This is a genomic window from Taibaiella chishuiensis (genome assembly GCF_003014535.1).
In the GTDB taxonomy this organism is placed as follows: Bacteria; Bacteroidota; Bacteroidia; order Chitinophagales; family Chitinophagaceae; genus Taibaiella; species Taibaiella chishuiensis.
Map to the genome: position 1 here is coordinate 57,672 of NZ_PYGD01000008.1, position 205,513 is coordinate 263,184.

At 50.9% G+C, this 205,513-nt stretch carries 146 protein-coding genes, 1 tRNA gene, 1 other RNA gene, 1 pseudogene and 1 riboswitch (1 of these 150 running past the window's edge); of the genes and pseudogenes, 79 read left to right on the forward strand and 70 right to left on the reverse strand.

The window, feature by feature from the left end:
- The 3 genes from B0I18_RS18290 to B0I18_RS18300 form a co-directional block, all read right to left on the reverse strand.
- Positions 1–135, reverse strand: partial view of a DUF4199 domain-containing protein gene (locus tag B0I18_RS18290; protein WP_106524197.1) — the start only. The gene continues 408 nt to the left of window position 1, outside the view; only the first 135 of its 543 coding nucleotides appear in the window; it begins with the start codon at positions 133–135; its stop codon lies beyond the left edge, outside the window.
- Between the two features lie 24 nt (positions 136–159).
- Positions 160–1,389 carry a dihydroorotase gene (locus tag B0I18_RS18295; protein ID WP_106524198.1) on the reverse strand — a complete coding sequence of 410 codons (1,230 nt, stop codon included), beginning with the start codon at positions 1,387–1,389 and terminating at the stop codon, positions 160–162.
- 97 nt (positions 1,390–1,486) lie between these two features.
- Positions 1,487–4,960, reverse strand: a complete 3,474-nt coding sequence (locus B0I18_RS18300; RefSeq protein ID WP_146146801.1) for a hypothetical protein — start codon at positions 4,958–4,960, stop codon at positions 1,487–1,489.
- Between the two features lie 336 nt (positions 4,961–5,296).
- Between B0I18_RS18300 and B0I18_RS18305 the strand changes: the two genes are divergently transcribed.
- From B0I18_RS18305 to B0I18_RS18325, 5 genes are all read left to right on the forward strand, one after another.
- A complete protein-coding gene (locus tag B0I18_RS18305) occupies positions 5,297–8,062 on the forward strand; it encodes a 2-oxoglutarate dehydrogenase E1 component (protein WP_106524200.1) in 2,766 nt (921 codons plus the stop codon).
- A 402-nt stretch (positions 8,063–8,464) separates the two neighbouring features.
- A complete protein-coding gene (locus B0I18_RS18310; protein ID WP_106524201.1) occupies positions 8,465–10,750 on the forward strand; it encodes a T9SS type A sorting domain-containing protein in 2,286 nt (761 codons plus the stop codon).
- A gap of 772 nt (positions 10,751–11,522) precedes the next feature.
- An RNA gene (gene rnpB, locus B0I18_RS18315) (RNase P RNA component class A) lies at positions 11,523–11,886 on the forward strand.
- 100 nt (positions 11,887–11,986) lie between these two features.
- The gene (locus tag B0I18_RS18320) at positions 11,987–12,613 is read left to right on the forward strand and encodes a transcriptional regulator (RefSeq protein WP_106524202.1); all 627 of its coding nucleotides are present in this window, start codon (positions 11,987–11,989) and stop codon (positions 12,611–12,613) included.
- On the forward strand, positions 12,610–13,380 hold the full coding sequence (locus B0I18_RS18325) for a DUF3307 domain-containing protein (protein ID WP_106524203.1): 771 nt from the start codon (positions 12,610–12,612) through the stop codon (positions 13,378–13,380). The genes B0I18_RS18320 and B0I18_RS18325 overlap by 4 nt, the downstream gene beginning before the upstream one ends.
- Positions 13,381–13,440: 60 nt before the next feature.
- Here the strand turns inward: B0I18_RS18325 and B0I18_RS18330 are convergent, their stop codons facing one another.
- Genes B0I18_RS18330 through B0I18_RS18340 form a run of 3 tightly spaced genes read right to left on the reverse strand, consistent with a single transcriptional unit; the run spans position 13,441 to position 15,522 of the window.
- Complete coding sequence (locus B0I18_RS18330) at positions 13,441–13,938, reverse strand: KdsC family phosphatase (protein WP_106524204.1); 498 nt, start codon at positions 13,936–13,938, stop codon at positions 13,441–13,443.
- Between the two features lie 21 nt (positions 13,939–13,959).
- Positions 13,960–14,739 carry a Rossmann-like and DUF2520 domain-containing protein gene (locus B0I18_RS18335; RefSeq protein ID WP_106524205.1) on the reverse strand — a complete coding sequence of 260 codons (780 nt, stop codon included), beginning with the start codon at positions 14,737–14,739 and terminating at the stop codon, positions 13,960–13,962.
- Between the two features lie 33 nt (positions 14,740–14,772).
- Positions 14,773–15,522 carry a lysophospholipid acyltransferase family protein gene (locus B0I18_RS18340; protein ID WP_106524206.1) on the reverse strand — a complete coding sequence of 250 codons (750 nt, stop codon included), beginning with the start codon at positions 15,520–15,522 and terminating at the stop codon, positions 14,773–14,775.
- Positions 15,523–15,836: 314 nt separating this feature from the next.
- Between B0I18_RS18340 and B0I18_RS18345 the strand changes: the two genes are divergently transcribed.
- The gene (locus tag B0I18_RS18345) at positions 15,837–18,182 is read left to right on the forward strand and encodes a DUF8202 domain-containing protein (RefSeq protein ID WP_106524207.1); all 2,346 of its coding nucleotides are present in this window, start codon (positions 15,837–15,839) and stop codon (positions 18,180–18,182) included.
- Positions 18,183–18,283: 101 nt separating this feature from the next.
- Here B0I18_RS18345 and B0I18_RS18350 read toward each other — a convergent pair whose 3' ends face one another.
- The 7 genes from B0I18_RS18350 to B0I18_RS18380 form a co-directional block, all read right to left on the reverse strand.
- Positions 18,284–19,207 carry a bifunctional riboflavin kinase/FAD synthetase gene (locus B0I18_RS18350; protein ID WP_106524208.1) on the reverse strand — a complete coding sequence of 308 codons (924 nt, stop codon included), beginning with the start codon at positions 19,205–19,207 and terminating at the stop codon, positions 18,284–18,286.
- A gap of 49 nt (positions 19,208–19,256) precedes the next feature.
- On the reverse strand, positions 19,257–21,200 hold the full coding sequence (locus B0I18_RS18355; RefSeq protein WP_106524209.1) for a KUP/HAK/KT family potassium transporter: 1,944 nt from the start codon (positions 21,198–21,200) through the stop codon (positions 19,257–19,259).
- A gap of 83 nt (positions 21,201–21,283) precedes the next feature.
- Positions 21,284–22,537: a homoserine dehydrogenase gene (locus B0I18_RS18360; protein WP_106524210.1), complete on the reverse strand. Its 1,254-nt coding sequence runs from the start codon at positions 22,535–22,537 to the stop codon at positions 21,284–21,286.
- Between the two features lie 85 nt (positions 22,538–22,622).
- On the reverse strand, positions 22,623–23,258 hold the full coding sequence (locus tag B0I18_RS18365) for a peroxiredoxin (RefSeq protein WP_106524211.1): 636 nt from the start codon (positions 23,256–23,258) through the stop codon (positions 22,623–22,625).
- A 67-nt stretch (positions 23,259–23,325) separates the two neighbouring features.
- Positions 23,326–24,591: a homoserine dehydrogenase gene (locus tag B0I18_RS18370; RefSeq protein WP_106524212.1), complete on the reverse strand. Its 1,266-nt coding sequence runs from the start codon at positions 24,589–24,591 to the stop codon at positions 23,326–23,328.
- 19 nt (positions 24,592–24,610) lie between these two features.
- On the reverse strand, positions 24,611–25,057 hold the full coding sequence (locus B0I18_RS18375) for a hypothetical protein (RefSeq protein WP_106524213.1): 447 nt from the start codon (positions 25,055–25,057) through the stop codon (positions 24,611–24,613).
- 316 nt (positions 25,058–25,373) lie between these two features.
- Positions 25,374–26,561 carry a trans-sulfuration enzyme family protein gene (locus B0I18_RS18380; RefSeq protein WP_106524339.1) on the reverse strand — a complete coding sequence of 396 codons (1,188 nt, stop codon included), beginning with the start codon at positions 26,559–26,561 and terminating at the stop codon, positions 25,374–25,376.
- A gap of 164 nt (positions 26,562–26,725) precedes the next feature.
- Positions 26,726–26,829: riboswitch (SAM riboswitch) on the reverse strand.
- Positions 26,830–27,049: 220 nt separating this feature from the next.
- Here B0I18_RS18380 and B0I18_RS18385 point away from each other — a divergent pair.
- The 11 genes from B0I18_RS18385 (at position 27,050) to rplQ (ending at position 34,743) form a co-directional block, all read left to right on the forward strand.
- On the forward strand, positions 27,050–27,733 hold the full coding sequence (locus tag B0I18_RS18385) for a lipoprotein signal peptidase (RefSeq protein WP_245882116.1): 684 nt from the start codon (positions 27,050–27,052) through the stop codon (positions 27,731–27,733).
- A 69-nt stretch (positions 27,734–27,802) separates the two neighbouring features.
- Positions 27,803–29,068, forward strand: coding sequence for a kynureninase (gene kynU, locus B0I18_RS18390; RefSeq protein WP_106524215.1), 1,266 nt, complete (start codon positions 27,803–27,805; stop codon positions 29,066–29,068).
- Positions 29,068–29,445 carry a hypothetical protein gene (locus B0I18_RS18395; protein WP_106524216.1) on the forward strand — a complete coding sequence of 126 codons (378 nt, stop codon included), beginning with the start codon at positions 29,068–29,070 and terminating at the stop codon, positions 29,443–29,445. Before kynU ends, B0I18_RS18395 begins: the two co-directional genes overlap by 1 nt.
- Before the next feature lie 107 nt (positions 29,446–29,552).
- Positions 29,553–30,434: an ATP synthase F1 subunit gamma gene (gene atpG, locus B0I18_RS18400; RefSeq protein ID WP_106524217.1), complete on the forward strand. Its 882-nt coding sequence runs from the start codon at positions 29,553–29,555 to the stop codon at positions 30,432–30,434.
- Positions 30,435–30,731: 297 nt separating this feature from the next.
- Positions 30,732–31,073, forward strand: a complete 342-nt coding sequence (gene infA / locus B0I18_RS25540) for a translation initiation factor IF-1 (protein WP_425444931.1) — start codon at positions 30,732–30,734, stop codon at positions 31,071–31,073.
- Between the two features lie 54 nt (positions 31,074–31,127).
- A complete protein-coding gene (ykgO, locus tag B0I18_RS18410; RefSeq protein ID WP_106524218.1) occupies positions 31,128–31,244 on the forward strand; it encodes a type B 50S ribosomal protein L36 in 117 nt (38 codons plus the stop codon).
- A gap of 109 nt (positions 31,245–31,353) precedes the next feature.
- Positions 31,354–31,734 carry a 30S ribosomal protein S13 gene (gene rpsM, locus B0I18_RS18415; RefSeq protein ID WP_106524219.1) on the forward strand — a complete coding sequence of 127 codons (381 nt, stop codon included), beginning with the start codon at positions 31,354–31,356 and terminating at the stop codon, positions 31,732–31,734.
- Positions 31,735–31,863: 129 nt separating this feature from the next.
- Entirely contained in the window at positions 31,864–32,268 is a 405-nt protein-coding gene (gene rpsK / locus B0I18_RS18420; protein ID WP_106524220.1) for a 30S ribosomal protein S11, read from the forward strand.
- A gap of 151 nt (positions 32,269–32,419) precedes the next feature.
- Positions 32,420–33,025: a 30S ribosomal protein S4 gene (gene rpsD, locus B0I18_RS18425; RefSeq protein ID WP_106524221.1), complete on the forward strand. Its 606-nt coding sequence runs from the start codon at positions 32,420–32,422 to the stop codon at positions 33,023–33,025.
- 65 nt (positions 33,026–33,090) lie between these two features.
- Complete coding sequence (locus B0I18_RS18430; RefSeq protein ID WP_106524222.1) at positions 33,091–34,086, forward strand: DNA-directed RNA polymerase subunit alpha; 996 nt, start codon at positions 33,091–33,093, stop codon at positions 34,084–34,086.
- A 120-nt stretch (positions 34,087–34,206) separates the two neighbouring features.
- Positions 34,207–34,743: a 50S ribosomal protein L17 gene (rplQ, locus tag B0I18_RS25475; RefSeq protein WP_106524223.1), complete on the forward strand. Its 537-nt coding sequence runs from the start codon at positions 34,207–34,209 to the stop codon at positions 34,741–34,743.
- Between the two features lie 1,179 nt (positions 34,744–35,922).
- Here rplQ and B0I18_RS18440 read toward each other — a convergent pair.
- Positions 35,923–36,777, reverse strand: coding sequence for a hydroxymethylglutaryl-CoA lyase (locus B0I18_RS18440; RefSeq protein ID WP_219906005.1), 855 nt, complete (start codon positions 36,775–36,777; stop codon positions 35,923–35,925).
- Between the two features lie 80 nt (positions 36,778–36,857).
- On the opposite strand from B0I18_RS18440, the gene B0I18_RS18445 reads away from it, so the two are divergent.
- The gene (locus B0I18_RS18445) at positions 36,858–37,175 is read left to right on the forward strand and encodes a heavy metal-binding domain-containing protein (protein WP_106524225.1); all 318 of its coding nucleotides are present in this window, start codon (positions 36,858–36,860) and stop codon (positions 37,173–37,175) included.
- Between the two features lie 5 nt (positions 37,176–37,180).
- Here B0I18_RS18445 and dapB read toward each other — a convergent pair whose 3' ends face one another.
- From dapB to B0I18_RS18465, 4 genes are all read right to left on the reverse strand, one after another.
- Complete coding sequence (gene dapB, locus B0I18_RS18450) at positions 37,181–37,897, reverse strand: 4-hydroxy-tetrahydrodipicolinate reductase (RefSeq protein WP_106524226.1); 717 nt, start codon at positions 37,895–37,897, stop codon at positions 37,181–37,183.
- 236 nt (positions 37,898–38,133) lie between these two features.
- Complete coding sequence (locus B0I18_RS18455; protein ID WP_106524227.1) at positions 38,134–39,576, reverse strand: hypothetical protein; 1,443 nt, start codon at positions 39,574–39,576, stop codon at positions 38,134–38,136.
- A 2-nt stretch (positions 39,577–39,578) separates the two neighbouring features.
- On the reverse strand, positions 39,579–40,538 hold the full coding sequence (lipA, locus tag B0I18_RS18460; RefSeq protein ID WP_106524341.1) for a lipoyl synthase: 960 nt from the start codon (positions 40,536–40,538) through the stop codon (positions 39,579–39,581).
- A gap of 165 nt (positions 40,539–40,703) precedes the next feature.
- Positions 40,704–41,540 (reverse strand): hypothetical protein, encoded by an 837-nt coding sequence (locus tag B0I18_RS18465; protein WP_106524228.1) that lies wholly within the window; start codon positions 41,538–41,540, stop codon positions 40,704–40,706.
- 42 nt (positions 41,541–41,582) lie between these two features.
- Between B0I18_RS18465 and B0I18_RS18470 the strand changes: the two genes are divergently transcribed.
- Complete coding sequence (locus tag B0I18_RS18470) at positions 41,583–41,987, forward strand: OsmC family protein (protein WP_106524229.1); 405 nt, start codon at positions 41,583–41,585, stop codon at positions 41,985–41,987.
- Between the two features lie 2 nt (positions 41,988–41,989).
- Here B0I18_RS18470 and B0I18_RS18475 read toward each other — a convergent pair whose 3' ends face one another.
- The 3 genes from B0I18_RS18475 to B0I18_RS18485 all read right to left on the reverse strand — a co-directional run bounded on the left by B0I18_RS18475 (position 41,990) and on the right by B0I18_RS18485 (position 45,374).
- Positions 41,990–43,261 (reverse strand): DUF2851 family protein, encoded by a 1,272-nt coding sequence (locus tag B0I18_RS18475; RefSeq protein WP_106524230.1) that lies wholly within the window; start codon positions 43,259–43,261, stop codon positions 41,990–41,992.
- A gap of 519 nt (positions 43,262–43,780) precedes the next feature.
- Positions 43,781–44,143: a hypothetical protein gene (locus tag B0I18_RS18480; RefSeq protein WP_146146802.1), complete on the reverse strand. Its 363-nt coding sequence runs from the start codon at positions 44,141–44,143 to the stop codon at positions 43,781–43,783.
- Between the two features lie 130 nt (positions 44,144–44,273).
- A complete protein-coding gene (locus tag B0I18_RS18485) occupies positions 44,274–45,374 on the reverse strand; it encodes a linear amide C-N hydrolase (protein WP_106524232.1) in 1,101 nt (366 codons plus the stop codon).
- A gap of 56 nt (positions 45,375–45,430) precedes the next feature.
- Between B0I18_RS18485 and B0I18_RS24990 the strand changes: the two genes are divergently transcribed.
- Positions 45,431–45,754 (forward strand): hypothetical protein, encoded by a 324-nt coding sequence (locus B0I18_RS24990; protein ID WP_146146803.1) that lies wholly within the window; start codon positions 45,431–45,433, stop codon positions 45,752–45,754.
- A 95-nt stretch (positions 45,755–45,849) separates the two neighbouring features.
- Here B0I18_RS24990 and B0I18_RS18500 read toward each other — a convergent pair whose 3' ends face one another.
- A complete protein-coding gene (locus B0I18_RS18500) occupies positions 45,850–46,062 on the reverse strand; it encodes a hypothetical protein (RefSeq protein WP_106524235.1) in 213 nt (70 codons plus the stop codon).
- A 225-nt stretch (positions 46,063–46,287) separates the two neighbouring features.
- Between B0I18_RS18500 and B0I18_RS18505 the strand changes: the two genes are divergently transcribed.
- From B0I18_RS18505 to B0I18_RS18515, 3 genes are all read left to right on the forward strand, one after another.
- Positions 46,288–46,878 carry a DUF6915 family protein gene (locus B0I18_RS18505; protein ID WP_106524236.1) on the forward strand — a complete coding sequence of 197 codons (591 nt, stop codon included), beginning with the start codon at positions 46,288–46,290 and terminating at the stop codon, positions 46,876–46,878.
- Entirely contained in the window at positions 46,862–47,347 is a 486-nt protein-coding gene (locus tag B0I18_RS18510) for a hypothetical protein (RefSeq protein ID WP_106524237.1), read from the forward strand. Before B0I18_RS18505 ends, B0I18_RS18510 begins: the two co-directional genes overlap by 17 nt.
- Before the next feature lie 113 nt (positions 47,348–47,460).
- Positions 47,461–47,880, forward strand: coding sequence for a hypothetical protein (locus B0I18_RS18515; RefSeq protein WP_146146804.1), 420 nt, complete (start codon positions 47,461–47,463; stop codon positions 47,878–47,880).
- 6 nt (positions 47,881–47,886) lie between these two features.
- On the opposite strand, the gene B0I18_RS18520 is transcribed toward B0I18_RS18515, so the two are convergent.
- The 7 genes from B0I18_RS18520 to B0I18_RS18550 form a co-directional block, all read right to left on the reverse strand.
- Positions 47,887–48,633, reverse strand: coding sequence for a metallophosphoesterase (locus B0I18_RS18520; protein WP_106524239.1), 747 nt, complete (start codon positions 48,631–48,633; stop codon positions 47,887–47,889).
- A 152-nt stretch (positions 48,634–48,785) separates the two neighbouring features.
- Positions 48,786–48,953, reverse strand: a complete 168-nt coding sequence (locus tag B0I18_RS18525; RefSeq protein ID WP_106524240.1) for a phosphatidate cytidylyltransferase — start codon at positions 48,951–48,953, stop codon at positions 48,786–48,788.
- Between the two features lie 66 nt (positions 48,954–49,019).
- On the reverse strand, positions 49,020–49,556 hold the full coding sequence (locus B0I18_RS18530; RefSeq protein WP_106524241.1) for a pyridoxamine 5'-phosphate oxidase family protein: 537 nt from the start codon (positions 49,554–49,556) through the stop codon (positions 49,020–49,022).
- 349 nt (positions 49,557–49,905) lie between these two features.
- The gene (locus B0I18_RS18535) at positions 49,906–50,454 is read right to left on the reverse strand and encodes an REP-associated tyrosine transposase (RefSeq protein ID WP_106524242.1); all 549 of its coding nucleotides are present in this window, start codon (positions 50,452–50,454) and stop codon (positions 49,906–49,908) included.
- Positions 50,455–50,619: 165 nt separating this feature from the next.
- Positions 50,620–51,123, reverse strand: a complete 504-nt coding sequence (locus B0I18_RS18540) for a hypothetical protein (RefSeq protein WP_106524243.1) — start codon at positions 51,121–51,123, stop codon at positions 50,620–50,622.
- Positions 51,124–51,205: 82 nt separating this feature from the next.
- On the reverse strand, positions 51,206–51,736 hold the full coding sequence (locus B0I18_RS18545; protein WP_106524244.1) for a hypothetical protein: 531 nt from the start codon (positions 51,734–51,736) through the stop codon (positions 51,206–51,208).
- A gap of 160 nt (positions 51,737–51,896) precedes the next feature.
- Positions 51,897–52,526 (reverse strand): peptidylprolyl isomerase, encoded by a 630-nt coding sequence (locus tag B0I18_RS18550; protein ID WP_181358517.1) that lies wholly within the window; start codon positions 52,524–52,526, stop codon positions 51,897–51,899.
- 111 nt (positions 52,527–52,637) lie between these two features.
- On the opposite strand from B0I18_RS18550, the gene B0I18_RS18555 reads away from it, so the two are divergent.
- Positions 52,638–53,141, forward strand: a complete 504-nt coding sequence (locus B0I18_RS18555) for a Clp protease N-terminal domain-containing protein (RefSeq protein ID WP_106524246.1) — start codon at positions 52,638–52,640, stop codon at positions 53,139–53,141.
- Positions 53,142–53,243: 102 nt separating this feature from the next.
- On the opposite strand, the gene B0I18_RS18560 is transcribed toward B0I18_RS18555, so the two are convergent.
- Positions 53,244–54,902: a T9SS type A sorting domain-containing protein gene (locus tag B0I18_RS18560; RefSeq protein ID WP_146146806.1), complete on the reverse strand. Its 1,659-nt coding sequence runs from the start codon at positions 54,900–54,902 to the stop codon at positions 53,244–53,246.
- A gap of 740 nt (positions 54,903–55,642) precedes the next feature.
- Positions 55,643–56,263: a hypothetical protein gene (locus tag B0I18_RS18575; RefSeq protein ID WP_106524250.1), complete on the reverse strand. Its 621-nt coding sequence runs from the start codon at positions 56,261–56,263 to the stop codon at positions 55,643–55,645.
- A 237-nt stretch (positions 56,264–56,500) separates the two neighbouring features.
- On the opposite strand from B0I18_RS18575, the gene B0I18_RS18580 reads away from it, so the two are divergent.
- The gene (locus tag B0I18_RS18580) at positions 56,501–57,190 is read left to right on the forward strand and encodes a VIT1/CCC1 transporter family protein (RefSeq protein WP_106524342.1); all 690 of its coding nucleotides are present in this window, start codon (positions 56,501–56,503) and stop codon (positions 57,188–57,190) included.
- A gap of 3 nt (positions 57,191–57,193) precedes the next feature.
- On the opposite strand, the pseudogene B0I18_RS18585 reads toward B0I18_RS18580, so the two are convergent.
- Positions 57,194–57,610: pseudogene (locus B0I18_RS18585) on the reverse strand (DUF6157 family protein).
- 686 nt (positions 57,611–58,296) lie between these two features.
- Between B0I18_RS18585 and B0I18_RS18590 the strand changes: the two are divergent.
- Both B0I18_RS18590 and B0I18_RS18595 read left to right on the forward strand, forming a co-directional pair.
- Complete coding sequence (locus tag B0I18_RS18590) at positions 58,297–59,721, forward strand: sensor histidine kinase (RefSeq protein WP_181358518.1); 1,425 nt, start codon at positions 58,297–58,299, stop codon at positions 59,719–59,721.
- Between the two features lie 8 nt (positions 59,722–59,729).
- Positions 59,730–60,431, forward strand: a complete 702-nt coding sequence (locus B0I18_RS18595) for a response regulator transcription factor (protein WP_106524252.1) — start codon at positions 59,730–59,732, stop codon at positions 60,429–60,431.
- Between the two features lie 78 nt (positions 60,432–60,509).
- On the opposite strand, the gene B0I18_RS18600 is transcribed toward B0I18_RS18595, so the two are convergent.
- Positions 60,510–62,333: a T9SS type A sorting domain-containing protein gene (locus B0I18_RS18600; protein WP_181358519.1), complete on the reverse strand. Its 1,824-nt coding sequence runs from the start codon at positions 62,331–62,333 to the stop codon at positions 60,510–60,512.
- A 300-nt stretch (positions 62,334–62,633) separates the two neighbouring features.
- Here B0I18_RS18600 and B0I18_RS18605 point away from each other — a divergent pair, with 300 nt between their 5' ends.
- Complete coding sequence (locus B0I18_RS18605; protein ID WP_106524254.1) at positions 62,634–63,233, forward strand: GrpB family protein; 600 nt, start codon at positions 62,634–62,636, stop codon at positions 63,231–63,233.
- A gap of 38 nt (positions 63,234–63,271) precedes the next feature.
- Here the strand turns inward: B0I18_RS18605 and B0I18_RS18610 are convergent, their stop codons facing one another.
- Positions 63,272–63,922, reverse strand: coding sequence for a response regulator (locus B0I18_RS18610; protein WP_219906006.1), 651 nt, complete (start codon positions 63,920–63,922; stop codon positions 63,272–63,274).
- 17 nt (positions 63,923–63,939) lie between these two features.
- Positions 63,940–65,919: an ATP-binding protein gene (locus B0I18_RS18615; RefSeq protein ID WP_181358520.1), complete on the reverse strand. Its 1,980-nt coding sequence runs from the start codon at positions 65,917–65,919 to the stop codon at positions 63,940–63,942.
- Between the two features lie 201 nt (positions 65,920–66,120).
- On the opposite strand from B0I18_RS18615, the gene B0I18_RS18620 reads away from it, so the two are divergent.
- Complete coding sequence (locus B0I18_RS18620) at positions 66,121–68,229, forward strand: SBBP repeat-containing protein (protein ID WP_106524256.1); 2,109 nt, start codon at positions 66,121–66,123, stop codon at positions 68,227–68,229.
- A gap of 296 nt (positions 68,230–68,525) precedes the next feature.
- The gene (locus tag B0I18_RS18625) at positions 68,526–69,476 is read left to right on the forward strand and encodes a DUF4421 family protein (protein WP_181358521.1); all 951 of its coding nucleotides are present in this window, start codon (positions 68,526–68,528) and stop codon (positions 69,474–69,476) included.
- A 51-nt stretch (positions 69,477–69,527) separates the two neighbouring features.
- Here B0I18_RS18625 and B0I18_RS18630 read toward each other — a convergent pair whose 3' ends face one another.
- Both B0I18_RS18630 and B0I18_RS18635 read right to left on the reverse strand, forming a co-directional pair.
- Complete coding sequence (locus B0I18_RS18630) at positions 69,528–70,994, reverse strand: MFS transporter (protein WP_106524258.1); 1,467 nt, start codon at positions 70,992–70,994, stop codon at positions 69,528–69,530.
- A 2-nt stretch (positions 70,995–70,996) separates the two neighbouring features.
- Entirely contained in the window at positions 70,997–71,560 is a 564-nt protein-coding gene (locus tag B0I18_RS18635; protein WP_106524259.1) for a TetR/AcrR family transcriptional regulator, read from the reverse strand.
- Positions 71,561–71,746: 186 nt separating this feature from the next.
- Here B0I18_RS18635 and B0I18_RS18640 point away from each other — a divergent pair, with 186 nt between their 5' ends.
- Both B0I18_RS18640 and B0I18_RS18645 read left to right on the forward strand, forming a co-directional pair.
- Positions 71,747–74,734, forward strand: coding sequence for a sensor histidine kinase (locus tag B0I18_RS18640; RefSeq protein ID WP_106524260.1), 2,988 nt, complete (start codon positions 71,747–71,749; stop codon positions 74,732–74,734).
- Positions 74,700–75,452: a LytR/AlgR family response regulator transcription factor gene (locus B0I18_RS18645; RefSeq protein WP_106524261.1), complete on the forward strand. Its 753-nt coding sequence runs from the start codon at positions 74,700–74,702 to the stop codon at positions 75,450–75,452. Before B0I18_RS18640 ends, B0I18_RS18645 begins: the two co-directional genes overlap by 35 nt.
- A gap of 26 nt (positions 75,453–75,478) precedes the next feature.
- Here the strand turns inward: B0I18_RS18645 and B0I18_RS18650 are convergent, their stop codons facing one another.
- Positions 75,479–75,877 (reverse strand): cytidine deaminase family protein, encoded by a 399-nt coding sequence (locus tag B0I18_RS18650; protein WP_106524262.1) that lies wholly within the window; start codon positions 75,875–75,877, stop codon positions 75,479–75,481.
- 209 nt (positions 75,878–76,086) lie between these two features.
- Between B0I18_RS18650 and B0I18_RS18655 the strand changes: the two genes are divergently transcribed.
- Positions 76,087–77,136 carry a serine hydrolase domain-containing protein gene (locus B0I18_RS18655; protein ID WP_106524263.1) on the forward strand — a complete coding sequence of 350 codons (1,050 nt, stop codon included), beginning with the start codon at positions 76,087–76,089 and terminating at the stop codon, positions 77,134–77,136.
- Between the two features lie 5 nt (positions 77,137–77,141).
- Positions 77,142–78,035 carry a class A beta-lactamase gene (gene bla / locus B0I18_RS18660; RefSeq protein ID WP_106524264.1) on the forward strand — a complete coding sequence of 298 codons (894 nt, stop codon included), beginning with the start codon at positions 77,142–77,144 and terminating at the stop codon, positions 78,033–78,035.
- Positions 78,036–78,097: 62 nt separating this feature from the next.
- Here the strand turns inward: bla (B0I18_RS18660) and bla (B0I18_RS18665) are convergent, their stop codons facing one another.
- Together bla (B0I18_RS18665) and B0I18_RS18670 are read right to left on the reverse strand one after the other, a co-directional pair.
- Positions 78,098–78,856, reverse strand: coding sequence for a subclass B1 metallo-beta-lactamase (gene bla / locus B0I18_RS18665; RefSeq protein ID WP_106524265.1), 759 nt, complete (start codon positions 78,854–78,856; stop codon positions 78,098–78,100).
- Positions 78,857–78,891: 35 nt separating this feature from the next.
- Complete coding sequence (locus B0I18_RS18670) at positions 78,892–80,046, reverse strand: serine hydrolase domain-containing protein (protein WP_106524266.1); 1,155 nt, start codon at positions 80,044–80,046, stop codon at positions 78,892–78,894.
- Between the two features lie 417 nt (positions 80,047–80,463).
- On the opposite strand from B0I18_RS18670, the gene B0I18_RS18675 reads away from it, so the two are divergent.
- Positions 80,464–81,297, forward strand: coding sequence for a hypothetical protein (locus B0I18_RS18675; RefSeq protein ID WP_146146807.1), 834 nt, complete (start codon positions 80,464–80,466; stop codon positions 81,295–81,297).
- A 99-nt stretch (positions 81,298–81,396) separates the two neighbouring features.
- Here B0I18_RS18675 and B0I18_RS18680 read toward each other — a convergent pair whose 3' ends face one another.
- Both B0I18_RS18680 and B0I18_RS18685 read right to left on the reverse strand, forming a co-directional pair.
- Positions 81,397–82,164, reverse strand: a complete 768-nt coding sequence (locus B0I18_RS18680) for a LytR/AlgR family response regulator transcription factor (RefSeq protein WP_106524268.1) — start codon at positions 82,162–82,164, stop codon at positions 81,397–81,399.
- Positions 82,127–83,230, reverse strand: coding sequence for a sensor histidine kinase (locus tag B0I18_RS18685; protein WP_106524269.1), 1,104 nt, complete (start codon positions 83,228–83,230; stop codon positions 82,127–82,129). The genes B0I18_RS18680 and B0I18_RS18685 overlap by 38 nt, the downstream gene beginning before the upstream one ends.
- A gap of 530 nt (positions 83,231–83,760) precedes the next feature.
- Between B0I18_RS18685 and B0I18_RS18690 the strand changes: the two genes are divergently transcribed.
- Genes B0I18_RS18690 through B0I18_RS18700 form a run of 3 tightly spaced genes read left to right on the forward strand, consistent with a single transcriptional unit; the run spans position 83,761 to position 87,578 of the window.
- Positions 83,761–84,762 (forward strand): ABC transporter transmembrane domain-containing protein, encoded by a 1,002-nt coding sequence (locus B0I18_RS18690; protein ID WP_106524270.1) that lies wholly within the window; start codon positions 83,761–83,763, stop codon positions 84,760–84,762.
- Complete coding sequence (locus B0I18_RS18695) at positions 84,755–86,116, forward strand: HlyD family secretion protein (RefSeq protein WP_106524271.1); 1,362 nt, start codon at positions 84,755–84,757, stop codon at positions 86,114–86,116. The genes B0I18_RS18690 and B0I18_RS18695 overlap by 8 nt, the downstream gene beginning before the upstream one ends.
- A gap of 10 nt (positions 86,117–86,126) precedes the next feature.
- The gene (locus B0I18_RS18700) at positions 86,127–87,578 is read left to right on the forward strand and encodes a TolC family protein (RefSeq protein WP_106524272.1); all 1,452 of its coding nucleotides are present in this window, start codon (positions 86,127–86,129) and stop codon (positions 87,576–87,578) included.
- 42 nt (positions 87,579–87,620) lie between these two features.
- Here B0I18_RS18700 and B0I18_RS18705 read toward each other — a convergent pair whose 3' ends face one another.
- Entirely contained in the window at positions 87,621–89,048 is a 1,428-nt protein-coding gene (locus B0I18_RS18705; RefSeq protein ID WP_181358522.1) for a S41 family peptidase, read from the reverse strand.
- Between the two features lie 256 nt (positions 89,049–89,304).
- Positions 89,305–90,384 (reverse strand): calcium:cation antiporter, encoded by a 1,080-nt coding sequence (locus tag B0I18_RS18710; RefSeq protein ID WP_106524274.1) that lies wholly within the window; start codon positions 90,382–90,384, stop codon positions 89,305–89,307.
- Between the two features lie 307 nt (positions 90,385–90,691).
- On the opposite strand from B0I18_RS18710, the gene B0I18_RS18715 reads away from it, so the two are divergent.
- Positions 90,692–92,275 carry a T9SS type A sorting domain-containing protein gene (locus B0I18_RS18715; protein WP_106524275.1) on the forward strand — a complete coding sequence of 528 codons (1,584 nt, stop codon included), beginning with the start codon at positions 90,692–90,694 and terminating at the stop codon, positions 92,273–92,275.
- A 424-nt stretch (positions 92,276–92,699) separates the two neighbouring features.
- On the opposite strand, the gene B0I18_RS18720 is transcribed toward B0I18_RS18715, so the two are convergent.
- The 3 genes from B0I18_RS18720 to B0I18_RS18730 all read right to left on the reverse strand — a co-directional run bounded on the left by B0I18_RS18720 (position 92,700) and on the right by B0I18_RS18730 (position 102,645).
- Positions 92,700–97,823 (reverse strand): Ig-like domain-containing protein, encoded by a 5,124-nt coding sequence (locus B0I18_RS18720; RefSeq protein ID WP_106524276.1) that lies wholly within the window; start codon positions 97,821–97,823, stop codon positions 92,700–92,702.
- A gap of 284 nt (positions 97,824–98,107) precedes the next feature.
- Positions 98,108–100,201, reverse strand: coding sequence for a T9SS type B sorting domain-containing protein (locus B0I18_RS18725; protein WP_106524277.1), 2,094 nt, complete (start codon positions 100,199–100,201; stop codon positions 98,108–98,110).
- Positions 100,202–100,221: 20 nt separating this feature from the next.
- Positions 100,222–102,645, reverse strand: coding sequence for an SBBP repeat-containing protein (locus B0I18_RS18730; protein WP_106524278.1), 2,424 nt, complete (start codon positions 102,643–102,645; stop codon positions 100,222–100,224).
- A gap of 237 nt (positions 102,646–102,882) precedes the next feature.
- Between B0I18_RS18730 and B0I18_RS18735 the strand changes: the two genes are divergently transcribed.
- From B0I18_RS18735 to B0I18_RS18750, 4 genes are all read left to right on the forward strand, one after another.
- On the forward strand, positions 102,883–104,823 hold the full coding sequence (locus B0I18_RS18735; RefSeq protein ID WP_146146808.1) for a tetratricopeptide repeat-containing sensor histidine kinase: 1,941 nt from the start codon (positions 102,883–102,885) through the stop codon (positions 104,821–104,823).
- Between the two features lie 65 nt (positions 104,824–104,888).
- Complete coding sequence (locus B0I18_RS18740; protein WP_106524280.1) at positions 104,889–105,527, forward strand: response regulator; 639 nt, start codon at positions 104,889–104,891, stop codon at positions 105,525–105,527.
- 115 nt (positions 105,528–105,642) lie between these two features.
- Entirely contained in the window at positions 105,643–106,440 is a 798-nt protein-coding gene (locus tag B0I18_RS18745; protein ID WP_106524281.1) for a hypothetical protein, read from the forward strand.
- Between the two features lie 112 nt (positions 106,441–106,552).
- A complete protein-coding gene (locus B0I18_RS18750) occupies positions 106,553–107,287 on the forward strand; it encodes a hypothetical protein (protein ID WP_245882117.1) in 735 nt (244 codons plus the stop codon).
- Positions 107,288–107,332: 45 nt separating this feature from the next.
- Here B0I18_RS18750 and porU2 read toward each other — a convergent pair whose 3' ends face one another.
- Both porU2 and B0I18_RS18760 read right to left on the reverse strand, forming a co-directional pair.
- Positions 107,333–112,399, reverse strand: coding sequence for a putative type IX secretion system sortase PorU2 (gene porU2, locus B0I18_RS18755; protein WP_181358523.1), 5,067 nt, complete (start codon positions 112,397–112,399; stop codon positions 107,333–107,335).
- A gap of 137 nt (positions 112,400–112,536) precedes the next feature.
- Positions 112,537–114,411 carry a T9SS type B sorting domain-containing protein gene (locus tag B0I18_RS18760; protein ID WP_106524283.1) on the reverse strand — a complete coding sequence of 625 codons (1,875 nt, stop codon included), beginning with the start codon at positions 114,409–114,411 and terminating at the stop codon, positions 112,537–112,539.
- A 328-nt stretch (positions 114,412–114,739) separates the two neighbouring features.
- On the opposite strand from B0I18_RS18760, the gene B0I18_RS18765 reads away from it, so the two are divergent.
- Complete coding sequence (locus B0I18_RS18765) at positions 114,740–114,919, forward strand: class I lanthipeptide (RefSeq protein ID WP_106524284.1); 180 nt, start codon at positions 114,740–114,742, stop codon at positions 114,917–114,919.
- Positions 114,920–115,035: 116 nt separating this feature from the next.
- On the opposite strand, the gene B0I18_RS18770 is transcribed toward B0I18_RS18765, so the two are convergent.
- A complete protein-coding gene (locus B0I18_RS18770; RefSeq protein WP_106524285.1) occupies positions 115,036–115,605 on the reverse strand; it encodes a dihydrofolate reductase family protein in 570 nt (189 codons plus the stop codon).
- A gap of 89 nt (positions 115,606–115,694) precedes the next feature.
- Positions 115,695–116,159 carry a hypothetical protein gene (locus B0I18_RS18775; RefSeq protein WP_106524286.1) on the reverse strand — a complete coding sequence of 155 codons (465 nt, stop codon included), beginning with the start codon at positions 116,157–116,159 and terminating at the stop codon, positions 115,695–115,697.
- Between the two features lie 261 nt (positions 116,160–116,420).
- Here B0I18_RS18775 and B0I18_RS18780 point away from each other — a divergent pair, with 261 nt between their 5' ends.
- Together B0I18_RS18780 and B0I18_RS18785 are read left to right on the forward strand one after the other, a co-directional pair.
- Complete coding sequence (locus tag B0I18_RS18780; RefSeq protein ID WP_106524345.1) at positions 116,421–116,915, forward strand: MarR family winged helix-turn-helix transcriptional regulator; 495 nt, start codon at positions 116,421–116,423, stop codon at positions 116,913–116,915.
- A 48-nt stretch (positions 116,916–116,963) separates the two neighbouring features.
- Positions 116,964–118,121, forward strand: coding sequence for a serine hydrolase domain-containing protein (locus tag B0I18_RS18785; protein WP_106524287.1), 1,158 nt, complete (start codon positions 116,964–116,966; stop codon positions 118,119–118,121).
- Between the two features lie 42 nt (positions 118,122–118,163).
- On the opposite strand, the gene B0I18_RS18790 is transcribed toward B0I18_RS18785, so the two are convergent.
- The 3 genes from B0I18_RS18790 to B0I18_RS18800 form a co-directional block, all read right to left on the reverse strand.
- A complete protein-coding gene (locus tag B0I18_RS18790) occupies positions 118,164–120,620 on the reverse strand; it encodes a TonB-dependent receptor domain-containing protein (RefSeq protein ID WP_106524288.1) in 2,457 nt (818 codons plus the stop codon).
- Positions 120,621–120,700: 80 nt separating this feature from the next.
- Positions 120,701–121,957: a sensor histidine kinase gene (locus B0I18_RS18795; RefSeq protein WP_106524289.1), complete on the reverse strand. Its 1,257-nt coding sequence runs from the start codon at positions 121,955–121,957 to the stop codon at positions 120,701–120,703.
- A gap of 6 nt (positions 121,958–121,963) precedes the next feature.
- The gene (locus B0I18_RS18800) at positions 121,964–122,644 is read right to left on the reverse strand and encodes a response regulator transcription factor (protein WP_106524290.1); all 681 of its coding nucleotides are present in this window, start codon (positions 122,642–122,644) and stop codon (positions 121,964–121,966) included.
- Between the two features lie 115 nt (positions 122,645–122,759).
- Between B0I18_RS18800 and B0I18_RS18805 the strand changes: the two genes are divergently transcribed.
- The 10 genes from B0I18_RS18805 to B0I18_RS18850 all read left to right on the forward strand — a co-directional run bounded on the left by B0I18_RS18805 (position 122,760) and on the right by B0I18_RS18850 (position 137,682).
- A complete protein-coding gene (locus B0I18_RS18805; RefSeq protein ID WP_106524291.1) occupies positions 122,760–123,182 on the forward strand; it encodes a PepSY-like domain-containing protein in 423 nt (140 codons plus the stop codon).
- A 336-nt stretch (positions 123,183–123,518) separates the two neighbouring features.
- A complete protein-coding gene (locus tag B0I18_RS18810) occupies positions 123,519–126,296 on the forward strand; it encodes a TonB-dependent receptor (RefSeq protein ID WP_181358524.1) in 2,778 nt (925 codons plus the stop codon).
- A 35-nt stretch (positions 126,297–126,331) separates the two neighbouring features.
- The gene (locus B0I18_RS18815) at positions 126,332–127,843 is read left to right on the forward strand and encodes a hypothetical protein (protein WP_106524293.1); all 1,512 of its coding nucleotides are present in this window, start codon (positions 126,332–126,334) and stop codon (positions 127,841–127,843) included.
- Between the two features lie 65 nt (positions 127,844–127,908).
- Entirely contained in the window at positions 127,909–129,291 is a 1,383-nt protein-coding gene (locus B0I18_RS18820) for an exonuclease/endonuclease/phosphatase family protein (protein WP_106524294.1), read from the forward strand.
- 98 nt (positions 129,292–129,389) lie between these two features.
- Entirely contained in the window at positions 129,390–130,067 is a 678-nt protein-coding gene (locus B0I18_RS18825; RefSeq protein WP_106524295.1) for a response regulator transcription factor, read from the forward strand.
- 5 nt (positions 130,068–130,072) lie between these two features.
- Positions 130,073–131,329, forward strand: coding sequence for a sensor histidine kinase (locus B0I18_RS18830; RefSeq protein ID WP_106524296.1), 1,257 nt, complete (start codon positions 130,073–130,075; stop codon positions 131,327–131,329).
- A 70-nt stretch (positions 131,330–131,399) separates the two neighbouring features.
- Positions 131,400–132,401 carry a YncE family protein gene (locus B0I18_RS18835; RefSeq protein WP_106524297.1) on the forward strand — a complete coding sequence of 334 codons (1,002 nt, stop codon included), beginning with the start codon at positions 131,400–131,402 and terminating at the stop codon, positions 132,399–132,401.
- 34 nt (positions 132,402–132,435) lie between these two features.
- Positions 132,436–133,680: a TolC family protein gene (locus tag B0I18_RS18840; RefSeq protein ID WP_181358525.1), complete on the forward strand. Its 1,245-nt coding sequence runs from the start codon at positions 132,436–132,438 to the stop codon at positions 133,678–133,680.
- An 8-nt stretch (positions 133,681–133,688) separates the two neighbouring features.
- Positions 133,689–134,621 carry an efflux RND transporter periplasmic adaptor subunit gene (locus B0I18_RS18845; protein WP_106524299.1) on the forward strand — a complete coding sequence of 311 codons (933 nt, stop codon included), beginning with the start codon at positions 133,689–133,691 and terminating at the stop codon, positions 134,619–134,621.
- Between the two features lie 13 nt (positions 134,622–134,634).
- A complete protein-coding gene (locus B0I18_RS18850; protein WP_106524300.1) occupies positions 134,635–137,682 on the forward strand; it encodes an efflux RND transporter permease subunit in 3,048 nt (1,015 codons plus the stop codon).
- Between the two features lie 178 nt (positions 137,683–137,860).
- Here B0I18_RS18850 and B0I18_RS25130 read toward each other — a convergent pair whose 3' ends face one another.
- Positions 137,861–138,007 carry a hypothetical protein gene (locus B0I18_RS25130; protein WP_181358526.1) on the reverse strand — a complete coding sequence of 49 codons (147 nt, stop codon included), beginning with the start codon at positions 138,005–138,007 and terminating at the stop codon, positions 137,861–137,863.
- 278 nt (positions 138,008–138,285) lie between these two features.
- Between B0I18_RS25130 and B0I18_RS18855 the strand changes: the two genes are divergently transcribed.
- Positions 138,286–139,815 (forward strand): M61 family metallopeptidase, encoded by a 1,530-nt coding sequence (locus B0I18_RS18855; RefSeq protein WP_106524301.1) that lies wholly within the window; start codon positions 138,286–138,288, stop codon positions 139,813–139,815.
- Positions 139,816–139,907: 92 nt separating this feature from the next.
- Here B0I18_RS18855 and B0I18_RS18860 read toward each other — a convergent pair whose 3' ends face one another.
- The gene (locus tag B0I18_RS18860; RefSeq protein WP_106524302.1) at positions 139,908–140,744 is read right to left on the reverse strand and encodes an HD domain-containing protein; all 837 of its coding nucleotides are present in this window, start codon (positions 140,742–140,744) and stop codon (positions 139,908–139,910) included.
- Between the two features lie 717 nt (positions 140,745–141,461).
- Positions 141,462–141,851, reverse strand: coding sequence for a tautomerase family protein (locus B0I18_RS18870; protein WP_106524304.1), 390 nt, complete (start codon positions 141,849–141,851; stop codon positions 141,462–141,464).
- A gap of 56 nt (positions 141,852–141,907) precedes the next feature.
- Between B0I18_RS18870 and B0I18_RS25135 the strand changes: the two genes are divergently transcribed.
- Positions 141,908–142,051: a hypothetical protein gene (locus B0I18_RS25135; protein WP_181358527.1), complete on the forward strand. Its 144-nt coding sequence runs from the start codon at positions 141,908–141,910 to the stop codon at positions 142,049–142,051.
- 47 nt (positions 142,052–142,098) lie between these two features.
- Here the strand turns inward: B0I18_RS25135 and B0I18_RS18875 are convergent, their stop codons facing one another.
- The 9 genes from B0I18_RS18875 to B0I18_RS18920 all read right to left on the reverse strand — a co-directional run bounded on the left by B0I18_RS18875 (position 142,099) and on the right by B0I18_RS18920 (position 175,332).
- Positions 142,099–152,940 carry an amino acid adenylation domain-containing protein gene (locus tag B0I18_RS18875; protein WP_106524305.1) on the reverse strand — a complete coding sequence of 3,614 codons (10,842 nt, stop codon included), beginning with the start codon at positions 152,938–152,940 and terminating at the stop codon, positions 142,099–142,101.
- A 47-nt stretch (positions 152,941–152,987) separates the two neighbouring features.
- Positions 152,988–156,821, reverse strand: a complete 3,834-nt coding sequence (locus B0I18_RS18880) for a condensation domain-containing protein (protein ID WP_106524306.1) — start codon at positions 156,819–156,821, stop codon at positions 152,988–152,990.
- Between the two features lie 83 nt (positions 156,822–156,904).
- On the reverse strand, positions 156,905–157,984 hold the full coding sequence (locus tag B0I18_RS18885) for an HAD-IIIC family phosphatase (RefSeq protein ID WP_106524307.1): 1,080 nt from the start codon (positions 157,982–157,984) through the stop codon (positions 156,905–156,907).
- Positions 157,985–158,009: 25 nt separating this feature from the next.
- Complete coding sequence (locus B0I18_RS18890) at positions 158,010–158,978, reverse strand: 3-oxoacyl-[acyl-carrier-protein] synthase III C-terminal domain-containing protein (RefSeq protein WP_106524308.1); 969 nt, start codon at positions 158,976–158,978, stop codon at positions 158,010–158,012.
- A gap of 8 nt (positions 158,979–158,986) precedes the next feature.
- Positions 158,987–160,135, reverse strand: coding sequence for an acyl-CoA dehydrogenase family protein (locus tag B0I18_RS18895; RefSeq protein ID WP_106524309.1), 1,149 nt, complete (start codon positions 160,133–160,135; stop codon positions 158,987–158,989).
- 73 nt (positions 160,136–160,208) lie between these two features.
- Complete coding sequence (locus tag B0I18_RS18900) at positions 160,209–160,466, reverse strand: acyl carrier protein (RefSeq protein ID WP_106524310.1); 258 nt, start codon at positions 160,464–160,466, stop codon at positions 160,209–160,211.
- Positions 160,467–160,511: 45 nt separating this feature from the next.
- Positions 160,512–161,357, reverse strand: a complete 846-nt coding sequence (locus B0I18_RS18905) for a 3-hydroxyacyl-CoA dehydrogenase family protein (protein WP_106524311.1) — start codon at positions 161,355–161,357, stop codon at positions 160,512–160,514.
- Positions 161,358–161,393: 36 nt separating this feature from the next.
- A complete protein-coding gene (locus tag B0I18_RS18910; RefSeq protein ID WP_106524312.1) occupies positions 161,394–173,972 on the reverse strand; it encodes a non-ribosomal peptide synthetase in 12,579 nt (4,192 codons plus the stop codon).
- Positions 173,973–175,260: 1,288 nt separating this feature from the next.
- Positions 175,261–175,332 (reverse strand) — tRNA-Glu (locus tag B0I18_RS18920).
- Between the two features lie 503 nt (positions 175,333–175,835).
- On the opposite strand from B0I18_RS18920, the gene B0I18_RS18930 reads away from it, so the two are divergent.
- From B0I18_RS18930 to B0I18_RS19005, 17 genes are all read left to right on the forward strand, one after another.
- Positions 175,836–176,357: a hypothetical protein gene (locus tag B0I18_RS18930; RefSeq protein WP_106524315.1), complete on the forward strand. Its 522-nt coding sequence runs from the start codon at positions 175,836–175,838 to the stop codon at positions 176,355–176,357.
- On the forward strand, positions 176,341–178,722 hold the full coding sequence (locus B0I18_RS18935; RefSeq protein WP_181358528.1) for a heavy metal translocating P-type ATPase: 2,382 nt from the start codon (positions 176,341–176,343) through the stop codon (positions 178,720–178,722). The genes B0I18_RS18930 and B0I18_RS18935 overlap by 17 nt, the downstream gene beginning before the upstream one ends.
- A 92-nt stretch (positions 178,723–178,814) precedes the next feature.
- Entirely contained in the window at positions 178,815–178,988 is a 174-nt protein-coding gene (ccoS, locus tag B0I18_RS18940) for a cbb3-type cytochrome oxidase assembly protein CcoS (RefSeq protein ID WP_106524346.1), read from the forward strand.
- Positions 178,978–181,140, forward strand: a complete 2,163-nt coding sequence (ccoN, locus tag B0I18_RS18945) for a cytochrome-c oxidase, cbb3-type subunit I (RefSeq protein WP_245882118.1) — start codon at positions 178,978–178,980, stop codon at positions 181,138–181,140. The genes ccoS and ccoN overlap by 11 nt, the downstream gene beginning before the upstream one ends.
- Positions 181,127–181,285 carry a CcoQ/FixQ family Cbb3-type cytochrome c oxidase assembly chaperone gene (locus B0I18_RS18950; protein ID WP_106524317.1) on the forward strand — a complete coding sequence of 53 codons (159 nt, stop codon included), beginning with the start codon at positions 181,127–181,129 and terminating at the stop codon, positions 181,283–181,285. The genes ccoN and B0I18_RS18950 overlap by 14 nt, the downstream gene beginning before the upstream one ends.
- Positions 181,286–181,304: 19 nt before the next feature.
- Positions 181,305–182,474: a cbb3-type cytochrome c oxidase N-terminal domain-containing protein gene (locus B0I18_RS18955; protein ID WP_106524318.1), complete on the forward strand. Its 1,170-nt coding sequence runs from the start codon at positions 181,305–181,307 to the stop codon at positions 182,472–182,474.
- 3 nt (positions 182,475–182,477) lie between these two features.
- The gene (ccoG, locus tag B0I18_RS18960) at positions 182,478–183,884 is read left to right on the forward strand and encodes a cytochrome c oxidase accessory protein CcoG (RefSeq protein ID WP_106524319.1); all 1,407 of its coding nucleotides are present in this window, start codon (positions 182,478–182,480) and stop codon (positions 183,882–183,884) included.
- Positions 183,885–183,900: 16 nt separating this feature from the next.
- Positions 183,901–184,344 carry a FixH family protein gene (locus B0I18_RS18965; protein ID WP_106524320.1) on the forward strand — a complete coding sequence of 148 codons (444 nt, stop codon included), beginning with the start codon at positions 183,901–183,903 and terminating at the stop codon, positions 184,342–184,344.
- Positions 184,344–185,057, forward strand: coding sequence for a sulfite exporter TauE/SafE family protein (locus B0I18_RS18970; protein WP_106524321.1), 714 nt, complete (start codon positions 184,344–184,346; stop codon positions 185,055–185,057). Before B0I18_RS18965 ends, B0I18_RS18970 begins: the two co-directional genes overlap by 1 nt.
- Positions 185,058–185,155: 98 nt before the next feature.
- Positions 185,156–185,512 (forward strand): S-adenosylmethionine decarboxylase family protein, encoded by a 357-nt coding sequence (locus B0I18_RS18975; protein WP_106524322.1) that lies wholly within the window; start codon positions 185,156–185,158, stop codon positions 185,510–185,512.
- Positions 185,513–185,515: 3 nt separating this feature from the next.
- Positions 185,516–187,417: a DUF4178 domain-containing protein gene (locus B0I18_RS18980; protein ID WP_106524323.1), complete on the forward strand. Its 1,902-nt coding sequence runs from the start codon at positions 185,516–185,518 to the stop codon at positions 187,415–187,417.
- Between the two features lie 2 nt (positions 187,418–187,419).
- Positions 187,420–187,581 (forward strand): hypothetical protein, encoded by a 162-nt coding sequence (locus B0I18_RS25140; protein WP_181358529.1) that lies wholly within the window; start codon positions 187,420–187,422, stop codon positions 187,579–187,581.
- A 24-nt stretch (positions 187,582–187,605) separates the two neighbouring features.
- Positions 187,606–187,812 (forward strand): DUF350 domain-containing protein, encoded by a 207-nt coding sequence (locus B0I18_RS18985; RefSeq protein WP_106524324.1) that lies wholly within the window; start codon positions 187,606–187,608, stop codon positions 187,810–187,812.
- Entirely contained in the window at positions 187,805–189,349 is a 1,545-nt protein-coding gene (locus tag B0I18_RS18990; protein ID WP_106524325.1) for a polyamine aminopropyltransferase, read from the forward strand. The genes B0I18_RS18985 and B0I18_RS18990 overlap by 8 nt, the downstream gene beginning before the upstream one ends.
- On the forward strand, positions 189,350–190,948 hold the full coding sequence (locus B0I18_RS18995) for an FAD-dependent oxidoreductase (protein WP_106524326.1): 1,599 nt from the start codon (positions 189,350–189,352) through the stop codon (positions 190,946–190,948).
- Between the two features lie 15 nt (positions 190,949–190,963).
- On the forward strand, positions 190,964–192,034 hold the full coding sequence (locus tag B0I18_RS19000) for a hypothetical protein (protein WP_106524327.1): 1,071 nt from the start codon (positions 190,964–190,966) through the stop codon (positions 192,032–192,034).
- Positions 192,035–192,174: 140 nt separating this feature from the next.
- Positions 192,175–192,747, forward strand: a complete 573-nt coding sequence (locus B0I18_RS19005) for a YceI family protein (protein WP_106524328.1) — start codon at positions 192,175–192,177, stop codon at positions 192,745–192,747.
- 651 nt (positions 192,748–193,398) lie between these two features.
- Here B0I18_RS19005 and B0I18_RS19010 read toward each other — a convergent pair.
- A complete protein-coding gene (locus B0I18_RS19010; RefSeq protein ID WP_106524329.1) occupies positions 193,399–194,355 on the reverse strand; it encodes a quinone oxidoreductase family protein in 957 nt (318 codons plus the stop codon).
- 69 nt (positions 194,356–194,424) lie between these two features.
- On the reverse strand, positions 194,425–194,967 hold the full coding sequence (locus B0I18_RS19015; RefSeq protein ID WP_106524330.1) for a Crp/Fnr family transcriptional regulator: 543 nt from the start codon (positions 194,965–194,967) through the stop codon (positions 194,425–194,427).
- A gap of 263 nt (positions 194,968–195,230) precedes the next feature.
- Here B0I18_RS19015 and B0I18_RS19020 point away from each other — a divergent pair, with 263 nt between their 5' ends.
- Positions 195,231–196,307, forward strand: coding sequence for a T9SS type A sorting domain-containing protein (locus B0I18_RS19020; protein ID WP_106524331.1), 1,077 nt, complete (start codon positions 195,231–195,233; stop codon positions 196,305–196,307).
- A gap of 94 nt (positions 196,308–196,401) precedes the next feature.
- On the opposite strand, the gene B0I18_RS19025 is transcribed toward B0I18_RS19020, so the two are convergent.
- The gene (locus B0I18_RS19025; RefSeq protein WP_106524332.1) at positions 196,402–198,609 is read right to left on the reverse strand and encodes a T9SS type B sorting domain-containing protein; all 2,208 of its coding nucleotides are present in this window, start codon (positions 198,607–198,609) and stop codon (positions 196,402–196,404) included.
- A 28-nt stretch (positions 198,610–198,637) separates the two neighbouring features.
- The gene (locus B0I18_RS19030; RefSeq protein ID WP_106524333.1) at positions 198,638–200,770 is read right to left on the reverse strand and encodes a T9SS type A sorting domain-containing protein; all 2,133 of its coding nucleotides are present in this window, start codon (positions 200,768–200,770) and stop codon (positions 198,638–198,640) included.
- Positions 200,771–200,950: 180 nt separating this feature from the next.
- On the opposite strand from B0I18_RS19030, the gene B0I18_RS19035 reads away from it, so the two are divergent.
- The 3 genes from B0I18_RS19035 to B0I18_RS19045 all read left to right on the forward strand — a co-directional run.
- Positions 200,951–202,900 carry a tetratricopeptide repeat-containing sensor histidine kinase gene (locus B0I18_RS19035; RefSeq protein ID WP_106524334.1) on the forward strand — a complete coding sequence of 650 codons (1,950 nt, stop codon included), beginning with the start codon at positions 200,951–200,953 and terminating at the stop codon, positions 202,898–202,900.
- A gap of 23 nt (positions 202,901–202,923) precedes the next feature.
- Positions 202,924–203,574 (forward strand): response regulator, encoded by a 651-nt coding sequence (locus B0I18_RS19040; RefSeq protein ID WP_106524335.1) that lies wholly within the window; start codon positions 202,924–202,926, stop codon positions 203,572–203,574.
- Positions 203,575–203,693: 119 nt separating this feature from the next.
- Positions 203,694–205,513, forward strand: a 1,820-nt coding sequence (locus tag B0I18_RS19045) for a ligand-binding sensor domain-containing protein (RefSeq protein ID WP_146146809.1), incomplete at its 3' end; no start/stop codon positions are given.

Below are 205,513 nucleotides of genomic sequence, written 5' to 3' on the forward strand. Positions count from 1 at the left end.
CAGGAAAGCCACAACGCCCAGGGAAAGCGGGTTTACGCCAAAAAACATATACCGTAATACCAGCAGCAGGATATACGTGATGCCGGCTGCGATGCCAAATTTTACACCGGTCGCGAAATTGGAGGTTCCATTCATAAGTTAAGAAAAATCAGGTATGAATTAATAAGTTTTACCGGTCAGTGTTTTACCGATCCAGGGCGAATTGATACCTACCGTCTGCTTGTTGGCTTCGGTATAGGTCCAGGTGGCCGCCGTATCGAAAACGGTGAGCCGCGCTGCAGCGCCTTCGGCGATAACCGGGGTCTGCAGACCGAATATTTTACGGGCATTGAGCGACAACAATTCTACCCAGCGTGCCGGTTCTATTTTAGGCGCAGCCTCCAGCAACATAGCCAGGCAGGTTTCCTGGCCGGCCATACCCGGTTGCGCATATTCAAATTCTTTGGCTTTGGCATCCCATTCCTGCGGCCGGTGGTGCGTGGCGATACAGTCGATGGTACCGTCGCTCAGCGCTTTTACGAGCAGCTTCCTTTCCGCTTCGGTACGCAGCGGCGGCTCTACTTTGTACACGCTGTCGTATCCCTTCAGTTTTTCGTCGGTAAACAGCAGGTGGTAAGGCGTTACGGAACAGGTAATATCCAATCCCTCTTTCTTGGCTGCCCTGATCAGGGCCAGCGACTCCGGCGTGCTTACACCCGAGAAGTGGAGCCTGGAGCCGGTATACCGTACCAGTTCGATATCGCGGTGTACGATTAGGCTTTCGGCAATACCCGGTATACCGGGCATACCCAGCCGTACCGATTGCTCACCTTCGTGCATCAGGCCGCCGGCAGACAGCGAAGCCTGTACGGGTAATTGTACGATGATGCCGTTAAAGGCTTTTACATACTCCAGGGCTTTGAGCATCAGGCCCGCGTGCTGCACCGGGTGCCAGCCATCGCTGAACCCTATAGCGCCGGAATGATGCATATCCATCATTTCGGCCAGCTCTTTGCCTTCGGTATTTTTAGATATAGCGCCCAGCACATGCAGACCGGCTTTATGACCGGCGCTTTTATGCTGTACATATTCCAGTATGGATTTGGTACCGATTACCGGCAGGGTATTGGGTACGATCAGCACATCGGTGAAACCGCCTGCTGCTGCCGCATTCAGACCGGAGGAAATCGTTTCTTTCTGCTCGTAGCCCGGATCGCAGTAATCGGCCAGCACATCCACCCATCCCGGGCTTACATACAAGGCCTCGCCTTCAATTACTTTATCGGCTTTATCGGTCAGCTTTTTGCCTATAGCGGCTATAGTTCCTTTACGGATCAGGATATCAGATTGCTTCCCGTTTAACGGCGATTGCGGATCTAATACAGTAGCATTTTTGATTAAGAGAGACATACGAAGCGCAAAAATATAAAAAGCGGCCGGTAATATCTGATATAAATATTTTTAACAAATAATACTTCATACCCTGCCCTGCCACCGCTCCGGGCGCTTATAATATGGCCCTGATGCTCATCCTGCCGGTATGTACCACCGGGTTATCGCCCGGCTTACGGCCTTCATATTCGAGCGATATCTCTATGCCCTTGCTCAACCGCCGTTCCCAGTTGAGGTACCAAAGCCAGTTGGTGCCCTGCTGCAGGGCGTCGAGCATTACAAAAGACAGCGGCGTATTGGGAGCGCCATCGTAGCGGATATTGGCATAAGTAGCCCGGGCCTGTACCGTGCCTGAAGCGGCAAAGCTGAGCCGCGACTCGAGGCCCAGCGACTGGATCACGGCCTTTTCGCTGCCATAAAGCGCATTATTGCGGCGATCGTCCAGTTTGTAGCTGAGCGACAGGCGCAGCGCCGATTGCAACAGCCAGGTGAGCGAAGGTTCCAGGCTGTTGATGGCTACTTTATACGTGCGGCCGTCGTTGAGCGCCGAGCGATAGCCCCGGCTGCCGGTCTGGGCCTGCAGGTTGCCGGTAAGGCTGCGTACAAAGGTCCAGCGCAGCTTGCCCACATGCCGCTGCTGGTCGTTGCCTTCCAGGCCGTAGGTCAGCAACGACTTGCCTGCATTATGCGAAAACGTATAATCCATACCCCATACCGCGCTGCTGCGGTTAAAGAAAAAGGTGTTGCTGATGGTGGTCAGGCTGGCGATAACCGAGGTATCGTTTATACTCCTGGTAAAGGGGTTGAACGACTGGAGGCCGGCATTGGCCAGCGCCCGGTTGTTGATCTGCAGCGAGAGCTGGTCGGAAAAGCGGCCCAGCAGCTTTTGCCAGCCTTTACGGTCTCTTTTACGCGCCCACAGCTGCTCCGGGCTGAATTGCAGGGCATAGTTCAGGATCACGTAATTGACTTTTATATACGCGTTCGTAGGGGTAACAATGCGGATGTATTTACGCTGATCGGGATACAGCGCCAGTTCAAATTCGTTGGCCTGCTGTACGCCATCGCCGTTATAATCGATCCACATATACACGCCCTGCCCGGTGGGCACCTCTACATAGGTGTATTCCCTTTTCTGCTCCTGGCCCGAGCCCACTTCGAACAACAGGGAAGGCACCAGGAAGCCTTTGCGGATATTACCGTTGTATTCCAGCCGGCCCAATACGCTTTCGCCCCCCTCGGGGCCCTGTACCGGCAGGTTGTTGGCCATCAGTTTGCGATAGGCGCCGGTAAACATGATCTGGTGGTTCTTGATCTGGTAAAACCCTAATTTGGCATCGATCGTATGGCCTTTGTTTTGCTGTTCGAAATGATCGCCCACCACCACATCGTCCTTACGGATCACGTAATTCAGTTCCAGCCTGGTTTTCCGGTCTTCGCGGGTACGGGCGTAAAAGGTCAGGATGTCGAATGCATAAGAAGACAGGGCCAGGTTATTGGTAAGGGCATCCCGTATGGCATTGTGCTCCTGTTCGTACCGTGCGCCCAGGGTCAGGTAAAGCACTTTCGGCATCGTTTTTTCGAGGAAGACCGAGGGCCGGAAATACGCGCTTTTCTGCAGGGAGGAACTGGCGTTCATCAGGTTAAAGGTAGCGCCGCCCTTTACATTGTTGCGTTCGTACAACAACGATACGATATTACGGTTGGCCTTGTAATCGGCCCCGCGCTGGTACCAGGTCAGGTTGTATTTAACGCTGCCCAGCTTTTCCTGCTTCAGTTCGGTGGCATAGGTCACCAGGTGCTCATCTTCCGGTATCACATCGGTGCCCAGGTTCCAGTCCCTGGCAAACTCCACATTCCGGTAAGGGGCTATGGCCTTAAAGCGGCTTTGCACCAGCTCGTACGACAGTTGGTTGCTCCAGCTCAGGCTTTGGCGTTGCGCGGAGTCCTTTTTGCCGAAGTACCGGCGCTCGTCGTACTGCGCCCTGCCCGAAAAGCCCCAGTGTTTGTCCTTATCGAGATCGGAAAACAAGTTGGGCGCATAATTGCTGGCCGCCAGTTCCACGGTTACTTTTTTCAGCGAGTCGACCTGGTAGGTAGTACCCAGGGTAAAAAGCTGTTGTTTTTTGGGGGTAATCAGCAATACTACGGGTTCGTAACTGCCAACGGGCACCCCGTTTAGCGGCGCGATCCAGCTGTAGGAGCGGCCATTGGTATTGGTACCCGAAATGATATAGTTGCCCTTGCCTTCGCCCACAAAAGAGAAACTGAGTGCGTAGCGTGCACTGTCTTTGTTGGTGGAGTAAACAAATACCGAATCATATAAAACACCGTTTACCGTAGTATCCACGAGCTTGTACAAGATCTTGCTGGCAGAGAAGGTATCTTCGGTAATGACCCGGTAAAAAGCCTGGTCGATATTGTCGCCGATGCCTGCCAGGAAACGTTTCTGGTCGCCGTTCAGCGATTGGGTATAAGGCTGGTTCTTGGCATCCTGGTTGGAATAACCGTTAAACCGGAAATTCCACTTTTTACCTACCTGCAATTCGTCGTAGACATAGATCAGGGTATTGAGGTAGTTGCGGTCCTGGTATTCGAACTCCACCTGTATACGCTTGTCTTTGGTAATCAGTTGCCGCGGCATAAAGGTAACCTCGGCGGTATTGTAATTGATCACGTAATCCCGGTCCTCGCCGCGTTCCAGCAGCAGGCCGTCGATATACACTTTTTCGGTTCCGGCCAGCACGATAAAGAACTGCTCGCCGTTATTACCGGTAAGTTTATAAGGCCCCTGGTTGCCCTCCGAACCCTGGAAAATGTTACGGGCAAACTGTCCCTTGGCGATAGAACCGCTCAGGCCCAGCTTGTTTTTTACATTGCCGCCAATGGGGAACTCAGTCTGGTACATCAGCCCCTGTACCCTTTTGTTGAAGTTGATAAAATAACTGTTGGGCCGGTCGAGGTTGTAATCGCCCGCGGTGAGTTTATGTTTTCCTTTTTCGAAGGTGATATAGATGCGGTCGAACTCCTGCAACCGCTGGGTATTGCCATCGGGCTGCACGGGTACGTTATTGTCGGTAATGGCGGCTTCGATACGCACACTGTCCAGGATATAACCGTTCAGCTGCAGGTTCAGGTTGGAGTTGAGCGATACATCCTGGCTGTTGCCGATGGTAAGACTACGGCCATAGGAACCGTTGTAGTCGATGCTGTTGAAATTAACGAAACCCCGGCTGAAGCTATCGCCCAGGGTATAGGTGTATACCGGGAACCCGATATTCGAATCTACGAGATTGCCCCTTTTATGACTTCGTTTATTGGTAAACGAAAAAGGCAGTACCCGGTACCGCAGGTAAAGCGTATCGAGGGCCGGCCGGTTCTTTTTCCATACCAGCAAGGCTTTTTCGGGGTAAAAGGTATACAACGAATCGGGTACATTACGGATGCTGAGGCTGCCTGCCGCTATCGACAAGGTATCGACCAGCAGCGAGTCGCCTTTGCCCGCAACCAGGCTCCGGTTACGGATATTGGAAGGCAACAGCATGTTGTCCTTACCCTGCGAGCGGCCTGTATAGGCGCAAAGTAACAAACATGCTGCAATAAGAATCCGATATATAATTCTGTAGTACAAGTAAAACAGCTGCAATATTAACGGGAAAAACAGGAAAATATTCCTAATGGCGCCGGCTTCCGGCCAAAAGCAGGGGGCCGGCCGGATATGCAGAGATATAATAATTTTCAGGCATAAAGCCTGCGAACCCTGGCCTGTGGCCATAAAAGCCATAAAAATATATCAAATTACCTTTTTCGATTGTGATTGTGCAGGCATTTACGTTAACTTTGTACGCTGTCCGGCAAATCTTTGATTTCCGGCATTCAAACAGCATCTGTTATATTTTAATCAATAGTTTTTTACTTAAACGGAATGGAAGATTTTTCGTATATCACCAACTCGCATCCAGCTTACATAGAGTCGATCTACAACGACTATTTGAAAAATCCTGCAACGGTTGATCCCGAACTCAAAAAGTTTTTCGAAGGTTTTGATTTCGCCGCCAGCAAAGCCGGCAGCAATGGCAACGGCAAAGTAGTGGAACCCGCCCCTGTTGCCTTCGGCGCTACCGTTAAGGCCCCGGCCGACCTGCGTAAGGAATTTGCCGTATTTGAACTGATCAAAGCTTACCGCAAGCGCGCACACCTGATAGCTACGACCAATCCCATCCGTCCCCGTAAAGACCGTAACCCGCATCTCGAACTGTCCGAATTCGGACTGAGCGATGCCGACCTGAACCAGGAATTTTATGCCGGCGATTTTATCGGTCTCGGTAAAGCAAGCCTGAACGATATCCTGGCCAAACTGAAAAAGATCTATGCCGGCAATATCGGTATCCAGTATACCTATATGAACCGTATGGAAGCGCATGTATGGGTGCAGAATCACTTCGAAGAACTGATGATGCAGAAGTTTACCCTGCCCGAACAAAAGCGCATACTCGAAAAGCTGAACTACGGCGTTATTTTCGAGAAATTCCTCAATACTAAATTTATCGGTCAGAAACGCTTCGGTCTCGAAGGCGGCGAAAGCATGATCCCGGCACTGGATGCCATGATCAATACCTCAGCCGACGGCGGTGTACAGGAAGTCGTGATCGGTATGGCCCACCGCGGCCGCCTGAACGTGCTTACCAATATCATGCGCAAAACCTACGACCAGATCTTCTCTGAGTTCGAAGGCAATATGCCCACCGATATGACCATGGGCAGCGGCGACGTAAAATACCACCTGGGCTTCAGCAGCAATATCCTGACGCCGGCCGGTAAAGAAGTGAATGTGCAGTTACTGCCCAACCCTTCGCACCTGGAAGTCGTAGACCCGATCGTTGCCGGTTTCTCCCGTGCAAAGGCCGATGTGCTTTACGATAGCGACTATGATAAAATACTGCCGATCCTGATCCACGGCGATGCCGCGGTAGCAGGCCAGGGCGTTATCTACGAACTGCTGCAGATGAGCAAGCTTAAAGGTTATGAAGTAGGCGGTACCGTACACTTCGTGATCAATAACCAGATCGGCTTTACCACCGATTTCGAAGATGCCCGTTCGGCTGACTACTGTACCAGCCTGGCAGCCATGGTGCATGCACCGGTACTCCATGTAAACGGCGACGACCCCGAAGCCGTGGTAAAAGCAGCCATCTTCGCCATCCACTACCGCCAGGAGTTCAACGAAGATATCTTCATCGATATGGTATGTTACCGCAAACACGGGCACAACGAAGGCGACGAGCCTAAGTTTACCCAGCCGCAGTTGTATGCCCTGATCGAAAAACACCCGAACCCAAGGGAAATGTATACCAAGTACCTGCTGGAAAACGGCGAGCCGGAAGCCCAGCAGATGGCCAAAGACTTGGAACAGAAATTCTGGAACGAGCTGCAGGCCCGTCTCGACGAGGTAAAACAAAAACCCCTGCCTTATACCTACCAGAAACCTGAAAAATGGTGGCAGCAATTGCGCAAGTCCAATAACCAGGACTTCCTGAAATCGCCGGATACGGGCATTGCAGAAGCCGACCTGCGCGCCTTGTTTGCAAAACTGATGCAATGGCCGCAAGACTTCAAACCTTTGCGTAAGGTAGAAAAGCTGCTGACCGATAAATCCAAACTGCTGGAAACCGAAGGCAAGATCGACTGGGCTACCGGCGAATTGCTGGCCTATAGCAGCCTGCTGACCGAAGGCCACGATGTACGCCTGAGCGGCGAGGACGTTAAACGCGGCACCTTCTCCCACCGTCATGCTACGCTGATGGACGAGGGTACCAATAAGGAATACAACCGTCTTGCCCATTTCAAAGAGGACCAGGGCGAGTTCTATATCTACAATTCCCTGCTGAGCGAATATGCGGTGCTCGGCTTCGAATACGGCTACGGCATGGCCAATCCCAATAACCTGGTACTCTGGGAAGCACAATACGGCGACTTTGTAAACGGCGCCCAGATCGTGATCGACCAGTACATTACCAGCGCCGAGCAGAAGTGGACGACACAGAACGGCCTGGTGCTGTTGCTGCCCCACGGTTACGAAGGCGGCGGACCAGACCACAGCAGTGCGCGCCTGGAGCGCTTCCTGCAGCAGGCTGCCGAAAACAACGTATTTATTACCAATATCACTACGGCTGCGAACTTCTTCCATGCCCTGCGCCGCCAGCTGGCATTGCCGTTCCGCATACCGATGATCAACTTCTCGCCTAAAGCGAACCTGCGCCACGTACGGTCCTACTCCGCGGTGTCCGAGTTTACTTCCGGCGGCTTTAAAGAAGTGATCGACGATCCGTATGTTACCGATCCGGCCAAAGTGAAACGCGTACTGCTTTGTACCGGTAAAATCTATTTCGACCTGAGCGAAAAACAGATCAACGATAAACGTGAGGATGTAGCCATTATCCGCCTGGAGCAGATCTTCCCGCTGCCGCAGCAACAACTCAATGCCCTGCACGAGAAGTACAAATCCGCGCAATGGTTATGGGTGCAGGAAGAGCCGCGTAATATGGGTGCAGCCTCTTTCCTGAAAATGAACCTCGAGCAGATCAATATCGGTTACCTGACCCGCCAGGCCAGCGCCGCTACTGCTACGGGGTTTGCCCGCAAACACGTACAGGAGCAGGCTATGCTCGTGGACGAGGCCTTTGCCATCTGATCTGTATAAGATACAAACAACCCATCCCGGAACGGTATCGTTCCGGGATTTTTTTTATAACAGGCCGGGAAAATCCGATGCCTGCTATCCGAAACCGCATGGTACAACAGGTAACCGGTGCACAGCTATGTACCCGGAATGCTAGTTTATATGTCCATACTACCATTCAACAAATTTTCCCCTCCGTTTATAGATCACTTTTTGCAGGCAAACGATACCTGTCGTATTTTTGTAAGTAGTTGTTGTTCAGGCCTAGCAATACCATCGTAATTTGCTATACCCTGTAACACACATTATATATGATTTTATAGACGCTTGCAACCATTTTATATAGTTACCCGGACGAGTTTTCACCGGAATCATAAACCTCTACCTATTTTTGTGTCACCCATCCCCTAAATCATGAAAAAAATACTAACCTTTTGCCTGGCTGCGATATTAGGCCTGGCGCAGTACGAAGAAGCCCAAGCGACTATTTGTTATGTAAAAACCGGCGCTACCGGGCTCAACAACGGTACCTCCTGGACCAATGCCTATACCAGCCTGCAAGCTACCGCAGCCAACAGTGCCGATACCATCTGGATCGCAGCCGGCACTTATAAGCCGACGAACGATACCACCAGGAGTGCTTATTTTGATTTAAGAAATAAGAATGTATTCGGCGGTTTTGCAGGTACCGAAACACAACTGAGCCAGCGCAACATCACCGCCAATCCTACCATATTGAGTGGTGACATCGGCGTAGCCGGCGACAACTCGGACAACTCCTATTCCTTAATACGTATATTTTCCACGGGTGATTATTTCACGCTCTTCGCCGACGGTCTTATCCTGGAGAAATCGGGTAGATATGCGATTTCATTTTCTGCTGCACTTACAATAGGTATGACCGCGATCTCTGCCACGTTTAACAATTGTATCTTCCGCGATAACCAGGGCACGGAGGGCGCGGTACTGCTCGCTGCGCTCAGTGGTCCGACCCGCTTCAACAACTGTACTTTTGAACGTAACCACGTAACGGGTAACGGTGGTGTATTTTATCTGTCCGGATCCAATTTTATACATGCTTATGGAACTGCGACAGCAACCGACTGCCGTTTTTTTAATAACACTGCTTTGGGTAACGGTGGCGTGGCTTATTATGGCCTCGGCGGGTTCACTGCCGACCGGTGTATCTTTGCGGGTAATTCGGCAGATGTAGGCGGGGTTGTTTATACAGACCTCCTGTGGTCAGGCGGGACAGGATCCGGGCCGCAATTCTCGACATCCAACTCCATTTTCGCCGGCAACAGGGCCAACAGCATCGGTGCTATAAATTGTAACACCTTACAAATGCAGAACTGCACCGTTGCCGGTAACAAAGCAGGGAATGGCTATGCCATTAACGCATTGGCGACCTCCTATATCCGCAATTCGATTGTGTGGAACAATATAGATACCGTGGGCAATACCCCGGGCGCTATGCAGGTTTCCCTGAACATACAGGGCAATAACGCCGCCTATGTACGACGCAATATTATCCAGAATAATACCGCTATCCCCGGCAATTTCGACTTCGATCCCCTGTTCGTAGCGCCTGCTGCCGCAGGTACTTCACCGTTTAACTTCGATGATTACAATTACCAGCTTAGCGCAGCATCGCCAGCCATAGACCTCGGCGCGGACAGCTTTGTTACCGCAACAATGGATCTCAATAAAACGGCCCGTATCCAGGGCAGTCATGTCGACCTGGGCTGTTACGAAAAAACTAATTGCGTCTCCACGGTAACCGGAGCAATCAGCGCTTCTGCAGACACTATTTTCTGTCCCGGCACTTCGGTGCATTTATCTGCCCCTGCCGGAGGCACCAGCTATCATTGGACTACCGGGGCCGCAACCGATACCACCAGCGTATCCGGCGCCGGCATATATTATGTAAACGTGATCGATGCGCAAAACTGCCCAGCGCAGTTCTCCATAAAGATTACCAGTTACCTGCCCTTTATTGGTATAACCGGCGACACTTCGCGTTGTATCCCTTCTACTACCCTTACTGCCTCGGGCAATGTAAGTACCTATGCCTGGAGTAACGGCGCCACCACTGCGGCTACTACCATCAATACACCCGGATCTTATTACGTTACCGGCACGAATGCCCAGGGTTGCAGTGTTACTTCAGATACGGTTCACCTGTTTTTTTACCCGACGCCGGCGCAGCCTGTAATTACCCAATCCGGCAACTCTGTCCAGACCACAATTTATGCCACTTACCAATGGATGTTCGAGTATATCCCCGGCAGTAATGTATTCTGGGATGTTCCGGGAGCTACCTTACAGTATTATGTGCCTGCCATACCCACACCCAACTCCGGCAGGTATAAAGTACGGGTAACCAACGCCGAAGGCTGCGAAGCCTTGTCCGAAGTATTCCAGTATATAGAACCTCTGGGATTGCACGACCGGCAAACATTACCAGCAATCAGCCTGTACCCTAACCCGGTGCAGGATATGTTGCACATCGACCTGTTCACTACCGGTCCCGTTTCTTATACCATCCACGATGTGGTAGGCAAAACCGTGGCAACCGGTAAGGCGCAACGTACTGCCACTAACCTGGCCATAAAAATACCCGCACAACTGATCAATGGTATTTACTTCCTGCAACTGAAAACAGAGCAGCGGGAATACCTGGGCAAGTTTGTGAAGTAGGTGTGAGATACGGGATGTGAGATATGAGATGTGGGATGTGAGATGTGAGATATTAGATGTGAGATATTAGATATTAGATATTGGAGATTTAGATGTAAGATATAGGTGTTAGATACTCACTACCTGATACCTGATACCTGATACCTGATACCTGATACCTGATACTTGATACTTGCCACTTGATATTCAAATGCGGCCTGATTTCCCTCAGGCCGCATTTGTTTTATATTACAGGCTATTTTCAGCCACTGTGATACGCAGCACTCCATTGAAGCCAGCTAATCGATGAGATCCTTCGCTATGATACGCAACACTCCATTAAGGCCAGCTAACCGATGAGATCCTTCGCTTCGCTCAGGATGACAATCAATCCTTCAACAGTCCAACATTCAAAACTCAAAATTTAAAACTCAAAATTCAAAACTACCCTGCTGCGCTCAGGATGACAATCATTCCTTCAACAGTCCAACATTCAAAACTCAAAATTCAAAACTCAAAATTCAAAACTACCCTGCTGCGCTCAGGATGACAATCATTCCTTCAATACAATCACTCCATTAAAGCCAGCTAACGGATAAGATCCTTCGCTTCGCTCAGGATGACAATCATTCCTTCAATACAATCACTCCATTAAAGCCAGCTAATCGATAAGATCCTTCGCTTCGCTCAGGATGACAGCAAACCCTTCAACAGTCCAACATTCAAAATTTAAAACTTAAAATTCAAAACTCAAAACTCCCCCAACCCAATACTTAACCGTACCTTTGCGCTACTACAAACCCGTGCTGCCGCTGCTCCTGTACAGGAGTGGAGGAAAGTCCGGACAGCACAGAGCAACGCACCACCTAACGGGTGGGATCCCGGGCAACCGGGATACAGATAGCGCCACAGAAAATAACCGCCGTAAAAGGTAAGGGTGAAAATGTACGGTAAGAGCGTACGTTCTGTAGTGGTAACACTATGGGAGGGCAAGCCTTGCGTGATGAAATGCCCAATAGGCAAGCGATTGAGGGCTGCTCGTCCGATGCTTGCGGGTAGGCAGATAGAGTGTTGCAGCGATGTAACGCCCAGATAAATGGCAGCAGTCCTGCAGCAATGCAGGAATACAAAATCCGGCTTACAGGGTTTGTAGTTTTTTCCTTCTCCCACATTATCGGCATAAAGACCGATACAAGACCAAATCGGTTATTTTGCCGATATCTTTGAATTATCGGTAAAATAACCGATATTTACAAGGTGATCAGCATTATTACCGGAGATATCATCAATTCGAGACATGCCGAAAACCCGGAAACCTGGTTGTCTGTATTAAAGCAGGCCCTGGATACCATCGGCCCTTCGCCCCGTTGCTGGGAATTATACCGCGGCGACAGCTTCCAGTTGGAACTGGAAAAACCCGAAGACACTTTATACACCCTGCTGCGCCTCAAGAGTGCTATAAAAAGCCTGAAGGGCCTGGATGTGCGGATGGCGGCCGGTATCGGTGATAAAAGTTATACAGCGGCGCGGGTGAGCGAATCCAATGGCACTGCCTTTGTTTATTCCGGCGAACTGCTCGAACAACTGAAAAAAGAGAAGGTATCCTTGTCGCTCCGCAGCGACTGGCCCGAGTTTGACGCCGAAATGAACCTGTATCTCCGCTTTGCCCTGATTGCTATTGACAACTGGACCACGGCTACAGCTGAACTGGTGTACCTGCAACTGAGCCGCCCCGGGCTGGCCCAGCAGGAAACCGGCCAGTTGCTGGGCATATCGCAGTCTTCGGTTAGTGAAAGACAAAGCCGTTCCAATATTACCGATTTGCTGGCCCTGGACGAACATTTCCGGGCCAGGATCCTTAAGTTTATTAACGCTCCGTCATGATGTTGCTTGTAAAACTATTGCTGGCCCATATACTCGGCGACTTTGTACTGCAGCCCGACAGCTGGGTAAAGCGCAAAGAGCAGAAGAAACTGAAAGCACCGCAGTTGTATGCGCATGTATTGCTGCATACCGCGCTGGTGCTACTGATCGTAGGCGATATTACATTCTGGAAAGCGGCTTTGTTGTTAGGCGCTCTTCATTTTATAATCGATATCGTTAAGTTATATGCACAGCGCCAGGCCACGCGCCGCACCTGGTTCTTTATTGATCAGCTGGCGCACCTGCTTTGCATCGGGGCGGTATGGTATTTTTACGAACCCGGCGCCCCCGCCCTGCTGGTCTTGCTGTATACCGAGCGCAACCTGGCCCTGCTTACGGCTTATGTTTTTATCACTACGCCTGCAGCCCTGGTCATCCGTATGATCATTTCCCGGTGGCAACCCGATAAAGATGTACAATCGGCGGGCAGCAGGCAAACGCCGGAAACGTTCAGCACTTTCTCCACCGAACCCGAAACCGCAAGACCCCGCTCCCTGCAGGAAGCCGGCAAATATATCGGCATCCTCGAACGCCTGTTCATCCTCACCTTTATCCTGATCCACCATTGGGAAGCGGTGGGCTTCCTGATTGCAGCCAAGTCGGTATTCCGCTTCAGCGATCTCAAGGAGGCCAAAGACCGTAAACTTACCGAGTATATCCTTATCGGCACCCTGGTAAGCTTTGGCATAGCAATCCTTACCGGGCTGATCGTGTCGGCCATCCCGTAGCGGAGCAATACAATTATTGATAGCGTAAACGGCTGCGGTAAGCAACCCGCCCGGTTAGGGTTATTCCCAGTGCCCGTTGATCTTCATCACCTTTTCGATTACATCGCGTACGCAGCCTGCGCCGCCCGCCAGGGGGGAAATGTAATGCGCGATCTGCCTGATCTCGCCTACGGCATCGGCAGGACAGGTCCGTAATCCGCAGTAGGACATCGCTGCCACATCGGGCATATCGTCGCCCATATACAACATTTGTTCGGGCGCAACAGCTGCGGCCAGGGCCAGGGACTCCAGCAGCCTTACTTTATCCTTTACAGCAATATGCACTTCCTTTACGCCGAGTTTTTCGAGCCGCTGGCGCACTGCCGTGGAATTGCCGCCGGATATAACCCAGACTTTATATCCTTTTTTAACCGCCAGCTGCAGGGCATAGCCGTCTTTAATATTCATACGGCGCAACAATTCGCCGCTTTCCTGCACATGCAGCATGCCATCGGTAAGTACGCCGTCGATATCAAATACGAATACTTTAATGGGATTGAAAAGGTCGAGTATATTCATGGAGTAGGTTATGCTATAAGGTTATACCGCTTTTTTGACGCCAACAGTATCCTGTATGGACCGGCTGATGCAGGCATATACCTCCTGCCAGCCGGGATAGGCAGCCAGTAGTTCCAGGTGTTTGGCAATGGTCGCTTCATCATGCCGTATGGCCGGCCCTGTCTGGCTTTCCGATGGCAATATCTTTTCGGTTTGTTCCAGGGTCTGCCGGATAATCGGTTGCAGTATATCGAAGGGTAATTGATGTTGTTCGCAGATCTTCTGTGCGATGGTAAGCAGGTGATTGGTAAAATTATTGACGAATACGGCGTTGAGGTGCAGCATTTGCCGGTGGGTATAGTCGGTTTTCAATACCCGGTCCGATATGTCGGAAGCGATACGGTACGCCATATCCAGGGCTTGCTCATTGCTGCCTTCCACGATCAGCGGCACATCGCCGCGCTCTGGCAGGTTATGCTTACGCACCGAATAGAGCGCCCATATAACGGCCCTGTTTGCAGATACCTGCTGCAGTACATCGAGCGATACGGCGCCGGCGCAATGGATCACTGTTTTGCCTTCGAAACTAAGCTGCGCGGCTACTTCCGCCAAAGCATCGTCTTTGATCGCGAGGATATAAACATCTGCATCCGGGTCGATCGCGGTAAGGTCGTCGGTAACGGCCGAGCCCGTAAGTGCAGCCAGGCTGGAGGCATGCGTAAGCGTACGGCTGTATACCTGGACGATATCATGCCCTTTCCGGCTCAGTACCGGGGCAAAAAAATGGGCAATATTACCGGAACCTAAAAAAACAATACGCATATGCGTGACAAATAAATTAATGGAACGGGGTAATTAAGATCTGGCATGTTGCAACAGGTAATCTTCCATAATCTGGTATACCTTGTCTTTAAGTGCATGACGGTCGCTCATCGACAGTCCCGCCGTGGGTATAGGATCCAGGAAATGATAGTGGATGGCTTTGGGCCTCGCCCAGAATTTGGGCTTGTTGGGCAATATGTCTTTCGTGCCGAAAATTACCGCCGGCATTATCGGCTTCTGCGCGCGGATTGCGGCAATAAAAGCGCCGTCATAAAAAGGCAATAAGGGTTTATCGCTCTTATTGCGGGTACCTTCGGGATACAGGCAGAGGTGCAATCCCTGTTTAAGGGTTTGCTGCATCTGCGTAAAACTCTCGCGACGGCTGGTATCATCGTCGCGTTTTACCAGGATGGAGCCTGCTTTATAAATAACACCGAAAAGCGGTGTCTTAGCCATTTCCACTTTGGCGAGGGTCTTGTTGGGCCCGGGTATCCAGGGCGTAGACACCGGGATATCGACCAAGGAATTGTGGTTGACCACCACGACATAATTCTGACCCTTTACAAATTTGCGCCGGCCTTTACGCAATACAGGACAGCCTACCAGCGGCAGGAACACACTCATCCATATTCTATAAGTCGGATGGATAATCTTAGCTCTCCTGGGTTCGGGGAACAACAGGGCAATACTTGCGGGAATAATAACGATGAGCATGGTAGCTACAAAAAAGAGCATGCCTGCAAAAAAGTAACAGTGTCCCAGCGTTCTTTTAATAATGTTCATTGGAAAAGAGGCTCAAAGGTAACAAGCTATTGTCAATACAGCGTCATTTTTATTGTATACGTCTGTTTCAGCCGGTTGCCCCGGGCGCCCGGGCCGCTCCCGCCTTCCTACATATAGATGGAGTATACCATATTTCGTCTCCTGTTTTACCAACTTTTTAGGCCGGAACAACTATCTTAACAGGTGGAATCTCACATGCTTATTTAATTATAAATTAATTAATACAACCACCCCAACATGTAGGTGGCCCGGCGGGCAGGCCACTATCATTTTTGTCATTTTTATTATATTTAATACAAACTACCAGATCGATTATGAAAAAACTGTCTACCACTTGTTGTTATCTTTTAAGCTTAGGGTTATTGCTTCCGGCCGTCAGCCTGTTTGCGCAAGCTCCCGGAGGCGTTACCGGCAACAATACGGTATGGCTAAAGGCTAATACAGGTACTACGCTTAACGCCACCAATAATGTAACCCAATGGAACGAAGTATCGGGGGCGGGCATCACCGGCAATTTTACAACGGCCAATGGCCTGCCTAACCAGCAGCCGCCCCTCCTGCAGGCTGCAGGGCTGAACTTCAATCCCAATATCGCATTTGTAAGCACAGCGCCCAATTCGCTGGTCAGCCTCAACTCCTTTGCCGGCGGTACGATCCTGAACGGCTATAACAATACCCTCATCCAGGTGATTAAGCTGCATACCATGACGGGGACCGGCGTATGGCTCAAATGGCAGTTTACCAACACCTCTCCCTCCCGCCTGGGTAACGAAGTAAACAATGGCGGCGCCAATGCCGGCAGGATGCGCTTCGACTTCAGGAATGGCGGCAATAACCTGTTTTCTACATCGGTAATCGCCGATAAAAATATCATTGCCACGGCGGCTACCAGCCAGGCAACCAACAGCCTGCGGCTCAACGGCGCCACCGATGCCTCCCAGAACGTAGCAACAGCAGCCCAGTTCCTGCCGGGCACCACACCGGGCCGCTTCAGCCTGGGTAACGAATGGACCGGCGAGGCCTACCCCACTACAGTCGATATTGCAGAAGTGATCCTGTATTCGCGTACGCTTACCGCTGCCGAACGGAATAAAGTAGAATCGTACCTCGCCGTTAAGTACGGCTTTACCCTGGCACAAACCGGCACAGATGCTAACGATTATACCGCTGCAGCCGGAACCGTAATCTGGGACAGGGTGGCCAATACCACCTTTATCAATAATATAACCGGTGTGGGCCGCGACGATTCCTCTGCACTCGACCAGCGTCAATCGCTTTCGATCAATAACAGGGCTATGGTTACCATGTACCATGGTAATATAACCGGCACATTCCCGGCAACCAATATCGCCAACACCAATGCCTTTAGCGCCAATGCAGAGTTCGTGCTGTTTGGCGATAACCTGGCCGATACCCTGGTTAAAATCTGCAGTGCCGATGGCACTTACGCCCGCATGGCGCGTACCTGGAAAGCACAGGTTACCGGCACGCCCGGCGATGTAACCCTCTCGCTCAAAAAAGCGAACGTACCGCCCCAGATCACTTCGCTGATCGTAGCCAACGACCCGGGCTTTACCACGGGCGTGGTACAGGTTCCCCTGCAGGATAATGGTACGCAATTGTATGCCGCCTATACCCTGGCCAACAACCAGTACTTTACCTTCGGCACCACCCCGCTGGCGCTTAACGGACAAGTAAGTCCTATTGTATGCGCCGGCAATAACGGCAGTGTAACCCTCAACCCTACAGGTGGCACGGCCCCGCTTACTTACAGCTGGAACAGTACACCGCCGCAAACCACACAAAACCTCAGTGGTGTTGCCCCGGGCACCTATACCGTAACGGTAACACAGGGTAATGGCTGTATCTATAGCCAGACCTATGCCGTTACCGGTAATGCCATACCCATACTGGTAACCGTAACCGATACACAGAATACCATCTGTACCACCAAAAACGGGTCGATCACCGTAATGGGCTCCGGCGGTACACCCTCTTACCTGTACAACATCGATAACAGCCCCACCTGGACCAGCGTAAAAACCTTTGATAATCTTGCTCCCGGTGCGCATATCGTTAAGATCAAAGACCAAAACAATTGTGAGGACGATACTACCGTAACCCTGAGCAACTATACCTATAAGCTGGATGTAACAGCCGAAACAGAGGACGCCTGGTGTGATGCAGGCGGTCTGGCCGGGGAAATGAAAGTGACGCCCAGCGGCGGTTCCACGCCCTACAGTTACTCCTGGCTGAACTGGGCCACCGGTAAAGGACCACGTATGTTCAACCTGCCCAAGGGTACTTATAAGGTATCGGTAGTAGACAAATACGGTTGCTCCGGCGAGGTAACGGCCGAAATCAAGGAAAATTTCTGTTGCGAAGTGGGTATACCCAATGCCTTCACCCCCAATAACGACGGGCTGAACGACGAATTTAAAGCCGTGATCAACCGGTCGATACCGAAGTTCGAAATGAGCATCTTTAACCGTTGGGGCCGCCGCGTCTTCTATTCTCCCTCAGCTACCAAAGGCTGGGATGGTAAAACCGATGGTGGCACACCGATGGATGCAGGCGTTTATTTTTACCGGGTGCGTTATACCTGCGAAATGGGCAGCCAGGAAAAAACCTACCAGGGCGACCTGACCCTTATCCGCTAAGCGATACTGACAATACAATCAATAAAAACGGGACCCGAAAAGGTCCCCGTTTTTTAGGTCAGCATCATGTAATAAGTGGTAGTTATAACCTTAGCTTAAAGCTAGCCCAGTACGGCCCTCGACCGGATCTCGTCCTGCGCGATCTGCGCGGTAAGCGCTTCCAGGCCGTCAAACTTCTCTTCGCCCCGCAGGTATTCGATACAATGCACGGTTATCCGCTGCCCGTATATTTCTGCTGCGAAATCAAAAATATTGACCTCGATCGTTATCTTTTTTTCATCGGTAACCGTTGGCCGGTACCCGATACTCATCATGCCGTTATACAGCCGATCGCCTACCGCGGCCCGTACTGCATAGATACCGATACCGGGAATAAGCAGGTCGGCATATACCGGCTCCAGGTTGGCCGTGGGGTAACCGATGGTACGGCCCAGCTTATTGCCATGCACTACCGTAGCGGTAAAGGTATAAGGGCGCTCCAGCATTTCTGCTGCCTCTTTTACATTGCCCTTCAGCAGGGCATTGCGTATCTTGGTAGAACTTACGGCCGCATCGTCGATCAGTTGCGCCGGTATCTCCGCTATCCGTACCTGCGGCTCCAGCATAGTACGCAGCAAGCCGATATCGCCCTCGCGGCTATGCCCGAAATGATGGTCGTAACCGATCACGATGGTATGCGGGTTGAAATGTTTTACCAGGAAATCGGTTACATACTCCGCAGCGGAAAGCATGGAAAAATCGCGGGTAAAAGGCACTACGAAAATATGATCGATACCCTCAGCCTCGATCAGCCTGATCTTTTGCTCGGGCGCCGTAAGCAGTCCCAGGGGCTGTTCGGGATGAATGATCTTCCGGGGATGCGGCTCGAACGTGATCAGGATGCTTTCGCCATTTACGGCCTTCGCCTCTTTTACGACTTCGGAAAGAATAACTTTATGCCCGTGATGTACGCCATCGAAAGATCCGATAGTGACCACAGGATTACGGAAAACGGGAAGTTCCCGGAACTCATGGAATACTGCCATAAAAAAATAATAAACCTGTAAAACCGGCCCGGCTTATGCCGGCGCAGCACTAATCGCCTACCCTGCGCAGTTTTATATCTGATACTTTGGAGATCAGCAGCGGGAATTTCTCGATCGTAACATCGCTCTGGTCGAGACCAAAGCTCCGCTCTTCCGAAAGACTTACCTTCTTGAGGAAGAAATAACCACGCATGATCAGTTTATCTATAAACGGCAATTCATTATCGCGGGAAAGGAATTTCTCCATCACGATAAAACGGAAATCGCCTCTTACATTATTTTTACTTAACGATTCGTAACGGCTGGTTACGTTCACTTCCTTGTTGGCCACCATTTCCTCGACCACCTTCTTGAACATCAGCTGCACCCGGTGCTCCACCCTGAAACCTAGCCTGAACTCTACCCGGATGATCTCGTTGGGGATCACTGTATGCACGACATAGTCCATGGTATAGGGCTCGTCAAGTACATCCACATGCACAAACCAGTAGATATCGGCCCTTTTCGGGTTTTTGTAAAGGATGGAATAAATAATCTTATGCTCGATCTCTTTCGAAAAATTAGCGCTGGTCATGTACACCAGGTGGGTAGCATATTTGGGAATACTGCGGTCGTTGCTCAATTCCTGGATAATAGGCACGTAGTCTTCGAGGCGAACAAACTCCACGTAACGGTTTTTAATACGCCTGGCCTTGTACCACATAAACATAACGGCAAACAGGCCACCGGCAATAAATACGGTAACGAAACCATTATGCGGCGGCGGGAATTTCTCGAGATTGGCAATGAGGAACGATACCTCGATGGTGAGGTAAATAAGCAGGTACAGGCCCACCCATATCTTGGCCACCCTGCGGGTAAACAGGTAAAAGCTCAGCAGCAGCGAGGTCATGATCATGGTTACCGTGATCGACAGACCATAAGCGCCTTCCATAGCGGCAGACGAACCGAAGAAGATAACGACCGCCGAACAACCCAGCCAGAGCAGCAGGTTGATACCCGGTATAAAAAGCTGGCCGCGTTCGCTGGAGGGGAAATTGATCTTCATCTTAGGCCAGAGGTTCAGCTTAATGGCTTCGTTGACCAGCGAGAAGGAACCGGAAATAAGCGCCTGCGAAGCGATGATCGCGGCAAGCGTAGCCACTACGATCGCCCCCACGCGGAAGGGACCTTCGGGCGCCAGCGAGAAGAATACATTTACATCGCCGGGCAGCATACGGCCTTCGTAGTGGCGCAGCAGCCAGGAACCCTGACCGATATAGTTAAGGATAAGACAGGTTTTTACAAAGATCCAGGAAGCCCGGATATTGGCCCGGCCGCAGTGCCCCAGGTCGGAGTAAAGCGCCTCGGCGCCCGTGGTACAGAGAAAAACCGCGCCCAGCAACCAGAAACCATGCGGGTACTGGGTAAGCAGCTTAATGGCGTAATAAGGATTAAAGGCCTTGAAAATATGCATATTGTCGGCCATATGCGATATCCCGAAGGTAGCCATGGTCAGGAACCAGATTACCATAATAGGCCCGAAGAGCTTACCGATGGATTTGGTACCGAACTGCTGCATAAAAAATATGCCGGCAATAATGACGACCACGATCGCCAGGGTGGTCTCCTGTTTAAGGTCCAGGCCTTCGATGGCGGAGGTAACGGTAATGGGCGGCGTAATCAGGCCATCGGCCAGTAGCGCAGCGCCCCCGATCATGGCAAAGAACACGATCCATTTGGCATGCCTGCGCACCAGCGCAAACAGCGAGAAGATCCCCCCTTCGCCTTTGTTATCAGCCCGGAGGGTGAGCATCACGTATTTTATCGTTGTTTGAAGCGTCAGGGTCCAGATGATACAGGAGACTCCACCCACCACCAGCAATTCGGACACCACCTTTCCCCTGACTATCGCACTCATGGTATACAATGGAGAAGTACCGATGTCGCCAAATACAATACCGAGTGCAATAATAATTCCGGCTAAAGTTGCCTTTTTAAGATTCGCTCCCACAATACAGTGAAATTTATTTAGGGCGCAAAGGTAGTTGTTTAACTGAAATTTAAATTATTCTTTAACTTTATTTCGGCTATTCCTTATACCGGCTGAAAGATATCTTTCTGTAAAGCCAGCGCCGTTTTGAGATGGTCGAGCAATTCGAGCTCATCCTCGGCCTCCAGTCCCGAAATATCGAGCAGCGAAACGCCTTCCTGCTTCCACCAGTCGTCCTGGCGCAGCTCGTCCAGGCTTAATCTACCGGTCCAGTAGCGGCAGCTGCCATCAGCCGCATATTCATGTAGCCTACCCGAAACAGTAGCGGGCAGGAACTGTCCTGCGGCTACCGACAGGTGTACGGCTATTTCTTTGCCATAGTCCAGCGACAGGCATTCCGAGCCCGTATCGATATACTGGTACCGGTAGCCCCTGCGGCTGGCCACGATATCATTCCATAAACCGGTAGCAGTAGGCAAGCCACCGGAACCCTTACCATGCAGGAAATGCTGTCCTTTAAACAGATCTTCTATCACCAGGCCATTGTTTTCCTGGCTTACCTGGAAAAGCGGATCCTGCTTCAGCACCAGGCGCGGCAGGAGGTAAGCGTTAATACTGCCGGGACCGGTGCGTTCCGTAACGGCTACCAGCTTGATGCAGCCCTGCAATTGTTCTGCCAGGCGCAGGTCCTGGGGCAGCAGGTTCTGGATACCGGTATGTACGATCTGGTCTATCGCCACCGGCGCACTCCAGAGATGGCGCACCAGGATGCACAGTTTGTGTAACCCGTCCTTGCCTTCTACATCGAGCGAGGCATCGCTCTCCGCAAACCCAGCCTCCTGCGCCAGTTGCAGCGCATGGTCGAATTTAAAGCGGAACAGCTGCATGGCGGTGAGGATATAATTGGTGGAGCCATTGATAATGCCTTCCAGCTTGTTGATGGTAGCCGAATGGTAATAATCCTGCAACAAACGGACCACCGGCACGCCGGCGCAACAGGCCGCTTCGTACAACACGGGGGTTTTATGTTCGATCTGTAAGCGGATGATCTCGGGCAGGTAACGGGCCACCATTTTCTTGTTGGCGGTGATTACCGGCTTTTTATGCTGCAGGGCCAGCTGCAGGATGCCGAATGCGGCTACTTCATCGTCGATTGCCTCTACGATCACGTTCACGTCTTCGTCCAGGATCACTTCTTCTTTGGATGCGGCCAGCAGGGGCGCCTGCAGCGTTGGGTGCTTGGCCGGGTAACGCACGGCTATCTTTTTTATCACCGCGCCGCCCGTGGCGCTTATCAGGTGGCGGAAGCCTTTGCCTACCACGCCATTACCAAAAAGTCCGATACAGATCTGATTCATTTTTACTTGTTGTTGTTTTAATAGGTTAACCGCTATAGACTGGACAATCCAGCGGGGTTGGTTACTCGCATTCGGCGTTATACGCTCAGGATTCGGGTTGGGGCGTATAACGTAAATATGGCTTTATAATATTCAGTCCTTTGGGAAAACGCTTCAGGGCTTCCTCCGTGGTTACGGAAGGCACTACGATCACGTCTTCGCCGTTCTTCCAGTCGGCCGGGGTAGCGACGCTGTGCAGGGCGGTAAGCTGCAGCGAATCGATTACCCGGAGCACTTCGGTAAAATTGCGGCCGGTAGAGGCCGGGTAGGTCAGCGACAGCTTCAGCTTTTTGTCCGGTCCGATAATGAACAGCGACCGTACCGTGGCCGTAGCCGATGCATTGGGATGTATCATATCATACAGGCCCGATACTTTGCGGTCCTCGTCTGCAATGATGGGGAACTCGACCTTGGTATGTTGCGTTTCGTTGATATCGTTGATCCAGCCTTCGTGTTTATCCAGGGGGTCCACGCTCAGGGCAATGGCTTTTACATTGCGACGGGCAAATTCGTCCTTAAGCTGTGCGGTACGGCCCAGCTCGGTGGTGCATACCGGTGTATAATCGGCGGGGTGAGAGAAAAGCACGCCCCAGCTATCGCCCAGGAATTCGTGGAAGCTGATATCGCCTACCGTTGTTTTGGCTTTAAAATCGGGCACTTCGTCCCCAAGTCGTAATGACATAATCTTTGTTTTTTTAAGATGAAACTATACCCCTTGCGGGAGGGATTTATATGTTGTATTATGTTTTTTATGCTTCTGCCGTTTCCAACGCGGCTACGCTTTTTACGGGTCTCAGTTTTTCCAGTTCCGCCGGCTCGATAATGGCTTCCGGCGCCAGGATCAGCGATACGCCCGGTTGTTTCCACCAGTCGCTGTTACGCAGCCTGCTATAATGGATAACGGCGCCGAGGTAGCTCCTGTCCTGGCCACTATGCCACTCTTCGATCCATTCCAGCTCCTGCTTGGGCAATTGCGCCCAATCCGTAGCGCTGATGTACACCCGCAGGTAGAAGTCGCTGGAAAGCTGCGCCGGCTGGTGATGGTATAGTTTTTTATACTCGTATTTATAATCGTACCGTAAAGCGGATATGTCGCTCAGTACCGCCGATGCCGTAGGGAAGCTACCAGCGCCCTTACCATAAAAGAACTGCTTATCGGCAAAGCCACTTTCAATCACAACACCGTTATACTCGTTTTTAACGAACGTCAGTGGGTCCTGCTGGGCAATGAACTGTGGCAGTACCACGGCGGCTACCTTACCATCCGAAAGCTTTTTGGCCTGGGCTACCAGTTTGATCTCGTAACCCTTTTCCCGTGCTACTTTGGCATCGCCCAGTTGTATGTTCTGGATACCGCTGAAGAGAATCTCGTTGGTACCGGTTACAATACCATAGGCATGGGTCAGCAGGAAGGTCCATTTATTAACGGCATCGTAACCTTCCACGTCGAGCTTCGGATTGCTTTCGGCGAAACCCAGGTCCTGCGCCAGTTTCAGGGCTGTTGCAAACTCCAGCTTATCTTCGAATATCTTGGTCAGGATAAAATTGGTAGAGCCGTTTACGATGGCTTTAATAGAATGCAGCAGGTCGTTATCGTAATACTCCTCCAGGTTACGGATTACGGGAATAGAGGCACATGCAGCGCTTTCATAGAGGAACGGCAGGCCGGTTTCCTGTTGCAGCTGCAGCAGTTCGGGCAGGTGCTCGGCAATCATTTTCTTGCTGGCGCTTACTACCGATTTACCATTCAGCAAAGCGGTCTTTACAATATCGAAAGCAGCATCGGCATCGTCGATCACTTCCACGATCACGTTAATGCTTTCGTCCTGCAGCAGTTCATCCTTATCGGTGGTAAACAGCTCCTGTGGCGCATTACGTTGCTTATCGGGATGTTTGATGCAGACCTTGCGGATCTCGCCGTTAAGCGATGGTGTTTGTTGCAGTACTTTGTACAGCCCCTCTCCTACTACACCGAAGCCGAATAATCCTATAGTTAATTGCTTGTTGCCAGACATATATATGGTTTGAAAAAAATCAGTTGAGATGAATAATTGTGTTTAAAGAATAATTGAATTGTACTTTATTGCCGATACGTTCGTCGACAGGATTCAGTTCCCTTGCGAGTTTCAGCACTTCGTTCAGGATCGCGTCGGAGGCATTGGCGGTTATCTCCAGCGCCACGTCTACTTTATTGAACAGCTGTTGCCGGTTGTTGTACTTCGTGGTATTGATATAACCTACAATACGGATCACGAGGTTGCCGATGGCCACGCCCAGTTCCGCTGCAGACAAGTGAATTGCTTCGCTCAGGTTTTCTGCATAGCGGTCGATGGAATAGAAATATTCGATCGAATAAGGTGTAGCCCGGTTCAGTTCTGCGTATACAGGATTTTCAAACTGCAGTTCGAATTTCCTTACTTTGGGTTCCAGTTTTGCGGCATTGATGCTCTCGCCTGCAAAGGAAAAATTTAGGGTAGCCATGAGCTGAAAATTAAGCGGGTAAAATAAAAGGAGAAACAAGCAGAAGCTATTGCCGGCGGGCGAAACAGCTGCTTATCATTATCGGGTTATCGGGAAAACTATCAGAAGAGTATTACCACATATAACAACAGCAACTACACATCATTCGCTGGCGCGCAATGACCGTTTGTGTAGTATAAATATGAATTGCTGTTGCTGTCATAAATTGTTGCAGTGTTGCAAACGTGATAAACAAAGCTAATTGTTTTCGTTTTTATTTCCCAAATTAAAATGATAGCCTGTATCAATTTCTTCTATCGGCCGCTGTGTACAGTTTTCAGCAGGCTGCCAGGCTTTCTTCCACTACCGCTGCTACCGTATGGTTCAGTCCCTGCAAGGCCTGTTCCAGGTCTGCGATCAGGTCTTCTGTTTCTTCCAGTCCCACCGACAAACGGATAAAGCCGTCTGTAACGCCCGTTTCCAGGCACTTTTCGCGGGGTACCGATTTATGGGTCATCTCGCAAGGCAGGCAACACAGGCTCTTTACACCGCCCAGGCTCTCGGCCAGGTGAAACAAGCGGGTCTGTTTCAGGAAAAGCCCCGCAGCCTCCTGGGTATCTTCTTTCAGCCGGAAGCTGATAATACCGCCAAAGCCTTTTTGCTGCCTGCAGGCCGTTTCATAATTCGGATGGCTTTCGAGACCGGGATAGTATACGCTTTCGATGGCGTCGTGCTGCTCGAGGTATTGTGCAATGGCCAATGCAGAGGCACATTGTTGCTTGATGCGCAGCGTAAGGGTTTCGAGGCCGCGTATAATCAGCCAGGAATCGAAGGGGCCGAGTATATTACCACCGGCGTTCTGCAGGAATTTGAGTTGTGCGCCCAGCTCTTCGTCGCGCGTTACCAGCGCGCCGGCGATCAGGTCGCTATGGCCGCCCAGGTATTTGGTAGCGCTGTGCATTACAATATCGGCGCCCAGTTCCAGCGGCTTCTGTACCACCGGCGAGGCAAAGGTATTGTCAACACAAAGCAGCGCCCCGTTGCTATGCGCCAGTTGGGCGATGGCTTTTATATCGGAAACTTTAAGGGTAGGATTGGTAGGCGATTCAAGCCATACGAGGCGGGTACCGGCCGTAAAGGCCCGGGCTACCTGCTCCAGGTCGGTGGTATCGACATAGTTCACCTTAATGCCGAATTTTTCGTAGACTTTGGTAAAGAGGCGGTAAGCGCCACCGTAGATATCGTCGACTGCCAGGATCTCGTCGCCCGATTTCAGCAGTTTCAATACGGTATCGATGGCAGCAAGGCCGCTGGCAAAGGCTAGCCCGGTGGTACCGCTTTCGAGTTGCGCCAGTATGGTTTCGAGGGTAGCCCTTGTAGGGTTGCCGCTACGCGAGTAATCGTAACCTTTGTTGATGCCGGGCGCCTCCTGTACAAAGGTTGCGGTTTGGTAGATGGGAACGCTGATGGCTCCGGTTAAGGGGTCGACAGGAATACTGCCCAGGATCTGAGTGCTTGTGCTCATTTCTTTCGTTGAATTAAACAGGGTGAACAAAAATTGATTAAACATTTTTGCTGACCTATCCGGAAAGAAATCTATCAGAAGAGCATAAAAAAAAGCTCACCTGATAAATCAGATGAGCTTATATAATGAGGTATTGTTACCGGTATTGTATAAAGCTTTGACCTGACTTATCTGTCCCTGCCTGGGCAGGTTGGAATTAGCACCTTATATCGTGTATAGGTTGCTAAGGTATCATCGGGCCATTTCCCTCCACCTTTCTGGATAAGTAGCAATATTGAAATAAGAACTTCGGGTGCAAAGATAATGGGAGTTTTTTTGAATTACCAAATTTATTTTCCGAAAATTATTACACCTATGGTGTAAAGCAGGCTATTTGCGCTATTTTTGCACGCAAATTTATAGCAATAAAGGCTGCAGCTACCGGCGCTTTATGTACCACCCCGCCGGTCGGGGCTTAGCGTTGCACCTGATATTTAAACATTATTCCGTTGAAGTATAAACATCTCCTGCTCATCGTTTTCCTGATCCTCTTAGCCGATCAGATCATCAAGGTTTATGTAAAGACCCATTTCTATATGGGCGAGTCGGTACACGTTGCCGGCAACTGGTTCCAGCTTTGCTTTATCGAAAACGAGGGCATGGCCTTCGGCATGAAGATCATGGATACCCCGCTCGGCAAAGTGATCCTGACCACCTTCCGCCTGGTGGCGGTAGCCTTTGGCTTCTACTGGGTCAAAAACCTGGTAAAGAAAGGATATGGCAATGGCCTGCTGATCTGTGCAGCCCTGATCCTGGCAGGTGCGGCCGGCAACCTGATCGACAGCCTCTTCTACGGTCTTATCTTTACCGAAAGCGGGCTGGACATTGCGCATATGGTAGCGCCGGGCAAGGGCTATGGCTCCTTCCTGCACGGCAAGGTGGTAGACATGTTCTACTTCCCGCTGGTCGATACCACCTGGCCCAATTGGGTACCGGTATGGGGCGGCAAGCCTTTGCGCTTTTTCGAACCCATCTTTAACCTGGCCGATGCGGCCATCTCCACCGGCGTGCTGACGCTGCTCTTTTTCCAGAAAAGACTGCTGACGCCGCAAACAACACCAAAAAACGAGCGTACCGAAAGTGCCGGCACACCCACCGGCTCTGCTATGAGCGATGCCGCCAAGGGGGAGTAAACCACCCGGGGAAAGGCTCCCTTTCTGTACTTCCATAACCGTTAAACAATTTTAACCCATTTTAATTCTGTGGCCAATTTCGAACCTACTTTAGAATACGCTCAGGGGCAGGATGACATCGATATCCTGTTCTCTTTCCGCGAACGCTTTCATATTCCGCAGCACGAAGGACAGGACTGCATTTACCTTTGCGGCAACTCGCTGGGCCTGCAGCCAAAAAGTACCGCCTATCTTTTTGAAAAAGAACTGGCCGACTGGGCAAAATGGGGCGTCGAAGGCCATTTCAACGCAGAAAGGCCCTGGTTCAGCTACCACCAGCAGTTCTCCCCTTCCCTGGCCCGCATTGTAGGCGCCCAAAAGGAAGAAGTAGTAGCGATGAATACCCTTACGGTAAACCTGCACCTGCTGCTGTTGTCGTTCTACAAGCCTTCCGGCAGCCGTTACAAGATCATTATGGAGGCGGGCGCATTTCCCTCCGACCAATATGCTATCGAGACCCAGGTAAGGATGTACGGCCACAATCCCGACGATGCCATTATCGAGCTTAGCCCGCGCGAAGGCGAACATTGTCTGCGCGACGAAGATATACTCCAGGCCATCGAAGAAGCCGGCGAAAGCGTAGCCTGTGTGATGATGGGCGCAGTAAACTATTATACCGGCCAGTACTACGATCTGAAAAGCATTACCGAAGCCGCACACCGCATTGGCGCTATCGCCGGCTTCGACCTGGCCCATGCCATGGGCAATATCCCCTTGCAACTGCACGACTGGAAGGTCGACTTTGCCTGCTGGTGTTCCTACAAATACCTGAACTCCGGTCCTGGTGGTGTTGGCGGTATTTTCGTACACGAAAAACACGGCAACAATCCCGAGGTTTTCCGCCTGGCCGGCTGGTGGGGCAATGACGAAAGCACCCGCTTTAAAATGAAAAAAGGCTTTATCCCGGCCAAAGGCGCCGCCAGCTGGCAAATGAGCAATGCGCCGGTATTCAATATGGTGGGGCACCGGGCTTCGCTCGATATATTCGACAAGACGAATATGCGCGACCTGCGGGCCAAAAGCAAACGCATGACCGCCTACCTGGAGTTCCTGCTGCAGCAGCTTAACCACCTTTCGTTTACCATCATTACCCCTTCAGAGCCCGAACGGCGCGGTGCACAGCTCTCCCTGCTGTTCCACGACAAAGGCCGCGAAGCCTTCGATGCCCTTACGAACCAGGGCGTGATCGCCGACTGGCGCGAGCCTAACGTGATCCGCGTAGCGCCCGTGCCGCTGTACAACTCCTTCGAGGATGTGTACCGTTTCTATGAAGTACTGAAAACACTGGCGGTATAATGCAGGATCCGGGAGCAGCAGAACAGGAAGACCTGGGGTCGATATTCGCAGGACTGAGAAAGCCTGAAAACAGGAGACTGGTGCAGACCTTAAAGGTATTGCTGCTGGTGATCCTTTACGCTTTTGAGGCACTGGTAACCGTTACGGCCTTTTTCTTTTTCGATTATACCCGCAAGCTGCCCAAGATCGCAGCGTTGTACCCCGGGCAAACGATCAACCCGGTAACCCAGCCTTATTTTATACTGTTCGTACTGGGCCTGCTGACGTTGCTGGCGGGTACCTTTTTCCTGTTGCGTAAAAAGTCGGCCTTCGCGGTGTATATCCTGTTGCTGGGCGACCTTATTTGTTTTATTTTATCCGTAAGGATAGCCACCTGATATCATTTTACCCGTTTATGCAAGGATATGGGGAGAAAATTTGCACATCCGCCAATTGCTTCTTACCTTTGCACCGAAATTTAAGAAATTAAAAATATTTATATTATATGTCCGGACAGCTTAAAGAAGTTCGTTTACGCATACAATCCGTAACCTCTACGCAGCAGATCACGAAAGCCATGAAGATGGTGAGTGCGGCCAAACTGCGTCGTGCACAGGATGCCATCCTCCAGATGCGCCCGTATACCCAGAAAATGCAGGATATGCTGAGCAATATCGTAAGCAGCCTTGGTGGCGAAATGGATCTTCCCCTGGCAGCTGACCGGTCTGCAGAAAAAGTGCTGTTGATTCCCATTACCAGCGATCGTGGTACCTGTGGCGCTTACAACTCCAATATCATCAAGGCCACGCGCCAGGTAATCAGCGACAGGTATAGCGCACAGGCGGCAAAAGGCAATGTTACCATCCTGCCTATCGGTAAAAAAGGTTACGAATATTTCCAGCGTCACGGCTATAAGCTGGTCGAAAACTTCTGGGACCTGTTCTCCGACCTGGGCTTCGAGAATGTAAAACGCGCTGCTATCTTTGCCCAGGAAGCCTTCCTGCGTAAGGAATACGACCGTGTAGAGCTGGTATACAGCCAGTTTAAGAACGCCGCTACCCAGGTATTCGTAGCGGAACCTTACCTGCCTATCCCTAAAGTGGAAAGCAAAGAGAGCAAAAAACAGACCGATTTCCTGTTCGAGCCTTCTAAAGAAGTATTGATCCAGGAGCTGATGCCCAAGATCCTCAATACACAGGTTTACAAAGCGATCCTGGACGCCCATGCGTCCGAGCATGGCGCCCGTATGACCGCGATGGATAAAGCGACAGAGAACGCCGCTGAGATCCTGCGTAACCTCAAAATTTCTTACAACCGTGCCCGCCAGGCTGCGATCACCACCGAGCTTACAGAGATCGTGAGCGGTGCTGCAGCATTACAAGGCTAAGCGTGTTTATAAAGTTGCGAAAAGCGTGTCCGGAAGGGCACGCTTTTCTTATGGCAGGTATGCAATTGTTAATAAAGCCAGCTAGTTGAGGAGATACTTCGCTGCGCTCCAGATGACAGCGAACACGTCAATACACAATCACTCGAATAAAGCCAGCTAATTGATGAGATCCTTCGCTGCGCTCAGAATGACAAGCGTCCTCTAACACAATTACTATATAATAAAGCCGGCTAACCGGTGAGATCCTTCGCTTCGCTCAGGATGACAATCGTCCTCTTGATACTTGGCTCCTGATACTTGATACCTGATACCTATTTGCGAGGGATTATAACTAAATTTGCGGATATTCGTACATTAAAAGAAAAAAGTTTTTTTGATATTCCAAAAAATCAAGCTACCTTTGCATTCCTTTTGGAATTTATGGCAAAACAATCCCTGATTAAACAAGATGGAAATATAGTTGAAGCACTCTCTAACGCTATGTTTCGTGTTCGCCTCGAAAATGGGCATGAGATATTGGCAACAATCTCCGGTAAGATGCGTATGCACTACATCCGTATCCTGCCCGGCGATAAAGTAGGTGTGGAAATGAGTCCCTATGATTTGTCCCGGGGCCGTATCATTTACAGGTACAAATAAGAGAGCGGCAAAACGTTTTTAACAATTATTTCATAATCATAATAACTATTCAAGATGAAAGTTCGTGCAGCCATCAAAAAGCGCAGCGCCGATTGCAAAATCGTACGTCGCAAAGGCAAATTATTCGTAATCAATAAAAAGAATCCTCGTTTCAAACAACGCCAGGGCTAATTTTTAAAGATACTTTTTGGATTATCAGTTTGAATGATTTCAATTACCATAATCCGAATTCGTTCAAAACAATCCGAAACTTAAAATTTAAATCCCAAAATAAGAATAAATGGCTCGTATAGCTGGTATTGATCTTCCGAAAAACAAGCGTGGTGAAATAGGTCTCACGTACATCTTTGGTATTGGTCGTAGCACCGCCCGTTACATCTTGGACAAGTCTAACATCGACCTGAATAAGAAAGTTAGCGAGTGGAATGATGATGAACAAGCCGCAATCCGTAATATTATCAACGGCGAATTTAAAGTTGAAGGTCAGCTGCGCTCTGAAGTGCAGATGAACATCAAACGCCTGATGGATATTGCCTGCTACCGCGGTCTTCGTCATCGTAAAGGTCTGCCCCTGCGTGGACAACGTACCCGTACCAACAGTCGTACCCGTAAAGGTAAACGCAAAACTGTTGCCGGTAAGAAAAAAGCACCAAAGAAGTAAGCTTGACAATCATTGCATATTCACCAGAGCCTCGTTCTTTACTTCTTGGTGGGTTAGGGAGTATGCAGCTTAGACCGGTCAAAAAGACTGCCTGAGTAATTTTTTTAACAGACTACCTTTTTTTAAAAAATGGCAAAAGCAAAAGCAGGTTCAGCGAAAGCGGCCGCGAAGAAACGCGTAGCGAAAGTGGATGTACACGGTGATGTGCACATCAGCGCTACTTTCAACAACATCATTATCAGCTTTACCAACAAGCAGGGTCAGGTTATTTCCTGGTCATCTGCCGGTAAAATGGGCTTCCGTGGCTCTAAAAAGAACACACCGTACGCTGCACAGCAGGCAGCTGCAGACGCTGCTAAAGTAGCAACTGACGCCGGTATGAAAAAAGCGGACATTTACGTAAAAGGACCTGGTTCCGGTCGTGAAGGCGCTATTCGTTCTGTAGCCAACAGCGGTATCGAAGTAACTTCTATCAAAGATATTACCCCAATGCCACACAATGGTTGCCGTCCTCCGAAGAAAAGAAGGGTATAACTTATTATATTTGCAGTTTTGCAGTTCAGAAACCCGTTTTCTGAACTGCAAAACGTTTTCATTTATTATTCATTAACCATTCCATATCAGATTTTACGATTTTTAGACGAGCTGGAACTGGTATTAATTCAAAAATCGATAACACAAAAACATGGCACGTTATACAGGTCCAAAAAACAAAATCTGCCGCATCTTTGGTGAACCTATCCTGGGTTCCGGCAAAAACCTTTCTAAGAACAGCAACCCTCCGGGTATGCACGGCGCTAACCGCAAACGTAAACAACCGAGCGAATACGCTGTACAGCTGAAAGAAAAACAAAAAGCAAAATACACCTACCTCGTTCTGGAGCGTCAGTTCAGCAACACCTACCAGGAAGCTGCACGTCGTAAAGGTGCATCCGGCGAGAACCTGATCAAACTGCTCGAAGCACGTTTGGACAATACCGTTTACCGCCTTGGCCTGGCGCCTACCCGCCCTGCGGCACGTCAGCTAGTTTCTCACAAACACATCCTGATCAATGGTGAGTCTGTAAACATTCCTTCTTACTCCCTGAAACCAGGCGACGTGATCGAACTGAAACCAAAATCTAAAGTGAACACCGCTGTGCTCAGCCAGGTGCGTAGCAAAAACCCGAACATCAACTGGCTGGATTTTAACGAAAAAGAGTTAAAAGGCGTTTTCGTTGCTTACCCAGAACGTGAAAATGTTCCTGAGAATATTAAAGAACAACTGATCGTAGAGTTGTACTCTAAATAAGCTCTTGCCCCCTGAACGGGGGGCTTACTCATTTTAAAATTTATCTAAAAACAATCCATTCAGTAATGGCTATATTAAATTTTCAAAAACCGGATAAAATTGTGTTGCAAAAAGCAACTGACTTTGAAGCGCAATTTGAATTTCGCCCGTTGGAACCCGGCTACGCTGTAACGATTGGTAATGCTCTGCGCAGGGTATTGCTTTCCTCCCTGGAAGGTTATGCTATCACCGGTATCAAAATTTCCGGTGCAGACCACGAATTTGCTACAATCAAAGGCGTAATTGAAGACGTTACAGAAATTATTCTGAACCTGAAACAAGTACGTCTGAAGAAGAACGGCGACGGCGACATCAACAGCGATAAGCTGGAACTGGTGATCAAAGGTAAAGAGCAGTTCACCGCCGGCATGATCGGCGAAGCTACTCCTAACTTTGAGGTGATGAATCCTGAACTGGTTATTTGTAATTTAGATTCCTCTGCTACACTGGAAATAGAGATCCACATCGGAAAAGGACGCGGTTATGTTCCTTCAGAAGAGAACCGCCCTAAAGATGCACCGGTTAACTTTATCGCGATCGATTCTATCTTCACGCCGATCAAAAACGTGAAATACACGATTGAGAATACCCGTGTGGAGCAACGTACCGACTACGAAAAACTGATCATGGAAGTGGTTACCGACGGTACCATCCATCCTGAAGAAGCTGTAAAAGAAGCATCCCGTATCCTGATCCAGCACCTGATGATCATCACAGACGAAAACATTTCCCTGGATGTGAAACGTGAAGAGAAGGAAGAAACCGTGGATGAAGGTATGCTGCAACTGCGTAAAGTACTGAACACACCGCTGGAAGACCTCGAGCTCTCCGTACGTGCGTTCAACTGTCTGAAAGCAGCTAAAATCAACTCCCTGAGCGAACTGGTACAGTACACCCAGGACGAGCTGATGAAGTTCCGTAACTTCGGCCAGAAATCCCTGACCGAGATCGACCAGGTACTGGGCGAACGCGGTTTACATTTTGGCATGGATATCAGCCGTGTTAAAATGAGCGAAGACTAATCTAAACAATCCCCCTACCTGCTTCAGCTGAGGCAGGTAGGTTTTTTATTACTCACAAAGGCCACGATGGCCGCGCTTTGTAGCCCTTGACACGGTACAAAGTTTTAAAATTCAAACGTCATGCGTCACGGAGACAAAATCAACAACTTAGGCCGTACTACGGCACACAGGAAAGCGTTACTTTCCAACCTGGCTTGCCAACTGATCCAGTACAAACGTATCAACACCACTCTGGCTAAAGCTAAAGTGCTGCGTACTTACGTAGAGCCCCTGATCACCAAGTCTAAAAAAGATACTGTTAACAACCGTCGTTTAGTATTCAGCAAACTGCAGGATAAAGAAGCGATCAAGGAACTGTTCGGTGCGATCAGCGATAAAGTAGCTGACCGTCCAGGTGGTTATACCCGTATCATCAAACTGCAGGCCCGTATGGGTGATGCTGCTGATATGGCCATGATCGAACTGGTTGATTTCAACACCATCTACACTAAAGATGCTAAAGCAACTACCGCTAAGAAAACACGTCGTAGCCGTGGTGGTGCCAAAGCAACTCCAGCAGCAGAAACTGCCGCTCCTGAAGTTAAAGCAGAAGAAACAACTCCTGAAGCTCCGGCTAAAGAAACTCCTGCTACCGACGAAGGTACAGCAGCTGAATAAGCTTTATCGTATTTACTGGAAATGCCGGCAATCAATGATTGCCGGCATTTTTGCTATGGGGTATTGGGATGTGAGATGTTAGATATGAGATGTTAGATATGAGATGTTAGATATGAGATGTGAGATGTTAAGCGTACAAGGGTTGCCTGTCATCCTGAGCATAGCAGGGAAATTTTGAATTTTGAGTTTTGAATTTTGAACTGTTGACGTGTTCGCCGTCATCCTGAGCGAAGCGAAGGATCTCATCAATTAGCCGGCTTTATTGGAGTGGTTGTGTATTAGAGAGTTCGTTGTCATCCTGAGCGCAGCGAAGGATATCATCCGTTAGCCGGCTTTATTGGAGTGGTTATGTATTAGAGAGTTCGTTGTCATCCTGAGCGCAGCGAAGGATCTCATCAATTAGCTGGCTTTATTGGAGTGCTGTGTATCAGCGGGAGGCTGTCATCCTGAGCATAGCGAAGGATCTCATCCGTTAGCCGGCTTTATTGGAGTGGTTGTGTATTAGAGAGTTCGTTGTCATCCTGAGCGCAGCGAAGGATCTCATCAATTAGCTGGCTTTACCAGCGAGTAAAGTAACAAGTATCAAGAGGACGATTGTCATCCTGAGCGCAGCGAAGGATCTCATCCGTTAGCCGGCTTTATTGGAGTGGTTGTGTATTAGAGAGTTCGTTGTCATCCTGAGCGCAGCGAAGGATCCCATCCGTTAGCCGGCTTTATTGGAGTGGCTATGTATTAGAGAGTTCGCTGTCATCCTGAGCGAAGCGAAGGAGCTCAGCGGTTAGCTGGCTTTATTGGAGTGGTTGTGTATTAGAGAGTTCGTTGTCATCCTGAGCGCAGCGAAGGATCTCATCGGTTAGCCGGCTTTATTGGAGTGGTTGTGTATTAGAGAGTTCGTTGTCATCCTGAGCGCAGCGAAGGATATCATCCGTTAGCCGGCTTTATTGGAGTGGTTATGTATTAGAGAGTTCGTTGTCATCCTGAGCGCAGCGAAGGATCTCAGCGGTTAGCCGGCTTTAATGGCGTGATACGTGTCAGCGGGAGGCCGTCATACACCGAAGCCCCTCCAATAAGGGGCTCCGTGTTCAAATATCTATCGTATTCTGCAAAACCACTCTCCCACTCTCTCACCTCACATATCTAACATCTAATATCTAATATCTCATATCTAACATCTCAAATCTAAACAAACACTTCCGCAGCCATAAACATAGCCTGGGCAAAAGCCTCCTCGTTCAGGTGAAGCGGAATGTTCTTCTGTTTGGCCCATTGAATGATGTTTTCAGTAGCTATATTACCCACTAGCTCGTCTTCTGCCATAGGACAACCACCAATACCTTTTAATGAGCTGTCGAAGCGCATACAGCCGCTATCGTAAGCCGCCTGTATCTTTTCCTCCCAGGTTTGGGCTGCCGAGTGGAAGTGCGCTCCTATCTCGATCTGTGGGAAGGCCGGGATCAGGTTATCGTAGATATATTTTATCGTTTCGGGGTTAGCCACACCCACAGTATCGGCCATGGCGATGATCTCTATACCCAGGTCGGTAAGCCGCTTAAACCACTGGATCGCGATCTCGGCGGTATACTCGTCGCCATAGGGATTACCGAAGCCCATGGAAATATAGAGTACCAGCTTCTTGCCGCGTTGCACGCAAAGCTGCTGCATCTCTTCTACCTCGGCCAGCGAAGCAGCAATGGTTTTATTGGTATTGCGTAACTGGAATGTTTCAGAAATGGAAAAAGGGAAGCCCAGGTAACTGATCTCGTCGTACTGTACGGCGTCTTCGGCGCCGCGTTTATTGGCGACAATGGCCAGCAGTTTTGTGGCACTGTTGCTCATATCCAGCCGGCGCACCACCTCTTTGGTATCGGCCAGCTGAGGTATTGCTTTAGGCGAGACGAATGATCCGAAATCGAGCACATCGAAGCCTACTTTCAGCAACTGGTTCAGGTAATTGATCTTCTTTTCGGTAGGGATAAAATGAGCCCAGCCCTGCATAGCATCCCTCGGGCATTCTACTATCGTGAATTCAGACATTGTACATAATTATTTTACAGGGTAAAGATTAGCGGCTCAAAGTTAATTTTTATTTTTACGTAATAAAATCAATCCTCGTTATGATCTTATCCACAACAGGCTCGGTAGACGGCAGGCCGGTACGCGAATACAAAGGCATCGTATTTGGAGAAACCATTATCGGCGCCAATATCTTTAAAGATTTCCTGGCGGGTATCCGCGATATTATCGGCGGCCGTAGCGGCGCTTATGAAAAAGTACTGATGGAAGCCCGCGAAACATCGCTGCGCGAAATGCAGGAACGTGCCGCACAACTGGGCGCCAATGCCGTTATCGGTATCAAAGTAGACTACGAAACACTGGGCGCCGGCAATGGCATGATGATGGTGGTTACTTCGGGTACGGCAGTTGTATTGTAAGTGCTTTAGATACCCAATACATCCTGCATGCTGAAGATACCTTTGCGCTGTTGTATAAACTCGGCAGCCAGTACCGCGCCAAGGGCAAAACCTTCGCGGGTATGCGCCGTATGGGTTATTTCGATGTCGTCGATGGCGGAGCTATAGGTAACGGTATGCGTACCCGGCACCTCGTCGATGCGTTTCGAAACAATAGCCAGTTCGCCGGGCAGGGTTGCCTCATCTTTTACCCAATGCTGCTTACGATCCAGTTGTTCCAGTATTTGTTCGGCTATGGTTATGGCTGTACCGCTGGGTGCGTCTTTCTTTTCGGTATGATGGATCTCTTCTACCCGCACATCGTATCCGGCCTGGTGCTGCATCAGCTCCGCCAGGCGTTTGTTGACGGCGAAAAAGATATTGACCCCGACACTGAAATTGGAAGCCTGCAGGAAAGCGGTACCCGTAGCCCTGCATTTTTCTTCCGCCTGCGCCAGCTCTTCATTCCAACCCGTACTGCCACAGATTACCGGCAACCCGGCCTCCATACACAAAGACACATTAGCCAGGGCCGAAGCCGGGCTTGTAAATTCGATCGCAACATCGGCGGTCTTCAGCTGCCCGGTCGTAAACTGCTCGGGGTTGGCGCGGTTGATGCGCAGCACCACCTCGTGTCCGCGTTTAAGCGCTACCGTTTCGATAGCCTTGCCCATTTTTCCGTACCCGATTAAAGCGATTTTCATGTATTGGGGGTTTAGATATTAGATGTTAGATATTAGATGTCATCCTGAGCGCAGCGAAGGATCTTATCGGTTAGCTGGCCTTAATGGCGCGGTGCGTATGATTGTCATCCTGAGCGCAGCGAAGGAGCTCACCGGTTAGCTGGCTTTAATGGAGTGGTTGTGTATTAGAGGGTTCGTTGTCATCCTGAGCGCAGCGAAGGAGCTCATCGGTTAGCTGGCTTTAATGACGGGACACCCTATTTCCTCTTGAACAGGGCCATCTCTACATGCCCCTTCTTTTCATACTTGATCACCTGCCAGTTCTTGAAATAATAGTCCACTGTTTTATTCATGGTATTGCTGACATTGCTGTACCAGATATACTCGGTAGAATCCTTATACACATCTTTATAACCCGTGGTATCTCCCTTCAGGTCGATAATACGATCCGACTTGATCAGCGAGAAGGCCGTTGCCACTTCCGATTTGGGAATATCGTGATCGGCCATGTATTGCTTGAATTCGGCTCGTAGCGAGAAGAAAGGCAGGTGGGCCAGTGTGCCGTCCCAGCCCTGCGAATACTGGCGGGGATAGTTCCAGAAATGCCCGCTCAACTGGATCAGTACGACTGCGATTACAATGCCGTTCTTAGCCTTGACCTGGCTGTTGAGCAAAAGATAAATAGCCAGCAACGAAACGCTTATCGTAAAGGGCATGATATAACGGTGCACCAGCAGACTATCGTACAGGCAGAGCGGCAATGCCAGCACTGCCAGTAAAGCCAGGAAAAGCACGAGCAGGTTCTGCGCCATTTTTTTCTGCGTTACCGTCGCAAACCGGATACGGCCCATAGCCCAGCTTAACAGCATAATTCCGAATACCAGCACCATACCGATCTTACCGATATCGACCAGGCGCCATGCCAGTACCACCAGGTTGCGCAGGAAACCGCCTACGCCGGCCCAATGCTGGTAACCGCCGGCCCAGGGCCCCTGCGGGTTCAACCCGATCCAGCCCTTTACGGCATAGTGATACCCGAAATAGGCCATGGCGATCAGGCCGCCAGGTACAAAAGGCAGGACCTGCTGCAGGAGGTAACGGAAAAGTGGTTTGCGGTCCTTACTGACCTGGGCCCAGTTATAACTTAAAGCAAACAGGAAAAGGCCCATAGATACCATCATGGTACGCATACTGAAAAGCCCCAGTAAAGTAGCGGCAATGGTCGTATGTAGCGCCGAACGGCCCAATATGGCATTAAGGGTATACAGGAAAAAGGCGATCACCAGGATATCGGGCGATACCAGGGAGGTCTGGGTGATCAGTACCGCCTCGCTCAGCAATAACAGCGAGCAGAGAAAGGCTTTCTTTTTATCTTCAGGAAAAATACGGTCGCCCAGCTTTACAGCCTGGAACACGATCATAAACACAAAGGGCAACATAGCCGTATGGCATACCCAAAGGCTTTTGCCCAACACCTTCCACACCGAAGCCAGGTACAGGGCAAAGGTAGGCGGATGACCGCTGTCGCAGTAATCGGGCAACAGGAAGTAGCGGAAATTATGGTCGTAATACCAGCTTGGCTGATCGGAGGCAAACTGGATGGTGTCCCACATCAACGGATTGCGGGCGGCAACAATATAGAGGATCAGGTAAGGAACTAAAAGGAACAGAAACTTACGGTCCAGGATAAATTGCGTCATGATTACCCGGCGGTTTGCATTTTCTCTTCTTTCCATTTATTAACCCCGTATCCCGGGATCACATGTTTTTCGCTATGGTAGGAAGAGCGTACCAGCGGACCACTTTCTACGTAGTCGAGACCCATTTTATACCCTTCCTCGCGGTAGAAGGCAAATTCGTCGGGGTGTACGAAACGCACGACAGGCAGGTGCCTGGAGGTAGGCTGCAGGTATTGGCCCAGGGTTACAACATCACAGCCGTTATCGGCCAGGTCGCGCAACGCCTGCAATACTTCTTCTTTCTCTTCGCCCAGGCCAAGCATGATACCGCTTTTGGTACGTACTCCACCCTCTTTCAGGCGGCGGATCACTTCCAGGCTACGGTGGTATTTGGCTTGTATCCTTACTTTACGGGTCAGCCGTTCTACAGTTTCAAGGTTATGCGACACCACTTCCGGCGCCACTTCGATGATGCGCTGCAGGTTGTCCCACTGGCCCCTGAAGTCAGGGATCAGGGTTTCGAGTGTGGTATCGGGATTGAGTGCCTTAACGGCACGGATGGTATTAGCCCAGATAATAGAACCGCCATCTTTAAGTTCATCGCGGTCTACCGAGGTAATCACCGCATGTTTTACCTTCATCAGGTGTATCGCTTCGGCCACGCGTTGCGGCTCGTCAAAGTCCACGGGTTCGGGCCTGCCGGTAGCTACGGCACAAAAACCGCAGGATCGGGTACAGATATTGCCCAGGATCATGAAAGTGGCCGTACCTGCGCCCCAGCATTCGCCCATATTGGGACAGTTGCCGCTTTCGCAGATGGTATGCAGTTTGTGATTGTCTACCAGGCTGCGCACATGCCGGTAACCTTCGCCCGTCGGCAGCTTTACACGCAGCCAGTTCGGCTTTTTGGGCGGCGTTGCGGGTTCGGTTTTGGAAGCGGCCTGGTTTACCTGTGCAGCGGATATTACGGGTAATTCAATCATATAGCTAAAGTCTATCATTTGCAGGAGCAAATGAAACACAATTTTGAGGTAATAAAATAGTAACGCAATATTACGACCATTTCTTCAATTCTGGGGAGCCGGCGGCATATTCCTTTGCCTAAGCCTTCATAGAGGGTCTTTATATACGCCCGGCCATGCATGCTGTTACCAGCGTTTACCAAATTGTATCGAGGCATACATATTAAAGAAATAGGGCTTAGGATCGATACCCACCATTTGCGCAATCTTCTGGGTATAATACTCGCCGCTGGCCCCTACTTCGAGCGCCATAAGGCCTTTGCGGCCGGTGGCGAAGTCGAAATGCAGGCCGGTACGCAGGTAGAGCCCGGGTACAAACTTGATTTCGCTGAAGCCTTTGGAAAAAGAGGCTTTGCCGATAATATTATTGGGAGAGATAAAAGCCAGTTCGTTGTTCTCGGAGTACTTGGTATCGCCGGAGCTCGCCAGGTTGAGGTAATAAGGCTTGAGCAGGCCTGCGGAAAAGCCGCCCACATATACCCAGTGAATAGAGATGGTACCGGGATCGGGCTTGCCGGCGATCATCTGCCTGCGGCCATAGCCGAGTTTAAACTGGTAGAAATTATTGATCTTACCGAGGATATAGGAACCCTGCTGGAAACCGAAGGGAGCACCATTACTGGACTTGATCTCTTTGGGATGTTTGCGCTCGCTGAGCTCGAACTGCAACAGGCGTACATGGAACATACGGTCCCTGTTCTTCTGCCCGAACTCTTCACCACCTTTCAGGTAACCTTTGTCCACAAAAATACCATAACCGTCGGTATAGAGCCGTACGCCCCCGCTAAATTCGCCACGTAATGCTTTCGGTCCTTTTACTTTCGGCGGTTTTATCGCGGTATTCACCAGTTTGGTACTGTCGCCAAGCCTGTCCCGGAACTTAATTTTACTTGGCTGGGCCCATGCAAACGCCGGAGCCGCCACCGCCAGCAACGCAAAAATATATTTGGCCTTTATCTTCATTAATGGGAAATTAGCACCGTAAATTTATAAAAAAAAACTAAAATGACCGCTAAAATAATTTATAACGGCGATCTCAGGACAACCGCTACGCACCTGCAGTCCGGCACGGTAATCGAGACCGATGCACCGGTGGATAACCAGGGCAAAGGCGAACGGTTTTCGCCCACCGACCTGGTCGCCACTGCGCTCGGCAACTGTATGATGACCATTATGGGCATCGCAGCCAGGACGCATAATATCCGTATCGAAGGCAGTACCTGCGCTATCGAAAAAATTATGGCGGCAAACCCGAGGCGCATCGGCGAAATCAAAGTAACCTTACACATGCAGGGCCAGGATGCTTACACCGACAAGGAAAAGAGCATATTGGAACACGCTGCCGTAACCTGCCCGGTATACCTCAGCCTCCATGCCGACCTCCGGAAAACGGTAACGTTTAATTGGTAAACTTATTGTCCCAGCCGTAATAACCTGTTGCCTACGGCACAGTCCAGGCAGCCCTTACGGTCGCAATACCCGTTAAAAAGCTGCAGCAATGCCTGCGAGCGTGCTGCATCTTTTACAACAATACCCGCCTGTTGCCATTCCTTCGTAATACGGTTTTGCTCCGCCCGGAGCGATTGCAGCAACAGCAGGCTCTTATCCTGCAAGGCCGACCGGCCCTGTAAGCGGGCATAGAGGTATTGCATCGGCGCCACGGTATTGACCAGTATATTGTGCATCGCATCCCGGCCAATATATTTCTCCGTCGTCTCTTCCGTAATTTCCCCGAACCGGTAATGATTGTTCCAATACGCACTTGCATGCAGATCGAGCAAGGGGAACAGCATATCGGCATGCTCGATCTCCATCATACGGGCAAATAGATCCAAGCTCTTGTGGACCAGCATCGCAAACTGGGCGATGCGCAGGGTTGGAAAATTCTGCGGACGCAATCTCAGGAATTTCCAGTGATGGGCCGGAACCGGCTCCAGCAGGTATTTGCGCCGCAGGAAATGGTACTCCTGCTCCAGGGCGCTTTCGTAGGCATCGGGTGCGCGGCTGTTAAGTAAACCGGCCTGCCCGAACAGCAGGGCCTCGGTTTGTAAGAGGTTGTTGCGGTGCCGCGCCAGGATACGCAGCGGCAGGGACAGCGCCAGGCTGAGAAAGGCATCGCGGTTGGTATGAAAGCCGAAATTGGCTGCCAGGCGGTAATAAAGCAAGGTGCGCCAATCTTTACCACTTCGCTGCCACAGGTCCTCCCATTCTTTAAGGCGCAACTCCCAACGCTCGGCCAGCAGGCGATCGAACCAGGCCGACCAGATAATATCCGGCACTTTATCCACCTGGCCGGCGCACAAGATCGGCGAGGTCTTGTTCATCAGATAACGGTATTTGCCGATTACCTCCTGGTCGAGGTGTTGTTGCAGCACCATCGTAGGAAAAGCGCCGTCATCTACAGGTACATCGTGCTCATACACTACGTGCAGGATAATGTTTTTATAACGCGGATCCGTCATATGCCTGTGGCGGTACCAGTCGCTGCTACGGATATGCAGTTCGATATTGCCCGCCCAGAGCGTATTACCGATCTTTACCCGTGCACCGAGAAAGTCGGGACCCGCATCGAAATTCTGTACGCCCGGATGCATAATCACTACCGGTTCCCCTTCCAGGGTCAGCAGGCCCTCGGGCCGGTACAGCGTGTGTTTCCACAGATACTGGAACAAAGATTCATTCATACCCGTTTTTATAAAAAAGTGAACCGATCGCTGTGCCAAATATAACAGGAGCCTACATAAACAAAACAGTCGATTATTTCCCTTTTTAAGATTTTACAACTGTTTTACAATCAATTACAAATGAAAATAAAAAAGCAAACAAAAGCATAAGATACCTATACACATCAGTTATTTAGGTATCAGGCAATAACTAAATGCGGGTATCCGAAGTGTAACGGCAGGGACCACATGTGGTCATTGGGCAGGAAGGAAGCAACGGGGAATATGACAGGTACTTCTGTAAACCGGCGCATCGCATCGGAAAAAGTACGGGGTGTACCAGGAGAGCCGTATGCGTTTTTATTCCGGTAACCGGCAACCAGGGGAAACAAGCAGGGAAAAGGAGGCAGCTTAGTCGGAGGAAACAGCAGGTATAACGGTTTATAACAAGCCCGGGACGCATCCGGGCCGGATGCGATAAGACAGGGATATGGCCGGCGACCGGGAAGACCGGTTACGCTTAACCTGGCACAACAGGTATTAAGCGGCTAATAGTTGGTATGGAGAACCGGCAAAGAGATACCCATGTGCCATACAACGCATAGCAGTAAATCCTAGTTCCGGCGAGCTTTGTTTAGGCGCGAACAGGAAAATGCATAGACCTGCCAGCAGCAGGAATGCCGCGATGGATAAGAAATACAGGGCAATACTGCTCCTCCGGAAAACAAAATACAGCACGAATAATATAACGCTCCAGGCCATCAGGCAGAGGCCAAAATCTTTCCAATAGATCGTAATCATCGCCATGGGCGACCAGGAGAGGAACCAGGAGCTGAACACTACTATACACAAGGTACACAGGGCGGTGCATACATTCGTAAACACCTTGTAATCCATATTCATAAAATAAAGCAATTTGCTTTGTATGCTGCAAACCGTACCCATCACTCCGGACATTAACTACGGTCTGCACTTGTAATAAAGGATGGACGGATCCCTATGATCCGCCCGATCCAGGTGATTATACGATGGCCTAAGGCATTACCGGTACTGCATGGTATTGCGCCTGCAGTTCGACAATGCTTCTGCCCTGGTTCATATCGATCGCAATGATATCCTTGCTCGTAAATTCCCAGTTAGCCAGGTCCAGCATGCATACGCGGCGGTCCTGGAAAGTATGGAAATAGTACCTGCGCTGCTGCATATCGCTGGCTGCAGTCCATAAAGTATACTCGCAAATGGTTTGCTCCGGCTGGTCCTGTGTAGCCGGTACCACTTGTCTTACAGAACCAAAGGGTATGTCGAAGCTATTGAGGATATGGAAAGCCTGGTCTACGGCCAGCTCATTCGTATCGGCAGGCACTGCAGCCTGGCTATGCGCTACCGCACGTATAAAGCGGGACGGAGAAGTGATATCGCCGGGCAGACCGATGAAGCCCGAACCTTGCCCGGTACCGTAGATTTCAGGCCCTTTTGCACCGGTATTGGTTACGTTGTGCAGCTGGATGCCGGTACGGGTATAAGGCGTAAGGGCCACATAATTACTGAGGTTGATCCAATGCCAGTTCAATTCCGGGTTATTGGTCAGTACACCGATAGGGTTATCGTGGATGTGCACCTGGCCGTTTACATGCTCCACTACGAGGGCATTACCTGCCGCATCGTGGATATTGTAATGCAGGGGCACAGGAATAGTGGTCTGCAGTGCTTCGGCCGCGGCCGGAGCGATACCCTTGTTGACCTTCAGGGTCTTTACGGCTTCTTTTACTTCGGCTACATTGGCGCAGGTCGACAGTAAATAGGTAACCACATCGGAGGAGCAGACCGACTGCCCGGCTTCCGCAGCTGTAACATCCATATAACCGGCGCAGCCTGTAAAATAGAAGGCGCCGGCCGCAAGCCCTTCCGAGTTAAGGCCATCGGTAAGGATGTTCAGGCCCATGGTATTGAGGCCGGTCATATTGTACTTCGCAGTCCAGGTCATGCCTGGCTGATCGCCGGTAGGACCTACGCCGGTAAAGGAGGTTCCTTTTGGAATAACCAGCAGCTGGGATTGAAGATCGATACCGAACTCGAGGGTACGCGCATACACGGGCGCACCACTTTTCGTTTTAACTTGAATACCTGTACACATAATGGTTTGGTTTGGTTTGGTTTTGGTTTGTTTGGTATTTTGGTTTCAGAAAATCTATGGTAACGGCAACCTTGTTTTCCAGCCAGGCGAAATGCACACGTCCTTTCTTTCCGGCAGGAGCAGCAAAATTTTCCCTGTTCAGTAACTCCGGGGCATTATTGCTGTGCGCAACAAAAACCCGCATGCAGCGCTATCGCCTGCCTCTTGTACACAAAACCGGAATGAAAAATTTTACGGATACCTCCCGCCCGAATAAAAAGCGCCTCATCAGGAATACCGGGCACAAAAACCGGGTAATCGGGATGGCTGAATTGGGTGCAAACTACAAATCTAATTATAACCCGGCAACCCCCTTTTTCGTCCCCCCTCCCCCTCCCTAAACAGCAAGAGACCGCCTTAAGGCAGTCTCTTTATAGCTGAACTATAGATTTTAGTGTATAGAGGAAAGCGACAGGTATGATAATACCCCGTGTTCCTAACGGATATTGCTTACGCTGTTCTTAGCAGTGTCGTGCTTCGTTTTCAGCACATTACTGATGCTTCCATATTCGTTGCCTTCCGGCTCCGTAACCGGTGGAGGTAAAGTACCCGGAGCATTTGCCGTGGCCTCACCGCCGGTCACCATCAATAGTTGCTGCAGCGAAAGCACCTTAATGCTGCACATCGGGTTTTGATTTTTTTGTTTCATCGTAAATGTGTTTATGGTTTTAACTCCTACTTGTTCGCAAAAGCGTGGGTTTCGGAAAAGGCCCGGGTAAATATACATTTTTTAAATAGGAAAATAGGGTCCGGCTACCGGTGATTACCCCATTCCCCCAAAAGCCATAACCCATTTACAGCCGGGTACGGTGCAGTACCCGTTATGCGCTTTTGTTCTGTATCTTTATGGCCTGCCCTAAGGACTCTACCTGTTATGAATTACTGGAAGCACAGCCTGCTATCGCAAAAGAAGTTTAAAGGCGCTGCCGCCGACTACCTGGAGCTCCACCGTTTTATGGACTCCAGCAAGCTGTTTTGTTTCCATATCCGGCACCGTATCCTGTTACACAATACCTATGGCATCGATCTCTGTATCCAGAAGTTCGGTACCTTACTTACCCATTCGGGCGGCGAAAAGCTGCTGGTGCGCGATATAGCCGCCGAGCATTGCAAGGAGGACCTGCTGGGCGCCGTTCCGACTTTAAACCATTGGTTTAAATATGCGGATGCCGGCCTGGCCGATTATATAAAACCGGTATACCCCGCCGACAGTACACTGAAAGAGTTTATACTGCGCCCCTTGCTGATGTCGGGCTTAAAGTCCACCCTGATCATCACACACAGCAATTTCGGCATCTACCTGGCCAAAGAGTTGCTGGGCCTCGAATACGCGCTGGAACTCAGTCAGCATATTGCAGGTGTGCCTGTCAGCGAACTGCTCCAGCTTATCCCGCTCAAAGAACGCTGGCAATATACACCCGATCTAAAACAACTAAAAGACCTGGAGGATGAGCATCATCAATAAGTTACTCCGTTTGTTTACCGGTAATAAACAGCCGCAATCCGCTGCTGCACCGGATCCTGCTGTTCCAGGCATGCCTTTCTCCTGGAGCAGGAGTAATGATGAAGAGACGCGCGCGATGGAGCTGCGGATCAAAGCATGGCTGGTGGCCTGTCTCCGCCGGCAAGGACCGATGCCTTTCTCCTGGGAAAGTGGCAGCGACGAGGCCTTCCTGTCGTTCAGCGAGCCTGCCGGGGCCGACCAGCAATACTTCTACGACCTCGAAGATTACCTGATCCGGAAACTGGACATCCCTTCTGCCGGAGAGTTTGCTATGAATGGCAACGGTACGGTACGGATAACCGGCAATACCGTAAAAGTGCAATACAGCTCTGTGCTCAGGGAACTTATCGACTATGACGAGGTTAACGAAAAGGAAGTATACGGAGCCGAAGAGCAGGACAGCGGCGAGCTGGTCCTGTTTACCATATAACAGGATACCCGGTCAAAGTCCTATTCAGATGATGTTTCGTGGTATGCCTCCGGGCTTAACGCTTTTTACCCTATACCCTTTTGCCGGTTACCGGTTTAATCCCTGCCCAGCTTATGAACAGCAACACCTACCGGCGTTATATTTGCGGCGCCATCTTGTTGGCCCTGCTGCATTTTTCCGTATCCGGCCAACAGTCGGTACAGCCCGACTGCGCCCTCTGGGCGGCCTTTTTAAACAACAAAAGCGTAAAGAAGGATTTTGCCCGCAATAGCGGCCCGCAGGTGATCACGGTAACACCCTCCGGGTTAGCAGACTGCCCGGCTTCGGCAGATACCTCGGTATTCCTGGTCGATAATGCCTTCAAACGCAACAGCACCTCCCGTTTATATGCAGACCTGGATTACCGGGAGGATAAGGATCTTTACGTGGTGAACCTAAACCCGGTAGTGGCTATGGTCGTATGGACCTACCGGTTCCGCAAGACGAAGAAGGGCTATCGCCTGGTATCCCATGCGATGAGTACGAGCCGGTAAAAGAGGTTACACCGTTATGATCAGCTCCCTGTCGTAACCATTGTATTTTTCGTCGATATAGCCGTGGGGATTACAGATGATTTCTGTTCCGGCAATCGTATATCGCGAAGGGGTATGAATATGGCCGTGGATCCAATACGCAGGCTGGTACTGCCTGATCAGGGACTCCAGGTCGGAAGCATAAGCAGCCGATAACGTATCGTTACGATACTGCTCCGGCAACGACCGGATACTGGGCGCATGGTGGGTAATTACGATATTCTGCCTGGCTCCGGACTCCGCCAGGCTCCGCTCCAGCCAGGCTCTTGAGGCGTGGTGGATATTAAAAGTGTCTATTGATCTCAGTTTGGAATACGAAGGATATCTCCTGATCCTTTTATAGTCGTTCATCTGTTCCTGGCAAATAATACCATAACTCCTGGAATCGCCGAAGAGGGCGAAATCGGTCCAAAGGGTTGCACCATGAAACCGGATCCCCTCCAGCTCCACGCTATTGTTCTCCAACACGATGATATTCGATCCCTCCGCTGCGGCAATAACCTGGTGCAGGGCTTTCGGGTAGGTGCCTTTATAATACTCATGATTGCCCAATACATAAATGACCGGCTTATCCGGTATCTGTTCCTTGATCCATGCTATTCCTTTAGTGCCCAGGTTTACGTCGCCGGCAAATATTACCAGGTCCGCATTCCGGAAGTCCAGGAGCGTTATGCCGAACTCCTGGTGTAAATCGCTTATGATCTGTATCTTCATTTACCTGCTTATCCTCCCCTTTTTAACCGTTATCGGATCCGGCTGATAAAAATACAAAATACAGGCAAAGGAAGAGCGGCAGTCTAAAATTAGACTGCCGCTTGTTCACCATTTTCCAAACCAAATATAAAAACTACCAAACCATAAACCGCTTAATTTCTTTTGCGCAGCATACCAATCACTACACCAATAATCACCAACACCACCACTACGGCAATGATACCGGTATAAGCGCCGGCTTTAAAAATGCCCCCGATTACCGAACAACTGGTAAACAATAACGGCAACAGGAGGAAGAGTAATGCAAGATTCCTTTTCATAAAACGGATTTTAGGGGTAAAATAATAAAAGGAGCCGGCCGGTAAAGCCCGGCGCGTTTTGCTGCGTCAGACATTAAGCTGTCCTTCTATCGAATCATCGAGCGTTTTGCCGATCGCTGCACCTACCAACATTTTTATACCCGCAACAAAATTGCCGCTCTTATTATCCCAGTAGTACCCGGTTGTAGGGCTTACTTTAATCAGCGATATGCGCGGGTCGTCTTCACCTTCCGTAAACCAGGTTTTCATTACCGGTTTCCAGAGTTCTTTTATCTTTTGTTTATCCTGGAGAATCACGGCCGTACCGGCCAGGTACATAAAACCCGAATGTTCCGATCCTTTGAAATAGAGCTTCACTGCGGGTTTCATAGCGATCTCCTGGTTGGTATGGCTGTCATTAGCGCTCACCAGCCAAAGGTCGCCGTTATCTGCTACCTGCTGTATACTCATCGGTCTCACCCCCATGGAGGGGCCGGTTTCGGCATCGGTACAGAAGAAGCACACATCCGATTGCCCGACCAATTCTTTTATTTTAGCGATCGCCTCCTGGTTATTTAAGTTTTCGAAGTTATGCTCCGGTTGATTTTCATTAATGCTGTTCATTGCTGTTGGTTTTGTTACCGGATTAACACAGCAACGCACAGAATGTTCTGATTATACCTGTTTTAAAAATCATAAAACAGGATTAGCCGCAGCAGGAGGCTACCATAAGACGGGTTAAGGTTCTGCTCTAAATACCTTTGAGGGAATGTCATATTGATTGTCACGCTCATCTTTTATAAGCACATCTGAAAGCACCAGTTCATCACCCGGTTTAAAACGTGGAAAAGTGCTTCTGACACGGGCAGAAAGCAAACTACCCATCGCTAGCGCGGGCGTGTCGCCCGTGCACCGTAGCTTGCGCGGGTACCGACCGTGCTTCTGCTGAAGCAGGTTAGACTATCTAAATATATCACGCAGTTATAGTTATTTTAACCAGTCCCGGACGGCCTGCATAGTCTGCAGCGCTGGAATATTTCCAATGATAAGCTTGTACTACAAAACCTGCTTTAACCGGATTTTCATGAATGTAACGTACCTTCTGTCCTAATATTGCCGCACTCCATAACTCAATTGGCTTATTGTGATGTTGCCAAAATTGCTTATCAGAAACACTACTGTTTTTACTGGCAGCACGCCGCTGCATCCACATAATCCAGGCACGTCTACTCTCTCCTATATTCCCGGCTATAGCTTTACTCAGCTGCTTCGAGGTATACTCTTTGAATCGGCCTAACATCTGATCCGGGTTGCCTTTTGTAGCACTAAATATTAAATGAATGTGGCTCGGCATAATACACCAACAAAATATTTCCATACCTAAATGATCCGAGCAATAATTCAGCCTATCGGTTACAATAACAAAATATTCTTCCCGGATGAAAACATCGATCCAATTTATGGTTGCAAAACTTACAAAATATATACCCTCGGGATTATGAAATTTATACTTTCTGCTCATGCTTTTTATTTAAAATAAAAATACAAAAAGCAGAAGCGACAACCGGTTTGTTGTCGCTTCTTAAACACTTATCTATTTATAACGTGCATGGGCGACACGCCCGCGCTAACAAAGGAAAAAATACACACAGCGCGCTTCTACAGGGACAACAGGCAGGTAGCGCTGCTAGCTCAACAATAAATGATAACAAAACCGGACGACCTTGTTCCCGCTGTTCATTTTTACCATTAGATTGAGGTAACTGTTTCTGTATCTAAATACATATCTGCAGTAAGTATTGCCATCCCTGGTGTATGGGTCGTAGCAAAACACTTCCATCCGGGCTCTTTTTACAAAAACCTTTTTGAATACACTTGCCTTTTTGCAATTACTTTTTTCAACGGTTTCAAAATCGATGATATCTTCTTTAAAGGCTGATTTTTCATCCCGGAAAATTTTACACTGATCATCCCAAAAAAAACCGCTATAAGCCTTCTGCCTGGCTATACTGTCCTGGTGATGCGCTATAAAAACAGGCCGGAATTGTTTGTTTCCGTAGTCCGGGAATCCCGATTTTAAAAAAAAGCAAAAATTATTCTTGACAAAACTATCGGCGGCGGAATTACCGTAAGCATGTTTTGTAATAAAAAAAATAAAGCTCAAAAAAATAGCGATACGCCCGATATACATTGGATCCGTTTATTTATTGGTATTAAAACTACTGCCCTTGCTCCATGAAGCCGTACCGGGATCAGCTACACGCGCACACCAATTAAGGTGCGGCAAAAGGACGTATATAAATATAGCTGTTTGCATCAAGGATACTACTCTTACCAGTTAAAACAGCCGAAGGCGTTTCGGTATACGTGATAACAACCCTGGGCTGTTGATCAAAAGCAAAACAAACCGAATCCTTGTAATAATCTATGGCAGCTAAACCGACCGTTTTCATAAAATGTTTCGCAAGCGCCACCTGTTTTTTATCAAAAAAATCGGAGTCTACAAACCGTGAAGAATCGGTGTTATAAGCAGTGCAGGAAAGCCATAATTCCCCCCTGATGGTGTAGATGGCGGAAAACCCGTTACAGGCACAATTGCTTTTAAACAATCCATCCTTTAAGGAATAAAAATAAACGAAGTCATTTTTGTTGGCACTGTGCTTTGCTGCACAATCTTTCCTATCTGCCTCCGGCCGCCGGTCAACACAAGCGCCGGCGAAAAAGCAACAAAAGCCAAGCCAACAAACAACCCTGCTTCCCCGGCGGAAAATGCCGTCGGTAGTGCACGACTGCGGTGCGCTCATGATCTTTTTTGCTTTTCTGAACATGGCCTGCTTCGTCCTATTGATATCCATACAACAAAGTACATAGAATACCCTAAAAAACGGGCAGGGAATATAAAATAATGCAGCACTGTTCCTGGTATATCGATACAGATCCTTGGTCCTTCCGGCGTACCTGGTGCTAGTCCAGCCGTTTGATATTCTGGATGGCGATCAATGGTGTAAACTGCTGATCATATTCGGGACGGCTGTAGATCTTTTGCACGGCATCCATACCCGATATTACTTTACCGAATGCTGCATAACCGGCGCCATCGGGATTGTTCTCCCCGCCAAAATCGAAGCCGGGGTCATCTTTGAGGCAGATAAAGAATTCAGAACTGGCGGTTCCGGGAGTATTACGAGCCATAGACAAGGTGCCTGTAAGGTGATGCAGCCCGGTTTTATTGGTCGGTTCGTGCGGGATAAGCGGCAGGCGATCGGCAATAGCGGATTTGGAACCCCAAAGACCGCCCTGGATCAGGTGACTATGCGGAACGCCGGACACCTGGTTATCGTCTCTCAATACCCGGTAAAAGGTGGTATTGCGGTAATAGCCCGAATCAACATTACGGAGAAAGGCAGCCACGGTGGCCGGCGCTTTGTCGGGATAGAGTTCGGCTTCTATATCGCCATAGGTGGTTATGATCAATATGCGTGTCCCGGCATGACGTTCCCGGCTGCCGCAACCGGAAAGCGCCCAGCCGCAAAGCATACAGAGCAGGATAGAGCAAATAGCCTTACGCAGGGAAACCGGGTGCCGTTTTTTCATACCCGCAAATGTAGGGCTTTTTGTGCATGACCTGCGCCATACCGCACCGGAGGCCGGTACACGGCAATCCGTCATGGATAAATTTATTTATATTTGAGCCTATCCCCGATTATGAAACCGGTCAACATCAATTTTTCAGAAGAAGCAAAAGCCCTGGTTGCACAAGCAAGGCTGGAAGCGATCGATACAGGAGATGCCTGTATTTCGGGTGTACATTTCCTGCTGGCGGACTGCCGGCTGCAGCAACAGCCTTCGATAAAGCAGTTTGTGTTTGCAGACGATGCCGCCTTCAAGGCATACTACGCAACGAAACAGGCGCAGCCGCCCACCATTTTTAAAAAGCTGGACAGGCAATCCCTGCCTTTAACCAAGGCTGCAGAAGCGATGATTAAAACGGCAGTTCGCGAGGCTAAGCTTTATGGAAGCCAATACGTGGAGCCGCATCACCTCTTCCTGGCATCATGCCGCAATAAAGACAATTTATTCACAGATAGCCAGGACCAGGATTTGGATATATACCCCAGGATACTGGCCTACTATAGAACACTGGGACTGCAACTACAGGCCAGGGAAGGATTTTCATTTGTACAAAAGATAAAAGAAATATTCCGCTAACTCCGGCTTTATCCACGACAAAGATCCCGTTGCCTGCACAACGGGACCTCTTCAGTAAAGCATTCCCCTATATTATCATGTTATAGTACAGATCGTATATGATTATTTTTTTACGACCAGTTGGGAACCTTTGTTTTTCCCGTTCACGATCACGTTCAACGAATAGGTGCCTACGGTCAAATGGTCGAGGTTGTCCAGGCGAACATACTGATCGCCGCGGGCGACTGATTTTACCTGCCTTGCAGCCAGGCGCCCGGTGATGTCGGTAAGCACCAGCTCTACGGTTCCCTGTTCATTGAGGGTAACCGGTGTGGACAAAGAATTAAAGAAAGGATTGGGATGCACCCGCAACGGGGTACCGGCAGCAAGCGACCTGCTGTTATGGCTGTCATCCTGGTGGCCGGTGCACTTGTACCCGCTGCCGGCGCCGGTGCTGAATACAGCATTAAACCAGGGATGGAAAGCATGGTGCAATACATAGTTGCCCGGTGTGCCCGGCTTTTGCGTAAAGTAAGTCGCGTACATAAATTGCGGGCAGATGGTCATGTTAAAGTCATTCATCTTGCTGTATGCCATGCCGGAACTGGGGTACGAATAGGAAGCCACTGAGTTGGGCAGTCTCATATAATCCGGAGCGCTGGATATCCAGCCCCCGTTGTGCGTCATACGGAGCCCTATGTAATGAGAGTCGCCGCCCGAATACCGGCAATACCATCCGACATATATCCCGCCGTTGCCGCTGAAATTGATCGTCGGTGTATGCGCATAATAGATAGAAAGCCCTACCAGGGAAGCATTACCCAGCGATCCGTTGTTAACGTATGTAGTTTGCAAATTGCCCAGGAAACGCATACGTACAAAAACGCCTATGCCATCCGTATAAGTATAGGCCCAGTCTTCGTCGGCATAGTGATCGGGACAGTCGATCACCATATCCGAAGTGGAGTTGATCGCGCTCGGATCCGTATTCACATCCTCGATAACCGGGGCCATAGTAGCCGTATTGGAGAAGGGAACGGTAAGCAATAAGGGCCAATCGAGACTGGCGGTCGTTACCACGCCGGTATTTCTGTTTTTATACACGAAGTGCGCATTCAGCGGTCCGTTGGCATGGCTGTACGCTACATCCGGCGCCGACTCGTCGGCTGTGCCACCCAATGTGGTGATGCCACTCCAGGAGCCCGATTGACATACAATAGTCTGTATACCGGTTCCGTGTTTTTCCCAGGCAATAACGACAGCCTGTAAAGGATCGTGGGTATCCATCGTGATCCGGCCATAGACCGGCGTGCTGGATAAGGTATAGGTTGTATTTAAAACAAGGGGCATACTGGTTGAGCCGGTAATATCGTACTCGTCGAGGCAATGCCCTACACCCAGCTTGTAATAGGCGACCAGCACGTTCTGCTGGCCCGTTCCCTTGTTTTGCACGTAACCCACACAAAGATCGCGGCAGCCGCTATAGGGATAACCTTGCTGAAACAGCGGTCCTGTAGAAGCCCCGGAGGGAAGAACTGTAAATATAAATTCACCGTCCCCGCGGTTATACCAGGAAGACAGGTAGATATCGGCCTGGCCGAACCCGGTAGATACCGATGCCTGGGAATAGCAATTGGTACCCAATGCCCCCCTGCCTACACCTGGATCACCGAATTGAAATTCATCGGCGACAGGGCTGGTAAAGTTCTGCGCAAACAAGTTGTTTGCCATTGAAATAAGCGTAATGATTGCAAAAAAAGTGTGCTTTAACGTTCTCTTCATAGAAATGATTTTAAAGTTTTAAAATGATTTTTTATGATAATATGGGGAAGCAATACTTCATGCATCGGGCAGTACGTGTACTTGTTTATACGTACGTCGATAACAAAACTTATGGGGTAAAACATGCCCCTTCCGGCATCAATAAGATGCCGGCAAAAAGGATACAGATCGATCTGCGGATTATTGATACGATCAGCCGGCCACAGCAAACGTGATACCTGTGGCGCTTTTCGTAAACCGGGTAAGGTGGAAAGGGCACGCCACTTTCCCCGTTTTTAATACGGCTATAATACAGGAATTACCTGAAGGTATATGCTACGACAGGGAGCATATAAAAATGACCGGACCCGGAGGTCAGCAGAAGGTAAAAGGGGAGCAAATGCAGTACCTGCGAGGGTTTGGATACCCGGGAATAGTTTCTTCATCATATCTTGATTTGTGGTTGGTAACCATAAAGACAGCGCAGCTAAAAAAAAGGTTGGCAGAAAAAGAGGATATGATTAAACTAAAGCCTAAATAAATTATGTATATAACTAAATAGAGCATAAATACAAAGCCTGCATGTTTGTGCAGGCTTACCATAAAGCATCGCGCTGTTCGTAGCAGGACGCTGATAGGCTTTGATTCGTAGCCAGGCGAAGCGTTCGTAGCGGGGCGCGACGAACAGATGGGGTTAAGTGAAGTATTCATAGCGGGACGCTGCGAACAGGTTGGGAACCCTATGATCAACTGGAATATAATTACAACAGCAGTCCATTATGTAATAAGGTCTCCTGATACCCGGGCAACGTGTAAGTACTGGAGTCTGTACTTTGCCGGAGTAATTGGTCCTCGAGGATGCTAATCCTTTCGACAAAATTTATTGTGTCGTAAGCATTCATTTTAACCTGGTAGCTTTTAAGCCGGTTCGCCTCCAGCAAGCTCACAACGCAGAGAAAACGATCTTCACCACCAAATTTTGCCATAAAAAGATAACGCCTTAATTGTCCCCTGTTAAAAGTAAGATAGTAATAACGGCCTATATCGTTCATATGCCTGTTAAACTGAATCTTGTATACGTCAAAGCCCTTAGCCGGGTAGAGAAAAACCGTATCCAGGTAAGGACGTGCCGGGTAATACACTTTAAATTTCAGGCATTGGTCATCCTGTCCGCTCTGTACAATATAAGGTTTACCGGCCACCACGATATCATCTGCTGTTTTGAACGGATGCAGTCCATGCCGGTCTGTCAACGAGAAATCTTCGAATTTACGCACGCTGTTTGCGGGACCTGCACAGCCCGCCAGCAGCAGACCTGACATAAAGAACATCATGATGAACCAGGCATGGCATATTAAAGTCGCGTATCGGATCATTTTCATATTGTATCTGTTTCTACCTGGCCGTAGCTTCCCTGTTATATCAATAAAGCCTCTGACCACAACTTTACACGCTTCCATCGGGCATAACAACTGGCTACGAAAAGCCCCGGTGAATATGGCCTGAAGGTAGTAAACAAAGCGTACAAATGTAATGCTGCTATACTTCCTGTTATATTCCCAATCTGTACCTTTGGCATGCCGGCATCCGGCGAACTGCTTACCCCTAAATACAGATCTATGGAACTGGAACAGCATTATATCACCAGGACCGGTTGGCTCAGGGCCGCCGTACTCGGTGCAAACGACGGCATCCTTTCAACAACCAGTATCGTGATCGGCATAGCGGCCGCGAACAGCTCCCGCACATCGATCGTACTGGCCGCCCTGGCCGGGCTTGTTGCCGGGGCCATGTCGATGGCCGCAGGCGAATATGTTTCGGTAAGCTCCCAATCGGATACGGAAAAGGCAGACCTGAGGCGGGAGCAACGCGAACTGGAACAGATGCCGGAAACAGAGTTGGAAGAGCTTGCTAAAATTTACCAGGCACGGGGGCTGGACCCCGATCTGGCCCGGCAGGTGGCCACACAACTGACCAGGCATAACGCGCTCGAAGCCCATGCCAAAGATGAACTGGGCATTAATGAAATGACCCAGGCCAACCCCCTGCAGGCCGCAGTAGCTTCGTTTGCCTCCTTCGTAGCCGGCGCAGCCCTACCCCTCCTGGTTTCTTTCCTGGCGCCGCTCCGTTACATGGTCTGGTACCAGTATCTCTTTTCGATAGGCTTCCTGATGGTGCTGGGCGCTATCGCCGCTAAAGCAGGCGGCTCCGGTATAGGCACAGGCGTATTACGCATTTGCTTCTGGGGTACGGTAGCCATGGCCACCACAGCATTCGTAGGTTACCTGTTCCATACCCAGATCAGTTAAGGCTCAGGCTTTTTTAGACCGCATCGCCTTTACGTTTTTGAGCTTCTGATCCGCATCAAGTTTTTCATAGGCTTCGGTTTCCCGGCCATAGATGGCCATCTTACCGGCAGCGTCAAAATGCAGGCCCCAGCCCTACCGTTTGGTCAGTGGAGCAGAGCGGAAACAAGCCTGGCCCTTTGAAAAGAAGGCCTGTCTTGCGGCTTCGAGTTCAGAGGACGCCAGGTGCTGCCGCATGGCATACACCCGGAGAAGCACTTCATCGGAAGTATAGTGGTAAGGATGTTGGTGCAACAACTCGTATTGCAGCCTGGCAACGGATTTCGCCTTTTCGTTCAGTGGGGGCGCTTCGCCCTGGTCGGCCGTGCAGTCTGCCGCCAGGCCAATAAAAGTCAGGGTATAATTGGTGGTATGTATTTTCATGGTTTTTCCAGGGAGTTAAAATAAGATTTTTTTTGCTCGCAGCGAGCACCCTGCCGCGCTGCAGCGGAAAAGGCTAAGCGGTCCGCATTTCCGGGGAGCGTTGTACATCTGATATTTCATACCTCACATCTAACATCTCCCATATCTAACATCTCATATCTCACATCTAATATCTAACATCTCACACCAAGGAAAAGCCGGTCCGTTAACGGACCGGCTGCAAATACACCCTGGAATACAGGGCCTTCGTGCGGCTATGGAATTTGAGGTGGGATCACCCCTAAACAGTGCCTTTGTTCGATGCGCCCCGTGGCGAACAGCGCGCCCTTGCTCCTGGATACACGCAGGAACAAGACGGAGTCGCTGCAATAATAACGGCTTTTCCCCGGACAGCGCCCGGATCACGGCAGACATTTGTTATTATTCGTATCCCTTAACACCAATCACCCGGAACGGGATGTCCATAAAAGCCAATGCAAAAATACGTTAATTTCATAATATCATATTTATCTACCTGAATATAAATGAATTACAAATACCCTGTATTTTTACAATTGCTAGTATGTTAATTATAGCGAATTGTTATTAATGTATGTTAACGATCATAACAGCAAAAGGCCGCCAGGCTTACCTTTGAGCCTAACCAATAATCGACACAAAAAGGTCTTATGCGTCAGGGGGGTAGTATGAAAAGGCTTACCGGGATCACGGTAATCATGCTCGCGGGCATTGTGGCGCTACAGTTTTACTGGTTGCTATCATCCTACAGGCAACAACAGCAACGCTTTTATACCGATATCGACAATGCACTGGCTTCTACCAGCGCCAGGTTATTGCTGGACAAGGCCCTGGCTACGCAACCGCTTAGCGTACGCAAAATGTTTGGACTGGAGGATACAACGGGCGTTCATGTACAGGAAAAGCTGATCGGGGAACACCAGGCGGGCAATATGCTGCACCTGGTCAATGCCGTGGTTAAGGTAAGCGATTCAGAGGCATTACAATCCGTAAAAGCTTTGCTGGACTCGGGTAGTTTGGCCGCATCCCAGAATACGAACCTGATGCAGCTCCGGTTCAGCTTCAGCGACACCGACCTGGTCGCTTTTAAAAAAGCATACCAACGGGAATTACAGGTCCGGCACATCAATATGCCTTTTGACCTTGCCCTGGTCGATACCGCAGACAGCATCTACGCCGCTACCTGCGACACCGCGCGCTTCCGCCAGTACAGTCACAGGTCGGCATTTAACGAGTTAACGGCAGTCAGCGGCACTTATGGCATCATCGCTGGTTTTCATAATCCCAACTACGTTGTCCTGCGCAATATGCTCTGGATCCTGGTGATCTCGCTTACACTTATCGTGGTCGGTAGCTGGTCGCTGGGCTTTTTGTTGTCCGCCTTTTTCCGCCAGGGCAAAATTGCCGAAATACGGAATGATTTCATGAACAACATGACCCACGAACTGAAAACGCCGATCAGCTCCATAAGCCTGGCGCTTGAAATGGCGCTCGATGACCGGCCGGCGCTTGACGCCGGGAAGAAAACCTCATACCTTATCGCGGCGCAACAGGAAGTAACCCGTCTTAAGCTGATTGTAGAGAATGTACTCAAAATTCTTTCGCTGGAAAAAGCAGCATTCGATATCCTGCCGGCTACCATACAGGTTACGACCTGGCTACAGGCCATCGTTGAACGCATGAGCCCTTTGCTCGAAAAGAAAAACGTAGCAGTACACATCGATGTGGATCCTGAAGATCTGCAGATCAATGCCGACGAGACCCATATGTCTAACGTGATTTTTAATATACTGGAAAATGCCGTTAAGTATAATGACAAAGCAAGCCCACTGATCAAAATTACCGCAGAAGTGTGCCAGGACGCCATCCGGATAAGCATCCTGGACAATGGCGAAGGCATACCTGAAAAATACCTGGACCGGGTTTTCGAAAAATTCTTTCGCGTGCCCAAAGGAAGCCTGCACGATGTGAAAGGTTATGGCCTGGGCCTGAGCTATGTAAAACAGGTCGTTGAAATGCACCGTGGCACCATTACCGTACGCAGCATTGCCGGGCAGGAAACAGCGTTCGTTATTCATTTACCCCTAAACTGAACTGAAAGATGATCAATATACTGCTTGTGGAAGATGAACAGGTACTCGGGCACCTAATCAAAGAAGTATTGCTGCTGGAGCCCGACTTCGCTATAGAATGGGTAACCGATGGCGCGGCGGCCCTGGACAGTGTCGGCAAACTCGTACCCGATATCTGTATCCTGGATGTTATGCTGCCCCGGCTCAATGGCTTCGACGTAGCCAAATCCATCAGGAAAGAGCATGCACAACTGCCTATAATTTTTCTTTCCGCCCGTTCGGCTGTGCCCGACGTAGTTAAGGGTTACGAGTCGGGCGGCAACGATTACCTCAGGAAGCCCTTCAGCATTAAAGAGCTGGTGCTCCGCGTAAAGGCGCTGCTGCAACATGGCAACTACACCGGCGCTTATACGCCTGCTCCCGATCTTACCCTTGCGATAGGCCGGTATACCTTTTGTACCGTTTCGTTTACACTCTGTTTCGGGGAAACGAAATACGTACTCACCAGCCGCGAAGGCGAAGTGCTGAAAGCGCTGATCCTGCATAAGAACCGGGTGATGCCCAAAGATGATGTCCTGAATAAGATCTGGGGCATCAATACGCTGTTCACTTCCCGCACCATGGATGTCTATATCGGCCGGTTGCGTAAATACCTGGTGCACGACCCGGCTATATCGATCAAAAATATACGGGGTTATGGCTACAAACTGATACTCGAAGACCAGGCCTGACGCGTCTTCTGGCTGATCCATAAAAAAAGCCCGGAACACGATGTTCCGGGCTTTACTGCTCTAGGTTATATTGTTGTATTAACGTTGCAACATGATCTTGCGGCTTGTCGACTGGTAACCGTCACTACATTTCAACAGGTACATACCGTTGGTGTAGGCGCTGAGGTCGAGGGTATAACTGCCGTGCTGTACATTTTTCGTTGCTATGGTCTTTAATTTGCGACCGCTGATATCGAACAACTCGAAGCTCAGGTCTGCAACTTCCGAAAGATTGAACTGCAGGGTGATTTTACCATTGCTGCTCGGGTTAGGGAACACATGCAGCGATTGATCCAGCTTGTTGTTATTGATGGAGATCCCCGTACCGGAACCGCTGATCGGGCTGCAATCCGACTTCACGGTGTTTACGGTAAGTGCATTGGAATTGTTGGGATTCAGCCAGGGATTCAGCTTCCGGTTGGTTGCTGCGCCATCGATGCTATAGTCCCAGATATAAGACAGCTTGCTGTAGAGCGGCATACCTGAAGTAGACTGGGCTACATTCTGGCCGGTAGCACTCACGTTACAGTTGGAAGGCACATTCTGACCTATTGCTGCAACGCTGGCTACACCGATCACCCGGCCATCGCCGTCGAACAGGGCGCTACCTGAAGAACCCTGCGCTACCAGGCCCGAGTCGAGTGTAGTAACCCAATGCGATTGTGCTGCACCGAGGCTGTAGGACTGGATGGAGTGAGAGATCGACACTTTTTTCACATCGCCGCCGGGATGGTGAAACCCGATAAACTTCTTAGGACTGGCATTGGTAAGCGGTATATTGGCATCCCTGTTCCAACCCGCCAGGTTCATATTCCAGGAGGCAGGCAGGGCCGAATTGAGCTCCAGCAGGATAAAGTCGCCTTTGATATTCGGTGCGTCCGGTTCGCCGTTGGCCGCTAAAGGCAATACTGACCGGGCTACGAACTTAGCGCCGGTAATGGTCTGCTGCGTATTGGGAATCGTACCATTGGCCGGGGTACAGGTACCGTGCTGGAAATTAAAGCGCAGGATAAACTGGCTGAAACCCGCATTGGTGATCGCATTGGTAAATTCGCAATGCGAAGCGAGCAGGAAGTATTGCTTACAGCTGGCCGGTGTATTGGTGGTAGTATTCATCATGGTTGCCGTACAGGCGCCTATGCCGCCGTTTACAGGAATCAGGGTCTGGAAGGATGCATTACGCTGCGCTTCATAACCATTGCCTGTAGGGCAGATCGCATTGATCATACAAACCGAGGAACCGCCGGTAAGCTGGCTGTCCCAAACATCGATGGGCACCAGGTCCTGGTAAGCGCCCAGGTATTCGATACCACTAAAATAAGAAGCGGCACGATCGATATGTAACCGGATATCGGACAGGTTTACATTGGCGTCGATATCCAGCTCGAGATTCACGAGCTCGCCTTCAACCGCTTCGTTGGCAAACTTGCCGGTTGCTGCATCGTTGTTCGACGCGGTATACGCGCCCAATACCTGGCGGCCATTGGCATTGCTCAGGAACAGCTTTACACCCTGGGGCAACTGGAACTGGTCGTAGTACAGGCCAAGCCCTTTAGCGCCGGCCACTTTCAACTGTGCTTTCCATATCCGTTTACCATCCGGGGTCGTGTATGTCGTACCGGAAGCGGGGAAACCAAGATCCGCCGGTGTGGTCAGGGCCACCAGCGCCGGTTTGGGATCCGGCATTTTGTTCCATTTGGCCAGGCCGCTTTCACGGTCGGGCAATGTAGCGGTTGTTACGGGCACATAGTCAAAATGTCCGTCTACCTGGATGCTCAGCGGCAGGCCTCCCTGGCTTACCTGGGCATGGGCCGATGCGCCCGTCAGTGCCAGCAAAGCCAGGCTAAATAGTCTTTTCTTCATAGTTATCTGCATTTGCTACAAAATGAAAGAAAAGAAGCAGGAAGTAGCGTTAAAGAGTACGAATAGCTACGAATCGTACCTGCAGGAACCGCTCTTTTAACAAAAGCATAAGTAATGACAGAGCCTGTAACAACGGCCAGACCTGGTTTCCGGCGCGCATGCAAAGGCTTCGCTAACTGACAAAAGCGACTGAGCAACAGGTACAAAAGAATAATTATCTTTGCCCGATCGTCCTGTAAAGGCGCCGGAATGCGCTGCTGTACAGGTTTCTGGTCTATCTTCCGGATTAACATCACAACTATGATCTTACCCTTCGAACCCTATAATCCCCAATGGGATCATCAATTTACGGCCGTTAAAAAAGAACTGGAACACAGTCTGCAGGGGCTGTCCGCTACCGTGGAGCATATAGGCAGTACCTCGGTAGCAGGCCTGGCAGCCAAGCCTGTGATCGATATCCTGGTGGGTCTGGACGATGAAACGGACCTGGACCAGGTACCTGTCCTCCTTAAAGGTAAAAACTATGTGTATTATGAAAAGTACAATGAAGACATGCCTTATCGCCGTTTCTTCGTACTGCTGAAACAAAGTCCGGTTGCACTAGGCCTGCCGGAATGTATCCTGCCCGGCGATGACATAGCGGCAAAAATGCAGGACCATGATCTGCGCATCGCACATATCCATGTTATCCCTGCGCAGTCGGAGCATTGGCTGCGCCATATTGCTTTCAGGGACTACCTGCGCAGTCATCCCGATGCCAGAAAGCAATACCAGGCGCTAAAGGAACAGTTGGTAAAAAGGGAATGGGAAGATGGCAATGATTATAACGACGGGAAAGATGCATTCATTAAAGCACACGAACGGCTGGCCGTTGCCTGGTATACCAACCCACAGCGGTAAATGCTGCTATCGGGCTGCAGGCTCCTCATAACGCTTAGCTACTTCCGCACCAAACCCAGCTGGAAGGCCCTTTTTACGATACCGGCGCTATTTTTGGCATTAAGCTTCTGCATCAGGCTTACCCTGTGGTTTTCGACCGTACGCAAACTCAGCTGCAACCGGTCCGCCATTTGCTGGCTGGTCAGCTCTTCCAGGATCAGGTTCAGGATCTCTTTCTCCCTGCGGGTCAGTATGGGTTTGTATCCCTCACCCTGCGCCCTTTCCTTGCCATAGAGCTCATCGAGGATCTTTTCCTGTATGGGGGCGTCGATATACCGGCCGCCCTGTGCCACGGTTTGTATGGCCTGCAGTAATTTATGTTCATCCGTATTTTTCAATACATAACCACTAACGCCCTTTTCAAGCATCAGCCGGGCGTGTTCGGCCGTATTGAAACCGGTAAGGGCAATCATCTTTATGGCCGGGTAAGCCAGGCGTATAATCCCGGCCAGCTCTTCGCCATGCATATCCGGCAACTGTATATCCAACAACAGTACATCGGGCTGCTGCAGGGCAAGACCGGCAAGCAGTTCCCGGCCATTATCATAGGTATGGCCGAGGCGCAGCCCGGGAAAACCTTTAAACATATCCCGGAGGCCGCCGATAACCATTTTGTGATCGTCTACTATATCAACAACGATATCCTTCAATCCCTTTCATTTTTATTTTACTGCAATACAAATTCCATATATACCGAAGTGCCTGCGCCCGGGCTGCTTTCCAGTTCCAGCCGGCCCTGCAGGGCCGCTATTCTCCGCCGGGCATTCTCCAGCCCGATACCCGCTTCACCTGTTTGCTGCATACCGGTACCGTTATCTTCGACCGTTACCAGCAGCAAGGCTTCCTGCCAGCTTAACGAAAGACAGGCCTCGGTGGCCTGTGCGTGTTTCAGGATATTGTGCATGAGCTCCTGGATAACCCGGTATATGGCCAGTTCCGACAAGGGGTTCAGCCTTACCGGCGTACCCGTTTCCTGTACGGTTATTACCGGCGAGCCTTTATGCCCGAGGTAAGCGCAAAACTCCTCAACCGCCTTTCCCAGGCCCTTTTTAACGAGGCTTGAAGGTACTAAATTATGAGCGATTCCCCGCAGTTCGTCATTGGCCTCATCGGCGAGCGACAGGCTGCGGTCAAACAGGGTATCGCCGGATAAGGCAGGCATTCTCATCCGTAACGAAGACAGGTTGATCTTAATGGCGCTCAGGTAACCGCCAACACCATCGTGCAGCTCCTGCCCCAGCCTGATGCGTTCTGCTTCTTCGCCGGCAAGCGTAGCCTTAAGCAACGCCAGCTCCTGCAATTGTTGCAGCCTCTTCGACCGGGCCGCCTGGAAATACCGGAACACCACCAGCGCGGCGATGCACAGCACTGCCAGCGAGAGGCTGATACCGATCAGCAGGTTCTTCTTGCGGTCGAGCGCCGCAGCAACCAGGATATTCCTGTCTTTGGCCAATAGCTCCCTGTCTTTCTGTGCTGTGCGGTATTTCAATTCCAGCTCATTGATATCTTTGATCTTATCCCTGTTCAGCAAAGTATCCTTCTGCTGTTCATATAACCGGTATTGCTGCAGTGCCTCCTGCGGCCTGCCTTGGGCTTCGTAAATAGCAGACAGGGTTTTGCGGGCCGTCAGTTCGCCGTCGAAATAGCCGGTGCTGGCTGCTTTTTGCAAGGCTTCGTTGAGGAAGCGCGCTGCTTCGTCGTAATGCTGCAATTTATAATAAGCCATACCCAGGTGATACCGGGGCAATATATCGCCGTAAAAAGGATCGTATACCCCGGGTGCTTCTATAATGCCCTTAAGGTAGCTGATGGCCAACGCCGGTTGTTCCTGCCGGAGCGCCAATATACCCATACCATTACGCAGGGCCTGTATCACTTCTGCATCCCGGCTTTGTTCGGCGAGCTGTAAGCCTTCGCGGTAAGTAGCTGCCGCTTGCTCAAAGTTGCCCAAAGCAGTGTACACACCGCCTTTATTGCCTAAGGTAAGGCGCAGCTCTTTATCGAAATGATGACTGCGGGCCATAGTCTCCGCCTCTTGTATGTATTTCATGGCCAGGTCCGGCTGGTCCAATTTGAGGTATACGATACCGAGGTTGTTATACGTGATCACCAGGTGTTGGCGGGCTGCGGGCAGGCGGGCCCTGATACCTTCGGTCAGCGAAGAATCGAAATAACGGGCGGCCTGGGTATAGTTACCCATAAACACGCTGACACCGCCCATATTGCTGTAACAGGCCGCAGTAAAGTGTTTGAAAAAATAACTGTTGCGGGCATACCACAGGGCCCTGGCGTATAACTGCATGCCCTGTCCGGGGCTGCCTTTAAGCACGGCAATGCGTCCCAATTCGATAAGCGAGCCGGCAATACCATCGTTATACCCCACAGCCATACTTTGTTCGTAACAGCGGTTAAGGAGCCGGAATGCGCTGTCCGGCGGCAATTTGCGCAATTGCTCCCCCATTCTTAGAACACGCATTATGGGCACCGTATCGGAAGGCAGGAAGGTATAAGCCGGCGCAGGCCAGCGCACAGAGCGGACGACCTGCTGTTCCTGGGCCTGCAATGGGGTGCCGGCCAGCAATACAAGGAGTAACAGGCAGGCGGGCAACAGGCCCTGCCTCAGTTTAAAAGAGAAATGGTAACGCAAAGTCAAAGGTGGATCTGGCTTACAATTTATACAATATTTCCTTTTTGACGGCAGCATCTATGGCTTTGCTGCAAACCCCTTAACCAGCTGCACCAAAACCAGTGGTTTACTACTAGTTTTTTGATGCGGCTTCCCCTCTTATTTTATTTCAGAACAATGGCTTACTTGCATCAGCTTAAGTAATTCAAAAAATTGAACAGTATGAAAAGTAGAAATTTATGCCTTTGCCTGGTTACGGGATTATGTCTTGCAGCCCCGGGCAGCCCGGCCAGGGCGCAGAATGCCGTGTTTAACTGGGCCAGGCAACTATCGGGCAACTACCAGGACGAAGCCGGCGTGGGCAATGGCATTGCCATCGATGCAGACCGGAACACCTATACCGTAGGCAGTTTCAGCGGTAATATAGACTTTGATCCCAGTCCTTCGGTATACACGATGAGTTCGGCCGGCGGCATTTATTTCAATGCATTTATAACGAAGCTGGATGTGCAGGGACATTTTGTATGGGCCCGGCAGATGGGCGGTACCAGCGGTACGGAAGGAAATGCCATAGCCCTGGACGGCGACAATAATGTTTATACCACCGGTTATTTCCAGGGTACGGCCGACTTTAACCCCGACCCCGCTGTTACTTATAACCTGAGTATTCCCGGTAACGATGCCGGCATCTTTATTTCCAAACTGGATGCCGATGGCAGTTTTGTCTGGGCCAAACAGATCGGCGATGGCGGATGGGATGTGGGCGCATCGATGGCGACGGACGCGGCCGGCAATATCTACGTTTCAGGCCAGTTTGACGGCACGGTCGACTTCGATCCGGGCCCCGGAACCACCGCGCTGACGGCGGCGGGCAGTAATGATGTATTCATCATCAAACTAAACCCGGCCGGCAACCTGGTATGGGCCAAACAGATCGGCGGCGCCAACGGCAGTATAGAAAACAAAGCCATAACGATCGATAAAAGAGGCAATGTGATCACCACGGGCACCTTTAGCGGCACGCTCGACTTTAACCCCGGCGCGGCAGTAACCAACCTGAGCTCCTCCGGCTGGGGCAGTATTTATATTTCGAAACTCGACGAGAACGGCAATTTTATCTTTGCCAGGAAGATCGGGGGCGCCAATACCTCCAGCGGCAATGCAATTGCCCTTGACCAGTACGATAATATCCTTACTGCAGGCTTCTTCTCTGCAACGGTCGACTTCGACCCAGGGCCCGGTGTAAGCAACCTGAGCACGATGGGCGGTGGTTTCGACTTCGATGTTTTTATCAGCAAAATAGACTCTACGGGCAATTATGTATGGGCCAAACAGATCGGCGGTACCAGCTTCGAAGACTGTAAAGCCATTGGCGTGGATGGCAAAGGCAATATTTATGCAACGGGGTATTTTTCCGGTACTACCGACTTTGATCCCGGCCCCGCCAGCTTCCCGCTTATTGCAGCCGGTTCGGATGTATACCTTGCCAAGCTCGATAGCACCGGCACATTCCTCTGGGCCAAGCAGATTGCAGAATCGACCAATGCCGACTACAGCGCATTCGGCAAAGGCCTGGTACTGGACGCTTCGCAAAACATCTATACCACCGGCGCATTCGGCGGCGTGATGGATTTCGATCCGGGTCCGGGCAATGTACAGCTTAATGCGGGCCCCCTCTACTCCGACGATATCTTTATCCATAAAATGATGTGTGCCGACACCAGCTCTTCTACGCTCCACGTGACTACCGAGGCCTGCAGTCCTTATGTGCTCAATGGCCGGGCCTATACCACCAGCGGCACCTATACCCAGGTCATCCCCAATGCCGCAGGCTGCGACAGTACCATAACGCTCCATCTCGAGATCGGCAATAATCTTAATATTACCATTACCAATAATAACCTCGTGCTGCAGGCCTCGGCCAGCTACAGCAGTTACCAGTGGCTTAAAAATAATACCGCTATCACCGGCGCCACCGCTGCCACTTATACCGTAACCACCAATGGCGCTTACAGCCTGGCGGCTACTAACAGCACAGGTTGTACCGATACTTCGAATGTATTGCAGATCGGCAATGGCACCGGCATTAACGATATCCAACCGGGAGCCCTGGTGAAGATCTACCCCAACCCGGCATCGTCGCGCATTTATGTCACAGCCCCGCTAACCACAGACCTTATCCTGACCAGTATAGAAGGCAAGGTGCTGCAGGAAGCCCGGGCCACCAAAACACTGGACCTTAGCCGCATGGCAACAGGCATCTACTTCTTAAAAGTTACCGACCAGGCAGGCAACCTGCTGCGCATCGAAAAAATTGTAAAAGAAAAATAAACCATACCATAACCAGATCATGCCAAGAAAGCTGTCCTCCGGGGCAGCTTTTATCATTACCGGTAACCCGGACTACCTTCGCCCGGCCAACAGGACCGCAGGACGGTTAGGGGTAATTGCCCGCAAAGTTGTCCTGGTTGAGCCGCCCCCATGCCGGGGATCAAAAAACGGGTATAACCCGGGCATTATGAAGACGGATTACGCCTAAGCGCATGACAGGAAAAAAAGCACATTTATACACATACTCCAGGAAAGGCGGCCGGGTAGCTGGCTTGCTTTTCGCCGCCCTATTCCTTTTGATAACAGGACCCGTATCGGGCCAGGCGACCGATACCGCCTACACAGCCGACTATCCGCAGGATCTGCGCGTGTTCGGTTACCTGGGCAGCAGTTACCTGTTGTTGCAGGGCGGTAAAACCTCGTATACCCCCAATTATCCGCTGACACCGGGTATTGGTATCGCTATAAAAAATACGATCATCAATATAAGAGGCGGGTACGGCATCTTTCCATTAAAAAACAGCCAGGACTACGGTCGCTCGCGTACCCTGGACCTGCAGTTGCACAGCTATTGGAAAAAACTGATATTCGACCTGTCCTTTCAGCGCTACAAAGGTTTTTACAACGGCAAAAAGGAAGAAGTGATCACACGTTATCCCGATATGGCGGCGCTACAGGTTGCAGCAGTCGGCACCTATGTTTTTAACGGCAAAAAATTTTCGACCCGGGCTGCCTTCGAACAAAGCGAAAAACAACTCCGATCGGCCGGTAGCTTTATGATCGGCGGGGGCCTGTATTATTACCGGTTGGGCAACCTGAGCGAGACCTTCAACAGTCCCGAACACAGCTTCGACATCTTCCAGGTAGGCGCACATGCCGGCTACGGCTATTCCTGGGTCATGTCGCCGCACTGGCTGCTCAGTGCATCCGGCGCCATCGGCGCCAATATCGGCAATAAACCCAACCAGCTCAAAGAGCTGCACCTGAAGGTCTACCCATCGGCCTCCGGGCGTTTCGCCATCAGTTACCACAGCGATAGCTGGGCATTGGGCCTGTCGTCGTTTGTAGGCAGCAAAACCGTAACGCCCCTGCAAACGGACCTGATCACCATTACCTCCATCACCTCGCAGCTCACCTATGTAAAGTACCTCAACAGTCCCTTCGTACGGAAAATAGTTGCCCGGCATAAACGCCGGAAGCAGGTGCCTTCAGGCGCAGACCTACCCGAAGCGTATACCAGTAGGTAAGCTAAAAGCCTGCCTGCGTTTGCCATTATCCGGCAGGCCATAACTGCTATACTACTCCGCTGCAATGTATTGCGTTGCCGCTTCCTGCTCCACAGCGCCCTTATCCTTACCAGGCTCCTGTGGCAGCGATTTCCGTTTCGCCGTCTTCGGATCGGGCAACAGGAACAGCATCAGCGCCACACCGGCCACACAGATCAGCAAACCCGTTACACCGGCCTGGTAGGCAGCCTGCCAGCCATTTTTGGCAGAGTAGAAAAATACGCCGCCGATAATGCTGATGCCCAATGCAGATGCCGTTTGCTGAAAGGTAGAGTAGATACCGGCTGCGGCGCCTGCATATTGGGCCGGTACATTTTTAAGCGCAATGTTTAATAAGGATGGCAATACCAGGCCATTGCCAAACCCCCATATACCCGTCAGCAGTATAATCAGCCAGCTGTCTGTACCGGGCTTCCAGAGCGCCATCTGCAGCGAAAAGGCGATGGCCAGCAATACTACGCCCACCTGCAGCACGCGCTTGCCAAACCGGATAATGAGCCGCGATGCCGCCAGCGAAGAAAACACGAATAGCACACCCGGCGCCAGGAAGTATAAGCCGCAGTCCAGGGCAGAGACGCCCATGCCGTTTTGCAGGTATACCGCACTCAGCAAGAGATAGGCCGTATGCAACATAAAATGGAACAGCACTGCAACCAGCCCGATATTAAAATCCTTAATCGCAAACAGCCTTACATCGATCAGCGGATTGCCACCCCGCTCAAGCTTCTGTTGCTGGTTGCGGATAAATAACCAGAAGATACCCGCGGACAGTACGATCAGCGCAATGCTCCACAAAGGCCATCCCGCTTCGCGTCCCTGGATAAGCGGGTAGATAAGACTAAAAAGACCCAGGGTAAGAATCAGCGTGCCGGTGTAATCGAACTTCGTGGCCTGGTGTTTCCTGATCTCGGTTACATACCGCTGCGTAGCCCAAAGAGTAAGGATACCGATAGGCAGGTTGATAAAGAAAATGAGCCGCCAACCGGCTATGGCCCAGTGCGTATCAGAAAGGTAACCACCCAGCAACTGGCCTATGGCTGCGGCCACGCCGAGCGTAATGCCATACAGTCCGAATGCCTTTGCCCGCTCCCGGGTATCGGTAAACAATACCTGTATAAATGCTATCGTCTGCGGTACCATAAACGACGCGCTGAGCCCCTGGAAGAACCGGGTTATATTAAGCTGGAAAGCCGAGGTAGACAGGCCGCATAAACAGGATGCGACGGTAAAGGCAAACATGCCCCAGAAAAATACCTTTTTACGACCGAAATGATCGCCAGCCCTGCCTCCGGTAATCAGGAAGGCGGCGTAGCCCAACAGGTAACCGGCAATAACCAGCTGGATCTCGGCATCGGTGGCATGTACCCCTTTTTTGATCGAAGGGATGGCTACATTGATAATGAATACATCGATTACGGAAAGCAAAGGCGCCGAGAGTACGATTACCAGCTCCAGCCATTTGTTCTTGATCTCTTTCATGCTTATATCAGTTTTTGAATAATTTTCCTGGCAGATTTTATTTCGGCAGCCCGTTTAAACACGGAGGCCGATACGATCGATCCCTCCAGCATAAAGAAGATCATCTCCGTAAGTTCCTTGTCCGATACCAGTTTCCGGTGACCGGAGCCGGCCACCAGGGCGCCGATAAAGTCTTTACTCCGCTGTTTGTTGGCTTGTATACCTGCCAGCACGCGTGGCTCCAGCACGCCGGCTTCGTCGTTGGCTTTTATAAAAGGGCAGCCGCCAAACTGCCGGATCTCCTGGCGTTCTATGTGGTAGTCGAACAGGGCCAGCAGCTTGCCTTTGGGATCGGGCGCCTTAGCCACTGCAGCATCGAGCCGGCTCTGCCAGCGTTCGTGGGTACGTGCTATGTAAGCCACCAGCAGGTCGGCTTTCGTTTCAAAGTGTTTGTACAGGGAGGCTTTGGCAATATCGGCCTCTTCGATTACCTGGTTAATGCCCGTATTACAATAACCCTGAGCATAAAAAAGACGCTCTGCAGTATCGAGTATTTTGTCAATAACGGCTTGTCCTCTTTCCTTCATGGGACAAAGATAGGCAACAAATAGACAAGTCTGTCTATTTATTGCCTATCTATTTTTTTTATACCCTAAACGAACTATGCATGAACAGGGAATGGGCATAGTGGAAAACAAAATATATTTACGAACATAAAGTATCTTGCTTTTACGTTAAGACCTAAACTTCTATTATTTAAGCCAATAACCTGCATGAACCGCTCCAACCTGCAACGACTGATATGCCTGTTGACCGTCCTTATCATCGCCGACTTTTGCAGTGCACAAAACCCGGGCATAAGGAAGTACACCCAGCTTGATGGATACACGGCATCGCGGGGTTATGCCATTAACCAGGACGAAAAAGGATATATATGGCTGGGTACCGATAACGGCGGGTTACGGTTCGACGGCAACCGGTTCGAGGCGGCCCAACCCGCTAATTCAGGCAAGGATGCGGAAATACTACATTGTCTCCCGGTGGGTAACGGCCGCATACTTTTACTCCCCCTGGCCAATCCGGTAAGCTACAGGCAACATGGTCAATGGTATGCCAACGGCACCGATCCGCAACTCAGCAAAATACGCATGCAAAGAAACCGTTGCGTACTGGACGGCGCCACGGGTACGTGGTGGCTGGGCAACGATGCTGCCACGGATAAACTGGCCAGCTTTAAGAATAACCAGGTTAGCCGGTATACCCATGAACCGAAAGTCTTCAACTTTATGCAGGTAATCAACCGGCACTTTATCGGCCATACAATATACATTACCCCCAACAAGGAAGAACTGGCGGAATTTGACCTCGACTCAAAAAAATACACACTACTGACCGATAGCAGCGGAAAAAAAATCGTAGGTGAAATCGTTATCGGCGCCGGTAGCAGCACCAGGTATATCGTTACCTACAGACCTGTACAACAATGGCTGCAAATCTATGCTTATACCCCCGGCTCTGTACAACTGAAATTGCTACGGCGCATCCAGATGCACTATAGCCGGCAGGAACTGCCGCCCGATGCCTTTATCGACAGGAACAACGGTCTATGGGTAAAACAGCACGAGAAAAAAGGCATAAGATATTATGGCGATATCAGCAAAATGCAAGGTAATGCATCGTCCTTCATTACCTTTCTCGAATCAGCGATCATCAACAGTGTGTTTGTAGACCAAAGCAATAATGTCTGGTTTTCTTCACCGGATAATGCCTTATATTTTCTATCGTACCCGCATTTTAAAAATGCAATTTGGGTGGACCGGTTCCAGGACCGGGAGATCCCGCAATCCATATCCGGCAATAACGGTATCATATGTATGAGCCATTACCGGAGCGGAGCCCTGCAATTTGTCCGGGGGTCCGTTGTACGCAAAACGCAGTCTACCCAATTGCTCATTGAAGGCACACGGAAAATAATGCCACTCGACAGCTATCGCTTTATTTTTTTCGACCGGGGCATTTGTATTGCCGATGCCCGGACGCCCCGGATCCGCGAGTTTCCCTTATCAGGGAAAGTATATAAAGACCTATGCCTGTACCAGGATAAAATTTATGTCGCCAACATTGTCGGTGTCCAGGAAGTGGACCTGAACCATCGAACACAACGCCAGTTGTTTACCGGGAGGGCTACCGCTGTAGCGGTACTTTCCGGCGGCAATATCCTGATCGGGACACCTACCGGGCTGTGCATAAAGGACAGCGGTAGCACCCCTGCGCGGAAATCGGAAAATGCGGCCCTGGCGGAAACCTGTATTACCGGTATCCTGGCCACCGGTGATAATACGGCCCTGGTAAGCACCAATGCACAGGGCTTGTTCCTGGCGGCAGATGGCGGCCGGGTCATACAAAACGTAAAGATAGCCGGCAATGAGGTCCCGGATAACATAAGGTCGCTCTATAAACAGGACAGCGTCACGTATTGGGCCGCTACCAACAAAGGCGCCTTCTCGCTTACTTTCGATAAGCACTGGCATGTGATCCGTCAAAGCGTCTATACCTTTTATGATGGCCTGCCTTCCAACAATGTAACCGGCATCTATGTTTTTAAAGACACCGCTTATATCGCAACCACCCAGGGACTGGGTGTAATACCGCTTAAACCGGGCAATACCCCTCCCGCCCGGCCCAGTGTTTATATCGACAAGATGCTGGCCGATACCACCACCTTTTTCGAACCGGATAGTTTCCTGTCCCTCCAACCGGAGCAAAACAACCTGCAATTCCGGCTCAGCGCCATCTCGTTCGAAAGCTTCGGGAATATACAATACCACTATAAGTTATCGCCCCTGCAGAACAACTGGGAAACCACGGCAAATCCCGAGATCAGGTTTGTAAAACTACCCCCTGGCGATTACCGGCTAACGGTGTATGCTACTTCGGCCAAGGGCATCAACAGCCAGCCGCGCATCCTTCGTTTCCGCATCGGAAGCGCATTCTGGCAAACGCCGCTCTTCTTGTCCGGCCTTACGTTGCTCGCCATACTGGTCCTGCTTTTCCTTTTCCGCCTCGTATTGAAACGCGGGGAAAGAAAAAGGATAGAGAGTCTGCAACAGAAAAAGCGCCTTGCAGAACTGGAGCTGGAAGCCATTAAAGCACAGATAAATCCACACTTCATCTACAATTGCCTCAACTCGATCAAATACCTGAATTATACCGGCTCGTACCAGCTTACCGAGCAATACCTCAGCCTGTTTGCCCGGCTGATCCGTACCACTATGCAGCATTCCAGGAGAACATTCGTAACGGTCGAAGAAGAGATCGGCTATCTTACCAATTATCTTCAACTGGAAAAACTCCGGTTCAAGGATAAACTCGATTACTTTTTTGAAGTGGATATAACGGGGAACACATTAATACCCGCAATGCTGTTGCAACCTTATGTCGAAAATGCGCTGAAACACGGCATAGCGCACAGGGAAAGCGGCGGTAAGGTATGGATAACGATCCGGAAGCGGGAGGGAACGATCGATATAAGCATACGCGACAACGGGTCAGGGTTTTCGAACACCAGTACACAAGACGCCATGGGTATACGCCTTTCGGCTACCAGGGCTACGACCTACAACGATTTGTTTAATACGGATATCAGGGTAGCGCTGGGCAACGCCCCCGGCCCGGATCCCGAAACATCAGGCGCCATTATACACATAACATTTAAACCTATCACTCATGAACAATACCAACAGCAGCGCAGTTATCATTGACGATGAAAGCGACAGCAGGAATATGATCGCATTCCTCCTGCAGCGGTTCTTCCCAGGCATAACCTTACTGGGACAGGCAGAAAATATAACAGAAGGCATTGACCTCGTCCACCGGCAGGCGCCGGAAATCGTATTCCTGGATGTTGAAATGCCCGACGGTACGGCATTCGACCTGCTTGCTTCCTTAACGAAATGGAGCGGACAGGTGATCCTAATTACGGCGCACGAACACTACGCCATCAAAGCCATTAAAAACGAGGTCCTGGACTATATCCTCAAACCGGTAGATGAAAGTGAATTTATAACCGCGGTCAATCATGCGCTCAAAAAGAAAGAGCAGCCCGAAGTACCCGCGATCAACCTGTTACAGGATATTCAAAAAAGCCTGTACAACCGGAAAGTACGGGTGCCTTCGGCCAACGGTTTCTTGCTGATCGAGGCCGATGAGCTCATCCGCTGCGAGGCCGCCGGGAATTATACCCGGCTGTACTTCGCAAATAGTAAAAGCACCTTATCGACCCGTAAACTGGGCGACTACGAGGCCGACTTAAAAAACCGCGGTTTTTTAAGGGTGCACAACAAACATCTGATCAATAGCCGGTATGTCGTGGCCTTTACCAAGGGTAAAATTTCAGGCGGCTACCTGACGCTGAGCAATAATGAGATGATCGAAGTTTCCTCGCGGCGCAAAGGCGATATCATGGATTGGTTCGGATAAAAGGGAGACGCGCAATGCGCTCCACTTTATACTGCACCCGGCTGCTGCTGCGCCTTCCAGTCGTAGGGCAATAACTCGCCCAGGCTTACAAATACGCCATTGGCGACCTCTACCCGGGCGTCGCGGTTCTCCCCGGCCAACTGGCTGATGAGCTCGCGGCAGCGGCCGCATGGCGGTACGGCATTACCTGCCTTGTCTACCGCTACAAACGCCTTTACCCGGTACTCGTTATGTTTAAGCATATCGGCCACGGCGCCATGTTCGGCACAGAAGCCCATGGAGCAGGCGGTATCGATACTGATGCCCGTGTATATGTTACCGGCTATGGTTTCAATGGCCGCAGCCACATCGCCATATCCTACAAAGTTATTAAGCGCGGTAGGCCGCACCCATTGTTGTGCTATTTTCTTTAAGTCCCGGTTCATGGCGTATGCTGTTTAAATTAAGCCGGGCATGCCCGGAAATCACTATACCCGTATACAATTTCGGGGAAAGAAAACCGTTATCCAAATTTGTAATTTATCCGGGCTGCCCCCGGGAAGCGCAATAAAAGATTAACAAGTCACCCGATGGTGACCTGCTTATCTTTGCCGGCGTACAGGGCAGTATACCCCAGCCTGTAAAAAAACCAACCATGAAATCGCTCTTCTCCACCCTTTTGCTGGCCCTCGTATTATGGGCCATCCCATCCGGCGCACGGTCAAAAGATGACCTTGCCCCGCAAATCGACAGCCTGCTGCGGGTCAAAAGTCCGCGCGGCTTTAACGGTGTCGTTTATATACGGCAGAACGGGCAAACGATCTATGCCAAAGCCAGCGGTTATGCTGACTTTAAGCGTAAAACACCACTCCGCGTTACCGATGGTTTTTCGACCATGTCCATTGCAAAACAGATCACCGCCACCCTGGTATTGCAGCAGGTTGAAAAAGGCACCGTGGACCTGCACAGCCCCATCCGCAAATACCTGCCGGACCTGCCGTACAGCTGGGCCGATACGATAACCGTACATCAGCTGCTGAATAACAGCTCGGGACTGGACAGCGACGACCTGGACAAACCCTTGAAATTCCGCCCGGGCAGCGGCTTCAACTATTCCAATATCGGCTATTCGCTCCTGGGCAGGATACTGGAACGGCAAAGCCATAAAACTTATGGCGACCTGGTCAATGCCCTGTTTAAAAGATGCGGCATGACCCACAGTTATTACCCCAGGCCGGCTACACAACATTTCCTGAAGAAAGGACATACCCTGCATGCCGATGGCAGTATAACGCAACAGGAAAAAATACCCTTCGACCCGGCCTTATGCCCCGGCAGTCACCTGATCGTAACGGCCATGGACCTGGCCAGCTGGAACGAACAACTGCACCAGGGCAGGTTACTGCAACCCGCCACCTATAAGCTGATGACGACCTATTCCATCACGGCCGCACATCCGCTGTTTGGCGATCAGCCCATTGGTTATGGCTACGGCTTGCGCATTAATGATAAAGCGCCCATCCGCGAGATCGGCCATACCGGCTTCCACCCGGTTGCCGGGTATACGGCCGTTAACCTGTACTATCCGGATAGCAAGACCAGCGTGATCGTCCTGGAAAACCAGGCCCATGAAGACTTCAGCATCGCCTATTATTTCGAGCAGGCAGTAAGAACGCTTGTTATAACATCCGGCCTTTTACCATAAAACAGATGAAAAACATATTGATTACCTGCTGCATGGCCTTAGGCGCAATGAGCCTCCGGGCGCAAAACACAGCATTGGAGCAACAGATCGGGCAAATAACGGCCGGTAAAAAAGCAGAGATCGGCATCGCGATCATAGGGCCCGCACCCGGCGACCAAGTCATGATCCATGCAGCGCCCTTGTACCCGATGCTGAGTACCTTTAAATTTCCCGTTGCATTAACCGTGCTGCACCAGGTAGAACAAGGCAAGCTCAGCTTAAACCAACAGATCTTTATCAGGAAGGAAGAATTGCTGGACGATACCTGGAGCCCGTTCAAAGAAAAGTATCCTAAAGGCGATATCGCTATTACGCTGGCAGATGCCCTTACCTGGATGATGTGTTACAGCGATAACAATATTACCGATATCCTGTTGCGGCTGATCGGCGGCACTACGCCGGTACAGCAGTTTATAGGCGGCAACGACTTCGTGATCAGGAACAACGAAGAGGAGATGCATGCCAATTGGGATGCCCAGTTCGTAAACAGGATCAGTCCTGCCAGGGCAGCGCAACTGCTGAACCAGTTCCAGCAGGGCAAGCTATTGCATAAAAAACATACCCGCTGGCTTTACAAAGCCATGCTCGGTAATAAAACCGGTCTGAAACGGTTAAAAGGAAAACTGCCGCCGACGGTAAAGGTGGCACACCGGAGCGGCACTTCGTTTACGAATGATGCCGGTATGACGGGCGCAATCAATAGTTTCGGCATTATCGAATTGCCCGGCGGCAAAAGGATCGTGATCGCCGTATTGATACGCGATACGTACGAAAGCTTCGACGATACCGAAACGATCATTGCCGATATTGCAAAAACTACCTACGATTTTTACCGGCAACAACAAGCTGTGAAACACTGACGGTCCTGAACAGCACTACTATATTGTATCCTGTAACACGGCAGGAAACATGCCCTTATGGCTCAGGGTTTGCGGAATAAGTTGATGGTATAATCCAGCAGGGCCTGGTTGCCATAATCGCCATGCCCGGGTATAATGATCTTTACATCGGGATATGCTTTTTTTACCCGCTCAACCGTACCGGACCAGTCGGCTACATTGGCATCGCCCAGGTAACCTTTAGTGGCATCGAGCTCCTTTACCAGGCAGCCACCGAACATAACATGCTCCGCCGGGAAATAACCCACTACATTATCGCGGGTATGCCCCTCGCCGAAGAACTTTGCCGTAATGCGCTCCCCGCCTACCGTTAAAGCCAGCGAGTCGCTGAAACCATTTTGGGGCACCACATAGTGATTGGCCTTCGCCAGCTCGATGGTTTTGATATAGGCATACGAAGGAATATGGTGATCGTCGAACGCTTTGAGCCCACCCAGGCAATCGTTATGGAAATGGGTCGGGATCACCGCATTCACCTTAGCATGCTGCTTTTTCGTGATCCAGTTGATCAACTCCAGGGAGCCGGTATCATCGGTAGGCGTGTCGAAAACAATGGCCTCCTGGTTATGGATCACCACCAGACCATTGCAAGGCACCTTGCCATAGTCCTGCGTTTGCAGGTAAGAGGTATGTTCGAAAGCATGCGCCGAAACCTTCGATATGACCAGGTAACGGGACTTGTACACTACTTCGGCTTTGAATTTATCTTTTTTCCGGGCGCTGCAATCCACGACGGTCGAAGCGCATAACAGGACCAGCAGGGTTTTCAGGATGATATTCATGAATGTTGTTTTTTTTAAGACCGGGGCAGCAGTCCTCAGAGCCTGACCAGGGACAGCAATTTCCTGGCTACCGCCTCTACCGACACATGCTGGTTGATGGCCAAAGCTATGAAAGTTTTAGCAGCCGTATCGTAGATGATCAGTGCGCGGTAGGTCTGCGTGCCGCCGGAATGCCCGATCCACAGATCATTGACCTGGTTAATTTCGTTAAAATCATACAACATAAGGCCCGAGCCATACCAGGTACCCGCGTCGGGCATGGCATAGAGATTCCTTAACCGCCCGTGCACCGTTGCCACCGGGAGCAGTTTGCCTGTGAGCAGCGCATTCAAAAACACCACCATATCCCGGGCATTGGCTACTACGTTACCCGCGCCAAGCGGTACGGAATGATCTTCCTTTATAACCTGGCCGTCCTGGTGGGCCAGGGCCAGGTTACCGGGCCGCTCCCCCGGGCTGAGCACCTTTAAGGAAGACAGGTGTAAAGGACCGGCTATCCTTTCCTGTACGATCTGTCCGAATGTTTTTCCTTCGATCTTTTCGGCGATAAGCGCCAGCAGCAGGTAATTCGTATTGCTGTAAGACCAGTATTTCCCTGGGGCAAAAAGGTTAGGTTGCGCTGCAGACAAGGCGATCAGTTCATCCGGTGTATAATATTTTTCAATCGCAAAAACTTTGGGATCGTTATTAAAGCTGTACATGCCGCTGGTATGTTCCAGCAGTTGCCGGACCGTAATGCGTTTGGCGTCCTGTAAGTCCGGATACCACAACGACAGCTTGCTGTCGTACTGCAGTTTTTGTTCCTGCACCAATTGGTCGATAACCGTAGCAGTAAGCATTTTAGCGGTGCTGGCCCAGTAGAACACGGTTTGCGTATCCACCTTTTTTTGCGCGGGTTTTGCTATAAACCCAGTATCGGTTTCCCATAATCCCTTGCCGGGAATCAGCATAGCAGCGGTTATACCGGGCATACCCGTTGCAGCAAACAACTGTCGAACCACCTGGTCCAGGCTGTCTTTCAGGCTGCCCTGCAGGCTTATACCGGGATCATAAGCAGCAGGATCAGGAAAAAGGTTAAGCGCAGGTTGCGCATGTTTCTTACCACCGCCGGGCGCCTCCCGGGCGTCCATTGACATAGGCCGGGTAACAAACGAGAGCAGGAGCAGGCAGGCAAACAGGTTGTTTTTCATATTAAAAACGGTGTCGGTTTAGTGACGGTTTAAGGTTAAAGCGCAGGGTATTCCTTCCTGTTGAGCGGCTGTATCGTTTCCTTCCTCAACGATCCTGCCATCGGCTACACTCCTTGCCCAGCAATTATCCCAGGCTTACCGGGGTTCTCTTCTAACTGCGGGTCAGCTTTAAAAATTGCGCCCGGAAACGTATTTAATTTAACCAAATACAAACAACGAATATCATCGTGATGATCAGGTTGAGCGATCGCCATCGCCCGGAAGCAGGGCCTGCGGGTTGCCGCGCCACCGCCTGATCAATTCAACCGGGCGAACCGACCATTCAAGGACAATTTTTGTCAACTCACCCGGAAAGCCCCCTGGGGGCCTCCTGAGCGTGTATAGTTTTGCAGGATCAAAGTAATTAAACATCGAAAAATGAAACAAACAAGCACCATGAGACAGCGGGTTTTACCATTCAGATCAGGCAAAGCGACAACGCAGGCTACAGGAACAGCAAGCAGGACCGGAAACACTTCCGGCAACAAGGCCCGGAAAGCAGGCAGCAGGATAAAAGGAATGACCCTGCGTGTAGTACCGGCGCTCTTACTGACTTTTGCCGGCACACAGTACGCCGCAGCTCAGAAGTCGGTAGCAGCCGAAGCCCTTTCCAGGCATGGTATCGATATCAGTGTCCTCGATCCCAAAAGCTTTCAGCAGCCGGATGATTATGCCTTCGATCTTACGCAGAAAACAAGCGCTGCCGGTAAGGAAACCGTTATCGCAGCCCGGTTCGACCCTTCGGCGCCCAAAGAGGAACAATGGAGCGTATCGACAGTGAACGGCAAAGCCCCTACCCGCTCAGAGGTGGCCACCTTCCGGAAGGACCAGGGTAAAGGAGCAGCCGGCAATGCCGCCGACGATGCCAGCTACCGGGTTGAAAAAGAGTCGGCGGGAAAACTGGTGATCAGTTATAAAGCAGATCCGGCATCAGTGCCCAAAGATGCGGCGTTTATGAAAGACTGCAGGACTTATATGACCATCAATACGGCCAATAAACAAGTAGAACAAATACAGGTGATCAACGAAAAACCATTGAAGATAAAGATCCTCAATGCGGATAAGTTTGAACTGGTGCAACATTACATAAGGAATGAACAAGCGGGCCGTTACTTCCCGGCCAACCAGCGCCTGAATATCGAGGCTAAGTTTATGGGCCAGGATGTAAATGTGCAAACGATAACGGAGTACGCCAACTACTCCAAAAAGTAACCGGTGACTGGGGTGTAGCCGGGAGGCCGGCTATGCAAACACGGGGTAAGGGGTTCCTGAGTTGTACAGGGACCCCATTTTTTTTATAGGCGATGGCGCTCAGTAACCCAGCCAGCTTTTAAACTGGGAGGCTTTTGTACGGCTCACGATAATATCGGGGTCGTTGCTGTGTTTTACTTCGAGCTTTAATTTACCATTGAAGAAATTATGCACCTTTTCGATGGCATTTACATGCAGGATATATTGGCGGTTCACCCGGAAGAAATTGCCCGGATCGAGCTCCTGCTCCAGCGTTTCGAGCGTTTGCGGTACCACTACCTGCCTGCCGTCGGTAAGCTGCGCATGGGTAATGGTCAGATGCGAATAGAAATAAGCGATGTCCTCCACGTTGATCTTCTGGTAGGCATCGCGATAGGCCAGCAGGAAGCGTTTCCGGTACTCCCTGGGCCGGATCTGGTCCAGTAATTCCTCGATCCGTAACTGCTGCTGCACAGCAGGCCGGATGGCCTGTTCCAGTTTAAGGACTGCGGCTTCCAGTTCCCGCTCCTCTACCGGCTTCAACAGGTAATCGATACTGTTATACTTAAATGCCTTTAAGGCATATTCATCGTAAGCCGTGGTAAAGATAACCGGGCAGGATACCTCCGCCAGGTTAAAGATCTCGAAGCTCTCGCCATCGGCCAGCCGGATATCCATCATAACCAGGTCGGGAGGCGCATTGTCTTCCAACCACTCCACAGCCTTCTTAACACTGGGCAATACGGCAAGGACCATAATACCCGGCCTTATTTTAAGCAGCAGGCGCTGCAGGCGCTCCGCATTGAGCTGCTCATCTTCCAGGATCAGTATCTTCTTTATCGCACTCATGGATCAACGGTACTTTGATAGTAAAGGTTTCGCCGGTTTGTTCGATCACCGGCACCCGGTCGCCCAATAAGGCATAACGGGCGGTTATATTTTTTAAGCCCAGTCCTGTAGACGCCTGTTCCCGGATCAAAGGTAATAAGGTATTCGACACCACCAGTTCATCGTTACCGGTAGTATACAGGCTGATCACGAGCGGCGCTTCCTTTTCGGTCCGGTTGTATTTTATTGCATTTTCAATCAGCAATTGCAAGGTTACCGGCGGTATAAACAGGTCCAGTTTGGAAGCTTCGATATCAACCCGGAAAACACAACCGCTCCCCATGCGGTGACTGACCAGGAAACGGTAGGCATCGAGAAAGCGCAGTTCTTCGCGCAGGGATATCAGTTTCTTTTTTGAATTGCTTAATAGATAACGGTAAACCCGGGCAAGGCTTTCAGAATAGTCGTAACCCAGTTGCGGATCCTTCACAATAAGTTCGGAAAGTACGCTCAGGTTGTTGAATACAAAGTGAGGATCGATCTGCAGTTTGAGGGCCTGCAATTCCGCTTCCGCCGCCCATTGCTTATTCCGGGCCGCCTTTACTTCCAGTTCGGCGGCCTTGAGGGTAGCTGTTTTCCAGTTCTTCAATAAAAAATTACCGGTGTTCAGCGTACTGATCATCAAAGCCCACAACATCATGGCGATAAGGATATACGATACCTGCCGCAGGCCGATATAAGGATAGGGATGCTGCTGTACCCCAAAAACGAGCAAATAGATCATGGCCAGGCAAACCACCAGGGACAAAACACCCAGCACCTGGAACAAGGTCTGCATCAGCAGGCGTTTGAGCGGGCGCGCCGTCCAGGGTATACGCCTGTTCAATACCCGGTCGATATAGAAACTTAACTCCAGCATGACGACGGAAAACAACAAATCGATCACCACATCGGTAGCGATGTTCGCCGCAGGTAACTGCCGGTAGTCGCGCCAGTAGGACAACGGGAGCACCACAAACAATATAGCATAGGAGCCCAGGAATGTGAACGCGGCCATGGCTATATATTTCGCTGATGTTCTTTTCATGGTATTACCTGTTTTACAACTGACGCAGTCCTGCTGTTTTTAAGACAGTAGCATATATAGGAGATAAAAAATAAAAGAAAAAAAAGTTCGTAAGACGAATTAAGGCAAGTAAACGCAGGCGACACAACCGGGAGCGCAAATGTCCGGCAATTTCCCGGAATAATCAAAAGCAAGGGGATTTATCCATGCATTCAATAACGCAACAAACAGCTATAATAAGCGCCGGGAGCGGCCTAAAGCCTAACACATAAAAATGTTCTATCATAAAAAAGTACGGCAATGCCTTGCCGGACAAGGCGCCTGGCTTGCCGGTGGGTGTAAAGAACAGGGCATTGTTTATTAACGATTTTTTTAACTATTGCCTGCATCCCGCTACCAGTATACATTTCCGCTATTTACATCTTGCGTTACCGGCTGCTGCAGCCCGGTTTCTAACCGTTTTTTAATACCGTGCTTTTAGGTTTGCGGCGATCGCTGTATTTCGTAACAGTTTTATTAATAACGCTAAACAACAGTAACACCCACCTCTTATGGGTAAAAACAACAACCCGGCTGCGCCCACACCCTGGCAACGCCTCATCAGGATGCTTCATTCGGAGCGTACCATTATTAATTACATCTATATTTATGCCATTTTTATCGGGCTTATCGGCCTCACCCTGCCCCTGGGTACTACCGCGGTATTTAATCTTTTGTCCAATGGCGCTATGTATAGCTCCACCTACCTATTGATCGGTGTCGTTATTATCGGTATCATCATCGGCGGTGTGTTGCTCATCGGGCAACTGACCCTGGTGGAAGCCGTAGAGCAGCGTATTTTCGTCAAAGCCGCATTAGAGTTTGCCTATAAATTACCCCGTATCCGCAAGCAGGCCCTGCAAGGCGAGAACCCGCCCGAACTGGTCAACCGTTTTTTCGATATCCTTACCATCCAGAAAGGCCTGACCAAACTCCTGGTCGATATCGTAGCCGCCGCGGTACAGATCGTTTTCAGCGCTATCCTCTTATCGTTTTACCACCCGGTCTTTATCGGCTTCGGCCTGCTCACCATTATGGCCATCGTGCTCATGATTGTCCTCTGGTACCGTCCCGGTCTTACGACAAGTATCGAAGAGTCGGAGCATAAATACGAGCTGGTAGCGCACCTGGAGAGTGTAGCGGGCGACCTGGAAAAATACCGCAACAACGAAAATGCCCGCAACGAAGTGATCCGGCAGGTGGATGCGATCAACGCGAATTACCTGCGCGCCCGTAACCAGCACTTCTGGATATTACGCCGTTTTTTCACCGGTTCGCTGGTACTGCGCGTGATCCTTACGGCCGGCCTGCTTTTGGGCGGTTCTCTTTTCGTGGTACAACGGCAAATGAGCCTCGGCCAGTTTGTGGCCGCCGAGGTTATTATCGTACAGATCAGTTATGCCGTTGAAAAATTCCTGACCTCCCTGAATACCGTATTTGATATGGTTACCGGTAGTGAAAAAGTAGCCGTGGTAACCGATCTTGAACTTGAAACCCCTGCTACCCATGAATAACGAACACAGTCCCCTGCCCTGCAAACAACCCTGGGAAGAAATGGCGACCCGTTCGCAGGGGCAGCTACTCAAAATACATCCGCAACGCAAGCTGGGTCGCATTACCATGATCCTGCTGGTGTTGTTTGTCATTATTCTGTTCATCCCCTGGCGGCAAACCATACCGGGTAAGGGTACCGTAACGGCGCTGCGTCCCGAGGACCGTCCGCAAACCGTGCAAAACCAGATCGGTGGCCGTATCGAGCACTGGGCCGTATCGGAAGGACAGGAAGTAAAAAAAGGCGATACCATATTGGTGCTGTCGGAAACCAGCCAGTCGTACTTCGACGAAGACCTGCCCGCGCGGCTGGCCGAACAATTGGAAGCGAAACAAAGCAGTGAAGTGGCGGCAGGCCAGAAGATCGATGCGACCCAGGCACAGATCAGGGCGCTCAGTACCGGTTTGCAACTCCAGCTGAACGCAGCCACCAATAAGGTGTTGCAGGCCCGCAACTACGTACGCAGCGACAGCGCAGACCTGATTGCCATCGAAAAGTTTTACGATATCAGCAAGGCCCGTATAGCCCGTTATGAAGAGGGTTATAAGAACGGCCTGTTTTCCCTTACGGATATCGAAAGCAGGCGCCTGAAGCTACAGGAAGACTATGCCAAAGTGATCAGCCAGCAGAATAAGCTGAGCACCGCACAACAGAACCTGCTGAATGCACAGATCGAGCTGGACAATATCCGGGCCAAATACCAGGAAACCCTGGCCAAAACCCAGTCCGACCTGGGTTCGGCCCTGTCGGGCAAAGCCAGTGTACAGGGCGAGATCGCCAAACTGCGCAACGAGATCTCGAACATCGATGTACGCCGCAGCCATTATGTGGTCCGGGCCCCGCAGGACGGCTTCGTGGTAAAGACCCTGAAAGCGGGTGTAGGTGAAAATATAAAAGAAGGCGAAGCCGTAGCCATACTGCAACCACGCGAACCCCTGGTAGCCGTAGAAGTTTATGTGGATGCCATGGATGTACCGCTGATCCTGGACACGAGCGATGTGCGCCTCCAGTTCGAAGGCTGGCCTTCTATCCAGTTTTCCGGTTGGCCCTCGGTAGCCGTAGGCACCTTTTCCGGCAAGATCGCGTCGATAGACCGGGTAGCCAGCGCCAATGGCAAATACCGCGTACTGGTAAGACAAACCTTGCCTACGCCCTCCAACGACTCGCCATGGCCGCGCCAGCTCCGGCAGGGATCGGGCGTTTATGGCCGCGTCATCCTGCGTTCGGTACCGCTATGGTATGAAATATGGCGACAGTTAAACGGCTTCCCGCCAAGCCTGGAAAAAGAGCCGCAAGGTGATAAGGATAAAAAGTAATTACCGATTGATGAAAAAACTAACCGGATGGGCGCTGCTGTTTACCCTGTGGCTGACAGGCAGCACATCCCCGATATATGCACAGGCGCAGGAGCCTGCCGGTAATGATACCGCGCAAACCTTCAGTATTACGGACCTGGAAGACCTGATGTTCCAATACAACCCCATGCTGAAGCAGGCCGACCTGCTCAGCACCCGCGCCCGTATGCAGGTACAGGCCGCACGCGGCAAGTTCGATCCCGTGCTTAAGGCGGGCTTCGACCGCAAGGAGTTTGGCACTACCGAATACTATAACAAATGGACGAGCGAACTGAAGATACCCGTATGGCTGGGCGGCACCGACCTTAAAGTAGGCTACGACCGTATGACGGGCGAATACCTGAACCCCGAACACTATACCGGCAATACCGGGCTTAGCGCCGTAGGCATCAATATACCCCTGGGCCAGGGACTGCTGATCGACGAACGCAGGCGTGTGCTGCGCCAGGCGCAGGCTATGGCCAGGTGTGCAGAAGGAGCACGGGTCAAAGAGATCATATCCGTATGGCTAAGCGCTGTACAGGACTACTGGAGCTGGTATCATGCCTGGACGCAATACCAGCTGGTGGAAGAAGGCGTAAAGCTGGCGCAGACCCGCTTCGACGCCCTGCGCAACCAGAGCTACCTGGGCGACAAACCCGCCATCGATACCGTAGAAGCGATCATTACCCTGCAGGACCGGCAACAACAACTGGCCAAGACTGCTGTAGACCTCGCCAATACCAGGCTGATCCTGTCTAATCATTTATGGAACGACCAGGGGCAACCCCTGGAACTACCGGAAAAAGCACGTCCTTATTCCGTGCGCGACCTGGCACGCCCGGCAACCACAGTGCTCGACTCCTTACTGACCCTGGCAGTAGCGGCCCATCCCGAACTGGTAAAATCAAGAAGCAAACAGGAGGAGTTGCAGATCGAGCAACGCTACCGGGCCGAAATGCTGAAACCCAAGCTCAACCTGAGCGGCAGCCTGCTGAGCCGCCGTACGGACTTTGGCACTACCGTGCCTGGGGCATACGACTTTGCCCTGCGTAATTATAAAGTAGGGATCGATTTTGCATTGCCCTTATTTTTAAGAGCAGAGCGGGCCAAACTTTCCGAAACCAAGGCCAAGCTGGAAGCCGTAAAACTGGGATTGCAGGATGCCGACCGGCAGATACGCACCGGTATCTATACGGCCTTTAATGCCCTGCAGGCCTACGAATCCCAACTGGGTATCCAGCAATACAGCATCCGAAACCAGCAGGCCCTGCTGACCGCCGAACAACAAAAATTCGATCTCGGGGAAAGCACGCTGTTCCTGATCAACAGCCGTGAGAGCAAATTGCTCGATATGAAGATGAAATACATAGAGCTTACCGCGAACTACCAGAAAAAACTGGCAGAGCTCTATTATAAAGCCGGTACCCGTTGGGTAGAATAACACCCGCAGGCCTAGGTCCCGCATCAAAAGGTATATAGAAAGTTATTTCAACTGCATGGCCGCCTCTAATACCTCATCTCCGGGCGTGGCAGGATCGTCTGCTACGGTGATATCGGGCATCACGGGTAATGTACTCCGGGCATCGCCATTGGCACGTATAAATTGTTTGGTAGCCGTAGTGAATCCCAGTTTCGTATTCGGTAATTCGAGTTGAATAATTTCGCCATAATCGTTGGCAGGTTCGCCGGTGGGCTGCCCCATCAGGGTAGCCAGGTGATAATCCCCGATGGCATTGGCCAGCATATTGGCGCTGGAAAAGGTATGGGTACCGATCAGCACGACGACCTTTCCGGTAAAGCGCAGCGGCTGCGCCCCTGGCGCTTTGGGCGTATCCGTGCCCATGGTAATGACGGTACCATTTTTCTGATTAAAATAAAAACCGTCTTCCTGATCGCTATTGCCCTCCTGCCTTGCCTTCAGCACATCCTTATACGTTTGGCTCACTTTCCATTTTACGCCACCCGCTATCCGGAAAGGCTTACCGGTCAAATACCCCAGCAGGATTTCACCCAATTCAGAATTACCACCACCGTTTTTGCGGATGTCCACGATCAACTTGCGAACCGGCTGCTGCTGCAATCGTGTAAATACACTATCCAGGAAAAGCCGGAACGAGTCAGGTGACTGTGTCAGGGTATTGAGTTCGAGGTATGCATTGGCTGTATCGAGAAAGCGGAAAGCCTGGTTTGGCCTTGGACTGGCTACCGGTATATTTCCAGCCTTTTCTTTCCTCCGCGCCCTGTACGTTTCAAAAGACAGTCCGTTCACCGTGGTTTCGTGCTGTATACCGTCCCGGAGGTAAACGATATGGAAGGGGCTGCGCACCTGGTACACATAGAGGTAGCCGATCATCTCCCGGCATACATCCAATGCACGCCAGGACTGGAGTCCTCCCTGGTGCGCGCTTAACTTATCGACCAGTTGCGGCGCAGGGATGTGATTGATGCTGGCAATAAGGTCTCCCGGTAACAGCTGCCCTTCGACAGACACATCAGCGCCTGCTACGAAGTATTTGCCATCAAACGATTGCAGCGTTATAGGGAAAATAGCGCCCGGTGCCGCCTTTATCTGCGCCACCGCAGCAGCAGGAAAATCGAGATAGCTATGGCCTTCGTTCAATACACCAAGGAGCGGGCCCAACTGCAACCAGGCCTCCTGCAGCGTCATCCCGTCTCGGAGCGCGGCTATCGTCTTCCGCTTCAACCGTTCATAGTCCTTAGGGCTTACATTATGATACATATCGGGATGCACTTCCGAAAGATAGGCGGTTAGCGTGTTGACGTCGGTTATGAGTTCCTGCTTGCTGTAGTGTTTTTCGGATTCGACGGTATCCGTGCCTGCGGCATATGATATACAAAAGCAGGAAACCAGCAAACAGAGCAACAGGCATTTCAAAAGTACTGCCGGCATAGGGCGTAAAACAGGAACAGGCATCAGGATAAAACAAGGTTTATAATAAAAGGCGACTATTTTTATGTTGAAGACAACCAAGCGCTATCGTTTCGCAGATACCGCCCTGGTATTCGCGGGTCAATATAGGAATTTTCCACGAGCTAACGCCGCTTTTACCTAAGGCTACCCGCCTGCTGCAATCCTGGTTTCGTCTACAAAAAACAGGCAGCTATGCGCTGCCTGTTTTAGGGAATACATATTTAACCTGCAATACTCAGGGTACAATACTGGTAAAAAGATAGGTTATAAATATCGTAAGCAACACGATGCCGTAAAGGATATTCGTCTTGCCCGTTACCAGCGACAGCATCACGATAAATACCGACAACATCAATAATACTGCAGAAGCGGTACTGATACCCAGCACGACAGTAGTATTGCTAAACAGGGAGAACACCGCTACGGCCGGGATAGTAAGGCCGGTACTGGCCAGGGCCGAGCCAAGCGCCAGGTTCATACTGGTTTGCAGCCGGTTTTTCCTGGCTGCCTGTATCGCTGCAATACCTTCCGGCAGGAGTATGATCATAGCGATGATCACACCCACCAGCGATTGGGGAGCGCCTATCCGCTGTACGCCCGCTTCTATGGTCGGCGATAAAGATTTAGCCAGCAATACGACAGCACCCAGGCAGGCGAGCAACACGACCAGGCTGAGCAGGGCGGTCTTGTTGGAGGGCGGGTCGGCATGATCGCTTTCATTGCTTTCAGTATCGGGTAAAAAATAATCGCGGTGACGGATTGATTGTACAAAAACAAAAGCGAGATAGATAATGACGCATATAATCGCGATAAAGATCAGCTGTACACTATTGTATTCCGGGCCGTTGACGCTCACGGTATAATTGGGCAATACCAGGGTCAGTATCAATATCGAAATCAGGGCCACAAGGGCCGATGTTGCGGAATGTTTGGTAATTTCCTGTTCGTGGTACTTCAGCGCACCCAGCAGGATGCTGAGCCCGATAATCCCGGTCAACAGGATCATATTCGCTGCAAAAATAGTATCCCTGGCCAGGGTTTGGGTTTGCGGTCCGCCGGAAGACATGAGCGAGACGATCAGCGATAACTCTATAATAGTGACTGCAAGGGCCAGGATCAGCGTCCCGAAAGGTTCGCCTACGCGGTGCGCAATGATCTCTGCGAGATGAACCGAAGCCATGACCGAAGTAATCAGCGCCAGGGATAAAAACAGTACGATAAACCAGGCAGTATTAGCGGGAAGCAGCGCAATAGCCAGCCAGCTTATAGCCGGTGTAAGGAGCAACCAGAGCGGGATAGGAAACTTCAGCTTCATAGGTATACATGCTTTTTAAAGAACAAAAAATAAAGAGTCGACGGATTGATGGCGATGGCCTTAGGATTATAAACGCTGCAAATTACCCCCTCTGTAAAACGCCATACCGGCAATAAAGTTGTCCTGCGCTACGTTACCCGCAATATCTTAATTTACTTTAACCTCTCCCCCAGCCTATATACCCATATGCCACCGCAGACAAGATCATACAGGATCGCTTCAACATAAACATCCTTTGAGCAACCTGAAAGCAACATAAATGTAGTATTTTTACATTTATCACTTACCTTATTATCCAAACCTATTCATGAAAAGAATTTACTTAGCATGGCTACCTGTCTTATTCGGTATCCTGCTCTTATCCCAGGGCACTTTTGCCCAGGTTAACTGGGCACCCGTAACCGAACCCGTAGACGGTAAATGGTCGGCCATCACTTATGCCAACGGCCAGTTTGTAGCCGTAGGCTCAAGCGGCGATACCCTGAAAGCCGCCATGACCAGCCCCGACGGCTTCAACTGGACCGTACACCCCTTACCCGGCGAAGCGTATATGGAAGCCTGGACCTCTATAACGTATGGCAATGGTTTGTTTGTTGCAGTATCCACATCGGGCAGCAGCAAACAGGTAATGACCAGCCCGGACGGCGTCAACTGGACCTTACGCAATACACCCGTAACCAATAACTGGAATTGTGTAACCTTTGCCAATGGCATCTTTGTCGCTGTATCGCCCTACGGACTGCCGCCTACACAGGTAATGACCAGCACCGATGGTATTACCTGGACTGCGCGCAGCTCTGCTGCCGCCTACTACTGGACCGCAGTAACCTATGGCAACGGTTTGTTCGTAGCCGTTTCGGCTTCTGCCGTAGGCAGCAAGGTAATGACCAGCCCCGACGCTATCAACTGGACCATGGCTAATGCCAGCAATCCATCCAACTGGAACTCCGTAGCCTATGGCAGCGGCACCTTTGTAGCCGTTGCTTCCGGCAATATTATGCGCAGTACCGATGGCATCAACTGGACCCAGTACAATTTCCCTTATAACAGCTGGAGAAATATTACGTACAGCAACGGCCGGTTTATGGCCGTGGCATCATATGGCAACCCGGACGACCGGTCAATCAGCAGTACCGACGGCATCAACTGGACCCAGCACACGACACCGGCCGACCGGCAATGGTATGGCACGGCCTATGGCAACCATACTTATGTAGGCGTGGCCTACCAGGGCGCAGGGGCTAAACTTATGGTATCTACCTGCAACTCGTTTGTTACGGACAGTGTCGTTGCCTGCGACTCGTTCCGCTGGATCAATAATGTATTGTATACGGCAAGCAATGATACGGCGAAGGTACATATGGTCAGCGCACAGGGTTGCGATTCGGCCATCAGCCTGAAGCTCACCATCATCACGCGGGGCAATACCATCGTGACCCTGCAGGACACCTTAAAGTCGGCACGGGACGCGGATACCTACCAGTGGGTCGATTGCGCCAACGGCAATAGCCTTATACCGGGTGCTACCACCAAAACCTTTGCCCCCGGCCAGGCCGGGCAGTATGCCTTAATTACCGGCACCCGGGGTTGCGCCGATACTACGTCTTGTGTAAGCTTTACGTCAACACCAAGTTCACTGCCTGCCAACCCCAACGCGTTTAGTACGCTCCGGGTATCGCCGCAACCGGCCAAAGACCTGTTGCATATAACAGGTCTGCCGGCAAACAGTGCGATTACCCTTTGGAATAGTATCGGCGGGATGCAAGCCCGTATTAAAGTTACCGGCAATAGCCTGAGCCTGCCCGTTGGCAGTTGGCAGGCGGGTATCTATATCTTACGGGCCGAGTATAACGGCGCAGGCATCACTAAAAAGATCGTGATCGTTAAATAGATTCCCTGCAAAAAATGATTTCCTTATAAGGCACGTGGCCGCCGGCACATTGCTGCCACTATAACGGGAAAAACGGCCTGAAACCGGCGCTATTAAAACATTTGGACGACCCTTTTTATTTTCCCTCGTTTACGACCCTGCAGCAAAAAAGATAAGGAAAAGCCCTTCCGGTTTTCGGGAACGGGTATACAACACCTCCTGCAGCTCCGGGCGAAGTACTTCCCTGCAGCTAAAGATTAAAACAGCGGATAGCAGGCAGGATGCGGCATGCAGGAGCCGAACAGCAGTAAAGCAATACCGGTATAATACAATAGCGGAGTATCTTATTAAATCTTTATACAACGCAGGTCGGAATATCAAAGTTGCCTGTAAGCAAAAGCCTTCCCGGAATCAACCGGGAAGGCTTTTTTAGTAACACTTCGTTTTACTGTTTATTGATCTTGAAATGCTGGCGGTGTACCTCGTCCTGGTAACGGAACAGGTAGTGACCGGGTGCAAGGTCGGTAACCGGGATCGTTACTTCAGGCGTACTCATGATCACCTCCCGCAGCAACCTGCCGGAGATATCCATAATACTCACCCTGGCAGTGCCGCTAACCTTTCCGTAAGCACGCAGGGTTACGGCATTCACGGCCGGGTTAGGATATGCGGCAACGACAAAACTGCCTTGTTTCACGAAGGCGCTTACCACCTTACTGTACGCAGGTTGTCCATCGGCGCCTTTCATGCTTAAACGATAGTAATTGATGCCGGAGGCCGGGTGTTCATCGATAAACACATAGTCGCCGCCATTGATCGAACGTGCTTTCAGGCTGCCGATCGCCGTAAACGAACGGCTGTCCAGGCTGCGTTCCACGTCAAAATAATCGCCTGCACTTTCTGCGGCCGTAGTCCAGCGCACCTCGTTCTGATCACCGGTATTACGGGCACTGATGTCTTTCAGGCGGACAGACAAGGGTATGGTCTGTTCTTTAGTTGTGATAAAGAAACCGCTAAACCCGGTAACCGGGAAGGAGAGCACCCAGTAATTGCCATTCCAGGTAGTTGTGACCTGCGCATTGGCGATCACCTCCTTCTGGGCCGCGTTATACTGGCCACCCGGACCGCTGGTACCGGATGATGCCGCACCATGGAACTGCAGGATATTGATGTTCGCCTTGCCTGCAGTATCGGCAGGACCGGTAGGTAAAGCGGTCCAGTTGGAGATAATCGTGCCGAGGTAAGTATTATAGGCGTTGAATTCTGCCTGGGTTGCGTAAAGCTTAACCGTGGCCGCGCCATCGCTTGCAGGCTGCAGCTCATAATGGCGCTGCAGGTAGGGTTGCCCCAGGAAGTTTTGTACCGCGCCGTCGATCGTTACAGCTGCATTCACCGTACCCAGTACGTTACCGGATACCGCGTCGGAAATATTGGCGATCGGGTGGCAGTTTGCATCCGTATAGTTGAAGTCAAGTCCGTCCACGTGCATATTGCTTGCCGTAGCAGCCGCTACAGGCAGGCTATTGCTCATGGAGTTTACCGTAACGGTACTGTTTGCAGAAGTATCGTTACAACCGTTATTACCTATGGCTATAACGCTGTACACACCGGCATCGCCGGCAACACCACCCGGTTTAATATATACAGCCGAAGTAGCTGTAGTGATATTAGCGCCGTTTTTCCGCCACTGGAAAGCCGTGGCATCAGTGGCCACAACGTTGAGTACAACGGGATTGGTCGTACATACCGACTGGCTGACAACCGGTTCTGTAGTAATATTGGCATAGGGGTGTACCGTAACGGTAGTATTGCCGCCCGGGGCTGCCGAACAACCTGCTTTGCTTTTCACGCTTACCAGGTTATATTGAAAGCTGCCCGCAGCCGTAGTCGGCGCCTGCAGGGTTACACTGGAGGGGGCCACTACCGGCCAGGAGGTCGTATAACCATTGTTCTGGTTCTGGTAGGCATTGATGGCCGTAGAAGTATAGGTTACACCAGCGGCATTGTTGAGGATCAGTTGCAGGCTGGCCGCACGTTCCCAGCAACAGTCCTGCCTGTTTACCAGCTCTACCCGGTCCAGCAGGTAAGCAGCACCCAGGTCAAGCTGTACATATTCATTACTGCTCGGGTTTTGCGAATGCCAGTAGGTTGCAGGATTGTTGTCGGTGAGATTGGTGATCGGGAAACCGCTACTGGTACCGCTGGCGATCCCCCCTTTGCCGAGCGCGACATTGGCGCCGGTACCGGATTCTATGGCCCTGATCTCTGCCAGGTGCAGGTAATTGCCGGCCGCGGTGCCGTTTTGTTTTACACGGATATAACGGATCGCTGCAGCAGCAGGCGTGCTGATGGTTTGATTGGCGCCGTTATTGACATTGTAGGTAAACGTATAGGGCGTTGCACTACCCGACCCGGTAAAGGTAATCACCGGGGAGCTGGCATTGGCACAAACAACAGCGCCACCGCCGATCGTTGCAGCAGGGACAGCATCTGTAATTGCCCACACGGTATCGCTGGTAGGACCACTGCAACCCGCGCGGCTTACTTTTACTACATAAGCCTGGGTACCCAATTCAGCGGTAGCCGTTTGTTTTTCCAGGAAGGATGCCGCAGGTACTGCAGCGGTACCCGACCAGGTATAGGTGTAATAGCTCTGTTGCTGTGTACTGGCGGGTGCATTCCACGAAGCCTTTGCAGGCACGCCTTTATCATCAGCGAGCGAACCGTTGTCGAAGGAATAACGCGCTACAAGTGTTTTACCGGGAACAGCCGCATCCGCTTTATTTTTCACCGACATGATCTCTGCCTGCGACAGCGGGGCATTCCAGATACGCACGTTATCCAGGCTGCCTGCGAAGGTGCCATAACCGCCGGAACCGATACTCGGGTACACATTGGCCATCGTACTGGTAAGTCCTGTAGCTACGAGCGCCCCGTTAAGATAAAGGGCCGGTTGTTTGTTGGTATATACGACAGCCACATGGGTAAAATCGGTTGAGGAGACAGCACCGTTGTACGCCAGCAAGGCCGGGAGATAACTGTTGCCGTGTTCGCAGACATTGATACCATTGGTACCCACCGAAACACCGGCGCCACCGTTGACACCGCTCTGGAAGGGCATAATGGCATACTGCTGTCCGCTGATGCCCGCCGTGCCGCCTGTACTTTGTGTCATTGCGGCAAGCGTAGCTGCGGGCTTCACCCAGAACTCCATCGTAAAGTTATTAGACACGGAGGTAATATTAGCAAAGCCGGCATTGTTACCGGTATTGCTACCGTTAAAGACGGCTACATCCTTGTAAGGCGCCAGGCCCGTAGCATAAAGGTCGATAGCGCTACCCAGGCAGGGATCCGCCTGTGTATCGGCCGCGATAGCGGTATAGGTTGGCGTTACGGTAACCGTTACGGGTACCCGCGGTGTGGTACTGCAGGTTACGCCATAACTGATATATACAACACCCACATCATTCCAGGAACCTTGTGTATGGGTTACATTACTACAAAGCATAGGATTGGTATAACTACTGCCACCGCCGCCGTCGCCGGAAGCAGTGCCACCGCCACCGCCATACCAGCCGCCGCCACCCGAGCCACCGGTATGCTGGGAACTATAGGCCCCAGAACGGCCACCCTGGCCGAATACACCGTCAAGACCCGCATTAGTGCTTGTGGTAACGCCATTCATGATACCGCCGGTACCGCCGGCAAATTGCGTAGCGCCGGTACCGTAAGAGGCGCCTGATCCCACATTCATCATACCACCATCCTGACCCGTCAGGCCGCCGCCATTTCCTACGTTCGCACTCAGGTTGACCGTACCGGCATTACGGCCGGCGCCGCCACCACCGCCGGCTACCAATACCCGGTCTGTGAGACTGGTACCACCGATGCGTATATCGGTAGCATCGCCGCCCCTGGCGCCGATATAGGTCCCCGAAGTAATAGCCCGGGGGCCGCCGCCATTAAAGCTTTCCTTACCGCCCACATAAATATTGAGCACCTGTCCCGGTGTTACATTCAGGGTCGCCTGCACGCGGCCGCCTTTACTGTTATAAGGCTTGGTGGCAGGCAGTGTTTCGCCGGCAGATCCGTAGGCATCCACGTTGATACTGGTTACGCCCGGCGGTACAGTCCAGGTCTGTACGGCGCCGGTATAATTGAAGGTATAACTGATTTGTGCAGGCACACCTTCTGCATAATAAGTAGTGGTCACAGCCGGTGTTACCGGCAGGGAAGTATCCGAAGTAGTTGTGCCTACCAGGGCACCTGCGGTTGGCGCGTCATACCACCTGATCGCTCCCAGGTAGGTAGCTTTCAACCGGCTGGTTGCACCCTGGCAAATAGCGGCAGGCATAGCAGTAACCCCGGCAACCTGTGTCGTAACCACGCTTACTTTTACCTCCTTACGCGGGCCGCCGCTACCGGATACCCAGTACGACCGGTCTGCGGTAAGATTACCGGTATTATAACCTGCATTGGAAGACAACAGGGCGCCGCCGCTTGCAGCATCATACCAGGCAAAGGGGCCAGTACCTGTGGCCGTCAGCGTAGTAGCGCTACCGCTGCAAACCGTTGTATTACCGGTTACGGCAGCAAGCTTACCCAGGGTAATAACCTGGGTAGCCGTGGAATTACAACCAAAACCATCGGTAGCAGTGACGGTATACGTGGTGGTCTGTGTAGGCACTACGTATACCGAAGTACCGGATAAGGCGCCGGCACTACCATTGTTAGGCGACCAGGCAAAGGTGGCCGGTAAGCTAGCGCTGCAGGTCAGGTTGACTACTGTTCCTTCAGGCACGGTCATATTGCTACCCGGCACAAGCCCTACCTGGGGCCTGGCGGTAACGATTACCGTATCCGTAGTGGTACAGCCCGAACCGGTACCCGAAACCACGTAGGTCGTCGTTACGTTTGGCGATACATTGACCGATGCGCCGTTGAGGTTACCCGGGTTCCAAACATAGGTGGCTGCGCCGGATGCGGTTAAGGTAGTGGTATAACCCGGACAGGTCGTTACATCCGCAGAAGCTACCGTTTTATTAAAGGTTACCATCCTGGTGGCGTTAGCCGAACATCCGTTGGCGGTGCCGGTCACCGTGTATTGGGTATTCACGGTAGGGCTCACGGAAACGGTAGCGCCGGTGGTATTGCCGGGCGTCCAGAGATAAGTGCCGGCACCCGATGCCGTCAGTGTAATACTGCTGCCCGCACATACCGATGCGGTAACCGGTGTAATGGATACCGTTGGCGTCTGGTTTACGGTAACGGTTACATCTACACGCGGACCGGTTAGTCCGCCTACAGTCTGTTCTGCATACCAGTGGTACACACCCGCTGTATTTTGCACGTCGATCGTATAACCTGCAGCCGAGCTTTTGAGGTTACCTCCCGTGGGTGCATCCCACCACCGGAACGTAGCGCCCGACTGCCCCGTAGCGGTAAGCGTTGTCGCGTTGCCGGTGCAAATGGTTGTTGTGCCGGTATAACCCGGCGCCGGTGGCTGCGCATAAAGCGGCCCGGCTACCAGGCAATAAGCCAGCAGCAAGAAGTAAAAAATCTTTTTCATTGCATGAATTTGTTGGTTGCGAAAGCAACAAAATTACAACTACTTTAACAACAAAAACAAAAAGTTAAAATCATAACGAAATGAAAACCAGTGGCAGTAGATATAAACATAACACCCGGGACGAATGTCCCGGGTGTTATGTACCCCAAATAAGCGTGCAAATCGATTTTATGGAGATCGACCTACCTGAAAGCTTGCCCAACCCTGCATTTTTTATACCTGGTCGCGCAGTTGGCGCGGCAACTTCCTGTTGCTTTTTTACAGCTTCCAAAATTTACTGCAGGCTACCGAATCAATGTAATATCACCCTTGCGGCTGATTGCAGACCCCTCGAGGCAGGACGCTTTGATCTGGTAAAAATAGGTGCCGGTCTCCATCGGGTTACCGTTTTGCGTACCATCCCACTTATCGGTGGCTTTAAAACACTGGAATACTTTCTCGCCCCAACGGTTATAGATAAACAGGTGGTAATTATAAAAATTGCCGGTACTCTCCGGGCCGAATCCGTCATTCAGCCCGTCGCCGTTGGGACTAAAGGCGTTGGGCACAAAAATTTCGCAACAGGCGCTGGCCGCCACAATCGTCTTTACCGTATCCCGGCAGTCATTTTCCGAAGTACCCACCAGCATGATCTCATTGCTCAGCCGCGGCAGGTACAACTTTTGCAGCGCTTCTGCCCCTCCGTACAGGCCATTGGTATACCATTGATACCGCCTGGCCCCGCGGCCTTCTACCCTAAGCGTATCGCCGATGCATAAAGGCGCATCCGGTTGCAGGTCCTGCTCCAGGTCCTGGGCCGGCAAGGTTACCAAGTCGAGGGTCACAATAGAGTCGCAACCATTGGCGGCTATAAACGTATCGCGGTATAAGCCGGGATCACTGATCCGTTTACCTTTGAACTCCACGTAATCATTGCGGCAGATTACTTTTGTAAACCCGCTCTGGGCGGGTGGCAACAACTGGATCTCGATGGTATCCACACGAGCATTACAGGGTGTCTGGTAGCGCACCCAATACCGTCCGCTGCTTGCCACATTCCGCGCCGGCGTTGTAAAACCATCGTTCCAGGTATAGCCCGTACCGGTGGTATCTGTAGCCGCTAAACGAAAAGCAGTACCACATTCGCGCAGCTTACGGCTGTCGAAAAAGGTATCGATACCCGCCACGGCTATGGCATTGGGCAAACCGATACGCATACCGGTGCCTGCTAACAGCGCCAGGGTGTTGGCCGCAGGCATACAGGCCAGCCCGGCCTGGTTGGGCTGTTGGATGGCGGAAAGGGCCGTGGTGGCAAACAGGGAAGTACTGAATACACTGCCCCCGCAATAGATCTTACCGTCCGGGGCCAGCTTCAAATGCCCCGAACCGGGCATCACGTACGTCTTGGAATTGATGATGCCCGTAAGGGTTCCGGCCGACAGGTCGAATTGCTGGATACCGGCGCCATACTGTGCAAAGTACAGCTTCGTATTGTCCGGCGAGAAACATACACCGTAACCGGCGCCCGCCGGGTTAAGCTGCCGTTCGTTGGAAAGCACGCCGGTAGCGCGGTTGAAGTCGAACAAGGCAAGTCCCGCATACGTAAGCGAAAAGACGGTTTCCTCCTCGCGCGTAATCGCAATTTTATTATGATCGGGCGAACCCACTATGGCGCCGGCAATAGCAGGCGTATTAAAGGAGGAAAGGTTAGCAAGTGTAGTTACCGGCGATATTACCGGGGTCGTGCTAAGACCCGCAGCCGTTATCTCATAGGCCTTTACCGTCATATTTTGTGCAACGGTAAGCAGCCATACATTTTTGCAGCTACCCGGCACGGCAGTCATGCGCTCGGTCAGTACCGAATCGAAAGGGATGGCTTTCTGACCCGTTACCACATCGCCAAAACCGCTATTCAGGTTCATATCCACGATACTATAGTAGAGTTTACCAAAATGGTTTACGGTATCGTGCTCAAAGGAAGTGAGCGAAAAAATATAATACCGCGAATTGCTGCCCGGCATGGGTACGATCACAGCACCCTGCGCGGTACTCGATGTAGGCGTAAAACCAGTTAAGGCACTGTTCGGGTTGGGTACCAGGTTATTGCCGTTGGGCATCAGGTTGTGCTGCCGGTCCAGCACCCGTGTGCCATCAGTATAGAACAGCAGGTTGCCGTTCGGGTTACATACCGACGCACTGGCTTCGCCAAAGGTGTTGACGCCAAAACCGAGTTGCGATGCAAAGGGCTGGGGTGTACCGCTGTTGAAATCGACAGCCGCATTTTTACTACCGAACACCCATACATTTTCATATTGTCCATAGGAAACATGGACGAAGCATAATAATCCCAACAGGAGTAATATGCCCTTGGTTATGCTTATATAGAAGGTTGACCTCATGTGCTTGCGGTGGGGTTAATTTATTGTTTTACTATTTTCCTCCTGCTGGCTTTATCGCCTTCGGTAACTTCGACCAGGTACACCCCGGCAGCATAAGCGCCGATATCCAGGTAGAAATTGCTGCCGCTCTGGCCGCGTTGCTCCTGCAATACCTGCCCGATCACATTGCTTAACCGTATGGTAGCCTGTCGCAGCGGGTGTTGGGTAAGGATATGAATACCCGCACTGGCCGGGTTGGGATAGAACTGCAGGCGGTTGACCGCATCCAGGTCGGCAATACCGGTGCCCACATCTACTGTTATACAATCAGAGGTATCGCGGCAGTCGTTTTTAGTAATGACTGCGGCATAACTGCCGGTTGCCGTTACCGTATAGGTCTGGCTATTGGCCCCGGCAATTACGGAGCGGTCTGCACAGTTGATCCATTGGTAGGCATCGGCATTATTAACGGTAAGCACGCTACCCGTTTTGATGACTGTTGCCACCGGCGGCGGATTTACCGTCAGGTTGAGGGTAACCAGGCTATCGCAGCCCTGTACATTGGTAAGGGTTACGGGGAAGGTACCGCTGGACGGGTAAGTAGTGCCATTAAAGACATAAGGGCCACAGCTGTTCCTATCGAGCTGGCTGCTGCTGGATTGACCCTTGATAGTAACATCATAGACCTTGTTGCTGTCGCAACCGTTGAAGCTGAAGTAATGCTGCGTATATACCCCGGTAGTATGATAGGTAACGCCGTTAAAGGTTACGGAATCGCAATAAGCACCGGTGATCACGGGGTTGACCGTACTGTGGTTGATCGTCAGGTTAAGTGTTACAATGCTGTCGCAGCCGAATACGCTGTTAAGGGTATCGACATAAACACCGCTGGTGGTATAGGTAACATTATGGAACGAAAAGCTGTCGCAATGGGTCTGGGTAAGCGTGGAATAACTCGGACAGCCATCGGCAAGTTTCATGATAAAGGTACTGCCCCCGATCGCGGCCTCTACGTTGACATTTCCGGGGCCCGGGTCAAAATCTACCGTTCCGCTGAAGTAACCGGCCACATAGACCTGTCCTGCGGTATTCCGGCTTATGGTTCTGCCCCCGCAGTTACTGGCCGCCGATATGGGTATGCCGCCCATCCTGCCTGCCCAGAGGTAATTGCCGGCTGCGTTGTACTTGGCCACAAAAATATCTTTATAGCTCGTTGCCGTAAGGTTGGCCGTACCGGCGCCAGGATCGAAATCGACGGTACCGTTAAAGTTCCCGGTAAAATACACATCGCCGCCTGCACCCAGGACTACCGCATTGGCATTGGCGCCGTTGGCAGCACCGGCAGGGCCGGCTTGTTTGGCCCAGACGTAAGCGCCGCTGGTATCGTATTTGGCTACGTAAGCGTCGCCGAGCCCCGAATTACTGGTCAGGTTGGCCGTACCCGTACCCGGATCGAAATCGACCGTACCGGCAAAGGAGCCCACGGTATACAGGTGTCCTGCAGCATCTGCTATCAAGTCGGAAGGCGCGTCGTAACCCGTACCGCCTATGCCTTTGGCCCAGATATAAGCGCCGGTAGCACTGTATTTGGCTAAAAAGATATCGGTTGCGCCACCGGCAACCAGGTTGGCCGTACCCGGACCGGGGTCGAAGTCGGCAGTAAGCATATACCTGCCGGCGACATAAACATTACCGGCAGCATCGGTGGTTACCTTCTGCCCGTCGTCGCTGCTCGAGCCGCCTACCGCTTTGCCCCAGATGAAATTCCCGTTATTGTCATATTTGGCCAGCACCACATCGGTACTGCCCGCAGAGACTACGCTGTTTGCAGTCGCCGTCGCGCCAAAGTAGGCCGTATCTACGAAGCTACCGGTCACATATACATTCCCCGTATTGTCGAGGGTTATACTTTGCCCGTAATCCCAGTCCGATCCGCCTATATTGCGGGCCCACACATAGTTGCCGGCGCCGTCATATTTAGCGATAAAGATATCGGAAGCTCCGTTGCTTACCAGGTTAGCCGTACCGGCGCCGGGATCAAAATCGACCGTGGCGGCGAATATACCGGTGATATAAGCATTGCCTGCATTATCTAAAGCGATGGCATAAGCCTGGTCGTTATAACTGGCAGCGCCTATTTTTTTAGCCCAGAGATAATTACCGTTGTTGTCATACTTGGCCAGGAACATGTCGATCCCGTTGGCAGTAAGGTTTGCCGTGCCCGGCCCCGGGTCGAAATCGGTGGTGCCCATAAAGTAACCGGCCGTATAGACATTACCGGCGCCATCTACCGTTGCGGTACCACTGCCGATAAGATCGGTACTGCCAATACCCTTGGCCCAGTTGAGCGAAATGTTTTGCGCCCTGCCGGCAAAAGCGGGCAACAGGAGGCAGGATAAAAATAAAAGGCTCCGGCAGCAGGAGCGGAAAGTTTTTACGCAATACAAAGTGTTGATTTGTTTCATTAAACGTCATTTTGTGTTTTAAAAGATAGCTGTTGTATGGACTTCAACAAAAGCATGCCGGCATTATTGATGCCCGTAACATAAGCACAGCAACCCTTTCAGCCTGCCGGTACTTTACAGCAAACACAAACTTATAGTCAATCGGTCAATCCGTATAGGGTAGTTTTTACCCATTTTTAAAATATTACACTCCGCTTACAATCCGGGGAAAAACCCTGGCGGATATTGTTTAATATTGTGGCAGACCGACTACCTGTGCCGAGATACCTGTTGTCCATATTGCTTGCCTGCTACTGCCTTCAGCCCCTGCTGGCGCAGGTGCCGGCGTACGATGGAGCCCGGCAGCGCCGCCCGCTCAGCCCTGCAGACTCTACGGCCATAAACCTGCTGATCAGCAGGGGCACAGCCATGGTGAATGAACATACCGACAGTGCCATGATCTTGTTGAACATGGCCGAAACCCAAAGCCGCAGCCTGGGTTACAGCGATGGCATTGCCCTTGCCCTGATGGGACGGTCCAGCTGTTTCGCCGTCAGGAACGAAACCGTTACCGCCGACCAGTTGCTGGATAAAGCTTACCCCTATTGTATACATTCCCAACAAAAAGATAAGCTGCTCGTAAAATGGTACCGTACCCGCTTTATCAGTTATAAATACAGCGGCCGTACCGACTCGGCCATGGCCACGGTAAGCAAGGTTATTCCTATTGTAGAGCGGTTGCAGGACAGCGTTTATATCATTAATTCCTACAACCACATCGGTTCGATACTGATCGATAACCGGGATTATAAAAATGCCTATACCTATATCCGGAAGGCGCTGCTTTTAAATACGCCTTTAAACAGCGACAAGCTGGTATCTTATCTCAACCTGGGGTATATCTACGCGCAACGCAGCGACCTGGACAGCATGTACCGCGTGGCTTTGCTCGCTTACGAAGGCGCCCGCAAACTACAGACCCCGCGGTATGAGCGCTCCGCCTGCCTTTTACTCAATAAGTACTTCCTGGATAAAGGCCAGGACCGGAAAGCGGATGAGTATGCCCGGCGCGCCATCGCACTGATCGACGGCAATGCCGCCGACAACCGGCTGTATGTGTACCGGGTATTATGCATGAATTATAAAAATTATAAAAAGTATACACAGGCGCTGGCCTACGGCAACCAGGCGCTGGCTTACCTGCAGCCGCGGCCGGCATTAAGGGCCGATATCAACCACCTGTACCTGCTGCTGGCTGAAGTATACCATGCCTCGGGCAACCAGGGCAAGGCCTACGATATGCTGATGAAGTACAACCAGCTTTCCGACAGCCTGAATGTGCAGGAGCATGACAAAACCACCGGTTACCTGGAAAAGCAATTCCGCCTGGCTGAAAAAGAAAAAGAGATCGCGTTAAAGGAGAACCAGTTACTGGTAGCAACAGGTAAAGTAAAAAACCGCAATATCTGGATCGCCATCGTATCCGTAAGCATCCTGGTAGTTGCCGGTATCTTCACGGGATTGTACCGGAGCTCGCGCAGGAAGATCCATATGCTGCGGCAGCAACGGGAAATAGAAAGCCTGCGGGCCATGATGGAGGGCGAAGAAAGAGAACGGAACCGTATTGCGATCGAGCTGCACGATAATATCGGGGGCATGCTTTCGGTAGCGGCCTATAGCCTGGAATCGCTTAAGGACGGGCATTACAGCCCCTCCGAGCAGGAACTGTTCCGAAAGGTAGACGATATCATCGGCAGTGTACGCAAGGAGGTACGCCGTACTGCGCATACCCTCATGCCCGACGTGCTGTTGCGCCATAGCCTGCCCGAAGCCATCCGGCAATATTGCCAGTTTATAGAAGCCGATACCGGGCTGATCATCGATATACAACAACAGGGTAATTTCGAACAACTGGACCAGCATATCCAGCTGGCCCTTTACCGTATTGCGCAGGAACTGATACAGAACATCCTGAAACATGCCGGGGCCGGCCATGTCATGGTGCAGGTGCACCTCGGCAAAGACCTGGTGAGTCTTACGGTAGAGGACGACGGTGTAGGCTTTAACCGGGACGGCCCCACAACAGGCCGCGGCCTGCAGCACATAGAACGAAGGCTGCTGGCCATTAACGGTAAAATAGCGATTGATTCGGAAGCAGGCAAAGGCAGCTCCATCTATATCGAGATCGGCGCCTCCTGATCATCCGCACCGGCAACCGTTCAGCGTTCTTTTTTATTCCCTGTTACCCCTTAAACATAACCGCCATGCAGATAAAAGTAGCCATTGTAGACGACCATAGCCTGATTGCCGAGGGCGTAAGCAATATGCTTCGTTACAATGCAGAAATGGAGATCGTGGCCGCCTACCAGGACGGCAAGGCGCTATTGGACAGCCTGCCGGAACGCATGCCGGACGTGGTATTGCTGGATATCAACATGCCGGGTATACCCGGCGACGAATTGGCCGCCCTGCTTAAAAGACAATACCCCGCGATAAAGATCATTGCGCTGACCAGCTTCGACAATATTTTCTATATTAAAAATATGCTGCAGCAGAAGATCGACGGCTACCTGTTAAAATATGTGTCCCGCGATACTTTAATGGAAGCGATCCGCATCGTATACGAAGGTGGCACCTACCTGGATGAAACCGTAAGCAGGCAGATAAAACGCGACGAAGAGATCACGAAACGCCAGAAAGAAGCTGGCACCCTGCTTACGAAAAGAGAGAAAGAGATCCTGCAACTGATTGCCGAAGGACATACCAGCAGCGAAATTGCGGAGAAACTCTTTCTCAGTAAAAGAACGGTGGAGCATCACCGCGAAAGCGTACTGGCCAAGCTGGGCTGTAAAAAAATATCCCTGCTGATTATCAAAGCTAAAGAGCTGGGTTTACTGTATTAGGTGCCTGGCCTCATCGCTGGGCGAACAATTCCTGCGGCCGGCTGTTGTTATCCGCCGGGGTTTCCGTACCGGGGTTGTATGCCCTACTCTACCCCTTTAAACCCTACCAGCCACCATGGGACAAAGAAGTTTTTTATACCTGAACAATACACAACGGGAGGTCTTTCTTTTCGAAAGCAATAACAGCTTGCCCTTCTTCTGGCTGCTGCTTACCGACCCGGCAACCCTGGAGTACAGGATACAGGGCTGGCAGGCGTTTCAACAGTTTGCGCAGGATCATGATGAAGCAGAAACAGATGCTTACCTGCAGCAGCATACCAATAGTATGGTTCTGAGCCCGGCCATGTTTACGCAAAATGCAGCACGAGGCAGGGCTTTCCTGCACCGGCATTTTCCGCATGCCCTCCCGCTCTTCGACGCCTTCGCAGACAGTATTACAACCCGGTTGGCTACAGGCGATCATATCGAAATAGATATTACCCAGTTTTCCGCTTTTTACGATACTACTGACGCCTTTTATGAGGCATTGCGTGCCGAAGTCGCCGCCATCGCCGCCGATAAGCCGGTCGCACTGCAATTTATGATGCCCGACGACCTGGTTGGCGGTGGTTCAGGTTTTGAAGGTAGCGACAATAAAGCGTTTGCCGCGCTACCCGGTTATCGCGATGCCTTACAGCGAAGAACGGCACCGGTACAGGCCCCGGTATATAAATCCCATAAAAAATCGCGGATCGTTTATATAATCCTGCTGCTGTTGTGTCCCTTCTTTTCTTTCCTGGTTTATAAAATGTACCTGAAAGAAGGGCTAAGCGTCCAGGTGATACTGACGGCATTACTGAATATTGGCTTTTACCTGTTTAGCGCCTGGTCGCTTATCGCCGATATAAAGGCTGCCAGCAGGGCACGTAAATGACCGGCACCTCATTTACCCGGAAACAATCGCCGCATCCGCTCCTGCCCGACCAGGCGCGCGACAATATAGTCTGCGCTCCATGCGTTATACAAGTAACCAAACCTCCCGGAACTTGTATCACCGCACAACACCCTACCCAGTAAGGGGCAGGGGCATCGCCTTAGCGCTCTTCCTATTACTACTACACGCATCCGCCCGGGGCCAGACCTACCTGGGTGGTTATGTCTTTTTATCAGGCGATGATACGCCTTTGTCCGGCGCATCGGTCCGGAATATGACCAATGGCAGGTCTACGCTGGCCACACCCGCAGGTATTTATTTAATCGAAGCGGAGCCCGGCGATGTCATCGTCTTTTCCTTTACCGGCATGACCGCCGACACCATGAAAGTCCGGGAGTCTTTACTGAAAACAGGTTATGATGTGGGGTTACAAACAGGCGATCACACGTTAAAAACCGTTACCGTGATCAGCAGTTACCAGCTGGATTCGCTGCGGCGGCAAAAAGAGTATGGTGTTTATTTTAAAAAAGGGCGTGGCCTGGCCAATAAACTGGGCCCGGAAAATGCGTTCGGGCTTACGTTCAGCCCGGTCAGCTTTTTTTCGAGGAAAGCCCGCAACCAGCGGCGGTTCCGGAAACGGTTGATCAGGGATGAAAGAGAGGCCTATATCGATTACGTATTTTCCCCCGGCTGGGTCAGCAAACAGACCGGCTTAAAAGATGACTCCCTGCAACAGTTTATGTACCGCTACCGGCCATCTTACCAGACGGCCAGGACACTGGACCGGCCTGCCATGATCGCTTATATCAACAACCGCTATAAAGCATTTATGCATAAGCCGGAGTAATGCGGATAAGCGCTGCGCTCCGGCAGTGCTTGTTATGCAATTGCATTATCGCATGATATACAATTTTCCATAACCGTTCTTGAAAAACTTATCGACTGCCGCCTGCTTACGATGCATTACGTCCTCACCCCGGATCGAAGTAATGACACGATACAGGTAGACCCCGTTGCCCAATAGCTGCCCATACTCATCTTTACCATCCCAGCGGTAGTCGGTTATGTTGCGGCCGATGTGCAGGTCGCCCAATTCATGTTTTTTAATCTCCCGCACGATCTTACCCGTTACGGTCAGGATCTGGATCTTAAACTGCGCGGGTATCTCCGAACCGGTCATGGTAAAGATAAATTGGGTCGATGTAGAGAACGGATTGGGGTAATTGAGCACATGGGTAATAGAAGGCTTATTCTCTACCGTAAAACTGACCTCGTATAACGGCGCAGCACCGGCAGATCCTCCCGTCTTACCCGCCACATTACCCGCCTTATCCTTGCCGGTCACGCTGAGGCGGTATACGCCATCCTCCGGCAGTTCGGGCCGGTATTCGATCCGGGCTTCATTTTTACTGCCCGCCGCAGCCGGGTAAAAACGGCTGATAGCGCCATCAAAAGGGATATCGACCGGTGTACTGCTGCCGGGGCGTACCAGCTGCATACGCATCAGGGCAGTATCATTGAGCGGCATATGCATGTTCTCATCCCGCATCAGCACTTTGATCAGCGGTTTGGCAGACACGATATCCTTATCGAGGATATGTATGCCATCGAAGGTCACGTCCAGCACAGGGCTACGGTTATCGGCCTTCATGTTCAGGTTAAGATAGCCGAGATTGTTCGGGTGGTATTGTTCGGGCTGGGCATTGTCGGGGTTGGCTTCGATAAAGAGGAAATTATTACCGGGATATGCCATGGGATCGAATTCCAGGTCGGCGATCAGGGTGTCGTTACCCTGCAATTTTTTATAGCGCTTATCGGCAAGCAAATGTGTATTGTTGGCGGCATCGATCAACCGGTAACGCACCTGCATACTATCCATAGGTAGCGGTGTCAGGTTTTCGATCGCGATCTTTAACGAGGCCTGCTGCCCCGCCGTCAGCGAATCCCTGAACTCAAAATGCGCACTGGCATTCAGTGCGGCTTCGGGTACGGGCGCATACAATACGCGCCAGTAGTCGAGTTGCGCGCTGCTACGCGCTACAGTATCGACACTGTACCAGTTCAACCGCAGCTTCGGGTATTGTGCCGCGGCAATAAAGGACAGGGAAGTATCTCTCGAAAAGCCGGAATAGAGCAGCGTTTCACCATTCAGCGGCGACAGGCCATAAACCTGTACATAGGGCACATCGGAAGTGGCATGGTCCGTAGCGGAAGTACGCCATTTCAGGCGTTTCCATTCCTGCGCAGGCCCCACTACCGTGCTGTGCATTATGCCGGTATCCGGGTAGCTGGGAAAAGTAATATTATCCAGCGTGATCTTGCTTACTTCATCCGGGCTTACCAACTGGTAGACCGGGTAGCTGTTGTCTCCTTTTTTGCGGAAGAAAGCAAATACCTTTTTTACATTATTAAAATCGTCGATCTGGTCGAAGCCCAGGTTTTTGATCACATCATACAGGGTATTACCGGCGCCGTTCACTGCCGCATCGGCCTGCCACTGGGGCGCCGTCTGGCCGTTCCACCAGTCCGAAGAGGCATAGATCAGGTTCTTGATCATGATATAGTTACCGTCGGGCACCATATTGATCAGGTCCCTGGCTTTATTGCGCGATTCGCGTGTGCTGGTCGAGAACTCGTACTGGTACCGTCGCAGCATGCTATCCCCGCTGCAGGTGCGTTGCGAGCCATACAGGCCGTCAAGCGTGTTCTTCCAGGGCTGCCCGCTTACCGAGTCGATCACCAGGATCTGTACCGAGCCGCCAAAGGCACAGCCCCATTTATCCAGGGGCAGGTCGTTCAATGTTTGCCTTACATTATCATAATCGTTTTCGGTAGGATAGATCGTTTTGTTTTCGATCTTAAGTACGTTTATTTTCGGATGGAACTTAAATTTCCGGGTTGTTGCCGGCAGGTCCATCGTGGTCATTTCATTCTTCTTATACTGGAAATAATGCGACTGGTTCCAGCCTTCCGACCCATCGGCCAGGTAGATAAAGGAGCTGTACAACCAGCTGTTTACCCCATCGACCAGGGTATCCGGTGCGGTGCGCCAGTAATACACCACGCTGTCCCGGTAGGTAATATTGGGTTTCCAATGCAGCACACCACCGCTACTCATTATCTCTGTACTTTGTTTAAGCGGGCTGTCAAAGGTCTCTGTAGTATCGATTTCCAGCTTATAACGCCTGTTGCGGGCGAAAGCATTGAGTGTCGAGGCTTTCAATACGATGCCCGGGTCATGTACAATGGCAAACTCGGGCGGGTATACCGGCACCAGGTTTTCGGAGTAGATAAACAACTGCAGCGTAGCCGCATTATTCAGTTCGGACAACTCGTCGTAGCGGTCGCTGGCATCTACTTTAACGGTATATTTATTCAGACCGATATCCAGGTTCGCGTTAACCGGTATCCTGAAATACAGGGTATCGGTATGATAAAGCCCCGTAACCTGCAGGGTATCGGTGTATACGGCTGTAGCAGCGCCCGCGCGGGTATGCTCCACCCGCACCTGTACACTGCCCTGCTCCGCTTTACCGAGGTTATAGACCACGGCTTTAAGCGTAAAGGAATCCAATGCGGTGGTCACATTTACGGGTATGGCCGACAGACCGGCCTCTTCCACGGCATAGTCCCTCTTTTCCGGGTTATACATCGCAAGGGCAGGGTCGCCCTGGTAGACCAGGCATTGGGTATGTATGTCCATATTCTGGAGATTGGCATGATCCAGCACATAGGCTATATTCTTCCGGTATTGCTCCCCAAGCGTCTTGCCATAATCCCGGAAGGAAATGCTGCGCTCCAGGTTTTGCATATAGGCCGGCAGGACATTGGTCCAGCCGGTATTGTCGCCGGCGATCATCATGATGGAGCCGCCTTTTTGCGACAACAGGTACTGTTCGCTGATCGTCTTATTGGGAGAAAGCGTAAAGATCTGTCCTACGTTACAACCGTAGGCAAAAAAGGTCATAAACCTGGGGCTGGAATGATAATTATCGGGTGCATTAAGGTTAAAGTCGAAGCCGGACGAAGAAGCATGCCCGTAAAAGGTAAGGTTGCCCACGCCCCTGTTGACCATCGAATCCACTGCATTGCTGTTGGCCTGGTCTACCGGGTCTGTAGTGGATTTAGCCACCGTGATTACCCTGCCCCCAACCAGCGTATCTTCATAAATCTCTTTACAGGCCCGGAGCGAGCTCAGCAGCGAGACCTGCAGGCCCTGGTTGGAAGAGCCGGCGATATTCAGCCCTTTTTTCTTCCAAAGCTCGGAAGCGGCTGTAGGGGTAACATCAGGACGCATGGCCGCTTCGTACAGTTTTACTTTTTCGAGATAGCCGCCGATCTCATCATTGCTCCAGGCTGAAAAACGGCCGGTCGCCAGCACCGGTTTATTATCATTATAAATGCCGGATAAAAGATTGTCGGAACCGGGATCGCCCCAGGTCGGCACCGGCGCAAACGAGTACTGGCCGGCCGTTTGCTGGTAGGTGGTATACGTGTTATATAAAATACCTTTACCGACAATAAACAGGTAAGCCGGTTTGGGCGACCAATGATCGTTGGCATACCGGATAAAATTACGGATGCTGATCGGATGGTATTCAAAACCGGACCCGAACTGATCGTATAATTCGGTTACATCTACGATTACCGGGCTGTGGCCGCCGCCACTGGCACTGCTTCTGTAGGTTTTGTAATCGCCCAGGTAATTGGGCGAGGCCTGGATATAGCGCTTGTGACTCAGCATGATATAATCACCCTGGTTAGCCGTATTGCTGTAGTCCCTGAAGGTTACGGGCTGGAAACCCGTTACCGGCGTAATGTTCGCCACATTGGACAACATCATGTCCCGGTCGGTAAAGGAATTATCCAGGTAAAACTTCACCGTGCCGCCATCTACGGTACCCGTATATAATTTATTATTGCTGCGATCGATCAGCCTGGGCGCCTGCCCGCCGGCATTAAAGCCGGTTATCTCCAGGTAACGCGCTGCAGCCGGCACCCGGAAGCCTGCCGTATTACTGAACGCACCGGAGAAGTTATAAGTGCGGGGATAACGTATAGAAAGCTCCATAACATAAAACCGGGCCTGGGGACCGGCCGCATCGGTAAGGGTCAGTACCGTATTGGGGTCGCTGAGCAGGCCGGTGGAAATATCCATACTGCGTTTGACCATATCGAAGCCGTTTACGCTCGTGTCGAATACCGTCGTGTTATTCACCTTAACCGAAAATTGGTGCTGGCTAACCACTGCTGCATGTCCCGCAAAGGAAAAAGACAGGGAGGCATTGAGGCCGCCGTTATATACCTGTGTTACCGGTATATTCAATACACTCGTCAGACCGGGACCGGGATAAGCCCAGCCTTCGCCCAGGTCGTAACTGGCGGCAAAGAAATAGTCGCCGCCCATATGAGAGGGCCCCTGGTTAAAGGCACTCCTGATCTGTTCGCCGGGACGCGCCTGCACCCAGCAATACGGCGCTGCAGCCGGGGCCGGCGACGGTATAGCATTATTGACCAACTGCAGGCGCTGGTGGGGCGTATTATCGTAGGTCAGGAAATAGGTAGCCGTATCCGAGATGAGGTTCAGCTCTTTATTCGGCTGGTAATAAGGATCGGGGTAGAGATCGGTATCGATCCTGCCATCGGCCCGGGTAGCATAGAACTCGATAAAGTCGCCGCTCCCCAAAGTACCGGGTGTAGAGGTATACAGGGGCAGCTCCCTCCCCTCTCGGAAGATAGCTAATTGGTTGCCCGTAACACCCGGCATACCCAGGGCATCGAGTTCGGCTTTAGTGATCCGGTAAATACCCTCGCGGGCTATTTTGAACTTATAATAGGTATTGGCAAACCTGATCCACTCATTGCCGTAAAGTTGCCCGTAGCTGCGGGTTGCAGTCATGCCGCCCAGCAATAAGGCAAGCATAAGCAAGGCTAAAGATTTGTAAATGAACTGGCGCATCTCTGGTGATAAACGAACGCCGGGGCGTTCCGGGGTTAAAAAAAAGAACGACAAAATCAAGGTATCCGATAACATTCATTTACGATTACAGGCGGGGCCATCGCTGTCCCGCGCTCATCATGGCGCCCCCCCGCTGCCTACCGGATCAAAGACAGGTCACCTTTCAATACATAAGACACGCCTTGCACCGAAGTGTACCGGATATGGTAAAAATAGGTACCCTGATCTGCATCCTTGCCCTGGAACGTACCATCCCAGCCCTTACCCGGATCGAACGACGCGAACACCCGCTGGCCATAGCGGTTATAAACACTAAAGAGGTAAAACGATAAGGGACAGGCTATCCTGGGTTTCAATACATCATTAAGACCGTCACGATTAGGCGAAAAGGCGTTGGGCATAAAAGGATGGCATACACACTCCACGAAACCCACCCGCACCGAATCATAAAAAGTACCGCAGCTATTGGTTACCTGCAACCGGTATACCCCGTCTTCTGTTACCGTTATGGAATCGCCGGCGCTCCCACTACTCCAGCTGTACCCGCTTTGCGTACCCGCAAAAGCATGCAGGCTCAAGGGCGCGCCTACACATAAAGTCGTATCGCCTTCGCGGATACCCGATAGCGTATCGGTCAGGGTTACGCGAAAGGAATCCACCAGGACCGCACATTCCTGTTTTTCAGTCACCCAGTAAAGGCCTGTATTCCTGATGGTACGCTCGCGCAGAGTACTGCCGTCTTCCCAGCTGAAATTAGTATAACCCGCATCTGCGGCAAGTTGTACACTATCGCCCGGGCAGAGGGCAAAAGTATGGGTCTGCTGCTCCTCCATACCCTGGCGCAGCAGCACCAGCGGTGTGCCCAGTCCCAGCCCCACTTCGCCGGTAGCCGGAAAAAACGAGGTGGCCGGCATGGCCAGGGCAATCGTATCCAGGTTACAGGCCAGGCCGGCCTGGTTGGGATCGTTGATCCGCGATATATAAGCGGTGGTACCGGGCCAGATAGGAGCGATATAGATTTTCAGATCGGGGCCGGTACGCATGCCGCCGAAATGCCCCGTGCCCAGCGATACTTTGGAATTATTGATCGATGCGGTATCCGGGTAAGTGCTTACATCGAGTTGGACCAGTTCGTAGGGGGCATTCCCGGAGTAAAGCTTACGGCTATCGGGAGAGAAGGACAAGCCATATTTTTGCCCGGTATTTTGGCGATCGACCAGGACCACATTACTGATACTGCCGGTCGCCTTGTCGAAGCCGCCCAGCTCTATCGCGCCCGCGCTGGTGAAGGTATCAGGCAGCGTATTCACGGTCATGGCGATCTTCGTCTCATCCGGCGACACCTTCATTTCGCCGCTAAAGATGCTGCGATAAATACCGGTCGACAACACCGGCGCATGAATACCCTGGGCATCGATCCGGAAGGCTTTATATACCGGCGTTGTGAGCTGGTGTACGATAAGCCAGTACGAACAACCCAAACCACGGGCAATACACATCTGCTCCGCGATACCGGAATCAACGACCCTATTTTTTTGCGTAGCGATCACATCGCCGAGGCCATTATTGAGCGACATGTCCACGATCGAGTAACGGAGATAGGCAGGCAGGAAAGGCGAAAAGATGGTTTCCTCCAGCGCGTCAAGCACGAACACATAATACTGCTGCGCGTTTTGTGGCGATTGTACAATAGCAACGCCCTGGGTACTCGAGCCGGGATACAGGGGAGAGTTGCTGCCGTTGCCTAACAACCCGTCGCCGTTGGGCATTACGTTATGAAGGCCGTTCCATACCTTATTGCCATTGGAGTAAAACAGCAGGTGCCCCTCCTTGTCCGATACGGAAGCCGCTCCTTCGCGGGTTGCGATCTGCGTTTGAAAGAACACGGGTGCACCGCTGTTGAAGTTCAGGCCGGTCTGGTGCCCGAAAACCCATTGGTTGTTTTCCTTTTGCGCGCCGGCTATCAAACAGCAGCATATACCTGCTGCCAGCAATAAAACGTATCGGTACATAGGTGATAGGATGTGTAAGGATAAGTTTGTTCCTTATTTAACGGACAAGCTTAATTTTTATTCTTTCTTTTTCCTTATAAATTATTGAACCTGTAGTTTTTATTCATGAACAGACAATTTTATCTTACCAACCCCGTGCATCAGGACTGTCGCTGCTTTCACCGGGGCAGACACGCCCTTACCCAATCCCAGATACATTTTCCACCCGCAGGACCGGTCTCGATCAACCAGGGTTTACAAATATTTACATTAAAAAACAATTAATTAATATCAGTTATTTTATGCATTTGTTTTTTATTTTCACAATTCACTTTAAAAATCGTTTATCATGAAAAAAAAGAACGTCCCGGGCAAAAAGCTCCGGCTGGAGAAATGGACCGTTTCTTCATTGAACAGTATAAAAATTAAAGGCGGCCGTAACCTGCCTGGCGCAAACGAACAAAGCGTGGAAGACAGCCTTTGCGGACTATGTTCCTACTGGAAACATTGTAACAGCCTATTACAGTAGCCGGCACCTGGTTTAAATCCGTAATCTCTTAAAGCCACAATGGACGTCGTAAGGCGTCCATTGTGGCTTTCCGGGTTTATGCTGTAAGGGGGCTGACAAAGCAGGTTTGCGAAAACCTATTTTTTCAGGGCCCCGGTATGCTTATACGTACTGATCAGTAAACCGGTAGGCGTTGCTTTCGAATCTACAAACGTAAGTTCCCGGGCATCGATAGTGTCTCCCAGCAGGCGTTTGCCACTACCCAGCAAAACCGGGTAAGTAATAAGCACCAACTCGTCGGCCAGTCCCTGGTCGAGCAATACAGAGGTAAGTGTCGAACTGCCGACAACAATGATATCGGGACCCTCCTTCGATTTAAGCCCGGCAACCGCACCGACCAGGTCTGCGCCCAAAGGCCGCACCGGGCCCCATGCCAGGCTTTCCGGCCGGTGTGTGGCCACATATTTCGTAGCCGCATTAATGGCATTGGCCATCGGGAAGTCGCCGGCCGTGGGCCAGAAGCTACTGAAGATATCGTAGGTGTGGCGTCCCAACAGGAGATCGAAACCCGGGCCATAGGCCTGGAAAAGCATTTCAGCGCCGGCAGGACTTCTGTAAGGAGTCGTCCATGCGCCATACTTATAGTCCCCATCGTGCTCGATCACGCCGTCGAGCGAAATGTGTTCGAAAATCCTGATCTTGCTCATGTGTTTTGTTTTTTTATTATCCAAAATTAATGAGACGGAACAAGACCGGCGCGGTGCAATCGCGACAATAAGCGGGTGTATTTTACCGGTTAAAAAATAAGCAGGATTACATCACAACCGGAAGCGCCGGCATTCCAGCTCATCTGGTAGTTGACGCCACTATTACAGGTAGGGGCATTCGTACTCGTAAAGACATTATAAGGCACTGTGTTGGTAAGGGCAAAATTTGCGCTTACCGGCGTAGGATCAATGCCCGAGGGGCCCCTGCCCGCAATGGCGGAAGCACAACCGGCAGTTTGCAGACCGGCCGGTGCACTACTGCTGAAACCCGGCAGCAAAGCAGGATTAGCGAAGCTACTGTTGCCCGGGGCAATCGTCATAGGACCGAAAGTAAAAGGGTAAGCCGTACCCGTGGCAGGATCGGTGATCGTCCCCGTACCGGTATACACCTGGAAAGAACAGGGTATCAGGTTTAAGATCGTAAAGGAACCTGCAAAGGTTTTACCGATCGTTACGAGCAGGAACAACAAGGATAACAAGCTTATTTTTTTCATAAGAGATAATAATGGGTTTCCGGTAAATAAAGGTTAGCGGAACAAATATATCGCTCCCCTGTTTCCTGCAAAATGGCAATGAGCAACCGCGACGCCCGGGCCGGCAACTGCGTTATTATCACGCCGGTTTGCCCCCCCGACTGTTCGCAGCGTCCCGCTACGAACAAAGAATTACATGAGTTGCAATTATTAGCCACAAAAAATAAAGTCAACTATATAGTTGACTTTATTTTTTGTACCTTTGCTTCAAATAAACAGGATATGCAATTCGATCTTATCCGGGAGCTTGGCTACAAAGCACTCGACAGCAGGTTAAAGCGGATCAGCGACCGCATGTCGCACGATGTGCGCCGGTTTTATAAAGAAATGGGCATAGACGTAGAACCCAATTGGTACCTGGTATTTATGTTGCTGCAAAAGGAAGGGGAGATCCCGATCACGGCCATTGCCGAACCCCTCGGTTATACCCACCCTTCCGTTGCCGTTATCGTAAAGAAAATGGCGGACAAGGGTTACCTGCTGGTCCGGAAAGACAGGACAGACAAGCGCCAGCAACTCGTATCCCTGTCTGACAAGGCCCTGGCGATGCTGCCGCAGCTGGAAGCCGTATGGCGCAGTTGCGAAAAAGCGATCCTGAAGATGCTGAACAAAGACCTGGCGATACTCCATCATCTCGATCATATAGACGAGGCCCTGGAAAAGAGCTCCTTTCATAACCGGTTCAAACAGGAATATCTTAAATCAAAAGGCAAATAAGGCTATCCATCCGGTAACAATAAAAAACACCATCAAAACAAGCAACCTATGCACCAGAGACCAACACCGGTGATCATCAACAAGCAAAAGCGGGTATCTCTACCGATGCTGTTGCCGTTCTATATCGCTTTGCTTTGCACTACCCTATCGCTGCGGGCAACCGGTAAGACCCATTCCACGCAAGACCCTGCAGAAAAAGTTATCGCTGAAGAAACGGCCAGGCTAATGGCTTTGCCGGGTTACCAGGCAGTTTCGGGCGTGATCTATATCCGGGGCAAGGCCCGGCATTTTCACTATGGTAAGTTGAACAACGGGAAAAAGCCGGATAACAATACCCTCTTCGAAATCGGTTCGATCACAAAAACCTATACCGGCCTGTTGCTTGCCCAGGCGGTGTACGATCGCAAGATCAACCTGGACGAAGATGTCCGGCATTACCTGGACGGCGCTTATCCCAACCTTGTCCTCGCCGGTGGCCGGCCTATTACGATCCGGCACCTGGTAACCCATACTGCGGGGCTTCCCCTGCTGATCAACTGCGCAGATATGCACCAGGCCGTTACCTGGCAGGACGATTGTTATCGCCGGTTCAAACAGGAAGATTTTTTCAATGCACTAAAAACAGTGCAGCTGATCGATAGTTCCGGCGACAACTATCATTATTCGGGCACCGGCCTTCAGCTGATTGGTTATATATTGGAGCGGGTATACCACAAAAGCCAGATGGAGCTACTCCGGCAATATGTCTTTGCCCGTTCGGGCGAGCGGCAGACCTTTTCCGTGTTGCAGCAGGAAGGCCATCCCCATATATCAACGGGCAATACCAGCGAAGGCAAACCTGCGCCCCTGATCAATGGTTTTTATACCTACTCCGGCGGCATGAAATCCACCACGGCTTCGATGCTGGACTATATGAGGATGTACCTGGAAAGCAGCGACCCGGTGGTGCAACAATCCATGGAACGACTGGCGGGTGACGCACAGCGCGGGCGGGCTTATGCCTGGAACACCTTTGCCTATGACCAAGCCGGGAAAATGCTGTATCATAACGGTGGCAGTTTTGGCCATTCCTCCTGGATAGCACTTTATCCCCGTCAAAAGGCGGGCATCTTTATCGTAACCAATGTAGTAACCGCCGATGCGCAGCGCCTGCTGAACGAGCTGTCCAACCGCATTGTCGACCGGCTCGGCATCATCGGCAAATGATTCTTATTGTCCCGGCTGCGCCGCATGATCCATGATCCGTCTTTAACTATCACCCGGCACATCGGGGATGCCATGCTCCTGCTTATTGTTCTTTCCAAAATCCAGCTTTCCGAAACGATAACTGAATGTGATCCCCAGCGAACGGAGCGGAATTAATCTTATGTTGTAAGCCTGGTAAACGTCATTGCTGATCGTAGTAACCTGCCTGACCGAATTGGCAAAGGGATTGGTGGCGGTAAAACCCAGGCTGGCCTTTTTATGCCACAATTGCTTCCTGATGGCCAGGGTATACGTGAAGAACTGGGGATTTTTGCCCTGGATATTGTTAAACGGAGATTTGTAATTACCAAAAACTTCAGCAACGATATCATGCGGAAACTGGTAGTTAACGTTGAGGTTGGCGTTACAGCTAAAGCTGTTCGTTAGCGGGTTTGCGCCCGCCAGGTTATTGATGATATGCCTGTTAAAGACCATAAGATTGGCCCTTGCACTAAGATGCGGCATTAAGGGGAAGGAACCTGAAAACATAAGACCGGTGTTATATTCGGTGCCTATATTTCTTTTATTGGTAATGGAGATGTTATGGTACGTCGAGTCACCGATAATATATTGCGGATAGAATTCGGTAAAAGGTTTTATATCCTGGCTGTTGATACGCTCCACCAGCGATACATAAAGATTACCGCCATTGCTGAATGACTGACTATACCCCAGCTCAAAATTATCGCCCAGCTCCGGTTTTAAGAAAGGATTACCGGTTGTGATATTGTAAGGATCGCTGAGGTTTAAGAATGGATTCAGCTCTTCATATTCGGGCCGCTCGATACGGTGCGTATAAGCCAGCTTTACAAAACGGCTTTCGTCCAGCTTATGGGACAGGATCAACGATGGCACATAGGTATTGTACGAAGGCACCCTGGTATCCCGGTAATCCATACTGATATCGGTATGTTCTATGCGCAAGCCGGCTTTCAGGTCTACATAATTAAACAGCGATAAAGTAGCCGAAAGGTAACCCGCATAAATATTCATTTTATAATGCAGGTTATAAGACTGAACAGGATCATCTATATAATTGCCGCCCGGCAACGAAAGACTGCTGATGCCGGTAAGGCTGCTGATATGATTAAAACTGCTTTTGGCGCCTGCTTCCAGCAACAATTTCTTGCTGAAGGGACGTATATATTCCAGCGCAATATTGTTTTGATTATTGGTGCCGGGGTTATAACTGGCGACACCCGTATAAGGCATAAGCGCTCCCTCGTAAGCCTGTTGCTGGCTATACTGCATCGTGGGCCGCCCGTAGCTGGCGTAATAATCGATATTCAGCTCTTCGCCTTCGTGCCTGAATTTATGCTTATAACTTAAGGACCATTCCAGGGAATGATTATTCATGCCACCGGTGACATCCCGCGTACTGTTGCTCCCGGATAAGACCTTGCCCTGCGCATCTTTAACCGTCTCGCTCAATTGCGTTATACCGTCGCGGCGATTCGTGAAATATCTGTACTGAAAGGAGCCTGTGAAAATGTCTCGTTTTGAAGCGGCCCAGTCAAAGCCCATACCGGCTTGCATACCTCCGCGGCTTAAGTTGTTGTAGCCTTCCTGTAATAAACGGGTCGTGGTTGCATCGGCCGCGTTGACCGAGCTGCGGTCCTGTGTATTTAACGACCGGGCACGAAGCGTAGCGTTGCCGGAAAAGAAAGCATTAAGGCCCAGGTTACCGTTACGCGCATTTAAATTGATGGAAGTATTTTCGGTCCTCGTGCCCAGCGCGCCATTGATGCTGCCGTTCATCCCTTTTATTTTACTTTCTTTCAATATAATATTGATAATGCCGCCCGTGCCCTGGGCATCATACCTGGCGCCGGGGCTGGTTATGGCCTCGATACGGCTTATCTGGCTGGCTGGTATGGCCGATAAAGCATCGGTAAGATTGTTACCGAAAACACCCGAAGGTTTACCATTGATTAAAAAACGGATATTGGCATTGCCCTGTAACGTTACATTGCCGTCCACGTCGACCGATACCTGCGGCACCTTACTGAGTACATCCAGGGCTACTCCGCCCTGGGCCGTAATATCGTTGGCCGCATTGAATACTACCTTATCGATTTTATTTTCTACAACCGGCGCCAGCGCAGAGATCACCACATCCGACAAGGTTTGTGTATTGGCACGAAGCTGTATCACAGGCAGCTTTACCCGCGGCACGCCCGGGTTGAGCGTCAGCGTATCCGACCGGTAATCGGCGTATCCCAGGAAGGATGCGGATATCCTGTATTTGCCGCCGGGTATATCTTTAATGGTAAAATTGCCCGAGGAATCCGCGCTTGTACCATCCAGCAGCTTTCCCGTCAAAACATCCTGGAGCGAGATCGTTGCATACTCAACGCCTTGGGAGGTTTGTGCATCCAGCACCCGGCCGGTGATTAATGTTTGTGCGTTTATGTCGAATCCTGCACAGGCAAGCAAAGCCAGTACCGCTATGTTTTTCATCAATTCCAAAAGGTTTTACAAAGGCAAACCTAAAAGGCGATTCTGATTATTTCCTGGAGTTGGGCGCCTGTAGCCATTTTTTATACCGGCCATTGCAAGTCAAAATGATGGAACCCCGATTCGAAGCGGTAAGTAATGCCGATACCCTGAACATCACAGATCTGCTTAATGATGGAAAGCCCTAATCCGTTACTCTGGCTATGCGCGGCTTTTTTATAAAACCGGTGGAAGAGTCTTGTATTATCCAGGCTACCAGAAACGGCAGTATTGCTGATACGAAGCATACCCGGGCACAGCCGGATCATGACGGAGCCGCCCTGTTGTGTATGCAGCGCGGCATTGGCCAGCATATTGTTGAGGAGTATATCAACCAGCTCGGTATTGGCCTTTAAAGCAGTGGCAGTAAGGTCTGCGGTAACCGTTATTCCTTTGGCATTCCAGAAGTCTTCGAACTGGACCAGTTTCTCTTTCAGGGCCGCTTCCAGGTCAATCGCCTGCACTGCGGCAAACTGCCTGTTTTCGATTTTGGTCAACAACAACAGCGACTGGTTGAGTTTCGCAAGCCGGTTAATACTGGTATAGGCACTCTTGAGGGCCAGGCCCTGGCTATCTGTTAAACCCTCTTCCTGGATAACCAGGTCCAGCTTGGAACGGATAATAGCCAGGGGCGTCTGTAATTCGTGTGCCGCATTTTCCGTAAACTCCTTTAAAATACGGTAATCATTATTGGCTTCACGCATTACCCCGGAAAGGGTACGGTTCAGGAAGCTGAATTCCTCGATACCGGCGGTAGCGAAAACAGGCACATACCCCCGGCTCAGTTTGAAATGCCCGAGCTCTTCCAGGGTCGTGTAAAAGGGCTTCCATAATTTTTTGAGTATGATCCTGTTTAAAACAACAGAACCCGAAACTATGGCCAAAAGCAGCACGAGTGTCGTGGCTGCAATTGTCTTCGTGAGCGTTTTTGTGCCTTCTACCGGTTTGGCAATATTGAATGCATAGTAAGTATCCCCGATTTTTTCTGTAAACGTCAGTTGCCGGTACGTACTTTCTTTTTGTTCTTCTGCATTAAACCGCGAAACCAAAACAAATTTCTTTTTCAGCGCCACATTTACGGGTTCATAGGTCACGACAATATCCTCGAAGAATTCAAAGCGGGGGAGCTCGTTATGTTGTTTTATAAAAACGTGCAGTTTATCCTTATAGTCATTCAGGCTCTCGTCCAGTTCATGAATAAAAAGGTTACTGATCAGCAGGTAGTAGGCTATACCGGACAATACAAATACAACTGCCATTACAGACAGGTTGATGCGATTGTATTTAGTGAATAGTTTCATAGCCGCTTATGAAGGAATACTGAATTTATAACCCATACCGTAAACGGCTTTAATATATTCCGGGCATCCCGCCTCTGCCAGCTTCCGGCGCAGATTTTTGATATGCGAATAAATAAAGTCATAGTTATCCGCCATATCAACATCATCGCCCCATAAATGCGTTACAATTGCCTCTTTGGTCACGACCCTGTTTTTATTGCTGACGAAATAAAGCAGCAGCTCATATTCCTTGCGGGTAAGGGGTACCGCCTCTTCATTATTTTTCAAAGTCTTATCCCGGATATCCAGGGTCAGGTGATCGATAACGATCTGGTTTTGTCCTGAAAATGATTTGCGGCGGATGATAGCCGCTACCCGCGCCCCGAGCTCAGGCAGGTGGAAGGGTTTAGACAGGTAATCATCCGCGCCCAGGTTGAGGCCGACGATCTTATCATCCGGGGAATTGCGTGCACTCACGATCAATACCCCATCCTCCTTGCCCTGCCGTTTCAGCTCTTTCAGTATTTCCAGCCCGCTTCCGTTGGGCAGGGTAATATCCAGTATGATACAGGCATACTCATTTAAGCATATCTTATCCAGCGCACTTTCAAATTCGTAAGCCACTTCGCAGGTATACTGCTCCAGGGCGAGGTATTGCCTGATACTATCCGAAAGGTCTTTTTCGTCTTCTATGATCAGCAGTTTCATGATGCAAAGAAAAAATCCAATTCTGTTTTTTTTCTGAAGAAAAATACGCTGCCCCGCTACAGAAAAAAATCAGGATCGGGTTTGAACTTGCTGCTTCATCTTTCAAATAACGATCATGAAAAGACAAATTGTAATGATACTGGCGGCCATGGCCTTTACCCAGGCAAACGCACAGCAAAAAAAAGAAACACCGGTAACACCCGGCAATGAAGCGAAAGCGGCGTTTAACCAGAAATTTCCGGGCGCAACCAAAGCGCGATGGGAAAAGGAAGGCGCCGATTTAGAAGTTAATTTCGAAATGAACGGCCATGAGATGTCGGCCGTATTTAGTCCAAAGGGCCAGTGGCAGGAAACCGAGACGGAAATCCCGGTTAAAGCTTTGCCGGCCAATGCAAGCCGGTACCTGCAGGAGCACTTCGCAGGACAAAAGGTGTCGGAAGCCGCCAGGATCGAAAAAGCAGACGGATCTGTCCGTTACGAAGCAGAAGTAGGCAAAAAAGACATACTCTTCGATGCCTCGGGCAAGTGGCTGAAGTAAACCCGGAGCGCGGCAATGATGTATTGCCGCGCTTCTTTTAATTTGCGCCGAACCCAACAATCCACCGGTCCGGGATTAAAGCAGAAAAGTTGGGTTTGTTCGGCGCGGTGCTGCGCTGCGAGCAAAAATGAAATGCACAGGATCACATGCACCAAGGAGGTTCATGATCGACCGATTCTGTAGGAAAGCTGTACCTATTGCTAACATTCTGTAGAATCTGTAGTAATTCTGTGATTAATTTAACCTGCCGATTACGAAACAGTTATCTAATTATTGTACTTTTCAAAAGGGACTTTTGTTTTTTCAAATCTAAATTCTTTTGCAAAAAAATTATCTGTGCAAAGGAAATTTATCGCGACTACTTCCCTCTTTTTACTCCCGTTTTTTTTAAGTGCCCAACAGCCGGGCAGGCATCAGCTGAAGGGCAGGATCACCGATGCCGCCAGCGGCGAAACACTGGTTGGCGCATCGGTCTATATAACACAACTGAACAAAGGCGCTGCTGCAGAGCTCGATGGTTCCTTCCTGATCAGGGATATCGATGCCGGCACTTACCGGCTTAAAGTGAGCTACCTCGGGTACAATACCCTGGACACCACGATAAACCTGGACCAGGACCTTAAAATAAACTGGCAGCTACACAGCAATTCAAGGATCGACGAAGTGATTGTAACCGGTAAGGCCGATGGAGAATCGGAAGGCAGCGCCAAGAAGTCGGAACAGCATGCCGATAACCTGGTCAATATTATCTCTGCCCGCGCAATACAGTTATCGCCCGACATTACCGTGGGTAATATACTGCAACGTGTTTCGGGCGTGTCCATAGAACGCAGCAGCAGCGGCGAAGGCCGCTATGCCATTATCAGGGGCATGGACCAACGGTATAACAATACCCTGATCAACGGGATTAAAATACCCAGCCCGGATACCAAGAGCAGGTATGTGCCACTGGATATATTCCCGGCAGAGATCATCGAGCGGATCGAAGTCAATAAAACACTGACCCCGGATATGGAAGGCGACGCCATCGGCGGCACGGTGAATATGGTAACGAAGAATGCGCCGGAGCAACCCTACCTGAACGCCAGCCTGGCTACGGGTTATAACCAGACCCTGCTGAACCGGAAGTATGATTACTTCCCGGTGAGCGCAATCCAAAAGCAATCGCCGTATGAAAAGAACGGTCCCGGTTATGCGGCGCAGCCTTCCGACTTTACCAGGGATAACCTTAATTTTCAAAAGAAGACGATGCTGCCCAATATTCTGGGATCCTTATCTATCGGCAACCGTTTTTTCAGGAAGAGGCTCGGGATCATGCTATCCGCCTCCTACCAGAATACGAATAAAGGTTACAGCAGCAACTTCAACCCCGACGACTACCAGGAAGGCGGATTGCTGTATATCAAAAATGCATACAGCAGGACTTACTCCGCTCAGTCGATCCGAACCGGGTTGAACCTGAAATCAGATTACCGGTTGAACAACAATCATAAAATCAGCCTGTACGCCCTGTATTGTAATTTAAACGAGGCCCAGACCAGGCTCACGACAGACACGCTGCAACCCGCGCCGCGCACGATGCCCGGTACCGGGCAGATCTGGTATTATGGCAGGGCAAAATACCAGACACAGAATATTTTCAATACGACGTTACAGGGAGATCATAAATTCTTCAATGATCACCTGGTCCTCAACTGGTCGGCAGTTTATGCCCTGGCCACCAACCGGATACCCGACTGGGCGGAATATGAATACGACGGGGGCTATTATACCGATCCGGCAACGCCCGGCACACCACCCTATCAGCACCCCAATGTGCTGCAACCCTACAACCGCAGCTGGTGGTACAATACAGACCAGGACAAGACGGGTTATATACGGCTCAGTTATAACCATAAACTTGCCGGCATACCCTTTACGCTGACTGCGGGCGGCATGTACCGGAGCAAACACCGCGACAACCACTACGACAACTACCAGTTACGCCCCATTGCCGATCCCGGTAAATCCAACCAGCTCTGGACAGATATCTACCATTACAATTGGGAGGTGTTTAACCCCTACGGCTCCAATGCAGATGCCAATAACTATACCTCCGACGAGCACATTGCCGCATACTATGCGATGCTGAAATTCAATATACACCAGCTGGAAATTACAGGCGGCATCCGTTCGGAAATAACCGACCAGAGCTTCGCCACCAATGTACCGGTAACCCAGGCCGCCAAGACCGGCAAGATCCACTACAGCGACCTGCTGCCCAGCCTTAATTTAAAATATAAACTTTCTGAGCAGATCAACCTGAGGGCATCCTATTTCAGCTCCATATCACGGCCGAGCTTTTTCGAAATTACCCCGTACCGGTACCAGGGCGACGACTGGAACGAAATCGGCAACCCCTACCTGAAACATAGTACCGCCAGCAATATCGATTTCCGCTTCGAATATTTTCCGCGCGCCAATGAACAGGTACTCGTAGGCGTGTTCTATAAAAACATACATGACCCGATAGAATATGGCTTTTCTTTTATCAATAAAAACAAGGTATACCAACCCAGCAACTTTGGCGACGCCACTAATTTCGGTTTCGAGGCCGTTTATGAAAAATACATAAGAAACTTTGGTATCCGTACCAACTATACCTATACCAACTCGGCGATCACCACCACAAAAATCCTAACCAAAATCGAAAGTAACGGGCAGGTATCCGCACCCTTCTTCCCCGAGGAGAAAAGGCCTTTGCAGGGCCAGTCGGCGCATATCGCCAATATCGCCTTATTGTACAAAAGCGTGAAACATGGTATTAATGCACAGCTTACCTGGCAGTATACGGGCAGGCGTATCGTGCTGGTATCGCCTTACTACGACTTTGATTACTGGCAAAAAGGGATGAGCATTTTCGACCTGTCGGCTGAGAAAACGATCGTAAAACACTTTGCTCTTTTTGCCAAGGTGCAAAACCTCTTTAACGCACCCTATACCGTATACATCAATCAGCCACCAAGCAATTCCATACCGGTTTCCAACCAGGTCAATGTTCCCGCCGGTAAAACCCTGGCACAAAAAGACTATTTCGGGCAGACTTACCAACTGGGTCTGCGCTATACCCTATAATCCGTTTATTAATCAACCCCTAATTTTATCAAAGTATGAACCGCAAACTGGTTACAACCTCACTGGCTGTTATCGCTGCCTGTACCGCTTTTGTTTCCTGTAAAAAAACAAACAACGACCAGACCGTTATCTCCGAGCCCCTGCAGACCATCGGCCAGGAAATTACCGATACGATCCTGCCTAAAAAAGATGCATCGGGTAATGCCATCCCGATCAAAGGCACCATGCTGGCCGGCAAAACCTACCACATTTACGCCGACGTAACCATTAACCAGGGCGATACGCTTTATATCCAGCCCGGCGTTAAAGTACTGGTACATGGCAACGGCCTTTCGCCGGCCAGCAGTCCCTGTTTTTATGTAAACGGCACCCTGGTAAGCGATGGTAAAGAATCGGCGCCCAATTGGATTACCGCCTATGAATCGGCGGCAACCCCATTATCGAACGCCACCTATGTAAACGATGCGGCCAATGACCCCGCCTTTAAAGGCTACTGGGGCGGGTTTCAATGCGGTCCGAAGGCCAACCTGCTCCTGCTGCGTTTTACACACATAGAATATACAGGCGGCCCCTGGGGCGATAATGCAGCCGATTACGGTGCAGCGCCCGGCGATCCGAGGTTTACCATTTATATGAATAACACCGGTGGTTATGGCAAGCTTATCCTTGAAGACTCCTGGTTCTATGGTGCGGTAGACGATGGTATACGTCCGCAGAACGCCTACATCAGCATTATGCGCAACACCTTTCAAAAAATGGGTAAATCGGGCGGCGAGTCCACCAATATCAAGGCCAATACCTATGGCGATATGGCCTATAACCTGACTTACGGCATTGCCACAAACGGTCTTAAAACCGCTGGCGACGTAGGTACGCCCTGTATGGTAAACATCTATAACAATACCCTGGTTAACTGCGGATACCGCCAGCTTAAACCCACCCGCAACGGATCGATCAACACAGAGACCAATGCCGGTGGTTTTATTTTCAACAACATTATCGTGAATTGTAAACAAGGTCTGCGTGTTACCTTCCAATCGCAGAAAGGCAAGCCCAGCGATACGCTGAATACACTTTACGGCAATAACCTTACCTGTATAGGCCGGGGCACGCCCATGGCTACCAACGACTATATGCTGTTTATCGAGCCCAACCAGTATACCTTAAAGATGGCCACCGACTTAAACGGTTATGTAAATGGCACCCTGGCTGCCAACGGCACCAACAATGGTACCAATACCGTTTCTGATTCGCTGAAATACGATCCTAAATTTGTGAACTACAGTGTTGCGGCAAACAGTACCGGTAGTCAATACCTGAACTACGCTATTCCGCCCGGCGCCGACTTTCACCTGGCATCTGGTTCCCCGGCAATCGGCCATGGTGTTACCGCTGCGTCCAAAGCAGGCGCATCCCTGCTGAGCCAGTATGGCTTCCCGATGCATATCCTGCCCGAGGGCGGCACCTTCGGCGCTACCATCACGCGGCCCAATGCCGACCTGGGCGCCTTCCCGGGCGATGGCAGCGGCAACCGTCATAAATACTAATCTACCCCGTTTATTATACCCTTAGGGAGGGACGCCCCGGCGTCCTTCCCCTTTATATACCGTTTATGAATGTTATAAAATTACTGATCACTGCCTTGCTGATTTCCCCTGCTGCAGCAAGGGCCCAGGGGGATACACTCCGGGTAATGACCTATAATGTTCTGGGGTATGGCGATGGCTGCCAGGGCGATATTACAGCATTGCATCAATACCTCGGTAAAATAGTGACATTCGCCCGGCCGGATATCCTGGGCCTGGTAAAAACAGCGTCGATTAAAAGTACGCCGGGCGATATTTACGGCCTGGCGCCGTATGGATTCGCCGATTCCATAATAGCCCATGCCCTGAATCCTTCCTTCCCGGGAAGGTTCAATTATTGTCCGTTTACCAATACCGCTTACAGCGATAAGATATCCCTGCTTTTCTATAACCAGCAGAAACTGGGTTATGTATCGACCACTTTAATCAACAGTTACATTACCGACTTCGACCTGTACAAGCTCTATTATAAAGATGCGCATCTGCAGACCACAAAGGATACCACTTTCCTGTACGTGCTGCTGAACCATACACAAAGCGGCAGCGATCCGGCCCAGCGGAACATGCAGGCCGCCGCGGTAATTGCCGGGCTGACAGCCAGATTCCACCATCTTCCCAACCTGATCAATATGGGTGATTTTAATACGCGTAACAGCCAGGAAACGGGCTACTACAGCCTTACCCAGGGCAATACGGAAGCCTTTCGGTTTACAGACCCACCCTTTCATGCAGACAGCATGTACCATTATCCTGCCAACTGGAGCTCCGGAGCCGGCGACTACAGTGCATGCCTCACCACCTCCACCAGGGCGCTGGCCAATGTTCCCAACACATGCGGAACGGACGGTGGCGCCAAGGGCTGGTACGATCATATATTGCTTGCGCCCTGGATCGTGGACGGCAGCAATTATACCCGGTATATCCGCGGCTCGTATCATACCATAGGTAATGACGGGCACCGGTTGGGCCTCTCCGTCAATGACAGCATGCCCCTGCCCAATACCTCGGCGCCGGCCGGTGTGATCGACGCTTTATTCCGGTTTTCCAACAAATACCCGGTGATGCTTTCGCTCGAGATGATGCCCAACACCACCGGCCAGAGCCCCGCCGACCCGGAAATAAATGCACCCACGGGCATCGGCAAGACGGAAAGCGGAACGGCAGCGATCCAGGTACTGAACCCGGTTTATACCCACATGTCCATCGTCCTTACCGAGGCCTGGCTGGGCAAAACGCTGCTTCTATCCGTATCTGATATGAATGGCAGGAAAGTGATGGAACAACAGCTAAGACCGGATAAGACCACGCTCCGCCTGCCTTTCGGGTATGCACCCGGCATTTATTCATGTTCAATATATGATGCCTTACAACACCGGCAATTATCCAGGAACAAAATCGTTAAATTCTGATTACCGGCCCTGGCGCGGCATTCCGGGGACAGGCCCCGGTTTTACCTACAGAATCTCTTCAGAATTGACTGTTATTTTGCAGCTTTCCAGGATTTTTTATGAAGGTTTTAATTATTGAAGATGAGCAGGAATTAAGCTCGGGCATAGCAGAATATCTTTCGGGCGAATTGTTCGTATGTGAAATAGCACATGATTTCGATTCGGGTATGGGAAAGGCTTTGCGCCAGGAGTATTCGTGTATCGTCCTGGATATATCCCTGGGCAACGGTAACGGTATGGATATCCTCTACCGGCTTCAGCAAGAAGGTAAGGCTGAAGGTGTGATCATCATTTCGGCGAAGCATTCGCTGGACGACAAAATAAACGGGCTTAACGCGGGCGCCGACGACTACCTGTCCAAGCCTTTCCACTTATCCGAACTTGCGGCAAGGATCAGCGCCATTATCCGCAGGAAATCGTTCGGGGGCCGCAATGTTCTTGATTTTAACGAGCTCAGCCTGAACCTGCAGGACAAAACCATAAGGGTCAACGGCAGGGATATCTCCTGCACCCGGAAGGAGTATGATTTATTGCTCTACTTCATCAGCAACCCAAACAGCGTTTTGAGTAAGGCAGCCATAGCCGAACACCTCTGGGCCAATTATACCGGCGAGCCGGGCAATCACGATATCATCTATACCCATATTAAAAACCTGAGAAAAAAAATGCTGAAAGCCGGAAGCCGCGATTATATCGAATCCATTTACGGCATGGGCTACCGGTTTAAAACAGATTAAAGTATATGAAACTCTTGGTTCGCTATAGCCGGATTAACATTGTTGTTACTATTGTTATCTACATACTGGTCAGTATTACCTTCTATTTCCTGTTTAATACCATCCTGCTGAGTTTAAACGACCGGGACCTTAAAATAGAACGCGACGAGATCCGGGAACATACCCGTAAAAAAGGGACCCTGCCCGATCTGTTACTGGAAAAGAACCAGATTATCCAGTACCGGCCCGCAGCAAGGTTTGTGGAAGGGGAAACCATTGCCACCGTGAACTCCAGGATCCTGAAGAAGCCCTTTCGCCGGCTGACCTTTAGCGTAGTCGCTTCCGGCAAAGTGTACGAGGTTAAGATTCTAAAGCCGCTGGATGAAAAATACTTCCTGCTGCGGGTCATGCTCCAGGTAACCCTGGCGGCCTTTGCCATCGTATTGCTGCTTCATTTTATCATCAACCGGATTTTTACGAAGCGGCTCTGGAAGCCGTTTTACACCAGCCTGGCAACCGTACAACAATTCGAGCTTACTGCCGGCAAGCCCGCAGTATTCCCGCCATCCGGCATTACGGAATTCCAGGAAATGAACCAGGCATTTGAGCAAACCCTGCAGAAGGCACAAAAGGACTATTACCTGCTGAAAGAGTTTAACGAAAACGCAGCACACGAGCTACAAACGCCACTGGCTATTATCCGTTCAAAACTGGACCTCCTGATCAAGGAAAATGATTTGTCTGAAAAACAACTCCGGTTTGCAGCAGGGGCCTATAGCGCCGTTCAGCGCCTGGCCCGCCTCAACAATTCCCTGCTGCTGCTTATGAAAATTGAAAACCATCAGTTTTCCCAAACGGAACGTATCGATTTAAAACAAAAGCTGGAAGAAAAGACAGGCGAATTTGAAGAGCTGATCGAAGCCAAATCGCTGCAGCTGCTGACCAGCAATTTCCAGCCAACCACCATGCACCTGAACCCTGAGCTCTGCGAAATATTGCTCAATAATTTATTCAGCAATGCCATTGAACACAATATAGAAGGCGGCATTATTAAAATCGAACTCCGCGACGGCCAGCTTACCATCGCCAATACCGGTTATGCCAACGGGGCGCTGCCGGGCGACAAGCTATTCAGCCGCTTCCTGAAAGTAAGCCAGGAAAGCCACCGGACGGGCCTTGGCTTATCTATCGTTCAAAAAATATGCGAGACTTCAGCACTGCAACTCGGGTATAACTTCCATAATGGCTTCCACCAGTTTTCTCTTAATACAAACTTAACATAGCCTGTCCGTTTACAGGGGGCTAAATACAGGAAAACTACAGATTGTGCTGATAGGTTTGCATAAAAAAACAATGACCATTAAAGTCTTTATTGCAACAACATGCCTCGCGTTAAACGCTATTGCCTCCGGCGCCCAGACCCAGAAACAGGTCAAAACAGCTTTCCCCCTGTCCGGCGATGGTAAATGGGATTATATAACCGCCTGGAATCAATACCTGTTTGTTTCACACGGCACCTTCGTTCATGTCCTGGATCAGCGTAGCGGCCGGGAGCTTACCCAGATAAAAGGATTATCCGGCGTACATGGTATTGCTATCGATGCCCGCAACCAAAAAGGGTATATCAGTAACGGGAAGATGAATAACGTAGTCGTATTCGACCTGAAAAAGTTTGAAGTGCTGTCGACTATAGCTACAGAACAGAACCCCGATTTTATTACGTTCGACCCCTTCTCTCAAACGATCCTGGCCGGGAATGGTAAAAGCAATAGTATTTCAATTATCGATGCCGCAACGATGAGCATTAAAGGCACCCTTGCTCTTGATGGTAAACCCGAAGCCATCGTTTCCGACTTCGCGGGTAAGGTCTACGTCAACCTGGAAGACAAAAATGCCATCGCGATCATCGATATTCAAAAGCAGCAACAGGAAGGCATTATCGATATCAGTGCAACGGGCGAGGAGCCCGCCGGTCTTGCCATTGACCGTGCCCATCACCTCGCATTTGCCGGTTGTGGCAACGAGCAACTGCTGATTGTGGACCTGGACAAAAAAAAGGTTATGGACCATATAAAGATAGGCGCCGGTTGCGATGCGGTTGCCTACAACACGAAGACCCGTACGATTTACGCCTCCAACGGGAAAGACGGTACACTAAGCGTTATAACCGGGGATGCGGCCTTACATTTTTCCACGGTACAGACCCTGAAAACAGAACCCGGTGCGAAAACACTGGCCCTCGATGAAGCCACAGACAAACTCTACCTGCCTGTTGCACGCAGAAGCGAAAAGAAAGGAGCCGATGGCAAACCGGTATTCGATCCCGGTTCTTTTAAAGTGCTTGTGGTTGAGTAACAACCGTAGTAAAGTTATTTATAGTAATAGATCCATGATAAGAAAGACATTTCAACTTTTGATATCGGGCTGGATGCTGGCCCTCGGCGGGTTGCATGCGCAACAGCGCACGCTCGACTACTATATCGGGGAAGGGCTTAGTGCCAGCCCGCTGTTAAAAGACCTGTCCAACCAGGTAAGCAGCAATGCCGCCGACAGCGCCCTGCTGAGGGCCACCTACCGGCCGCAGGTTACGGCCAGCAGCACCAACAGCTATGCCCCCATCATCAGGGGATGGGGTTATGATGAAGCCATATCCAATGGCAGAAATATAAACGGCGTCGTGGGTATCAGCCAGGTTATTGCAGGTAAAGACAATATCAATATCCGGGTAAATGCATACACGCTGGCTGCACTGGGCTTACAGAATAAGAAAGACATTTCGGAGCAGGATTTAAAGAAAGCGATAACCACGCAATACATCACGGCCTATGGCGATGAGCAGCAACTCGACTTCCTGCAGGAGGTATACGCACAATTACAGGAAGAAGATACCCTGCTTAAAAAACTCACCAGCGGCAATGTATACCGGCAAACCGACTACCTTACCTTCCTGGTTACCCTGCAACAGCAGGAATTAGCCATCAAACAAGGCGACATCCGGTTGAAGAACGACCTGGCTACCCTGAATTATCTTGCCGGTATTATCGACACGGGTTATGTCCGTTTAAGCCAGCCGGCCCTTACCATTAATGAGCAGCCAGCCGCAACGCATTCGATCTTCTTCCGGCAATTCCAGCTGGATAGCCTGGGCATCCTCAATCGCAGGAAACTGACCGACCTTAACTATCGCCCCAGGCTCAGTTGGTTTGGCGACGCCGGTTATAACTCTACCTGGACTACCGAAGGCTATAAAAACTTTGGATTCAGTTTCGGCTTTAGTCTATCGGTGCCGATATACGATGGCAGGCAACGCCGCATACAATACCGGAAGCTTTCCATTGAAGAAGATACCCGGAAAAATTACGAGGACTTTTATCATCGTCAATATCAGCAACAAGTACTGCAATTGCATCAGCAACTGGATGCGATACAGAGTTTGATGCCCGACCTGGAACACCAGGTCCGGTATACGGATGCTTTAATTAAAGCCAATTCAAGACTATTGGCCAGTGGCGACGTCAAAATTGCGGATATGGTTATAGCCGTCAATAATTTGCTGGCCGTTAAAAACCAGATTACCCAGAACCAGGTGGCGCGCCTGGAACTCATAAATCAAATCAATTACTGGAGCAGATAAGTCCCGATATGTATATAAAAACCTTTTTTCTCAGTATCGCGGCAGGCTGTGTTTGCCTTGTTGCCTGCAATAACAACAGCGCAGAGCCTGCTGCAGCGGCCGAACCCGTGCAGACGCCTGTTACCGTAAGCGGTATCCTGCATGAGCCGATGAGCGATTACCTCGAGTTGAACGCAACTTCCGTGTTTTTACTGAAGCACGTCGTTAAGGCCAACACCAACGGTTACCTGTCTTCGGTACACATTACGGCCGGCCAGGCTATCGGCAAAGGCATGCTTCTGTTTTCCATAAAAACAAAAGAAGCCATGAGCCTCGGCAACAGCTTAGCCGGCCTGGATTCTTCCTTTCATTTTTCGGGCGTTAACAGTATCAGGGCCGGCGCCCAGGGCTTCATCACCCAATTGGATCACCAGCAGGGCGATTATGTGCAGGATGGTGAACCGCTGGCCACCATCAGCGACAACAGCAGCTTTGTATTCCTGATGAGCATGCCCTACGAACTGCGGCCTTTTGTACCGGTTGGTAAAAAAGTGGTACTGACCCTGCCCGACAGCACCCAACTCGATGGCACGGTCACCGCCGCCATGCCCCAGGTAGACTCCTTTTCCCAATCGCAAAACATGGTCATCAGGGTAAATGCACCGCGCCCGATCCCCGAAAATCTAATCGCAAAAGTGCGGATACTCAAGTCAGAGAAAGCATCGGTAATTGCCGTACCTAAGGCGGCGGTACTGACCGATGAAGCGCAGGAGCAATTCTGGATTATGAAAATGGCGGGTAATAACCTTGCCGTTAAAGTGCCCGTAAAAAAAGGCATGGAAGACAAGGGTAACATCGAGATCCTGGACCCCAAACTGGAAGACGCAGACCGGGTACTGGTGTCCGGCAACTACGGCCTGGAAGATTCAGCCAGGGTTAAAATCATTAAATCTGTTCCATAAAACCCGGTATCAAGTGAAAAATTTCTTTGTTTCCTATAAAAATCCGCTTTCGGTTATCCTGGTCCTGGTCATTTTTGGCGGCATGTTTGCGTATAGCCGGATGCAGACTGCGTTATTTCCCGAAATAACCTTTCCCAAGATCAAGGTCATTGCCGATGCCGGCCTGCAACCGGTCGATAAAATGATGGTCACGGTTACCAAGCCCCTGGAAAACGCGATCAAACAAATACCCGACCTACAGCATATCCGCAGCACCACAAGTAAAGGCAGCTGCGAGATATCGGCTTTCCTGAACTGGAACGCGGATGTAGACCTGAGCCTGCAGCGCATACAAGCCAAAATAAACGAAGCGGGCAACCGGCTGCCCCAGGGCATCAATATCACCGTCGAAAAGATGAATCCCGCTATACTTCCGGTTATGGGGTACACCATCGAAAGCCACGACAAGTCGCCGATTGAATTAAAAATGCTCGCCAATTACACGATAAAACCGTTTTTATCGCAAGTGCCCGGTGTGTCGGAAGTAAGGATAATCGGCGGCAAGACTAAAGAGTATTGGATAAAACCGGATGTGCGGAAAATGAGCGCATTGGGCATCACACCGGATATCATCAGTACCGCTTTATCCCAGACAAATTTCATTAACGCCAACGGGTACGTTTCTGATTATAATTTCCTGTACTTATCCGTTACGGATGCCACCGTGCACACCACCGAAGACCTGCAGCATGTAGTGATAAGAAATGACGGCAAGAGAATAGTTACCTTAAAGGACCTTGCCGATATACAGGTGAATGAAGCCCTGGAATACACGAAAATTAATGCAAACGGGAAAGAGGGCATATTGGTGGCGATCATCAAACAACCGAATGCCAACCTGGTACAGATGTCGGCCGATATGGAAAAACAGGTTGCCGCACTTAAAAACACCCTGCCGGCCGGCGTTTCCATCAAACCGTATTATGTACAGGCCGATTTCGTGAAGGACTCCATCAGGAGCGTTACCGATAGTATATGGATCGGCCTTGCATTGGCTATGATCGTCGCTGTAATCTTCTTACGTTCCCTGAAAGCAAGTGCCACCATCCTGGTCACCATACCGGTTACCCTGTTCCTGACGCTGATTATACTGTATGCCATAGGTTATACCTTTAACATCATGACCCTGGGAGCGCTTGCCGCCGCGGTAGGCCTGATCATCGACGATGCCATTGTAGTGGTAGAACAAATACACCGTACACATGAAGAACACCCGGAAGAACCTACGGTAAACCTGTTGCAGCGGGCGATACGTTACCTGTTCCCGGCTATGATCGGGTCGTCGGTAAGCACCATTGTTATTTTCATCCCCTTTGTGCTGATGAGCGGCGTAGCGGGCGCTTACTTTAAAGTGATGACCAATACCATGATCATTACTTTAGTATGCTCCTTCCTGGTAACCTGGATCGGCTTACCGGTCATTTACCTTATACTCAGCAGGAAACGGCCGGCCCTTAAGGCAAAAAAGGAAATCCGCCACGACGTGAAGCGCCAACGCTGGGTATCCTATTTTATCCGCCGTCCCTGGGTTAGTTTATCATTTTGTGTATTGTTGCTTGCACTGGTAGTCGTGGTATTACCAAGACTGCAAACGGGCTTCCTGCCTGAAATGGATGAAGGCAGTATTGTACTTGACTATGCATCGCCACCGGGCACCTCGCTCCGGGAAACAGACCGGATACTGCGGGAAGTGGAAAAAATCATCCAGAAAACACCGGAAGTGGCTACCTACAGCAGGCGTACAGGTACCCAGATGGGCTTCTTTATCACGGAACCCAATACGGGCGACTACCTGATTCAGTTAAAGAAAACCAGGAACAAGACGACCAGTGAAGTGTCTGATGAGATCAGGAAACAAATAGAAGCAACACAACCGGCATTAAGGGTAGACTTCGGGCAGGTGATCGGCGATATGCTGGGCGACCTGATGACTTCGGTGCAGCCCATCGAAATCAAAGTATTTGGCAATGACCAGCAAAAGCTGCAGGCGTATGCCAAACAGGTTGCAGCGCTGGTTGCCGGGGTGAGCGGTACCGCAGATGTTTTTGACGGTATCGTGATTGCAGGTCCTTCTGTAAGCTTTACGCCGGATGCCGGTAAGTTATCCCAATTCGGACTGACGCCCGCCGGCTTGCAACAGCAATTGCAGCTCGCGCTGGAAGGCAACGTGGTAAGCAATGTGCTGGAACAGGAGCAGCTGTCGCCGGTAAGAATGGTTTATCCGGGCAACAGGACAGCCGAGCTCAAAGACCTCAGTAACCTGCAGATCTTCCTGCCCGGCGGCAAATTAATACCGGTTTCAGAACTGGCGGCAATAACGGTAAAAGCCGGCGATGCAGAGATCCAAAGAGAAAACCTCCAGTCTATGGGCGTTATTACTGCAAGGCTTGAAGGCCGGGATTTGGGCACCACCATCAAAGACATACAACAACAGATAAGCCGGAAAATCAATCTTCCTGCGGGTTATCATATTGAATACGGCGGCGATTATGCCAACCAGCAACAATCCTTCAGGGAGTTGCTCATGATCCTGGTCACTTCCAGCCTGCTTGTTTTCGGCGTTATCCTGTTCCTCTTCCGGGAGTTTAAAGTCGCGCTGCTGATCCTGCTGGTTGCCGTACTCGGGATTTCGGGAAGCTACCTGGCCTTGTTCCTGACCGGAACGCCGCTCAATGTAGGCAGTTATACAGGCCTGATCATGATTGTAGGTATTGTCGGTGAAAATGCCATTTTTACCTTCCTGCAATTCAAGGAAGCACTGGTCCATAATACGCTTGAAGAAGCGCTGGTATATTCCATTTCAACCCGCCTGCGTCCCAAGCTGATGACTGCACTCGGAGCGATTATTGCCTTATTGCCGCTTGCACTCGGTATTGGCGCCGGGGCACAGCTCCACCAACCCCTTGCCATCGCCGTTATCGGCGGCTTCGTGGTGGCATTGCCGCTTTTACTGGTTGTACTGCCTTCGCTATTACGCCTAGCGTATCAACATCATCAAACACCATTAACGGACAAGACCTGATAAAGCGTCTTGGCCCGGAAACATAACGGGAAGCCGATTGCTATCGTCCGTTTAAACGATGAGGACCTGTAACCGGGACCTATAAACAAAGCCATGCTGTATACAGCATGGCTTTGTTTTCGATTGTTTGGGTACCCTAACAAGGGTTACGCTTGGATTACGAAGAACAGCGTAACAATTACCGGGGCGGATTACACAAACATTGCGACATGCAGGAGTAACATACCGAAGCTACCGAGCCTCTTCCCCCGGTTACCCGGTCGGTAAGATGGGCGATACTTTGCTTTTCCAGGTTCAGCTTAACCACTACTTTTTTCTTTTTCATGAGGTATTTATTTTAGGCCAAATGTATCGTGAACCCCTGGTCTGCCCAATACCAAAAATCAAGGATTTTTATTTACCACAAAACCACTACGTTTAGCTGTTAAACGTAAAAAACAACATTAATAAAAACCGGCGCCGAATGCTTCGCCCGTTTTATTGCGTGTGTTCAAATGCTTTTCCCAAAAGAAACATACCTATTTTTGCCCCTTAAGAGGGCATTACAATAAGCCGCTTATTAAACTCACGGGCATTATTCATTTTATTTTTTTGCTATAAAGTATGAACAGACTCCTGTTGCTCATCGTAATGCTGGTGGTTTCTCTACAACTAGCGGCGCAGTTGCCAACCGATGTATACCAATACCACATCGATTTATTAAATGTAGCCGACAATAAAGTGCAGGTGACCCTGGTGCCGCCCAAAAACCAGCTGCAGACCGGTAAGTTTATCATACCCAGGATGGTTCCGGGTTATTATGATGCCTTGAACCTTGGTCAACATATTTCAGCATTCCAGGCCTTCGACCAAACCGGGGCACAGCTGCCTGTTCATCGCGTCGACACCAATAGCTGGTCTATAAAGGGTTTGGAGCATGTTGGCAAAATAAGCTATCAGGTATCCGGTGGCTGGGACAACCTCCTGCAACATACAGCGGGTGCAAAATCTGCCGAAAGTATATTTAAAAAAGATAGCCTCTTCATCCTTAATTACAGTTCGGTAACAGGATATTTCGAAGAGATTCCCGATAGAGGTTATGAAGTAACCCTAAAGAAGAACCCTGGATTTTATGCCTCTTCTGCGTTGCAGTATACCCGGCAGAATGATACCACAGATAAGGCCCGGGCTGTGGATTACCGCCGCCTGGTTGATGCCCCCGTAATGTACTGCATACCCGATACCACCTGGATACAGGTCGGCAATACGAAGGTCCTGGTATCTTTTTATTCTAAAGAACACCGGTCTTACTCGAAAGTCTTAGCAGCCAGACTGCAAACCATTTTATTTAATCAACAGGCCTATCTTGGCGGCCAATTGCCCGTCGACAGATATGCATTCCTTATTTACCAGGAGCAAATACCCAAAGGATTATTAACCGATGGCCTGGAACACAGCAATTCTACCGTATGCCTGTATGGTTCGACAGCTTTGGATAAACTGCCCGAAGCCCTGATCGGTGTTGCCTCCCATGAGTTTTTCCATATCCTCACCCCGCTTAATATCCATTCCCGGGAAGTACAACATTTTAATTTTCTCGATCCCGTTTTATCCAAACACCTTTGGCTGTATGAAGGCATGACTGAATATGCCACCATACATATGCCCATAAAAGAGAAAATGATCGGCTTGCAGGCCTTTCTCGGTGTGATCGAGAGAAAAATTAAAGGCATGGACGGATTCGACAATAAATTATCGATGACACTTATGAGCACGAATGCCATCAGGATGCAGGATCAGTATTTGAATTTTTACCAGAAGGGCGCTTTAGTCGGTTTATGCCTGGATATCCGCCTCAGGGAACTATCGCATGGCCAAATGGGGACACAGGAATTGATGCAGAAGCTTATTAAAAAATATGGTTCCGAAAAGGCTTTTAAGGATGAGGACCTGTTCCGGGTAATTACCTCATTGACCTTCCCGGAGATCCGCCTTTTTTTTAAAGATTATGTGGAAGACGGGCAGCCTATTCCGTTAAAAGAAACGCTGCAAAAGGTAGGGTTGGATTATGATGCAGCACAGCAAACCGTTACAGCAACCAGGAATCCCTCCGCAAAACAGCTTTCGCTGAGAAAAGCATGGATCGATCTATAAAACAGATGGAGGGATGATCAACACGGCGCCAAAACGGGGGCGTTCCTAAAACTGCGGGGAATAGTATGCATTCCATTGACGCTTTTCAGCCATTAGATTTTACGTTCCTTCAATCCTTTGGCCGCCTCGTGGCTATCGAAACCGGCAAGGTCCTTCAATGCTTGTATATCATGCAAAAGCCGGCGGGTCGTAGCATTGTTTTCCAATATGCCGATAACGGTTTTATCATCCGTCATCAGGTCTGCATCCTTAATGATACCCTGTTGCAGAGCATACTTCAACAGTGCAGACAGCTTGTCATTTGCATACAGGTATTCCGGCTTCCTGAAATATTGCCGGTTCAGCATATCGAACTTTTCCCTGAACCAATTTTCTGCTGATGCCGTGCGGAAATCAATACGGCCGGCATTTACATGCAGATCCTCTAAAAAGCTGAGGGCTTCCTCTCTGGGCAGCAGGTCTGCCATACAGAGATCACGCAGGGCATAATCAAGGCGATCGGCGCAGAGATAGGGATAAGGTTGTTCTAACAGGCCGTGGTCCCCATTAAAAACAGCATCTACGTTAAAGCCCTGGCGCGATAAAATCGCAGGAAGCTCCGATTGCAGGATAAGGTCCATAAAAAGCTCTTCATGATAATCCTCACCGGCCCTGCCGAATACTTTATCGGCTAAATGAGAAAATGCGGTGTGTGACACGTCATGTAACAAAGCGGCAACCTGCTCTTCTTCGCTTCCACCAAAATACCTGACAAGGTGCATTACCCCGATGGAGTGTTCGAAGCGGGTATGATCTATCGCCGCATCCACTAAAAAAACGGCGCCGCCCTGGTGGACGTTGCCCAGGCGCTGGAAGGTTTTACTGGCTATAATGGGTTCGAGGAAAGCAGGGATGCCGATAGCGCCGTAAAGCCGGTCTTGGTAAATCATAAGACAAAGATATAAATAATAGACGCCACCTCACGATCCCGGACCTTATCGGGATGTAAGATCAGGCAGGATTTCCGGAGCGTCTTAAAGATCTGGCCCGCAGCTGTGTTCCTATACTGTTTGTTCAATGGAAATAAACAGGGAACGTTTAGGCTATCCAGGATGATAAATATGCCGCAGTTCCGGGTCCCGGTGGGCGCAGGTGACCCCGTAAATTTTATGCCCCCCGGAGCCGCAGCGAGCAATAAAATAAGGCCCAATTAAACGAGTCGCTTTATCGGTCCCGATATGTTTCTTTGTCCTTCTTTTGCCTGATCGGAAGTATTGGTAAAAAGCACGCTTTCCAGCGACGTATCCTGCAAAGAACGTTGCGCACAGTATCCACGGCTTTCGCCATTGTTGGTGTTGTCACCAGCAATGAATGGAAAACGAGCCTGGGTATTCTTTCGTCCTTGTTGATGTTGTCACCAGCAATAAAATGAAAAGCGAGCCTGGATATGCTTTCGTCCTTGTTGGTGTTGTCACCAACAATGATATGAAAAGCGCTCCTGGTCATTCTGCTCGATCGCCAATAATTGACCAAACAGCCTATGATAAATAAAAGATCTAACCTGGTAAGGCACACCGAACTCACAAAAAAGCAATGCCGTGGCTGTATAATGGCAGTCACGGCATTGCGCACAAATCACTTAATTTAATGCTACCCTTCCGGAGCAGCTAATTGCCTCCGGGTTTCCAGTCGTCACTCAACCGCCCGAGCCACTGATGGTACATTTCATCACCCGAGTGCTGTGTAAACTCAATGTTTAGTTCATTAACAGCTAGCTCAAGATGCGTATTGCAAAGCAGCACCAAAGCTTTCGAAAGTTCTTCGCGCATGGACTCAGGCCGGCCGGAGCGGATATCACACATCATGATCGCCGCAGGCCATGGCTCATCTTCACTGCATCTCCATATCGAACCATCTCCCAGTTCCCTGATGGTAACGGTTATCCTCCGGATATCGGCCTCCATAATTTCAGCATAAGCTTTCCCGATGGCTTTTGCCAGGGCTTTCTTGGTCTCAATCGGGTAATGATTTCTTACTTCCAGTTGTATGTAGGGCATAGCTTTGGATATTTACATAAAAGATAGCCATTGTTGGTGTTGTCACCAACAATAAAATGAAAAGCGACCTTGGGTATTCTTTCGCCATTGTTGGTGTTGGCACCAACAATAAAATGGAAAACGAGCCTGGGTATCCTTTAGCCATTGTTGGTGTTGTCACCAACAATAAAATGGGAAATGCCCCCGGGTATTCTGCCTGATCGTCAATAATTGTAACCCCGAAATACCCTAAGCATCTCTTAAGCGGCTAATCCAGCAGCTGGCTCAGCGCGCGCAATGCAACAGGATTGCCCTCTTGTTGCAGAATACTTGCAATAAGGCCGGCATTCTGCGCCAGGTACTCGGGATAAAGCATCTCGATATGCAGCCCTCCGCCCCGTAATACATAACAATCCCGGGTGGTGCTTTCTTCCCAATACCGGTTAACTTCGGGCTTATCCCACTCTTCTTTCGATTTAATAACATGGATACGTGCATTAGTAACACCAGAATCCGTTTTACCATCCATATGCCTGCAATAAGCGGAAATTTTATCCCGGGTTGTCTTTCGTATGGTTTCCAGGTATTCGGGTTCTACGGAAAATAACGACCAGTCAATACTTTCAAAATAAACACGGATGGTTTCCGCCAGTTCTTCCGGTGTTTTCACTTCGCTTACCCAGGTTTTATAACTATCGATCAGGATGATGTCAGAAACCTCACGGCCCTGCGCTTCAAATGCTTTGGCCATCTCAAATGCAAAATTACCACCTGCCGAATAGCCCAGTAATAAAACGGGATCTCCGGGTTGCACTTTATTAACCAGGTCGAGATAAACCTCAGCCCTGTTATCCTGTTCCACAAAATGAAAGCAGTACAACGTATAGTCCGGCAAATACTCACCCAGCGCGGCATAGGCGAAGGAATAACCGATGGCGGGCGGGAAGCAGAAAATCGTTTTCGACCTGCCCGGGTTAACCACGGAATAAAAATCCTCTGCCGATACCTGTCCGTACTCGGCAATCATTTTTATTTTTACGGCAAGCTCCCTTACCGTGGGATAAGTAAAAGCTGTGGTTAAAGGCAGGGTCACCTCCATTTCTTTTTTAACCCGGTTCAACACCTGGATCAACCTGATCGAGTTGCCACCGATCTCGAAGAAGTTATCCGTAACGCTTACCTGGTCGAGTTCCAGTATCTCTTTCCATATCCCGGCCAGGTGCTTTTCCAGGGCCCCGGCCGGCGCTTCGTAAGGCCGGGCAGCAGCCTGCTGCTTTTGCGCAAGGGCCTCCAGGGCCATACGGTCTATTTTACGGCTGCTCGTCAGGGGCAGTTCCTGCAGGTAAATACAGAACAAGGGTAACATATAACCGGGCAGATGATCGGCCAGGAGCGCCCGCAGGGTTGCATAATTATACTCCCGGTCCGATTCGTAAAAGGTTACGATCTGTTTTTCCCCGTTGATTTCGGCAATAATGGCAGCGGCCATTTTTATACCTTCCTGTTTGCATAATGCATTTTCGATCTCTCCCAGTTCAATCCGGTAGCCTCTTAGTTTTACCTGGTTGTCGATACGGCCGATGTACTCGATACGCCCGTCGGGCAGCCACCTTCCGGTATCGCCCGTTTTATAAATCCTGCCTGTTGATAACTGCTCATTACGGATGAATTGCGCGTTGGTCAGGGCTTCATTGCCGCAATATCCCCTGCCTACACCCGCGCCACCGATACAAATTTCGCCGGGCACCAGTAAAGGCTGCACCTGTCCCTGTGCATCCAGGATCAGGACCTGGTCCCCTTTTAAAGGAACACCGATCGTGATGCGTTCATCGGTCATTTCATCCACCGAGCTCCATACGCAGGTTTCCGTAGGGCCATAAGCATTAAACACCCGGGTATTTTTGCAATTCCTGAGGATACGGAATAATTTTTCCGGCATGGCTTCTCCACCTACAATCAGTTTTTTCAGGGGTTGTACCCAGTCGCTGCCAAAGCGTTCAAACAACAATTGCAGCCGGGACGGTGTGGATTGCAGCACGGTTACCCCGTGTTGTGTTATCAGTTCGGTTATCTTTTCCAGGTCATTGGCTTCATGATCATCCGCCAATACGATACAAACGCCGGAAGCCAGGCAGCATAAGGTATCCAGGATGGACATATCGAAGGTAAGGTTGGCCAGGGCAAGCAGTTTATCGCCTGCTTTTATCCCGAATACGCTTTCCATATTCTGGTTAAGCGCCACAACGTTACCATGTTCCATCATTACGCCTTTGGGGTTACCCGTCGAGCCGGAGGTATAAATGATATAGGCCAGGTCTCCCGGATCTATAGCGGCAGCCGCGAACAGCCCATCTTTGATCCGTTCCCTTTCTTTATGCAGGTTCAATACAGGCAGCTCCAGGTCGTCCTGGTCCCGGTCGGACACAACCAGGCAGGCCCCACTGTTCTCCAGGATGTAAGCCCTCCTGTGTGCAGGCGCATAAGGATCAACGGGTACAAAGGCGGCGCCGGCTTTCATAATGGCCAGGTGGCTGACGAGGACTTCAGGCGTACGGGGCAACATCACCACCACGCGGTCGCCGGGCTGTACGCCATAGCTATTTACCAGGCAGGCGGCCAATGCGTCTGAGCGGCGATCCATCTCCGCAAAGCTTAAGCTTCCGTGACTACGGGTTTCAATAATAATATCGCCCGGCCTTTGCTTTACCTGTTGCGCCCAGAGTACGGGCAGACTCAACCCCGGCGTCGCCGCTTCGGGAACACCGCCAAAACCGCTTAGTAATTGGCATTCTTCCTCATCCGGCAACACAATATCCCGGAGTGTTACAGCGGGATCGGCCAAAACCTGGCGGACGATATGTACATAATGTTGTATCCACCGCTCAACCGATGCCGCAGTGAATAAGGCCGTATTGTAATTGATCAGGATCTTGATCTGCTCCGGCAAGCGGGATACTTCGAAAATAAGATCCATCTTAGCCACGGAACCCGGCATGCTAAACGGCTCTGTATCCCAGCCTTCGGGCTCCTCCTGTTGTTCCATGTCATCCGCATAGAGGAACATGGTATCGAATAGTGGATTGCGGCTGGTATCCCTTTTCAGGTTGAGCGCATCCACCAGTTCTTCAAAAGGATAGTCCTGGTTTTCGTAAGTAGCGAGGGCATTGTCTTTTACTTCCTGCAGGAATTGCCGGAACTGCTTTTCTCCTTTAGGATAATGTCTTAAAGCCAATGTATTGACGAACATACCAATCAGCGGCTCCAGGTCGGCATGGTTGCGGCCTGCTGCGGCAGTACCCACGATAATATCTTCCTGGGCGCTGTATTTCGATAAGAGGATGTTGTAAACGGCAAGCAGGAACATGTTTAAGGTAACGCCGCTTTCCTGCGTGAATGCAATCAGCTCAGATGCCAGCACCGGATCGAGGTCAAAGGAGGCATAACTGCCTTCGAAGGTCTGGGTTAATGGCCTTGGAAAATCGGCAGGCAGGTCGAGTACGGGCAAGCTGCCTTTAAACTGCTCTTCCCAGAACTGCTGCTGCGCCTGGATCGCCCCTGTTGTAAAAAGGGATTGCTGCCAGGCAGCAAAATCTTTATATTGAATATTAAGTCCGGGGAGCGGTATACCCTGGTAACCTGCCATTACTTCCTGGATGAATAAGTGCATAGAAACGCCGTCGCCAATAATATGATGCAGGTCGAACATCAGCAAATGCCGGTCCGGCGCTACTTCCAGTACTTCTGCCCGGAACAGGGGCGCCTGGGAAAGGTCGAATTTGCGGATAAAACCGGCCACTACGGCCCCAGCCTCTTCTTCTTTACCAATGCTATGCTTTAACCGGAACACGATATCTTCCCGGATAACCTGTACCGGTTTATCCTCAACAATCACAAAGGCGGTCCTGAGACTTTCGTGCCTGTCGATCAATTGCTGAAACACCGCTTCCAGCCTGGCGATATCCAGTGCACCGTTGATCCAGAAGCCTGCGTACATATTATAACTGGTCTCGGCCCCTTTAAAATGGCTGATGACATAAATCCTTTTCTGTGCCGAAGAAAGCGGGTAATAATCCTGCTGTTCAACCGGTTTAATGGCGCTAAAATGACGGCCCATAGCCTGGTCTATATGTTTTGCCAGGGCATGGACGGTAGGATAGCTAAAGATGTCTTTCAGGGAAATTTCCACGGCAAATATTTTCTGTATGCGGGAAACCAGGATCATGGCCCTTAAAGACTGCCCACCCGATTCGAAAAAGTTATCCGATATACCTATGTTTTTCCGCTTCAGGATATCTTTCCAGATGTCAAGCAGGCTTGTTTCCGTTGCTGTAGCCGGCATATCGGCCGCAGCCTGCTTTTGATCCAGGTAGTGCAAGGGATCCGGCAAAGCCTTACGGTCTACCTTACCGTTGGCTGTTACCGGAAGCTGTTCCAGCCGGATAAGGTGCGCCGGCACCATATGGGCGGGCAACTGTTCTTTCAAACAACGGGTAAGGCCAGCTGTATCCATCCCCGCCACGCCGGTATACCAGCCGATCAGTTCCTGGTCTTCCGCGCTGCCATAAACGGTCACTACGGCATCTCTGACCTGTGGCTCCCGCAACAGTACACTTTCAATTTCCGCCAATTCTATACGGAATCCCCTGATCTTAACCTGGTCATCATTCCTCCCTAAAAACTCGAGGTTACCGTCCGGCAGCCACCGTACCCGGTCGCCTGTTTTGTACACACGCCCGGTCCCGAAAGGATCCGGGATAAACCGCGCGGCCGTAACCCCTGCTTTATGCCAATACCCGCGGGCAATACCTGCACCGCCGATCCATAATTCGCCGGGTACGCCTACCGGGAGTAAACGCTGACCGGAATCGCATACGTAATAATGATAATGTTGTAACGGCTTGCCGATAGGCGTATTGCCTGATGCCGGCACAGCAGCTGCTTCCGTTTCATAAAAGCCGGAGTCGATACAGGCTTCGGTAACACCGTAGCTGTTGATGATCCGCATTACCGGGGCAAAACGCTCCAGCAGGCTCCGGAAGCGGGCTGCGGGACAGCTGTCGGAACCCAGGATCAATAATTTAAGACAGCTGATATCTTTTTTAAATTCATAAACGTAATCCATCAAAGGCAATACCAATGCCGGCGTAGATTCCAGGATATTGATACCATGTTGGATGATGAGCCCGTACAGGGTGGGCACATCCAGCCGGGTTTCGGCAGGACAAATCACCAGGCGGCCGCCATTGGTCAATGCCCGGATCACATCGCCGGTGAATACATCGAAGGAAAAACTGGCCATCTGCAACAGGCGCAGCTCGAAACGGTCCAACTGGTAAGCTTTACGCCAGGCGCCGGCAATATTGGCCAGGGCGCCGTGTTCCATCATTACGCCTTTAGGTTCGCCCGTGGTACCCGATGTATAGATCAGGTAAGCGAGCTGGCCGGGATTAAGCTGCTGCTTTACGTGCGTGGCGGGATCAGCAGCAATTTGTTCAATAGCTGCGGCAGCCTCCGGCTTGTCCGCCAGGGATTCATTGACCAGTACCATTTTGGCCTGGCTGTCCTGCAGCAGGTAAGCAATCCTGGCTGCAGGGTAACCCGGATCAACAGGCAGGTAAGCAGCGCCCGATTTCAACACACCCAGCAAACCGATCACCATCCACTCCGAACGGTCCAGCATCAGCGCTACGATGTCGCCTGCACCGATTCCGTTGTTTTGTAACCAGGCGGCAACGGTATCAGATGCCGTATGTAAACCTGCATAGGTCATCCTGGTGTCGCCGAACACCAGGGCGATATTCCCGGGGTGTGCCTGTACCTGTTCTTCAAATAATTCCAGTATATTTTTCGTCTCCGCTGCACCCTCATGCGTACCAAATGCAGACAGCTGGCGGATTTCAGACATTTTTAAGTATTGAATATCGTGAAGCTGTTTATCCTCCTGCTGCAACACCTGCATCATAACATGGTATACCCGGTCCAGGAAACCCGAGCCATTAAATATCCTTTCGTTATAATCAAGCTTCAGCTCAAAAGTCGCTTCCAGCTCGCGCACACGAAGCTCTACCTGGTTGTCGAGGATATGGTAAACCTGTTGCAGCGGCCCGGTTGCCGACACTGTTCCCGGTATAATAAAGGGCTGGTAATTGTAGAAAAAGGACAAAGGTTCTGCGCCGATAAGCCGGTCCTGCAACGACAGGGAAATATACCGGAAAGCTTGCGCTGCCTGCTGCTGTTGTTGCAGATGACTGCAGAACCCGGGGAAGGTAAGCGCTTCTGTAAACCAGTCGGCCGCTATCAACATAGGAAAGCAATAGGAAAGAACGCCGGGCATACCAGACTGTGCCGGGCTGCGTCCGGCCCTGTTCTCCCGGATGCAAAAATCCTGGTCAGCCGTGCAATAGTAGCGGGTCAAAAGAGCGAAGATGGCTTTAAAGAAAACAGGGGGCTTCAGCTGCCATTGCTTGCAGTACTTTGTAATAAGCTGCGCATCGCCCGCAGTAATCAATAGCCGGCCGGCAATAGCGTTGTCTGCCGTGCTTAGCGCTCCGGCATAGGACAAAGGCTGTACCTCTTTCAGCGTCTTTTCCCAAAAGCTTTGAACAGCCGGCGTATCAAACCGGGACAAGTGCTGAAATACATAATCCCGGTAGGCATACGGTTCCTGTACCGGACCGGTGCTTATGCCTTTACGAAGATCCTGGTAAGCCCTGTCTATCTGCTCGAGAAGCAGCTTACTGGAAGTGCCGTCCATAAAGAGGTGATGGGCGCTGACTGCAGTAACATAATGCGCATCGCCTATGCAAAAGAGATAATGCCTGAAAGGAGGCTTGCGGACATCCTGGTCTTCATCCCCATATTCTTTTACCAGCGCCCCGATGGATGAGGCTGCAGTTTCACTACGGTTTACATTGATGAAGGAAAACTGCGGTTGCATTTCCCTTTGCACAGCCTGGAACAGCATAGCGTCTTTAGCGACAACTACGGAGCGCAAAACAGCCTCCTGTGCGGTAACCCGGGCTATCGCCTGCTCCCATAAATGAATGTCGATATTTTCCCTGATTTCAAAAAACACCAGCAGGCGCATACTGTGCTCCGCGGGCTCTCGGACACTGGTCAGGTAAATGTCCCGCTGGGTAGTGGTCAGGGGATAAGCCACTTCAAAGTCATCCATGTTGATATCCAGGTATTCGAATAAAGCCTGCTGATCTACGCCTGCATCCAGGTACCGCGCTACACCGGTCCCTATTGCATTTGCAGGTAACAGTCCCCGCGCGGCCGGGGTTTCATCCGGGGCCTGTGCGATCGTTTCCAATATGGTGAGATACCGCCCGGCCATCTCCACAATGGTCTCTTCCCGGAACAGGCTTTCCGCGTAATTGAAAAGCATCAGTAACTCGCCGTCGGACTCGGTAATATCTACCGTAAGATCAAATTTTATACTGGCATAATTCAGCGCTAAAGGCGTCAGGGCAACGTCTTCCAGCTCGAGTGCCTGTATGTCTATATTCTGAAATGCAAACAACGTATCAAACAGCGGGTGATTCCTGCTTGCAGAGCGTTCCAGCTCCAGTTGCTCCGCAAGCTCATCCATCGGATACAATTGATGCTCCATGGCTTCAAAGAAGGTTTGTTTCACCTGCCCCATCAGGGCGGCAAAGCTCTGCTCCGCGGTTACCCTACTTCTTACCGGCAGGGTATGCACGAACATACCGATCAGGTGATCCAGGTCGGGATGGATACGACCGGCAACCGGTGTTCCGATAACGATATCACTTTCTCCTGTATAGTACGCCAGTAAAAGGTTATAGGCGGTCAGGGTCAGCAGGAACAAAGTACTCTCTTCCCTGCGTACAATGTGCTTCAGCCGGGCAACGGTCTCTTTGTTGAGGGTAATTCTATATAATCCTCCTTCCAGGCTTTTCTGTTCCGGCCGGGGAAAATCAAAAGGCAGGTTCAATGGCTTTGGTCTTTCGCTGAAGATTTGTAACCAATGCTGCCTGTGCCTTTCGAAGGCCGCTGTTGTACGGTAGTCTTCCAGCCATACCGCATAATCTTTGTATTGTATCGTCAGGGCAGGCAAGCCGGCGGAGGTATAACAGGCAATAATCTCTTTAATCAACAGGTCGATGGACAGTCCGTCGGAAACGATATGATGCACATCAATCAGCAGTACATTTTCGGCCTCCGCCGTTTGTATAAAGGCTACGCGGATCAGGGGCGGTTGCGCCAGGTCGAAAGGCCGTACAAAACGGGCCATTTCTGCTTCCAGCGAGCCTTGGGCCTGTATCACGGGCAGCCCGAAAGCAAAAGAATCAGTAACATACTGAACAGCCCGGTCGTCGATAAACCGGAAGCCGGTCCTTAAAACGGCATGTCTTTCTATGATGTTGCGGAATGCAGCTTCCAGCCTCGGGATGTCCGGATTGCCGGATACCAGGAAGGCAGAAGGGATATTATAATTGATGGCGTCCCGGTTCAGGAGCCAGCTCAGGTAAATACCCGTTTGGGTAAAGGAATTGGGGTAATAAGGCGCTGCAGGCGCAATCGGGATTTCAAACTGCCGGGTCTTTTCCGCCTTTTGTATATAACCGGCAAGCTTGCGCACGGTACCACAAGAGAACATCTCGCGCAAAGGAATTTCGACCTGGAAGTCGCGCAGGATCATGGTGATCAACTTTGCTGCCTTTAAGGAATGGCCACCCAACTCAAAAAAATTATCGTTTACCCCGATCACGCTTACCTGCAGCAAATCGCGCCACATATCCACGAGTTGCGCTTCCTGTTCGTTTGCGGGCTCGTCCTGCGCTTCCAGCCTGCGTACTGCGTTTTCAGGCCGCGGTAGTTTGCTGCGGTCCGTCTTGCCATTGCTGGTTACCGGTATCTTATCCAGTGTTACAAACCTGGCGGGGATCATATATTCGGGCAATAAACCCGATAAATAAGCGCGTATGCCCGCTATCGTGATCCCGGGCGATTCCGGCACGAAATAAGCGCAGAGATACTTGCTGCCCATATCATCATCAAAAGCGACAACAACGGCTTCCCTGATCAAGGCATATCCCAACAACGCCGATTCCACCTCGCCGGGTTCCACGCGATGTCCGCGTATCTTTACCTGGTTGTCCTTACGGCCGATGAATACGATATTACCATCCGGCAGGCGGCAGGCCATGTCGCCCGAACGGTACATTTTTCCTTCTGTACCGAAGGGATCAGGTACAAATTTATCCTGGCTCAGGGCTTCGTTATTGAGATAACCTTTACTTACACCCGCACCCGCTATGCACAATTCTCCCGGCACACCAAGTGGTACGGGGTCCAGCCGGTCGTCGAGGATATAGATGCGGTAATTGGGCAAGGGCGTGCCGATAGCAACATTTTCGCCCAAAGGCGTTTCTGGTTTATAGTTCAGCATGCAGGCCATAACCGTTGTTTCGGTGGGCCCATAGGCATTTACGATATCCAGGCCGGGAATCAGCATACTGTAATCGTACAACAGGTTATCCCTGATCGCTTCCACCCCTACAAACAGGCGGTTAAGCCGCAAGACAGCGCCGTACGGCTTTAAACAGGTATAAACATCTTTCAACAACACGGGCGGGATATAGGTATACGTAATGGCTTCCTCCCGGATAACGGCGGCGAGTTTTGCCGCATCAAAAACCTGATCCTTGTCCAGCACGACCAGGGTCGCACCACTGGTAAGGGCGACAAAAATCTCTGCGATGCTGGCATCGAAAGCAATATTAGCCAGGGCCAGTACCCGGTCGCCGGTGCCAAAGTTGTTTTTAAAACGGCTTTTATACCCCAGCAGGAAATTGGTCAGCCCGTGTTGCATCACGACCACGCCCTTGGGTTTACCGGTGGAGCCTGAAGTATAGATAACATAAGCCGGGTCGCCGGGGTCGTTGCTCACCGTAATATCCGGGGCAGGCAAAGAGCCTTCTTCCCTTGTCCTTTCGTCCAGGAAGAAGAGCCGGTCGGTATCGTTTTTAAAAAGCTCCGGCCGTGCCCGGAAAACAGCCCATGTAGTAACGATGATGTCCGAGCCGCTGTCCTGCAATATATAATTGATCCGGTCGTCCGGCAAATCCGCATCTACCGGTACATAAGCCGCGCCGGCTTTCCATATACCGAGCATACCGGCAATCATATGCTCCGAGCGGCCGCAAACCAGCGCCACCAGGCTACCGGGCCCTTTTCTTTGCTCCCTTAAGTAACGAGCCACTTGTAACGAACGTTGCTGTAATTCGCTGTAGGAAAGCATTTGCCGGCCAAACCGTACAGCTTCCTGTTGCGGGTATTGCCGGGCGTGTTGTTCAAACAGCTCGCTAACGGTCTTATCCTTTCCTGGGAAGATGGTCGTCGTATCATTAAAGGTTTCGATCAACAGGTGATGCTCCCCGGGCAACAACAACCTGATCTCGCTAAGGGTTATACCCGGTTGTTCGGTAAGGAAAGAGAGCACACGCATAAAGTGCGCCCCCAACTGACGAATGAACCAGCTGTCGTAAGTTGCCGCATACTGGATCTCCAGTTCAAAGGTGGTTGCTGTTTTACGGATATGAAAGGAAAGCTTCGTTGCCTCCGGGTAAACTGCGGCTCCTGTCAGAGGTTCATAACTGAGCGCGTAGGTAAACAAGCTGTTGTAAGCGCCGTAAAGAGCCTGGTATTGTTGCCTGAATTTGTCGCCATCGTATTGTTTATGATGATAGCTTTCCTTTAATTCGCGCTGCAGGGATAAAAGCAGGTCGCGGATAACCGTGTCGTGGCTGAGCATTGCGACCAGGAACATGGTTCCCGTATCTTCCGCTGCTTCCTTAAGCAGGGGCGCGGGACTGGCTACGCGGATATATTCGGCGGCGGTATATTTATAAACCAGGATATGAAACGCAGCCAGGAAACAGAGATAAATACCCGGCTCGCTGTCGTTGCTGATTTTTTTTATAGCTGATGCCTGCTCCTGCCCAATCGGGAAAGACAAGGATGCGCCTGCAGCATGCTGTAGCGTGGCAGGGGCCGTAGCCCTGATTTCCTGCGGTCCGGGCCGGCCTGTTTTTTCCAGCCAGTAATCCAATGCAATTTTATGTTGAAGGGCCTTATTCATGCCTTAAAATGTTTTTTATTGAATAATCATGTTTCCGCGAAAACTGCTTAAAAGTTGAAAGCAAAGTCCAGGCCCGTCGTTTCGTCGATGGTCTCCTGCGCCAGTTTAAAAGATAAGTTTGCCAGCATCTTTTCCGGCGTTGCCAGTATATCCTGCAACAAAACAAGAAAACGTTCTTTCATCAGCAGTATGGTCTCTGCTTCAAACAAAGCGGTATTGTATTCCAGTTTTACCGGCCAGTTGCCTTTTGCTTCGTTGATTTCGAGCACCAGGTCAAACTGGGCCGTACCCGTATGCACCGGGTAAGGCGTTATACAAAGATCCCCGAGACGGATATCCGGCAGCTCGATATTCTGAAGCACGAACATGACATCAAAAAGCGGGTTACGGGTCCTATCTTTTTTCAGGTCCAGTTTATCTACCAGCAATGCAAAGGGATAATCCTGGTTCTGGTAAGCATTCAGCGCATTTTCCTTTACAGCGCCAAGCAGCTGCAGGAAGGTATGATCCGCTGCCGGCTTATTTCTGAATACCAGGGTGTTCACGAACATACCGATCACCTGGTCGAGGTCGCCATGCGAGCGGCCGGCAATAGGAGATCCGACCACGATGTCTTCCTGCCCGGTGTATTTATGCAACAGTACATTGTACACACTTAACAGGACCATAAACGGCGTACTTGCTGTAGCAGCGGCCAGGGCCTGCACCTGCTGTACCAATGCCACCGGCAGTTCAAAAAGTAATTTATCGCCCTCGAACGAAGGAACGGCGGGACGTGGTTTATCGGTATGGAGCTGCAACAAAGGCACACCGGAAGCGAACTGTTGCAACCAGTAGTTTTCCTGGGCTTGCATCAGGCCTTGCGCAAACGCTTCCTGCTGCCATACCACAAAGTCTTTGTACTGGATCCTCAGGGGCGGTAGTGTCTCGTTATGGTACAGCTTTACCAGTTCGGTCAGCAGTATACCTAAAGAAACCCCGTCTGAAATAATGTGGTGCATATCAAAAAGCAGCAGATGCTTCTGCGGTTCGAGCTGCGCCAGGCCCACCCGCATCAAAGGCGCATGATTGAGCTCAAAAGGCTGCAGGAATTGGCGGATCGCGTCTTCCGGGTCTTTAATACCCGTGATTTGCTGCAGCTTAAATACAATTTTATCTGCTACAAGCTGCACCGGCCGGGCATTCCGTTCTCCGAAGCTTGTACGCAGGCTTTCGTGCCGGTCGCATAAAGCCTGGAAAGCCGCTTCCAGCCTTGTTATATCCAGATCTCCAGCTAACAGCAGAAAGGATGGGAGATTATAAGCGATGCTTTTTTCATGGCTCTGGTGGATCAGCCACAAGCGGCGTTGCGCCTCCGATAACGGATAGTAGTCGCTTAATGCAGCAGGTTGTATTTCGTTGTAGCTTGTTTGTTGCGCGCCGCTTTCTAGCAGCGTTTCCAGGCCCCGGGCTAAGGACCGCACGGTAGCAAAGGTGAAAATATCTTTAAAGATCAGCTTTACGCCGAATTCCTTTTCCAGGATGGCAATCACCTTTGTAGCCATCAGGGAATGGCCGCCCAGCCTGAAGAAATCGTCCTCCAGCGAAAGCTCCTCCAACTTGAGTACCGCGATCCAGACAGCGGCAATTTTCTGTTCCATCGGCGACCAGTCTTCCCGGATAATTGCCCGCATATGCTCCGGGTCTGCATCCGGCTCGGGCGCCAGTACAGGTAAAGGCTGCTGCTCCGGGCTGTCTGCAGGTGCTGTTTCCTCCTGGGACAAAGGCGCTTTAAGCCAGCATCGTGTTTTATCAAAACTATAAGCAGGCAGGTTTACTTTGCGATAACCATCAACTGCTCCATAAAACCGCGCCCAGTCGACCGGGAATTGCTGCAGGTATAAGGCCTGAACGATCTCCAGCGGATTGGAAGCGCAGACTACGGTATACAGGAATTCTTTATCCGGGTAATTAAGTAACTGCAAACCGCGGGACAGGCAACCTTCCGGTCCTAACTCGATAAAAGCAACCCTACCCTCTTCTGTTTCACGCCTTACCAGACCTGAAAGTTTCTGATCAAGACCGGCAACAGCATGGTCTTCCAGGGTACAGCTTGCCAGCGCCTCTTCCAGTGTCATCTCGTTTAACAGCACAGCCACCACCAGGTCGCCATTGCCGGTACCTAACAAATGTTCGGTACCCAATCCCTTTTCTTCCAGGACGCGGTACAAAGCATACTGCAGCATAAAGCGGTTGATGGCGGTATTGGTTACACCGCATAACGCTTTACACGCGGTTATATATCTTCCCATATCCGGGTAACGGCCGGTACAGGCTTGCAATTGATCATCTGCCACAGGACCATCGCCGGAAAAAAGAAAGACTATTTTCTTCAGTGCTTCGGGCACATTGCTGTGCTCCGGCTGCTTTAACTGCCGGATCAATGCTGCTTTATCTGCGGCTACAAACGAGGCCCGGTAAGCGTAGTGCTTGCGTCCATTGTTCAGGGTATAGCTGATATCGCTTAAGTCAGCAGTATCGCTTTGTTCCAGGTAAGCGGCCAGTTTGTCGCGGTATGCCCTAAGACTGGAAGCTGATTTTGCCGAACAGTTAAAAATAAAAGGCCCCGGAATAGCATCCCTGACTGGCATTACCGGGGCTTCCTCCAGCAATACATGGCAATTGGTACCGCTCAGGCCGAAGGAGCTGACGCCCGCACGCCTGGGATATGGGGCATCCCAGTGCTTATAGGTATCGTTCACATACACTACCGAGCGTTTAAAATCAATAAAAGGATTAGGCTGATCAAAATGAACGGAAGGATAGAGCTCCCGGAAACGCAGGGAGAGCACGGCTTTGATAAGGCCACTAATGCCCGCGGCACTGCCCGTATGGCCGATATTGCTCTTTACAGAAGAAACGGCGCAAAAATGTTTTTTACCGGTAAGACCTTTAAAAGCAAGATCCATACCGGCGATTTCGATCGGGTCGCCCAGTTTGGTACCGCTGCCATGGGCTTCGATATAACTGATCGTTGCAGGGTCTATTGTACCTTTCTCCCAGGTCTTGCGGATCACTTCCGACTGCGCCTGGCTACTGGGCGCCGTAAGGCTTCCCGACAACTGGGCATCCTGGTTGGCGGCCGTACCTTTGATAACGGCGTAAATAATATCGCCATCGGCAAGCGCCTTATCCAGGGGCTTGAGCAATACACAACCCGCTGCTTCACCCGCGCCTGAGCCTGCTGCGCTTGCCGCAAAACTCCGGGTCCGGCCATCCCTGGACATAATACCCAGGTCGGGGCCGGTGTTCTGTTCCGCGGGGAACAGGATAAACCGTATCCCGCAGGCAAGGGCATAAGCTGCATCGCCGATCAATAGCTCATTACAGGCCATATGTACCGCCAGCAAAGAAGAAGAGCAGGCCGTATCCACCATTAAAGCATTGCCCCTGAAATTGAAAAACCGGGAAACCCTGCCGGCCGTAGTGGCATTGGTTGTGCCGGTTACGAGGGTAGGATCAAAACGCTCCGCCAGCTGTGCGTAATCCTGGTCGGTATCGCCTATAAATACGGCTGTTTCGCTGCCGTTAAAAAAATCGATGTCATAACCTGAGCTTTCCAGGGTTTCATAAATCACCTCCATCAATATACGCTGATGAGGGTCCATATATTCGGCTTCGGCTTTGGAGATCTGGAAGAATTTGTGATCAAAAAGATCGATGTCTTCCATAAAGCCGATGGGCATATATTGCTTGCCCGGGGCCATGGTAGTCGCCGATTTTCTTGTTGTTGAAAATTCCCTGACGTTGTCCCTGCCCGTGGCCAGGTTTTGCCGGAAAGCGTCTATAGTATCGGCTTCCGGGAATCTTCCCGCCATTCCTATGATTGCAATATCTTTCATCTGTATATTTTTAAACACAGCGCTGCTGCGATGTTTGGGTCAAATAGTGATATACCTGCCGGTGTAACCTGTTACAGGCGGCTTTATTGGTCTGTGGATACTTTGATATAATCGGGATAAGGAATAAAGTCCGGTAAAGGATGTTCCAGTAATACGCCGCCGTTTTCGAGTGTACCGGCTTCCGTAAAACCCGCGAATTTATAGGTGACATACATCAGCCGGTTGCGGTCGGTGGGCAGGAACTCGGCCTGCAGCCTGCAATCCTGCGCCTTCGCCAGGTTCATAATGTAGTTAAGCAGCACTCCGCCTACCCCGCGGGACATTACCCTGCAGGACATCAATAACAGCTTCAGCGTCCAGGTCTTATCTTCGACAGCTACCATAGCCACGCCTATCTTTCCATACGAGCCATACTTATCGGTGAGTTCGGAAACGAAAAGGTGATGATGCGGCGAGCGGAGCAGGACTTCCAGCTCGTCGTAGGTATAAGCATAACCGGTAGCATTCAACTGGTTGGTACGCAAGGTCAGTTCCTCCACGCGGCGCAGATCGGCAACCGTTGCGCGGCTGATCCGGAACGCGAGATCCAGGGAGGCCAGGAATTGCCGGTTATTGCCAATCTCCTGTTCTTCCTGGTTGCGGTTATCATCATCGAGATACATCTTTCTCCGCAAAGCGGATTCTTCGGTGATAAAGCGCGGCCGGAACCATTCCAGGATATTGCCGATGTCCGTTACATCCAGGCAGGATACCTCGCTATGTACAAAAGATACTTCATCGCGTTCAAAGGGCTGGTCGTCGATAAAAGCAATCGCATCCATACCGATGTTCAGCTTTTCCTTTATTCGTTGAAGGGCATTGGATTTCAGGTCCCAGCTGATTTGCGGGTACAGGAAATACTCCCGGATGCCAAAGGATTCCAGTTGCGCGATGGCATCTTCATGATTGTTTTTGCTGGCAATCGAGTTGATGATGCCCCAGCTGTCGAGGGTTTTTATGATCGTAACGATATTATCTCTCAGTTCCAGCCGATCCTGTTCCAGTAAAATGCCATGCCAGATGGTATGGTCCAGGTCCCATACCACACATTTAATGACTTTATGCCGCGCCTTTCCCGGTGCGGTTGTTGTTATCGTTGTTGTTTCGGTTGTTGTGTTGTTCATGTGTGTGTGTTTAAAGTAACAAGACTCAGACCTCGATCAGGATGGAGCTCCAGGCCGCAACAGGACTGTTGTTCATGATCAGGACCTTTTCTCCTTTCTGGAAAATGCCCGATTCCATACCTGTTTGGTAATTCAGGAAGATATCGCCGGCGCCGAGGTGCCCGTACCGGGCCAGGTTCATACCGCAGATTGCAGATATCGGGATATCAAAGGCCGACTGGTAATAGTCGTAGGCCCTGGATGAAATGTTCTGCAACATAAAATGAGCGATGTCCTGCAATACAAGCCCGTTGCGCCCCAGGATGGTATCGTTGATTTCCTTAAAGCGGTTTTTACTTTCAATGGCCAGCTCAAACCCGTATTTCCGGAGGTCGCTGCAGGCTTCTTTGTACTGATCGGCGTTCCGGTCGCGGTATTCCAGCTTAAACAGGTCCCAGTAATGGCCGTTGGTCTGGATCTGGATATCGGTGATCTGGTGATCGGATGTTTTGGTTACCAGGGCTGCCACGCCGCCGTCGCCGATGATGGTAACGGGGTTGCGGAACCGGTAATTGGAAAAAAGTTTGTTGCCATAACAGATCAGCACATTATTGGCTTTCCGGTTGGCCACCAGGAAATCGCGGGCCAGCTTCAGCGCCATCGAGCTGTCGGCGCAGCCCAGGTTGGATATCGCGAAGCTCAGCGCCTGGTGTGCTTTGATCTCATGTTGCAGCCGGGTAGCTTCCGAGCTGATAAAATGTTCCGGCATCCTGCTCTGCAGGTAAATAATAAGATCAATGGAAGCAGCTTCTGTGCCTGTTTCCTGCAGTAGTTTTTCGACGGCCCCTTTCGCCAGTTCATAACTGCTGATGGTACCGGAATCATAAACGGTGTCCACACCACAGGTAGTGAAATACGCGAGCTCGCTTTCGTTCAGCGTTTCTTTTTCCTGTAACTGCAGCACCGGTACCGGTATGCCCGGGGTATATGTTTTTATAGATTGAATGCCTATCATGTTATGAATTATAATACAGCGCCTAAACCGGCAATGCTGTGGTCTGCTATAATAATCTGTTGTATTTCTGTTGATCCTTCGATAATTTCCATCACCCTGGCATCGCGGAAATAACGTTGTATGGAAAGGCTGTCGTGGCAGCCCAAAGCGCCATGCAGCTGTACCGCTTCGGCGGCGGCGGCATTGGCCATACGCGAAGCAAAGTATTTGGCCAGGGTGGTTTGTATTACGTAGTCCGGGTTTTTCTTGTCGCGCAGGTAACCGGCATTGCGGCATAAAAGACTGGCCGCTTTTACATCGGCCACCATATTGGTGATCTTTTGCTTGATCAGCTGGTGGTCTTTCAGGGGCTTGCCGAACTGGCTCCTGCTTTTGGCGTATTCGATGCTGTCTTCGAGACAGGCCCTGCCAATGCCCAGCGAACCGCAGGCTACGCTGTAGCGGCCGTTGTCGAGAGCTGTATTCACAATTTGCTGCAGTCCCCATCCTATCCTGCCCAATATGTTACCGGCGGGTACCCGGCAATCTTTTAAATGTATTTCGCCCAGCATGGAAGCCCTTGTACCCAGTATACCATCCAGAGGTTGTACGGTAAGCCCGGGTGTATCGCGCTCTACCAGGAAGGCGGTAATACCCGCCGCACCGGTGGCAACGATCACGAAGAGGCCGGCAACCTGGGAAAAAGTAATCCATTTTTTTACCCCGTTCAGCAGGTAATGCCCGTCCTGCTCCAGGTAGGCTGTTGCTATGCCTGCAGCATCACTGCCGGCTCCCGGTTCTGACAGGCCAAAAGCAGCCAGTGTACTGCCTTTGGCAAGCAAGGGCAGCCATTGTTCCTTTTGTGCCGTGGTGCCCCAGCGCAATAGCGTTTCCGAGGTAAGCGAGGTGTGTACGGTAATCAGGCTCCGGGAGGAAGAGCAGGCCCTGCCGATCTCTTCGTTCAGCAGCCCATACGACACCTGGTCCATACCCAGGCCTCCGTAGGCAGTTGGTATTACTGCGCCTAAATAACCTTTCTCCGCCAGTTTATCTATAAGGCTGCGGGGAATAAAACCCTGCTTGTCGTAATCATTGGCATAGGGCAAAAGTTCTTCCCGGACAAAATGCCTGAATTCCGCCCGGTATTGTTTTTGCTCCCGTGTTAATTCGAGATCCATGTCTTTTTATTTGATGGTCTGTTTTGTCGTTCGCGGTTTGTGTTGGGTTTGTGTATTCGTTTCCCGGAAGAAATCAAAGGCCTTTTTTTCTGGAGATAAAATCGGACAGGTTATTTACGGTACTGAAATGTTCGAGTTTAAGGTCTTCATTTTCCACGGTTACCTGGTAGGTGTTCTCCAGGAAGAGCACCAGTTCCAGTGCAAACAAGGAGTTTACAAGGCCTAATTTGAAAATATCCTCTTCGTCGGTAAAAGCTATTTCGGCGCCGATACGTTGCTGAAGAAATTCCCTGATGGTTGCTGTTTGCTCTGTTTGAATTGCTGTTTCCATTTTTATTTTTGTTTTAATAAGTGTTGTGCTTGTTATGGTTGTTGTTTAGTTGTATTTATAAAAGCCTTCGTTGGTCTTGCGGCCGTGCAGGCCGGCATCCACCATTTTTTTCAGCAAGGGTGCGGGCCTGAACTTTGTATCATTATAACTCTCGAGTAAAACTTCGAGTGTATATAAAATGGTATCCAGGCCAATGAGATCGGCCGTTTCAAGCGGGCCCATCTTATGCCCGAAACATTCCCGGAATATCTTGTCGATATCCGCCACTTGGGCAACCTGGTCCTGTAAAGCGAAAACGGCTTCGTTTACCGTAAGCATCAATACCCTGTTGGAAATAAAACCGGGCAGGTCGTTCACTACCACACCCGTCATGGCAACGGATTGCAACAGGGCCTGCGTAGCTGCAATGGTATCGGCTGTAGTATGATAACCACGAATCACTTCTACCGTAGGTTTCAGGTGCACAGGGTTCATAAAATGTATGCCCATTACCTGCGCCGGATGTTTTAAAAAAGAAGCCAGCCGGGTAATGGAAACCGCAGAAGTATTAACGGCCAGTAAGGCATGACCGGCAATATAGGCCTTCATTTCGCGGTAGAGCGCTTCTTTGAGCGCGATGTTTTCCCTGATGTTTTCGATAATAAAATCGGCGCTGCCGATCGCACTCAGTTCCGTGGTAAACGTAATTTTATCGGATACCTTAACGGTGCTTGCAGACTTATGCAACAGCTTATCCAGCCGTTCGATATTCCGGATATTTTTACCGGCGGCATCCAGTATCTCTGCCGAGATATCGACCAGTGTAATATTGTAATCGTATTTCGCGAACTGGTAGGCAACCCCCTGCCCCATTACGCCTGCGCCTATTACGGCAATGTTCTTGATGGTCATACCGGGATGATGATTTGATGTTTTTGTTTATTGTGTTTAGAATTCTAGTCTTTTTATTCTTTTTGATGAAGCGCCGGTGGTTACGGGTTGGCTATTGGCGACCACAGCAGCCTGTTCCCGGATGCTGGGTTTGTCAAACAGGTCGCTGACTTTGAGCAGGTCACCGAAAGTGTCCTGCATCATACTGAGCATATTGATGATCTTCAAACTGTTTCCGCCCGATTCAAAGAAGTTATCGGTAACGCCTATTTTATCCGATCCGAGCACCTTTTGCCAGATCCCGAGTAATTGCCGTTCGGTATCGTTAGCGGGCTCAACCGGTCCTCCGCCGCCCTTCCGTTGTTGCCTGATATCCGGCTCCGGCAGCGCTCTACGGTCTATCTTTTCACTTTTGGTTAAAGGAAATTGTTCCAGCACAACAAAAAATGCAGGGATCATATAAACCGGCAGTTCCGTTGCCAGGTGCGCCCGGAGCGCTTCCTGGTCCGGCTGCGCTGCGCTTACGATATAAGCACACAGGAATTTATTGCCGCTGTTATCCGTTTTATCCATTACCAGGGCCTGTTGTACACCGGGGTAAGTCATCAGCTTGTTTTCTATTTCGCCCAGCTCGATACGGAAGCCGCGGATTTTTACCTGGTGATCCTTACGGCCTAAAAAGTCGATATTACCATCCGGTCGCCACTTCGCCAGGTCGCCGGTACGATATAGTTTTGTACCGGGCACAAAAGGATTATCCACAAATTTTTCCGCGGTCAGTTCCGGGTTATTGAGGTAACCCCTTGCCAATCCTGCCCCCGCGATACACAGTTCGCCGGGTACGCCTATGGGCTGCAGTTGCTGGTGTTCATCCAGGATATAAAGCCGCATGTTATAGATCGGCTTTCCTATGGATACATAAGTACCTTTGGCATTGCCGGGCTGGTAAGGATACCAGGAGCAGGCTACCGTAGCCTCGGTAGGACCGTAACCATTCATGATCTGCATGTGTTCATTGAGCGTGCAACAAAGTTCCAGTACCGTATCTTTTATGGGCTCCGCGCCTACATCAATCTTGTTCAGGGCAATAGGAGCGCTGTCTTTCAGGGCTTCGTACAGCGGCTGTAATAAAGAAGGGGCGATATAACAGAAAGTAACTTTCTGCGCTACGATTACCTGCGCGAGCGCCCGCACATCGTATAATTTTTCCCGGTTTACCAACACAAGTTTTGCGCCGAATACCAGGGGCATAAACAATTCCAGCATGGTAACATCAAAAGAAACGCTGGAAATACTGAGGCAGACATCGGCATCGCTAAAGCCCGCGGTATAGTTGACGGCACTGGCAAACAAAAAATTATACAGGGAGTGGTGTTCGATCTGCACGCCCTTGGGTTTACCGGTCGACCCCGAAGTATAGATCACGTACGCAAGGTTGCCGGGACTGCCGTTCCTGCCTTGCGGCATAGCTGGTCCTGCAAAGGATGCCGGATCGTCGAGCAACACAAGCCCGGGCGCAAAGTCGAGCTTCGGCGCATGCTGTTTCTGGGTCAGTACAAAAATAGCGCCGCTGTCTTCCAGCATATACCGGATCCGCTCCAGGGGATACTCGGGGTCGATGGGCAGGTAAGCGCCGCCTGCTTTAAAAATAGCCAGGATGCCCGTCATCATTGCTATAGAACGGTCGGTATATACCCCTATAATTTTTTCAGGACCGCAGCCTTCTGCTATTAGTTTTGCGGCAAGAATGGCTACCCGTTCCTGCAGCTCCCGGTAACTGATTGCAGCATCCTCTGTTGCCACGGCAATATGACCGGGATAACGTTTTGCATTTTCTTCAAACACGCTGTACACATCTCTTGCACTGCCGGGCATAAGCCCTGTTGCCTGCCCACTAAGGCTTTCGCCGGTTTCAGACTGACGTACAAGGCCATGTGTCCTGGCCGCAAAGACAGCATCCGTGTCATTGAACGCCTGCAGGATCTGTGTCTTTTCTTCCGGAGTAATCAGCCCGATCGCCGCTATGGTACTACCCGGGTTGGCGGTAACCTGCTCCAGTATGCGGTTAAAGTGACCGGCAAGTCTTTGGATGGTTGCGGCCGTATAAAGCTTCGTCGCATATTCGACCGATACGGTCAGCGAGTCATCCGCTGCGGCGCATATATCCAGGGAGAGATCCATTTTGGCAATATGATGCGGCAGGGGTACCTGGCGCAACAGGAGATCGGCAAACGGCAACTCCTGTTTATCTTCCGGCCTGTAGGTAATCATATAATCAAAAAGCGGGTTACGGCTCCTGTCGCGTTTGACATCGAGTCTATCCAGCAGCGCCTCGAAAGGATAGTCCTGGTGTTCGAAAGCCTGGAGACAGTTTTCCCGGATCTCCTGTATAAAGCCCGTAAATGATTTGCCTGGTGTTGGAAAATTCCGGAGCGGCAGTGTATTGACCAACATACCGATCAGGTCCTGCACATCGGCATGGGAGCGACCGGCCACGGCAGTACCGATCACGATATCATCCTGCCCGCTGTATTTTGCCAGCAGGATATTAAAGGCTGCCAGCATGATCATAAATGGAGTGACGCCGTTTTCGCGGCACAGCTGATCAATTTCCCTAGCCACGGGTGCAGGAATAGCAAACCGGTATAACGCGCCCTCGTAAGACTTAACCGGCGGCCGTATAAAATCGGCAGGCATATTCAACACAGGCGCCTCCTGTTCAAACTGCGCCTTCCAGAAAGCCTCCTGCATGCGGGCCTGAGGGGTTTGCAGCCATTGCTGCTGCCACACCGCAAAATCACGGGCATGGATGTTCAATGCCGGGAGTTCGCTGCCACCGTAAATCATGGCCAGCTCCTGCATGAACACGTCCATCGAAACACCGTCGGAAATGATATGGTGTATATCGAACAGGAAGTAGTAAGCCCCCGAACCGGTTCTTATGAGTGTAACCCGCAACAGGGGCGCTTCTCCCAGATCGAAAGGCCGGATAAAATCATGGATGAAGGCATCCAGGTCATCATCCGCGCAATTATGAATCTCCATTTCAAAATCGACGTCTTCCGCTATCTTTTGCACCACCGTGCCCTGTTCCATAACAAAAGCGGTACGCAGTATTTCGTGCCGCCGGATCATGGACTGCAGGGCCAGGTTCCATCTTTTGAGATCCAGGTCTCCTTCCAATATATACATACCGGGAATATTATAAGAGATGCCCGCGTCGTCCATCCGGTTAAGGATAAACAGCCGCTGCTCTGCCGATGCGGCCGGGTAAGCAGAGCGGGAAGGCGCCCGTTGAATAGCATGGTGTGCGGCAAAAGCGCTATTATGGATCAATGCCGCCATATCGTTTAAGCGCGGCGTACGGAATATGTCTTTAATCGAGATCTCGGTATGAAAGGTTTTATGGATCAATGCGGCCAGCTGTGCGGCCTTCAACGAATGCCCGCCACGTTCAAAGAAATGATCGTTGCGACCTGCCCGGGGCAAACGCAGCAATTGTATCCAGAGGCCGGCCAGTTTTTGTTCGGTAAGTGTCGCCGGCGCCTGGTAGGTTGTGGTGGACAAACCCGATGTTTGCGGTTCGGGCAAACGCCTGCGGTCGATTTTCCCATTGCCGGTAAGCGGGAACTGCTCCAGCACCACAAAGAAAGCAGGCACCATATAATCGGGCAGGAAAGCCGCCAGGTGCTGCTGCAGCTCCCGGGCGCCGGTATCCCGGTTTGCCGTGAGATAAGCGCACAAATACCGGCTCCCGGTTTCATCTTCCAGGTCGGTGACCAATACATCCTGCACGGCAGGATGGGCCAGCAGCCTGCATTCTATCTCCCCAAGCTCTATCCGGAACCCCCGGATCTTTACCTGGTGATCTATCCGTCCCAGGTATTCTATATCGCCATTGGCCAGCCTTTTGGCCAGGTCGCCGGTACGGTACAATTTTTCGCCGGGCTTATAGGGGTGATCCGTAAAGCGTTCGGCAGTCAGTTCCGGCCGGTTCAGGTATCCCCTGGCCAGCCCTGCCCCGCTGATACATAATTCGCCGGCTACACCCGCAGGTACCAGGTTATGGTCGCGGTCCAGTATACACAGGCTCAATGTAGGTATCGGCTTACCGATATTACTTGCGCCCTGCGCTATCTCCCGTTCCGTAATTTCTTTATAGGTAACATGCACGGTAGTCTCGGTAATCCCGTACATATTGATCAGCCTGCAGTGTGGGTACCTGTGACTCCATGATTGCAGTTTACCGGGTTTCAGCGCTTCGCCGCCAAAGATGATATAACGCAATGCCAGGTTGGTTCCCTGCCGTTCCTGGTCTGCTGCTATTATATTATAAAAAGAGCCCGGGGTCTGGTTGAGCACGGTAACCTGCTCTGCTGCCAGCAGCTCCAGGAATGCCGCAGGGTTCTGCGCCGTTTCTTTGGGCACGATAACGAGCTTGCCGCCATACAGTAAAGCGCCGTACATTTCCCATACCGAGAAGTCGAAACAGTAGGAATGAAAGAGCGTCCAGGTATCCGTTTCCTTAAAATCAAAAAGGTTATGCTCATTAAACAACAGCCTTACCACATTGCGGTGTTCGATCATAACACCTTTGGGGTTACCGGTAGAACCTGAGGTATAAATAATATAAGCCAGGTCGGTGGGCTGAACCGCAACAGGCGTATAGGCCGTTGCCGCCTCGCCGATGCGGTCGGTCATGATTACCGGTCCTTCATAACCCGCAACCGGTGCGATATCGGAATGCGTAATGAGCGCCGCAGCCTGGCTGTCTTCCAGCATATACCGGATACGGTCGGCCGGGTAATCCGGGTCAATGGGCAGGTAAGCGGCGCCGGCTTTAAGAATGCCTAAAAGTGTTGCGACCATAGCCGTACCACGGTCGAGCAACACGGCCACGATAGGATTCCGGGTACCCGGTAAAGCAGCACTAACTGCTGCGGCAACCCGGTTGGCCATCCCGTCAAGCCCTGCATAGCTGACCTCTTCCTGCTGTCCTACCAGGGCAGTTTTGGCCGGATGCCTTTTAACCTGTTCTTCGAAAAGCTGGTGCAGGCAAACATCAGCACGGTATCCGGTGTGCTCTGTAGCCAGTAGCAGGTCTTTTTCCCCAGGTCCCAGTAGGGATAGATCGGCCAGCCGTTGATCCAGGCCGGGTTCAATCTGCTGCAACAGGTTTATATAATGCTGCAGGAAACGCGATACCGTGGATGCTTCAAAAAGCGCTGTACTGTACTCCAGCTGCAGCTCAATCCCATTACCGGTTTTAGTACCTTCCAGCAGCAGGTCGAACTTGCTGCTGTCGTATATATCCTTCAGGGGCTCTAATAGAGCATCTCCCAAAAGCATACCTTCCTGTTCCCGGTGTACAAAGGAAAACATGATATCAAACAGCGGGTTCCGGCTGCGGTCCCTTTTTATATCCAGCTTATCTACCAGGAACTCAAAAGGATAGTCCTGGTTTTTTAAGGCCTCCAGGCTGGTTTGTTTTATTTCTTCCAGGAAATCACCCAGCAATTTTTCTCCCGAAGGGTACGAACGCAAAGCAAGCGTATTGATAAATACACCCAACAGGTTATGCAGCTCCGCACGCGTACGGCCTGCGGCAGGCACGCCTACTACCAGGTCGTCGTTACCGGAATATTTGTAGAGCAATACTTTAAATGCTGCAAGCAGCACCTGGTGCAGGGTATAGCCCCTGCGGCCGCACAATTGTTCCAGGGCGGAGGACAAGGCAGCGGGTAACCGGTAGTATATCCTTTTCCCTTTAAAAGAGGTAACGGCGGGCCTTGGATAGTCTGTTTGCAGATTAAGCACGGGAACCTCTGCCGCAAACTGCTGCAGCCAGTATTGCTCCTGTTCTGCCATCGCTGCGGAAGCAAGGTAATCCTGCTGCCATACCGCAAATTCTTTATATTGTACCGGCAGCGGCTCCAGGCTTTCGCCCTGGTATAACCTGTGTAACTCTTCGGCAAACAAAGCCGAGGATACACCGTCCGATATGATGTGGTGCATATCCAGCAGCAGTAGTTGTCCTGCTTCGCCAAGGTCGCATAACTGTGCCCGCAGCAAAGGCGGCGCTGCAAGATCGAAGGGTCGGATAAAATCACGGATCAGTTCCGGGACAGACGTAGCCGCAGCTTTCGTATGCGTAACCTGGAAAACATAACGATCCCGTACCCGCTGCACCGGTACCCCGTCGCACATTTCGAAAGCAGTACGCAGCACTTCATGACGGTCGATGAGCGCGTTCAGGCTATGTTCCAGGCGTTTTACATCAAGCTGGCCCTGTACCCTGAAAGCTTCCGGCATATTGTAACCCATAGCGGCTGCATCCATTTGATGCAACAGGTACAGCCGTTTCTGCGAAGAAGTTAAAGGATAAAAAGACCGCGGCGCCACCGGTTGTATCAGCTCAGCAACCAATTGTTGCTGCCCGTCGATGTAGGCTGCCTGCTCCCGGATCGTAGGGCTTTTGAAGAATACCTCCAGGGGCAGGTTGACCCCGAAGCTTTTGAATATCCGCGCTACCGCATTGGTCGCTTTGAGGGAGTGTCCACCCAGCTCAAAAAAGTGATCCTGTATCCCGATCCGGTCTCTTTTCAACACCTCTTTCCAGATCAGTCCTAAAGTTTTTTCCGTTTCTGTTTCCGGCAGATCGCTGACCGTTGCCTGCATATCCGCAAAGGCTACTGGATCGGGTAAACGTTTCCGGTCTGTTTTTCCATTGGCCGTTAACGGGAAGTGGTCGAGCAATACGAAATAAGCCGGGATCATGTAGTCGGGCAGGAAGGCAGACAGGTGTTTCCTCAGCTCCGGTACGCTTACCTTACCGGTTGCCACCATATAGGCACAGAGGTATTTTTCCCCGGTCGCACTATCTTCCAGGTCGATGACCAATGTATCTTTTACGGCAGTATGCAGCAGCAGTTTACTTTCTATTTCGCCCAGCTCGATCCTGAAGCCGCGTATCTTTACCTGGTGGTCTTTCCTGCCCAGGTATTCAAAGTCGCCCCCCGCGCCTATACGGGCAAGGTCGCCGGTACGGTACAGTTTTTCTCCAGGAACATAAGGATGATCTATAAATCTTTCCTTGCTGAGTTCGGGCTTGTTGAGGTAGCCCCTTGCCAGTCCTGCGCCGCCTACATAAAGCTCCCCGGCTGCCCCTTGCGGCACCAGCCTGCCATCCTGGTCCAGCACCAGCAAGGAAAGTGTGGGCAGCGGCTTCCCGATATTGCTGGCATTCAAATTAATTTCCTCTCCGGTTATTACTTTATAGGTAACGTGCACGGTAGTTTCGGTAATACCGTACATATTGATCAGCTTACAGGACGGATACCGTTCGTACCAGTACCCGAGTTTGCCCGGCTTCAGGGCTTCCCCGCCAAAGATCACATACCGGAGGGTATCCACACGGGCAATGCTATCGGCAGCTGCTGCACTAAGATTGTAAAAAGCGCCCGGGGTCTGGTTGAGCACCGTAACGCGCTGTTCCTGCAGCAGGTCCAGGAAATCGCCCGCGCTCTGCGCCGTTGCCTTGGGTACCAATACGAGTTTTCCGCCAAACAATAAAGCGCCATACATTTCCCATACGGAGAAATCAAAACAATAAGCGTGGAACATCGTCCAGGTATCGTTCTCCGTAAAATCAAACAAAGGCCGGTCGTTGAAGAACAACTGCACCACGTTCCGGTGTTCAATCATCACGCCTTTCGGTTGGCCGGTAGAGCCGGAGGTATAAATAATATAAGCAAGATCGCTGGGAGCAACGGCAACAGGCGCATAAACAGCAAGCGGATCAAGCTGATCCATGGCCATGGTTTGCCCGGTATAACCGGTAACAACTACCCCGGCCGAAGGAGTAATCAATAAACCGGCGCGGCTATCGTCCAGCATATATTGAATACGGTCCGCAGGATAATCGGGGTCGATGGGCAGGTAAGCGCCACCGGCTTTTAAGATGCCCAGCAAGGCAATGATCATTTCCGGGCTACGGTCCAGCAACACGGCAACAACAGGATTGCCGGTGGCGGCCAATACAGGGTGCACCGCAGCAGCAAGCTGCTCTGCTTGCCGGTTCAGCGCTGCATAAGTCAGGGTTTCGTGTTGCCAAACCAAGGCGGTTTTTTCCGGTACCCTGCGCACCTGTGCTTCAAACAGGCTGTGCAGGGTACAGTCGGGGTAAGCGGCTATAGACTCCTTCCCCTTACCGGTCAGCAATTGCCGTTCTTCTCCGGGACTGAGTATATCGATCGCAGCCAGGCACTTGTCCAGGTTGAGGTTAAAGTCCTGTAGTAAGCGTGTATAATGGTCCAGGAAAGCAGCCATCGTGGTATCCCGGAACAGCTCGGTACGGTATTCCAGATTGAGGGTTACGGTACGATCCTGTTGAACGGCTTCCAGCAGGATATCAAATTTACAGGTGATCGGAAGCGTACTAAGCGGCCCGGCTAAAACATCGTCCGGCGCCTGCTTTGCCGGGTCTTGTAAAAATGAAAACATCAGGCCGAATAAAGGGTTGGTTCCCGGTGTCCTTTTAAGATCCAGCCGGTCCACCAGCAATTCAAAGGGATAGTCCTGGTGTTTAAGGGCATTGATACTGGTTTCCCTTACCTGTTCGAGGAAGGTTCGGAAGGTTTGCCTGCCTTCAAGATATGCACGCAACGCCAGTGTGTTTACAAACATGCCCAACAGATTTTCCCATTCGGGCCTGCTGCGGCCTGCTGCCGGCGTGCCGACCACGATATCTTCCTGGCCGCAGTATTTATAAAGCAATACGAAAAAGGCGCCCAGCAAAAGTTGGTGCATCGTACACCCTGTTGTCCTGCCGGCTTGTTCCAGTTCAGCATATAACGTATCCGGTAAACGGAGGCTTTTTCGTTTACCGGAAAACGTGCTCTGTACGGGTCTTTGAAAATCGGTCTGCAGGTTTAAGCCCGGCACTTCTTCCGCAAACTGCTGCAGCCAGTAAGTTTCCTGTTCTTTGATAAAGGGGGAAGAAAGAAAGCTTTGCTGCCATACCGAAAAGTCTTTATACTGAAAAGCAAGCGGGCTAAGGGTTTCCCCTTTATAAAGTCTTGCAAGTTCGGTCATAAAGATGGTCCTGGAAATACCATCGGAGATGATATGGTGCTGATCGAAAAGGAAAAGTTGGCGCCCGCTTGCGAACCGGTAAATCTGCGCGCGCAGCAAAGGTGGCGCGGACAGGTCAAAAGGCCGGATAAAAGCAGCGGCCAGGCCGGCAATATCCTCCAACCCTGCTTCCGTATAAGCTATTTTAAAAGGAACGGATTGTTGTATAACCTGTACGGGCTCACCATCCCTCATTGCGAAGGCGGTTCTTAGAATTTCATGGCGTTGGATCAGGGCTGCATAAGCGCTTTCGAGTTGCGCGATATCGGTTTGCCCGTTTATCCAAAAAGCCTCCGGCATATTGTAACTCAATTCCTGCCCGCCGGCCTGGTGCAACAGGTAAGACCGCTTCTGCGGAGAGGACATGGGGTAAAAAGCCAGGGCTGGCGCCGGCTGTACCGGCACGTCCCCACACCCCTGCGCAAGCAATGCCTGCCGCTGATCAATCAGGGCAGCAAGTTGACGCAACACCGCATGATGGAACACATCACTAAACGCCAGCAATACACCGGTCTCTTTATAAAGCCGGTTAATAAACTGGCCCGCTTTTAAACTATGACCACCCAGGCGGAAAAAATTATCTTTTGCGCCTACCGGGCTAACGTCCAGTAAGGCTTCCCAGATTGCGGCAACGCGTTGCTCTGTTTCCGTTTCCGGTGGCTGGTAGGTCTTCGCCTGCTCCAGCACAACCTGTGCCATCAATTGCCTTTTGTCTACTTTGCCATTAATGGTAAGCGGTATATCCGCTACGAAAAACAAACGGTCGGGCAACATAAAAAACGGGAGCCGCTTGTCCATAAAGGCATACAGCACATCGGTACTTTCCAGTCCCGGGGCGAGTACAAAAGCGTAAAGGCCCTTTTCTCCCGGCGTTTTTTCGTGTACCACAACGGCCACATTTTTTACCGCAGGATGGAGGCTTAAGGTCGCTTCAATTTCTCCGGGCTCTATCCGGTGGCCTCTTATCTTGACCTGGTCATCGATCCTGCCCAGGTATTCTATATTGCCGTCAGAAAGCCAGCGGCCGATGTCGCCGGTGCGATACAATACCTGGCCAGGTGCAAAAGGAGCGGCAATAAATTTCTCGGCAGTCAGCCCGGGGTTGTCTTTATATCCTTTCGCAAGTCCTACCCCGGCGATAAACAGCTCGCCCGGTACCCCATAAGGCAGCGGCTCCAGGTGCCGGTCTAAAATAAAAATCCGGATATTGCCGACTGGACGGCCGATCGGCACAATAGCATTATTCCGTGTTTCTTTATAAATGGTTACACAAACCGTACATTCTGTAGGTCCGTAAACATTATAGTATTCCTGGTCCTCCCTCAGGTTAAGCTCCGAGCGGGGTATTGCGGGCTCGCCTGCAGTCAGCAGCGTCCGCACGCCATACAGGGCTGACTTGTCCAGGTTGCGCAGGTAAGACGGAGGCAACATCAAAATCTTTATATCGTGCTCCCCGATAAAGCTTTTGAAGCGTTCAAAATCACCGATAATATCTTTGGATACGGGGTACAAAGCGGCGCCGGCAAAAAAGGCGATAAAAATCTCCATAACGGATGCGTCAAAGGAGAGGGAAGCAAATTGCAAGCAGTTTTCAGAAGGACTGATCCGCAGCGAAGCCTGGTATTGCCTCACGATATTCACGACGCCTGCATGCCGGAGCACGGCGCCTTTGGGCCTGCCCGTGGAGCCACTGGTGTAAATAATGTAACTCGTATGTTCCGGTGTATTTACCCGTACAGGATTGTCGCTGCGCTCCGCAAGGTACCCTTCCTGGTCCATCCATACCACGCCACCGGCAAAAGCGGGGAGTTCCGAAGCGGTTACGGTCAGCAATAACCTTGCGCCGGATTGCTCCAGCATATATTGCTTCCGCTCTTCAGGATAAGCGGGGTCGATCGGCAGGTAGGCCGCTCCGGACTTCAGTATGCCCAGTATTGCAATCACCGCCAGGTCTGACTTTGGAATCAGCAGGGCCACAATTTCATCCGGTTGTACCGCAAAGTGTTTACGGAGATAATGCGCCAGGGCATTGACACGGGCATTCAAAGCGGTATAAGAAAAATGACGTCCTTCATACACCAGGGCCGTATGATCGCTGTATAACTCAACCGCCTTTTCAAAGGCAGATACGAGGGTTTCATCCGGTAACACAGGGGCAGGACCGGGGTCGAGCAAGGCATGTCTTGTGGATTCGGTTACCAGGGGTAGTTTACGGATTTCCAGCTCCGGGTTGTCTACTACCGTTTCAACCAGGTTGCCGAAGGCTTCCAGGAATGTAGCACTGTAGTGCTCATCCCAGCAACCGAGATTAAAATCAAAATCTATTTTTACAGGTTTGCCCGACGAGTTTTCCCGTACAAAAACGGCTAGGGGCATGCGCTCCGCCTGGTGGGGCAAAGCAACCGTTTCGCTGGCAAAACCGGCAAAGGAAATGTCCAGCTCCTGCTTTTCAAACGAAAGGGTAATATCATACAGGGAAGCCTGGTCCGGATCTTTCGACCTGACGATGCGGAAAACCTCATCTACGGGGAAACGCTGATGGGCCCTGTCTTCCAGGAAATCTTTTTTCACCCGTGTTACCAGGTCCAGGAAACTGCTGCCTGCCGGAGCCTGTATGCGGAACGGCAGGATACCGGTAAAAAGACCAATAGTGTTCCTGAACTGTTCTGTAGATCTGTTCACCAGGGGCACGCCGATAACCAGGTCGGCGTTTTGATTGATGCGCGAAAAATACACATACAATAAAGCCGAAAAGGCATGAAAAGTAGTGGCGCCCGTTTGCCGCGCCAGCTGCTGCAGCCGGGTATATAAAGGGCGGTCGAGGTAAAGTGTTTTACGCATGCTTTGCCCCGCTATAGCGCTATTCCCGTCTTTAATGCCTATCGCCGTCGTCGCCGGCACTTGTGCAAACCGCTGTTTCCAGTAGTGCTGGTCCTCCAGGTATAAAGCCGATGCCCGGTAGGCAAGATCATCCCGGATATAGTCGGTATAGGAGGAAGAAAATGCAGAAAAATCCGGCTTGCCCGATACCAGGCCTTCATAAATCAACGCCGTTTGTTGAATCACCAGGAAAACGCTCCAGGCATCGGCTATGGTGTGGTGTAACTTAAGGTACCAGAAATATTCTGCCGCTGATTTCTTCAACAGCGTGAATACATAAAGCTTGTTTTCGCTGTAAGCCAGGGGAACAGTGGCCGAGGCATGCATCCAGTCCTGGCATGCCGCTTCGGGATCGGGTGCTGTTGAAAAATCGTGATAGCCGATAATGCAAGGTGCGAGCGCATCGACGGGTAAGAATTTTTGTTCCGGTACACTTTCTGTTTCAGAAAATACGGTACGGAAAACATCGTGTTTCGCGACCAGGATATTTATGGCTTTTTCGAGTGTCGTTGGCGCTACTGCTCCCCGGATCCTGGCATAAGCGCTCACGTTATACAAGGCAGTTAATGGAAATAATTGCTGATCAAACCAAATTGCTCTCTGATTATCGGAAAGAGGGAACATAAAAATTTTATGATTTTATTTAGAATTGAATGATCTGTATATAAACATGCAATAGTAGTTAATTTAAATTAATTACTACTTTAAATAGCTATAAACACAGCATTATCCCGGGTGCTCATACGCATGTCCGGAACGGGTGGTACACAAGCTAAAATGACTGCATGCGTGCGAGCAAAAAAACTCCGGCCCTGAAGGGCCCGCCAGTAGCATTTTACCAGCTGATCAGATATCTTTAAGCCAAAACCGGAACGCATGCTATCATGGCGATAACCAATAGAATAGCCATAAGCCCATGCTATTGGCAGGAACACTTAAACCATAAATTTTTCCTTTATGATTTACCCGGGTTTACAAAAGATAATAACAGGGTTACCTGCAGCCGGACGAATTTTAGAAATACCCGCCCGTACGAAAAGATAAGGTCCCGGGGAGCAGGCTGAGCATACAAAGATTCATGCGCTGCCTCCAGGACATCATCAGTCTTACGCTGTATGGTGGAATAAACTTTTTATTGATGGGATCAGCTCGTGATCAGCCAGGTTTTTAAAGTTTCGTTTTCCATGATCATAGCTCAATCGTGCTCCTTTTAACTAAGCTATGTTGCGGGAAGTCCGCGTCGAATATGGCCGGATGGCGGCCTGTATGATGGCAGAGCACACCGGCGGCAAGCGCCGTCAACGTACTTTTGCCCGGGACTTTTAATGGATTGTCTCCTATAAAGGTCCTTTTAAATTGCTGTTTCATAGGTTGTGTTTGGTGTGTATATCCGGTTGTTTGCTGATGCTGTAACCGTTTATGGTATCATGATCATCCTTTCACTTTTATGATGAAAAAGTTTGATTTATTGAAGGTAGGGATAGTCTCTAATAAGGTTATGGCTTTTTTTATTTATTTAACTTATGCCTTAATGAGCCGGGTCGCACGTCCATATCAGATGCATTGATGCACCCGGTTTTGTCATAAATTAAGCGTCCATATGCTACCCGTTTTCACTAACGAGCATTGCAGAACTTGTGATCAGCGTTATGGTCTCTCAGATGAAAAAGGTTGCTCTTAGCCTTGAGAGGACTACGATGTGTTTGATGGAGAAAAGGCATTAGTTATCCGCAGGAGATACCTGCAAGATCTGCGGATCATAGCAATGCATCAGTATCATGATCTGTCCCCAACTTTTTGTGTTGGTCCGGGATCTGCGACGGTGGTCCCGCGCAGGTAGCGTGCCGCAAAATTTGCTATAAGCACAAACAAAAAACCGGGTTAAGATTTTCATCTTAACCCGGTTGCTTCGTACCACGTACGGGAATCGAACCCGTGATTCCTCCGTGAAAGGGAGGCGTCTTAACCCCTTGACCAACGCGGCATTTCCGTTTGCTTTGGGATTGCAAAGGTAATGCAGAAAATCTTTTTCAACAAATTATTTCTGCATGATTTTTTATTTTTTTTCAAAACTGCACGCCAGCCCTCTTACACGCAGATTTACCAGCAGGATCATCGTCTTTACCAACCCCTCTTTTATCCCCGGCCTGCACAAAAGATCCAACTTCCCATACCTGATATCCCCTATCTCTTTTCCAATACCGCATATCCAACACCCCATATCTAACATCTAACACCCCATATCTAACACCCTATATCTAACACTCCATATCTAACATCTAATACCCCATATCCAACATCTAATATCTAATACCCCATATCTAACGCCTCATATCTAACACCTCATATCTAACACCCCATATCTAACATCTAACATCTAACATCTAATACCTCCTGCCTAACCATGATCAAAATCATATTCCCCGACCACCGGCATCATTTTTCAACTGCTGTGCGTATGGCAATTTTGCCGTTCAAAACAGGCCCATGCAGTACCCTACCCCAACCGGCTTCAGCCGGCTCGCTACAATCCCCACCCAACAACAGATAGAACTGCTGTTGCAGGAGATTTACCCGCAATTATTTCAGCAACTCAACCTGCTCAACGATGCGCTCTCGATATGGAGCAAAGAGATGGACAACACAAGTACCGGGGCGCTACTCCTTAAAATAAACGAAGAGCTGATCCAACTGTACCGTAAAGAACAAGGGGAGCTCTACCCGTTCCTGCTGCAGCTGGATGCCGAGGGCCAGCGATCAGACTGCTGCAGTCCTTTTAAAAAGGTGAAAGTACACTACAGCGCCCTGCTTACCGCCGGGGCGCAACTGCAGCAGGCGCTGGCACTGCCGGAGACCGCAGAACCCGTGCCGGATGCAGGCCAGGCCCTGGGCCGCTTTTTACAAGAACTGATCAGCATCCAGATCCATAAAGAAAAATATGTACTGGCGCGCTTCAGGAACTGCACCGGTAGTTGCAAAACGATAAATAATGATGGACACCCTCACTGAGCTTACCTGCTTCCATTGCGGCGATACCTGTACCGACAGGACCATTATCCTCGAAGACAAACATTTTTGTTGCGGCGGCTGCAAAAGCGTGTACCTGCTGCTTAACCGTAATAACCTCGATCATTACTACTGCCTCAATACAACGCCGGGCAGCGCTATGCGGGCAGTACAACCGGAACAGTTCCGCTTCCTGGAAGAGCCTGCCATAGCCCGCCGGCTGATCACCTTCAGCAACAAAGAGCAAAGCCAGGCTACCTTTTACCTGCCCGGCATCCACTGCAGCTCCTGCTTATGGCTGCTGGAGCACCTGGGACGCATCCACGAAGCCATTCTCGATTCGCGGGTAAATTTCGCAGCTAAAGAACTGTCCGTATCGTTCCTGCACAACAGCATAAGCCTGAAGGAGGTGGCCGAACTGCTCACCGCTATCGGCTATGAACCCTATATCACTACCGAAGAAGCGGAAGCTAAACCGGCTACCACCTATTCGGCGCGCAAAGCGGCTTATAAACTGGGCATCACGGGCTTTTGCTTCGCCAATATCATGCTGATCAGTTTTCCCGAATACCTCGGGCTGGAAGCCTTTGCCGCCCCGCAGCTCGCTACCTTCTTCCGGTATGTCAACCTGCTGCTGGCACTGCCCGTGGTTGGCTACGGCGCACGCGAGTTCTTTACCAATGCCTGGTACAGCTTCCGGCAGCGGTATATCAATATCGATGCGCCCATAGCCCTGGCCATTACCGTTACGTTCTCCAGGAGTGTATACGAGATCCTGTCGGGCACGGGCGCCGGTTACCTTGATAGTATGAGCGGCATCGTATTCTTCATGCTGCTGGGTCGTACCCTGCAAAACCGCACCTATAGCACCCTGCGGTTCAACCGCGATTACCAGTCGTATTTCCCCGTTGCCGTTACGGTATTGCAAGGCGAACAGGAAACAGTGCGCAGTATAAAAGAGATCGAGGCCGATGACCGGCTGTTGCTGCATCACCAGGAGGTAGTGCCTACAGATTGCATCTTATCGAAAGGACAGGCAGAGATCGACTACAGCTTTATTACCGGCGAAGAAGCGCCGGAACAGGTAGCCATAGGCGGACTGATCTATGCCGGCGGCAAGGTAAACGGTGCCGGTATCGAGGTCATTGCCGTAAAGGCATTTTCGCAGAACAGCTTTACCCGGCTCTGGAACAACGAGATCTTTTCGGCCGGTAAAAGCGACCGCAAATCTTTATCCGAGCATATAAGCCGGTATTTTTCGCTTTGTGTATTGCTGATCGCTACGGCGGCCTGGTGCTACTGGCAGTATACCGATCCCGCTTATGCCTGGAATGCCTTTACCGCGGTGCTTATCGTGGCTTGTCCCTGCGCACTGTTACTAACCACCACCTTTACTTATGGGCACCTGATCCGTCATTTTTCGGAAAGCGGCTTCTTTGTAAAGAATGCCCGCACCCTGGAACAGATGGCCATAGCCGACTGTATCGCCTTCGACAAAACAGGTACCATTACCGAAACCCGGGGCGGGGCGGCCGAAGCCGCCTACCTCGACTGGACAGCCGATGAAAAAAATGCGATACTTTCCCTGCTCTCGCAGTCGGCACACCCCTTGAGCAAAGCGATCTGCCAGACGTTTCCCGGTTTCCGGAAGCACGCCGTAAAACACTACCAGGAACTTGCCGGCAAAGGAATAGAAGGCATCGTGGAGGGTCGCAGGATCCGCGCCGGTAGCGCTCAATACGTGCAGGCGCCCGGCACCGCCACCACAGACAGCAACGTATGGATCAGCGTAGAGGGCGTGATCAAAGCACATTTCCGCTTTGCCAATAACCTGAGGTCCGGAATACAAGAACTGCTCCACCGGTTGCGGTCCTATAAAATGATCCTGCTGAGCGGTGACAACGAAAGCAGCAAAGCCCGGATGCAGCAACTATTCCCACAAGGCACCGCACTCTATTACCAGTGTTCGCCACAGCAAAAACTGGAACGGATACAGGCCCTGCAAAACCAGGGGCATAAGGTACTGATGGTGGGCGACGGCCTGAACGATGCCGGGGCGCTGCAGCAAAGCGATGCCGGCATTGCCGTAATGCAGGATTCCTTTACCTTTTCACCGGCCTGTGATGCCATTATCCAGGCGGGGCAAACCCGCAACCTGGACCGGTACCTGAAAATGGCACGGCAAAGCCGCAGGCTTATCCTGGGTGGTTTCGGCTATTCCCTCCTATTCAATCTTGCCGGCCTCTTCTTCGCGGTAAGCGGCGAGTTATCGCCTATGATCGCCGCCATCCTGATGCCGGCTTCCTCCTTTGGTATCATGATGATCGCCTATACCGGCGTTAAGATCATAACCCGTAAAAAGGCCTGACAAAAACATGACGAAAATCATACGGCGGGCTAAGCAACAACATTTTACAACAAGCGCGCAGGATGCAATTTTGTACCATCAAATTATCCTTTATGATCGTCATCATTTTCCTCCTGTCTGCAAGCCTCCTGGTGGCATTGTTCTTCCTCGGCGCCTATCTCTGGAGCGTATGCTCCGGCCAGTTCGATGATGATTATGCTCCCGCACACCGCATCTTTTTCGAAGACAGCAATAATAACGACACCGCACATAACAATGAAAAATAGCAATACCATGCAGGCAGAACAGTTTTATTACGACAACAGGATTGTAAAACAATTTGGCATAGCCACGATGATCTGGGGGCTGGTGGGTATGCTCGTAGGCGTTCTGATTGCCTTCCAGCTGGCCTACCCCGCCCTGAACTTCGGCATACCCTATACCTCATTCGGCAGGCTGCGCCCCATCCATACCAACGCGGTGATATTCGCCTTCGTGGGGAATGCCGTGTTTGCCGGCGCTTATTACATTATGCAAAGGGTATTGAAAGCCCGCCTGTACAGCGACCTGCTCAGCAAGATCCACCTCTGGGGCTGGCAGCTGATTATCGTACTGGGCGCTATTTCGCTGGCTATGGGTTATACTACCGGTAAGGAATATGCCGAACTGGAATGGCCTATCGATATCCTGATCACCGTGATATGGCTGGTGTTCGGCATCAATATGTTCGGTACGATACTGCGCAGGCGTGAACGGCACCTGTACGTGGCCCTCTGGTTCTTTATCGGTACCTGGGTAACGGTGGCCATGCTGCATATCGTTAACTCATTTGAATACCCGGTAAGCCTGTTTAAAAGCTACAGCCTGTATGCCGGCGTACAGGACGCCCTGGTACAATGGTGGTACGGGCACAATGCGGTGGCCTTCTTCCTGACCACGCCTTTCCTCGGCCTTATGTATTACTTTGTGCCCAAAGCGGCTAACCGGCCTATCTATTCCTATCGCTGGAGTATTATCCACTTCTGGGCGCTGATCTTTATTTATATCTGGGCCGGACCGCATCACCTGCTCTATACCGCGCTGCCCGCCTGGGCACAGGCTTTGGGTACGGTGTTCAGCATCATGCTGATCCTGCCCAGCTGGGGCGGTATGCTCAACGGCCTCTTCACCCTGCGCGGCGCCTGGGACCGGGTACGCGAAGATCCTATTCTTAAAATGTTCGTAGTAGCGCTTACCTGTTATGGTATGGCTACATTCGAAGGCCCGATGTTGTCGCTGAAAAATGTAAATGCCATCAGCCACTATACCGACTGGACCATTGCCCACGTACACGTAGGCGCCCTGGGCTTTAACGGGTTCCTCATATTCGGCATGTTGTATTATATGGTGCCCCGCATGTGGAATACCACCCTCTACTCCCGCAAAATGGCCAATACGCATTTCCTGCTGGGTACCGTAGGCATCCTGCTGTATGCCATCCCGCTCTACTGGGCCGGCTTTTCGCAAAGTATTATGTGGAAGAAATTTACCGAAAGCGGTCAATTGCAATACCAGTTCCTGGAAACTGTTACGCATATCATACCCATGTATATCCTGAGGGGTATCGGCGGATTGTGTTACCTGGGAGGAACCGTACTGGCTGCGGTAAACCTGTATAAAACCACCAAAGCGGGCCGCTTCGTGGCCAACGAAGCCGCAGAGGGTGTGCCTTTGAAAGCACAGGCCATGCCGGTATCCAAAATGCACTGGCATAGCGTGATCGAACGCAAACCGATACGCCTGCTTATTTTCAGCCTGATCGTAGTGGCTATAGGCGGTATGATCGAACTGATCCCGACCTTCCTGATCGACAGCAATGTACCGACCATCGCTGCGGTGAAACCCTATACCCCGCTTGAGTTACAGGGCAGGGACATCTATGTGCGCGAAGGCTGTTATACCTGCCACTCGCAGATGATACGGCCTTTCCGTGATGAAGAGGCGCGATACGGCGAATACTCCAAAGCCGGCGAATTTATCTACGACAGGCCTTTCCAATGGGGCAGCAAACGCACCGGCCCCGACCTGCACCGCGTAGGCGGCAAGTATCCCGACAGCTGGCATTACAAGCATATGAACGATCCGCAGGAGATCAGCGACGGCAGTATTATGCCGGCCTACCCCTGGCTGCTGGATAAGGACCTCGATACCAGCAATACGGCGAAGAAAATACGCGTGATGCAATCGCTGGGCGTACCCTACCCCGAAGGTTATGACAAGATCGCCAATGCGGAGCTGCGCAAACAGGCGGATGAAATAACCGCCAGGTTACGCTCCGAAAAGATCAAAGCGGTAAGCAGTAAAGAGATTATCGCGGTGATCGCTTACCTGCAACGCCTGGGTACCGACATTAAAAAAGAACCTTTAACCACACAAAATACGGATCATGAAATTCACTAATTATCTCAAGGATATCGATCATGTAAGCATCTATCCTTTACTCTCCCTGGTCCTGTTTACAGCGATCTTCCTGTTCGTCATCATCTATGTATTCAGCGCCGATAAAAGCAAGATGAACGACAAAGCCAATATACCCCTGAAATAGTCTTTAATTCTGCAAGAGCATGATCAACCCTAAATTTTCTATCCTGAGTAAAAAGGCCCTGCTGCTGGGCGGCCTGCTGTTCATCCCGCAATTGTTTGCGCTGGCCCAGGAAGCCGCTACCGCCCCGGCAACGCCTGCAGCCGCCCCCATGAACAGCTATGACCTGGCCCGGTATATACTGACCGGCATGTCGGTACTGCTGCTGTTCGTTATAGCCATGCTGGGCAATGCCGTGATCGGGGCAGGCAAAATATACTGGAGTCGGCAGCGGGAACAAAAAGGCAGGAGCGCCGGCAAAGCGGCACTGCTCGCAGGACTGATCAGCCTGGCTGCTGTAAACGGCGCCCATGCGGAAGAAGCGGCAGCGGCGGCCGAAACCGTGGCAGCTAAAGGCCCTGCGTTTCCCACCGACCTTTACTTCCTGCTGATCGTGGTAAGCCTCGAATTTGCGGTGGTATTGATCCTGGTACGGATGCTGTTCCGTTTCCTGGGCTTGCCGGTACAGACACCCGCGACTGAAGCGAAAAAAAGATTCGACTTTAAAAAGTTTTTCCAGAAGGTAAACCAAACCGTGCCCCTGGCCGATGAAGACAGCCTGGATATGGCGCATGATTATGACGGCATCCGCGAGCTGGACAATAAAGTACCTGCCTGGTGGCGCTATGCCTTCTATGCCAGTATCCTCTTTGGCGTAGTATACCTTTACCGCATGTTTGGGACGGGCAGTATACCCGACCAGATCACCGAACTGAATACGGCCAACGAAATCGCTGCGGCACAACAGGCCGAGTACCTGAAAAACGCAGCCAATAATGTAGATGAAAACAATGTAGCGATGCTGGACGCAGCCGGTATAGCCGAAGGCGGCGCCCTATATGCCAAGAACTGCGTGGCCTGCCACGGCGATAAGGGCCAGGGCGGCGTAGGCCCCAACCTTACGGATGACTATTGGTTGCACAAAGGCGGGATTAAAGATGTGTTTCATTCGATAAAATACGGCTGGCCGGAAAAAGGGATGAAGTCCTGGAAAGACGACTTCTCGCCTGCCCAGATCGCCCAACTGGCCAGTTATGTAAAATCGCTGCATGGCAGCAATCCACCGGCAGCCAAAGAGCAACAGGGTGAGTTATATACCGAAGAAAGCGCTACGGCCACGGCCGCTACAGATACCACGAATAAAAAATCTTAAGTCATGAGCAGCGAAGAGCGGGACAACAGGAAAACAGACTTTGGCGATCATATAGCGACTGCCGATGCCGGCGGTAAACGGAAATGGATCTATGCCTTGCAGCCCAGGGGCCGGCTCTATAACCTGCGCAGCATCATCAGCGTGCTTTATCTCCTGGTCTTTTTTACCCTGCCTTTTATCAGGATCAAAGGCAACCCGCTTTTCCTGTTCAACTTCCCCGAAGCGACCTTTATCTTTTTCGGCAAAGTATTCCTGCCCCAGGACTTCCTGCTGGTGGGCATCGGTATGCTGGTATGCCTGCTGTTTATCATCGTATTCACCCAACTGTTCGGACGGGTATTCTGCGGCTGGGCCTGCCCCCAAACGGTATTTATGGAAATGGTCTTCCGCCGTATCGAATACTGGATCGAAGGCCCGGCCAATAAACAGGCCGCGGCCAACCGCAAGACATGGACAACCGAAGTGTATATCCGCAAAGGCTTCAAGCACCTGGTCTTTTTCCTGGTCTCCCTATTGATCGCCCATACCTTCCTGGCTTATATCATAGGCACAACAGCCCTCTTCCGTATGATGACGGAACCGGTAAGCGCACATATCGGAGGCTTTATTGCCCTGCTGGCTTTCTCTATCGTATTCTATATCGTGTTTGCCTTTATACGGGAGATCGTGTGTACGGTAATATGCCCCTATGGCCGCCTGCAAAGCGTGCTGCTCGACAAGAACTCGATCGTGGTAGCCTACGATTACCTGCGGGGCGAACCCCGCTCCCGGCGCAGGAAAGAGGCTGCTGCAGCTCCGGCCGGCGATTGTATCGATTGTAACCTCTGTGTCCAGGTATGCCCTACGGGTATCGATATCAGGAACGGCATACAGCTGGAATGCGTGAACTGCACGGCCTGCATCGATGCCTGTAATATGATGATGAAAAAAGTGAACCGTGCACCGGACCTGATCCGCCTGGCCAGCGAAAACAGTATTGCAGCAGGCGCCAGGCCTAAAGTAACCGGCAGGGTAAAAGCCTTTTCTGTACTGCTCCTGGCCCTGTTATCTGCGCTGGTGATCTTACTGGTAACCCGCTCCATGTTCGACGCCACCATACTACGGGTACCCGGCCAGATCCTGCAGGAAAATACAGACGGTACGGTAAGTAACCTGTACCGCATCAAAATCGTAAGCAAAAGCCTGAAACCGGAGCCTTACCACCTCGAAACTACGGACGGCAAGGCGAAGATCGAACTGGTGGGCAAACCTATAGATTCGCTGTATACCGGTGTCGCCAGCGAAGAAACTTTTTTTATAAAAATGCCTGCCTCAAAGATCATACAGCGCAAACAAAAGATCCCGGTCCGGATCATGTCGGGCCATGAACTGGTCCAGACCAAAGAGGTAACCTTTATCGGTCAGTACTGACCTTAAAATATAATGTATGAAAGCACTCCGTCATAGCGGTAATCTCCTGCTCCTCCTTTTCGGGATCATGCTGGTCCTGATGAGCCTGCTGGTTTACCGCTCCGCCACGCAAAAGGTATCTATGGTAAGTAAGAATTATTATGAACAGGAACTGCACTACCAGCAGCAGTTGGATGCCATGAACAATACCCGGCGCCTGGATCATGAATTCTCCCTGTCGGCCGGGACGGACAGCATCCGGCTGCAGCTACCGCGCAGCATCAGCCAGGCGCTGACCTCCGGTCAACTGCATTTCTATTGCCCGGCCGATGATAAAGCCGATGTATTGTTACCTGTAAGCAGCAGTGCAGACGGCCGGTATAGCTTTAGCAGGTCGATGTTAAAAGGCCGCGGTTATATCCTGAAAATGGACCTTAACGCCGGTGGTACGGCTTATTATAAAGAGATCAAAATTCCCTGATGATGTCGAGCGCATTACTGGTATCTGCATTTTTACTGGGTATAGGCGGCAGTATGCATTGCCTGGGCATGTGTGGTCCGCTGGTGCTGGCCGTGCCCTTTCCATCGGGACGGGGTGGCCACAAGGGACTGGCCACGCTGGTTTATTACCTGGCCAAATGCCTGGCTTATGGCAGCATGGGCATCCTGATGGGCCTGCTGGGCAAGGGCATCAGTCTTATCGACTGGCAACAAGGCCTGTCTGTAGCAGCCGGCGTACTTATCCTGGTTATGGCCTTTGTGCCTGCCATTGCCCGGCGGCTTAAAGGGCATTTCCTTTTCCAAAAAGAATTCGGCAACCTCTTTGCCCGGGTACAGGCCCGGCCCCGGCTGCATTACTTTTTTGTGATGGGCTACCTGAATGGTTTCCTGCCCTGCGGACTGGTCTTTACCGCCCTGGCGGCATCGACCGTAACGGCCGCCCCCCTGACCGGTTTCCTCTTTATGTTCCTCTTCGGACTGGGCACCACGCCGGCGCTCGCCGCATTAAGTCTCTTCAAAACCCGCATCGGACTTCGCTTACAACCCAAACTACGAAAAACGGCCACGTTCATTTCCGTGTTCCTGGGCCTGCTGCTGATCCTCAGGGGACTCGACCTGGGTATCCCCTATCTCAGTCCTGCTGCGGGGGCCGGGGGCACGGTTAAAAACTGTTGCAGCAAACCCGCTGCCTAGGCTTTACCCCGGGGATTCGGCTATCGTTTGGGAGATATACGCAGATTTCTGAATACTTTTTCTTAAAATTGCGCAGTATTCCGAATCCCTGAACCCTGATGAACACTTACCTGCCCGGTTCCCATGTAATTGCCACATTGGAATCCGAACAGCCAGAACTGCTGCGCGATGCCGGCAGCTTCAAACAACTGATAGACCGCCTGGTGGTGCAATACGACCTGCGCCAGCTCGGCGAGGTCTACCATGCCTTTACGCCCGGAGGTTTTACTGGCATCGTATGCCTCAGCGAAAGCCATATCTCGATACATACCTGGCCCGAATTCCGGAAAGTGAACCTGGATATCTACCTCAGCAATTACCTGCGCGAAAATGACGGTACGGTACAGGCTATCTTCGAAACGATTGTTGCCTACTTCGAAGCCCGCGTGCTGGACCATCACAAGATAAAGCGGTAGCATATGGGCACGATCACTAATTTATATACCTGTCCCACCTGCAGCCGCAGCATTGCTTTCGGCAGCCCGGTCAACAATATGGCCATTTGTAGCTGCGGAGCGGTATGGGAACGCAGGCAGGAGCGGCTTGAACCCCTTGTCCTCCCTATTATCGATCATAGCGAAGACTATATCCAGCCCGGCACTACCGGCACCTGGCAGGGTAAGACCTTTATCGTAACCGGCAGGTTCCGCGCCTGGTTCGACGAGACCGTGTACAATTACTGGAGCATCGATATGGGCGATAGCCGCAAATGGTACCTGGGCGAAGGCTACGGGTTATACGCCATTTACGAGTTGCGCGAATCGGCCATTATCGACCGTCATGCCCTGCAGCGTATGAAAGGCGCAAACCGGATCATGCTGGAAGCCAACCAATCGTTCGATATGACCCGGCGCTGCAATGGCAGGTATCTCGATATCGAAGGCGCCTTTTACAAACCAGGCGGCAGCCAAAAAGTATCTACATACGAATGTGCTGGCGGCATCAAAAAAGTAGAGATCTTCGAATATGCACCCGACGAGATCGAAGTCTATACCCTGCATCCTGTGGCGGTGACCACCCTTAACCTGCAGCATACCCGGGATACGGAACGTACCGGTAAAAGCTTTACCTGCAACACCTGCGGCCAGGCAACTACGGTAAGGACGTATCCCTATGCACAAAGTTGGGTATGTACCTGCGGCGACCGCTATGCCCTCCAGAATACCACCCAGGTGAAACGCTCATCGGAGAATAACGGCATTACCACAACGTGTTATTTTAAACTCGGCAGCCCTGTCAAGCTATTCGATATCACCTATACCGTAATCGGCTTTGCCTCCAAGGTCGATTACAACGACAGTTCCGCAACCTGGCGGGAGTATACCCTTTATAATAAAGTACAGGGTTATGTATTCCTCAACGAATCGGATGGCCACTGGATGCTGCTGCGGGAAATGCAGGAGACGCCAACGGTCGAAGATGCGAAAAAACATGCCTTTTATTATAACAACAAGGAATTCGAGATCTTCCTGCAATACCGTTCCCGTATCCTGTATGCCCAGGGCGAATTCCCGGGCAATGTATTCAACGATGACTACGATGCCCTGGCTACTGATTTTATTTCCCAACCGGATATCTGGAGCGTAGAGCAACACTTTACGGAAGGCACGACCTGGTACTATGGTCAGTATATCGATAAAAGCCTGCTGAGGAAACAGGCAGGCGCCATGCCCTATGCCCGCGGTGTAGCGCCGGCACAGGAAAAGATGCGCGCCGATATGCCCTCGATCATACGCGCCATGCTGGTGGTACTGGGCTTATTCATCCTGGTACAATATGCGACCGTATCGACAAATTCGGAGAAAGAGCTCCTCAATAACACGTTCACGCTTTCCGATTCTACCGTTACGCAAACTTTTATATCGGATACCTTTAAGCTGAAGAAATGGAAAAGTAATCTCGAATTCGAGATCGCCGCCCCGGTAGACAATACCTGGTTCGAGCTGAATGCCACCCTGGTAAATGCCGCTACCGGCGATGAATACAGCCTGGAGCAGGGTATCGAATACTACCATGGTATAAGCGACGGGGAAAGCTGGTCGGAAGGTTCTACCCGCGAAAGTGCTTACCTGAGCAGCATCCCGGGGGGGACCTACTTCCTCCAGATCAGCAGTTCGCGCGATATGAACGTAACTTCCGAAAACACCGTAAGAGACTTCCAGCTGCGGGTGGTCAACGACAGCCCCATGTACCGCAACTTCTGGCTGATCGGGCTGATCATCGTCCTATGGCCGGTGATTATGCTGATCATGAATCATTATTACGAAAAAGAAAGATGGCGCCATAGCCCTTATTCCAAATTCAGCTACGAAAATAAATAGCGATGAAAAAATTCCTGCTTTCCCTGTTACCCATGCGCTGGTACCTGTTGTTTGCTACGGCAATGATGGGCTGGCTGGGTTATGCCAACTATACCGGCTGGCGCCTGTTCTCCTCCGGCAACCAGCAACAATGGAGCGCTTCGGGCCCCGGCGGACATAAATAACCCTTAACACATCAAACCTCTTATATGCCTCAAAACATTATCAATTCGTTTCTCTTTTCCGGGATCGGCGTCCTGATCCTCTTCCTGGCTTTCGCCCTGATCGAGATCCTGACCCCGAAACACAACCTCCGCAAAGAGATCATGGAAAACAAGAATATCGCCGTAGCCCTGTTTGCCGGCTTTTTTATGATCGCCATTGCCATTATCATTGCCGCCGCCATACATGGATAAACAGCCTGTCCCTAAAAAAGAGCTTACCGCACAATGGATCCTGCTGGTAGCCGTATTCATTATTGCCACCTGCGGGCTGATCTACGAACTGGTAGCCGGCACCCTGGCCAGTTACCTGCTGGGCGACAGCGTTACGCAGTTCAGCATCATTATCGGGGTATACCTGTTTGCCATGGGTATAGGCTCTTACCTGTCCCGCTTTTTCAATACCGACCTGTTGGGCTGGTTTATAAAAATAGAGTTGCTTGTGGGCATGGTCGGCGGTTTCAGCGCGGCTATCCTTTTCCTGGTGTTCCCGCTGGCCATCAGCTTCCAGCCGATCCTGTATGCCCTGGTAGGGGTTACCGGCATCCTGGTCGGCATCGAGATCCCGCTGCTGCTCCGTATCCTTAAAGACAAGGTTGCCTTCAAAGACCTGGTCAGCAAAGTATTTACCTTCGACTATATCGGCGCCCTGCTGGCTTCGCTTATATTCCCCCTGCTGCTGGTGCCCTATATGGGCCTGATCCGCACCAGCCTGTTCTTCGGCATCCTGAATATCTGCGTAGGCCTGTACCTGACCCGCTATTTCTACGGCGAGATCCGAAATGTGCGGCAGATAAGATTTAGCGGCATACTGCTGCTGCTGGCACAGGTGCTGGCCTTTATCCTCTCGGAAAAGATCATGAGCTACTCCGAAACCCTGGCCTTTAACGATAAAGTGGTGTATTCGACCTCCACGCCTTACCAGCGTATCGTGATCACTAAAAGCAAAAGAGACCTGCGCCTGTACCTCAACAATAACCTGCAATTCAGTTCGGTCGACGAATACCGCTACCACGAAGCGCTCGTTCACCCGGCAATGACCGCGGCCGGCAACCCGCGGCATGTGCTGGTATTGGGCGGCGGCGACGGTCTTGCGGTACGCGAGATCTTAAAATATCCTTCCGTGGAATCGGTCCAGCTGGTCGACCTCGACCCGGCCATGACCCGGCTCTTCTCCAGCCAGCAGATCCTGCAGCAGATCAATAAATATTCATTAAAAAACAGCAAGGTGACCGTAAGCAATGCCGATGCCTTTACCTGGCTGAAAAAGCACCGGCAACAACGGTTCGATTGCGTGATCGTCGATTTTCCCGATCCCTCGGGTTTTGCGATCGGCAAGTTGTATACCACCGCCTTTTACCGCCTGCTGCAAACCGTATTGCAGCCCGGTGCTGCCGTAGTGATCCAGTGTACCTCGCCCTATGTAGCGCCCAGGAGCTTCTGGTCGATCAATACTACGCTGATGGCATGCGGCTTTCATACCGTGCCGTATCATAATTATGTGCCATCGTTTGGCGAATGGGGTTATATCATGGCACTCGACCAAGACCATTACCAGGTACCCGATACCTTTGCCATAACGGCCAGGTACATCAGCAAACCGGTGATGGAACAGATGCTCCAGTTCCCGGAAGATATGAAAGCCCATACCCCACTTGAAGTCAACAAATTGAATAACCAGGCCCTGGTTCATTATTTTGAAGAAGAATGGGGCAAATACCTGGAACAGTAAATGCAGCGGAGAGACTTTCTAAAAATTTCGGCGGGACTCGCCGGCATAACGCCCCTCTTGCAGGCCTGCAGGCAGGAACGCGTGATACCGGGTAGCATAATCGGGGCATCGGCAAAGACCGGGCACCTGTTGCGCGACCATGCCTTTAGCGAGCCCGAAAGCTGGGAGCCGCACCAGGTGGTTATCGTAGGCGGCGGCATTAGCGGGCTTGCCGCTGCAAGGCAACTGGGCAAAGCAGGCATAAACGATGTGGTACTGCTCGACCTCGAAGCCAAAACCGGGGGTAATGCGGCCTGCGGTGGCAACAACATTTCGGGATATCCCTGGGGAGCCCATTATATACCCATACCCAACAACAACCTTACGGAATACCTGGCCTTCCTGCAGGAAGCCGGTGTAATTACCGGCTACGATGCAGCCGGGCTGCCTGTTTACAACGAATACCATTTATGCAGCGATCCCGAGGAGCGCCTCTATATCAACGGCCAGTGGCAGGATGGCCTCGTGCCCCGCTTCGGGCTTAGCGACCCGGAACGGCTCCAGCTCAAAAACTTCTTCCGTTATATGGATGCCTTCAGACAACAGAAAGGCGCCGACGGGAAAGATGCTTTTGCCATACCGGTAGATGCCTCCAGCAAGGATGCAGCACTGACCGCCCTGGACCAGGTAACGATGAAAGCATGGATGGACGACCGGGAACTGACCTGCAGCTATATACGCTGGTATGTAGACTATTGCACCCGTGACGACTTTGGCACCGCTTACGATAAGATCAGCGCCTGGGCTGGTATTCATTACTTCGCCTCGCGTAAAGGCCGGGGTAGCAACGCCAGTTATCACGATGTGCTCACCTGGGAGCAGGGCAATGGCTTCCTGGCCGGCCAGTTGTTACAACAATGCCGCGCCGGCGTACGTACCGGGGCATTGGCCGTAGGAGTACGACCGGCTGAAAAGGAGATCCGTATTGCCTATTATGATGTACAGCAAAAGAAGCTGAAAGGCCTGGCTGCACAGCAATGTATCCTGGCCGTACCCCAGTTTGTAGCTGCCCGCCTGCTGAAGGATGAGTCGCGGCTGCAACAGGTGCACCAATACCTGCATTACACCCCCTGGCTGGTCGCCAACCTGACGGTGAAGCAACTGGAAGAACGCAGCGGCGCCCCCGAAAGCTGGGACAATGTGATCTATGGCAGCAATTCGCTGGGGTATGTGGATGCCACCCACCAGCAATTGCAACAACGGAAGGATAAAAGAAACCTGACCTATTACCTGCCGCTTACCCAAAGCGACCCCGACAGCGCCCGTAAAGCCGCTTATGCCACCGACCATGCCACCTGGACCAAAGCTATACTGGCCGACCTGAAACGCATACATCCCGATATTGCGACCAAAACGGAACGGGTAGACATCATGCTCTGGGGCCACGCTATGGCGCAGCCCCTGCCGGGTATCGCCCATGGCGACATACGTGCATCGCTGGGCCGCAGCCTTGCACCGGGTATCCACTTTGCCCATACCGACCTGGCGGGTATCAGCATATTTGAAGAGGCCTTTTACCAGGGCCTGCATGCCGCCGCAAAAGTAAAAGCACTACTCTAACGATAACAGCACCCTATGGCACAACGACAACCCTGGCTGGGCAAGCCTGTTACCGATATCCTGTTTATCCTGCTGCCGCCCTTTTTCAGCCTGCTGGTCATCGCCCTGTTCCCTGACCTGTTCCGCAACAACGACCAGATGCCCGATACCTGGTGGGTGGTACTGGTATTGCTGATCGACGTGGCCCATGTATACAGCACTTTATACCGCACCTACCTGGACCCTGCAGCCCGCAGGCAATTGGGCCGTCCATTGCTGCTGATCCCCATACTCAGCTTTACCGCGGGGGTATTGCTTTACGCCGCCGATGCGCTATGGTTCTGGCGTATACTCGCCTACCTGGCCGTATTTCATTTCGTACGCCAGCAATATGGCTTTATGCGCCTGTACAGCAGGCAGGAACAGCAAAATCCGCTCGCTGTCTTTATCGATAAGTTCACCATTTATTATGCCACCCTGTACCCGCTGCTCTACTGGCACCTGGCGGGTCCCCGTAACTTTTCCTGGTTTGTAAAAGGTGATTTCATCCAGTTTCCGGCTGAAGGTTTACGCACCTGCGCTACCGTCCTGTACCTGCTCATGCTTGCCGTGTATATCGTAAAAGAGGTATACACATCCCTGCAACAGCGCTGGTTCAACCTGCCCAAAGCGGGTATCATTACCGGCACCCTGCTCTCCTGGTACTTCGGCATCGTTTATTTTAACGGCGACCTGGCATTTACCCTGCTGAACGTGGTAAGCCATGGTATACCCTATATGGCGCTGATCTGGATCTATGGTAAAAAGCAGGTGGGTGGCGGCAAGACACGCGGCCCGCTGCGCCTGTTTTTCGGTTCGTACGGCATCCTGCTCTTCCTGGGCCTTATCTTCCTGCTGGCCTATATCGAAGAAGGCCTATGGGACTGGACCCTTTGGAAGGAGCACCAGGATATTTTCAGCATCTTTCACCAGGTCAGCATTATGCCCGGCGACACGCTGCTTTGTTTTATCGTGCCCCTGCTTACGCTGCCGCAGGTTACCCACTATATTATAGACGGGTATATCTGGAAAAAGAAAAAACAAGCGCCCCTGCATCCCGTATTATAAGTACGTGGTTGCTAATGCATGGCAGTGCATTACCGTTAAATCTTACCATACATCAATAAAAAGTGGAAACAGGACCTGTACCTTTGTGTCCACAAGGCAACAGCATGCCTTTCTTTCATTCCTCACAAAAACTGAACTGTATGAAAAAATTACTTTTATTGCTGGTAGCCTTTACCGCCGGCATCGCAAGCTTTGCACAAACGACCTGGAAAGTAGACCCCATGCACTCGTTCGTGAACTTCTCGGTAAAACATATGGGCATCTCTTTCGTAGATGGCTCGTTTAAAAAATTCGATGGCACCGTAGCTGCTTCCAAAGCAGACCTGAGCGATGCTAAAATCAACTTTACCGTTGACGTGAACAGCATCAATACCGGCGTGGAGATGCGCGACGGCCACCTGAAAACCGACGATTTCTTTAACGCTGCCAGCTTCCCTGAAATGAAGTTCGAAAGCACCGCGTTTAAAAAACTGTCGGGCAACAAATACGAACTGTCCGGCAAACTTACCATCCGCGACGTGACCAAGGCCGTAAAATTCGACGTGGTATACGGCGGCACTGCCAAAGACCAGCAAGGCAATACCAAAGCGGGTTTCCAGGCTACGACCACCATCAACCGTTTAGACTATAATATCAAGTACGACCCGACCGGCGCCGGTATCGCAAAAGATATCGCGATCCGCCTGAACCTCGAGTTTGCTGAAGCGAAATAAGACGTTGCTCATTTGTGTTTATTTTGTAGTTAGAAAAGCAAAACGGCAGTTGATACTGCCGTTTTTTTTATGCCTGTAATTTTACGACCGGGGGGCTTAGGTGGGTCAAGCAGAATTTCTGGGGGATAAAAGTCTTGTTCTTAAAACGAATCATCATTTTGCCAGACCCTTAGCTATTTGTAGTGCCTCGCTACGAATTTACCTGGCCCGGCACCTACAACTATTTGCAGCAGTAGAATACGAGTTTTTCTCGCAGCGATACGGCGACGCAGCGAACAGGTATATATTGGTCGTAACATCTGGTCACCAACCGCGTAGAAATGCTTTGCCCAACGCCCATTACATGCACTGCCGGAACGTCAAGCCAGGAAACAACCAAACATACCGACCTTTAGAAAAAGGGCGTTAATAAAATGCTGCAGGACGCCGTATAGAAAGAAATACAGCTCCCACAGTTTGGCCCTGTATTTTAGTTCGTTCGTCATTCCTTCGTCCAATTTTTACTACTGCCCGGAATATTTCTTTTAGGCGTACAAGGCATTTTTAGCACTTTTTCTACAGTCTTGATTTTTGCTTCTTTGTATTAAGACAAAGAAGAATAAAAAATCAGGGTAAGTACACCGGAGTCCCCAACTTTTCCGCTTGAGCCGCTCAGGTTAAAAATACCCACCTGCTTCCGGCTGCTGCTTCCTGTTCCCATACCCGGCTTACGTCTTGCAGGCTGGCCGTTTCGATATCAAACCGCAATTGGCCGTCGGCCGCCAGCCGGTAGAGACCCGGCAGCTCTTTGTGAAAATAGGTATAGATCTCGGCCTTACTGATGCTGCCAAAACCGGATCCCAGCAATTCGATCTTTTTACTCCGTAATATACCCGAAGGCAGGTTGATCGAAGCGCCGGCCATTTCGCCCACGGTCACGATCTTCACCGTTTTTTGCACGGCTTGTTTCAGTACCTGTAAGAGCAATTCCATAGGACGTCCCCAGAGGTAGTCGATCACAATATCGACAGGATTGGCCGCCTGAAGGGCCGATAGTTCGGCCATAAGGGCTTCGTCGCTTTGCTGCAGGCATACCACCTCGTCGGCCCCAAGCGCTTTAAGCGCCTCCAGTTTAACCGGGTCGCGACCGGTTGCGATTACCCGGGCAGCGCCCCGCAGTTTAGCCGCCTGTACCGCCATTTTACCCGACACACCGGTAGCGCCGTTGACCCATACGGTATGCCCGGCCTGTATACCGCCACGGCAAAGCAGGGCGGCATCGGAGCCCAGTAAGGCATTGGGCAGGGCAGCTGCCATTTCGAAGCTTATCTCATCCGGCAGGGGGATACAGGCTTCTTTTCTTACCAGCGCTTTCCCCGCCATCATACCTGTTTCGCCGATGGCGTATACCCGGGTACCGTCTTCCAATACGCCGGCGCCATCTACGCCCACCGCGGCAGGCAGGGTTTCGAATTTGGTGTAGTGCTTGCCACTTACCCGCGACTTGTCGAGCTGTTTCAGAGCAGCCGCCTTTACGGTAATGATCAATTCATCCGCACCCGGTACCGGGTCGGGAAATGTTTCATACGCCGGGATGGTACCCATGGCATGAATAACTGCAGCCTTCATAGGTTTTTGTTTTATACTGCAAAATTAGCAGCGCCGTTTTCCCTCAACGATAACAATTGTAAAGAAATGCTAGCGACGGTTGCGGATGCGGCTCAGCGACACAGGAGTGATGCCCAGGTAAGAAGCGATATAGTGCTGCGGGATACGTTGAAGCATTTCGGGATGTTGTTCCAGCAGGTCGTGGTAACGCTCCTCGGGACTGTCTTTGATCCGGGAGATAAAAAGGTGTTGGTACGACAGGAGGCGGTTAAAGATATGATGTTCGATCTCTGCCCTGATGGTATCGGATTGCGTAATGATCCATTCATAGTCTTTTTTGTCGAGCACATACAACAGGCAGGGTTCGATGGTTTCGATGCCAAAAAGACTGGGCTTACCAGTACGGAAGCTCTCTATAGACGCTACACCCTGGCCTTCGAAAAAGAATTGGGTGGTTATATCGCGGCCCTTGTTGTTGAAGCAAACCCGCAGGCAACCCCGCAATACGAAAAAAGCGCGTTTAGCGATATCGCCTTCCTGCAGCAGTACCGTGCGGGCAGGCACCTCCAGCCTTTTGAAAAGGTGAATATATTTATGCCATTCATGCGAAGGGAAAACCGGGCCTGTATACATGATCGGGAGTATTGTAACCCGAAGATACAAAGATTACGGCCATGCTGTATACCCACAAGGGGATCGCTTACAGGCAGGAGCAATAATCATGATAAGCAGCCTGCTTTATTTATTTTAAGATCACCGGCGTTTTGCAGGACTATTAAATGCTAATTAATGTTAATTAGTGTTTTCGTTTAATGTAATACAACAAGAACAAATATAGCTTTACGTTATGTCAGGGCCACCTGGATGCCTGTCTTTTACTTACCAAACATATTTACATGAAAAAATCTACACTTATTGCAGCGCTATTCGTCTGTACCGGTATTGCCCAGGCACAGACACCTGAGAAAAAGTCTGTGGCACTGGTAACCAAACAAACAAGCCTGGGTTGCTTTTATTGCGGCGACTGGGGCTGGACCGTAGGTCATGATGTATATGAAGACCTGAAAACTTCGGGCAAGGGTGTTTATATCGCAGTATATGATCTTGACCAGGGCGCCTTTGGCGCTACCGATAACTTTTCCAATCCTACCGGTAGCGCGATCGAGGGCAGCGCACTGTTCAGCAACAAAGAGGGTAATCCCACCTTTAAAGTGAATGGTAAAGGCAGCGGTACGGGTCCCTACCCCAACAGCTACGATGACCGCAATTCTATCGTCAGTGCAGCAGGACAGTTTGCGACCAGCGACGCAGCGGCCAGCAGTGCGGTAAACTACAGCATATCCGGCACTAAAGTAACCGCCACCGCAAAATCCAAATTCTGGACGGCATCCAACGGTGAATATTACATGGCTTGTTATGTGCTCGAAGACAGTATTCCCAATGTACAGAACGGCCAGACCGGGAAGGTGGTCCACAATGCCGTTCTACGCGCTTCGATGACCAGCAGCTCGGCCTGGGGCGAGCAGATTGCCAACGGCGCTGTGGCCGCCAATACAGAGGCTACCAAAAGCTATTCGGTGGACATAGACGCCAAATGGCAAAAAACCAAACTGCGTGTCGTAAGCGTGATCTGGAAAAAAACAGCAGCTAATAAGTACGAGGTAGTGAATGTAGCCAGCGGAAAACCAGGAACCACCGGCATCAAAGACCTTACCGAAGTGAGCGACCTGAGCATAACGCCCAACCCGGCAAAAGGTACGGTATGGATCTCCTGCTATGCTAAAAAAGCCACCGCGCTGGACATCCGTATTACCGATAACCTGGGCCGTATGCTGTACAGCAGCAGCGTAAAAGCAACAGAGGGCGCCAACCAGTACCAGTTGAACACTACAGGGCTGGCAAGCGGCGTTTACAACCTGACCCTCTCTTCAGGTACCGGGATGATCAGCAAACGCCTGTCCGTACTCCCTTAATGCAACACCATTTGTTACCCATAACAAAGCGGCATGTCTGACGACATGCCGCTTTTGCTTTTATATAACACAGGGTAATGACAACCGGTACAACTTACCGGACCAGCACCAGGTCGCCTTTGCGGGTATGCTGCCGCTTTTGCGTGCCACCGAGAAATTGTACCTCGTACATATAAGTACCCACCTCTGCCGTCTGCCCCTCGATGGTACCATCCCAACCCTGCTCTGCTTTAGCGCTATAGAATACACGTTGTCCCCAGCGGTTATAGATACTGAGTTTATAGGACTGCACGGGACACTCAGTCGATACCACGGGCCGGAACATGTCGTTAAGCCCGTCGCCATTGGGCGAAAAGGCATTGGGCATTTCGAAATGACAATAACACAAAGGATCGAAACTGACCCGCATCGTATCCGAAGCCGTACAGACCGACTCTGATACCCTTACCCAATAAGTACCCGTATCGGTAACCCTGATGCCGGCTTGGGTACTGCCCGTGCTCCAGAGAATAGCGGCGCCGGGCGTTACTTTGGCGTTGAGGGACACCGCTACCGGCATGTCGTAACACAATTGTATATCTGCGCCCAGGTCCTGGTCCAGCGCTAAAAAACGCAGTTGTACCGAGTCGGTCAACGTACAGCCGTTGCGCGTTACCTCGAGAACGTACAAACCATCTTTCCTGGCCGTGTAATTGCTGGTGCTTACCCCGTCCTGCCAGCGGTAAGATGCGCCGGGCACGACAGCGCCCAGCGTATAGGGCGGCGTATGGCAGAGGGTGGTATCGGGGCCCAGGCTGAAGTCGAAACCGGCACGCGCTACAACAAAAGAGTCGATATGATATACACAGGGACCATAGGTATAATACCGCACTACATAAGCGCCCGGATGTGTAGCCCATACCGATGCTTTATCGCCGCCCTGCTGCCAGGCATAACTGTACCCGGCGGTATCGGTGGCTGCCAGCCGGACGCTGTCTTTAAGACAAAGGGTATATTTCCGGGCAACCGTATCGGCAACACGCAAAATGCCGATCTCGTTGGGAAAGTAACTTAGCGAATTGATATAAGGAGCAGGCGACATATTGAGTACCGGTGTAAGCGATACATTACAGCCGGCGCCGGCTACATTGGGCTGTTGGATCACGCCCAGTTGGTTGTCGTTTCCGGTTACCGTCGGGTATATGGTTCCATTGTCCAGTGTCTTTTCGTAGTGAAAATAAATTTTGCCATCAGGGCCGGTTTTCAGACCACTCTGTAAAGTAACGCTGCTGCGCACCAGGCCCGTTACCGCGGTACCGTTATAAGTCTGCCCCAGCAGCAGCCCCATAAGCGGGCTCAAGGTAAGATCAATTTGCGCCAGGTAACCGGAAAGACCGCAGAGGTACAACTTTGAATCATCGGGTGAGAAGGCTGCCCCCTGCCACATATCTACCGGCCCCGCCGGGTAAGACGGCGGCGTAGGGCCGGTAGTACCCACCGGTAGCGTTACGGTATTGGATACAATGCCTGTAGCGGGGTCGAAATCGGACAGCTGTGCCGAGACACCGATATTGGTCAGCACCAGCCGGGTCCGGTTATGCGAAACGGTAAGCGTGCCTGCCAGTTCCACATCGGTGGTTGTGCCGCCCGTTGCGGAAACAACCGGTGCACTTACACCATCGGCAGTGATGTTATAAGACTTATAGGCATTGCCCAGGCCCTGATGCGTTACGAGCCATATATTACAATCGTTGCCGGCAACCAGCGTCAGTTTCTGTACATTGCTGTCTACAAATGTTCCTTTCTCGATTACTGCGCCCAGACCGTTGTTCTCCGACATATCCACGATGCTGTAATAGAGGTCTGAGGGGTAATACAGGGTACTGCCGATATTCGGATCGATCGGCTCTCTTCTTTCGGAGAAGATATAGTACTTACCCGGATCACCGGGTTTCATGGCGATGGCCGTAGCATCGGCGATCCAGCCGTTACCCGGGTCGGGCAGCTTGACCGGCAAGCCGGGACCCACGGTAAGGTTTACACCGCCCACCATCAGGTTGTGCTGCCGGTTCCATACATAGTTGCCATCGGTATAAAAAAGCAGGTTGCCGTTATGGTCGCAGATGCTGGCACTATTGCCCCGCATATCGGCCATATTCTGCGCCTGCTGTGGGTTACCGGCTGCAAAACTAAGCCCGCCCTTGGTACCGAACGTCCATACCCGGTCGTACTGTGCCTGTACGGTTGCTGCCGGTAATACCAGGGCGATAAGGAAGACTATACGGCGAAACCATTGCGCCGCAAAGGATAAAACATCCATCATAAAAAAACTTTTAAAGAGATAAACGGGATCAGGGCAATACCTGCAGACGATAACGTAAAACGGCCCCGGGTGTACGGACCACTACGATATAACTGCCGGCCGCAATGCCCTGCAGGCTTAAGCGGTAGCGGGTGGCAGACAAGCGCGTGCAGGCTGCCTGCCCCGTGCTGCGGCCACTGCCCAGTTCGAAAAGCTGTACCTGTGCCACGCTGCCATACTGATCGGGCACCTGGAGGTACACCTGGTTGGTGGCCGGGTTAGGATACAATAACAGGTCCTGTGTTACTGCACCGGTAATACCGGTGGGCTGTACCGCGTAACACATCGAGGTATCTGCACAATCGCCAAGGCTTACCGCTACGGCGTAGTAGCCTGCCACAGCCGGCTGGAATACCGCGCTGGTAGCCCCATTCACAGCCGCCATGGCATTACAGTCGAACCATTGATAGGTAGCGCCCGCAGTGGGTGTGACCTGCAGGCTATTGCCCGTACGGCTTACTGTAATAGCAGGCGCCTGCTGGCTAAGTATTGTGGCTACCGTACTGTCGCAGCCGGTAACAGCGGCCAGTACGCTATAATACGTACCGGGCGTATAGACTACCATACCGCCAGGCAAAGTATAACTGTTGTTGTGGCAAAAAGATGCATTAACCCAGGAGGTATCGGCGCTACAGCTTGCCAGGCTGAGTATCCAGTAGTCGTTGCCCCCGCGGCAGCTGTCCGTTTTGGTACCGGAAATGCGGGAGTCGGATATACCGGCTACGATATATCCCTGGTCGGTAGGCAACAGGTCGGCGGGCATCTCCAGCAGCTCCAGGCTGCTGCTGGTACCACCCAGTGTTTTTTGCCAGATGATCTGGCCTGCAGGATCGAGCTTCAGCAACCAGAAATCGGTAGTACCGCCATAACCGTTACCTGCCTTTTCGCCGGAGGAACCGGAGGCCGAAGCGCCGCTCAACAGGTAATTGCCACCGGGTATCTGCCTGATACCGGATAAAAGATCGGCGCCGTTCCCGCCAATCGTCTTTTGCCATTGGATGGCGCCCGTGCTGCTGAGTTTTAATATCCAGTAGTCGAAGGTGCCCCGGCAGGTATCGGTCTTTTCGCCCGATATGCCGGAGTTGGAGTAGCCGCCCAGTATATAACCGCCATCGGTAGTAAGATCCATACTTACCAGGCGGTCTTCGCCCGCGCCGCCTATCGTCTTTTGCCATTGAATAGCACCGGTACTACTGAGCTTCAGTATCCAGTAATCGGCCCTGCCCCTTACTGTATCGGTTTTATCACCGCCGGATATATTGGTACCGGCTATAGCCAGGAAAGTGGCTTCGGAAGTGCCGCCAACCAGGTAACCGCCATCGGGCGTAGGCCGTATACAACTGAGCCGGTCGTGGTCTTCGCCGCCAAAGGTCTTTTGCCATTGCATATTACCCGAAGCATCGATCTTGAATATCCAGTAGTCTGCGAAAATAAAATAAAGCATACCCCAGGATGGATTATTCTCCGTCCGGTTAATTTCCGTTTTATCGCCGCTGATACCCGAACTGGAGGAGGTGCCTACAATAAAACCGCCATCGGGTGTAGGCGCCACCCGGGTAATATGAAACATGGCAGTGATGCTGTCGTCGGTCATGGTTGCCGCTCCCCGGCCTTCGGTATATAAACCGCCATAGGTCTTCTGCCATAATATATTGCCCGCGGTATCGAGCCGGATAAGCCATACATCGCCGCCGGAAAAAGCGGCAAAGGCCGGATCGTCGCGGCTGGTATCGGTTTTATTCCCGCTTATACCCGAGTTGGAAGTTCCGGAAACGAGGTAGCCGCCATCGGCACACACAATGATATCGCTTGCCACATCTTCTTCGGTGCCGCCGAAGGTCTTTTGCCAGCTGATCGCACCGGCGCTGTCGAGCTTTATGATCCAGTAGTCGCCGCCACCGGGCCCTGCAAGTGTTTTTTCGCCGGATACCGGCGAGTTGGAATAGCCACCCAGGATATAACCCTTATCCGGTGTAGCGGTCATTGCAAAAAGGATATCGCCCCCCGATCCGCCCAGGGTACGTTGCCAGCGGATAGCCGGCGGCGCTTCCTGGGCCCGCGTTGTCGTCACTGCATTCAAGCAAAACAAAAGGATGCACAGCAGCAGGTAGTTCTTTTTCATAGGCATTGATCCGTTCAAAAGGGATGTACACAAATTTAACCGGACCAAGGGGGAAAAGCAATGGTTTAATCCCGTGTTTATCAATAAATGAGGGTAAACCCCTATTGGCTTCTTATGTAAAAAAACTAACTTGCATTACCTGAAAGACCGACCCTGTCCCGTACCTGAAACCTGGATATTATGCGCTGCCGCCCGATACTATTACTCCTTCTCCTGCTTTTGCCCTGGCCGGCGCATGCCCAGTCCTCGTTTATAGAATCGTTTATAGAACGCCAGGTACAGCCTCCGGTAAGCAAAGCAGCACTGGATAAAATGGAAGCCGAGCTGCGCCTGATCGAACGTCTTTATACCAGTAATCCCGACAGCGCGCTGGCACTATGCCGTATCGTGTACGAAGACAGCAAACGCATGCAGTTCCCCGATGGCATGGCTACGGCCCTGCTCTGGACAGGTGGTGTGTATATGATGGCCAGGAGCGAACCCAAGCAGGCACTGCGGTACTATCGCAATGCAGCGCCCTATTGCGCACGTGCTATAAACGTAAGATCAACCTTATTGCTGTTGCTGCATACCGATATGGCGGCTGCCTTTTCGGTACAGGGCCAGTACGACAGCGCATTGGTTTATTATTACAAGGCGTTAACTACAGTCTTACAATACAATATAAAAGATGCCCGGGAACTGGCTATACTGAACAGTAACCTGGCCGCGATACATTATGTGCTCGGGCAATATGAAGAAGCCGTACCCTATATCCGTACCACGATCCGCATCAGCGATTCGGCAGGACTGCCCCAGCCCTTGTTCGATGCATTGAACAGCCGGGCAAGTATAAGCATTACCAAAGGCAACCTCGACAGCGCAGCCCGCGACATTGCCAGGATGGAGGCCATGCCCCTTACAGGCGCCAGGAAAGAAAGGGATATTGCCTACCTGAAAGGCATGATTTGTCTGAAACAAAAAGACACCCGGGCCGCGATCCCCCTGTTCCGTCATGCCCTGGAACAAAGCGGGGCCAATGCCAGGGATAAATCCAACAATATGTCGGGGCTCGGCCTGGCCTACTTCCTGGAAGGTGCTTATACCACATCGGCCCGGTATATAACCGAAGCGATCCAACTGTCGGAAGAGGCCGGGATATCAGGACGTGCGCTGCTGGACAACTATGAAAACCTTGCCGAGATTTATGACTCGGCCCGCGATTATAAAAATGCATACCGCTACCGGTCGATGGCTGCCAAACTGAACGACAGTATGTACAAGATGGAGAATACAAAAAACCTGAATGTACTGCAAACACGCTACCTTACTGCCGAGAAAAATAAAGTACTGGCGGAAAAGCAGCTCCAGCTGGCCATTGCAGAAGCGGGCCTTCGCAAAAAGAATATCTGGATCATGTGGATAACGGGAGGCACCCTGATCCTGCTGGTACTGGCGGCCTGGCTTTCGCAGAAACAAAGGCTGCAATTGCAGAAAGCCAAAACAGCCCGGCAACAGCAACAGGTACAACAACTCAAAGCAGTAATCGAAGGCGAAGAGAAAGAGCGTAGCCGTATAGGCCGCCAACTGCACGACGACATCATGGTGCAGCTGTCTATCGTAAAAATGGGCATGGAAGCCTTACCCATGGCGCATCCCAGCATACGCGACGCCGAAGGATACCGGAGCATCGTAGACCAACTGAACCATACGAGCCGGCAACTGCGGCAAACCGCCCATAACCTGATGCCCGATACCCTGCTGGAAGAAGGACTGGTATCGGCCGTACTTTACTTTTGCCGCAATGCCGAAAAGCTGACCGGTATCCGGTTCCGCTTCCAGCACTATGGTGATATACCGCCCCTGGCCTCCGATATCGAGGTCAGCATTTACCGAGTAATCCAGGAACTGGTACAAAACATTATTAAACATGCCGATGCCCAAAACGCATTGGTACAGCTCAGCTATCGCAAAGGCATACTGAGTATTACCGTAGAAGACGATGGCACCGGCATGCCGGCCGAAGCCCCCGGACCGGATAAAATGGGACTTAAAAGTATACGAACAAGAATAAAAGCCCTGGAAGGCAATATGGACATACATGCCTGTACGCCACACGGCACATCGGTAACTATAGAACTGAACCTCTGAACCACAGCGTAAACCCAAGTACAATGGACAATATTTATATCGCTATAGCCGACGATCACCCCATGGTTATCAGCGGGGTGACCACCCTGTTGCAGGCCTTTCCCCGTATCGTGGTGCAACATGCTTACAACAGCGCTGCGCAACTGATGGAGGGTTTCAAATTTCATCAACCCGATGTATTACTGCTCGATATCCTGCTGCCCGACCGCTCCGGCAAAGACCTGGTTCCCCAGATCCGGAAAGATTATCCGCAGGTGCGCATCCTGGCGCTTACCAGTCTCGATGCACCGGCGATGGTAAGTTCGATGCTGCGCCGCGGCTGTTTGGGATACCTGCTTAAAGGCGCCGGGCCGGCCACACTGGCCGAAGCTATAGAAACCGTGTACCGGGGCGATAGCTATATCGAACCGGGCTTAAAGGAACAACTGTTGCAGCATGTAATCGGCTTTCGCCAGCAAAACAGCGAACAGGCTGTATTACCGGGGCTTACGCAAAGAGAGAAAGAGGTATTGCAACTGATCGCCGAAGAATATACCACCAAAGAAATTGCAGAAAAACTGTTTATCAGTTACCGTACAGCTGAAAACCACCGCTGCAGCCTGATCCAGAAACTGGATGTAAAAAATACCGTGGGACTGCTTAAAGTGGCGATCCAGCTCGGGCTCGTCAAATAGCGTTTACCCGCGGCAAAACAAGCAAAATAAAATAAATTTCCTCAGTTATAAAGTTAGCAGCGAAACGGCCTTATAAGTAAGAAAATAATTTTATTTTCGGGCAAACAGGCCCGCCGTTCATGCGATCTTTATTCCTATTACTGTGTATCCTGCTCCCGGTGAGCTTCAGGGTTCATGCGCAGGCATACAGCTATAGCCACTATGATACCGGTAACGGGCTGCCGGGATCGACCGTTTATTGTATAGCGCAAACTAAAGACGGCTTTATCTGGTTCGGTACCGAAGCGGGCCTCTGCCGTTTCGATGGCGTCAATTTTAAGACCTTCACCATGGAGGATGGTTTACCGGCCAACGATATCCTGACCCTGCATATCGATAGCCGGGGCAGGATATGGATCAAACCTTTCAAAACTGCCATCTGTTATTACGAAAACGGCAAGATCCATAACCAGCAAAACGATACGGTATTAAAAAAGATAGTCCTGCGTGACCTGCTCAACTGTATCGCAGAAAACGACCGGGGCGATATCATTATCCAGGAGCAGCAATACACCCACGTTATCTCACCGGACAACCGGGTAAGCACCCTCCCGGCCGGCTCCGACTTCCTGGGGCAGCGCGACCGGTTGCCTTTATATAATATTGTCTCTGACAATAATTTAATTACTTGCGACCTGGTCCGTTTTCCGCCTGCAGTAGCGCGACGCGTCGGCAAAAAGTGGTATTACAGTACCACAAGGCGGATCAATGGCAAACAATATTACGTTTTTAATGATGGCTACCGTATCCGGGTCCTGGCCCCCGATGGACAGGAAGCCTGGACGCTTCCCTTACCCCACCCGTTAAGCTATACCGTGTTCATCGACAGTACACAGGTCTTTATCTACCGTCATGGAAAAGGCATAGACCTGTTACAAGCCGATCATTTTACAAACCCGGTCCGGTATTTTCCCGATTATTACATCGACCATGTGCTACTGGACCTGGAACAAAATCTATGGTTTGCCACCAAAGGCGCCGGCGTATTCAAGATCAGCCCCAACCGCTTCCGCAACCTCTTTGCCGCTAATGAAAAAGGCACTACCTATATCCGGCATATCCACAAATTAGGATCCGATATCTATATCGCCGGGCTCAACAACCTGTACTGGAAAACCCAACCGGTGCATGAACGTTTCTTTCATAACGATGCCGTCACCAACGCGCAATCGTTCCGGGTGGACCATTCCTTTCTTGGCCGTATACCCGACCGTACCTTAATTCACAACAGCAGCTCCAATTTCCTCAACCTGAAAAGATTTGGCAACGACAGCATCTCCTATTGCAAAACCATACAGGTATTCGGCGATACGCTGCTGGTCGCAAGTCACTACGGTATCTTCCTGTTTAACTGGAAAAATAACCATATCGATGATGTCCTTTTCCCGGGCAGGACCAGTGCGGGTTACAAACTGCGCAACGATTATTATATCGGTACACTCAACGGCTTGTACCTGCGTACTGCCGATGGTAGAACACGCTTCCTCGGTGAACAATTTCCGGTATTCAGGAGCCAGATAGCCACCTTTGCCGAAAGTGCCGACGGTACCCTCTGGGTGGGCACCAATGGCAGCGGTATAATAGGTTATCGCAATAATAAGATCTGCGCCGTTTTTAATACCGGCAACGGCCTGGCCAGTGCCGCCTGCCGTTGCCTCTACGCCGATGGCAATACCCTCTGGGCCGGCACCGAAAAAGGCCTCTGTAAAATAGATATCACACCCGGCAATTACCGTGTCGCCAACACCATTACTGCCAACGACGGCCTTAACTCCAGTATCATTAACGCGGTGTACAGCGATAGCTGCTTCGTATACGTGGGTACGCCGCTCGGTCTTACCATGTTCGACGAACGTAATGTCCGTAAACGCGGTATCTCCTATATCAATATGACGGCCGT

Excerpts from the sequence above, each read along its gene's own strand:
- B0I18_RS18635 (WP_106524259.1), bottom strand. The coding sequence starts at position 71,560 with ATGAAGGAAAGAGGACAAGCCGTTATTGACAAAATACTCGATACTGCA.
- B0I18_RS18535 (WP_106524242.1), bottom strand. The coding sequence starts at position 50,454 with ATGAGCAGAAAGTATAAATTTCATAATCCCGAGGGTATATATTTTGTA.
- B0I18_RS18545 (WP_106524244.1), bottom strand. The coding sequence starts at position 51,736 with ATGAGCGCACCGCAGTCGTGCACTACCGACGGCATTTTCCGCCGGGGA.
- dapB (WP_106524226.1), bottom strand. The coding sequence starts at position 37,897 with ATGAAAATCGCTTTAATCGGGTACGGAAAAATGGGCAAGGCTATCGAA.
- B0I18_RS18965 (WP_106524320.1), top strand. The coding sequence starts at position 183,901 with ATGAAAGCACTCCGTCATAGCGGTAATCTCCTGCTCCTCCTTTTCGGG.
- B0I18_RS19005 (WP_106524328.1), top strand. The coding sequence starts at position 192,175 with ATGAAAAAATTACTTTTATTGCTGGTAGCCTTTACCGCCGGCATCGCA.
- atpG (WP_106524217.1), top strand. The coding sequence starts at position 29,553 with ATGTCCGGACAGCTTAAAGAAGTTCGTTTACGCATACAATCCGTAACC.
- B0I18_RS18825 (WP_106524295.1), top strand. The coding sequence starts at position 129,390 with ATGAAGGTTTTAATTATTGAAGATGAGCAGGAATTAAGCTCGGGCATA.
- B0I18_RS18295 (WP_106524198.1), bottom strand. The coding sequence starts at position 1,389 with ATGTCTCTCTTAATCAAAAATGCTACTGTATTAGATCCGCAATCGCCG.
- B0I18_RS18720 (WP_106524276.1), bottom strand. The coding sequence starts at position 97,823 with ATGAAAAAGATTTTTTACTTCTTGCTGCTGGCTTATTGCCTGGTAGCC.
- B0I18_RS18710 (WP_106524274.1), bottom strand. The coding sequence starts at position 90,384 with ATGAAGCTGAAGTTTCCTATCCCGCTCTGGTTGCTCCTTACACCGGCT.
- B0I18_RS18430 (WP_106524222.1), top strand. The coding sequence starts at position 33,091 with ATGGCTATATTAAATTTTCAAAAACCGGATAAAATTGTGTTGCAAAAA.
- B0I18_RS19010 (WP_106524329.1), bottom strand. The coding sequence starts at position 194,355 with ATGAAGGCTGCAGTTATTCATGCCATGGGTACCATCCCGGCGTATGAA.
- B0I18_RS18815 (WP_106524293.1), top strand. The coding sequence starts at position 126,332 with ATGAACCGCAAACTGGTTACAACCTCACTGGCTGTTATCGCTGCCTGT.
- B0I18_RS18695 (WP_106524271.1), top strand. The coding sequence starts at position 84,755 with ATGAATAACGAACACAGTCCCCTGCCCTGCAAACAACCCTGGGAAGAA.
- bla (WP_106524265.1), bottom strand. The coding sequence starts at position 78,856 with ATGAATATCATCCTGAAAACCCTGCTGGTCCTGTTATGCGCTTCGACC.
- rpsD (WP_106524221.1), top strand. The coding sequence starts at position 32,420 with ATGGCACGTTATACAGGTCCAAAAAACAAAATCTGCCGCATCTTTGGT.
- B0I18_RS18365 (WP_106524211.1), bottom strand. The coding sequence starts at position 23,258 with ATGTCATTACGACTTGGGGACGAAGTGCCCGATTTTAAAGCCAAAACA.
- B0I18_RS18740 (WP_106524280.1), top strand. The coding sequence starts at position 104,889 with ATGCAGATAAAAGTAGCCATTGTAGACGACCATAGCCTGATTGCCGAG.
- B0I18_RS18330 (WP_106524204.1), bottom strand. The coding sequence starts at position 13,938 with ATGAATATACTCGACCTTTTCAATCCCATTAAAGTATTCGTATTTGAT.
- B0I18_RS19035 (WP_106524334.1), top strand. The coding sequence starts at position 200,951 with ATGCGCTGCCGCCCGATACTATTACTCCTTCTCCTGCTTTTGCCCTGG.
- B0I18_RS18845 (WP_106524299.1), top strand. The coding sequence starts at position 133,689 with ATGTATATAAAAACCTTTTTTCTCAGTATCGCGGCAGGCTGTGTTTGC.
- B0I18_RS18505 (WP_106524236.1), top strand. The coding sequence starts at position 46,288 with ATGAATTACTGGAAGCACAGCCTGCTATCGCAAAAGAAGTTTAAAGGC.
- B0I18_RS24990 (WP_146146803.1), top strand. The coding sequence starts at position 45,431 with ATGGTAACGGCAACCTTGTTTTCCAGCCAGGCGAAATGCACACGTCCT.
- B0I18_RS18900 (WP_106524310.1), bottom strand. The coding sequence starts at position 160,466 with ATGGAAACAGCAATTCAAACAGAGCAAACAGCAACCATCAGGGAATTT.
- B0I18_RS18855 (WP_106524301.1), top strand. The coding sequence starts at position 138,286 with ATGAACAGACTCCTGTTGCTCATCGTAATGCTGGTGGTTTCTCTACAA.
- ccoG (WP_106524319.1), top strand. The coding sequence starts at position 182,478 with ATGAGCAGCGAAGAGCGGGACAACAGGAAAACAGACTTTGGCGATCAT.
- B0I18_RS18730 (WP_106524278.1), bottom strand. The coding sequence starts at position 102,645 with ATGAAACAAATCAACACTTTGTATTGCGTAAAAACTTTCCGCTCCTGC.
- B0I18_RS18970 (WP_106524321.1), top strand. The coding sequence starts at position 184,344 with ATGATGTCGAGCGCATTACTGGTATCTGCATTTTTACTGGGTATAGGC.
- B0I18_RS18760 (WP_106524283.1), bottom strand. The coding sequence starts at position 114,411 with ATGTACCGATACGTTTTATTGCTGGCAGCAGGTATATGCTGCTGTTTG.
- B0I18_RS18880 (WP_106524306.1), bottom strand. The coding sequence starts at position 156,821 with ATGAAAGATATTGCAATCATAGGAATGGCGGGAAGATTCCCGGAAGCC.
- B0I18_RS18680 (WP_106524268.1), bottom strand. The coding sequence starts at position 82,164 with ATGAGTGCGATAAAGAAGATACTGATCCTGGAAGATGAGCAGCTCAAT.
- B0I18_RS18885 (WP_106524307.1), bottom strand. The coding sequence starts at position 157,984 with ATGAACAACACAACAACCGAAACAACAACGATAACAACAACCGCACCG.
- B0I18_RS18340 (WP_106524206.1), bottom strand. The coding sequence starts at position 15,522 with ATGAACATTATTAAAAGAACGCTGGGACACTGTTACTTTTTTGCAGGC.
- B0I18_RS18785 (WP_106524287.1), top strand. The coding sequence starts at position 116,964 with ATGCACCAGAGACCAACACCGGTGATCATCAACAAGCAAAAGCGGGTA.
- B0I18_RS18890 (WP_106524308.1), bottom strand. The coding sequence starts at position 158,978 with ATGATAGGCATTCAATCTATAAAAACATATACCCCGGGCATACCGGTA.
- B0I18_RS18360 (WP_106524210.1), bottom strand. The coding sequence starts at position 22,537 with ATGAATCAGATCTGTATCGGACTTTTTGGTAATGGCGTGGTAGGCAAA.
- B0I18_RS18520 (WP_106524239.1), bottom strand. The coding sequence starts at position 48,633 with ATGAAGATACAGATCATAAGCGATTTACACCAGGAGTTCGGCATAACG.
- B0I18_RS18475 (WP_106524230.1), bottom strand. The coding sequence starts at position 43,261 with ATGAATGAATCTTTGTTCCAGTATCTGTGGAAACACACGCTGTACCGG.
- B0I18_RS18805 (WP_106524291.1), top strand. The coding sequence starts at position 122,760 with ATGAAAAGACAAATTGTAATGATACTGGCGGCCATGGCCTTTACCCAG.
- B0I18_RS19000 (WP_106524327.1), top strand. The coding sequence starts at position 190,964 with ATGGCACAACGACAACCCTGGCTGGGCAAGCCTGTTACCGATATCCTG.
- B0I18_RS18540 (WP_106524243.1), bottom strand. The coding sequence starts at position 51,123 with ATGTATATCGGGCGTATCGCTATTTTTTTGAGCTTTATTTTTTTTATT.
- B0I18_RS18560 (WP_146146806.1), bottom strand. The coding sequence starts at position 54,902 with ATGAAGAGAACGTTAAAGCACACTTTTTTTGCAATCATTACGCTTATT.
- B0I18_RS18840 (WP_181358525.1), top strand. The coding sequence starts at position 132,436 with ATGATAAGAAAGACATTTCAACTTTTGATATCGGGCTGGATGCTGGCC.
- B0I18_RS19040 (WP_106524335.1), top strand. The coding sequence starts at position 202,924 with ATGGACAATATTTATATCGCTATAGCCGACGATCACCCCATGGTTATC.
- B0I18_RS18590 (WP_181358518.1), top strand. The coding sequence starts at position 58,297 with ATGAAAAGGCTTACCGGGATCACGGTAATCATGCTCGCGGGCATTGTG.
- B0I18_RS18455 (WP_106524227.1), bottom strand. The coding sequence starts at position 39,576 with ATGACGCAATTTATCCTGGACCGTAAGTTTCTGTTCCTTTTAGTTCCT.
- B0I18_RS18800 (WP_106524290.1), bottom strand. The coding sequence starts at position 122,644 with ATGAAACTGCTGATCATAGAAGACGAAAAAGACCTTTCGGATAGTATC.
- B0I18_RS18875 (WP_106524305.1), bottom strand. The coding sequence starts at position 152,940 with ATGAATAAGGCCCTTCAACATAAAATTGCATTGGATTACTGGCTGGAA.
- B0I18_RS18380 (WP_106524339.1), bottom strand. The coding sequence starts at position 26,561 with ATGAGCACAAGCACTCAGATCCTGGGCAGTATTCCTGTCGACCCCTTA.
- B0I18_RS18820 (WP_106524294.1), top strand. The coding sequence starts at position 127,909 with ATGAATGTTATAAAATTACTGATCACTGCCTTGCTGATTTCCCCTGCT.
- B0I18_RS18350 (WP_106524208.1), bottom strand. The coding sequence starts at position 19,207 with ATGGCAGTATTCCATGAGTTCCGGGAACTTCCCGTTTTCCGTAATCCT.
- B0I18_RS18790 (WP_106524288.1), bottom strand. The coding sequence starts at position 120,620 with ATGAAAAACATAGCGGTACTGGCTTTGCTTGCCTGTGCAGGATTCGAC.
- B0I18_RS18895 (WP_106524309.1), bottom strand. The coding sequence starts at position 160,135 with ATGGATCTCGAATTAACACGGGAGCAAAAACAATACCGGGCGGAATTC.
- rpsK (WP_106524220.1), top strand. The coding sequence starts at position 31,864 with ATGGCAAAAGCAAAAGCAGGTTCAGCGAAAGCGGCCGCGAAGAAACGC.
- B0I18_RS18910 (WP_106524312.1), bottom strand. The coding sequence starts at position 173,972 with ATGTTCCCTCTTTCCGATAATCAGAGAGCAATTTGGTTTGATCAGCAA.
- B0I18_RS18870 (WP_106524304.1), bottom strand. The coding sequence starts at position 141,851 with ATGCCCTACATACAACTGGAAGTAAGAAATCATTACCCGATTGAGACC.
- B0I18_RS18650 (WP_106524262.1), bottom strand. The coding sequence starts at position 75,877 with ATGAACCGGGACTTAAAGAAAATAGCACAACAATGGGTGCGGCCTACC.
- B0I18_RS18500 (WP_106524235.1), bottom strand. The coding sequence starts at position 46,062 with ATGAAACAAAAAAATCAAAACCCGATGTGCAGCATTAAGGTGCTTTCG.
- B0I18_RS18980 (WP_106524323.1), top strand. The coding sequence starts at position 185,516 with ATGGGCACGATCACTAATTTATATACCTGTCCCACCTGCAGCCGCAGC.
- B0I18_RS18770 (WP_106524285.1), bottom strand. The coding sequence starts at position 115,605 with ATGAGCAAGATCAGGATTTTCGAACACATTTCGCTCGACGGCGTGATC.
- B0I18_RS18830 (WP_106524296.1), top strand. The coding sequence starts at position 130,073 with ATGAAACTCTTGGTTCGCTATAGCCGGATTAACATTGTTGTTACTATT.
- B0I18_RS18375 (WP_106524213.1), bottom strand. The coding sequence starts at position 25,057 with ATGGCTACCCTAAATTTTTCCTTTGCAGGCGAGAGCATCAATGCCGCA.
- B0I18_RS18675 (WP_146146807.1), top strand. The coding sequence starts at position 80,464 with ATGAAACAAACAAGCACCATGAGACAGCGGGTTTTACCATTCAGATCA.
- B0I18_RS18575 (WP_106524250.1), bottom strand. The coding sequence starts at position 56,263 with ATGAAAATGATCCGATACGCGACTTTAATATGCCATGCCTGGTTCATC.
- B0I18_RS18860 (WP_106524302.1), bottom strand. The coding sequence starts at position 140,744 with ATGATTTACCAAGACCGGCTTTACGGCGCTATCGGCATCCCTGCTTTC.
- B0I18_RS18990 (WP_106524325.1), top strand. The coding sequence starts at position 187,805 with ATGGATAAACAGCCTGTCCCTAAAAAAGAGCTTACCGCACAATGGATC.
- B0I18_RS18655 (WP_106524263.1), top strand. The coding sequence starts at position 76,087 with ATGAAATCGCTCTTCTCCACCCTTTTGCTGGCCCTCGTATTATGGGCC.
- B0I18_RS18620 (WP_106524256.1), top strand. The coding sequence starts at position 66,121 with ATGAAAAGTAGAAATTTATGCCTTTGCCTGGTTACGGGATTATGTCTT.
- lipA (WP_106524341.1), bottom strand. The coding sequence starts at position 40,538 with ATGATTGAATTACCCGTAATATCCGCTGCACAGGTAAACCAGGCCGCT.
- B0I18_RS18305 (WP_106524200.1), top strand. The coding sequence starts at position 5,297 with ATGGAAGATTTTTCGTATATCACCAACTCGCATCCAGCTTACATAGAG.
- B0I18_RS18335 (WP_106524205.1), bottom strand. The coding sequence starts at position 14,739 with ATGCGTATTGTTTTTTTAGGTTCCGGTAATATTGCCCATTTTTTTGCC.
- B0I18_RS18465 (WP_106524228.1), bottom strand. The coding sequence starts at position 41,540 with ATGAAGATAAAGGCCAAATATATTTTTGCGTTGCTGGCGGTGGCGGCT.
- B0I18_RS18485 (WP_106524232.1), bottom strand. The coding sequence starts at position 45,374 with ATGTGTACAGGTATTCAAGTTAAAACGAAAAGTGGTGCGCCCGTGTAT.
- B0I18_RS18595 (WP_106524252.1), top strand. The coding sequence starts at position 59,730 with ATGATCAATATACTGCTTGTGGAAGATGAACAGGTACTCGGGCACCTA.
- B0I18_RS18440 (WP_219906005.1), bottom strand. The coding sequence starts at position 36,777 with ATGTCTGAATTCACGATAGTAGAATGCCCGAGGGATGCTATGCAGGGC.
- B0I18_RS18950 (WP_106524317.1), top strand. The coding sequence starts at position 181,127 with ATGAAATTCACTAATTATCTCAAGGATATCGATCATGTAAGCATCTAT.
- B0I18_RS18310 (WP_106524201.1), top strand. The coding sequence starts at position 8,465 with ATGAAAAAAATACTAACCTTTTGCCTGGCTGCGATATTAGGCCTGGCG.
- B0I18_RS18930 (WP_106524315.1), top strand. The coding sequence starts at position 175,836 with ATGCAGTACCCTACCCCAACCGGCTTCAGCCGGCTCGCTACAATCCCC.
- B0I18_RS18645 (WP_106524261.1), top strand. The coding sequence starts at position 74,700 with ATGAACAATACCAACAGCAGCGCAGTTATCATTGACGATGAAAGCGAC.
- B0I18_RS18530 (WP_106524241.1), bottom strand. The coding sequence starts at position 49,556 with ATGAACAGCATTAATGAAAATCAACCGGAGCATAACTTCGAAAACTTA.
- B0I18_RS18975 (WP_106524322.1), top strand. The coding sequence starts at position 185,156 with ATGAACACTTACCTGCCCGGTTCCCATGTAATTGCCACATTGGAATCC.
- B0I18_RS18795 (WP_106524289.1), bottom strand. The coding sequence starts at position 121,957 with ATGAAACTATTCACTAAATACAATCGCATCAACCTGTCTGTAATGGCA.
- B0I18_RS18580 (WP_106524342.1), top strand. The coding sequence starts at position 56,501 with ATGGAACTGGAACAGCATTATATCACCAGGACCGGTTGGCTCAGGGCC.
- B0I18_RS18555 (WP_106524246.1), top strand. The coding sequence starts at position 52,638 with ATGAAACCGGTCAACATCAATTTTTCAGAAGAAGCAAAAGCCCTGGTT.
- B0I18_RS18985 (WP_106524324.1), top strand. The coding sequence starts at position 187,606 with ATGCCTCAAAACATTATCAATTCGTTTCTCTTTTCCGGGATCGGCGTC.
- bla (WP_106524264.1), top strand. The coding sequence starts at position 77,142 with ATGAAAAACATATTGATTACCTGCTGCATGGCCTTAGGCGCAATGAGC.
- B0I18_RS18370 (WP_106524212.1), bottom strand. The coding sequence starts at position 24,591 with ATGTCTGGCAACAAGCAATTAACTATAGGATTATTCGGCTTCGGTGTA.
- B0I18_RS18470 (WP_106524229.1), top strand. The coding sequence starts at position 41,583 with ATGACCGCTAAAATAATTTATAACGGCGATCTCAGGACAACCGCTACG.
- B0I18_RS18480 (WP_146146802.1), bottom strand. The coding sequence starts at position 44,143 with ATGAATATGGATTACAAGGTGTTTACGAATGTATGCACCGCCCTGTGT.
- B0I18_RS18725 (WP_106524277.1), bottom strand. The coding sequence starts at position 100,201 with ATGAGGTCAACCTTCTATATAAGCATAACCAAGGGCATATTACTCCTG.
- B0I18_RS18935 (WP_181358528.1), top strand. The coding sequence starts at position 176,341 with ATGGACACCCTCACTGAGCTTACCTGCTTCCATTGCGGCGATACCTGT.
- B0I18_RS18775 (WP_106524286.1), bottom strand. The coding sequence starts at position 116,159 with ATGAAAAAAATAAGCTTGTTATCCTTGTTGTTCCTGCTCGTAACGATC.
- B0I18_RS25140 (WP_181358529.1), top strand. The coding sequence starts at position 187,420 with ATGAAAAAATTCCTGCTTTCCCTGTTACCCATGCGCTGGTACCTGTTG.
- B0I18_RS18715 (WP_106524275.1), top strand. The coding sequence starts at position 90,692 with ATGAAAAGAATTTACTTAGCATGGCTACCTGTCTTATTCGGTATCCTG.
- B0I18_RS18345 (WP_106524207.1), top strand. The coding sequence starts at position 15,837 with ATGAAAAAACTGTCTACCACTTGTTGTTATCTTTTAAGCTTAGGGTTA.
- B0I18_RS18325 (WP_106524203.1), top strand. The coding sequence starts at position 12,610 with ATGATGTTGCTTGTAAAACTATTGCTGGCCCATATACTCGGCGACTTT.
- B0I18_RS18605 (WP_106524254.1), top strand. The coding sequence starts at position 62,634 with ATGATCTTACCCTTCGAACCCTATAATCCCCAATGGGATCATCAATTT.
- B0I18_RS18995 (WP_106524326.1), top strand. The coding sequence starts at position 189,350 with ATGCAGCGGAGAGACTTTCTAAAAATTTCGGCGGGACTCGCCGGCATA.
- B0I18_RS18515 (WP_146146804.1), top strand. The coding sequence starts at position 47,461 with ATGAACAGCAACACCTACCGGCGTTATATTTGCGGCGCCATCTTGTTG.
- B0I18_RS19025 (WP_106524332.1), bottom strand. The coding sequence starts at position 198,609 with ATGATGGATGTTTTATCCTTTGCGGCGCAATGGTTTCGCCGTATAGTC.
- B0I18_RS18640 (WP_106524260.1), top strand. The coding sequence starts at position 71,747 with ATGAACCGCTCCAACCTGCAACGACTGATATGCCTGTTGACCGTCCTT.
- B0I18_RS18525 (WP_106524240.1), bottom strand. The coding sequence starts at position 48,953 with ATGAAAAGGAATCTTGCATTACTCTTCCTCCTGTTGCCGTTATTGTTT.
- B0I18_RS18700 (WP_106524272.1), top strand. The coding sequence starts at position 86,127 with ATGAAAAAACTAACCGGATGGGCGCTGCTGTTTACCCTGTGGCTGACA.
- ccoN (WP_245882118.1), top strand. The coding sequence starts at position 178,978 with ATGAAAAATAGCAATACCATGCAGGCAGAACAGTTTTATTACGACAAC.
- B0I18_RS18705 (WP_181358522.1), bottom strand. The coding sequence starts at position 89,048 with ATGCCGGCAGTACTTTTGAAATGCCTGTTGCTCTGTTTGCTGGTTTCC.
- B0I18_RS18630 (WP_106524258.1), bottom strand. The coding sequence starts at position 70,994 with ATGAAAGAGATCAAGAACAAATGGCTGGAGCTGGTAATCGTACTCTCG.
- B0I18_RS18685 (WP_106524269.1), bottom strand. The coding sequence starts at position 83,230 with ATGAAAAGAACATCAGCGAAATATATAGCCATGGCCGCGTTCACATTC.
- B0I18_RS18780 (WP_106524345.1), top strand. The coding sequence starts at position 116,421 with ATGCAATTCGATCTTATCCGGGAGCTTGGCTACAAAGCACTCGACAGC.
- B0I18_RS19020 (WP_106524331.1), top strand. The coding sequence starts at position 195,231 with ATGAAAAAATCTACACTTATTGCAGCGCTATTCGTCTGTACCGGTATT.
- B0I18_RS19030 (WP_106524333.1), bottom strand. The coding sequence starts at position 200,770 with ATGAAAAAGAACTACCTGCTGCTGTGCATCCTTTTGTTTTGCTTGAAT.
- porU2 (WP_181358523.1), bottom strand. The coding sequence starts at position 112,399 with ATGCGCCAGTTCATTTACAAATCTTTAGCCTTGCTTATGCTTGCCTTA.
- B0I18_RS18510 (WP_106524237.1), top strand. The coding sequence starts at position 46,862 with ATGAGCATCATCAATAAGTTACTCCGTTTGTTTACCGGTAATAAACAG.
- B0I18_RS18670 (WP_106524266.1), bottom strand. The coding sequence starts at position 80,046 with ATGAAAAACAACCTGTTTGCCTGCCTGCTCCTGCTCTCGTTTGTTACC.
- B0I18_RS18395 (WP_106524216.1), top strand. The coding sequence starts at position 29,068 with ATGCAGGATCCGGGAGCAGCAGAACAGGAAGACCTGGGGTCGATATTC.
- rplQ (WP_106524223.1), top strand. The coding sequence starts at position 34,207 with ATGCGTCACGGAGACAAAATCAACAACTTAGGCCGTACTACGGCACAC.
- B0I18_RS18905 (WP_106524311.1), bottom strand. The coding sequence starts at position 161,357 with ATGACCATCAAGAACATTGCCGTAATAGGCGCAGGCGTAATGGGGCAG.
- B0I18_RS18445 (WP_106524225.1), top strand. The coding sequence starts at position 36,858 with ATGATCTTATCCACAACAGGCTCGGTAGACGGCAGGCCGGTACGCGAA.
- B0I18_RS18835 (WP_106524297.1), top strand. The coding sequence starts at position 131,400 with ATGACCATTAAAGTCTTTATTGCAACAACATGCCTCGCGTTAAACGCT.
- B0I18_RS18690 (WP_106524270.1), top strand. The coding sequence starts at position 83,761 with ATGGGTAAAAACAACAACCCGGCTGCGCCCACACCCTGGCAACGCCTC.
- B0I18_RS18550 (WP_181358517.1), bottom strand. The coding sequence starts at position 52,526 with ATGAAAAAACGGCACCCGGTTTCCCTGCGTAAGGCTATTTGCTCTATC.
- ykgO (WP_106524218.1), top strand. The coding sequence starts at position 31,128 with ATGAAAGTTCGTGCAGCCATCAAAAAGCGCAGCGCCGATTGCAAAATC.
- B0I18_RS18765 (WP_106524284.1), top strand. The coding sequence starts at position 114,740 with ATGAAAAAAAAGAACGTCCCGGGCAAAAAGCTCCGGCTGGAGAAATGG.
- rpsM (WP_106524219.1), top strand. The coding sequence starts at position 31,354 with ATGGCTCGTATAGCTGGTATTGATCTTCCGAAAAACAAGCGTGGTGAA.
- B0I18_RS18955 (WP_106524318.1), top strand. The coding sequence starts at position 181,305 with ATGATCAACCCTAAATTTTCTATCCTGAGTAAAAAGGCCCTGCTGCTG.
- B0I18_RS18745 (WP_106524281.1), top strand. The coding sequence starts at position 105,643 with ATGGGACAAAGAAGTTTTTTATACCTGAACAATACACAACGGGAGGTC.
- B0I18_RS25130 (WP_181358526.1), bottom strand. The coding sequence starts at position 138,007 with ATGAAAAAGAAAAAAGTAGTGGTTAAGCTGAACCTGGAAAAGCAAAGT.
- B0I18_RS25135 (WP_181358527.1), top strand. The coding sequence starts at position 141,908 with ATGAAAAGCGACCTTGGGTATTCTTTCGCCATTGTTGGTGTTGGCACC.
- B0I18_RS18600 (WP_181358519.1), bottom strand. The coding sequence starts at position 62,333 with ATGAAGAAAAGACTATTTAGCCTGGCTTTGCTGGCACTGACGGGCGCA.
- ccoS (WP_106524346.1), top strand. The coding sequence starts at position 178,815 with ATGATCGTCATCATTTTCCTCCTGTCTGCAAGCCTCCTGGTGGCATTG.
- B0I18_RS19015 (WP_106524330.1), bottom strand. The coding sequence starts at position 194,967 with ATGTATACAGGCCCGGTTTTCCCTTCGCATGAATGGCATAAATATATT.